Below are 201,699 nucleotides of genomic sequence, written 5' to 3'. Positions count from 1 at the left end.
TATGCATCGTACTACTATGACGCTGACTGGAACCGCATCAACCGTAACCAGGTAACCAGTGCTGACAAGTGTGCCGCATGGCCAAGCCGCAGCTGCGCTGACGACAAGAACATGTTCATTCTTGCGAAGGTAGGCAAAGCCTACGGTGCGCAAATGGCATGGGTGACGTCTTCACAGTTCAAGGCACGTGCAGCAGCAGGTCAAACCATATTCCCACTGGATGTGGTTGAAGCCTTTGGTCGTTACGTAGCAGAAGGTGACATCGAGATTCTGGATCTGCGTTCAGGTACAGCCGCGACTGTAACAGTACAAGGTCTGGGTGGCGCGATCACCGAAGCTAACTTCAAGCCGACTTTCCCACGTATCAACCTGGTAAATGAATTGCCAGATGGTCGTGCAGAGTTCGGTTTTGGTGTGATTCAGCCGATGCGTGGTGCAACACTGACACCCGCTCTTCAGGCCGATGCACCTGCAAACGCAGGTAGCTTCTAAGCAAGACTAACGACACAGTTTAATTGTCGTAAACGAAACAGCCCGCTCTTATGAGCGGGCTGTTTTTTATTGTTAATTCTCGTCCTGGTCATGTTAGTTTACTTGCAGGGTAATAGTATTTAGAATGCCGGTCTGGTTTCAAATACCTGCCTTAGATCCGGTCGAAAAGATCAGGATTAGTGACTCTCAAAGTTGGATTTTATTATATGAAGAAGATGAAAAGTCTCACATTCTTGTTTGCAATGGCCTGTGTGGTATTGTCTGCCTGTGCAAGTCAATCCAAGCATTCCGGAAATACAGGTTTGGCCTTTAGTAATCTTGAAAACGCCGTGATACAGACCTCGGATGAGGGCAAATATCGGGTAAAACTGTTTAGTAATACTTTTCCTATTCCTACGAACAAAATTCATTCCTGGACGTTACAGGTAGAGACTAGCGACGGAAAACCTGTAGAAGATGCCATGATTCGTATCCATGGCGGGATGCCTCAGCATAAACACGGCTTTCCCACCACGGCACGTGTCGAAAAATATTTAGGGGAAGGGCGTTACACAATCGACGGTGTAAAATTTAGTATGCCCGGATCATGGCAAATGCGTATCAATATAAAAGAAGAGCAAAAACTGCGACGTGATCGCGTGGTTTTTAAGATAGATCTGTAACATTCAACCGGTTCTTCGATGATGCAATATGCGCCTATAATCACAGCTATTTTAATACTGTTCTTGGGTTGTTCACCATTACCGGAACGTTCTTCGGTAAGCCTGCCATTGGAACATCAGTGGACAGCGGCGCAAATTGATTTGCTCTCCTCTTTGTCAATAAATGCCTTGCCAGGTTCTAAGGACGAAAGTAACCGTTTTGTGGGCAATCAGTCAGCAATAGACTTCGGTAGAAAGCTATTTTTTGATCCACGATTCAGTCAAAACGAGACAATTTCCTGTTCCAGTTGTCATCAGGTCGATAAGCATTTTACTGATGGTCGGGCCACTGCCAAAGGTCTGGTCGAAACCAGTCGAAATGCTCCGACTATAGTAGGTGCGAGTGAGCATACCTGGTTTTTCCATGATGGACGCAGTGACAGTTTGTGGTCACAGGCGACAGGTCCACTGGAAAATCCATTGGAGCACGGCGGCAATAGAATTCAATACGCCTTGATAGTCTTCAATGACAACTCCTTGCGTAAGCAGTACGAAGAGATATTTGGCTTGATGCCGGATATCTCTGACAATGTACGGTTCCCTTTGATGCGTGTCTCTGTAGACGATGCGGCCTATAAAAAGCATTGGAAGGCAATGAGCCTACAAGATAGGGTCAGCATAACCCAGATATTCGTCAATATGGCCAAATCTATCGCGGCATATGAAACCACATTGCAACCGACTACGTCTCGATTTGACCAATATGTCAATTCTCTGGTGAAGGGTGAGTTTGATAAAGCCGTGTCGGTGTATTCCAGTGATGAAGCGGCCGGACTAAAGTTGTTCATCGGCAAGGCGAATTGTTTTATTTGCCATAATAGTCCACTGTTTTCTGACCGGGAATTTCACAATGTAAACACGCCTCCCAGGAAGGGCTTCGATTTCGACTGGGGACGGTATTCCGGAGCTCAGCAGGTGCTGAAAAGCGAATTCAATTGCCGTAGCGAATACAACGACGCGGCAAATAAAAACTGCGAAGAATTGACCTATATCACGACTGAGAAAGACGAGACTATAGGCTCGATGAAAACCCCAGGTCTACGCGATGTGTCCAAAACGGGGCCTTATATGCACGCGGGACAATATAAAACGCTGGCGGAGGTTATCGAACACTATAATGATCCGCCACCGTTGACGTATCGAGTGACAGACCTGTTTGATATTGATCTGAGCAAAAAAGAAGCTGAACAACTTGAAAAATTCTTATTGAGTCTGGATAGCATCAAGTAGTCGTAGTATTACTTGTTGTATTGCTTGCGAGCTACCTTGCCTATCAATTCGATTCGATTTGTCCAAATGCCACCACGATAGGATGCGGGTAAAGTTGCCAGTGTTTCAATTGAGTCGATTCCGCCGGTCGCGCCTTCGCCTTTCTGCCCTACAACGAACACGGCACTGCCCACATTCTGCATTCTATCGATAAAACGATCTGGCCAACCCCACATCCATCCCGCTTTGTTTATAGGTAAGGCAATCAGCGAACGTTCACAGCTTTGCGGAATTACTCCCAGCCACCCCATCAACATATAGCGAATCGCGCAAGATTTAACCGATTGCTTGCTCATGGTTATCACGTCGAGGACTCGTTCACGCACGACCGCGACAGGAGTTTCTGCCCCGTACACAGCGAGTAAATGTCGTTGCCTGGCCGGAAGTTTATTCAAGTAGTTTGCGAGCAGTACACCCTCTTGGGTGTCATTGCTTTTTATATTGATCAGAAAGTGTCGATTCGGAAAGGTATTGAGCACTTCTGTTAGCGTTGGCATTAGGCCAACGCCTTTTCCTCGAAAAGGAAATGTCTTGCCACCGTCCACGGTATAACCGTATCCGACATCCAGGGTCTTGAGATACGAATAGGATTGTTCCCGTGTAACACCATGACCTTCGGTACGACAATCCAGTGTCCAGTCATGAAATACGGCGAACTCACCGTCTATGGTCGGATGTATGTCAAACTCCACCAAGTCGGCTCCGTAGTCAAAGGCCGCTTGCATAGAGGCTAGAGTGTTTTCCAGGAAACCATGCGTTGGTGAATAGATGTGTTGTGCAGTGCAAGTGTCTCTTTCAATTTTGCTTGTATCATACGTCTGGTGAACCCCGCGATGAGCGAGCAATACGGGCCCCTGCATGGATTGAATAAAGGGTGTGGCACTTTGTTGTGAGGCACAGCCAAGAATTAACTGCACTATAACCAGAAATGATAAGAACCCTAAACTCCTCCGTGAGTGGCGTGATTTGCAGATGTTCACTGATGCCTTTTCCTTGATTCTGGCTATTTAGTATTTTGTATCAGGAGTCTAATAAATATATCGAATAAAAACAAAAAGGAAATATGTCGTACTTATTGTATTAGAAGATTTGGACCATGGAATTGTGCAACACCTTATGCAAGAAACACCTGGGGATCTACTAATCCAGGCCGCTGGTGAGCAAGAACTAGTTATGATCAGACAAGATATGCTCAGTTCGACTGACGTTCGGTGCAGTGCCTCTCGCGTTGAATTATTTTCATCCAATAGTGTTAGTCTGCGGACATCTAGCTCAGCTTAAAAAAGCCAATTGCATATTTTAGCTGGTCAGCCTCAGTCTTTAGTGAATGAGAAGTAGAGGACAATTCCTCTGATGAAGCCGCATTGGTTTGTGCGACACGCTCCAGCCGCGACACGGCTTGATTCACCTGTGTGATACCCGCACGTTGCTCGTTGGAGCCTAGACTGATTTCATCGACCAAGGTGGATGTTTTTGTGATTGCAGGGACTATTTCGTTAAGCAAATCACCAGCGCGTTTGGCGACACTCGCGCTCTTGGTTGTGAGCTCGGTAATTTCCTGTGCGGAAATCTGGCTGCGTTCCGCTAACTTGCGCACCTCATCGGCTACAACGGCGAAACCCTTGCCATGTTCTCCGGCGCGTGCAGCTTCAATTGCCGCATTGAGCGCCAATAGATTTGTTTTGTAGGCGATGTCTTCGATCAGGCTAACTTTTTCAGCGACTTCATTCATCGCCAAAACTGTCTCCGCCACGCTCTTTCCACCTTCTTGTGCTTTCGTTGCGGCGCTGCGTGCCATTTCGTTGGTTACTTTAGCATTCTCCGCATTCTGGTCTATGGATGAGCCCATTTCTTCCAGCGAGGCGGAGGTCTCTTCAACACTCGCAGCCTGTTCTGAAGCACTCTGACTTAGTGAACCGGCAGTCTCATTCACTTGTGAGGAAGCATTAGCAATAGCCTCGATACCTCGACTAACGTCTTCCAGTACGACTTGAATTTTTTCGATAAACCCGTTTAGCGACTTTGCGGTTTGCCCAAATTCATCATGGCCAAAGTCTGGTAAGCGATAGGTAAGATCACCATCGCCTTGATGCAAATCGTCGCTTGCGTGCATCATGGCATTCAGTGGTTTAAGTATTCCACGCGCTATACTTACAATAAAGCCAAGGGAAAGGAGCGCGAGCGTCAACCCCAGCACGATGGATATGGTATTGGATCGATTGATCTTGGCCGCGCTGAATTCTTCGATTTGAATAAATAATTGTTCTAAAGACGTTTCAGTTTTGTGCACCGTATTGCGCATTTCGCCACGTAGTCCTTGCTCTGAAGACAAACCTTTTTCTTTTGCGCCATCGGTGTAGGCAAGGAACTGGCGTGAATAGGCTTCCATTTTTTCCTGTATTAGACTACGAGCTTTGGAAGGGAGTTTTTCAGCCATTAATGTGGCCGTCATTTTGGCGAAGTCTTTGTTGAATTTATCGATATACTTGGGATCATCGCGCAACATAAAATCCTTCTCCCTGCGGCGCAACATCAACATTTGGCTCAATAGTTTGTCATTTTTGAGTTCATTGATAACTTCTTCCGCATTGTGTACGGCGTCGCGAAGTTGGCCGTTCAGTCCAGATTTGTGATCAAATCCAATCTTTTCCTGTACGGCTACCAGCTTGCGAAAGGTGTCACGGTATTCACGGAGTATCTGCTGAATTTGAACGATTAGTGCAGCGTCCATATGCTGCCTGGATGAAATTTGAAGTATTTGCTCAACATGTTCTTCCATCGCCGCGAAATTCTTTTCAAATTTATCCAGATACTTCTTGTCGGTGCGCATCAGAAAGTCTTTCTCATTACGTCTCAGCATCAACATATCCGCTTCAATTTGAGTCGCCAGGCCACGCTCGTCTTTCAGTTCGCTAATCTGGCTGTTGGAATACCACATTAGTCCACCACTCACAAAAATAGACGCGAGAAACAGGGCTGCGATCGTCAGCATCTTGGATTTGATTGTTAATTTCATTTTTCGATAACCTGGAGTTGAATAGTGAGAATGTAAAAAATTGTCTTTGGTGTAAGACTTAAGTCGGCTGTAAACGTAGATTCTTTAAGGTAGTTCCGTGATTTAGACCTTGTTTTTGTTTAGTACCAACGGGCTAAATGAATGGGTTCGCAGGGGTGGAAATACAACATTATCAACGTCCTGGCGCATGAACAGTAAATGTCTCGTTAATATCCGATCTGGTTCCCCGCATGTTTGAGAGCCATGCTCGGATTTTATGATTAGCCTATAAATAATCACGTAAAGCAACACCCATGGGCGGTCACATTTGTGCATGGTGAGGAAGGAATGTTTAGACTTCTGAAGAGAAGTTGCAGGACACAGTTAATCATCGACTGACGAGGGAATATATGTCTTACATTGAGTTTGACGCCAGCTTAATGGTAGGGAACAGGCTTATTGATCAGGAACACGAGGTATTGATTTCTTATATCAATTTACTGCAGAGGGCCTTGGATAATGAGGCTAGCGCCAGTTTGATCGAGAAGGTTTTATCGGGCCTGGTCGAATATACGAAGACGCATTTTTTCCTCGAAGAGGAGCTCATGCAGGCCTACGGCTATCCAAACTATGATGCGCACAAGAATGCACACGAGGGTTTTAAGAAAACCGCCAATGATTTACTGACGCAATTCGAGAATGGCGTCGATATCGATCTCAATGAAGTGAATGAGTTTTTAAAAGAGTGGCTAATTGGCCACATTTTAAAATTGGACGTTGTTCTGGCGGAATTCCTCAAGGGAAAAACGTTGTAAGCACACACAATAGTATTGCTTGGCGGGTTTAGTCGGCCGAATTTGGTGAACCATTTTCAAATACGGGATGAAACCGAAACTTGCCTTGTGGTTCACTGCCGCGGAAGAGTTTTATCATGAAGTGTTCTGCATAGGCAGCGGATGGTGACAAATGGGGTGCAAGCGTAAATCCAAACCGGCAATAATAGTTGGTGTCACCGACAACGATACAGCCGCTAGCGCCATTCTGTCGTAAGCGTTCGAGGCCGGTCAGTATAAGTTTAGAACCGATTCCCTGACGCTGATAACCGGGTAATACTGCGACCGGGCCAAGCGTGAACCAGTCTTCTGCCTTGTCGGCGATTTTCGCAGGTGAAAATGCTGCCTGCCCAATAATCGTATCCCCGCTAAGCGCAACCAACGAAAGTGTCAGCGCACCTTGTTCGCGAAGTTTCGGCATCAGTTGCGATTCGTCACCATCGGCGTAATCTTTACCCGCGAAGGCGCGATCGATAATGTCAGTTATCGCATCGAAATCTGAAGTTTGTTCTTCGCGTATGGTGAGATTGTCCATGTTCAACATACCTTTCGTGCCTATTTAAATATGAATGTTTACACTATATGAAAGACTGTGTTCACTGAATGGTGGCAGCACATGTACGCCGGGTTTTTCCGTAAATTCTCCGGCAAAACTCTCCGGGCTGGCATGTCCTGACCAGGGCTCGATACAAATAAACGGCGCACCGGGTTTAGTCCAAATGCCCAGATCCGGAAATCCAGTGAAGTCGAACGTAATGCCTTTTCCATCCTTGGTTTGGTAGCTTACTGATTGACTGTTGAGGTCTGGAAAAATGAGCGCATCGTTTTCGAATAGTTCGGCGCTGAGCATCAGGCTTTTTCCTTCTAGCGGAGAGTTGCGCAATTCCTGAGAGATCAATCCATTCTTGAGTTGCCAGATATGCGCGGCCTCCTCGTGCTCAAAGCGAATATGGTAGTCAGACGAAATTGTATCGGGAAGGAGTGGCCAATTGAATCCCGGGTGTCCACCGATGCTGAATGGCAGTTCCTGCTCATGATAATTGCGTACAGTATAGACGATCATCAAGCGACTACCGAGTAGTGCATAACTCACCAGAAGCTCGAACAGGAAAGGATACTGGCAACGGGTTTGTTCATTGTCTGTCAGTCGAAACATCAGCAGGCTGTTTTCCTGTTCAATGCATTCGAATTCCATATCCCGCGCAAAGCCGTGTTGCGTCATAGGGTAGGGTTTGCCCTGGTGTATCAGTTGATCGTTTTTCAAACGGCCGACTATCGGAAATAGATTTGGCGCGTGGCGGGGCCAGAATTGCGGATCGGCTTGCCATAACAATTCGATATTGTGACTTTTGACGGAATACAACTCCGCGCCTTGCGATTTGACCGAGATCTGCATTTCGTCGTTTGCTATTTCATAAATCGTCATATTCAAATCCTGCTCAAAAAGATCGTTAACGCGCGTAATCAGTCTTCGCGGGCGCCGTCTTCTATACTCGACATAATGGCCTGGAAATTGGCAAAGCGCTCTTCGCTGATGTTGCCGTCGTCTCTGGCCTGTAGAATTGCGCATCCGGGTTCGTGGGCATGTGAACAATTCCGAAATTGGCACATGCCACTGAGTTCGCGTAATTCTCGAAAGCCATTGATGATGTCATCCTTGGGTAGATGCCATAGGCCAAAGTCTCTGACGCCTGGTGAGTCGATGATGTCGCCCCCGTGGGGCAGGTGATACAGACGTGCCACGCTGGTAGTGTGACGTCCGAGCGTTCCATATTCGTTTAATTCGCCAATCTGAATGTCCATATCCGGTAACAAACGTTTTATCGTCGAAGACTTGCCCACGCCAGACTGTCCAACCAGAACGGAAGTCTTGTCATGCAAGGCATTGTGCAACTCAGCCACACCCAGGTCGGTCTTGTTGGAATAGAGCAAGGTCCGATATCCCAACGCAGTGTAAAGCTCGACAAGCTGATCGATGCGTGCACGCGTTTCCGCATCCAGCAAATCAATTTTATTAAACACCACAATGGCCTCGATGTGGGTCATCTCGGTGGCGATAAGATAGCGGTCAATAAGCGCTGTCTGTAATTGCGGTATAGGGGAATTAAGGATAAAAATCTGATCGACATTTGCGGCAATTGCTTTTACCTCGCCGTGGTATAACGTTCGGGCGAGTATGGACTGGCGATCACAGATGGCAGTAACCACACCGTCTTCCGAGTTCAACAACTGCTGGTAAATAACATAATCGCCAACCACCACTTGCCCCAGATTAGCGCGGGACTGACAACTGATAATCTTGTGTTGTTCGACTTCCACTAGCAAGCGAGCGCCAAAATTGGCAATCACGCGCCCCTGTTTTTCATCACTGGCCGCGCTTTCCTCCAACTGGTTCTCTACGGCCTCGGCCTTTTTCTGCGCCCGCCGAATACGCTCCTGCTGGATTTTAGACAGTCGCCATTTTTGCTGGTGGGAGAGTTTGCGTTTGCTCATGCGATGTCAGGTTAAATCTGTAACTGAATGGGTTATCATAGGCGCCAGTTTAATCGATTAACGCAATAATGGGTATGTTATGAGCAAAAACGATGACAACCTGGTGTGGCTCGATCTTGAGATGACCGGTCTGGATCCGGATACCGATCAAATCATCGAAATCGCTACCATAGTGACGGACAAGGATTTAAACATATTGGCAGAAGGTCCGATGCTGGCCGTCCACCAGGATAAATCCGTGATGGACGCCATGGATGAATGGAATACCCGTCAACACGGTAGTTCCGGGCTCACCCAACGGGTACTGGAGAGCAGTACCGGTATGTCAGATGCGGAGGAACAAACCCTCGCATTTATGCAGCAATATGTTGGTGAACGTAAGTCGCCAATGTGTGGCAATAGTATCTGCCAGGATCGTCGTTTTCTTTATCGCTTAATGCCCAGGCTGGAAGCCTATTTTCACTACCGTAATCTCGATGTCAGTACCTTGAAGGAACTTGCCCGTCGCTGGGCACCCGATGTTTACAGCGGTTTCGAGAAGAAAGGGGCGCATCTTGCGCTCGACGATATCAAAGAGTCGATAGACGAGTTACGCTTTTACCGACAGCACTTATTAAAATAATCGTCATATTTTTGTGGCATGGTTAGGCTGCGGAATCAGCGCAAGGCCAAGGCAGGCAAAATGGCTCCAACAAGCATGGAGTTGTTTTGACACCGGTAAGCCTGTGCCACATGGAGCGGAGTAATTTTTCTTAACTGCCGTGTTGCGACAAAGCCCATTGCACATGCTCGCGCAGGAGTTCAGAAGGGTAGTGTAGGCGAGTCCTCAGGGCGTTAATCACCCCGGGACTGGAACTCGCATTGCCCAGGGCGACGGCGATATTACGCAACCAGCGTTCATAGCCTATGCGGCGTATGGGTGACCCCTCGGTGTGTTCCAGAAAGGTTTTCTCATCCCACAGAAACAGCGTCACCAGCGAAACATCGTTGAGCGAATAGCGAATACGAAAATCATTTTCCTCACTCACGCTGGCGAATCGGTTCCAGGGACATACCAGCTGACAATCGTCGCAGCCATAGATGCGGTTGCCCATTGCTTTACGGAACTCCAGGGGAATGGCGCCGTGTAGCTCTATGGTCAAATAGGAAATACAACGACGGGCATCGACTGTATAAGGGGCAATAATTGCGTCTGTCGGACATTCAGTCATACAACTGGTGCAGGTGCCGCAATGTTTGTCTATCGCTTGATCCGGGGGCAGAGGCAGGTCGGTATAGATCTCTCCCAGAAAAAACCATGAACCTGATTCGCGCGATAGAAGATTGGAGTGTTTGCCTATCCAGCCAAGTCCGGCCTTTTCGGCAATCGCCTTTTCCAGTACCGGCGCGCTGTCGACAAACACACGATAACCAAATTCGCCCACGGCATTTTCGATGCGACTGGCCAATTGTTGCAGACGCTTGCGTAAAACTTTGTGATAGTCGCGCCCTAGCGCATAACGTGAGATATAGGCCTGGTCTTGCTGGCCGAGCAATGTCAACGGGTCGATATCTTCTTGCGGCAGATAATCCATGCGCACCGCAATAATTGCACAGGTGTTTTCCACGAGTTGTTCTGGTCGCCAGCGTTTTTCACCATGGCGATGCATGTAATCCATTTCGCCGTGAAAATGTTGTGCTATCCAGTTGTGTAAATGCTGTTGCGCCTGTTCAAGTTCAATATCACTAATGCCGCATTGTTGAAAACCCAACTCCCGCGCCCAAAGTTTGATCTGCGCCACGAGTTGCTGCGGGTTTTTTAAAGTTTGTTTGTGGTGTTCAGGACTTGTCATTACAATAAACAGGCGTTTGCTGGCTAGACGATTATAAATGAAATCTCACTCTATCGCCCTTTATACCGCTGAACAAACTCGCGAGCTCGATCGCATTGCCATAAATGAATTCGACATACCCGGCTATCAACTAATGACGCGGGCGGGAGAGTTTGCCTTTCAAACGCTACTGAATGAATGCGGCGACATCAAACATCTCGGAGTGGTGTGTGGTCTGGGCAATAACGGTGGTGATGGTTATGTCGTCGCGCGTTTGGCTCGGCAAGCGGCTATTCCGGTCACAGTCTTTCAAATCGGTGATATCGAAAAGCAGAAAGGCGATGCCTTGCTGGCCTATCGTGCGATGTGCGATAGCGGTATCAAAATCAGACCGATTAATGAGACAGAACTCGCCAGCTGCTCACACCTCGTCGACGCCATTTTTGGTACCGGGTTACAACGAAAACCGGAAGGCGAGTGGCGTGATGCAATTGTGCAACTAAACACCTGCGGCAAAACCGTGTTGGCACTCGATATACCCTCGGGTCTGCATGCCGATACTGGACAGGCGCTTGCGCAGGATGACACGGGTGAACCGCTCGCGGTACGCGCAACGATAACCACGACGTTTATTGCTCATAAGCGCGGCCTGTACACTGGGGCAGGTCCGCATTTGAGTGGAAAAATCAATTATTCTGATTTACAGATTCCACGAGAAGTCAGTCGTAAAGTTCAAGCCACTAGCGGCGTGTGGAGTGAGGGACAGCTCAGTCTTTTCGTGCCGCGTGCACGTCACGCACATAAAGGCGTGCACGGTCATGTATTGCTCATCGGTGGAGAAGCCGGATATTCTGGTGCGATACGCATGGCGGGAGAGGCGAGTCTACGCTGTGGTGCTGGTCTGGTGAGTGTTGCTACGCGTAGCGATCACGCCGCGCTGATAACGCAATCCAGACCGGAACTCATGTGTCATGGCATCGAACAACCCGATGCACTTGGGGAACTCGCCCGACGTGCCAATGTCTGTGTGCTCGGTCCCGGTCTGAGCCAGAACGAGTGGAGTCGGTCTTTGTTTGATTCAGCGATCAACCTTGGCCTTCCAAAAATTGTCGACGCCGATGGGCTAAACTTGCTGGCACAATCACCACAAGCCAGACAGGATTGGATACTCACGCCGCACCCCGGTGAGGCAGCGCGATTACTGGCCTCAACAGTGCATGAGATTGAGGCGGATCGTTTCGCCGCCTGTGAGGCTATTCACAGACAATATGGTGGGATCTGTGTACTTAAAGGGGCAGGGACACTGATTTATGATGGCAATACTTTTACTGTGTGCACGCGAGGAAATCCGGGTATGGCTTCCGGCGGAAGCGGCGATGTCTTGAGTGGAATATTGGGCGGCGTGGTAGCCCAATACCCGAATATTTCTTTGGTTGAGGCGGCAACGCTTGGGGTTGGCGTGCACGCTATGGCCGGCGATCTCGCAGCGCAATCGGGTGAAAGAGGGATGCTTGCCAGTGACATCATCGGGCGTATACGTGAAGTGGTGAATCCATGAGGACCGTACAAGGGGATATGGTTTTGCGAGGCGAAGACGATACCTTGCGTCTCGGGCAAAAGCTCGCGCGTTCAGTCTACGCCGGAGAAAAAATCTATTTGCATGGTGATCTCGGGGCAGGCAAGACGACACTGGTTCGAGGTTTCCTGCAGGCGATGGGGCATAAGGGCGCGGTACGCAGCCCGACCTATAGTCTGGTAGAGCACTATTTTTATAAAAACCTGCGCGTGTTTCATTTCGATCTGTATCGCCTTGGTGATGCCTCGGAACTGGAATACATGGGCATAAGAGATTATTTTTTTGGTAACAGTGTTTGTCTGGTTGAGTGGGCCGACCGCGGACGCGGCGTGTTGCCCGCAGCCGATATCGAAGTGAAACTGGAATACTCCGGCACGGCATCTCGGCGTGCGCATCTGGAATCTCACACCGCAAAAGGACAAAGCCTGTTACAGAAAGTTTTGAATTCGCCTGGTCCGTAATGTGCACGAAATCGGCGCGGAAATAGTGGAGCAATCCAATGTTTTGCCTTGAATTTACGAGGAATATAACGCATAAATAACGCTATGTTGAGAATCCAACAAATTGTGCTGTTATTTGTTACCTGTCTTGTGGCATCGCAGGCGTTTGCCGCGACAGGTATTACCGGTGTGCGCATGTGGGACGCACCGGATCACACGCGCCTGGTATTTGACCTGTCTAATCCAACAGGCTATTCGGTTTTCACGCTCAAAAAGCCTAATCGCGTCGTTATTGATCTGAAGGAGACCGGACTCGAATCAGAGATTCCTCAGGTGGCAACTGAACATCCTGTGATTGATGCGATACGCGCTTCGGTACGTCGTAAAAACGATTTTCGTGTGGTGCTGGATCTGGGGACGAACATTACACCTGAGGCGTTTTTCCTTGCCCCTAATGATCAATATGGCCATCGCCTGGTTGTAGATTTGCCTTATCCAGAGAATTTTTCTCCGACGAAAGCCGAAAAAATTGAGCCTGTCGCTCCTGTCATACCAAAAGAATCATTATTGCGTGATGTCGTCGTAGCCATAGATGCCGGACATGGTGGCGAGGACCCGGGCGCCTATGGTCGTCGTTACGGCACGCGAGAGAAAGACGTGGTATTGAACATTGCGCGTAAGCTTGCCAGTAAAATCGATGCAACCCCGGGCATGCGCGCGGTGTTGATTCGTGATGGCGATTACTACATCAGTTTACGCAAACGGATTGAGCTGGCGCGACGACATAAGGCAGATTTGTTTTTGTCTATTCATGCCGATGCGTATAAGAATTCGCGCGTGGCCGGGTCTTCGGTGTATGTCTTGTCTGCACGCGGCGCATCCGACGAGGCTTCACGCTGGTTGGAAGCGAGGGAAAATGCGTCTGACCTGATGGGAGGCGTCAGTCTTGATGATAAAGATGATGTGCTTGCCTCGGTTTTGCTGGATTTGTCTATGAGTGGGACGATAGATGTCAGCACTCGTGTCGCCGATGATCTGCTCAACGAGTTAGGCAAAGTCGGCAAGGTAAGAAAGAAACAGGTTCAATACGCACGTTTCGTGGTCTTGAAGTCGCCGGATATTCCCTCGGTATTGATCGAAACAGCGTTTATTTCTAACCCGAAGGAAGAACACCGTTTACGTTCTGAAGACTTTCAAAGCGAGATGGCGAGCGGGATATTGAAGGGCGTGGAGAACTTTTTTCGTCAAAATCCTTTGCCAAACACCTCGTTTGCTCAGGCAGACCGGGAGCACTTGATTCGTCGGGGAGAAACACTGTCCGGCATAGCCGGTCGTTATTCCGTCGCCGTGTCACAGCTCATGAATCACAATCAATTGTCTAATAGTCAAATTCAACCGGGTCAGACGCTACGCATTCCATAGCGCCTGGTCAATATCTTGCAAATTACCTCAGGGTTAGTTGTTCTCTATCGTCGAAGTGAATCATATCTATGCGCTTTCTTGGTATTTTGCTGTTGTTGGCCGTCAGCTTGGGAGTTTTATTCCTGCTGGAGCGCCAGGCTATTTACGAGCAGGTTCGCAGCGACGTAGCAAAAAGTATCGTTCTTGAAAAAGAAAGTCTTTCCCGCCGAACTAATGACTGGAAGAACGGACTGATGGGCTTGTCGCGGGTGGACGCGATCAGGCGTCTGGTCACCGCAATCGATGACAACCAGAGTACGCTGGCTTCCCGACGTGCCCTGGAGCAAACCTTCACCGAATTTCTCAATAACCAGGAAAATCAGATTTACTCGCTGCGTCTGATTGACCGTTTCGGCAAAGAGCTCGTTGTGGTGCGTGAGATGCAGGTCCAGGACGATTTCATCGATTTGTCCAGCGATCCCGAGTTTCGACGCATCATGGCCTATCGGCCATTTCAGATATTGCCCGGCGTCAGCCAGTTTGACGAGGCAAAACGTTTAACCCTCAACATCAATATCGCATCGAGTGGCATCGTCATTGGCGTGCTGATTATGGAAATCAATACCCAGGATTTGCTGACTTATCTGGGTAGACAGTTGAACGACAATTTTCACAGTATTTATTTCGTCAACGACAAACGCGAAGTTGTGATTGAAAAGCAACTCGGTGGCGCGGGCGCAAATGTCGAGCAACCGGAGTTAATCCGGGTTCTGGAAATCTTCGACGATCAGGATATGGAAAACACCGTCGTCAATAATAGCGGCAGTCTGTGGGGAACGTTCAAAGACAATTCGCTCAATGTACAGGTATTGGTCGCTTTTGAGGTGGGTCGGGTCAATGCTCTCATTCAACAACAATTCCTTTTTAAAGGTGTGCTGGTTGGGCTGACGGCATTCTTGCTTGCCATGTTGCTAAAGGGGCGTCGACGCGAAAGCCATGATGTTGCCGCCACACCCGAGCCGGAAAAGGGCTTGTCTTTACCGAAGATCACGCCCAAAAAAACCAGCTCAAACACGATTAATGCCCGTGAGCTGGCGACGATTAGCAACGAGATACGCATTCCGGTTAACAGCATATTAGGCATGTTGTCACTGCTGCGCGAATCCAAGGTGAGCAGTCGCCAAATCGAATACATTGAACTGGCCTATCGCTCTGGTGAATGGGGCCTGGAATTACTCAACGAGCTGGTGGATTATTCGCGTTTCAAAGCCAATGAATTAAAGTTGGACAATATCGATTTTGATTTGCGCGGTACGATAAAAGACGTTGTAGAGATGTTGTCCATCGAGGCCTATAAGAAAGGTCTGGAGCTTACCAGTCTTATCAGTTCTCAAGTTCCCGAGCGCGTCACTGGCGATCCGACACGTCTGCGACAGGTGTTAATCAATCTGACCAGTCAGGCGATCAAATTTACCGATCATGGCGATATTGTGTTGAGCGCCTCGCTTGCCAGGGCAGAGAAAGAACAGATACAGCTTCGGTTTGAGATCAATGATTCCGGCCGCGGTTTGGACACTGAACTGCAAAAGGCTTTTGTTGAGGAGCCGGATAGCAGTTTTGTTGTCGCGGATGAAAAGTACAACACCACCAGTCTGGGCATGAATCTGTCGAAGAAAATTGTCTCGCTTATGCAAGGAAAGATCGGCGCAGATGAAAATGGCAATGGGGGTATGACGTTCTGGTTTGAAATTCCTTATGTGCTTGCGCATACACACGCGGCACAAATTCCCAGCTCCTCACTTGATGGACATCAGGTTTTTCTTGTTGGCGAAGTGGAAGGAAATCGCAAGACGATCAGTAGCGTGCTGGAAAAGTGGGGAATGGTTTGCGACTCAACAGGTGATTTTGCCAAAGCGTCCACATTGTTGAGTCAGATGATTAGCGCAAAAGGCCCGGTAGGTTTTTGCATTATCGATATCTCTCTCAGCTCTTCTGCAAACAAGGCATTTGATCTGGTCCGCGCCCTCACTGCCAACGAAGACACAGCGTCGGTTAACATCATAGTGCTGACAGCGAAAGGCTCACCTGGCGACGGGCAAACTGCCCGTGAACTTGGCGTCAAAGCCTATTTGAGTAAACCTATTAGCCGTTCCCAGCTACAAGATAGCTTGATGCAGATCGCCGGCGGCATGGAGGCATTAGATCAGGCGACTATGGTCACCAAACACAGCCTGCGTGAAGCCAAGCCGGCAGGTCATACCGTGTTAATCGTCGAGAGCAATTTTACCAATCAAAAGATTCTGGCCGGTTTTCTCTCGCGCATGGGGGTGTATGGTGATATTGCCACCAATAGCGAAGCGGCGCTGGATGCGTTGAAGAAACGCCCCTATGAGCTGGTGATTATGGATATGCAGACGACGGATAAGAAGGCGCTACAGACCACCAAGTTGATCCGTGAATATGAATATAGCCTGGCCCTGGGAGACGATCAGAGTCTGGAACGCGCCATACGAACGCCCGTGATTGCCATGTCTACCAGCTTTCAGGACGATGAACGGGAAGAGTGTCTACGGGTCGGTATGGACGGTTTCTTAAAGAAACCAGTCAATATGAAGTCCATGGAAGAGCTGCTGGCTAAATGGGGAATAATAGAGGCGGGGATTAACCATAGTTAGCATGACCAATAAAAACAATAAGCTACACATTTGGGCAAGAGGTGAAATGGCAAAACTGCGGAGAAATTGGCGTAATTTGTATTGAAACAATTGTGTTACATTTCCGTTAACATGGGCAGTGTCTGTCTTCCCCGGTATGTAACTACATGACCATAGTATTATTGATTATTGGAACTGTTCTTGGATCGGGCTGGTTATTGTCCGAATACAATATCCGTACGCTCAGGACCCGTAATCGCCTGCTCAATGAACGTCAGGCCCGCCTGGAGCGACAGGTCGAAGAACTCCATAACCTGTATCAAATCGAACAGGGCAAGGTTGAAGAGCTTACTCAGCTCAGCGCTGAGGCGAATAGCTACCGTCAAAAACTCAACGAAGCCACGGCAGAGTTAGATAAACTCCACGACATTATGAATCGCTTCGAGACCAATATGCGCAATCTTCGTTCACGCGCCATGAGTCGTGAATACTTTGGTAATTCCCTGGGCAAGATCATCGTGACCATGGTGGATAAGCTGATCGGCCCAGAGGTCGAGAAAGAAAATCAAATCAGCGATAGCGTAAAAAACGTCTTTCAGAAAGCGCGTCGGGCGATGGGCGGCGGTATTTAACCCAAGTGCTATCGCGATATTTCAAAAGGGTGGCCAAGGCCACCCTTTTTTGTGGCCGCTCGGAAACTGATATAATGCCCGACCCAAATCTCAACAGACTCAGGTAGCCATGACTGACGCCGTCGTAGAACGACACCGGATACACTTGCTTTCACCGCAATTGGCCAATCAAATCGCTGCGGGCGAGGTGGTGGAGCGCCCGTCATCGGTGGTGAAGGAACTGGTCGAGAACAGTATTGATGCCGGTGCGACGCGAATTGAAATCGAGGTCGAGGAGGGCGGCGTAAGGCTTATCCGCGTGCGTGACGACGGATGTGGGATTGAAAAAGACGATTTGCCACTGGCGCTGAGCCGACATGCGACCAGTAAGATACACACGCTTGACGATCTGGAAGCCGTTGCAAGCATGGGTTTCCGAGGCGAGGCCTTGCCCAGTATCAGTTCGGTTTCACGCCTGGAATTACGTTCAAGAGTGGACGGCGATGATAATGGCTGGCATGTCACGGGTGACGGTCGGGAACTGGCCCTCGACGCCAAACCTGTTCCCCATCCGGTGGGCACAACAATCGAAGTCCGAGATCTTTTCTATAACACCCCGGCGCGGCGCAAGTTTCTGCGCACCGAAAAAACCGAATTTGGTCACCTGGAAGATGTGATCAAACGTATTGCCCTGGGGCACTTCCAGATTGCCTTTCAGCTCAAACACAATCAACGGGTGATACACAATCTGCCACGCGCCCAGGGGCAGTTGCAGATGGAAAAGCGGGTTGGCGCGTTATACGGCGAAGCCTTTATCGATAATGCCGTGTTCATGGAGATGGAAGGCGCCGGGCTAAAGCTATGGGGCTGGATTGGTTTGCCCACGTTTTCCCGTAGTCAGGGGGATATGCAGAGTTTTTACGTCAACCGACGCGTGGTGCGCGATAAGCTGGTTACCCATGCCATTCGGCAGGCCTATCAGGATGTACTCTTTCATGGACGGCAGCCGGCCTATGTCTTGTACCTTGAAATTGATCCCGCTAAGGTCGATGTCAATGCCCATCCAGCCAAGCACGAGGTGCGGTTTCGTGAATCACGACTGGTGCATGACTTTTTGTTCCGCAGCATACATAGCGCTCTTGCCGAGCTTCGGCCGGGTGAGGGGGACGCGGGGCGCGTGCCGGAGTCCGGTTTTGCGGGCCCTACGTTTGGTGGAACACGCGAGTCGGGTTCGCAACACCATACATCGCATGGCACGGCGGCTTTTCAAAGCCAGTATAAAGGTCCGGCGGTGCAGGATCAGATCGCGTTTTATCGCGCGCTGCATCCGCAAAGTCCAGTCATCGATTTTAATCAGCCCGTCGCGGTAAATAGTGTATCGGAGGAAGAGCAAGGACATGCGCATCCACTCGGCTATGCGATTGCGCAGTTGCACGGTGTGTATATTCTCGCGCAAAATCAACAAGGCCTGGTCGTCGTCGACATGCATGCCGCGCATGAGCGCATCACCTATGAGCGCATGAAGCTCGACCTGGACAGCGATGGCATACGCGCCATGCGTCTGCTGGTGCCGATTACTTTGGCAGTGAGCAGCCGTGAGGCGGCAATGGCCGAGGAGCACCAGACAGAGTTTGTGCGTTTCGGTTTTGAGATCGATCGCATTGGTCCGGAGTCATTGGTAGTACGCCAGGTGCCGAGTCTGTTAAAAGACGCCAATGTGGATACACTGGTACGCGATGTGTTATCCGATTTAATGGAACACGGCGTCAGTCAGCGTCTGCGGGAAACCGCGAATGAATTGCTGGCGACCATGGCCTGTCACGGAAGCGTGCGCGCCAATCGACAACTGAGTGGCGCCGAGATGAACAGCCTGTTGCGCCAGATGGAAGAGACCGAGCGCAGTGGTCAGTGCAATCATGGGCGACCGACCTGGGTGCAGATGTCTATGGATCAGTTAGACAAGTTGTTTTTACGAGGCCAGTGATCCAGATATCCATTATTTAAGTCGTTTACTTAGCGAAAACGGTGTTAAATGCAAATTCGAAATGCGCATTTGTGTTGTCTTGTTCTTGCTGGCAAGCTAACGTGATGAGAGGGTGACGGGTTCTACATAACCTGGAACAACATGACGACGAAATTGTATATTGGCTAATTGAAAAAATCACACTAAGAGACACTATTCATGCTTCAGATTTATAACAGCCTTACCCGCGAAAAAGAGGAATTCAAACCGATAGATCCTGCCAATGTGCGCATGTATGTGTGTGGCATGACGGTTTATGATTTCTGTCACATCGGGCATGCGCGGGTATTGGTGGTATTCGATGTCGTCTACCGCTATTTGAAGCATGTATTCGGCGATCAGCACGTGACTTATATCCGCAACATCACCGATATCGACGACAAGATAATTCAGCGTGCGAATCAGAATGGTGAGCCGTTTTCAGCACTGACTGAGCGTTTTATCGAGGAGATGAATCGCGATGCCGATGGTCTGGGTGTGTTGCGTCCCGACCAGGAGCCGCAGGCCACCGGGCATATGCCGCAGATTCTCGAGATGATCGAGGCCTTGATCAGTAACGGTCATGCCTACGCAGCGAAAAATGGTGATGTATATTACGACGTCAGTAAGTTTGAAAACTATGGCAAGCTGTCCGGGCGCAATCTGGAAGAAGATCGCGCCGGCGCGCGCGTCGAAGTCGACGAGGCCAAAGACGACGCTATGGACTTTGTGTTGTGGAAGGCGGCCAAGCCCGGTGAGCCCAACTGGGAGTCTCCCTGGGGGCAGGGGCGTCCCGGTTGGCATATCGAGTGTTCAGCGATGTCTACCCATTGCCTGGGTAATAATTTTGATATTCACGGCGGCGGCATGGATCTCAAGTTTCCTCATCACGAAAACGAAATCGCCCAATCCGAAGCGGCCACCGGCGAACACTTCGCCAATCTGTGGATGCACAATGGTCACGTGATGGTGGACAACGAAAAAATGTCCAAGTCGCTGGACAATTTCTTCACCGTGCGCGAGGTGTTGAAACACTATCCTGCAGAGGTGATTCGTTATTTTATTCTGACCAGTCACTATCGTAGTCCGCTGAACTATTCACAGACCAATCTCGATAATGCGCGCGCGGCACTTGAGCGTTTTTATGGCGCTCTACGCGGTACCGAAGAAAGCGCGAGCGTTGATGCGGGTGAATATGGCAATCGTTTTCATCGTGCTCTACAAGACGATTTCAATACGCCGGAAGCCTTGTCTGTATTGTTCGACGTGGTACGTGAACTTAATCGCGCCAAAGGCGATGGAGATCAATCCCAGATTGCTTTCTTCGCCGGCGTATTGCGTCAGTTGGCAGGCTTTCTCGGTCTGTTGCAAACCAATCCGGAAGTCTTCTTCAAACAAACCACACCAGTCCAGGAAGGTGGTCTGAGTGATGAAGATGTGGAAGCGCTGATACAACAACGCCTGACGGCTCGCAGTGAAAAGAACTGGGCCGAAGCCGATCGCATTCGTGATGAGTTGAAAGAAGCGGGAATCGTTTTAGAAGATGCGGCGGGGCAGACGACCTGGCGTCGAATATAAACGAAAAACTTGTTTGACTATCAGAATGCGTTTAAAAATTTCACCAATTTTTAAAGCGAAGTTCTATGCGACCAGCTGTAAGTTCTTGCATGCATATCCTTTTTTTCATTGATAGATTCTTAGTCATATTCAAGAATTTCTTTTGATTTTTCCCTGGGATTCGTTTTTTGTGTGCATCTGTCACAAAAGATCGAAATACACTCAGGTTTTTTGCGCTTCTTATTAAATTTTCTAGCCTATTTACCGAATAAACATCCTAGTTGAATTGAAATATGGGCGTCAGTAACTGCCGCCTGTCGTCTTTAGATCCAAACTAGGAATATACACATGAAAAAACAACTAATTGCTTTGTCTATAGTGGCGGCTTTGTCTGCTTGTGGTGAGGAAGAGATGCCGAATTACTATACAGGTGCTACTACAGCGGCGCCTGTTACAGTTGATAACGTGGATACGATTGTAGCTGCGGTCGAAGATGGTGGTAGCATGTCTGATGCCTTCGATGGGATGTTTGGTGGCTCCAATTTAAAGGCTATGCGCAAAAGTGTGATTCATGCGCGTGAGATGACAGGCGACATAGGTAGTTATACTGAAAATGGTGATTGTGGCGGAACGATGACATTTAGTGCAACGGAAACCAGTGGATCAGTTACATTCTCAAACTATTGTGAACCTGAAGGAACGGTTGAATATGTCACCAACGGTAGCATAGTTATGTCAGGTTCCGTCGCTTCAGACGGAAGTAGTAGCTCATTTAGTTATACGATGGACTTGCAGGTATCTGACGGCACCAATACAAGTAAATCAGCGGGTACCATGAGTATGTTGATGGACAACACTGGTAAGATGACGCTGATACTGAACTTGACGGCGAACGATGGGGCATCAGGCGACTCGGTTAAGCTGGAAAACTACGAGATTGTTCTAGATTCATTCGTATTTGTATCTACTGCAGGCAACCTTTGTTCAAGCGAGATTGAAGGTTGTGTAACAGTTTCAACACCAGTTGAATTTGTTGGTACACTGTTCGGTGGTTATACCGCAGGTACACTGAGAATCGCAGCCGGAACAGCGACTATCGACATCGTTGTGAACAATTCTGGTCAGTGTGATCTTACTGCTGACGTGAACGGTGATGGTTCCGAGCTTGTTCAAGAAACTCAGAACTGCTCAAACTATCTGTAATTCAGATACAAATGAAAAAGGCCGGCAATCATGCCGGCCTTTTTTTATCAATTATTTTATTAAGCAGGTTCTTCATCGGTGCGCATAAACGGATAACGGGGATCTACATAACCGTAAATGTCTAATTCCTTCTTCAGGTCACCCACAGGCGAGAGCGGAGGGATCGTATCGTCCAATACCTTGACGTCGGTAACCCAACCTTCTTCATTGTGTGAAACACTCACGCGACGCGCCTTATGCCATTCGCGTATGGCATAGGCATCGACTTTAAAGTGGTCTGCGATTTGTACTTTGGTGATCGGCAAGGGACGACGTCGCTTATTGCGCGTGGTCGGGATGAAATTGTGATATGCCCAGGCGAACATCACCAGTGCAATCACGATCGACGCGATGCCGCATATGACAAATAGATCGAGTAATAAACGGTATTGTTCACGCGTATACATATGGGTATCGATTAGCGTGGTCAGCCCGAGCGCTTCTTCCCAAGGTGAGAGCAGTGGTAGCCAAAGATAAAACCAAAAAGCCCACAATAGCGACGTTAACACCGCGTATAACAACTGTTGAGTGATGGTCTGAAGTTCAGGTCTTTCAATAACCCAGGCGTTCATGGACGTAACCCCCTGTCAGGACTTTCCCAGCGCGCACGCAATCCGCGTGTACGCATCAGTGCTTTTGGTACCGCAACAACCGTGGTTAATACATACAAAATCCAGTAGGCCATGGGGTACCAGATCATCCAGTAATAGTATCTACCATTGCCGCGTTCGTGACGTGAGTCGATCATTAAGCTCACCGCGAATTGCAGCATATTGGTGATACACAACATAATCCCGGCCCAACCAATAAAGGGCATGGTGTAATCAAACGGTGGTGGCAGCTCGATGAATTGATTGAGAATCGACAACAACACCATCGCGAACATCACATAGGCCCACAACACACTGGCGAAGAACTCGCCATAGATAGGCCACATGCGGCGTTTCTTCCAGTGTTTTAACACTGGGTAGTATTTTAGCAAGGCTTCCATTCCGCCTTGTGCCCAACGCAGTCGCTGTTTCCACAAACCACTTAGTGTTTCCGGCATCAATACCCAGCACAAGGCATTGGGTTCAAAACGTACGTCCCAGTGATTGAGTTGTAGCTTCCAGCTCACATCGATGTCTTCGGTGACAGTGTCCAAACTCCAGTAGCCGACATCTTGCAGCGCCGCACGACGGAATGCAGCGATGACACCCGACACAGTAAACATGCGCCCGTAGATGCGCTGCGCGCGTTTAATCATTCCGATGATGGCAGAGAATTCACCGACCTGAATCTTGCCAAGCAGGCTCGAACGTGTGCGTATGCGTGGATTACCCGTGACCGCACCAACTCGGCCGTCATAAATAAAGTGACGCATAATCCAGCGTGTTGCGTCTGGATCGAGTAAGGAATCACCGTCGAGACACACGATATATTCGTATTGCGCCATTAGCGAACCGGAGCGTAAGGCCACCGCTTTACCTTGGTTGGCGTCAAAATGCACTACGCGTAGCTGCGGATAGACCGCAGTCAAATCATCGAGTATCTCTCCGGTTTTGTCGCTGCTACCATCGTTGACGGCAACGATTTCGAAATTGGGATAATCTTGTTTTGCAATTGAGGTAATTGTCTGTTCGACGTCTTCTTCTTCGTTATAACAAGGTACGACAAACGATACCGAAGGAAAGTTCGCCAGTAGCGGTTTGGGTATGCGCAGATTGTCCTTATGCCATTCCCAGCGGAAAAAATAGTAGAGGGCACCGATCATCCACACATAAGACATCAGCAGCGGATAATAAAATGCATAGAAGAGTAGGCCGACAATAATAAAATAGAGTATGCCGTTTTCCATGCTTAGAACTCCGGAATACGTTTAATCGACATCAGTGGGCGTATACGCTCGATGCCGGGTTGCTGTTCGATGAAATTATCCGGGTAGTAACCGTAATTGATAATTCCTTCACTCTGTAGCAGCCTGATTTGTGCGGCGATTTCTTCATCGGATATGGCTTCCTGTTTCCACCAATCGCGGCTTTGTAACTCAAAGACAATGTTGTCTAGCCCACCATTGATCAGTTTTGTTGTTCTAGCCAGTTGTTGTAACCACTGTTGTGGGTCTTCCGCTTGTTCCAAACGCGGCATGGCCATTACTGCGGTGTAATCGTATGCCTTTGAGAATTCGGTGAGTGACTGTGCATACCATGCCTCTGCTTCCGGCTCCAGTATCACGCGGCTATAGATATTGCGCGCCGTGCGTAGGTGCGGGCGAAAATGTCGGACGGTATCTTCCAATTGTTTGGTCCATTCGATGAGCGTGGCGGTCTTATGTTTCATCCATTCTCTGGAAAGTTCACTGTTGGTGCGTATCGCTTCGATGGAAGGCGGGAATCCCCATTGTCTATAACGTTGTAAAGCGGCCTCACTGGCATCCTCGAAGTCGGTTAGAAAACCATCGTCATGAAATAGCAGACCTGAGAAATAGGCGTGTTTACCCAAGTCTTCATATATTTCTTCAATCGTCTTACGGACTTCGGTATCGAAAGGTGAAAGACGATAATAGCCACCTTCAGCACTTTGCCCGAGGGCTTTTACACGAGGCAGGTGATCAATCTTAAACGCCAGCATCGGCATCCAGGCATAGACATTTACACCGCTGCGAGTACGCAGTTGCCAGGCAACACGACTGAAGAGGTCGGCGCGTACCGGTAAATGTCGATTGGGAAAATAGAGTGCATCCGCAACGCCGTCACCGTCGGCATCGGCATAGGCCTGAAGAAATACGGTATTGATTTGCAGTGCCTTGATGCGATCGAGTAATTGGCTGAGATTGCGTTCCTGTTGTGCCGGATTGGCATCGATAACATAATCCAGATCCACGTGGGCGACACGCACAGGCTGTTTTCTGACATGGTGTCTTACTAACCAGGCGAAATCGTTTAATTCCATATTGTGACCGACCAGTATGCGATTCATTGCCGTAGTTTTTCTTGCTGTGGCAAGCGAGTCACCGAGCGTGAATCCCAGTTTTAAGCCGAGGCGATTGGCGGTTTTGTGTGCCACGGCATTAAATTCGCCGTATGGCCAGATAACCGTGCGTGGAATCTTGCCAGTGTGTTTTTCAATAAGAAGGCTATTACGATGTAAATCATCCATTACGCGCTTAGCGTAACTGTCGTCGTCTTCGTAAGACTGCGACTTTGGATCATAAATGCGTGACACCATAGCGGGCATGGAATTCAATTGGGGATTAGCAACAACGCCATTGTGCAGGTTATAGCTATGCGAAGCGATTTCCACCAGACCGGAATCCGACATTTCCTTTACCTGCTTCCACTGGACGAAATTGTCGCGTGGAAAACGCTTGTTATCGTATTCCACATAGTCGACAGGTTCGAGCCATTTGCCAACCAGTCCAACCACCGCCGGGTAGTTAAAAAGTTTTAACAGTGGAAAAACACGTTCATAAATACCGCGATAGCCATCATCAAAGGTGAGCATGACCGATTTTTCCGGCAGTTGACGAACACCGTGTTTTGCCGCGAGGACATCATCAAGGCTGATTACTGTATAACCGTTTCCCTTCAGCCAGGAAAACTGTGCGATCAAATCCTCAGTTCTTGTGGCGACTGTGGCCTGGTCATCAACGCTGCTGACATCATCGCGTACATCGTGATAACAAAGCACCAGGAAAGAATTCTTATCTGCGGCAGAGACGTTAGTCATAGTCAGCATCAAAACGATAAGCACTGTTTGGAGCAGCTTCATATACGCCCCCAGATGCTGGCAAATACTTCCAGGGCATGTTCGGCTACACCATCGAATACTGGAAAGGAATACGTCGCGCCGTAATTAATATTGAGGTATCGACCAAGTTCAAGCGTCTGTTGATAGCGTATGCCGCCTGTGGGTCGATATGAAAAATTGTCCTGTTTATATATGCCGATAAACGGACTTAGCATATGGCTGAAAGATTTTTCGTAATCACGCCAGATCAGATGTTCATTATCCAAAGTAAGATACATGCTGGCGTCCCAGCTTGGATTAAAATATTCGGTTTCAATCCGGGTATTGCGTGAGGTGCTTATATCAATACGTGCCCAGTTTTTCAGGCGGCTGCTGCGCCACAGTGTTCTTTTATAAAAGCCGGAAAAGATACCGCGATGATTTGCGTCGCTTGATGAAAGCAGCGAAACGCTAAGCCCTGATTCATTTCGTCCAAGATGGTGTTGCAGATACGCATCTGTAGACCATGCGCGAGTACCATTCACTCGTGCACGCAGTGGCAGACCTGGAGCATTGCTCGCAAAATTGGCGCCAAACTGCCAAGCGTCGTTGGCCTGCCATTGACTGCTCAGTGTCATACCCGGTGTTAAATTAGTGTTGATGCTATTATTGATCTCTGCACTCAGACGTAAACCTGTATGTCGATACTCCAGGCCAAGACCTGCGCGGTGGTATCGGGACAAACCCTGTGGAAACATGGCGCTGGTATATAAGCCGTGTCCAAAAACGCGAAAGCGTTCAAAAAGAGGTGGCGTATACAGCCAACTCTCCAGCGACAAATCCGCAATATTGCTCTGGGTGCCATCACTACTCATACGATTAAAACCGAGCAGATATTCATAGCCATCGTAGGCTTGCCACATACGATTCAAACGTCGCACCTGTCGCTCACTCAGGCTGTCCATGGACATCTCATGACGAAAGGTAATCGCAGTGCCGGGATCATAGAGTGCAAGATAGGCTTCCTGCATGGTTAAACTGGCATCGTTATGTGTTGGTTCAACAAACAAAACATATTTGAGTTTTTCGATTGCCTCACGCGTTTGACCTTGCCACAGAGAAAGCGCGGCCTGTTCGGCGATGATGTTCATATTAAAAGGCGTCTGAGAATACGCCTGGGCAAGGATTCGTTCCGCCAATTCAAACTTACCCGCACTCGCTTGTATCACCGCGCGAGTCGTTTCAAGCGTTGGACGATCATCAGGTTTTAATTTAATACTCGAAATGGGTCCGGTAGCGATTGCGTTGGCCGCGGCATCAGCGATCTGTTGCGCCTTGTCATGTTCTTCGTTTTCCAGATAGGCAAAGATCAAACCCAACAATGCGTCAAACGAAGTGCCATCCTTTTGTAAGGCCAGACGAAAAAGTGGGATGGCTTTGTCAGGTTGCTGTGTGACTAACAGGGAATCGCCAATAGCGGCTAATTCGGTAGCATTGAATTCGATATGTTGTCCGCTTAATTCTCGATAGTAGCGCAAACTCGCTAGGTGTCGACCGGCGTGATGCGTTGCGAGTAGTAAATCACGCTTCAGTCTTTCAATGCGGCGCGCGTCTCGTAGTTGTTGTTCCAGTAGTTGTAACTTTTGTTCGATGCGCGAGATGATGTTTTCCAAAACTTGCTGGCGTTCGTGCGCCGTTTTATCTGCAAGCATGGCCCAACGTATCATGAAGGCGTCGGCGTCATCCTGCATATTTGCCGTTTCTTCTGAAGGTAATGCAACCTTGTCTCGCTGTGCGAGTTGCAGCGCCCGCAATGGTGCGCCGAGCCAGTTGGCGATACGTACGCGTTCCTTTAACGCCTCCTGATTGTCTGGTTGTTTTGTGAGAATTTTATCGAGTAACAATAGTTGTTCGAAAAAGCTATCAGGCCTCAATCTCAATACGTACAGTTCAACCTGCCACCATTCGAGTTGTTCTTTACTATCGGTGTTGGTGTTGTGCAATAACGCCTGTGCCTCTTCGTATTTTCCAACATCTGCCAGCGCCATAATCATTCCCTGGCGCGTTTCCTTACGTTGTGGTTGTTGCGCATATGCGGTGCGATAGGCATCGTAGGCAAGACGGTAATCCTGTTGGTTACGGGCGGATTTACCGATGGTCTCAAGCAAGAACACCGGCAGGCTTGCGAAGTCCAGGCCTCGCGCCAGACGGATTACATCAATATCATATTCGCCCCAGCCGAGGACGGTAATATAGTCATAGAGGTATTGAGCTTGTTCGGGATAATCAAGGCTTAGGCGTTCGAGAACCGGTAAAGCCTGATCCAGGTGTCCGTCACGGGCCTGTTGAAGGGCGTTTTGATAAACTGCAATCGAACGAGAATTCTGCTCTGCCAGGGCAAGGTTTTGCACTGAAAACAGAAAACACAGGACTACCCACAGTAAAAAGAATTTCGGCCAGTTTCCCAGCCCCACGCTACTCATTTGAAAACTACGGCTAATACTTTGTTAATTATGATGTTTTTTAAGATCCGCATTATTATGTTTTGGTGACGGATTCCGGGCACTATTGTAAAGGGAATAAGGTTAGGATGCTATGAAGATTATTGACCGGACACTCTGCAATAAAGCGGAGCGTCCGGTATAAACACGGTCTAAAACATGGCGCTGAGAGAGGCGGACATATTGAATGTGCGCTCCATTTGCAGTCCCCTCAAGTTTTGATAGACAGGGAGGCCGACATCAAAACCGATGGTGGTTGGTCCAACAGGTATCGCCGCGCCAACCGTCATCTCGACGGCGGTTCCGCCGTAATTAGCGGTTTTGAGTGCAGGGGTTGTTTCCATGCTGGAGTAGATACCGCTATGTCTACCGTCTATGCCGCCCCAACTCATGAGCTTCACTTCGGCGTCCAGACTCACGCCTGACACCGGCTTGCGTACCCAGATCATGGCGTCAGCTTTGTCCGCAAGCGAGTATCCCTCGTCATTGTCGCCAACACGATAGGTATAGCTTGCCATCGCGCCATAGCGTAAATCGTAGTAGGCACCGAGATAATAAATACTCGGTGTGACGTCATAGGTGCCAGAACCAAGCTGCATGGCGTATGGTGCGCTCATGGGCATTGGGCCGGTACCATGGTCCATCGTCATCATCTCGCTCGTGCTGCCTGTTGGTAAGCTGAGATCAACACTAAACGCCAGCATATTATCCAGGAATTTATAGCTTAAGCTTAGATGGGTGTCGCCGAGGCCAGTCGACTGCATTGGATGTTCGCCACCGGTGGCATTTATCATGGCCATGTTGTTGTCGAGAAAATTAAGCATCAACATGGCACTAAGTGCCGGCGTGAAATTATACATCGGCATTATCATATGCATGTCCATGGTCATGCTGGTGGGAACCATGTCATAGCCCTGTGCGAGACCCTCGGCAGTAGTAACTTCTTTCGTACCACTACGTAATCCGTCCATAGCCATGCGCATGTATTTATATTCGAACATAATCGTACCCGCGCTATGCGGATGTTCAAGATGGCTGGGTTCTGCCGCCTGAACCTGCGTCGTAAGCGCGCATAAAAACGCGCTGGCAACCGCCAGTTTTTTTGTTAATACCGTCATTGTTTTCATTCCCCACTTTTGAAATGCGTTGTGATTTGAATCAATTTGTTGTGCTTTACACCTGACTCTATTATTGCTTGACTATCTTGTCAAAGCCTGAAAAATCACGTTTTTATAACATTTTTCAGATTGTGTCTTATGCCGCAGGAGTGCATGGAAAAGTGTGTGAAATGGCGCAGTTTTGAAGGAGTGAGGAAAAAAAAGAAGCTATTTCGTTTGAAGTACTATACCCACAGCTCGAGTGGGGCGTGATTAACAACGGTTCGTAATATATCACTTCGCGTGATGATGCCGATCAGATTTTCATAACGATCCATGATGGGCATGGCGCCCACATGTTTTTCCATCATCAGGCGCGCGATCTCACGTATACGAGTGTCTGGCGTCGCGGTGATCACCTGCATTTTGACAAGTTGCTCAATCGAAGTGGTGGCCTGCGGTGAATTGGAAGGATAGGGCGGTACATTGCCCGTAGTGGCGGCGTATCGCAATAAGGCCCGGTCAGACAAAATACCGATCAGTTTGCCGGTGACGGATAAAACCGGTACGTAACGAAAGCGTCTTTCACGAAACAGCTTCCACGCTTCGACGATACTGGCATTGACCGGTAAGGACACTACTGGCGTGGTCATGATCTGGTGCGCGGCGATGGCAGGTTCGCGTTCGGGAGGTAGCGTCGTTACTTTCTTGTAGGCCTTTTTTGCCTGCGATCGCTGGATATTGTCACGGGCCTCCTGTTGTTCGGCGGGCTCGTCTTCTTCTTTTCTTGGGGCGCCTTTTACCGCGTCCGCCTGTTCCAGCGGACTGCTGTCAAACATCTTGTCGAGCAGAACTTCGTCGCGAATTCCCGGGCCGTATACGGTAAACGCCATAGTGCACGCATCCTCAAATACAGTATTTTGCGCCTGATAGTTTGATATCGGGAATAGGTTGGGATGTCTTTAGTAGGTTCAATCGCCTGGCAGGGATTTTTAACGTGGTCTTAGAATGAGGAGATTTTCTTCGTTTGAAATCTCGACATCAAAGTGCTGTAGAAAACTTAGACCCAGCAGGCCATCAATGCCTTCTCCCATATTGGCGAGTACGACTGTTTCCACATCATCGACCTGCGCATCTGCCACTGCGACATTCTCCAAGGTGATCTTGGGCGCACTGACTGTGCCATTGGCAGTACTGACACTCACCACCGAGGTGTCATCCCCGTGAAAAACTCCCAGGGCGTTGGCAACCTGTGGCGAAATGGTTGTCAGCGATGCGCCGGTATCAACTAGAAAATGCATAGGTGGCGAGCTGTGGTTCAAGATAGCGTCGACAAAAAGGTTGTTGCCCTGAGTTTTCATGGGAATCTCAATCACGTTTGGCGACGTCAGGCGACGCTTGGATTTCTTGTACATTTTACTTTGGCGGGCATTGAGTTGTTCGCCTAGATTGGTGGCGCTTTCAAAGCTAACAATACTCTTATTGATGTCACCGTTTTGATACTGCAATTCTGCCAGGCGGAGGTAATAGGGGCTGTGCCCGGCGTCACTTAACAGTTCTTGCTCCAGGAGCTGGATGGATTCGCTGATTTGTTTGCGCGCGATGTGTTGGTTGAGCAATTGTGAAACGATTTTGCGCTGGATTTTTCTTACGGCCTCGCTATTGGCTGATAGCTTTTCCGCCTCTTTAATAGCCTTATACGCTGCATCATATTGCTTCAACTCTAACAGGCTATGCGCCAGCATCAGGTTTTCTTCGCCATCTAATGCAACAAACTGTTGTGACGCGTTCAGCAACTTAATCGTGGATTCGTATTGCGCTTTTTCATAGGCTTTCCTACTGTGGTGAGCGTATGCCTTATCCATAATTGGCGCCACGGCTTCGCGAATCTCGGGTCGTTCGGCGATGCCGGCACTACCCAGAGAGATAACGCGGTCCCATTCATGGGACAGCGCAAATTTTTTGAGTTCATCTTCCAGGGAGATTGTTGCAGGAGGTAGCTCAGGCAAAGGCGCCAGTTCTTCAATTTTGGGGCGCTGAACGAGGAGTCGATCCTCATTGCCTTTTACAAAGTCCTCTGGGGCGACGTTGACATGGAAATACGCGAGGCTATAGCCAATTAAGATACCTACTGCAAGTGTGCCGAGTCTCGCAATCACGATTTACGTCCCTGAATTAGAAACCTAGTATAACTATAGGCTATTTCGAAAAGTTTTCCATGGCTTGAACGGTGTTCGCCATGAGCATGGCGACGGTCATTGGGCCTACACCTCCGGGTACCGGGGTGATCCAGCTGGCGCGTTCCTGTGCAGCGTCAAACTCGATATCGCCCACCAGACGTCCGTCCTCGCGCCGGTTGATGCCGATATCGACCACTATGGCCCCGGACTTTACCCATTCACCTTTGACTAGGCCAGGTTTACCCACCCCAACCACGAGTATGTCGGCACGCGAGACCTGTTCTGCCAGATCCTGGGTGAAACGGTGGCAGACAGTGACCGTGCATCCGGCCAGAAGGAGCTCGAGCGCCATAGGACGACCCACATGATTGGACGCGCCCACCACAACAGCGTGTTGGCCTTTGATTTCAGCGCCGGTAGATTCCAGGAGTTTCATGACTCCGTATGGGGTACAGGAACGTAGAGTGGGTTTACGTACCGCAAGACAACCGATGTTGTATGGGTGGAAGCCATCGACATCTTTTTCAGGCCGGATACATTCGACCACGGCGTCTTCACTAATATGTTCCGGCAGTGGCGATTGCACCAGAATTCCGTCCACAGTGGGGTCTTGATTTAGCTGTTGAATAAGTTCTAGCAGGTCGGCTTCAGAGGTGTCCGAAGGCAGATCATGCGCAATCGACAGTATGCCTATTTCGTTGCAGGCTATGCGTTTGTTATTCACATAAACGTGGGAAGCAGGGTCGTCTCCGACCAACACGACGGCTAGACCGGGTTCGCGGCCGCCAGCCTGTCTTATTTTTTCAATACGTTGTTTAAGCTCATCTTTTACATTTTGAGCGATGCGTTTGCCATCGATGATGTTTGCCATATAACAGGAAATCCGGGTCTTTAAAAAGCGGCTGGTAAAACAGGGCGTTATAATCGCACAGAACGTATTGGTAAGCCAATTTCTTCCTTCTAAGAAAGGATTGACGATTTAAAAGTCTGCCAGTATCATTGCCCCCCTCATTGAGTAGGGCTTATTCAATGAGCTCGGGGTATAGCGCAGTCTGGTAGCGCACCTGCTTTGGGAGCAGGGTGTCGGGGGTTCGAATCCCTCTACCCCGACCATTTTTTTTCACGGGCAGTGCCCAAGCAGATTCCAAAGAATTGCGCCCGTAGCTCATTCGGATAGAGCATCGGCCTTCTAAGCCGAGGGTAGCAGGTTCGAATCCTGCCGGGCGCGCCATATCGCTTTTCAGTGGTGGCCGTAGCTCAGTTGGTAGAGTCCAGGATTGTGATTCCTGTTGTCGCGGGTTCGAGCCCCGTCGGCCACCCCATTATTCTCAAGGGCCAGCAATCTGCTGGCCCTTTTTCGTTTCCCATGTGTCATTCCCAATAGTTTTCCGTTACAGCTAACCAGGCGGGGTTGGAAGTGCTACAACTTTCCATGTGTGCAAATTATTTGCTGCACCCGCTGTTCAAGCAACGATGTATAGGGGCTGTATTTTTTGCAAAAGACCACTTTTCCAAAAAAACCTATTTGAAGAATTCACATTTTGAGTTTGAAGCCAGAATTCGTCAGTCTGAGCCTCTTCTTTGATTAAGCCGTTTTCCTTTACGGCTATGTGAAAGTGCAAAGGGGTATGGTCGACGCCGAAAAAGGTTGTTGAAAGCTGTAGCGGTTATCAGTATAGCGAGGACGTTCACCAGAACAGGCGTGATGATGAACTGGTAGCCAAGATCATGAACAGCTGGTCCTCCAATTACCGCACTTAACGCTGTTGCACCGCCCGGCGGGTGTATGCAGTGTAGATAGAGCATGACAACAATGGACAGGCCAACAGAGAGCGCAGCTGCTAGTTGTATATCAGGCGTATACTGATAACAAAGCACACCAACTGTAGCTGAAAACAAGTGTCCGAAGCCTACAGACCATGGTTGTGAGAATGGGCTATGAGGTGCTGCAAAGACGAGCACTGCTGATGCGCCCATAGAAGCAACGATTAATACCGCATTTTCCAGATGTATGAAATTTCCTGTGATGTATAGGATTAGAAATATTCCCAGGAATCCTCCGATACCGGAAACAATTTTCTCATTGTGGGAAGAATGGGTTTTGTTATACCCGAGGGCGTTTACGAAGTTGTAGAATTTATATTTCATATCGGTTACGGAGTCATTTCACGCTTCAGAGTTTTGTTTCTAATTCTCGCCGCGAATGGTTAGATTCTGTCTATTATTTTTCGTAAAATTTCTCTGGGGTGACTATTTTAGTGTGTGTTACCGCGAAAGTGAAAACGATATTTTTTCTTACTTGATATTGAAAAAAACGATATATCTCTGCCCGTACTAAAAAAAGGGATGGGGTAGCTTGTTCTACCCCATACCCTGAGAGGGAACTAAATGCGGCTTCGTTTAACGAATTAAGATGTTGTCACCTTTTCCTGCGCTTGCTTCTGCATCAGGTTTATTCATTAAGACGGTAATAGCGCCGCGCAAAGCTGCTTTCATCGCGTGGTCCACGATGGCATTGTTTGTAGGTTTGTCCTTCGGAGAGACAATGTCAAATATACTTGCTTCAGATACTGCGACATTATACGTTGCCATATCTTCCAGAACATTATTCGGATTGCCATTAATGTAAACTTTATCCCAGATACCGGCTATAGGATGAAATGCAACCGGTTCGTTTATATTCGCGTTTACGAAGTAAATTCGAACTCGTTCCCCCGGCTTGGATTGAAGTACTTTTGACGCATTCGGATCATGCACAGGGTCATAGTGAAACATTTTTCCGTTGATAAGAGATCCTGCCCAGCCTTCGTTGGCAATCATCGCGTTGTAGTCATCTGCATCTGGAAAATATTGCCCTTGTACCAGGACGTATTCTCGATCAGGCTTTGGGAAATTCTTGTTATATCCCTTTTTAGGGTCAACAATAATGACACCATACATGCCGCGTGCAATGTGTTGAGCCATTACGCTGGCTCCACAGTGGTACATCCAAATACCTGCACGATTTGCTTTAAACGTAAATGTTTTGGTTTGACCTGGTTTAACAGCCCCAAACTCATCCAATACATCGACTTCAGCAGCATGGAAATCCATTGAGTGAGAGTTTTTATTTGCTTTTGGGTTTTCCAATTCAAATTCAACGGTATCACCCTCTGTGACACGGACTAACTTCCCTGGTATAGCGCCGTCGAAAGTCCAGGCCGGATATTTCGTACCTTTGTTGTCTATTTCGACGGTTGTTTCCTGCGCCACCATTTTTACCTTGACGGTTTTTGCCAGTACAGACTGGGAACCTACCAAAAAAGCGGCAACCACTACTAGCGTACTACCGGCCTTGAATTTATATGCCAGAGATTTACTCATAGACTTTCCTCCATTAATGACACTAGATTATCCCAAATTGGGAACGTTTTTCTTTCCTTGCATGCACAACCAAAAACTCAATATCTCTTCTGCTAACAGTTACACAGTTCCCTGAGATATCTGACTAAACCATGTATCTCGTCATCAGTCAGTACGTTCTTCCACGCAGGCATTAATGCGGATTTTCCGATTGCGCTTCCACCTTCTTTGATTGCTTTGAACATTTCTTCATTGGAGCGCGCAGACATTTCTTTGCTGTCCGTGTGGTCACGAGGTTGAACAGACATGTCACGGATGTTTAAACCCATACCATCTGCTTGCATTCCATGACATTGCCAGCAATAGGTTTTGTAAACGTCTTTAGGAGATTCCTCAGCAAGGACAATTCCGGACGTAATGTAGAGTGCGAAAAGAAGTGTGCGATAACCCGACTTCAAAAGTAGACGTGTGTTCATCATCTCTATTTCTCCCCTGCGAGGGCGCGAAAGTAGTGAACAAATTTTTGGATATCTTTTTCATTCAATTCGTAATTTGGCATAAATGTCTTCGGAGACCATGCCTGTGGGTTCTTAAGAAAGCTGACTATGTAATCTTCTTGAAGACGGGAAGCAGCAGTGTAGACCTCCGGGCCGCTCAGTCCACCATAGTCCGCCTCTATTTGGTGACAGCTGGAACAGCCACGTATCTTGACGAATAACAGATCACCCATGCTTAGAGAGATATTTCCCGGGATATAGGCGCCTTGTTTGATAAGTTCGCTTTTATTTTTAAACTTCATTAAGGTGCTTGCCACGGCCTTTGCTTGATCAGGCACTAGCTTTGTATGATCAGACAACGACGACGCATCAACGACGTCTCGTTCTTCACCTGGCTTGATATGATTTCCGTAAAACATTCCAGCAGGTCGAATGCGAGAGGGTTTTATCAGCCAGTGTTCAAGCCATGCTTGTTTGTATTTGTTACCGGCATAGGAAAGGTTTGGTCCTTTTTGCTGCCACAACTCCTGCAAACTATCAGGCCCCGGTTTTTTGATTTCATGACATTGGACACATTTCTCATTTAGAATGGTTTCGCCGTCTGCGGCTTGCAAATTGAATGTCGCTGAAACAGAAATCAATGTTGTTACGAAAATCGAAGTAGGTAGTTTCCGGCTTGTATGTTTAGACATTAAAATTACCTCCTACGACGAAGCGTTTCGGCTTTTCCCTTAAATCCAGCATGATCGAACATGCCAAAGCCTTTATTCAGAGATTCGCTGTAGAAAAAATTTGCGTCATATTGTATGTCTTTCCATACATACCAGTCGTCCATTTCAATTCCGTCATATTCCATTACGGTGATGGGGCCTCCAGGAAATTTACCGCCTGCGGTGACGTGAGTGTCTACATGATCGTGAAAGATAAAGCGGCCAGGATTATCCGCCTCTATGATGACGTCGTAGCGTTCGCCAGGACCGAGCAAAACGGTATCTGCAGAGTAGGGTTGGTCAAGTGGCAGACCATCTTTATGCGTGACCAGCATATCGTGCCCATGGCTGTGCATGGCGTGGATAGCGCCTCCCGCGCCAAAAAAGCGCACGCGAACGACATCGCCTTTCTTGACTCGTATTGGTTGCGTTAAGGGGAATGATTTTCCGTTTACGGAAAAGTAATCAGCCACATTTTCAGGTGTGCCACCTTCTCCGAATTTGTCTGCTGCCGCTGATTCCCAGGTGCTCAGCATCATGATCACGTCTTTTGTTACGCGCTTTTCAATCGGTAACGGTTTTTTGGGATCGACAATTAGCGGCCCCCACATACCACGGATACCAACATGTTCGTTCACGTTTACATGACAGTGATACCACAGAGTACCGATGCGGTCGGCTTTGAAGCGATAGGTATAGGTCTCGCCGCTTTCGATATGTTTTTGGGTAACGCCGGGTACACCGTCGCTGCGCCAGCTGCCTTTCTGTCGTATACCATGCCAGTGTATGGTGTGCGGTAGCGTCGTGTTGTTGGTAACGTTAACTGTTACGTCGTCACCTTCTTGAACGTGAATAAGCGGGCCTGGTACCTGACTGTTAAATCCAAATACTTTGTAGTCAAGATTGGGTGCAACTTTGATGGTGACTTCGTCGATCGTCATGTCAAATTCACGGTCTTTGGCAAAGAGAGACGAACTTGATAGCCAGGATAATAGAAAAGACAGTACGACGATTTCACAGGATTTCCAGCGTGAAGAATTACCTACAGCGACTTCCATACCTCTCATTCGTGATCTCCTGTTTGATTGAACTCAGAGCAGCATATTTTTAAAACCCCTTAAAAGATGCAGTAAAAATACAACTTTTAGGGCCAAAAAAAAGATGCGTGTTAATACATCTATATCCTCTGTGGAATTTGTGTTGAAAAACTATAAATTCACGAATAAGTGTGGTCAAACGAATATAAATTGTAGATAATATCGAAAATATCGATACGGTCTCACCAAAATGGACATAGATCAGGCACGAACCTTTCTGGCGATAACTGCTCACGGAAGTTTTCTGGAGGCAGCAGAGAAATTGTTCATAACGCAATCTACGGTGAGTGCAAGGATCAAAAAGCTAGAGGACGAGCTTGGCGTGAGTCTGTTTGTGCGTAATCGAACAGGAGCCACGTTAACGTCCGCAGGTCGTCGGTTTCTCAATTTTGCCAAGCGACTTGTCTTGACCGAGCAACAGGCCCTGGACGAAGTTGGAATTTCCGAAGGCTTTCGTGCGAGCATACGCATAGGCGGCCGCATCGCGCTTTGGGACGATTTATTGCCAAAATGGGTAGGCTGGATGAGGCGTACTGCGGGGGATGTCGTCATCCGAAGCGAAATCGGTTTTGAAGAAGATCTGATGCATCGATTGATAGAGGGAACATTGGACATCGGTCTTATGTATACCCCAACGCATAGCCCCGGACTTGTTGTAGAGCATATTCTAGAGGAGACGTTGGTTTTCGTCAGTACGCGTGCTAATGAAACCGGACCCGGTGACGACTATGTTTACATTGAGTGGGGGCCACATTTCTATGCGCAACATGCACAGAGTTATCCCGATAAGGAACGACCTGCTCAAGTCGCCAATATTGGTTGGTTAGGAATTCAACTTATATTGGCCAATGGTGGTAGTTGTTATCTGCCCGCTAGGTTGGCAATGCCTTACGTCGCTGCGGGACGCCTACATCTTGTCGCCGACGCGCCAGAATACACGCAGCCGGCATATGTGGTATATCCACGGGAAAGTGACAATCCCGTTCTTGAGCAGGCGTTGAATGGTTTACGAGAGTTGGCGCTTCGGTTTTAAAAATGTTTGTGACGAGAAAACATTCACACGAGTTTTTCGTCAGGACAATTTGTTTGTGCTGGAAGTAGGGCGTCGTTATTGAGTCACGAAGGTGTGTGGGTACAAGTCGGGGGGCTGTGATTTTGATAAACGTCAACCTCCTGGATTTGAACATACTCCGGACTAGGGATCGGTACACACCATTTGACTGATTTACTGTCGCATGAGTAAAGTCAGCTCGGTACACTACCAATTCTGTTTATCAATATACTCCGTCGGAAGATTGCTTACGCCAGAGGCAAAATAAGTAAACCATGTCGGAACCTGGTTGAAATAACGGGCGCCATTGCAACTACCGTAGTTGCTTTGCCATTCGCGATACATCGGTTGCGCCAGTGATCCGTTTATAGTGGGTAGGGTTAGAAACGGGTCTTGACGATAATCTACATAGCCGTTTCCGTAGTCACCGGTAACGATAAACGTATACGCACCGACTGTGTTGTTGCTGTTCCATAGATAGGCGCTGCCATCGGGTGCACTTCCTTTGTAGCTGCATATCCAGTCAATCACACCATTGTGATCGCAATCACCATAACCAAGTTTGTAGCTATCGGCAGAATTGGCGTACAAGCCTGGCGTGAGATACTCGATTACTTGATCGAATACGGTAGTGTGTTCGCTCTTGTTGTTACTATTGAAACAAACATTCCAGATGGCCGTAGACTCTGTTGCGTTATAGCCGGATACCGCAGGCACGTCGACGACGGGGAGACTGTTGGCAAAACTTACGGTATCAACGCCGGACGATTCATGACACTGCGTAAAACTATCGCCCTGTTTCCAGATGCAATCGAAAAAACTCACCAGGGCAGGGTGGTGTTGTTTCATATAGGCCCAATGGGCGGAGTTATTGTAGAGATAATCTTTGAATACGTCGGCTAGCCACTCAGATTCATTTTGTAAGGCGTAGTCCATCATATCGATATGCCATCTTCCCTGGGTGTCGATGAACTGGGATGCATTGTTGACCGATTGATGGTAAAGCGTGTTGGCATAGGCGGCAAAAATACGATAGAGCAACACGTGTTCTTCACCGCTATTCAAGTGGTCCCATTGGAAGCCGTGGGTATTTTCATGGGAAAGAAAATAAATTTTGAAATCTTCACTCACCCCGATACCGCAATGTATGGTACCCGGTGCGCCCGCATAGCCGCAGGCACCCATACTGGCTTCAGCATACACACCTGCTTTTGCGCGCGCAGGATCCTCGCCATAGGCGCTGATCGAAGAAAGATACTTGGCGATCACGCTCGTATGAATTCCCGCGTCGATCATGTCCTGATAATAGTCTTTCCACATTGTCTGTATCTCATTCACGACCTGACAAGGGGTTCTGCCATCGTCAAAGGCTTGAACTGGTGTTGCTGTCCATTCATTGGCGTCATTCTTTTGCACGCGTTGCACATAAATATTGATATGGCCTTCGCTACCATTGCCCAGGGGCAGTGCCGTCTTCGCCTTGAGATAGCGCAGGTCGTCACTCAGTTCAACCAAGTTCCCCGTGCACTCCGTGGGCGTGTTGCTGCCACACGCTGAAAGCATCAACACGGTGACAGATAGCAGTGAGAGGCGGAATAGCATGGTACGAATCGGCATGGGTGTATCCCTTTATCAATAGGCGTCGCAGACCAGCAGACTATTATATTTCGACTCGGATAGGCGTTTTTTGAATAATCCATGAAGGCTATTTGCATGGATGAGAATTCAGAGAGGTATTTGCTTTGATATGGGCGTTCTTTCTCTCCCTGATCTATTGTCAAATCATGAGCTTGCCGGAGGAGTAGGATAGTTTACCTGTCGGATAGCGTTGCGCTGCTGCGTTTGGCTAGTTAATTGATACGATAGAAAACACACCCATTCAGTTGGGTTAATAGCTTGATCATTCGTTCAAACCTTTTCCTTGCATAATCTTGGGTATGAGTTTTTCAATTCTATTGGTGCGTGTTTGGGATTGTTTCGCGGCGGAAAAATACAGGATATAACCGCGCTGTCGACCTGGCGTCAGGGACTCGAAGGCGTGCTTGAAGTCGGGGTGTTGCTTGAAAGTCTGTTTCAACTCGGTTGGTATCGGTTCCGCTTCTTTTTTGAACTCAACCCGTTTGCCGGCTTTTTCTATCGAGATGGCTTGCTGGATATAATCTTTTATAATTGCTTTGGACTTGGTAATGTCTTTCTTATTTGTGAATCTCAATTGACGTGCGGCCTGCGAATTTTCACCGGGTTTGACGAGTAGTTTGTGTGTGTCTTTCAGTAATGAACCCTTGAAAAAGTTGAGTGCACAATAATCCTTAAAGGCACTTAACAAAATAATATTTTTCTTGTCCAGGGTGTAACAGGGTTGGCTCCATTTCACTTCTTCGTTCAAGCCTGAATCCAGCAAAATATTTCTCAGGACAACAAGCTCTGCTTGCCAGGTGTTTACCTTGCATTCAGGTGTTTTCCACAAAGAGCAACGGCCACATCCTTCGGCGAGAAATTTGTCAACGTTTGGGTTCATATTCCTGAGTTTGACTATCGAGATGGTGACATTTTCCCGAAGTATTACGTCGATTGTCAAAAGATTGTGAACTCATCAGGCTGAAGCGATATTTTCCCAGAGAGATGGAAGGACGGGAAAGAGAACCTCGTGGAAAGTGGCTTTGACTGTTTATCCCAGGTTTGTTCATTTCAGCTTCCTTCTGGTTGAGGCAAAAGTAAGTCCCTATGAGATGTCGATGACTAACCACGGCTGCACGATACAAACTCTGATGTGCTATGGAACAAACGCAGTAAGCAAGCATACAGGTAAACCCTATCACAAGCTACTTAATGTGGCCTGCAAACCGGAACTAAAAAGAAACAAAAAGGATGAAATACGAAATAGAAAATCCGGGAAATGAATATTCATTTCCCGGATTTATGTGCGTTATTGGAAAGCAGTACGATTACTGCGCTCTTCGACGTCGACGCATTCCCAAGTGTAACAGCGACATCATAAGTATTGCAGGGAAGAACGGATCAACCTTGTCGCTCTTGCCGATGGAACATCCACCGCCGCCCAGTGACCATTTATAACTCTTAATGGTTTCACCTTTACCCTCCCAACCGGGAACACCAACACCAACAATGCTGTTGATCAGTTCAGGTTTGAGGTCACGGTCCATAGAACCCGCATCAGTCAACGGTATGTGCACTTCGCCTGTGCTGCGATCGATGACCGCATCGGTCGCCGTTTGCCACTGATTGTTTTGATCCAGGTAACGGATGACTGCGTTCTCAGGAATATCCACGCCTTCTGGGAATTTGAGTGTCAATGTTGTCGTGCCTTCCGATGTGGAAATGCTCGCGTCATATATACCAAGCGGATAGCCATACGCGGTGTCTTCTACACCTGTCGAGGCCTCGGTAATCAGCGGAATATTCTCGAAAGGCTTGTTCATAGCCCCCAAGGTTTCGTGATTATTGGCCACGAATTGGCTATTCGCACTCAGCCCAAGTTCAACGATTTGTTCTGACAAATCACCGAGTGAACCCAGATTGGATACGTGATCGCTTATAGCGATATTGGCGCGCGTTGCATCATTGGCCGCATCACCATATTCCAGCGCGTCGATAATGCCATCGCCATCACTGTCTGTCGGATTGTTTGGATCACCGATTTCATATTTGTCCGGAATGCCATCACCGTCGGTGTCTGCCTGCGAAGCCTTGGGATCTATACCGATGGCCATAGCCTGTGCGTCTGTCACGCCATCGTCGTTGCTGTCGAGGAGATTCGCAGCATTTACCACTACAGACAGTGTCTTGCTACTACTGAGACCGCCTTCGTCAGTGGCAATGATATCCACAGTTTCGGAACCGGCAACAGTACCGGTGAACTTGACCTTGTCGCCTTTGAATTCAAAGATACCCAAGGCACTGGCCGAGGCACTCAAGGTATACGAACCTTGTTGATCCGGATCAGTAACCATGACATTGAAGGATGTCGACTGGCCTTGCATGACGACAATACCGTTGATGTCTTTCATCGTGAGCACTGGTGCGTCACCGATAGAATTCACGGTAACTGAAACAGTACCTGTTGCTGTCAATCCAGTCGAGTCTTCTATGGTGTAGCCGAAGCTATCCGGACCGAAGAAGTTTTCGCGTGGAAGATAACGGTAGGCGTTTTCACCGAGGTCGACAATTTGCCCGCCATTGACCGACACCGTGTCTACGCTAGTAAGCGTAATGGCGTCACCATCCGGATCGTAGTCATTGGCGATGATATCGATAATCGTTATCGGTGTATCTTCGTCTGTTATGACTTTGTCCTCAACCGTAATCGGCGCGTCGGCGACCGGTGTAACGGTAATTGTTACTGTGGCCACATCGGTTCCGAGACTGGTGTCGGCGGCCAGATACATAAAACTGTCCACACCGGTAAAGTTTGGTGGAGGCGTGTAGGTAAACTGTCCGTTGTTCAGATTAACGACCTTACCACCTTCGACTGATAGACTATCAGCGAAGTAAACGCTGAGAACGTCACCATCGGCGTCGGTGTCGTTAAGCAGAACATTGTTGATAGTGACAGTCGTGTCTTCCGATGTTGCGGCGCTGTCATTGCCGGCTACCGGTATATCGTTAGTACCATTCACCGTGACAACAACCGTACCCACATCAGTTCCACCATTACCATCGGATATCGTGTAATTAAACGAGTCGCTACCACTGAAGTTCGAGGCCGGTGTATATGTGAAGGAGCCATTGCCGTGGTTGACCACAAAACCACCGTTCACCGAGGCAGTGTCTGCGCCTATGACGGTCAATGTATCACCATCGATATCGCTGTCATTGCTCAACACGTTGCCGCTGACCATCATCACGTCTTCATTGGTGATTAGCGTGTCGTTATTGGCAACAGGCATATCGTTGACTGCTGTGACCGTGATATACACACGACCGCTGTCACTGCCACCATTGCCATCGCTTACGGTGTAATCGAAGTTATCGGTGCCGTTGAAGTTGGCCGTCGGCGTATAGTTAAACGTGCCATCGCCATTATGACTGACGACGCCACCGAAGGCCGAGGTCGTGGTAAAACCTGTAATAGATAAAGTGTCGCCATCGGAATCGGTGTCATTAGTCATGACATTGGCCGTCGTAAACGGTGTGTCTTCCGCTGTGGTTTCACTGTCGTTTACCGCAACCGGCGCATCGTTCGACGCGGTGATTGTCAGGTTCACTGTTGCAGAACCACTGCCACCATTACCATCGCTGATAGTGTAGTTGAAACTATCGCTACCGACGAAGTTCAACACAGGCGTGTAGATAAAGGTGCCGTCGCTATTGTTGACCACGGTTCCGCCTTGCGCAGATGTACCATCCGCGCTCGTAACACTAATCGTGTCACCGTCCACATCGACGTCATTCGTCAACACATTCGGTACGTTAAAGATCGTATCTTCCGGTGAGGAGTAGGTGTCGTCGGTACCGACTGGCGCATCGTTAATCGGATTGACCGTAATCGTCACTGTCGCCGTGTCGCTACCGCCATTGCCATCGCTCACGGTGTAGTTGAACGTGTCTGTACCGTTGAAGTTTGCCGCTGGCGTATAGGTAAACGTGCCATTGGCATTGTTGACGACGCTTCCACTATTGGCCGAGCTTGTATCTGCGCTGGCCACGCTTAGTGTGTCGCCATCGACGTCGCTATCATTAGCGAGTACGTTGCCGGTTAACAAGGCAATATCTTCGTTCACGCTAAAACTATCTGCTGTCGCAACCGGTGCATCGTTAACGCCGGTCAGGGAAATATTCACTGTCGCGGTGTCAGTACCACCATTACCATCGCTAATGGTATAGGTGAAGCTGTCGCCGCCGCTGAAGTTGGCTGGTGGTGTATAGGTAAACGTACCGTTGCCGTGATTGACCACCGTACCACCTTGTACTGAAGTGGCGTCTGCCGCAGAAATACTCAGCGTGTCGCCATCGATATCACTATCGTTAATCAGTACGGTGCTGGTCAGTACCGGCGTATCTTCCGCGGTGCTGGCCGTATCGTCATTGGCCACTGGCGCATCGTTTACCGGATTCACGGTCAGATTGACCGTGGCGGTATCGGTTCCACCATTGCCATCGCTAACGGTGTAGTTAAAACTATCGCTGCCGTTAAAGTTTGCCGGTGGTGTGTAAGTGAAAGTACCGTTGCCGTGATTGACTACAGAACCACCTTGCGCCGAACTGGCGTCTGCCGCTGCAACACTCAGGGTATCGCCTTCGGTGTCGGTGTCGTTGGTCAATACATTACCGGTGGTAACGCCACTGTCTTCATTTGTTGAAGCTGTATCGTTCACGCCGACCGGCGCATCGTTCACCGCATTTACTGTAATGGTTACGGTCGCGGTGTCAGTGCCGCCGTTGCCATCGCTAACAGTATAGTTAAACGTATCTGTTCCGTTGAAGTTGGCAGGTGGTGTGTAGGTAAACGTGCCGTTACCGTGATTGGTCACACTACCGCTATTGGCGGAAGTTGCATCGGCCGCGCTAACCGACAAGGTATCACCTTCGATGTCTGTGTCATTGCTCAACACATTGCCGGTGAGTACTGCCGTGTCTTCATTGGTGCTCGCGCTGTCGTTAACCCCAACTGGCGCGTCATTGACAGGATTGACGGTCAGATTGACAGTCGCGGTGTCGGTTCCACCGTTGCCGTCGCTCAAGGTGTAAGTAAAGCTGTCGCTGCCATTGAAATTGGCCGCAGGCGTATAGGTAAACGTACCGTTGCCATGATTGGTTACGCTACCACCGCTGACTGAAGTGGTATCCGCAGTTGCAATAGATAGTGTGTCGCCTTCCGGGTCGGTGTCATTAGTCAAGACGTTGCCGGTAAGAACCGCAGTGTCCTCATTAGTCGAGGCCGTATCGTTAACCCCAACTGGCGCGTCATTGATTGGATTAACGGTTACCGTTACCGTTCCGGTATCGGTGCCGCCGTTACCATCGCTGACAGTATAGTTAAATGTATCGCTGCCGTTGTAGTTGGCGGCTGGTGTAAAGGTAAACGTACCGTTTCCGTGATTGGTAACGCTACCGCCATTAGCCGAGCTGGCATCGGCCGCGCTCACAGACAGGCCGTCGCCATCGATATCGGTGTCATTGGCCAACACGTTGCCAGTGAGAACGCCCGTGTCTTCATTCGTCGTCGCCGTATCATCTGTTGCGACCGGTGCGTCATTCACTGGATTGACCGTAATCGTAACGGTTGCGGTGTCAGTACCACCGTTGCCATCACTGACGGTGTAGTTAAACGTGTCAGAACCGTTGTAATTGGCCGGTGGCGTATAGGTAAAGGTACCGTTGCCGTGGTTGGTAACGCTACCGCTGTTAGCCGACGTTGCATCAGCAGCGCTGACACTTAGCGTATCCGAGTCGGCGTCGGTGTCATTGGTCAGAACGTTTCCAGTAAGCACCGCAGTGTCTTCGTTAGTCGAAGCACTGTCATTCACACCTACCGGAGGCGTATTCATGATGGTGGTTTCGCTATCGCTATTGTTCGTACCATTGGTGTCTGGCTGACGCGCGCTAACGGTTACGCTAACGCTATCACTTCCGCTCGTCGTTGCGGTCATGGTCAGATTAACTGTGCTATTCGCGCCAGAGGCTATCGATGCCAGGCGACAGGTCACCGTGCCGCTGGCGTTAGCACAACTCCAACCTGCACCCGAATACGTGCTGTAACTAGCTTTCGTCGGCAATACCGCGGTCACGATGATACCGGTGGCGGTATCGGGACCGGCATTGCTGGCTTGAATAACGTAATCGAAATTATTGCCCAATGGCACCGGGTCAACCGTGTCGCTTACCGTCACCGACATATCGATTTGAGTACCGGCGCGCACGTCGATTTCCGAATGTGCGTTGCGTACCGGACTAAACCAACGGCTGTATTGTTGTTCAGGTGCGGTTGCCAGGTCATAGACCAGACGTGCGCGCCAGTGATAGGCGGCACCCGCGGTCAAACCGGTCACTGCTTCGCTAATGCTGCCACCGCTAACACCACTATTGGTCCAGGTGGAACTGAGTGAGGTGCCGGTTCCATCAAACGGGGTTCCGGCCGGTTTTACTTCCCATTCCAGTTTGTGATCACCGCGCCCATAAGGATGACGTGCGTTAACGGCGATACGGAATTGTGTTCGACTATCGGATGCGCCTTTAAAGGCAACCGGTCCGGTGTCGCCGGAATTCTTCATGCGTGGCGTGAGTGTTTTGCCTTCGCCATTGCTGATAAACATAAACGCGCCACCTTCGTCGGTGGTGCCGTTGTCGTAAAGATTCGCGCCGACGATAACATCGGCAAGACCATCACCATTGGTATCACCGGCACTGGCTACCGCGATACCGAATTGGGCGCTGGCTTGATTGATTTCTAAACTCGCGTCAGCAGAGGCGGACAAGCCGGTGGAAGAACCATAGTAAACAAACGCGCCACCTTCATCGTTCTGGCCGTTGTCATACAGGTTGGCACCAACGATTAAATCCGAATATTTATCGCCATTGATATCACCCGCCGAGGCGACGCTGATACCGTAATTGGCATTGGCCTGATTGATTTGACCTGTCCAGTTGGCCGAGGTGTTTAGACCTGTTCCCGAACCGTGGAAGACTAACACCACACCTTCGTCGGTCTGGCCGCTGTCATATAAATTGGCACCGACGGCGAGATCGGCATAGCCGTCGCCATTGACGTCGCCGGCACTGGCAACGCTCACACCGAGTTCGGCATTGGCCTGATTACTTTCGAAACTCCAGTTGGCACTGGTAGCAACTCCGCTAACCGAACCGTGATAGACGAACGCGCCACCTTCGGCAGTTTGTCCATTGGTAAATTTATTGGCACCGATGACGACATCGTCAAAACCATCGCCATTGACGTCACCGGCCGAGGCTACGCTGATACCAAATTCAGCGCTAATGGAATTGGATTCTACTTGCCAGTCTGTAAACGTTGATAGACCCGTAGTTGCGCCATAGTAGATAAACGCGGCACCTTCCGAGGCCTGACCATTGTCATACAGGTTTGCACCGACGATGACATCGGCGTAGCCGTCACCGTTTACATCACCTGCGGAATTAACACTGATACCGTAATTGGCGCTGGCCTGATTGCTTTCCATGGTCCAGTCGGCCGTTGCCGAGAGCCCCGTGCCACTACCGTAATAGACAAAGGCGCGTCCCTCATCGCTTTCGCCGTTGTCGTAGAGATTTGCGCCGACGACCAGGTCGGCATAGCCATCGCCATTGACGTCGCCAGCCGATGCTAGTGAAACACCGAAATTGGCGCTAGCCTGATCGCTTTCAGCGGTCCAGTCGGCAGTAGTCGATGGACCACCGGCGGCACCGTGATAGACGAACACACGACCTTCGTCGGTTTGACCATTATCGAAAGTACTCGCACCGATGGCGATATCTTCGTAGCCGTCACCGTTGACGTCGCCGGCAGAGGCGACCGAAATACCTAAGTTAGCCGTTCCCTGATTGCTGTCGACTGTCCAGCTTGAGGCGCTTGCGGGACCATCGGCAGAACCATAATAAACATAGGCGCGACCGTCATTGGTCACGACCTGATTATAGAAAGGCGCACCGACGATGATGTCGGAGAATCCGTCGCCGTTGACGTCGCCAGCCGAGGCGACAGTGCGCCCCATTTGGGCACCGGCGTAGTCACTTTCAGCAGACCAGTCTGCGACTGTAGATAGACCGCTACTCGAACCTAAATAGACAAACGCGCCACCTTCGTCGGTCTGGCCGTTGTCGTATAGGCGTGCGCCAACGATGATGTCGGCATAGCCGTCGCCATTGACATCACCGGCGCTGGCAACCCAGTAGCCAAGTTCGGTATCGATGGCATTGCCTTCAGCTGACCAACTTGCGTCGGACAGGTGTGCAAGTCCGTCGGCGCCCGCGTCGGGCAGGCCGCTGGCAGAGCCGTGAAAGACAAACACCGCACCTTCGTCAGTCTGTCCATTCATGTATCGACCTGCGCCGATAACGATGTCGCTATAACCGTCGCCATTGACGTCGCCAGCGGTGGCAACACTACGGCCAAACCAGGAGCCGTCCATATCGCTTTCCACTTTCCAGTCTTCACTTGCGGACAGGCCGGATGCGGAACCGTAGAATAGGTAGGCGCGACCTTCGGTGGTAGTTCCGCCATCATTACTCCAGCGTCTCGCGCCTACAAGTAAGTCACTGTATCCGTCGCCGTTGACGTCGCCTGCTGTGCCGATAGATGAATCGCCAAAGCGTGCATTTGCCACGTTTGGTTCGTACGACCAGCTCGCTTCACTGGTCAGGCCTTGTCCGTCAGAATTGCCATCGGGCAAACCACTAGCAGAACCGTGAAAGACGTAGGCAATACCTTCACTGGCTTGACCGTTGGAGTATAGTCGGGCGCTGATTGCCAAGTCAGAATAGCCGTCACCGTTGACGTCACCTGCGCTACCGATGGAGTAGCCGAGTTCGATACTGGCGACATTGCCTTCGATAAACCAGTCATCAGTGACAGGTAGGCCGCTAGCTGATCCGTGATAAACAAACACCGCGCCTTCAGTTGCCTGTCCATTGGAGTAATTTCTGCCGCCGACCGCGACATCGGTATAGCCGTCACCATTGACGTCGCCGATTCCGGCGACCACGGTACCGAATTCGGCACCTGCGATATTGATATCTACAGTCCAGTTTGCAGTCGCTGGCAGTCCGGTTGCTGAACCGTGATAGACAAAGGCCATCCCTTCATCGATGCTTCCGTTGTCGTAGAGGCGTGAACCAATAATGACATCGCTATAACCATCGCCGTTGACGTCACCAGCCGATGCAACCGCGTAGGCAAATTCCGCATCGGCCTGCGGGCTGTCTTCTATCCAATCGGCAGAAGTAGCGAGTGGGTCGATGGTAATCGGGTATACCGCGTTGCGCGTATCGACCACGATGCTAAGCGTGTGGTTGCGCAATTCGAAATGGGAAGGCAGCACCTTATTATCGGCGTCGTAGGTAACGAGGTGACCGAAATTGATGATTTGTACGCCACGTTCATTGATGAAAGTCAGCGCATCACGCTTTGCGGACAGGCGAGGGTAGAGAGACCCCTCTACTTCCATGCTCAGACGCAAGGTATTAATGTCTTTTTCCAGTGGTGATTCGTTTAAGGTGAAGCCTTGCTCAAGGCCTTTGTTGTTGTTGATATACCATTCGACGAGATTGCCGCGCTGGTACTCAACGCGATTCTTGTTATTGGCAATGACGGCGCTTTGCAGTGGTATTTGTGTTCCGTCCGCATTGACGTCGGAAAGACGTAGACTCCACTGCCAGTTAGACTTCGTATCGCTAATGTCATAGGTACGTGGAACTAGCGCGATGCGGTCTGGCAGAAAATAGCTGCGAAAGTGTTGCGCACGGTTTGGTGCCTGTAGCAGCTTGTCATGTTCGGGAAAAACGGTTTGTGTCGCGTAACTGGCAAAATATTCGCGTTGACGAATGTCTTGTGTTGCATCCGCAAACCAATCCGAATTGGTAATCGATGAGTTTAGAGTGAATTGACTGTTCACCGTCAACAGTGTGGCGACGCCACCTGTTATTCCCAGCAGCAACATGCCCATATAGATGGCAGGCATGTGAAATAATTTTTCAATCGTGTTGACGCTACGCATAAACCAAATCTCTCTTTTTGTATTCATTCCAAGACTGAATATCAATCCCGGTCCCTGGTTATTTGTATGGCTTATGTTTCGGACAAACGAATTGTTTCGCACAGGTTTACAATCTGTCGTGGGCTTGCGTCACATGAAAAATGTGAAGAGGGTCACGCAAAAAATCGGGAATTCAGTAATGAAACTGCGAAGTACGCACTAAAGACTGACTATAAACCCGTCGCTAATAGCGTGATATTCTGTTCTCATTCAAAAACAGAGTATTCAAAACTAGCTCTTACGGCAGCGGCAATTTGATAGCTTCTTAATTCTAAAGGAGCTATTGAATTTGAACGATAAATAAAGCACAGGTGTTGAGAAACCCCGTTTATGCACGTAAGAGAATCTAATGAATATAACTGCCATTCGGCCGAAAACGCTGCTACTGGTCTACGTACTGCTGACGTGGACAACGCAACTCTATGCCGAGGAAACCCCCGGCCCCGTCGCTCCTGAAACAAACACTGAGCTTATCGTCAGCGATGAAAACGGTAGCTCGCCGCCTGTTGAAACCAACAAGATTGCCGCAGACGCACCAAAGGGTATGTGGGGTCGAACTCAATACTGGGCCAAGAATATCACCTGGAAGGATAATCTAAGCAATATCGCTTTTTCAGCTAATATCGGCCAGTCACGCTTTCTACGCATGGAGGCGGATACACAAGCCTATAGTTTCAGTCTTGCGTATCCCTTTGATGAACGCATAGGTATTCAATTCAGTTGGTTGAATATGGGGCAGCCTACTACACAATATGTTGATACCTATGGCGACGACATCCAGGAATCCGCAAGCGTAACGGCGCTGGCATTTGAGATCAGTACCCGTTTCAAACTATCTTTTGTCCAATCCTATTTTCCAACAAATGGAAGATTGTTGTTCGCAGCCTCGTTGGGAATGTCGTCCTGGAACGTGACCTATCGAATTAATGATTCCAGTCTGGGTACCTCCGAGGACACCGATAAAAATATCGGAATGACATTTTCCGCTGGTCTTTATTATCAATCGCTCCCAAATTGGGAATACCAACTAAAGCTGCAAACGCTGCCAATTACACCCAGCCTGTTTGATGTTGCCGGCGCATCTGAAAACATCATGGCGGCGACGTTTGGCATTAGCTATGCCGGGCTGGGCAAGCTCTTTCGCTAAATTTTCCTAATAGATCTATTTTTTATTAGTGTATTCAGGTGGACCAAAAAACTCGCCTTGCGCCTGACAAACCGGGTTATAATCCAGCGTTATCCTGTTCGTTGATGTGAGAGAAAATGCTTAAACAAGAAGCCACACTCATTGTTGCTGTCATCACCGCAATAATCGGATTTTATGTCGAGCACAGCGTTATTGAGCAGGGTGGCGTGATGTTGGCGGTCGCTTTTACGCTGGTCTTCTCGGTCATTATCGGTGCAGCATTCAGGGTTGCGTACCACGCAGAGGTATTGGCGCAACGTTTTGGTGAACCGTATGGCACCATGTTGTTGACAATCGCTGCGGTAACCGTGGAAGTCGTGATGCTGGTTATCATCATGACCGGTACTGAAAATCCGACTCTCGCCCGAGACACCATTTATTCCGCCATTATGATAGATATGAACGGTATCCTGGGGGTTGCGGCTATCATTGGCGGTATCCACCACGGCGAACAAAAATATAATATGGATGGCTCAAATTCCTATATCTCTATGTTGCTGGTCGCGGTAGGAATCAGCATGTTTATTCCTGAGTTCATATCGGCAGACAATATGAAATCGTATTTCATATTTTCCATACTTGTCACCTTGATACTCTATGTTATTTTTCTGCGTGTACAAACCGTCGAGCATCGCTACTTCTTTCAATACGGAGGCGCAGGCGGACACGAAGAAACGCAAAGTACGCATCAAAAATCCAATAGCTGGCATGTATTGCTGTTGGTTTTCACCATAGTCGTGATTGGAGTATTGGCCGAAATTCTGGCGGTATTTCTTGATCATGGCATGGAAGCAAGCGGTTTGCCTATGGCGATACCAGCAGTTCTGGTGGCATTGATATCGGCGAGTCCCGAGATCTTGACCGCGGTACGCGCGGCAATGAAGGATCAGATGCAGACAGTAATCAATATCGGCTTGGGTGCATCTCTGGCGACGGTATTGTTGACGGTCCCGGTGATCGAGTTTATCGCCCTGATGCAAGGCATACCACTGGAAATGGGATTGACTCCTTTGCAGTCGGCAATGATACTGCTTACTGTATTGGTGGCGATGATTAATCTACACGATGGTGAAAGCAATATGCTCGAAGGCGCGGTGCATTTTGCCTTATTCGCGACGTTTATCGCATTGACATTCATCGCAGGCTAAAAAGCTATTTCGCCGAATGGTTTGACTATTCGATATTTGGTTGAAGGGAAAGCGTGATATGACGACGGAAGTCGCGGCCGAGCGAGAAGCCACGCTGTGGCATACGCAAACCGCGCAACAGGTTTGTCAGAAACTCGATGTGGAAGTCGCGCAAGGCCTTTCTACATCGGAATCCCAGACGCGTTTGCAGCAATATGGCGCAAATCGTCTACCCGAAGCGAGCTCTCGTTCGGCACTCCTCATTTTTATCTCCCAGTTTTCAGACCTGATGGTGTTGATACTGATTGCGGCGGCGGTTGTCTCCGGTCTGGTTGGCGAACTGGCCGACACCATCACGATTATTGTTATTCTGGTTCTTAACGCCGTCATTGGATTTATCCAGGAAATTCGCGCGGAACAGGCGATGAATGCCTTGCGTAAACTCGCCGCGCCATCGGCAAAGGTTCGACGAGATGCTCAGGTAAAGACGATTGATGCGGATGAATTGGTTCCGGGTGACATCATATTGCTCGATGCCGGTGACACGGTACCCGCAGACGCACGCCTGATAGAGTCGGCAAATGCGCGTACCGATGAATCCACCTTAACTGGTGAGTCCGAGCCCGTAGACAAGCATATTGAGCCCATAGCCAAGCCACATGCGTTGGTTGGCGACCGTGTCAACATGGTATTCAAGGGAAGCTTGCTTACCCACGGCCGGGTAGTGGCCGTCGTCGCCGCGACCGGATTAAACACGGAGCTGGGTAGTATTGCTCGGTTACTCGAAAAAGAGGCACAGCCAAAAACCCCATTGCAGGAACGACTGGCTATTTTGGGTAAGCAGCTTGCTTTTGTGGTGTTGTTTGTCTGTGTTGTGCTGTTTGCGGTTGGTCTGTTACGCGGCGAGCCTGCACTTTTGATGTTTCTGACCGCAGTCAGTCTGGCCGTGGCGGCTATTCCTGAAGCCTTGCCGGCGGTGGTGAATATTGCGCTGGCCGTAGGTGCACGCCAGATGTCGGAAAAGAACGCCTTGATCCGACGTCTCCCCGCTGTAGAGTCGCTAGGGTCTGTTACCTATATCTGTACCGATAAGACCGGCACATTGACACTCAACAAGATGCATGCCTCACATGTTTTCGACGCCAATACATGGCAAGCATCAGACAAAGTTGAATCGCTAAACGCATCATTGTTGAAAGCCATGGCCCTGTGTAATGACGCGCAGGTATCGGCAGATACGTTGATCGGCGATCCGACCGAGACAGCAATCCTGGCTTTCGCGCAAGACCAACATCAGAACAAGGATTTTTCGCGGTTACTGGAAAACTATCCTCGCGTTGCCGAAGTACCTTTTGACTCTGTTCGAAAGTCTATGACCACTATGCACCGGGAAGACGCTGTCATCGTTGCGTATAGCAAGGGCTCTCCGGAACGCATCTTGAGTTTGTGTACACATGACGCCAGTACTCGTTTACTGTCAGATCAAGGACGCGCCGAACTCTTGCAGCAGGCAAGGGCAATGGCTGCAAGAGGGCAGCGGGTGCTGGGGTTTGCGCAACGCATCTGGGATAGACAGCCTTCTGTTAAAGACGTCGATAGCATTGAATCGGGTCTGCAATTCCTCGGATTTATCGCTCTCATTGATCCGCCCAGACCTGAAGCCAAAGAGGCGGTGCGTTTGTGTCAGTCTGCTGGCATCGTACCCGTCATGATAACGGGTGATCATGTACTGACGGCGTCGGCAATCGCGCAGGAATTGGGTATTAGCCGCCACGAAGACGAGGTACTCAGTGGCGAAGAGCTTTTCCATTTGAACGATGAACAACTCAACCAAGTCATTCTTGAAAAACGCGTTTATGCGCGTGTTTCCCCGGAACAGAAAATCCGTATCGTTGAAGCGTTACAAAAACAACAACAGTTCGTAGCCATGACGGGTGATGGGGTAAACGATGCCCCCGCGCTACGTTTTGCCCACGTCGGTATCGCCATGGGACGCAAAGGGACTGACGTGGCGCGTGAAGCTTCGGACGTCATTCTGCTTGATGATAACTTCGCCACTATTGTTCATGCCGTGCGCGCCGGTCGGCGCATTTATGACAATATTCGTAAATTCATACGCTATACCATGACCTCAAACGCAGGCGAGGTGTGGACGTTATTGTTGGCACCTTTGGTTGGCATGCCGGTGCCGCTGCTACCGATACATATTCTGTGGATAAATTTAGTGACCGATGGGTTGCCTGGGTTGGCGCTGTCACTGGAAAAGGAAGAACCCAACCTGATGCAACGTCCGCCTCGTCCTCCGCGTGAATCGGTGTTCGCCAATGGTATGTGGCAACACATACTCGTCATTGGTTTGTTAATCGGGCTGCTTTCACTGGGGGTACAGGTGTGGGCGATTGCGCAAGGAATCGAACACTGGCAAACCATGGTTTTTACCGTGTTGACATTTTCTCAACTTGCACACGTGATGGCGATACGTTCTGAAACACAATCTTTATTGCAGTTTGGAATCGGTTCGAATAAAAAGTTATTGTTTGCTGTATCGCTTACCATAGGGTTACAACTACTGATTATCTATTTGCCTTTTTTCAATGATATTTTTAAAACCCAGGCCTTGAGTATTTCAGAGTTACTGATCTGTTGCGGACTATCGTTCATCGTTTTTCTAGCCGTGGAACTTGAAAAATATTTAGTACGAAAAAAATGGATTTATCAAATTCAGGTAGAGACAGGTAAAAGCGCTTGAAAAAATTTGTCGACTGTCTAAGAATAAATCAAATTTAACAAACCATAACAATAACCCACCGTATTTGTCGTTGGGGAAAGACACAATGTAAAGGGAGTATGTCATGACCAGGAAGGTAGCGCCGATTATTGGTCAGTGGTATAGGGAGTCTGGCCGCTTACACTCGTTTAGAGTGACGGATCTGTTGGATGATTCTGTCGAAATTGAATATCAGGACGGGGAGGTCGAACAGATTAGTCTGGAAGATTGGACAGGAGCGCATATTGCCCAAGTTGCGGAGCCTGAGGATATGGACTCATTTCGCGAGACCTTTGATCTTGACGAACCTGGGCTGGATAGCGATGCCTGGGATAACGACAATGAATATCGAGAATTTATGGATTACCAACACGTAGATGATGATTAATACGACGATGTGTTATTTTCGAAACGGGCATCGTACTCGTGTAAATAGTTAGATCATTTCCAAATAATTACCACTCAATGATATGGTGCGCCCTTCGAAGCATGTAATTTTCCTTTTTTTGAAATACAGATCGGATCTTTCGTATATAATGTTTGAAAAAAATTATAAGACGAAATATCAGTGTCTCCCAGGCGTACCACCATTGTTACAATCTTTTTGTTATTCAGTTGGATAGCTGCTGTCCCTTGCTGGTCGACAACACTCCCCAACAATGAAATGCATCACCAATCCTTGGAACAAGGCCGTAGTTCACTTGAAAGCGGTCAGTATTTGGCGGCCATCCGTCATTTTAAGACATACATAGAACACGCTCGTAAGGTTCAGAATCCAGAACGGGAATTACGCGCACTTACCTTGCTTGCACTGGCCTATAGACGTTTATACGACGGTAAAAACGAAAATGAGGTGCTTCATCGTATTCAGGAGTTAGCACCGTCACTGCAAAACAGAGTTGCGGCGAATACTGCCTATGATTTCCTCGCCAAGAGTTATCTGTCTCGACGCCAGTTTAGTCAGGCGCGTGATTTTTTCCACATTCTTGTCCAAGACTATCGCACACAAGGTGAAAACCTAGCGCTTGCCAAGATACTACTGGATATTGGCTATACCGATGTCCAGGTAAAGGACTGGCAATTGGCTGAGCAGGCATTTTCCGAATCACTGGACTTAGCGCAGCGCCTGAATGATTCTAAGATAGAAATTATTGCTGCCCTGAATCTGGCAAGGGTAAAACTGCAAATGGGAAGCCTTGATGGTGTGTCGACGTTATTGGGCGACCTTGTTTCAACACTCGATACCGTAAATGATTATGCATTCACCATTGAACATTGTCTTAATCTTGGAAGTCTGTACCGAGATTTTTCGAAACGTTCAAAGAATAAAGGAGTGTGGCGGAAACGAGCCCTGCAACAATATCAGAATGCGCTCAGCCTTGCTGAAAACACAAAAGATTTACGCAGCCTATCCTATGCCTGGGGAATGTCCGCGATACTCTATCGCGACGAGGGGCGTTTTGCCGAGGCGCTGCACATGTTTAGACAGGCTAGTATTTTTGCGCATAAGAGTGACTCGCCAGATAGTATGTATCGCTGGGATATTGAACTGGCAATACTCGCCGACATTGCTAAGGATGACAATGCCGGTCAGTTAATGCATGCAGCACACAATCAACTGCGGAATCTTCTCGAACAGGTCGCGCACAATGAACCTGACGCTTATGCCATGATTGTGCGTCCGTTCATCGAACAATACTTGTCATTTTTAGCTCAGGACAAATCACCGGAGAGTGCTAGACGGGCGTGGCAAGCGATGGAAACCTTGAGGATGAGTGAAGCGATGTCGCGGTTTCCTCTTGTTAGCGAAACTACGTCTCACACACTCCTTCCTGAACTGGCATCAAATGACGCGCGTTTCTATAACTTCATTGGAAAGAATAAGTCGTTTGTTGTTTTACAGAAAGGTAAGGAATATTTATTTCATCAGCTTAGGGCTAAACGCGATCAGATATACCAGAATGTAGTCGATATGCGTGCGGCAATTGAACGTGAATATGACATTACTCCCTCCTCAATAAAACTATACAAATTATTTTTGGCGCCTTTTGAAAAAGCGCTACAAACAGTCAATACATTAGCATTCAGTCTTGATGGGCTCACCCGCGCAATTCCTGTAGCCTCACTTTATACGGGCAAGAAATATCTGGTGGAAAAATATAGCCTGAGCTACTTTCATGCCACAGGACTACGCAATATGTCTTGGGGAACGAAAGACGTTTCAATGTCAGACTCGGAGCGCGCGGAGTTTTTTAGTAAGGGCATAAGCAAGACTTTTTCCGGACTTGGAAATTTGCCACTGGCGGGACTTTTGGCACCGGGGTTCCGTTTGTGGTACACGTCACAGCATTTTGAAATTGATAGTCCGTCGAATGTATCTGATATAGACAAATCCTATTCTATCGAGGAATTGGAAGTTTCCTTACGAGAATTTCTTTCTACTGGTGGATATGACGTCTTGGTCATGGGGGAATATGCGAATGCACCGGATGAGAGTGTGTTAACCCTCCTGCCTATACGATTCTCGGTATCGTTTTGTTTGACGCCGATGTGGCAACAGGAAAAGGGAAAGGAATTTCTTCAAAAACTAATATCTACGGTACCTCAGAAGTTTTCTCCTATAGATGCTGTGCGTGATATACAAGTGGCGATGATTAAGGAGAAACAACCCGCAAAATATTGGGCGGGTCTGATGGTGACTACGCATTAATTTTTTCCGTATTAGAAAATACCGATGTTTAGAAGAATGAGAAGAAGTGTTGACAGTCGAATGAAAAGAAAAATAGAAAAGTATTCATACAGTAGCGTATTGCTATCGGTACTACTTGCCACGTCAGGGTACGTCTATGCAGAAGTTGAGTTTGACGGAACACTGGGTGAGAGAGCTCTTCTGCTCGGGCCGGACTATGCTATTACAGAATCGTATGGACAGCGCCAAGGCAATAATCTGTTCCATAGTTTTCGGAGCTTCAATGTCGGTGAAGGTGAGCACGCAAGGTTTTCCGGTACTGCCGGTATTGACCACATATTTGCGCGTGTTACCGGTGGGAATAGCAGTTATCTGGACGGTTTGGTATCCAGCGATATCGATGGTGTTAATCTTTGGATAATTAATCCTTCAGGGGTGATTTTTGGCAAGAATTTCAGACTGGACATTCATGGCGCCTTTATATCGAGCACGGCGACGGATATAGAATTTGGTGACGGGAGTTTGTTTTCATCGTCAACGGAATCGACCACGACGAGCAGACTGAACCCTAATAGAATCCGACTTGATGCAGCGAATAGCGCACCGATATTGGTTTCGGGTACGGTGATTGAGGATGCGCCAGGATTGAGTCTCTATTTGGTCAGCAACGACGTTATAGTAAATAACGCAAGAGTTGATATTGGAAAATATTTTGCGGGAAATCGCGGTCGTATTGATAGCGTTGAATTGACGTCAAGCAATAATGAGCCGCTAAATGGCAGGGTCGATATCATCAACACCGATATAACAGCGGACAAGTCAGTTGATATTGGTGCCGGCCTTGTTTCCTTTCAACACAATACTGTCACCTTGAATGAGGGCGCTAAAATGCGTATTGAAGGTGAGCGGATATATGTTTCTCTTTCCGACATCAATTCGGAAAATCCTCAAGATGTCCAACTAATGGCCTCTCAGGAAGTAAATATTGTAGAGAGTGATGATTTTTTTATAGGTCAGGGGGCGGTGGGTACCGTAACCGATTCAGTTGGATTTGAAACAACAGTATCCGGAAACGCCGGGTCTGAAGCAAACTGGTCTATCGTATCGTCGACGGGATCCGTCGAAAACCTATTAAATGGCAAAATAGAAAAAACTGTCAATGCGCGAGATGCGGCAGACGTATGCTCAAGCGAAGCTTTACAGGTACAGGGGAGAGTGAGATGGAGGTCTGCGCCTGGAAACTATAAACCCTATTCGGATAGCTATATTCAGATGGGACGAGAATGTTACTAATGCGAGTTCGACTATTGTTTCTCATGGTTTTGACAGTTTCTTATCCTGTATTTGGTTTTGCAGGTATTGACGGGTTAACGCAACGCTGGAATCAAGAAGTGGAAATGGACAGTGAACTCATCAGGGATAGCAACACTCAGGCGGATAGGGTGTTGCCCGTATTTGCGATTAGTCGCGCACAAAAACAGCTGATCGATGAGCTAAGGACGCCGACGGTGACTGGCTTTGAACTACAGGGAAGTGTAGTTATCGACCAAACTGTTGTCGATACGCTACTCGCAGATTACCTGGGCAAAACCTTGAGTAACACCGAACTTAATGACGTCGCGGCCCACATCAATACCTATTATAAACAGCAGGGGTATATTTCCGCGCAGGTAAGTCTCGCTGACCCAGCTATCACAAATGGCATTGTGAGAATGGTGGCACAGGAAAGTCATATTAGCCGTTTACAGATTGCCGGAAACAGACGCTTGAGTAAAGAAGTCGTTGCAGAACATTTTCGTTCAGTGTCAACAGAACCCATGAATGCCAAAACACTTTCGCATTCCTTGCAGCAACTGCGATCGCATCCGATGATTGATAGCGTTCAGGCCTATCTCTATCCTCTCCATCAGGACGCGCAATACGCACTACTTCTCAGAGTTAATGAAAACAAGCCTTATGAGTATGCTATTAGCGTGAACAACTATCAGTCACCACTGATAGGCGCGGAGGGCGTTCACGTGAGTACGCGCTACAATAATTATTTTGGCTGGTCCGAACGCGCCCAGCTATCACTCTATAAATCCTGGTACCACACCCAACTCGGTTTCTCGTACGACATGCCGCTCAGACAATCGCATATTATGCTGTTGGCTGGCGGAAGCTATTCAAGTGGTCAGATCAATAACAAAGAACTACCCGAATCCGGCAATTCAAACGAGTCTTTCGATACAGAATTACGCAACGAAAATCGTGTGATACACCTTGAGCTTGGGTATCGATCTTCAAGATGGCAAGGGAGCCAGCTGTTTCGCGCTGGCTTGCAATGGCAAAAAATGCAAACGAAAATTGCCGACACAAGTGATTTGTTCGACGAACCAGATGTATATGCGCTACGTTTTGGGTGGCGGGGAGACACCGTCGTTCGCAGTTTTATGCTTGAGTTTGATACTGCCTATCGATGGAATCTGTTTGGCGCGGCACAGCCATCCGGCTATAGAGGACAACTACAATATCATGTGCAACTGTCCTCACCCGTGGGAATCATTGACACCGATAGCCTGTTGTTCAAAATCGCGGGGCAATTTGCGCCCGGTGCATTGGCAAGTATTGATCGCTACCCTTTGGGAGGCCGTTACTCCCTGCGTGGCATTCGAGAAAATGCCTTGCTGGCCGACAATGTACTGAGTATGAGTCTCGACTATCATTTACCACTGTTGATTGATGCCTGGTTAATAGGGGAACAACGTGTGATGCTCATACCATTCGTCGACTATGGGCAAGCAAATGTGATGGCGCAACGTACGTTGAATACTTTGATTAGTACGGGACTAGGACTGCGATGGCAAAGTCGGGAGTCTTACGCGGCAGAGTTGTTTTGGGCATGGGCACCGGGTAAGAAAGATGATTATAGCGGTAGAAACTTGCAGGATTTTGGAGTGAGCTTCAATTTCAGCTACCGCTATTTTTAGGTATCCCAAGATACCGTTTTCTGAGTTGTTGCATTACCAGGGAATCACACTACCATCGATATCGAAAAAACGACCGCTATTTTTTATTGTTACGCGATCCATGATAGCAAACATTTTGGCAACGCTTTCCGCGGTACTAATTTCCGCATTAGGACCACCCATTTCAGTTTTAACCCAACCAGGGTGATGCAGGGTGCAGGTAATACCACGCGATTTTAAGTCGATACTCAGGCTTTTCACTACCGCATTGAGTGCAGTTTTACTGCTGCGATAGATATAACAACTACCCGAACCATTGTCATCGATACTGCCCATCTTGCTCGTGAGCGTGGCAATCAGTTTCCGTTCGCCGCGTTCCAAATGTTCAATAAATGCTTCTACCATTTGGTATGGTGCGATGGTGTTGACGCGAAAGGTTTTAATCCAGTCGTCTACGTCAACATCGTTAAAACGCTGCTGCATCGAACCATAACGACCTGCATTGTTAACGAGTATGTCTATTGGTTCCTCAATTGTTTTGGCCAAGGCCTGAATCTGTTCAAAATTATTCATATCAAGAGGGTGTACAGAAACCTTACCAGCGGAAGAGGCGGCAAGATCATGCAATTCGTTTGCGTCTGTCGGGTTTCTGCAACATGCGAAGACGCGCCATCCCCGTTGCGCCGATTGACGTACCATTTCCAAACCGATGCCACGAGATGTGCCGCTTATCAAAATGTTTGTCATCTTTTATCACCGCCGGGTCGAAATTTTGACAAAAATATACCATATTTATTTGTGCGTCTGAATTAATCGTTGTGAGTTTCAGTGCTTAGCAAATCAGGCAGGATTTATGCACTAATTCGCCTCTGGCAATTATTATTTAACGAGGAATAAAACCATGTGGAAAAAGCCATTTGCGGAACGCAGTGAGCCGGAGGTGGAACAACGCCCAGAGCCAAATTTTTCGGCGGATGGACGCGAGCGCGCCTTGGTTGGTCCATCTATTGTCATTACTGGCGGGCTGGCCGGTGAAGAAGACGTCTGTATTCAGGGCCGCGTTGAAGGAACCATAGATTTCAAAGGTTATAGTGTCACCATTGGGCAACATGGTCGTGTCAAAGCCGATATCAACGCCAGAGAAATCTGCGTGGAAGGTAAGTTGGAAGGAAATCTTCACGGTGAGGAACGCGTTGAGATTCGCGCTTCCGGGCGAGTCATCGGCAATATCGAATCCCCTCGTGTCGTGATGCAGGACGGCGCTATGTTCAAAGGTTCGATAGATATGAGTAAGCGTGAAGCGGCTAAAGCCGGTGGAAATGCCACACACAAAGAGGCACTATCCAAAATGCCGCCCAATACCCGTACCCCTGACACTAAAGCGGGAATCAGCAGTTCCGTCGTCAAGACAGGCACGAATAACGGTAACTAGACCCGGCCCAGGAGGGATGACGTGAGACTTGCGGTAAAAGATGGACCGATTTCCTATGTAGATCAGCACAACGGTGGCACAAACTTTTTAGCCTTGCGCGAAATGTTTTCTCGCCTTCCTGGCGGTCGACCGATTAAAGTGCTGGATCTGGGCATGGCCTGGAATTCCAACATTCAGTTTTTTTCTAATTTTCGCGCCCATTTGTTCGTCGAAGATCTGTTTCGTTGGAAGACACGCATGGAGTCTAAGAAAACGGGGCAGAGCATTACGGACTTATTACAGCCATATCCGCAAGGGCTGCAATTTGATGTGATTTTATTCTGGGACTTGTTTGATTATCTCAGCAACAAAGAGCTGGAGGCGTTGATCCAGCACCTCACACCGTTTTGTAAACGCGGCACGCTAATGTTTTTTGTGACTTCCACGCTGGAAAAGATTCCCTCACAGCCAGCGATATTCAAAATTATCGATGCCGAACACCTGCTATACGAAACCACAACATCGGCGGTGTCACAAGGTCGTCAACACCGACAGGCGGGTATACAACGTTTGTTACCGGGTTTTCGTCTGGTGCGCGCTTTTCGTATGAGCAATGGTATGGAGGAATATCTCTATATTTACGAATAGTTTCACCTGGATCAATAGAAACTTATCGCAAAATAATGGCGTTCTTTGATAGAGACGCCATTGCTTTTATGGACGATATGGCGCCCAATTCAGGAGCAACGGCGAGTATTCCATACCGTAACACGGCTCCCCAGTAATGTCTCAATAATGCGGTGGCTTTTCATCCCCCGGCTTGTTTTGCAGAAGTGGCATGAGTTGCGTCACTTGTCCTTGCACTCTTTGTAGCAAAGATTTCAGCGCGGCCATTTCCAGGTTTTGACGCGTGATGACCTCATTCAACTCTTCTATCGTGTGTTCCTGCATCATCAGTCGGCTTTCAAGCTCGTCGAGGCGAGCCGAATGTTGCGTATCCATAGTGGGTAAATCCATCGATGTCATAGTGGCGCCCATAATAGTATAATCAGCGCTCTTCGTCATGAACTCAGGTTAGCGGTATGTGTAGTGGGAATTTATCTAAAATGGCGGTCACTCTCTCGGACCCTGTGCAATACAGTCTTCGACTCGGTGACGAGCTGGTTTCTTTGAATCCCCATATTGGTAAACACATCTCGCTGATTCATACGGGCAATATATTTTGTACGGCCTGTGGACGAAAAACCAAAAAGAGTTTTGGGCAAGGCTACTGTTTTCCCTGCACTCAAAAACTGGCGGAATGCGATATCTGTATCGTACGCCCGGAAAAGTGTCACTATGACCAGGGGACATGTCGTGAACCCGAATGGGCAGAGAAACATTGCATGCAAGCACACGTCGTCTATCTCGCCAATGCCTCTGGTCTAAAGGTAGGCATCACCCGTCAGTCACAGATTCCTACCCGCTGGATAGACCAGGGGGCGCAACAGGCCATGCCTATTATCAGGGCTGCGACCCGCTTTCAGGTAGGATTGATCGAGGACGGTTTAAAGGCGTTTATCGCGGATAAAACCGATTGGCGCAAAATGTTGAAGAACGATACTGAGGAGAGGGATCTTTGTCAGGCGCGAGATGAGTTGCTGGAGCAAGGTGGCGCGGTCATAGACGCCGTGATGACAAGGTTTCCTGGTGCGATTGAGATTTTGGAAAACCAGGAAGTGGTGACAATTCAATATCCAGTAACCGAGTATCCGACAAAAATCAGTTCGCTTAACTTTGACAAAACCCCGGAAGTTGGAGGCACTCTTCAGGGGATAAAAGGGCAGTATTTAATTTTTGATACCGGTGTTATCAATATGCGCAAGTTCACAGGCTACGAGATAGGTTTTAAAGCCGGGTAGCGTGCGTATCATTTCGCTGCGGTCTCTGATTTACGCATGATCAGGTAAACTATTGGTTCGCGATCGTGATCGATAGCATTCACCATGTCCATTTTGATGATTCTCAGACCGTTGTCGTCCGCCATTTTCTGTATTTTGGGTATGTTGTATATCCAGCCTGATTGATAGTAGATACGTCCCATTGGGTTGAGGTAGGTTTGTACTTCGCGAAAAAAACGCTCATGTACTTTCCATAGACCTTGGGAACCCTCGTCCCAGGGATAATCGATGTTGTTGATGATGACGTCGAAGGTTTCTCCCTTCTTGATCGGCGCAAACAAATCACCTGCACGTGTTTCTACGATGTGGCTAACGCCGTGTCCATTGGCATTGAAGGCGGCATTATCGGCGGCGTATTGGTATAAATCCGTGGCCACCACGCGGCTGGCTTTTTCCGCCGCGAATATGGCCTGTATGCCAGAGCCTGTGCCAAGGTCCAGTACGGTTTCGCCTGGGTTGACGTTGATGTGCTCCAGAAAATAGATGCTCTGCACACTGGGAACGGTCACCGAAGGAAACACATAAAAGTATTTATAGTGCGCCTTGACCTTGCGCATAGGCAGCAATGGTATGGGTTGATCGACAAATTCCATATAGATCAGATCAAACTTGCCCGGATGCACAATCGGCAGATACACGGTTTTCTGCTGTATGAGAAAATTTTTACTGTCTTCGGCTACGGCTGCAGACATTGAAACTAGCAGCCACAACATTACAAATCTGCGCATGGTTGATTACGTCGGTTGTTTTGTGTCATTTTGGCACAATGACAAACCTAAATGCCAATGTGTCGAAAAATTCTATATCGGTACTTTTCCTGCAAAACCCGAGGGTATATTTCACTACCAATCTGCGAGGAGGTCTATGACAGGCGCCCTGGCTGCGCTAGCGTCGGCCTTTTGCTGGGCCTTGTCAGCAATTCTATTCCGCCAGTTGGGCGAACATTTACCTGCAATGGCGATGAATCTGTTCAAAGGATTGATCGCGGTGTTGATTATGGGCGTGTTCGTCTTTGGCAGCGGATCGGGTATGCCGTTAACGGATGCGCTGTGGTTGCTTCTACTAAGTGGCCTATTGGGAATTTTTCTCGGCGACACCCTGTATTTTTTGACACTGGTGAGGCTGGGTCCACGCGCAACTCTATTGCTTGGCACCCTGATTCCGATCAGCGCTGGATTGATTGCCATCGTATTGTTTGATGAAATCGTTGGCGTTCTGGCCTGGGTAGGTATGGCTTTAACGCTGGCGGGGGTGAGCAGTGTGCTGTGGAACAGGAGCGAACCAGGACATGGTACCGATCAGTGGAAAAGTGGTATCGGCTTTGGTTTGATGTTTGTGCTGGCCAATGCGGGTAGTGTGTTATTGATCAAAGGCGGGGTACAGGACTTATCGGCCATGCAGGCGAGCCTGGTGCGTCATAGCGCGGCAATAGTCGCATTATTGGCCTGGGGTCTGGCTAGTAGCGCGCTGCCAAACTGGACGCGCCCAATCGTGCATGATTCCCGGGTGCGCTGGTTGCTGATACTGGCCTCGGTACTCGGGGCGTTTCTTGGGAGTTGGTTGTCGGTTGTGGCATTGAAGTTCGCGCCAGCGGTGGTAGCAGTAACGTTGAATTCCACCAGTCCCTTGTTTATTCTGCCGTTAGCAGCGTGGTTTTTAAGAGAGCGTGTCAGCTTGCGCTCAGTTTTCGGTGCAATTATTGCGATCGTGGGGATCGGGTTGTATTTTTTAAGTGAACATCAGGGAGTCGTTTTGTGAAAAAGAAAATCGAGCAAACAAGGGAAATGTTAGTTTTTTGCGTGCTTGCGTTAGTCGCAATGTGCAGCACTTTGGCAGTACAGGCCAAAGAACTGTTGGAAGTACCGATCGGCATTTCGCCGGTGATGAGTTCCGCCGCGATGTTTATTGCGACGGAAAAAGGCTATTTCGAAGAACAGGGGATCAAGCCGGTAATCAATCCCTTTAAGGCCTCAGGCGCCAAAATGGTGCCGTTTCTGGCAACCGGACAACTACTAGTGGGTGGTGGCAATATCAATGCAGGTATGTATAACGCCATCTCTCACGATATTCCTATTCGCATTGTTTCAGATAAGGGAACGGTGAGCCCAGGACATGGCTATCTGGCCTTGATTGTGCGCAAAGATCTGGTGGACAGCGGGCGTTACAAAACCTTTGCCGATCTGAAAGGAATGCGTATGGCGGTGACAGCACGTGGTGTGTCGCAGGAGATTGTCACCGAAATGTATTTGAAAAAGGCCGGTCTCAGTCTGGATGACATTACCATGAACACTCTGGCCTATGCGGATATCAATATTGCACTGGCAAACAAATCTATTGATGCCAGTGTTCAGATCGAGCCGTTTGTTGCCTCGGCAACAGAAAATGCGATTGCGGTACGCGTCGCGGGTGACGATGAGATCTATCCCGATCAGCAAAGCGCAGCGATATTTTATTCACCGGTGTTTATGCAAAAACATCCGCAACAGGCCAAGGGCTTTATGGTGGCCTATGTCAAAGCATTGCGAGACTATAACGATGCCTTTGAAAAAGGTATCAACAAGGACGAAATCATCCGTATTCTGACGAAGTACACACGTATCCAGGACGAGAAGGTGTATACCAAAGTGGTGCCAGTCGGTTTGTCGCCCGATGGTCTGGTAAACGTCGCCAGTTTAAAAGCGGATGCGCAATGGTATCACCAGCGAGGCTATCTGAAAGAGGCGGCGGATGTTGATAGCATTGTTGACCTGAGTTACGCGCAACACGCGGTCAAGGTATTGGGCCCCTATAAATAGCGAGTCGACTGCTATTCAAACAGCACATTTTACGCTTAGCGGTCTGAGTAAGCGCTTTGTCAATAAAGCGCAAACTATTCAGGCATACGAACGTCTCGATCTTACTGTGCCACAAGGTCAGTTTTGCGCCATCGTTGGTCCCAGCGGTTGTGGCAAGACGACCTTGTTGCGCACATTGGCGGGGCTGGAATCCGTTAGTGAGGGAACGATGGCATTCCAGCACGGCGTGAATCACCGCGTCGATATGGTGTTTCAGGAACCCGATCTTTTTCCGTGGATGAGTTTGCAGCGCAATATCGAATTTCTGCTAGAAAACAATCCGCGGATTCCCAAAACCGAAGTGACAGCGAGGGCGAGGTTGGCCCTGCAACAGGTCGATCTGGGTGAGTTCTGCGATTATCTGCCACACCAGGTATCGGGTGGGATGAAGCAGCGAGTGTCTATTGCGCGCAGTTTTGCCTGCGAGGCGGATCTATTGCTGATGGATGAGCCGTTTGTGTATCTGGATTATCAAAGTCGCCTGCACTTGCATCAGTTATTGCTGGATATGTGGAGTGAAAAACAGGCAACGATAGTCTTTGTCACCCATGACATCGAAGAGGCGGTTTTTCTGGCTGATCGTGTGCTGGTCATGAGCAAACGCCCGGGCAGAATTATTCGTGATACCGAACTTCCGTTTTCCCGTCCGCGTCAGTTGAGCGAGTTGCGTCGTAATCCTGAATATATCGAAACCGTGGAAGAGTTGACGCAATTAATTTTGTCATCCTAGTTTTGGTTTTCTGTTTGACATAGAACTAGCGATGGCTAGTCAGACGTCAGATTTTCAATGTCTAGCCGTATTTGAAAATGTTCAATAGTATCGATTTGACTAAAGTTCTCAGCGGATTTCTACGTTCTGTTTAGACGAAAGATTAGTGTCTCGTTGCCTGACATCAGGATTTTTTTCTCTTCATTCATACCGAGGCGTTGGGCGAGTTGTATTGAGCGCTGGTTGTGAGGATGTATCAGGCTAATCACCGAGTCTTCTTCCAGCTGATTAAAAGCGAATGCAATGCTCGCGCGTGCACCTTCCTCTGCATAGCCATGCCCCCAGTGTGCTGGATCCAGTAGCCAACCGACTTCCAGTCCCGGCCAACCCGCAGGATTGAATAAACCGATGCGGCCGATCAATTCTTTCGACTCTTTGAGTTCGACCGCCCACAGGCCGTATCCACGAAGTTGCCAATGGCCGAGTAACCAGGCGAAATTGTTCCATGCCTTTTCCTTACTCCGAATCTGTCCGTCGCCGATATATGCCATGATTTGTTTATCAGACATCCATCGCGCATAGACAGAAAAGTCTTCGCGGGTAAACTGACGTAGCGCCAGACGCTGCGTTTCCAGTGTTTGATCCGATGGCATAATAAATTGATATTAGTTAAGTAACACGTGCAAGTTTATCGCGTGTATGAGGCGAGTTCCAGTATACGAATTTGAATGCGGAAAATTGGCAGAGCGGCCAGTGAAACCGTGGTATCACTGGCCGCTCTGTTTAGTCTTCAGAGAATTGGAAGACAGAGTTACTTCAATGGAAAGTGACAGGCAACAATATGTTCGTCGCTGTCTGTCTGCAAGCGTGGTTCATTATTGGGATCGGTACACAATGCCGGTTGACCTTTCTCCGCATAAATAGGGCAGCGCGGCGCGAATCGACAGCCGCCGGTCGGTCTGGCAAAGTCGTAAACTCCCCAGTTGGTGCCTTCTTCCTGCGGACGACTGTCGGCCTCTTTCGCCGAACCATCACCCAGAGATGACCAGAGTATTTGGGTGTAAGGATGCTTCGGTGTCTTGGCAATTGCCTTGGCCGGACCCATTTCGACGATACGTCCGAGATACATAACCGCGATGCGATGACTGAGTATTTCCACCAGATGTAAATCGTGAGAGATAAACAGATATGACAGGCCGAGGTTTTTCTGCAAGTCCAGCATCAGATTGACTACCTGTGCCTGTATGGACACGTCAAGCGCACTGGTAGGTTCGTCAGCGACGATAAACTTCGGTTGTACCGCAAGCGCGCGCGCAATACCCACGCGACGCTTCTCACCACCTGAGAGTTCGGTCGGGAAGTTGGTCAATTTGCCTAACTGCAGATTCACCATTTCCATCAATTCCTTGATGCGACTCTTGACCTGATCTTCGCTCAATTCCTTGTTGTGTATCATGACGGCCTCTTTGAGTACGTCATAGATTTTCATCGTCGGATTCAAGGCGGCGTCAAGATCCTGGAATATCATCTGTATGTCTTTGCGATACGGACGAAATTCTTTTTCCTTCAACGAGGTGATATCGGTTCCGTTATAGAGTATCTGTCCGTCAGTAACGGAATTGAGTTTGAGTATGGCCTTGCCCGATGTGGTCTTTCCGCAACCGGATTCGCCCACCAGGCCCAGCGTTTCATTGGGATAGACATGAAAACTGATATCGTCGACAGCGGGTATCGTGCTATCGCTATCGGAACCAGAAAACAGACCGCCTTTTTGCGCGAAATGCTTTTTCAGGTTTTTAACTTCAATAATCGGCTTTTTCATCTTGTGTTCCTCCTGCAGTGGCTTCTATTTTTTGTCATAGAGCCAGCAACGGCTTTGATGATGCGCGTCCAACTGGAACAAACCTGGATTGAGTTCGGCGCACTTCACGCGTATCGCGTCGGTCTTGCTTTGACAACGTTCGAAGAAGCGACAGCCCTGTGGGACATCGATGGTGTCGGGAACTTCACCTTCGATACTCATCAGATAACCACCTTCCAGAACATTGTGTTCATTCGGAATGGAATTTAGCAATGCGCGCGTATACGGATGTTTGTCTTTCGAATGCGGGTCAAGGATCTGATCGGCTAAACCGTGTTCAAGGACGTTTCCACCGTACATTACAGCGATCTTGTCAGACAGGCGCGAGATGACGCTGATGTCATGGCTAATCAGAATAAGTGTTATGCCTAGTGATGCTTTCAATTCTTCCAGTAGATCGACGATCTTCGATTGTATTGTGGCATCAAGACCGGTAGTCGGTTCATCTGCTATTAGCAAAGTTGGCTCCGATGCCAATGCCATGGCCACCATCGCACGTTGCGCCATACCACCCGATAAACCGTATGGATAGTTTTCGTAGCGTAGGCGAGGGGAGTCGATCTTTACCTTGTCGAGCCAATACAAGGCCTTTTCCTTGGCTTCCAGTTTGTTAGTGATGCCCGTATGAAGCATAATCGCTTCCGTTATCTGGCTACCAATAGTTTCAAACGGATTGAAAGCGGCCTTGGGGTTTTGAAAAATCATGGAGACTTCCTTGCTCCAGATATTTTTCATGATGCGATTGACCTGCTTATTCCAGCCATGCACGTCTTTACGTGCAATGACGATTTTGCCATTCTCTTTTTCAACTTCGACGTATTTGTCGAGGTCGGGTAGTAGATCAAGCGCGCCATTTTTACCGTGTAAGGTGACCTTGCCGCTGAGTACGCCTGGATTGGCCGAGATCAATCCCATCACCGACATCATGGTGATACTCTTGCCACTACCGCTTTCACCAACAATGCCGAGGGTCTCGCCCTTCATCACGTCCATGTTGCCGCAATTTACTGAGTGTATAAAGGCGTTGCGTTGTTTCGAGAAGAAGTAAGTGTGTAAATCCTGTATTTGCAGATGTGGTGTGCTCATCGTTTCTTACCTTCCAGAACGTTGTTCAGACCATCACCCAGCAGGTGAAATCCGAGTATGGTCAGGAGTATGGCGAGTGCTGGCGCAGTCGATGGCCAGAAGTGTCCCTGTAGAAGATAGTTAGAGCCTGCCTGTACCATGTTTCCCCAGGAGGGCACCGGTTCCTGTACACCGAAACCGAGATAGCTCAGACTCGTTTCCATGAGTATGGCTTCCGCCATGCCTAGCGTTGCCTGAATAATCAGTAACGCACGGCAGTTATACCAAAGTATGTGTTTGAAAATGATAATGTGCTTGGGTAAACCCATTGCAGTCGCGGACTCGACGAAATTCTTTTGCTTGAGGAAAAGAATTTTGTTCTTGATCAACGCCGCGACAATTGGCGCGTTCGTCAAACCAACCACGATCATGATGTAGTAGATATTCGGCTTGAATGCCGCAACTACCAGAAGTATCAAAACCAGACGCGGAAATGAATCGATCAGATTGTTGAGGTAAGTTACAGCTTTGTCAGTTCTACCGCCTTCGTATCCTGCGAGTACACCGAGGAGTGAACCCAGCGTCAACGAGATAAAGATTGCGAGCAGGCCAGGAAGAAAATAGGCCTGGGTACCCAGAACCAGACGGGTAAACATATCTCTACCCATAAAGTCTGTACCGAGAAAATGTCCCTCAGACATCGGTCCAGCCATCATCAGTTCCAGATCCATTTCCTCGTGATCATAAGGAAGCAGGTCGAAGGCACCGAGAAAGTAGGAAACCAGTACGGTTGCCAATACCACCAAACCATAGCCGATATAGATTAAATCAACGCGATCAGCTCTGCGCCAGACAGAACGCTGCTGTGCATCTTCCAGGCTGATAGGTGAATGTACATAAGTCGTACGCATAGTTGTTAACCCCTTTTATTCGTGTGATGCACGTGGATTGACAATGATATAAATCACTTTCTGTAAAAGACTGCCACCACGCACCAGTAGGGCGGCGACAAGTGTAATACAGAGAATCACGGGAAAGTCGCGGTCTTGCGCAGCTTGCCAGGCCATGCGTCCCATGCCGTGCCAGTTAAAAATCTGTTCGACAATAATCGCGCCGCCAAGAAAGAAAGGAATCTTGCTGGATACGATCTCGGTGATGGGTAGAATGAATGCTTCTTTCATTGCATGCTTCCACACTTTCGCGCCTTTGGCGCGCGCGGTGCGGATGTATTCTTCTTCCATTACCCGCGAAATTTCAAAGCGCACGTGACGCACGACTTCACTGATCAGACCACTACCCAGGCCAAGCACCAGAACGGGAAACAGGAATTTAATCCACTGAAACTCATCGCCATCGCCAAAAGAGGAGGCGAGTGGGAAGTAATCGAAGTAATTTACCGAAATAAATACGGCCATATAGCCGATCCAGAAGATGGGCAGTGATGAAATAACATAGGCAAATATACTGATCGGCGTTGTCACCATCGGGTCTTTGCGCAAAGCAGAAATTAGCCCGATAGGATAAGAAATCAAAAGTGTAACGAATATGGCTGCCAGGGTGAGGTTAAGTGTATTGATGGTCACTTCTATCACAGTTGGAAGAACAGGTTCACCCGAACGGATTGATGTACCAAAATCTCCCTGGAGCATGTTTCCTAGCCAGGTCGTATACTGACCTATCCAGGAACTTGAAATTCCGAGAGACTCTTTCAGTTCGCCACTAGCGGCAACACTACCCTGATTGCCAAGCAATACGGCGAACGGATCGCCCGGTGCCATGAACAGGATACTGAACGCGACGATACTGACGCCAAACAAAAGCGCTATCGTCATCAATGATTCCCTGGTAATTGTTTCCATAATCGGTCCAAGCCGGTGAGCCGGAATTTTATTCAGAGCGTTATTTATCCAAACCGGCAATCCGAGTTTTTGCATGTCGCCGGTTATTTGCTTGTAATTCATACGGGAGACCTCTTAAGGCACAAAAAAATGGGCTAATGATGTTGCCATCATTAGCCCTGTTTGCATCTTACTGTTTGCGGTACCACTCGTCTGCGAACGAGAAGAACTTGTAAGGATGGATTTCAACTTTACGCAAGTCTTTGTGATAAGCCGCGTAGTTAGTCAACGTCCACAGATAGGTGTAAGGTGCTTCGTCGGCCAGTATAGAGTGTAGCTTGCGATAGATCGTACGACGCTTCTCGTGATCGAGTGTCATCTTACTTTCTACAATTAAGCTATCCACATTACTGTTTTTGTATCCGCCAAAGTTATTCTTCCATGCGCCAACTTCTGCTGAATGGAACAGCGAGGAAATATCCGCTGAGTCATCGAATACCCAGGAAGCAAACATGATGTCAAAATCATGGTTCTGGAATATTGATTCTTTCCAGGCTTGCCACTCGAGGAACTCAACTCGGATGTCCGCGCCGACCTTCTTCAGGTAATTTTTGAATGCCAGTACGACACGCTTGACTGATTCACTCTCTTTGGCGATAGGTACGCGCAGGCTGAGAGACAACGGTTGACCGTCTTTCTGCATGATGCCATCAGCGCCCATCGTGAAACCTGCTTCTTCCAACAAGGCTTTGGCTTTTTCTGTGCTATATGGCAGAGGTTTTACATCCAGATTGTATGCCCAGCTACCGGGTGCAAATGGACCGGAAATAAGCGTACCCTGACCATTAAAGAACGAGCGCAGCATCTCGTCGCGATTGATCGCGAGTGAAAACGCCTGACGTACGCGCTTGTCCTCGAGAAGTGGATTGCGCGAGTTGTAACCAAAGAACGAGTAAGAAAGCGCGTTATACGGTTGTAGGATAAAGCGCTTGTCACCCTGAAGTTCAGGTATATGACGAGGGTTAACCAAAACAACCATATCGATGGCGTTAAAGGTCAAAGCCTGGTTCATAATGTTCTGGTCTGCAAAAGGCTTGGCCACAAATTTTTCTAACTTGGGCTTGCCCTTAAAATAGTCTGGATTGGCAGTCAATACGACCTCACGGTCATTACCAATTTTTTCCAGCATATAAGGACCAGTACCGATTGGGTTCTGAGCAAAAGCATCATCACGCGTCAGGTAAACCGGATTTGCAGGACCATGCTTGGGGATGATCTTGAAGGTAAATTTACCAAGCGCATTCAGGATAGGGCGCTTTAAAATAAATTTGACCGTGTAGTCATCGATCTTTTGAACTTCCTCGATGAATTCATAGCGTACCTTTAACGGAGTAACCGTCTTGGGGTGCATCATGATTTTATGCGTAAATACGACGTCGTCAGCAGAAAATCCTTGTGCTGGATTTCCTTCTTTTGGATGCCATTTGACGTCTTTACGCAAGTTGAAGGTATATTCTTTACCTTCTGCATCACTTTCCCATTTTTCAGCGAGTTCAGGGACAATTTGTTGTTTCTTGTCGATACCGACAAGGCCGTTGAACAACAGCTCGGTGATACGCAAAGAAATCATGTCATTAGTAGTGATCGGATCAAGAGCCGCCGGACGTCCGTACTCACCATAACTCAGATTCTCGCTCCCGGCCGATGCTACATTAGGGGTCAGTGTTTGAAGACCCATCATTACTGACAGGGCAACCGCACTGTAGATTACTCTCCTTTTCATATGTGCCTCTCTTTTTCTCCGATAGCTAATTTGATTTGCCAACTCAATTAGAAAATTTTCACATCGCCAGCGCTTTTTTGTTGCGTGGCGTATGTCCCTTGAACCGCTTCCTGTATTTGGCGAACCACAGGGAAGTGGTGATTCATTTCAAAATAAATTTCAAGATGTTCAGAATACGTTTTCTCTGAACGATAGGCTTCGGCGAGGTCCACCAATAGCATGGGATCATTCGCAGAAATCTTGTTCTTGTTACTCTTGTCTCGTGCAAGTTCCAGATATTCCAACGCTTGTTTTGCGTTGTTGTGTTTCAACAGGTAGCGTCCTATCGCCGCGTTAATACCGGTGTATTTTCGTCCCTGACCTGTGGCAGATACCGAACGGGCAGAGTCCAACGCAGATTTACAGTCGGCTTCTGTGTAAACACACATACTCAATACCTCGGCCAACATGGCGGGGTCGGAGCTGTTTTGACTGATAATTTGTTTCCAGGCGTCTGTTGCTTTGGTTTTTTGCCCGCCCATATAGTCGCCAGCTTTTACCTTTACTGGGGTGTATTTAGCCAATGACTTAGGTAGTTGCATGCTGGCCAAAGTATTCGATGCCTGTGTTATACGCTGAGCGTCTCCGAAAATCACACCGGAATCCATCAAATAGAAGTTTGCTGTTGACCCCAGTTTTGGAGAAGAACTGGCAAGCTCTAAATGCTTAACGCTGGCGGACTTCATCAACTTGGAAATGTTGTCGAGTATTGCGATGTCATAAAAAGATATCTGTTTGTCGTCTTTCGATATCTCACGGTCGGAGGGACTATCGACCTGACTCGATTCAAGGACGTTCAGTGCCTTGTCGTAGTCGCCAGCCTCGGTAAACAAGTACACCAGATTGGAAATATGTCTGGAGGATACTGGTGTGCTGGCACTATCCTCTTTAACAAACCGTTGATGCAGACTGTTAACATCATATGTCACTTTTAGTCCGGCCCGGTGTTTTGCCGCCAGAAGCGTGGTATCTACGACAGATGATTTGCCTTTTACGCTTTCCCAGGTGCTATTCGCCTTGGCCTTGTTGCCGCTCTTATAAAACGCAAGTCCTAGCAGGCTCTCTGCCACATCACGCTGTTCACTTGTGAGACTTTTCGTCTTGAGTCCACTTGAAAAGTATTTAATTGAATTGCGATAGTCGCCTTTATGAAGATAGGCTTCACCCAGATAGAGAGGCGCAAGCGTACTCTTGCGTTTGGATTTTGCCGCATGTAGTCCAGAAAGATACTCGATGTTACCGTCTATTGATGAACGGAAAAATTCGCGATGTAATTCGCCGTTTTTCAACATCACAATACCTAGACTGAGATTAGCTAGATCCTTATCCTCACCCGACAGGTTAGGTAGTGCAGGCGACAATATTGAGATCGCACGATTGTATTCCTTACCTTCAAAGGCCTTCATCGCCTTAGCGACATTCTTATCAGCTGCATTCGCAGAGCTGAGCAAGAAGATCGCTGTGACTACTATGGCTAAAATATTGCGCATGTTGTTACACCTGTTAGTTTTCGATCGAATTTTGTGCAAGATTGTTCAAATCAGGAATTTTCGCCACAAAGATATGATCCCACTGATCTACCTGTGATCTAAAAGCGATAATTCCCTGTTTAGAGCAACTCACATCGTGATTAATTCGTGTTTCCGTCTTCACTTCATAGGAAGACTTGGTGTCCACATTTACAATCATGATTGGATTATATTTTTTTCGATTGTTTTCAACGAATACCAAATGACGGCTATCCGGTGTCCAAGATGGTCCTTTGTCAACGTCGGGTATGATGTTGGTCGCAACAACAAGAGGTGCGATTTCAGCTACCGTTTTAAGTTCGTGCTCGTTTGCGTTGACGACCGCTATTGACCATAGTTTTGGATCGTTTTGATCATTGTAATTTGTATAGAAGGCAACGTATTTCCCATCTGGCGACCACATCGGGCGTAAGTCATCGTAGTCCCAACTAATCAACTTGCGCTGGGTGTTGATGGTGGGCACGTTGTCATAAATGAAAATGTTGTGATTTTCATTGCTTCCGTGAATCACCGCCAGTTGCGTACCGTTCGGTGACCAGGTGGGGTAGAGAAACGGCTGCGTGCTTTTGCCCAATTGCGTGACTTGTTTTGTCATCGTATCGAGCAGGTAAATGTCCGCATTTCCACCGCGTCCTGAAATGAAGGCAACGCTAGCACCAGATGGAGCCCAATTCGCGTGACCATCTTTTTCAGAGTTGTCCGTCAGACGCGTCAGATTTTCTTGTCCCATACTGCCCATGTACAAATCATAATTGGCTTCCGAGCCATTACTCATGAAGATGAACTGTTGGTTATCAGGTGACCACGACAGGCCAGCGTTATAGCTGACGTTTTCAGCGAAGTCGGGTAGTAACGCTCCGAGGCCCAAATCGTCACCCTCGTCTGACTGATACTTTACGGTTTGAACGATTTCTCCATCTGCCTTTGTGATGAGGATTTCTTTGTTACGTTCATCGTGACGCTCAAACCCCAACATCGAACCATCATTTGTCCAGGTAGGATTCGAATGGTTGTAGCCACTCTCGCCAGTTTCGATTTTGTGAACGAATTCAGGAATGATCACCTTTTGACTCGGGGAATCATCCTCATCGGTCTGCGCAACTACCGGCGGCGATTTACTTTCCGGCTTTACTTCCTGTACCACTGCAGGCGATAGCGTGTCGTCCGTTTGTTCCATAACGCCGTTTTCTGCGTCATCATTTACCGTCGTATGTTGTTGAGTAACGGTTTTCGGCGTCTGTGCCGACTGTTTCGCCAAAGACTCTTCAACGAAATTACTTCGTGGTGAAGCCACCGGTAATTTGGTATGAGGCGTGGTCACTTTAACAGTCGGTACTTCGTCACGAACAATTACGCCAGTCTTGCTGGCAGCAGCTGCCTCAACGTCTGGGTTTTCAGCCCAGGCCTGTCCCAGTATCAGGGACAGGCTGGCTGATAAAGCAGTAAGCTTTAAAGAACGCATGGGTTAACCTTTCGAAAACAGTATTGTTTTAGTTACCTTTTAATTGTTCCATGAAGGTATCTACTGATTCGCGGCTGGCAACGTAGTCCGGGTTGTTCGCCAGCTTCTCAGGGAAAAAGTCGAGATAGTCACGCCATGCAAGTTCGGCCTTGGTCATGATCGAAGATTTCTTCGACAGTTGGTAAAGTTTTTGATAAGACAAAGCTATGTAGTAATAGGTATCGTGTACCGCCACGTCATAGAAATCGTTAGGGAAGAAGCGTGAGTTTTCCTTCGCCTTGTTCAGCGTCTGGATAGACTTGGCTAGAAGTTGTGCCGCCTCTTTACTATCTGTGTGCAATACTTTGTCAGCCTGTGCGTGATAGGCATGTCCTAGATTGGTATACGCAATCGAGAAGTGTTTGTATATCAGTTCACGCACTTCAGGAATCGCAACAACCTTTTCGAACTCCGCTACCGCAGCCGTTGGATCCTTCTTCTCGTCCAGATAGAGTTGGGCAAGATTGTGATGGATATCGGCATAATCCGGATGATCCTTCTCTGCCTTTTGGTAAAGCGCTATAGCTTCGTCTACACGTCCTGCTGCAGCGGCCTTGTCACCCAGACGTAGATAGTCTTTGTGGAACATAATCGATTGGTCACCGGTCCAGTTCACTTCGTTTGCACTAAACTCAATGACTTCCTCGAAATCTCTCCAGTCACCACCCGCTGCGATGCGTACGGTATGGAAACCAGTCGATACAGGCTTGCCTTCGGTAAGTGGTGTGGTACCTATAGAAGAACCGTCGATATAGACAGTCGCATTACTTGGATCTGAAGTGACCTTCAACAGTGAATAGTAAGAATCCAGCATGAACTCTTTCAATTCAGCATTCTTCTCAACTTCCAGTTCAACGGTTTTTTGAGAGAAACCGTGGCGATACATGGAAACCTTGTATTCCTTGTTCAGACGAACAGAAATCTTCGCTTTGCCATCTCGGCCAGTTGCTCCGACCCACTTTTCATCAACATAGACGTTTACGCCTTGAAGTGGCTGAATGTTACCGCGGATATCACTCTTGGCAAGAATGGTAACAAATTGCTTATTGTTATCATCCAGCATGTTGGTACGTATAACGCGTGCTCCAACCAGTGGTTTAACGCCGGCTTTCATGCCGTTTATTTCAGCGACAGAATAGTCATCCTTATCATTAGTGACTTTTATGCCACCGACTTCCTTGTAGCCAGTGATTTTTCCGATTTCGTCAAAACTGGGGTTGTAGACAACGAACTCGTTTTTGTCTTCAATTGGAAACTGATCGTTTCCTAGATTGATGCGATATTCATTGCCAGAATCCTTAACGACTCGTCCAACGATGGGATATGATTCCTTCATATTAATCATGATTTCTTTTGCTGCGCGGTCAATATTGTCACCGTTCTTTGCGGTGGCAATCTGGCTAAACGCGACTTGTCCATCTGCTGTATAGAACTTTGTTTCGACAATGAACTTGCCTTTTAAGTCCTTAGTAACACTACCGAAGCCAATAACATCGACTTCGTTAAAGATATTCGTTTTTTCCCAGCCCTTGGTAGTTAAGTCTTCTGGGCTAAGCTTTGACTTGGTGAATAAGTCCATTAGCGTATCGTTGTCCACCAGATTGAAACCATTCATCTGTTTGACGCGACTTTCGATCTCTTTCTGGAAACGCGTCGGAATGGTTCCAATATCTTCGCCTGCAGTGTTGCTCACAAAGCGAAATAGCGCTACGCGTATAGGGTCTTGCTTTACAGGGTAGAAGTAGTGTGAGTGTTTGACTTCGCCTTCAAGATTGACCGTTGTTGACCAGGATTCTGGAAGATATCCAGGTGCCTTAACAGTCAATTGTTCCTTCTTACCCTTTTTACCAGACTGTACAACACGGAAAAGTCCGTTTTGGTCTGTTTTTCCAAGTAATTTGTTACCCAGGTAAACTTCGGCATTTTTAACATTAACTTCCTCGTTGAGTTTTTCACTCTTGACCTCAACGCGAAGAAGTAATTGACGAGGCATAGCGGCCGAAATGGTTTCACCAGGTGTAAAAGAGAGTTTCTTACTGAAAGTGTCGAATCCGTATTTGCTTAAACTTACAGAAACTTTCTTGTCGTTGACTTCCGGTAAGTCATAAACTAATTCGCCATTATCGTCTGTCTTACCGATGACATCTTTTCCAAGCTTGATCTTGGCGCCTTTAACCGGTGACTTTCCGTCCACTGCCTTAAATGTAATAAAAGGGGTACCGGTAAGATCGGCAAGCATTGAGAATTTGTCGCCAGACTGATCATTGAAGTTAACCTGGTTAGACCAGTTGTTCACGCGATAGCCTTCTACCACTTTTTCCACTTTTAAGTTAATAGTGGTGTCTTCCTTGCGCATAATAATGGTGTTAAAACGGCCATGGGCATCTGTCACCCCGGCGTTTTGCTCGTCGATTATGACGTTTGCATCAGCCACTGGTTTACCATTGAATGTCGCATTGATATCAATACCGACTTCAACAGGATCGTTAGAACATGCGCTTACCAGGGCAAACAGCGCAATAACTATGATAGAGATTAAATTGCGGGACAACATGACTAGACTCCATTTTCGATGTAATTTTTAAGCACAAAAATGTGACGTATACTCAGTGAATTGAGCAGTGTCTCGTTTTACATGCTTGGTGGCTGAATATTCACTTCACCAGGATTGATGATTTTGTTCGCATCACTGTTATCGGTTTTTACAGACCTGGAGCGGTTAGTTTTAATCTGTCTTAGGAACAGTTCTAACTTGCGGTGGCTGAATTTGCCCACTTCCACGGTTTGCGTCGTACTTTTGTAACCTATACGCTGCGTTTCGACTTTATATACACCAGGGAGAATTTTCTTTTTCTCTGAAATAAATTCACCCTTCTCATTCGTAGTTACAGAGTGAGAAGCAGACTCCAGCGATCCCGATGTATTGATCATATTCACAACGATCCCACTCGGAACCTCGTCTGCGATAGGTGTGGAGTTCGCGTCGATAAGACGAACAACGCCACTGATTTTTGCCGAACAACCACTAAAAATGGCGATTATAATCATTAGGGAAAACAGGCTTACCATCCGTTTCATTCTAGAAATCCTCGTCGATATGTGAAATCAGTTCTGGTGTATTAAGTTTTATTACTGACATTGCATAACGGCAGAGGTGAACCAAAACTTTATGGATTGGGTCAATTTGATAGTGACGAACCTGTCACGTTTTGTTGCAACAGAAAATTACTTAACTTGTTGTTTGTTCACGACAGAAACAAATTTGCGACGGGGGAAATACAGAGAAAGCACTTGCAACACGTATCGTTACTTTTGAATAGGAACCAGTCGGAATAAATGAGGTAAAAAACAGCAAATAACTTGACCAAATATGAGTGAGATGTATACTTATTCTACAAAAACTATAACGTGTGGGGGGAAAGGGAAGTCACGATCACGAAATGTTTCTGATACCTCAATAACACCTTTCCCTTTTTCATGCTGTTGATATTCTGTGTAATAACACAGGCTCTCGAAAAGTTGTTTCGGATTTTTCAGATTCAACGTCTTGAAAAAGCGAGATCGCTAGAGATATGGTATTTCTAATCAACAGTATACGCAGCATCAAATACGATTAATGTAAGAAAGTAGACGGCATGGAATGTTTGTAAAAGAGCAGCCCTAACAGTCGCCAGATGTTGTATGCGGTAATGGACTCCGTAAATCTGGCGGCTGCTTTCTTCGAAAGATTGTAGAAATTAGACAAATCAGCACCAATTCTAAAGCATCTAGTCCAAGAAACCATTTTTCCTGTGGAAGTCTTTGAATCTCTGGTATGGCTTCAATCATTTTGTCCGCAATAATACGATGTGCTTTTGATGTCGGGTGTAATGTGTCCCAGAAAAGATACTCGTCTGGGAATTCGCATATTTCAGAAGTCGAACTGTCGGTAGACAAAAGACTGCCGGAAAAACAGGGTAGATCTGTTGTTGTAAATCCGTAAACACCGGGATCGGCATTGATTTCGCGCATAATGTCGAAAGTGTCGACGCGTATCGTATCTATCCCCTCCAGGGCAAGCTCCTTAAGCATTGTTTCCACTTGTAAGTTAAGCTCAACGGAAATCTCTGTCGCGACGTCTGGTAATGTGGACTGAGTCTGATCGATTTCACGATAGTAAGGCGCTAGGCCCAGGTCGGGGATTGTTGGCACGAGAATAAAGCGTGCGCCTGTCGTATGGAGTTGGACAATCGCATTTTTGAGATCGGAGACGGTATCTACAATACTTTCCGGCTCTTTTTGTTGATCTACAATAAGCCGAACATCGTTTCCGCCAATCCAGACGATATATAGTCCGTCCTGCGGCGCACTATTGTTGGAAACCCTCAAAAACCAGTCAATTTGCTCATCCAAGTCACGAGCGGTGGCTCCGCCACGCGCGTAATTGCTACCATTATTCAGCGAAGGATTTATGGAAAGGCCAAAGGTTTCCGCAAGAAAATCGGCGTAAATCGGGCCGTTGGAAAAACGACCATTGTAGTAGACATCAAAATTGGCGTTGTATAAATCACCCAAAAAGAGCTTAAAGTTGCCGGTATCTGAAAGACTATCTCCAAAAACATAAAGGCCTGAAGGGCCGGCAGTCGCGACTTTGGCAAGTAGCAATAACAGCGTTAACAAAAGTGGTTTCATTTAGGCTTTATGGATAAGACCTTCATATTGAAAAACAACGTCTGTCCTGCCAGGGGGTGGTTAAAATTCAGTACGGCTTTGTCTCCATTGATAGACTGGACCAGGACTTCCTGTTCTTTACCGTCAGGCGCAGTGGCAAACAGTGTCGCCCCTACTTTGCGGGATTTTTTCGGTAACTTATTCAAATCAACCGTTCGAATACGCTTTGGATCAATCAGCCCATAGGCATGCTTCGGCTGTAAAATAACCTTTTTTTCGTCACCAACCTTCATGTTCAGTAAAGTGATTTCTACCAATGGAAACGTCGTGTTCTTGCCAACTTCAACCCGCATTGGCTGCCCGGTGCGACTGGCGGCGATCTGTTTTCCATTGACTAGCGTCAAGGTGTATTGAATATCGACTATATCGCCCGTTTTAACGACCGCCGCTTGCAGTGAAACTGACGCAAGCAAGAGTCCAGTCACGACTACTGTCTTAATAAAGCTAAATATATTCAAAGTGTTATCTTTTGTGTTCACGCGTGAAATCCTTCCATGAAAGTTTTGCTGTGTCAGGACTAAGTCTATGAATTCAAGGCATTTGGGAAAAATGTCACAAAATCGAAAGATCAGGTCTACACTTTTTCACTGACGCGCCGCCATATAAAACGTAGATTGGGAAATAATTCCCAAGTGAAGGAAAGGAGCACGATTATGTCAAGTATTTGTAATTCTCATCGCCGACACAGCGTTTTGAATGCTAAGTCTATGATGTCTAAGTCTGAAAAGAAAGCGGCGTACTATGATCGTCGTAGCCTGGGTAAGCGTATATCAGCACTTATCCATAATAAGGCCTCACTAAAAGAGCTGGGGGATGTCGTTAGCCTGGATGCAGGTTTGGTTCGCTATCTGGTCAAGCTGGCGGGTTGTCAAAAACAGCGACTGAGTGATGCAGAAGTCCTGGTTCATGCATTACTGCTGATCGGTACAGACAAGTTGCTCGAAATCGCGCTGGATCTCGATGCCTATAGCTGGGCTTTGAAACACTAACAGGCATAAGCCGAGCTTCATGCGTCGCTTCTAGCATGGGTTTCACTCCACCCAAATCATGAGCGGTAATTATGCCAAAAACAAAAAAAACAATGTTTTCAATCCTCTTGGGGTGTCTACTCCTTCCATCTCTTGTTCAGGCAGGTATTGTCACTGCGGAACACCAGGTCCTTTCGGCAACAGACGGCTTTGCCGGAAAATCTGATCTCGAACTTGCTATAACGCTCACAAACCACGGCGGTGTTGATCTGAATTATGTTCATTTCCACATGAAAGACGTTGAAGAACTGGATTTGATGTCGCGTCTTATGCCTCTTACTGTTGAAGTTCTTCCTGGTGGTAAGCGTGTCACCCTGAAATGGCAGGTAGAGGGTAGTGGTAGTGCCAGACAGTGGCTCAACGGAAAGTCGTTTACACTAATTGGGCAAGGCGTCGGTGGTGACGGTTTCATGGTGCCATTACAGGTCCAAAGCCAATCGGCCTCGCTCGACTAATCCATCACTGAGTGAGTGTACCACTCTGATAATCCTGGATGGCCTGTTCGATTTCTTCTACCGTATTCATCACGAAAGGACCGTATTGAACAACCGGTTCTCTGAGTGGTTTGCCTGCCAGCACAATCAGTCGTGTTCCTTTATCTCCGTCTAATGCCAGTTTTCCTTCGCGATTGAACAGTGCGAGCTGGCCATTGCTAATCTCGATTTTGCGACTGCCGCCACTGGCACGTCCCTGATACACATAGACCAACAAGGTGTGGTCATAGGGAATGTCGAGTTCAATATGCTGGTCTTCTTTGAAATGAATATCGACGAATACAGGACGCGTGGAAAGGCCACTCACCGCGCCGTGAATAGCTTCCCCAGCCAATTGAATATCTCCCGCGATGATTTTATAAAATACATTTTCAACTGTACGGGTAGGGATATCGGCAGAGGCGATGTCGCGGTAATTGGGATCTTTTAATTTTTCAGCCGCTGGTAGATTCACCCACAACTGGAAACCGCTCATGCGACCTTCTTCCTGCTGCGGCATTTCGGAATGTATGATGCCTCGCGCTGCAGTCATCCACTGAACATCTCCGTTTTGCAGCAAGCCGCGATTGCCGAGATGGTCTTCGTGCAGCACTCGTCCTTCCAGCATATAGGTCACTGTTTCGAAGCCTCGGTGTGGGTGTGAGGGAAAGCCCGCAATATAATCTGCCGCTTCATCTGAACCAAAGGCGTCAAGCATAAGAAACGGATCGGTCTGTTCTGCATTTCGACTACCGCCGAAAACTCGGGTAAGTTTCACGCCTGCGCCATCTGAGGCGGCACGCCCTTGACTGATATTGATAATTTCTCTGTACATGGTTTACCCAACATTTTACGATAAATGAATCTACAGGCATGATAGCTCTGTAAATTGCGCAAATAAATGCTATTCTTCGGCCTCTCCTGAAAATTATTTACTGACTTTGAGAGATATACGACTATGACATCAGTTGTCATTTATAGCACCGGCACCTGTCCGTTGTGTGAGCGTAGCAAGGCATTGTTGACCAAATGGGGCATCTCGTTTGAAGAAAAAAGGGTCGATCAGAATCGCGCCTGGCTGGTGGAAATGTTGCAAATCAGCAATGGTTCTCGCAGCGTGCCCCAGATTGTCGTGCAAGGGGAATGGATAGGCAGTTTTAGCGAACTGACCATGATGAAAATGGACGGCGAATTAGACAGCTTGATGAATAGTAGCAAGGAATAGAGAAATCCCGGCCCGCCAATAAAAGCCATCGACGGGCCCGGCCTATCTTAATTGTTGTCTCGTAGTCGTTTACCAACGTCGCTGGCGAAGTCTTCATAACGACGCAGAGGCGTGACATTTACCCGAACAAACTGTCCCATTTCTTTCATGATGGGAAGATCCATCAAAATCTGATCGAGTTGATCCGGTGTTTCAACATTTACGACGGCGATCACTCGTCGTTCCCCGACGCACTTCCACAGGTTTTCGACTACCCCGGCGGCTTTTGCGCCAAGCGCCACATCGGCCTCCCGCGACCAGGTCGAAAAAAGATCGTTTTGGCTCATATGAGCCCCATACTCTACATTGAAATCCAGAAAAAATTGCATACCATACTCCTTGGCTTGAATGGTGAGAAAATTGCTTCCGGCAATCGATTTATATTTAAAGACCTGAGTGAAAAAGTATCAACTGGTAAAATTGATGGTTAACCATAAAGCCTGGCGAGAGAATCGAAGGAAATCTATGAAATATTGGTTCAAATCAGCCCTTCAATGCATGGTTTTGTTGATGTTCTTCGACAGTGTGTCCGCGCGTGATTTTCACCAGGAAGGCGAGCAGGCATACAAAAACGGGGACTATGCCAGGGCGATCGAACTATGGCGATCGGGCGAGAAGAATAAAGATGTCGCGTCAATGCATTCGCTTGGAGAGATGTTTCGTAAAGGGCGCGGACTGGCTCGTGACGATGCAAAGGCCTATCTGTTATATACCTATGCCGCAAAACAGGGGTATGCGCCGGCGCAATTTGCCTTATCGAGTATGTTGAGAAACGGACAGGGGACCCAAAAAGACATGGTGGGCGCTCGAAAATGGGCGCTGTGTGCCTGGGGCAATGGCTATCAGGACACGCACAAGACGATGGAGCGTTTAGTGCTGGAGTTCAATCCAGACGATGAGGCCATGAAAAAAGCGCTGGCAAGCTGTTCCACGTCTGCAACAAAAGGCGTCGATAGCGATGCTCTGATTGCCCGTTTGCGTGGAGTGAAAAATAAACAAACGCAATCAGCACATCCTCATGCGTTTTATACCAGTCTGCTGCGCTCAAAGCAGTATTTGCAATTCGTGTCATCGTGGCAACATGATCCTGATGCCCGAGATATACGGGAAGAAGTCCTGGCCGATGCCTTACGTTTTGGCGACGAGATATCGGTATCCGTTGTACTAAAAGATCAGAAGATAGACAAAACATTTCGAAGTAGCTACGAGCAATCCTTTATGCATCTGGCAGCAGCAAGAAAATCAGGTGTATACGTACGTGAGTTACAGCAAACGAATTTTCCCGCTGATCTTCTCGACGCCAATAATCGTACCGCACTGCACATCGCTGCTTTAACGGGTAACACCGATGCTGCTAAGCAACTGTTACAGGCAGGGCATTCAAATTATTTGGCTGACAAATTTGGCTACAATGCGCTCTATTATGGCTTGCGGGAAATGCACAAGGATACCGTGTCGCTGTTGCTCGATGCCGGACTACAACTGGAAACAGAACAACTTTCTTATATTTTAAATGCATTAATCAGAGAGAAGAAGAGTGAAATTGTTTTATTGCTACTGCAAAAACATCGTTTATCGGAGTCGATTTTAGAGGATGTATTGCGATATGTACGCAACTATTTCCCAGAGGATAAAGGAGAATCGCAGGCACGTTTTGTTGAGATTGCGACTCCAGGTATCGGGATGTTGGAGCAGATTATTGTCGGATTATTACAAGCGAATCGTTTAGATCAGGCGGAAAAATTGTGGCGAGGCGCTAAAGCCTTGCACGAGGATACCAGTTTCGGAGAGAGAATACTGCTGGCGGCTGCCAAGTCAGGCAGTCAACTTCTGGTCGAGCGCCTATTGGCCCAGGGCTATGCAATTGATACCAAGGATAGCAATGGTGACACGCCACTAATGGTCGCGATACGTCATCAACAATACTCTTTAGTTGAGTATTTGATCGGCCAGAGAGCGATGCTTGAAACCAGGAATAGAGTAGGAGAAACCGCGCTTCTTATAGCGATGAAAAACGGGTTTATCGAAGCGATTAATCTTTTGATTAAGCACGGCGCAAACCTCTACGCCGTGGACAATCACGGCATGGATATGTATCGATTGAGTGAAGCCAACCCACAGTTGGGTGCGTATCTGGCGCAAAAAGGTTTGCTACTGGGCAAAGACAAAGAGGAGATACGGGCAGAGCTTGATTATTCCTGGTTAGCTAAAAGTCGTCATCGCAAGAGTAGCGGCTGGGACGAGTGGATGAATGCCGCCTGGCAGGGTGACGTGTCGACTTTACGCCTGGCACTTGAAAAGAAAAAACTACTACCTGTTGATGAGGCCAGCGTACGTTGCGCTATTGTCGCCATACAGGCAGGGAAATTAGAAATTGTGCAGTTGCTTTTGGACAAGGGCATGCATGTGGATAGCCGTGATACTCGTAAGCAGACCTTACTCATGCATGCAGTACGCATCGGAAATAGGGATATAGCACTGTTATTGTTAAAACGCGGTGCCAATGCCGGGCTTATCGATCACAATAAACGAACGGCCTTAATGTTAGCGCTCGAATACGGCTATGCGGAACTGCTTTCTACACTCATTGAGGCGGGAGCGCTTGGTGAGACGCTGGATGCATACTATGAAGTTTTCTCCTATGCGGTAGTGAACAAGCAAACTGGGCTTGCCGCTCAGTTGGGAAAACAAATCAATCCCTGGAGTTGGCAGGACAAGCATGGTAGAGGCGTGGTATGGCAGGCAGCTCGGGATGGAAATCGTCTCATGTTGGAATATGCCGTCAGGCACGGTGCAGATATCGACATAGCAGATCGTGCAGGGGTCACCCCTTTAATGGAAAGTGTCAGGCAACAGCGTTATGACGTGGCCACGCTATTACTCAACAAGGGCGCAAAAACTGAGCTACGTACCAGGCAGGGCGACAGTGTACTACACTTTGCTGCAAAGTCTGGAAACGTGGTCTTGATCAGGCGACTTTTGTCAGAGGCAGAATTGCTCGATTTGGAAAACAGCGCCAGAGATACCGCTTTACATATCGCCCTGGATGCGGATCAGGGGCTCGCAGCGCAGCAACTGGTAAAGGCAGGTGCGGGTACGAAGATGAAAAACCTTTTTGGCAAAACTCAACGTGATGTCGCGCGTGAGAAGGGGATGACGCAATTTATCGATACGGATTGACAAGTGATGGGTGTGATTTGGCGGACATTTAAACTACTGTTACCGGCTGTTATTCCCTCGTGGCGGTTTTTTGATTTTATTGCCCCATCCCCACGCGTTCAGTTTGCTTTGTTAGAATCACGAACTTCCTCGGCGTCTCACTGGCAAGAGTATCGGCCCAAGCCTGCCCATATTAGTTTCGCTTCCATGCTCAGGCGTATGATATGGAATCCCTATTGGAATGCATCACTATTTGTGGTGAGTTGTTCCGAGCGACTTCTCATTAATCCAACTCCTCATAGTGAGAACGAGATCTTTATGCGTATCCTGGCAGATCTCAATGCTGACAGCAGCATATCCCGTAAGCAATATTCGGCAATACAGTTTCGTTTACTACTGGTGTCACGTGAAGGGCAGCAACTGACTGAAGAAGTGGTATTCTATTCCGACATCAGATCGCTCCCGGCTCAGGAAGAACCATGAATCTTGTCGATGCGATGCGCCTCTCAGAAATATTGTTGGGGTTTGCATTCGCACTGCAAAGTATTGAGCACCTGAGATCGTTTCGCAGCGAGAAAATACTCCATTTTCCCCGTCTTTTGTTGGCGCTGTTGCTCATCGCTGATATATATCCCAGTGGGGTGCTGAGTTTATTGTTTGTATTGGCCCTGGCGCTACTGCATCGGTTTCAGGGGCCGTATAACGGCGGTGCCGATCGCATGGGGCTATTGATGCTTTGGTGTCTGTTTTTGGTGCATATCGCACCAAATGATGATTGGCGTGAATTAGCGATCGGTTATCTCGCCCTGCAACTGACTTTATCCTATTTTATTTCGGGCTGGGTAAAAGTCGTTAATCCAGAATGGCGTAATGGGCTTGCCTTACAAGACGTTTTTCGCTTCTCTGTATATCCGGTGAGCGAGTCGCTTCGTGGCTGGGCCAATCACCCGCGGTTGCTTTTTGTAATGTCATGGAGCGTGATGGGATTTGAATTATTATTCCCATTGGCCCTGTTCGCCCAGACGGCGCTGACGATTGCCTTGTGTATAACTGCCATTTTTCATTTTACGAATGCCTGTTTGTTTGGCTTGAATCGCTTCTTCTGGATCTGGATTTCTGCGTATCCGTCCATCCTGTGGTTTCAGCAACAGGTGTTTGCAAACGCGTTTCAGGGATGAGCGAGTATTTATGCCGTACCAAATTTCGTTTCTATTTCGATTCCCAAATCGGTAAGCATTTTGGTAGGCAGTATACCGCCCACGCTAACGAGTATGGCGTCGTTTTCAAGCGTCAACAGTTCTTCTTTTAATTTGATTGTCACCTTGTCACTATGGATAGATTCCACAACTGAACTGAGAAGTAGTCGAATTCGTCCCTTGTCCACATGTTTTTTTAGACGATCGCGATTCTTTAACTTTGCGCGATTGAAGGCATCGCCCCGGTAGGACAAGGTCACCGTGGTGTTGGCTTCTTCGGCCAGGGCAATCGCCGCCTCAAGCGCACTGTCACCACCACCTACGACTAATACCTTTTGTCCGCGATACTGTGCTGGATCAACCAGTGAATAGACAACTTTCGAATCAGATTCGCCGGGGACTTCAAGTTTGCGCGGCGTACCACGCCTACCAATTGCAAACACTAGCGTTTTGCAAACAAATTCGCCTGCAGTGGTTGTTATACGGTAATTTGCGCCGTCTTTTTCAAGCGACACAAACGATTCCTGATAATGAATTTCAATATTTGCACGCGATTTCAAATCTTCCCAAATGGATAACAGATCTTCCTTTTTGATTTCTCCAATACGAATCTTGCCGATGCCGGGTAAGTCCACCGGTTGCGTCATAACGAGTTTTCCACGCGGATAGTGCGCAACGGTCCCACCAAAACTTTGTTGCTCGATGGTGCGATACCGCAATCCATAGTATTTGGCAGCAATGCTTGCGGAGATACCGGCAGGACCAGCGCCTACTATCAGAACGTCGAGTGATTTGCGGTCACTTTTGTTGATGATATTGCGTATGTAGTCTATGGCTCGCTTGCCTTGTTCCATGGCATTCCGGATCAATCCCATTCCACCCACTTCACCGACGAGAAAAATCCCAGGAACATTGGACTCAAAATTTTCGCTAAGTAGAGGTATGTCAACGCCGCGCTCCGCACTACCAAACACCAGGCGTATGCCGCCCATGGGACAGGCACGGGCGCACGCTCCGTGACCGATACATGAGGTCGGGTTTACCAGCTCAGCTTTGTCGTCGACGATGCCTAACACATTGCCTTCGGGGCAGGCTGCGACACAGGAGTTACATCCGATACAAAGATTCTTGTCGATAACCGGATGCAGCGAGGCGGGTTGGGTGAGGCCGCTCGCTTTGTTCTCATCAATTTGAGCCTTGTTGCTGCGGTTGATCTGGCGTCTCCGTGAGGTTTGCCATAACACCAGTCCGAGAAAAGGCAGCAGATACAAACTGACCAGCGCTGGCGTTTCCCAGCTTTCACTCATGTTATTTCCCCTTCTATACGGTAAATAATATTTGAGAAAAAAATCACAAAATTGGTATCATAATCGCAATGGAAACAGGGGGCAACGCAAATGACAGTTTCCTCTCGTTAGCGAGGGAAATGCCAATCAGCATACTCAGTATTGGCTAACGTCTGTGAAGTTATTCTATGTCTTTGTAAATTAAACAATAAAAACCAGTGAAAATTTCTGCCAAAGTAAGGGCAGACAAACAGTCTGCAGGGAAGAAAGGAAATATGGGAAACAATGGAAATATGCCTGTCGTGCAATTGAGTCACGCCGGCTCAAAAAACACAGGCAAACGCGGCGTCAAAACAACGCGATCAGTAATGATTTCCTTGTGCTTACTGGGCAGTATGATCGTGCTCTTTGGCGTTGGCCGGGTGTACTGGGACGAGCGATATTATGTCCCTGAGGAAGGTTTTGGCTACGGCCTGGGATTGACTGGCGGCATACTCATGCTCTTCGCCTATGCCTATGCCTTTGTGAAACATTCCTCCGGTCTACGCCAAAAAGGACTGTTGCTCAGATCACTTTCTCTTCACATTGTGTTTGGCGTTGTCGGGGTTTATCTGATTGTCATTCACAGTACTTTCCACATCGGTTCAATCAATGGCGGTGTTGCCCTGGTGTCAGCCTTACTGGTCTTCGTCAGCGGTGTAATCGGTCGTTTTCTATACACAAGAATTCATTATGGAATAGGCAATCGTCATTTAATAGCGATGGGCATAGAAGAGGAACTGAGTTCCTTCGAGAGTAGCAGCGCAATAAGTCAGCGTACGCAGGAAATGCGCGAAAAATTTTTGCAAAGACGGTTTACTTTGTCATCTGCCATGTTGACCTATTTGTCGTTTCCGTTGACTCGCCGAAAAATGCTGCGTGAGCTGTCCAGGGATTTGGATGATGTGGCAAGGTCGTTAATGAATCACTATCTGGATACCTTGCATCGCCTGATATATCTGCGCATTTATGAGTCCTTTTTCCGCATCTGGCGTTATGCGCACATGCCGCTTTTGGTTCTGCTTTTTGCTAGCGGTTCAATACATGTATTTGCGGTTCATGTGTACTAAATGCGGCGTCCTGGTTTCTATGTTGTTTGGGTGTTTGTGACCTTGTGTTGGGCAACGATTGCGGATGCTGATATCGCCAATATGTTGGAGCGTTCACTTATGCCGGGAAAGCTGGCGAAAGTGCATACCAAATTTGCTGAGGATTGTAATAACTGCCACGTGATGTTTGATAAAGGAGCGCAAAATCGTCTGTGCGTTGATTGTCACGATCATCGCAATATACGCAACGATTTGTTGGAAAAGCGCGGTTACCACGGAAAAAATGAAACGATACGCAAACGAGATTGCAGGGAATGTCATCGTGAACATTTGGGTGAGGATAATCAGGCTTTGATTTTACTGGACGAACGTCTATTCAATCACGACGATACCGACTTCCCTCTGAATCGCACTCACGCATTTGTCGAGTGTGATGCCTGCCATAAGAAGGGTAAGAAATATCATGAGGCAAAGTATAGTTGTGCCGAGTGCCATAAGGAACAGGACGCGCATGACGGATATTTCGGAAATCGGTGTCAGGATTGCCATGTCGATAATCAATGGCGGATTGCTGATTTTCAACATGACAAAACGAAGTTTACGTTAAAAGACTCGCATCGTTTAGTCGCCTGCGCGTCTTGTCACCCTGCCAATCGATATACCTTCGAGAAAGTCAGTTGCCATAGTTGCCATGAAAAAACAGACGTGCATCGTGGGCGCATGGGGACAAAGTGCGATAAGTGTCACAAAGAGGATGCGTGGGGAAAGATTCGATTCGATCATGATAAGGACACCAAGTTCGATCTAAATGGCAAACACAAAAGCGTTGCCTGTGAGAACTGTCATGTTGAGGATGCTTACGAAGTCAGTCTCAAAAAGACCTGTGTCAGTTGTCACGATGTTAGGGATAAACATCTGCGCAGATTCGGAAAAAAGTGTGAGACCTGCCATAGTCCTCGTGCCTGGGATAAACAGAAGTTTGAGCATGAAACTACTGGTTTCGAACTGACTGGTAAGCATAAGGATATTGACTGTAGCTACTGCCATGTAAAGACGGGGAAGCTGTATTCACTCCCGGCGGATTGTTACTCATGCCACCGCGCGATCGATGTGCATGATAAAGAGCTAGGTAAGCGTTGCCAACAATGTCATTCGTCCACGCAATGGATAGATACAGTGAAATTTGATCATGGTCTGACCGACTTCCCACTCGTCGGTGTGCATCAAACTGTTATGTGTGAACAGTGCCACAAAGATCAGAAGTATGTCGATACCGAACACAAGTGCAAAGGCTGTCACAAGGATCCAGAGGTTCACGAAAAACTGTTTGGGGACAAATGTGCCGATTGTCATCTGGTAGCCGACTGGAAGGCGTGGAAGTTTGATCACAATCGCCAGACCGATTTTGAATTAAAGGGAAAACACAAGAAGCAGACCTGTTATGCCTGTCATCTAAAAGGTAGTCGCGAGATTGATGACGAGTGTGTTAGCTGTCATCTTCAGAATGATATGCATGACGGACAGTTTGGAAGCAACTGTGGAAATTGCCATAACGAAAAAACCTTCAAAGAAGTGCAATTTGACTAGAGGAATCGCCGACGACATTCGAGGCGAACGATGAAATTAGGGATGTAAAAGATGCAAATAGCAAGGATACACCGCAGCACGCATTCTATTGTTGTGCAACTGATGATGCTGACACTGATATCGTTTTCCTCGTTCTTTTTTTCCAGTGAAAGCCTGGCGTTTAACGCCAATTTTGATCACTTTGAAACCGGATTTCCGTTAAACGGCCGCCACGCGGCAACGGCTTGTGAAGAATGTCACCAGCGAGGCGTGTTTCGTGGTACGCCGGTAAGATGTCAGTCATGTCATAACGGCAATCGTGCCAGTGGGAAGCATACACAACACATTCCCAGTGACCATACCTGCGATAACTGTCATACCGTATTTTCATGGAAAACGCGGACGGTTGACCACGATTCCATGCGTGGTAGCTGTCAGTCTTGTCACAAAATGGGCATTGCCGGAGAAATGCCGCACGACCACATTCAAGTGCGTAGCGATTGTAATACCTGTCACGGTACCTTGTCCTGGAAGCCGGCGCGCTTTTCCCACCAGGAAGATTTCGAGTGTTTTATCTGCCACAATAACGTGAACGCTAACGGCAAACCGAATCTACATATTCCGAGCAATAACCAGTGCGGTGACTGCCACAATCAGACACGCTGGTCGCCGGTTCAATATGAGCACCAGCAGTCCGGCGATGACTGCCTATCTTGCCACAACAATCAAATTGTCAGTGGTAAACCAAAAGAGCATATTCCTTCCACGAACGCTTGCGTTGACTGTCATTCTACGCGTGGATGGACGGACGCGCAGATGAATCATGACAACCAGGGACAGGCGTGTATTACCTGTCACAATAGCAGCTTTGCCAAGGGTAAAGACAAGAATCATTTGCCTGCCTCCAATCAATGTGAACAATGTCACCAGACAGGTAAGTGGAAACCCGCGCGTGTAGATCATAGTTTCGTCGGAGATCAATGTTATTCCTGCCACAACGGAGGCTATGCCACAGGAAAGCAGGCCGGTCACATTCAATCAGGCAATCAATGTAGCGACTGCCACAGCGTTATCTCATGGAAAGGTGGAAAGGTTGATCACAGTAATATCAGTAGTGGCTGTTTTACCTGTCACAATGGCAAAGATGCTACCGGTAAGCATAATACGCATATTGTAAGCAATAACGATTGTGCCAGTTGCCATAGCTATCCAAGCTGGCGTGGTGCAAAATTCTCGCATAATGAAACAACAAGCAATTGCGTCCAATGTCACAACAATGCAATCGTTGGAGGTAAACCGAATAATCATATTCCCAGCGGAAACGATTGTGAATCATGCCATAACACCACGGTATGGACTGGTGCTCGCGTTAACCACGATGTCGTTGGCGATGCCTGTTACAGTTGCCACAACGGATCAATTTCCTCAGGTAAGAATGAATCGCACATAATCAGTAGTAATGATTGTGCTCTTTGTCATCAATATCCGCGATGGAAAGGTGCGAGATTCGATCATAGTGGCGTAAGTACAGGTTGTTTTCAATGTCATAACAACACCATTGTCGAAGGCAAACCTTCTGATCACATCGCCAGCGGTAACACCTGCGAAAGCTGTCATACGAGCCAGTCCTGGAGTCAGGCACAGGTTGACCATGCTAGCGTCGGCAATAATTGTTATACCTGCCATAACGGACGTGACGCTACGGGCAAGACCAATAATCATATCGTAAGCAATAACGACTGCGCCCAGTGCCATAGTTACCCACAATGGACAAACGCGCGTTTTAGTCATAGTAATGTCACGACGCCGTGCGCCCAGTGTCACGACAACACAATTCGGGAAGGTAAGCCGACAAATCATGTCGCCAGCAGTAGTAGTTGTGAGAACTGTCATAACACGACGAGTTGGACGCCGGTTCAGGTCGATCATAGCCTTATTGTCGACAACTGTTTTACCTGCCATAACGGCGCTATAGCCGGTGGAAAGACAGCGAACCATATAATTAGCAATAATGATTGTGCGCACTGTCATCGTTATCCTGCCTGGTCAAATGCGGTATTCGATCATGCTGAAACCAGTGCCGAGTGCTCGGTATGTCATAACAATACGATTGTGCAAGGCAAACCCGCCAATCATATTGTGAGTAGTGACAGTTGCGCGACTTGTCATACAACGGCGAACTGGAATGCAACAGCCGTCGATCACAGTACGGTTGGCACGAATTGTTTCCGTTGTCACAACGGTGGGCAGGCCACTGGCAAACCGAACAATCATATCGTCAGTAATAATGATTGTGCACATTGTCATAGCTATCCGAATTGGACGAATGCAAGATTTGACCATGTGGATGCGACGGTCGCCTGTGTGCAGTGCCATAACAATACGATTATGTCTGGTAAGACGGCTACACATATCCCGAGTGGTGACGACTGTGGCAGTTGTCACAGTTCAACGTCTAGCTGGATCGGTGCTCAGGTGAATCATGCTACCATCTCGATGGCCTGTTTTAGCTGTCATAACAATACCTATGCGACAGGAAAATCCAATACACACATCATTACTAACAATGATTGTGCCCATTGCCATAGCTATCCCAACTGGACTGGCGCACGTTTTGATCACAGTGAAGCAACCGTCGCCTGTTCTCAATGTCACAATAATGTAATACGACAGGGCAAGGGGACCGATCATATACTGAGTAGTGACGATTGCAGCAGTTGCCATACAACAACCAGCTGGATCGGTGCTACAGTCAACCATGATGCCATCAGTAGTGGATGTTTCAATTGCCACAACGGTACAGGCGCAACAGGCAAGTCCGCCAATCACATCATCAGCAATAACGATTGCGCGCATTGCCATGGCTATCCGTTATGGACAAATGCACGTTTCGATCATGCAGACGCTACTGTGAGTTGTATTCAGTGCCACAACAATGTGATTCGATCGGGTAAGAGCGCTTCGCATATTCCAAGTAGCGATGATTGTGCCTCATGCCATACTTCGACAGCTAGCTGGCTTGGCGCGAGGGTAAATCATGATAGTTTGACCAGTAATTGCTACACCTGTCATAACGGCAGCTTTGCCAGTGGCAAGCCCGCGATACACATAGTCAGTAATAACGATTGCGCCCACTGCCATAGCTATCCGGTGTGGACAGGCGCGCGATTTGATCATGCAGAGGCAACTGTTGCCTGTGTGCAGTGTCACAACAATGTGATTCGTTCGGGTAAGACGCCCACTCACATTCCAAGTGGTGATGATTGCGTATCGTGTCATACCGTGACGACGAGTTGGCTCGGGGCACGCGTGAATCACGATACGCTAAGTGTTACCTGTTTTACCTGCCACAACAGCACATACGCCACTGGAAAGTCAGCGACACACATTATCAGCAATAATGACTGTGCTCACTGTCACACCTATCCGCTATGGACTGGCGCGCGATTTGACCATGCTGAGGCGACTGTTGCTTGCGTACAGTGTCACAACAATGTCATAAAGCCGGGAAAGAGTCCGTCACATATTCCAAGCGGAGACGATTGCTCAGCCTGTCATCGTTCAACGAGCACCTGGATCGGGGCAACAGTTAATCATGATGTGTTGACAGCTACTTGCTTCACCTGTCACAACGGGACCTACGCGACGGGTAAAAATAGCAATCACATTGTGAGCAACAACGATTGTGCGCACTGTCATACGTATCCAGTTTGGACGAACGCGGTTTTTAGTCATGCTGATGCAACAGTTGGTTGCTCAAATTGTCACAATAATGTCATTCGTTCTGGAAAACCTGTTACTCATATACCTAGCGATGACAACTGTGCTAGCTGTCATACTTCGACCTCAAGTTGGTTGGGGGCAACTGTCAATCACAGCACAATTACGACAAGTTGTTTTACCTGTCACAACAATACTTATGCGACTGGTAAGACACCGACGCATATTGCGAGTAACAACGACTGTGCTCACTGCCACTCCTATCCTCTATGGACAAACGCGACCTTTAATCATGCCGATGCGACTGTGAGTTGTGTAACTTGTCATAATAACGTCAGCGTTCAGGGTAAGGGACCGACGCATATCGCAAGCAGTGATAGCTGTGGGGATTGTCACGATACTGTGAACTGGTCCAATGTGAACTTCAGTCATGTGGGTATAACCAGCGATTGTCAGACGTGTCATAACGGAACTACTGCCACCGGCAAAACGAACACGCATATTCCTACCACATTGGATTGTAGCGCTTGTCACCGAAGCAGTGCCTGGAGGCCTAGTACGTTTAATCACTCACAGACCAGCCTCGCGTGCGCAACTTGCCATAATGGCACCTATGCGGTGAAGTACTCGACTTCTCACTTTGTCACCACGGCGGCCTGCGATCGTTGTCATAGCACTACCGGCTGGACACCGACAAAACTCTTTACCCATGAATCGACAAACTATCCTGGCGGGCATGCAGGGCGTCTATGCGTGGCGTGTCATACCAGTAATAGCGAAGTCATTCCATGGCGATCTCCAGCCTATGCGCCGGACTGCGCTGGCTGTCATGCAGGTGATTATGAAGTCACGCAACACAAAAAGACGCAAGTACCTACAACAATATTTTACACAGTAAGCGAGCTCCGTGATTGTTCCGGTGCATGTCATCTTTATAGTGATAATACGTTCACACGTATTCTAACCAGACGCAGCGGCAAACACTCGTCTTCATCGAGGGACTGGTAATGAAAAAATTTGTCCTCCTATTTTCACTAGTCTTGGTTTTTGGTGTTACGCCCAGAACCTACGCCACTTCCCATATGTGTTTTCAACAAGTCGACACATACGGAAATGACGCGCTTCGTATGTTGGAGTTGGAACTTGCGAGTAAGATCAGTATTGCTCATGATCAAATAGAAGATCGTGTTCAGGAAAGACTCGCACTTTCTTTCAAACTAAGGCGAAAGTGCGACAATGCCAATCTGAAATTGGTACTAGAGGAATTGAAAAAACAAAATCTTGTTAAATCGTTTGACGTAAAAACAAAAAAGGGAAAGATTTCGCTTGATATGCAATTCGTCAATCCGCTGCGTACGCGCGTTCACCACGGGCTAACGCGAAATGTGGTGACGTTGGTGTTCTCTTCACCGTCAATGAGCGCGAAGGATAAGTATTACAAACATCAAATGAAGTTGTTAATTGCTGACAGGGCATTGCAAAAACAACGCTACGACGACGCTATTCAATTATTAGAAGGCGTTTTAGCGGAGATATCTCCCAACAGCGCCATTGCGTTGGAAAAACTGGGCGTTGCACGAGAGCGTAACGGCCAGCAGGCTCAGGCAGCGTCCTTGTATCGTCGATTTTTAGATGAATATCCAAAAGACGAAAATATAGTTCGCGTTCGACAGAGGCTTTCAGGACTGTTGAATAATCAATTAGAAGTAAAAGCGCCTATCGTAGCTTTGAACCCGATCCAGCAGAACAAGCCCGGACAGAAAAAAGTGTATGGGGCGTTAAATCAAATGATGCTGGTAACCGATCGACGTGGACTCGATGCCAACGGACTGGAGCAGGCAATGGTTTTATCCGGCATCAATCTCGGTTCTCGCATGACAGACAAGCGAAAAATGTGGCGTTTCGATATGGCAGTGGATCAACGCTATGACCTGGTTAATCGCGCCGGTGAAGGCGTAGAGTTTAATGATGTTTTTTTCGAATATCGTAATAGTGGTACCGGTCTGAAAGCGGGAGGGGGAAGACACAGAGGACTTTATGGCGGCATGTTTGGTAAGTACGACGGCGCGTACCTGGAATATGCGCTGGGTTCCCGTCTTGCGATGGCTGTTGCTGGCGGATTTCCTGTGCGCTTTGATAGTAAGGACAGAATACAATACGAGAAGTATGTAAACACTGCCAGCCTGATATATCGACGTAATGGATGGCAGGTACAGCCTTATGGCGCTTACCAACGGTATAACAATGTGACCGGGAGAGCGGCATTGGGAGAGGAAATAGCGTTTAGTGACCAAAACGGATTTGTACGTCAAGCCTTAGACTACGATGTGTATTTCGAAAAACTCAATCTTATATCTATACAGGGGAACTATCGTTTCTTCGATAAGCTAACTACATATTTTACGGCTGAAATGCGTCGTAGCCCGATGCTTGAGATAGAGAATGCGATGATAGGAGAATTTCGCGTTGATGAGTTTTCGACATTGCAGGAAATCATAGAGATTGATGAGATAAAAAGAAGAGCGGAACTCTATAGTAGTATTAGCGAATATTACAATGCCGGCGCGGAGTACGCTTTTCCCCGTCAACTTAGTATTAAACTCGATGTCTTTCGATCCATCTATTCCTATCGTTATCGGGATGGCGAAAAAGAAGTTAAGGATAGCGATGCTAATACCGACGTGTATGCGTCTGTATCGAAGCGACAAATATACAAACCTTGGAATGATGGAGTTGATCTGGGCGTTAGGTATACTATTTCACGGAATTCCACAAACTATCGTTTTAATTTTCGCTACAGTATGAAGCCAGTTACGAGTTTCGTGATCGACCAAAATGTTATCGCCAGCGTGCGTGTGAGCCATAGCGGCGAAGAATCGTACATCCTGAGACCAGTGATAAAGTTCAATTATCAATGGCAGAAGACTGTATGGAATCAATTGGAACTTGGCTACGAGTGGCAGAGGAATCGTCAACGTCCGGAAAATAATTTTGAACAAGCAGTATTTAATCTTGTTTATCGCTATGCGTTTTGAAGCATACAAACTATCGCTATAAGTATTTATCGGCGGGCTTGGATCGCAAGCATTATTCACGCGCTTTTGCCCGCGTAAAAGCATGTTTCTATATTCGTAGAAGATTCATTGCGACGTAATTTAGCGCTATTTTATTCCTTCAAATTAGCAAAAAAAAATCAACGCTATTTCATTGACATAGATAAATTTTAGAATAAACGGGCGCTATTTTTGGACAGAGTTTAAATTACCGACTGTTTTCTAAAGGTAGGCATAATGATTCTTGTCTATAACCTAAAAGAGATAGGTGGATATCCCAATGTGGGGGCATTCAAAATAGGGACGGACAATGAAAAATTGTTCAGAATATATTCACAAAAACGGGTGATTTGCCTATCAGGTTTTCTTATACTTGTGCACTTATTCTTTTTCGTAGTGTGAAAAATAATAGGCTTGAGCAGTAGCGGAGGTTGTAGTATGCCGAGACAAGCCAGAGTCATCGTGAAAGATCATCCGCATCATATCGTCCAACGTGGACATAACAGAGAATCGGTATTTTTTGACGATGAAGATTATCTTTACTATATCGAGAATCTTCGGTCTCTGAAGTACGAACACAATGTGAAGGTATTTGCCTTCTGTCTGTTTGACAATCACGTCCATCTTATTCTCGATCCAGGTTCTCAACCTGACGCGATCGCGTTGATGATGAAACGGTTAGCAGGTCGTCAGACGCGATTTATCAATCGAAAATACGGGAAGACGGGGACAATATGGGAAGGGCGATATAAGTCCAGCCCTATCGAAACCAAGCGTTATCTCGTTGCTTGTTGCCGTTATATTGAGCTTCATCCCGACAGAATGGAGGGATGTGATGGTTTCGAGCTCTACAAGTGGTCCAGTTACCAGGAGCGCTTTTTGAATCGTTATCGTTGGCTGGATATCTGTGAGTGCTTTGATGAGTTTGGAGATACCGCAGACGAAAAGCAGAGAAATTACCACCACTATTTATTGTCGCCCATAGACAAAGAAGAGTGGAATTTGATCCGCGCAGCGATTGCGAGAGAATCTGCGACCGGTAATTCCGAATTTATACTGAGTATCGCCAAGGTATATGGCCTGCCGGTTGCCAACCGAAAAAGAGGGCGGCCGAAAAAGATTCTCGCCTACAGTTAATACATACAAAACACCAATACAGCCGTGACCCCAGTAACTATACGGGGTCACGATCTGTCTTGTGTATATTAATTACTGCTTGCCAATATGGACTAATTCTCGTCCGTCACCATTTTTCTCCATTTGAAACTCGCTAGATCAGGCTTTATCGTAACTCCGCCTGATACAAGGATAGGGTAACTGGCCATAAGGTCAGGAAGCTCGTCCGATCCGTTCAGGCTTTGCATACCATACGGCCAGGTGGCCTCGGAGTTCCCCTTGCCCGGATCTCCGGCACTTTCGCGAGCACCTCCGAAGTTCCTCCTGCTCGCAGCCGTGTCCCAATCATCGCGATGGAGTGCGATGAGTCAGCCCGCTCTTCGGAGCGGGCTATTTTTTGCTATGTCGTCTCAGGGGCACAAGCTGATATAATTCTGCCCCATTATCAATCACCTCCGAGATCAGGATTAAAGCCGGTATGAGCGACGCAGACCTCAAGAAACCCTCAAATTTCATCCGCCACATCATCGATGAGGACAATGCCAACGGTAAACACGGGGGGCGGGTAGCGACGCGTTTCCCTCCCGAGCCCAACGGATATCTGCATGTCGGGCACGCCAAGTCCATCGTGCTCAACTTTGGTGTTGCCGAGGATTACCAGGGAACGTGCAACCTGCGCTTCGACGACACCAATCCACACAAAGAGAATCTCGAATTTGTCGAGGCTATCCAGAAGGACGTCAAGTGGCTGGGCTATAGCTGGGATGATCGACTGTACTTCGCCTCGGATTACTTCGAGAAATTGTACTCCTATGCAGAACAGTTGATAAAAAAGGGCAAGGCCTATGTCTGTGACCTCAACGCCGAGCAAATCCGCGAATACCGCGGTACGCTGACCGAGGCAGGCAAGAACAGCCCGTATCGTGATCGCTCGGTGGATGAAAATCTGGATTTGTTCCGTCGTATGCGCGGTGGCGATTTCCAGGACGGCGAAAAGGTGTTGCGCGCCAAGATCGACATGGCCTCGCCCAATATCAATATGCGTGATCCAACCCTATATCGCATACGTCATGGGGTCATCCATCATCAAACCGGTTCCGAGTGGTGTATCTATCCGATGTATGACTACACCCACTGTATTTCCGACGCCTTGGAAAACATCACCCATTCGTTATGCACCCTGGAGTTTGAGGATCATCGTCCACTGTATAACTGGTTTCTCGAAGAGCTCGAGACACCCGCACGACCGCAGCAGATTGAGTTCTCTCGCCTGACACTGGAATACACGGTTACCAGTAAGCGGAAATTGACGCAATTGGTATCGGATGGCCATGTGGAAGGCTGGGATGATCCGCGCATGCCGACCATCGCAGGTCTGAGACGTCGCGGTTATACCCCCTGGGCGGTGCGTGAATTTTGCTATCGCATCGGTGTGACCCGCGCCGACAATGTTGTCGAGATGGGGATGCTGGAGGCCTGTATCCGTGATGATTTGAATGAAAATGCCCCGCGTCGTATGGCAGTCTTGCATCCACTCAAAGTCGTTATTACGAATTACCCTGAAGAGCAGGTGGAAATGTTGTCAGTTGCCAATCACCCTCAGAAGGAGGAGATGGGGCGTCGCGAGATTCCTTTCTGCAAGGAAATCTATATCGATCAGACCGATTTCGAGGAGGTGCCACCAAAGGGCTTCAAACGTCTCATCCCTGGCGGCGAGGTGCGACTACGAGGCGGTTATGTTATTCGCTGTGACGAGATCATCAAGGATGGTCACGGCAATGTGATAGAGCTACGTTGTTCCTATGACCCGGATACATTGGGCAAGAATCCCGAGGGACGCAAAGTGAAGGGCGTCGTTCACTGGGTATCGGTACGACACAGTGTTGAGGCGGAGGTGCGCCTTTACGATAGATTGTTTTCGCATCCGACACCGGATGCGGATAAGACAGTCGAGGACTGGAAAGTGCATATCAATCCGGATTCATTGCGCACGTTGACACAGTGCTTTGTGGAGCAGTGTCTCGGCGAGTGTCAGCCGGGAGATGCGTTTCAGTTTGAGCGTGAAGGATATTTCGTGCTGGATCCTATGCATCAGGCGGGAAACAAGCCGGTGTTTAATCGTACGGTCACGTTGCGGGATAGTTGGGCGAAGACCGAGGGGAAATAGTTTGCTTGTTTTAGCTCCGAGCAGGAATCAGCTTGTATTTACGAAACTCGCTGTGAACACGTCCGTGTGCGCTCGACGGCCGCGTCCATGCGGCCGACGGTTTCGTAAACACAAGCTGATTCCTGCCCTCAGTGCCAGACACTACAGATTGATTTGCTTTCAACTACTCCAAAGCTCGAGACCAATACGTCTCCAGCACTAGGCTAGTCAGATCCAATGAAGCGATGAAATAAGGTGGCGATACATTTATGAATGGACATCTGATTAAAGAGATTTTGTCGGGCAAGCTCTCCGTCGACAGTGACGTGGAGTTAAACGGTTGGGTGCGCTCACGTCGTGATTCGAAAGGTGGATTTTCTTTTATTGATCTTCACGATGGTTCGAGTTTTAGTGGTATCCAGGTGATTGCGGATAGCTCGCTCGCGAATTATGAAAACGAGATTCAACAGCTGCAAACCGGGTGCAGTGTTAACGTAAAAGGTAAACTCGTAGCGAGCCAGGGCAAGGGACAATCGGTCGAAGTTCAGGCAAGTGAAATATCAATATATGGCTGGGTCGACGATCCAGAGCATTATCCGGTTGCCAAGAAACGCCATACCTTTGAATATCTGCGCACCATTGCCCATTTACGACCACGCACCAATGCCTTTGGTGCCATCGCGCGAATTCGTCATCACAGTGCCCAGGCTATGCATCGCTATTTGAGTGAACAACATTTTCACTGGGTGCATACGCCGATTATTACAGCGAGTGATTGTGAAGGCGCAGGGGAGTTGTTTCAGGTATCGACGCTGGATATGATGAATTTGCCGCGTAATGAAAACGGCATTGATTACACGCATGATTTTTTTGGTAATCGTTCCTATCTTACGGTGTCCGGTCAGCTCAACGTAGAAGCCTATTGTCTGGCCCTCTCCCGTGTTTATACTTTCGGGCCGACGTTTCGTGCAGAAAACTCCAATACCAGTCGTCATCTCGCTGAGTTCTGGATGATTGAGCCCGAAGTTGCGTTTACGGATTTGCAAGGCGATGCAGACCTTGCCGAAGATTTTCTAAAAAGCGTTGTGCGTAGCGTGCTCATAGAGTGCGAACAGGAAATCGACTTTTTTAACCAGCACCTTTCGAAAGGCTTGATTGATCGTTTGACGCAGATGGCAGACAGCACCTTCGTGCGCATGGATTACACTGATGCGATTGATCTACTCAAGAAATCGGGTAAGAAGTTTGAGTTTCCGGTCGAGTGGGGCAAAGATCTACAATCCGAGCATGAACGCTTTATCGCTGAGGAACATGTGAAAGGTCCTGTCATCATTCAGAATTATCCAGAAGCTATCAAAGCCTTTTACATGCGTCGAAATGAGGATGGCAAAACTTGCGCAGCGATGGACGTGCTGGTTCCGGGTATCGGTGAAATCATCGGCGGCAGCCAACGCGAAGAGCGCCTGGATGTGCTTGATGAAAAAATGGCGGCACAGGGGCTTGGCGACGACTTGTGGTGGTATCGAGACTTGCGTCGTTACGGTACAGTTCCACACGCCGGGTTTGGGCTTGGCTTCGAACGTTTTATTGCCTACATCACTGGTATGGAAAATGTACGTGATGTAATTCCTTTTCCGCGCGTGCCGAAGAGCGCGCCGTTTTAGACTAGGTATTTCAGATGAGAGTTGTATTTGTTCTTTTCATGTTGTTCTTCAGTTTAGCTGCTTGCGATTTCAAGCGTGAAGGCGCTGATATCAATCAAGACACCAATGCTTCCTTATATAAGCTGGCGTATATGAATGGCTGTCTGGAATGCCATCGCGTCAGTGCCACCGTTATCGGTCCGTCTTGGGAAGCGATTGCTGAACGCTATAAAGATGCGTCTTTTGATGATGCCAAAGCGATGCTGGTGAAGAGTGTTAAAGAAGGCAGCAAAGGGCAGTATGTAACGTTTAAAGGAGGAGACGGTATGCCGCCTCTCGAGAAACGGGTGTCCAGTGAACACATAGAACAATTAGTAGAATATATTCTGAGCCTGAAACGCTGAGACGGTATGACAAAATGAATGAAGATTTAACAGACGACGAATTACGTCAGCAGCTGAACAAAGAAACCGGCAAACTCGAATGGCGTGAATTGGCTCCTCATTTTGCGCGTGGTGCAGTAATTCTTGTGGATGCCCATCTAGATCTTATCGAAGTGGCAGCCATAATGGTTCGTGATGACAAGTCAAAAGTAGAGGCATGGATAGAGGAACGAAAAGTCAGGCGCGCCGACGACGAGGACGCGCGACGCTGGAGCACATCACACCATTTGTTCTGGGCTGTAGTGGCTGCGCCATGGGTGGTTGTGCAGGAAGTTGTTGAGAATTGAGACCTAAGTCGACCGGTCGCTATTTAGTCAAAAAATCCAGGTTTATCAACGTCACAGATATAAATTATTGCTATTTGTATAAGTGTGATCTAGCCCGCAGCTCCGCCACTAAACCCGTTCTAAACTCCTTTTTGGGCCTAATCAATGGTCGCCAGACTCCGATAAGGAAAGGAGAAGTCAACCTTGTTGGGGAGGTAGAATGCTGAAACTCAGTACAGACTGGATGCTGTCTCGAATCGCAGATATGCTGTTTATGGCCTTGGCGACCGTGGTTTCAATGTTAGGAGGGTATATTGCCCTGGCAGCATTATTCGCCGCCAAGGGTGTCTTGAGTCTTATCAATCTAGTGGTGATTTATCGCCGCAATCAGCGTTTACGTTTCCAACTTGTAGAGCATCTGTACCGCGATGACCAGGAATAAGAGTATTGCGTTACCTTATTTACGTTCTCCGGGAGCTTCGTCGGCAAAGCGCCAGATGTCCACGTTTTTACCACTCTCACGCAAATGTTCAGCCCGCTCACTCAGATATCGCTGAAAGCTAGGTTCTTTCTTATACGCGCCGCTTAGCACATAATCAAAAATACTCTGAGTGTGAAAATTCTTGAAGAAAGCCTCGGATCGAATAATCTCTTCGCCAAGCTCGTTAAATATAACGATAGACGGTGCAAATTGTATGTTAATTTCTTTTGCCCAAGTTTTTGCGGTTGTTTTCTTTCCTTTTGGTGTTGTGACTGGCGTGGTACTCCACATATCCAATTGAACAACATCGAACTTGGCTATTATGTCCTGCGTGGTTTTGTCGGGCAGCACCTTCGTATGCAAGATATCGCAATTTGGACAATCTTTTTGTTCGAAAAACACGGCTACCGGCTTCTTTCCTTTACGCGTCAAGTCGAAGTTGGCGCTGAAAAAGTTCTCACTGTGAAGCTTCTTCGATGAACTATTTTCTTTGAAGTTGGCTTTTATGTAGTCCCGATAGCTGAATTCTTTTTCTTTCTTCAGGGCCACATAGTCCAGATCATGGGTAAACCGGTCAGGCGATCGATATCCGTTGAGACGAAGAACCACTTCTTGTGACTCATTGAAAAAGACCAGAGTGGGGGTGAACTGAACACGCATTTTGGCGGCGAAGGTTTTTTCTGAATAGGTAGTGCCATCAAAGTCTATTACTTCACGATCTCCCCACATATTGATTGAAACAACGTCAAAATGTTTGCGGACTTTTTCCTGAATGTCTTTTTGCGCCAGGTTGCGATCGACTAATGCATTGCAATAGGGACAACCATCTTGATGAAAGAAGATTAGAAGGCGTTTTCCTTCTTGCGCAGCTTCGGCAACGTCTTCCTTTAAATCAAGAAAACTGTTTTTAAACCAGCTAGGATATTCGGTTTCTTTGGCGCCAAAAAATTTTCCTTTTTCGGTCTCGGCGTAGGAAAACGACGTACTACCGAAAATAATCGTAAGAAAACAAAGAAGAGTTATTAATTGCTTCATCAGTAATCCGATCTGTAACCCATGTGATTTGAGTATACAAGAGACCACGGACTTTTCCAGTAGAGGTGAGGTCAGTGAAGGAAACACATGTGCCAAAACCGGGAATTCCCCCGGTTTTCGACTAACATCTTACAAACTACGTTTAGTGGTGGTGTCCACCTGGGCCATGAGCGTGCCCGTGAGATTTCTCGTCTTCACTGGCATCACGTATATTGACAATCTCGACATCAAAGGTGAGATGCATACCGGCCAGTGGGTGATTGCCATCGACGGTAATTTCGTCTTTGTCAATGTGTGTGACAGTGACCACAATGCTATTTCCTTCCGGATCCGCTGCGTGAAACTGCTGTCCTACCTCAACGGCATGGTCTCCAAACATTTCACGGGAAACGACTTGTTTTTTTCCGTCGTCCGTCATGCCATAGGCGTCTTCTGGCGCGATACGCACACTGACTTTTTCGCCAACAGCTTTACCTAGCAACGCATCTTCGAGTCCAGAAATGATATTGCTGGCCCCGTGTAGATAGTCGAGCGGAGATTTGCCTTCCGACGAGTCTAAGATATTCCCCTCATCATCTTTGAGGGTGTAGTGTATTGAAACGACTTTTCCGTCATTGATCATAAACGGTACCTTCCCAAATAAATTTCAACTGCCTACTTGGCAATACGGCAACACATCATGGATCGAGTATTCACAAAATTGATATGAACCTACGACCACTGAAAAACTAGCCCGAACGTACTAGGTACTCTACGGGCACAATAACGCCAAAACCTTACATAATCAAGAACAAAAGAGGAGTATTTAGAATAAAACCAGAAATTGCCGTTTAATGGCGTCGAAGGGCGATGAGTTCATCGTCATCCATAACGATGTAGTCAGGATGATAAAGATAAATCTGTCTCTGCATTTCTAAACCGTTGAGACAGTCCAGTACAACAACTTCATATCCCATCCCGGATAGACTGTCGCTTAACAACGCAATACGTTCGCTATTGTCATTGAAAACCAGAACGCGTTCTTTAACCATCTCAGTATTCCAGGGGACTGCCAATTAACTTGCGGCGCATTGTAGGGGTGGTGTTTTAAATCCCGATGAAGCGAAGTTCGACTCGTTATAAGAAGAAATAGACTGAGTGGAGTGGATCGGCTAACGATAGGACGAAGGTTTCCAGGTTACCAAGCGGTTTTCCAGGGAATCCAGTAGATAGGCGAACATGATGCCAAAAAATCCAATGACAAAAATACCGGCGTACATGGACTTAATGCTGAAGGTCTCCCAGGACTGCCAGATCAAATAACCAATTCCCTCGTTAGCCCCCGAAAATTCTGCGGCAACGACGATGACAAGACTGTAGCCTATGGCTAGTTTCAGGCCAGTAAAAATTGAAGGCAGACTACCTGGTAGGACGATATGCCAGACTCTGGAGCGCAGGCCCACGGAATGTATTTGGGCAATATCGAAGTAGACGGGCGATAGATTTCTAACGCCGTTGAGAGTACTCATTAATACCAAAAAAAAGCTGCCAATCGCGACTACAACGATTTTAGACAAATCGCCGATTCCGAATACCAGCATGATCAACGGTAGAATCGCAATTTTTGGCAAGGGATAAAGCATTGCCACGACGGGGTAAATCAGACGAAAGGAAAATGGGGACAGACCCATGATTATTCCGACCCCGGCGCCGAGCAAGCAACCGAGAAGATAGCCCCAGAAGATTCGGGTTAGACTGGCGACGATATCTCGAAAAATTCCTTCGTCTGGGCTTTCAGTGAACAAGTGATACAGGATAGAAGACGGGGGCGGAAAAAAACGAATATCCAGCATGCCTGTACGGGACAATATTTCCCATGTCAGGAACAGAAGAAGCGGAGATATCGTATAATAGAGCGAATTTTTCATATCATCATCATGTGCTAGCAAAAGTATAGCGGTTGGTACATGGCAAAAGAACAGTCATTCGTTTTTATTTTTAATATTCCTACAGATGGAGAGGTGAACTATGGAACGTGAGTTCTGGATACAGCGTTGGCAGGAGGGGCAAATCGGTTTCCACCAGCAGCAAGTCAACGAATATCTGACCAGACATTGGCCGAAATTGGGCAGCGATGTCAAACGAGTCCTGGTCACTTTGTGTGGCAAGAGTAAGGATATGCTATGGCTTGCAGAGCAGGGCTGTAAAGTGACTGGCGTAGAAATAAGTCAATTGGCAGTAGAGGCATTCTTTTCAGAGAACAAGCTTGCCGTAGAGAAAACGGAAAAGGGTAACTTTATTCGCTACGATAGTGGCGCGTTTTCATTGTGGTGTGGAGACTTTTTTAGTCTTCAAGCTAGCGACATCGAAGGTATCGTTACAGTGTTTGATCGAGCTTCGCTTATAGCGTTGCCACCTTCTATGCGTCAGCAATACGCAAAGCATTTGGCATCTTTATTACCATCTAAGAGCAAAGTATTGCTGGTCACAATGGAATATCCACAAGAAGAAATGAACGGGCCACCTTTCGCTGTCCATAAAGACGAAGTCATGGAATTGTATCAGTCAACGTTTGATCTCGAGTGTCTGGAAGAGAGTGATATTCTTGCACTTAATCCGCAGTTTCGTGAACGGGGACTGAGTCAATTGAAGGAAAGAATCTGGTTGATGACGCGTAAATAGAAAATGGCTTTATGTAAGCAAAAAGGCAAGCTTAGGATTATTTAATACAAACCGCGTGTACCTGATGGATGTTTGTAAAGCCCTGAAGCACTTTAAGGATGCCGTCCTGTTTCAAGGTGAGCATACCTTCGTTTAGGGCAACGGCAAGAATCTCTGCAACTTTGCCTCGGTCCTGGATAAGTAATTTTATTCTATCCGAGGCAACGAGTAATTCGTGTAAGGCAATACGTCCGCTTAGGCCGGTATTGCCACATTCTTCACAGCCGTGTGCCTCATATAGATGGATGTCGCCATTGACGTCGCCGTATTCATTGCGCCAGGACTCTAGAAGCTCATCCATTTTAACTGAACTGCCGAGAAGTTCAGGGAATTCGGATAGGTATTCCTTGATGAGTTCGCGCAACTCGTGTTCGTCGGCGATATATGAGGTTTTACAGGCACTACAATAGGTCTTGGCAAGTCGCTGAGCAAGTATGCCGAGTAATGCGTCAGCGAAATTGAACGGATCCATGCCCATGTCTAACAAACGCACGATACTTTCAGGCGCACTGTTAGTATGCAAGGTAGAGAATACCAGGTGACCGGTTAGGGAGGCCTCGACACCGATACTGGTTGTTTCTTTGTCACGCATCTCACCCACCATGATTACATCGGGGTCGGCACGCAGGAAAGCCCTCATTGCAGTTGCAAAAGTGAGATTGATTTTTGTATTTACTTGCACCTGACGCAAGCCTGATTGTGTGATTTCCACAGGGTCTTCAGCGGTCCAAATTTTTCGGTCACCAGTATTGATACGCTTGAGTACCGAGTGCAAGGTAGTGGTTTTACCTGAACCGGTTGGGCCGCAAACCAGAAACAGTCCATATGGCTTGTCAGTTAACTTGCGTATTAATTCCAGGTTGCGTTGGTTGAAGCGCATGTTTTCCAAAGGCAGCGGTTCACCATGTGCGAGTACACGGAGGACAACGTCCTCGACATTGCCTGATGTTGGCAGTGTGGCAACGCGTAGTTCAATATTGAGTGGTCCGAACTTACGAAATTCGATCTTCCCGTCTTGGGGTTTACGACGTTCGGAAATGTCGAGATCACACATGATTTTTATACGTGACACCAGTGCATTTCGATATGTCGCTGGCAATTCGACATAAGGCTGTAAGGTACCGTCCTTGCGGAAACGAATCAGCGTGTTCTTGCGTCCGCTTCCTGGTTCCACATGAATATCAGATGCCTTCATGTCATACGCATCCATAATCATTTTGTTGACCAGTTTTACCAGAGTGTTGTCCGATTCGGTTACTTCGGACTCAAGTGAATCATCAGATTCGAGAGCGTGATTGTCGACGAGAGTCAACTCTTCCGCGAGTGACTCGATGTGGGAACCGTAGTAGTGATTTAAGGCCCATTCCACGTCCTCTTCCATTGCCATTACGGGTTCGACGAACATTTTGGTATGAAAACGTATATCATCCACCGGTGCGCGATTCATGGGGTTGTCGATAGCAATGATGAGTTTATTATCGAACATGCAAGTCGGCATGATTTTATGCTTGCGCGCCATTTTGAGCGGTACCAGTTCCACCGCTTTCGGATCGATATCAAACTTGCGTAGATTGATAAACGGTATCCCAAGTTTACTCGCCAGTGTTTTGCGGATTTCAATATCAGAAACAGCGCCCATTTCTTTCAGAATTTCACCAATGGGCTTGCTTCGGTCTTCTTTCTGAAGTTCCAACGCTTCAAGCAATTGATGTTCTGTAATGATGCCGTCCTGGATTAGCGCTTCGCCTAAACGCATGCTTGGGCGTTCAGCTTGATTGTTTAGCACTTCTTCGAGTTTGCGAACGGATTCTATCGCTCTATCTTGTAGGATCTCGCTGAGCTTCTTTTCCTGTTTTTGTTGCTGCGGTTTTTTTGTCGGCCGTGCTTGATTGCCTGGTATAGCATCTTCAAAAGGAACTGAATCTTCGGCCGGGATAAAAACTGCGCGATTGCGAGTGGTTGGTGCAACTGGCTTTTTGATTTCCCCGGAATTTCGATCAGTTATCGCATTTTCAATAGATTGTGCATCTGGCGCAAACTCTTCTACCGCCGGTGTGTGGTCAACTGGCTCATGCTCGGCTGCCTGGTATGGTATCGCAATCTGTTCAATATCATTGTCTAAAGTTCTCTGCTCGTCGTTAAGCAACGGAGCAGGCGTTATCGTTTGTACAGGAGGGGCTGGAGTACTAGGTTTTGATGGTGCCTGAACATCGACTCCAGGTTTCTCATCGAATAGTGTTTGCTCCGGTTGTGCTGGAGTGGCGTGCAGGTCTGGCGAGTCGAACTCGTCAATTGTTTCAAACTGTGGTGGCACAGACTGGAAGTCCGACACTGCCGAAGTCGGTAACGGTTCGAAGGAATCTCTCGGTTCTGGTTCTCCAGAGCTGTCTGTTGACGAAGGTAGTATAGCTTCAAAATCAGACATTGCCTGAATCTCTGTTACAGCTTCTTCATCAATCAATTCGCTAGGAATCGATGTTTCACGAGACACAGGGGGGAGTTCGTCAATTTGATGTGTTTTTGCTACAGGGGAAACAACCCGGGTAGAAGGCGGCGGAATTTCCACCGCTCCAAGTATCTTCTTGCGACTTAGCGCATTTGAAGAAATAAAGAGATGTTTGTAACTATTAAATGCCTGGGCAACAAACAGGTGTATTCCTTGGTGATCACTTATATAACCTAAGGTTTCACCCATATCGCTGGTACCGTCGATGTATTCCAGCACATATTCGGTTTTAAGACTATTGCTACCAACATTTTCGTTTTCGTCCTCACTCTCAAAATATCGAGAGTTGAGTAACTGCATATTTTTTATGGCGCTAAAAGGGATTTTATGGGATGGCCCATCGTTAACTGGTTTGACTTCAATAAAGTCAGACATGTCATTGTAGGAAACCAGCTCGCCTGTCAGCGACTTACCATCTAAAAGATTAATAAGTACCGGTTCCGGCCGCGAGAGTGCCTGTATTGGCGGTTTTTTACACCTAGGCGGCAGTGGAATGGCGATAGACGTTATATTATTCATCACTCATGTATACGCGTATGTTACGGGATTCACGAAAGAATCCTCCTCAGATTATGTCGGCATACATCGTCCGCGGCTTTAGACCCGGAAAAACTGACTTATTTATTTTGGAATATCAGGCGAAAATGCGGTTAATAGCGGTGCTGAGGTCGTTCAGGGAGACGGGTTTCAACAGGTAAGAGTCAATTCCTGCATTCAGCCACTTTTCTCGGTTATAGATAGAGCTGCCTGTTATAGCAACAATAGGTAGCTTGGCGTTTTTATGATCCATTGCTCGAATGGCACGGGTGGTTTCCATACCATCGATATCAGGAAGGTTGATATCCATTAAGACGAGGTCTAGATTCAGTTTTCCAATTTGCTCGATGGCAATTTTACCGCTTTCAGCCAGAATAGGGTTGTGTCCTAGATTCTGAAGCATACTGCTCAACACCGCTTGGCTGGCTTTGTTATCTTCGACGAGCAATATATTGAGATGTGAAAATTCGGGGTTCGATTCTGTCTCCACATCGGTGCTTTGTAATGGGATGACGATGTGTATCATCGAGCCCTGTTTCCCCATTTGTTCTGTCCACGCTTTTCCGCCCAGAGACTCGATTAACTGGCGACATATAGACAGGTTTATATTGTAGTTACCTTGAGGTTCATTTTGGTCATTGGATGGGCCATTAAAATAGAAAGCAGACACTTTATACTTGCTGTGATAAAGCTGGATATAGAGATTATGTTTTTCATCGAAATTGATATTGACTTTTATCTCCCCGGATTCGCCATTAGCAATAAAATCATTCAGGATATGGGTGAAGATATTGTGAAACCATCGATAGTCGATATTGATGTAGCGAGGTGTATTGTCACCAGTATGTATCTCCAACTGGGTGCCAACTTCGGTCGCTTTTCTTTGCAACGGTGTAATCGTTGTTTTGATAAAAGTTTCGAGATTTGTCGCGTTGCTTTCTTCCTGTTTTATACTTTCCTGAAGCGTCGCCACACTGCTGACAGTATTTATATAATCGAGGATGCTTTGGCCGGCGCTATGGATTCGTTCGAATTCGTGGATAAGCTCCGAGTGTCTTTGATCCTGAATAAGGGTTTCGGAAATTCCAAGGATATCAGCCAGCGGTGAACGCAATTCAGCGCTTAATTTTTCAATGAATAAGCTTTTGCTTTGGTTATTTAGTTCAGCTTGCGTTTTCGCCTGTGAGAGGTCTTCCTTTTCCTGCGCTTGCTTCGTAACGTCAGTGATAAATACCAGACTTCCCTGATAGCGAGATTTCTCAATAATAGGTACGCCTTTCACCTCCATAACGATGGTTTTGTCAAACATGGAGGTGAACTCAGTAACGAATTCAACCTGAGAACCTTGTGTCAGACGTGATAACACATTGCCTAATTTGGCGCGCTGTATTGATGGCAGACTGGCGATTTCTCTTCCGGTAGCTGGCGACGCAGTATCTTTTGGATTTCCTGTCATTTCCAGTAATACGGGGTTGAGATAGCTAACGCGATTATTTTCATCCAGAGTGATGATGCCAACCGGCGCGTGTTCAAGAATTTTTAGATTGTATTCATAGAGACTCTTGTACTGATTACGCGCTTTGAATAATGCGTCTGCTGCCATGCGGTTCTCTGAAACATCACGCATAGTGCCTTCAATGCCGCCAATGTTGTTTTGTTTATCATAGAAGTATTGTGCATTGATGGAAACCCAAATCGGGTGCTCTTCCTGAGTTACTAATTGGGTTTCAAAATTTCTTACTTGCCCACGATTTGCGCGAATGAGCTCCATGAAGTCATCGAAACTGGCTTGTCCAGAGAACAGGTGAACAAATTGCGTATTGGATAAGTCTTTCTGACGGTAACTAAGCAAAGGTTCGACAGATGGTGAAATGGTGATAATTCTGCCTCTACTATCTAGTCGAAAATATGTATCTTGCATATGCTCAATGATTCGCGAAAGCTCGTTACGCGAATGCAATAGCTTTTTTTCAATTTGTTCCTTTTCGGTGATGCGGAGTTGAAGCTCAGAATTTGTATTTTGGATGTCATCCAGCAGTTGATGATTTTTCTCAGACAAATTCATGATTTCAATAATTCGACGATTCATCAGCAGGGTGATGTAGATAAGGACGATGCAATAGACCATGGCCATTGATGCCATTGCGTAACTATTGTGACTTTCCAACAGAAGCGTTGTGATGACGTAGACGACTGTGAAGGGTATGGCAAAAGCAATATATGTGCTGACGACGGGAGCCAATATAACCGTCGCTCCCATTAACATGCCACCGGCCGCAAAATAGATGAAAAACTGTTGTCCTTCACTAAGAAACGGGAGAAATATCGCAGAAGACGCCCAGGCAAGACCGGATGCGATCTCGATTATTAAATAGTAAATCAACCAAGTTGTATATTTGGTTTCCTGATTGTCACTGGCGTTATAACGGTATACGGCGATCGCTCGGCCCAAAGTAATAAGCAATATAAATGAAAGCCAGATCAACGGTGGGGTGAATGACATAGAGTCGTGAACCCCCAGTACAACCAAAATCGCACAAATAGGCATAGCGAAGATGGCCGACGGAGCTTGGTCGTATAACAAGGAAACGAGGCGAGCCCCATGGCGCATGCCAGATGTGGGAAGGATGATTTTCCTTAAAAATTCGGACTGCTGTACTGTTTGCATAGAAATACACATTTTGAATCAAGGCGGCCAAGGGATGGCTTGAACCGATAAATTGTTATATTCTGGCCAAACATAAATAGAAAACATCAGTAATATACAGACCCTCTATATGCGTGTTTCTTTGAAAAAAATCAAGAATTTCTCGATCGGTGAATATTACCGTTATACGGGTTCTTTAGAAGATATGAAACCATACACTCAAAAAAAAACGTCTGAGTGCTCAAACGGCGCTTTATGTACTTTGAGAACGATTGATGTTTCCTGGAAAGCGCTCGTCGTAGTCATGTTCTGCGTTCTGTCCTTGGCTCACCCTGCACTTGCGTCACTCCAGCACCTCAGTTCGACACATTATGAGAAAAATATTGGCCAGCTAGCCCACAATGAATTTTATCGCATGCGCGGCGAGGGTTATGGCTTGTCCTTTCTCAAGGACAAGGTGCTCGTACGCGTCGAGGGGAAAAATCAGGCTATTAAATCCAATTTGGTGACTTTCACGCTCGTACTCGATAAGGCATTCATGGCGCCTGAGGGCCGTAACGTCTCTGCGGTTACTACTAATGTCATAAAAGGTAGCAATAGTCACACATGGTATCGCAATATCCCGGCCTACAAAGAAGTCTTCTATCGCTCCACGAGCGGAGATACTGAGGTGGTTTTTTATTTCAATAATGACACCGTGGAATATGATTTTCGGCTCAAGCCAGGGGCTGAGCTAAAAAGTGCAGGCTTCAAGGTTGAGGGAGTCGATCGATTGGCAATAAACGATAATGGAAGTCTGATTCTGTCTATCGGTGGAGAGACGATAGCCATTAAGCCACCAGTGGCCTATCAAATAGGTGATGATTCTTTGAGACAGGCGGTAGAAGTTGCGTATGCAATCGATCATGACCGAGTCAATTTTGTTTTGGGCGGTTTTGATCAGAGTAGAGAGTTAGTCATTGATCCGGTGATTGACTACGCGACCTATTGGGGGGGCTCAGGCAATGAGGCGGCAAAAGTTCTGCGCTTAGCGCCCGATGGCAGTGGTGACTACTATATTGCAGGCAACACGGTAACGTTCGCAAATTTGGCCGATATGGAACAAAGCGAAGTTACACCGATTGAAAGTGGGTTTTTAGCATCACCGGTAAGTTTGCACGGGATAAACAAATGCGCAGCACAGCTGGACACTACTCAAACCCAACAGGAAAGCTTTTCTGACTACGACGCCTTTATTGCCCGTTTTGATTCCAGTCACCAATTGGTAGCGGCGACCTATTTTGGTGGTTGTGGTAACGATACAGTGAAAGACCTGGTGTTGAGACAGGATGCAGCTGACTTATTCGTGTACGTAACAGGGTTGACGACATCTCCTGATTTTCCGAGAGTAAACGCACCTCAACAGCGTCTTAGTCCCGGGGGACATCCGGAAAAGAATACGGCGGATGCATTTGTTGCACAATTCCAGTTTTTGCAAAAAACTGACCCAGATACCTTGGAGACCTATGAATCCGTGGATGTAAAGCTGTCCACATATCTTGGTGGAGAAGGCATTGAAGGTGGGCGAGCGATTGATGTTGATCAAAATGGCTTTATTTACGTCGCAGGCTATACTCATTCGCGGATATGGTCGGATATAGGTCCGTGCGAAGAGGGAAACAGCGTACTACAGTGTACGCACTCACTTGATCAAGAGCCGCGCGACCCAGATGACTGGTTTAATACCTCGGCGGCAGACGCATTTCTAGCGCGCATTTCCGGCTCGGGCATAATCAGCTATGTCACCTATCTTGGTGGACGACAGGACGATTGGCCGAGTGCCATTACCTTGAACGACGTAGGTACAAATAGCGTAATTTTGGTAGGGAACACGGGCTCGGCAGATTTTCCAATGGGAAGTGGTACCACTTTTCGAGATTATAGAGCCGGTAGTGAGCTTTGCAGTCGAGCCGAACCACCTTTCGATGTAGATGCGCATCCTTGCGAAGATGTATTTGTCATTTCTCTGTCCAGAGACGCGAAATCCGTTATTGCAGCTACCTTTATTGGTGGTGACCGGGATGAATCGGCCGTTGACGTCGATGTAGATAATTTTGGCAACGTGTTTATTGGTGGCGTTAGTAAAAGTCAGGGTATGCGAGTCAGAGGTGACGGGATGATAAATCCCAACACTGACGGACAGGATTTGTTAAAAGAGGGTGAGACGGTTCTTCAGGGAGATGAACTGCGCGAATTTGTCCTGGCACGTTTTCCTTTGGTTAACCCCGTTGAATTCGTCACAAAAGAAGACGCGGTTGATACAAGTGTTTTTGTCGCTAAATTTAATGCAGCGCTGGATACGCTTTTGTATTCAACCTTCGTCGGTGGAAGTGGTAATGATGGACTGGGGAACATGGTATTGCGGGATAACAGCGTCTATCTGGCAGGCAACACGGACTCTCAAGACTTGGTTTTGTCGGCCGCTTTCCAGGCTCACTCAATGTCAGGTGATGGTTTTATCATTAGGATCGATGAAGATCCGGATACCCGGCTCCCTGTTCAAGGATTCGGAACACTTTATGGTGGTGAATCGTTCGATTTTATCGATGCACTTGACGTCGATAGTAACGGCAAAATTCTATTTGTAGGTGGAACGCGATCCGAATACCTGCCGTTGATGAATCCCCAACTGGGATCAGCAATACAGACAAGAGATGTTGTCATCAGGAAGCGAGCGCCGCTGCTTGATAAAGACGTGAACAAGGTGGTGGTAACGACAGATTTATTTGTGGGTACGGTTAACCCGGCTACCACAACAGATAGCAATTTGACATTGGAAGTCAGTAAGAGTGTAAGTGGTAATATTTTTTCTGGAAACTCCGTAAGTTTGACATATACCGTGGAAAACAAGGGGACTGAAACTGCACAGGAAGCGCGCCTTTTCATCGATCTACCCACTTCGGGAATTTCCAAAACCTCGGACGATGTACCTCTAACCGTTTCTGCAAGTAGTAACTGCGTGCTACTTGGAAGTCCGACGTATTGTTTATTAGGCGATATAGAACCTGGTCATAGCTTCAGAAAAACGGTAAAGCTAAGTTTCAATGTTTTGCGCGAGGGCGAAATGATTATCACGGCAAGCGTGATGTCGTTAAGTTTTGATACTGATGTAGGTACGATAAGTACCGTAGACGGCAAAGAAAAGAAATCAAACTCAGTGGATGTTGAATTTACGATCATCGAATCCATACAAAAGAGCAGCTTGAGTGCGTTGGGATTATTCATATTACTATCGTTTGTGATTTACTCTGTTGCAGTAACACGACGAAACTGAGTCACTTTTAGCCCTGGAATCCAGCCCGGTAGTGAAAACCACTCACGGTATGATAATTGCCACCTCTGCGAATTATAAATCTCTGACAAGGTACACCGCACATTTATGGGACATGTAAACGCAGGGCTAGAATTTCTGGTCACCGCATTCAACGATATGTGGCCACTGGTACTGGCAACATTTCTAGGGGTATGGATTGCTTTCAAACAACACCATCATCAGGAGATTAGCAAGTCGAAGGACGTACGGTTTCAGGCGCTTGAACATAGCGCGTTTGTACTTTCCAGTCAGTTGGAGCGTATGCAAACCTTGTATCGCGAACATTTCGGGCCAAAAGAGAAAAGTTCACGAAGGGCCTTTACGGTGGAACCCGTTATTATTCACGAGGGATTTCCTTGTCTCGATATGAAAGCGCTGCCGATGGCGTTCGCGCATAAAGATTTTACGCTCATGAATAAGACTTCAGTTGCAGAGCAGAACTTCGTCGAAATTGTCAAAATGCTGAAGATGCGCGCCACTCGTATGACTTCAATAGAAACCCTGGACGCCAGCAGCTCAACAGGACGTAGACGCGGTGCCACCTTGGAAAGCGCGGTTAAGACATTGACTGACAATATTTATAATGCCTTTAAGGAGGCAATTAAGCAGAACAAGGAAGTGTTGACCGAGTTAAAGGCCTATATAGATTCCCAGAAAGCACAAAGCGTCACACATCTGACGGATTTTACCAGTTGGTATTTTCTAGCTGCTTCCTGTGCGGTAGCCGGAGTCTTCTTTTTTAGCCATTGGGCGATAAATGCCAGGTCTCTGGTTAGTTCGGGCCTGGATATTACGTTAATTTCAGCGGTGGTATTTGCTATCTCACTGTATGCCTCACTAGCCATTGGCATACTGGTCGCCGTATTGGGTACATATTCTCTTACCAAACGTATGCACAGTTTCAGCATCTACTTCTGGACATTTCTCATCAGCTTGCAACCGACTGTTTATCTGCTCTGGCTTGATGTTAGCTAATTCGACCCCATCAAGGGTTTAGGGTAAGATTAGCGACTACTAATATACTGTAACTGTTTGAATGCGCCAAACTCCATTTGGGAAAGGTTTATTGACGTATTTAGGCACTTTTCCATAAGGAGCAAGCAATGGCGACTATCGAACTGACTAATGATAATTTTGAAGAAACTATCAAAAATAATGATATAGTGCTCATCGATTTTTGGGCGACCTGGTGCGGTCCCTGCAAAATGTTCGGGCCCATATTTGAGGAAGCCTCAAACGCACATGAGAATGTAGTGTTTGCCAAGGTGGATACCGAGGCCCAGCAAGAGCTGGCTGCGCAGTTTCAGATTCGCTCCATTCCTACCCTTATGGCGATTAAGGAGCAGGTGATCGTCTTTTCTCAGCCAGGCGCTTTGCCGGCGAGTGCACTCAATGAAATTGTGGGCAAGGTCATTGAACTGGACATGCAAGAGGTGAGAAAAGAGATTGAAGATCAAGATAGTAGCTCATAATCTTTACGAAAGATTAGATCTCTAGAATGCGACAATCGAAAGAGTTTTGACAACAAGAAACGCATTTGAATGAGTCTGAAGTCAATATACGATAAAGCGCTGTTGTCGCTGGTACGGATTCGTACGATAACGGAGGCAGGTTCCGCCACCAACGGGACCGCTTTCGTCTATGAATATGTTACCGACGATAACGCGTTCCCCTTTCTGGTGACAGCACGTTCTCTGGTGGAGGATTCTGCGGAAGGCCGGATTGCGCTTATGCAGGCGAAAGGTAAAGAACCTCTGCTGGGTAAAGGCTATACCCTGGATATCGATCAATTCTCCAAGCTATGGTATGCCCATCCTGATCCGCAGCAAGCCGTTGCTGTTACACCCTTCGTCCCATTCGTCAGGCATGTAGAAAACACCGGCACGCGTATCTTTTTTAACGCATTTACTGCCGACGACGGGATAGCGGCGTCGTTTTACGATAATGCTGATTTAGGTCAACGAGTCAGCCTCGTCGGCTATCCAAGCGGGTACTGGGATAGAAAACAACTGTTGGCAGTATCAAAAGAAGCAGGAATAGCATCCATACCAACCCTGGATTACAACGAGCGGCACCAGCTATTACTGGACATGCCGATGCAAAGTGGTTGGCTCGGTGCCCCCGTATTAGTACGTGAAGGTAAGAAGATTAAACTAATGGGCCTGTTGACCAGTGGTGGTGTTAGTGACGACCAGGACCTTGACCACACGATAGTGGACCCTGGTTCAATGTCAGTGATGTTGAAGCTGGACTCCGTTCTTGAGACCATACGCGCCTATCTCCGCGAAAAGGGATTTATCTAAATCCGCTGAAAGGAAGTCGATGCCTCGTCCGCAAACGCCATCATTAACTGTGGATGCCATAATTGAGCTAAGTGAGTTACCAGGTCGCCCGATTGTGCTGATTGAGCGTAAATATCCTCCATTGGGTTGGGCAATACCAGGTGGCTTCGTCGACATTGGTGAAACTGTCGAGGACGCTACCGTAAGGGAAGCAATGGAAGAAGTGACGTTACAAATTTCACTAAAGGCCTTGCTGGGCTGTTACTCACAACCATCCCGAGATCCACGAGGGCACACGGTAAGCCTGGTCTATGTGGCTGAGGCAAGTGGAAAACCAGTCGCTGCTGACGACGCCAGAAATGTTCAGGTTTTCTCCATTGAGAATTTGCCCGAACAGCTGGCTTTTGATCATAAAGCCATTCTCAATGACTATCTTTCATATCGGTCATGCGGCCAAATACCGTCTCTAAGAAATCAATAAGTTACTTCTTTTTACTAAAGAATTTCCCGGTGTGGCGGATGTATTGTAGAGGGTTTTTCAGGGCAAGGTGGGCTAGTCGCTTGTATGGGAATTTTCAAAAGAGCATCTGTAGAAGAAAGTGACGGGATAAATCTGGAAGCGTGTCGCCGCGCCGGTGAAGACAGGCGGCGAGATCATTCGCGGGCGATGATTTATTCGCTGTTCAAAAAACGTCGTCGTGGGCCACGCCGGGAGCTTGATAACGGGTTAGGGCAATATGTTGATTTTCACGAGCCCGTCGTTATTATCCTGACAATTGCTATAACCCTTCTTTGCGTCGCAGACGCTTTCTTCACATTGAACATCATTGACCGGGGCGGCGAAGAGGTTAACCCTTTTATGCGCATGCTGTTGGAAAAAGACGTCGTGTTATTTTTTTCGGTCAAGTTTTCTATCACGTCGATTTGTTTATTGTTTACCATCGTACATAAACATTTTCGTATCTTGTCTATGATTAGCGGCTATCACATTCTGTATGCGGTGTTTATGTTGTACGCTTTGCTGATTTATTACGAACTTTATCTATTGGATTTCAACACCACTGTTTTTAGTTTTTTGTGAGTAAACTCAAACCCTCTGTATCCGGTAGCTGGGGCAGGGTGATTTCAGGTATCTCACCAGTCAAGGTTTTGAGGAAGGCGACAATGTCCATAACTTCCTTTTCATCCAATTCTTTTTGCAATTGTGTCTTAGCCATCACCCGAACCGCTTCCTCCAGACTGGCAACCGAACCGTTATGAAAGTAAGGTGCGGTGAGCACGATGTTGCGCATAGACGGAACTCGCCACAGACGCTTATCCGCTGGATTCAAGGTAATGTGATACAGTCCCAGATCGGCTACAAGATCATATTTCTTGTCATAATGGCTTCCCATGTGATTTGGGAATAGCTCGTAAAAACCATCTCCCATTTTCAGTGCCGGCCCAGGTGCGGGTCCGGCAAAGTTTCCTCCAAAATGGCAGGCAAGACACCCGACATCATTGAATAGCTGTATGCCTCGTTTTTCCTGTTTTGTGAGTATGGACTCTTTACCCTGAATGTATTGATCGAAGCGACTGTCCGGGGTATTCAAAGTACGCTCAAAGCTGGCAATCGCACGGGCGATATTCTTTAGGTTGAGCGCTTTGCTGCCACTAAAGGCATTTGAAAATTCCTTTGCATAACCCGGGATGGCACTGAACCGGGCGATTAACGCCTCTTCTGAACTCATCCCCATTACTGCAGGGTCCAGGATGTGGTCCGCTGCTTGAGTCTCTAGCGACGTCGCTCTGGAATCCCAGTAATACACGGACATATGGCCTACATTCCATAAACCAGGCGCGGAACGCTTCAACTTGCCCTGGCTGATTTTGCCTACACTCCCATCATCATCTCCGCCCGCCGCAAGATTGTGGCAGCTGTTGCAGGACAGGGTGCCATCTTTTGAAAGACGGGTATCAAAAAACAGCTGCTTCCCCAATGCGATTTTCGCCTTGGACTGCGGATTATCAGCCGGAATTTGTGGCTGAGAGGGTAGAGGCTGGAGATAGTCGTAGGCCTGTACCCCGCCAGATAGCAAGGTCAGTATGACGAAAAACGCCAAATCCATACGATAGAAAAGGGTAATTATTGCAGACATCCCGGTACTCCAGCAAACACGAAGCGTGAATCATACAAAATTTTGGCTTTTCAATTAACTATTTGTAACGAGCTGTCGACATAAACTGAGTCAAGACTCTTAGCTGAGCTGTCGATAGTACAGGTATTCAGATAATTATTTATGCAGGGAATTAGGGAATAACGGAATAGACTCATGAAAATCATCATTGGTGTCCTTACCGTATTGATTTGTGTGTTCGGCGGCTTTATGTGGTCGGGTGGAAACCTGCTTGCGCTTTTTCACCCGCCTGAGCTGCTGATTATCGCAGGTGGTGCAACAGGCGGTTTTATTATCGCTAATCCACCTTCAGTGATTAAAGCGGTGACCTCTGGCATTCCTACCCTGTTCTCACCTTCGGCATATAACAAGCAATTCTATCTCAATCTTCTTTCGCTGCTGTTTGAGCTGTTTAACAAGGCGCGGAAAGAGGGCTTGATGTCTTTGGAAGCGCATATCGAAGAACCTGATAAGAGCCCGATTTTTACCAAGTATCCAGCTATCCTGAAGGACCACCACGTAATTGAATTTATCACCGATTACCTGCGATTGATGGTCACTGGTGCGGCCAATGCTTTCGAGATGGAAAACCTGATGGACATGGAATTGGAGACCCATCACGCGGAAGGACATCAACCGTCAGCGTCTGTACAGACGCTTGCTGACGGTTTGCCGGGGTTTGGTATCGTTGCTGCGGTAATGGGTGTTGTTATCACCATGGCATCGATCACGGAAGGCCCTGAGGTAATCGGTGCAAAGGTTGGCGCGGCCCTGGTTGGTACATTCGTAGGGATATTGTTGGCCTATGGTTTCGCCGGTCCTTTGGCCGCAGCGTTGGGCTTTCGTTCAGCGGAACAGAGTAAGTGCATCGAGGTAATAAAGGTTGCGTTACTTGCTTCGCTCAATGGATACAGTCCACAGATAGCGATCGAATTCGGGCGCAAAGTTATCTTCAACGCCGAACGTCCCGGTTTTCTTGAACTTGAAGACTACGTCAAGCGTAAGTCTTAGGTGCGCTAGCTATGGCAGAAAACGGCCAACCGATAATCGTCAAAAAGGTCAAAAAGGTGGGTCATGGAGGACACCATGGCGGTTCGTGGAAAGTGGCCTATGCCGACTTCGTAACTGCCATGATGGCGTTCTTCCTTCTGCTGTGGCTTCTTAACGCTTCCAATAAGGCTTTATTAGAAGGGATTGCACGCTATTTTCAAAACCCGAGCATGGTGACCGCCAGCGGTGGCCACAGTACCAGTGTTATTGAACTAGGCTCTAATGTTGACGTGTCCAAAGGTGAGGGAGACATGGCGCGAGAGAGCATAGAGTCGGATCTCTACAGTGAAGAATACGAAGCAATGGAAATGCGTCAATTAAAGTCACTCAAGGAAGATATCGAGTATGTGATCGATACCACCGATGCTTTGATTCCATTTAAAGATCAGTTGTTGTTAGATGTGACGGAAGACGGTCTGCGTATACAAATTGTAGATAAGGATAACCGTCCCATGTTCGATCTGGCTAGCGCGCAACTCAAGTCGTATGCAAAGACAATTTTGCGGGAGTTTGCCAAGGTTCTGGTGCAGGTTCCCAATAAAATAAGCATGTCTGGCCATACCGATGGGCGAAAATATTTTCGCGAGGACGGCTATAGCAACTGGGAATTGTCGGCGGACCGGGCGAACGCAGCAAGACGGGAATTACTCAATGGCGGATATCCGGCTGAGCGGATTAGTAGAGTAGTGGGTTTGGCCAACAAGGTTTTATTCAATAAGGAAAATCCACTGGATCCGATTAATCGGCGTATCAGTATCGTGATATTGAACCGCAAGGCGGAACAACAGATTTATCATGACGAATCGGGACAGCGCGCGTTAAACCAACCCGGTGCGGTTATCACACCTAGCGAATTTAAAGATGCCGTGAAGAGTGGCTCAATTCGTCGATCAGGGACGATAGTGCGCCCTTAAGATCAATTCGGCTGTTTTACTTTTTCAATAAGTGCGTAGGCGGAATGATTGTGGATAGACTCAAAATTTTCGCTTTCCACCGTGTATGCCACTATCCGTTTGTCAGCGTTCAGGCGTGAGGCAATGTCTCTGACCATATCTTCAACAAACTTAGGATTATCATAGGCGCGTTCGGTGACATATTTTTCGTCGGGACGCTTGAGCAATCCATAGAGTTCACAAGAAGCTTCTTTTTCCACCAGATCGATTAATTCTTCTATCCATACGAACCCTTCAGTGCGCACGGTGATAGTGACATGGGAGCGCTGGTTGTGTGCACCGTAATCAGAAATTTTCTTCGAGCATGGACACAAGCTGGTGACCGGTACGATTACTTTAATGATCAGATCTGACTTGTCACCGGTGATTTCTCCGATAAAGGTCACCTCATAATCCATTAATGCAGAAACCTTGGAGATTGGGGCCTCTTTATTGACGAAATAAGGAAAACTCATTTCGATGTGCCCAGATTCCGCTTCCAGTTTTTCGGTCATTTCCGCAAGCATGTCTCCAAAAGAGTCGACGGAAATTTCCCGTTCATGCTGATTGAGTATCTCCACGAAGCGTGACATGTGAGTGCCTTTAAAGTTATGAGGCAAATTCACATACATATTGAATAACGCAATGGTGTGCTGCTCGCCGCCAGAGCGGTCTTTGACTCGAACCGGATGACGGATGTCTTTGATGCCGACCTTGTCGATAGGAATGCGACGCGTATCCGAACTGTTTTGCACATCGGCGATGGTGCTGGAGTCATTCATGTTTATTCCTCTGTATAACGGACACAGGCCCGGTCGGTTTCCCAAACGGTAATGGCAGATAGTGTGACTCGGCCATCATTGATCCGCTCAGACAGACGCTGATAAATATAAGCGGCCAGGTTTTCAGCCGTCGGATTTATTTTGTCAAACGGGGGCATGTCATTCAGATTGTAATGGTCGAGTTCTTCCAGCAAAGTTTTCGTTTCACCCTTCATGATCTGAAAATCCAGTCCCATACCTACCTCATCGAGTTTAGTAGTAATGACTTCGACTTCGATCTTCCAGTTATGACCATGCAGCCGTGCACATTTGCCTTCGTAATTCCGAAGAAAATGGGCAGCGGAAAAGTCGGTAAATATTCTAAGGGTATAACGTGCTGGCATTTGTCGAGTATTTTACTTGGAAATTGCCTTGGCGGGTAGTATTTGTGGCAGATGCACATCAATTTCATCATGGATGCGCGAAACTATGGTCGCAGCGGTCAATCCGGCAGTTTCCAGTAGTTCCTCGCGCGTCCCGTGATCGATAAAGTAATCTGGGATGCCGATATTTAATATGCGAGGGTGTTTAGGTAAGGAAACCAATAATTCGTTAACCGCGCTTCCCGCACCACCCATGACAGCGTTTTCTTCCACAGTTACCAATAATTCGTGTGTATCGAGCAAGTCGATGATAGCTTTTTCATCCAGCGGTTTGATAAATCGCATATTTAGGACAGTCGCATCCAATTGCTCCGCGGCTTCCAGGCATGCGGTCAATACACTACCAAACGCGAGAATAGCGACACCTTTGCCCTGACGTCGGGTTTCCGCTACGCCATGGGGAATGACTTCCATACGCGACTGAACTTCAACGCATGGACCTTTTCCGCGAGGGTATCTGACGGCAGCGGGACCGTTATGCTGAAAACCCGTATACAACATCTGACGGCATTCGTTCTCATCCGACGGCGCCATAATCAACATATTCGGTATGCAACGCATGAAACTGATATCGAATGAGCCCGCATGTGTAGGGCCATCAGGTCCAACGAGACCGGCGCGATCTATGGCAAATAGTACGGGCAGATCTTGTAGTGCCACATCGTGTACCAACTGGTCATAGGCGCGCTGCAAGAAAGTCGAGTAGATCGCAACAACCGGCTTGAGCTTTTCACAGGCGAGACCTGCGGCAAGTGTTACCGCGTGTTGCTCAGCGATACCAACGTCGAAATAACGGTCTTTGAAACGTTCTGAAAACTCCACCATGCCTGAGCCTTCACGCATGGCCGGTGTGATACCAACCAGACGCTCGTCGGCGCTGGCCATGTCGCATAGCCATTGGCCAAACACTTCTGTGTATGTGGGCGTCGATGGCTTTGATGCGGTTTTTTCGGATTTTCCCGTGTTTGGGTCAAAGGCGGTGACACCATGGTATTTACATGGATTGTCTTCTGCAGGTGCGTAGCCCTTGCCTTTAGTGGTGATAACGTGAAGGAACTGCGGGCCTTCCAGACCACGCATATTGCGCAAGGTCGTGGTCAGGGTTTCGATGTCGTGGCCATCAATCGGGCCGACATAATTAAATCCCAGCTCCTCAAATAGCGTTCCCGGTACCACCATACCTTTTACATGTTCTTCGGCACGGCGCGCCAGTTCTGACACCGTCGGCATACTCTTCAGGACTTTTTTACTGCCCTCACGAACCTGTGAGTAGAGTTTGCCTGAGAGTATCTTGGCCAGATAATTAGAAAGTCCACCGACATTAGGTGAGATGGACATATCATTATCATTCAGAATTACCAACAGATTGGCATCCAGGTCGCCAGCATGATTAAGGGCTTCAAACGCCATACCAGCAGTCATCGCGCCATCACCTATAACGGCAACCACGCGTCGCTCACTATTGGTCTGACGTGAGGCGAGTGCCATTCCGAGTGCCGCACTAATGGAAGTACTGGAGTGTCCTACACCAAAGGTGTCGTATTCGCTTTCACCGCGCTTGGGAAATCCGGCAAGGCCATCTTTTTGTCGCAAGGAGTCCATTTGATCGCGGCGACCAGTGAGGATTTTATGTGGGTAGCTCTGGTGACCGACATCCCATACGAGGCGATCGTTTGGCGTGTCATAGATGTAATGTAGTGCAATAGTGAGCTCAATCGTGCCCAAACCTGCAGAAAGATGGCCACCGGTGCGTCCAACAGATTCGATCAGGAATTCACGCAATTCACTGGCAAGTGTACTCAGTTCCTCGACTTTCAAATGGCGAAGTTGTTCTGGCGTATCGACCGCGCCAAGTAATGGAAAACGATTCTTATCAAACATTAGTTACGTGGTTCCGAAAGTCGACTGGAAGTTGCGCTAATGATGAGGCCATTGCTAAGCATATGCAAGTATTTATTAAGTGAATCCATCCACATATCAATTAATTAAAACTCTTTATAAAACAGGTTCTAAAGCGATTATTTATGACGTTCCACAATAAATGCGGACAACTCTCTCAGGGTATCGGCGCGGCTGTCAAAAAGAACAAGACTATCGATGGCCTGCTGGTGTAATTCCAATGCAATTTGCTTTGCGCGATCCATGCCGAGCAACGCGGGATAAGTTGGTTTGTTTCTGTCGATATCAGAACCCTGGGTTTTGCCAATGACGGCAGTGTCTCCCTCTACGTCCAGGATATCGTCTCTGACCTGGAAGGCGAGTCCAATTGCCCGGGCATAGGTTCCCAGAGCCTGGGTGAGATCCTCCCTGTCGACACCCGAACCAAGGCAACCCAGTTCCACTGCGCAACGTATGAGCGCACCAGTCTTGCGACTATGCATGTCTTCCAGTTCATGTAATTGCAGCGTTTTACCCACGGACTGCAGGTCGATCGCCTGACCACCAACCATGCCGTGTGAACCACTGGCCTGCGCTAACGCCTTTATCATCCGCATGCGAAAGGCGTGATCGGCGATAAGTTTAGGGTCTTCTGCCAGGACCTGGAATGCCAGTGTTTGTAGAGCATCGCCCACAAGAATGGCGGTTGCTTCATCGTAGGCGATATGGCAAGTGGGTCGTCCGCGGCGTAAATCATCGTCGTCCATAGCTGGAAGGTCGTCGTGAACCAGGGAGTAGGCATGTATACATTCGATTGCCACTGCTGCACCATCGAGTTGATCCAGCGATGTGCCGAGTGCCTCACCGGTGGCATAAACCAGAAAGGGGCGAACGCGTTTACCGCCGCCGAGACTGGCATAGCGCATGGCCTCATGCAGACGCTGAGGGGCGGTATCAGTCGATGGCAACCAGCGCTCCAAAGCACTCTCTGTTCGATCGGCCAGGAGATTGAATTTCTTAGATAAATCTGTGCTATTCATAGTGGTATTCAAGCGTCTTTCCCGGCATCAAACGGGGTAAGGGTTTCGCCTTCCGGCTGTTGAGTGAGTATGTTGATGCGCTGTTCAGCCTCTTTCAGAGCAGACTGGCAAATGCGTGTTAGTTCCACGCCTTTCTCGAAGGCCGCCAGAGAGTCTTCGAGCGGCATATCGCCTTTTTCCATCTGCTTGACGATGCTTTCCAGTTCGGAAAGCGCCTGCTCAAAATTAATCGGTTTGGTCTTTTTTGCCATATCCCCGGCCCGGAAAAAACGCGTACGTTAACCCAGCACTCCTGGGCGGTCAACCTGCACGACATATCCAGTAATCAACACGATAAGGAGGAAACTGGTTTGGGTATTGAGTAGAATGCGCGGATGAAAAACAGCACATTGCATTTATTGTTGCCGCACGGACTCTATATTACCACCGACGATTCCCGCGATACGCCGGTTCTGGACAACTGGTATAAGCGCGGCGATAGTCTACAGGTTCCGCCATTAGAATTAGGGAAATTGCTGTTTCAACTGCTAGGTATAGATATTGAGACGCAAGATGTACCGGTTGCGGCGTTCGAGAATCTTGCCTTGACCGAGCGCAGTGATGGGGCGTGGTTTATAAAGGCGCGCCCCATCAATCTCGTTCCAGATCGTGCCCATCTGGTGATAAATGACGGCAGCGATAACTCGATTGCTGGCGATCAGGAGAAAATATTGATTAGCGGGTTGAATGAATTTTTCAAAGATAATGGCCTACAGTTTATTCATATCGCCAGATCCAACTGGCATATACGCAGCAATACACACTATTGCCTACGGACCTCTCCGTTTATTGAGGCCATAACGAAAAAAATTGTCGTTTCACTATTCGAGGGTGATGACGCCAGACTATGGATAAACTGGAATAACGAAATGCAAATGTGGTTGCATAGTAGCGTAGCGAAATCTCACCAAAACGCTAGCGCCGACTATAATAGTTTATGGCTGTGGGGAAGTGGCGTGTTGCCAAGTTTCGTTCCAGATTCGCCATGGGACTTGATTGTTAGCGATAACTTGTTTGTCCGAGGCGTTGCGCGATGGTTGGACGTTCCAGTGTGTAGTGGCGAAGAATTTTTTGACTCGCCAGAAAGTTATGCAGACAAACAAACACGCATACTCTGCGTGCCTGGGCCAGACATCGGAACGGTCATGGCGCGCTTTGTCGACAGTGAATGGATCACACCGATAAATGATTTGTTGATGCAGGGTCGCATAAAGGAAGTCGTGTGCGACTTGCCCAATGGCATACGGATAGCAGCAGACCGATCCAGTCGCTGGCGTTTCTGGCGAAGTGGAAAAGGTGTCAGCCCTCTTAACGCGTGAACCAAAGATGACATATGAACTGAAACTACTCGATTTTCCTCAAGTCCAAAAATTACTCGCTACCTATGCTTGCAGCGTCTACGGAAAAGAAGCTGCACATGCACTCGAACCCGCCCCGTCACTTGCAGTAGCACAGGCCATGCAAAATGCCATTAGCGTAGCGCGTAGACTCATCGAGCAAGACAAAGAAGTAGATTTTCCCGAGCTACACAATATTCGACCTGCACTGCGGCAGGCAGACGCCAGTGGTAGCGTCTTAAAGGTTTCGGCATTTATTCATATCAGAGACACAATCGTCTTCGCGACAAAGTTATTGGAATACGCGCGCATAAATTCATCAATTCTCACCGAAACCTACAACTCTCAGAAGATTCCCGAATCCTTGCTCAAGCGAATTGACGACATCCTTGATGGAACGCGCGGAATACGTATTGATGCCTCATCCACATTGCGAGAACTGGATATGGAATATCAGAAAATGCGACAGTCGGTGGATGAGGTGTTGCAACAGCAAATAAACTCCCTGGATCGAAAAGCATGTTTTGATTCTGGTAACGTCATCCACTGGCAAGGTGAGCGCGCAAACCTTGCCGTGAAGCCAGCCTGCGTTGATAAAATCAAAGGCGTCAGACGCGGTTCGTCGGGTCTTGCTTCCTTGCAGTTAGTTGAGCCAGTTGCAGCCATTGCACTCAATAATCAGTTAGAAAAAATCGCCGGAAAAATCGCAATCGAACACCAACGTCTATTGCGTGAACTGACAAACGAAGTGCGCCAACAAATCAATGTGCTAAATCAGTTGATCGATGCCATTACCTGGGCAGACCTGGCCATTGCGGGAGGGAAATTAAGTCTGGCCTGGAATGCAATTGCTCCGCAACTGAGTGAAAAGCCCGGTTTGGTTTTGGATAGTGCCTATCATCCGTTACTGTGGACGCGTTATCTGCAAGGACAAGTCGACAAGCCAGTTGCGTTGAGTCTGAAATTGACAGACGAAAAACGTTTATTGCTCGTTACCGGCCCGAATACAGGCGGCAAAACCGTTGCGTTAAAAACTGCAGGCTTGTTGACAACCATGTCATTAAGTGGATTGCACATTCCCGCCGAAGGGCAGTGCACAATAGGCTGGTATCAATCGGTGATGGTCGATATGGGAGACAGGCAAAGCCTCTATCATGAATTGTCAACATTCGCCGGTCATGTTGAAGCCATGATTCATATACTAAAACACGCTAATGAAAACAGTTTGTTGTTACTTGATGAGCTAGGTACAGGAACCGATCCCGACGAGGGCGCAGCGCTCGCTATGGGATTACTCGACTATTTACTTAGATGCAAAGTACAGGGCATTGTCAACACACATCTTACGCCTTTGAAGTCCTACGCAAATACACAACAGGCGATAAGCAACGCCAGCATGTCTTTCGATATGCAGCATCTTTCCCCGACCTTTCAACTCATCATGGGTAAATCTGGGCAGTCCATGGGTTTAACGATTGCCGAACGCATAGGATTGGACGCGAGTGTTATTCAAGCAGCGAGAACCTATCTGAAACAATTGCGCAAGGACTAAGTCCATTTCACAGGTTGCTGTAGATCAAGTTTAATCTTGTTAGTTTTTACTTGACGTATGCGACATAATTATCCGATAGTAAACATCTTTTGCGAGCTTCTCAGTTTATCTGGGGCCAGGGCGGGGCTCTCGCAAGCGCTTGTTGGTACGGATAAGCGTTTAACCCGTTATAAATAAAGAAAAATAATGAATGTATAACGTTGACAATAAAATATTAGTCGTCGAGCGGATCAACTCGACACCAGGGCTGGAGTTCGAATTCTCTGACGACAATCGTCAGCTGGCGTCGTCAAATCAATCTACTGACAAATCATTTTCGCCTGAAAGTTATCCAGGCGTGATCAGATCACAGGACGGATTTTTTGAGCAGAAAGCCTTGTTGCGCATTCTTTCCTCAAACGAAGCTCAATATATTGGTTTGTTTGATCGACAAGACCTTTTCCTGCGACAAATAAATGCGTCGGTTAGCACAAAAGAACTAAAGAAATACCCAAGCCTTCATCTGGTACAAAGCGCTAGTGAAATTACCACGCTGCAATTCGTCGAAAACCCAAACAATCGATTCGATGAGTTTTCCCAAATACTCCCTAATCTAACTTTCTCTGAAAGAGTTTCGCTTGTCCAACGTCTGGCGGTATTTACTGCGACATTGCTAGACCATGTCAAGATAGAACCTTCAGGGATAGAAATATCAAATTACTTTTCACGGCGAAATGGGGAAAGACAAACTGTCGATAATATTCGCATTACGCCATTCGTCAACAGACAGGATATGTATACCGACAAGGACCTCGTTGACCTATTCCATAATATTGCTGTTTTGATGACAACGGGTTTGTTTACTCGTCAGTGTGATATGTCAGAGACCGCGCGAAAGTTTAAAGCAATGTTGCATCAGATTCCGACTCAGTACGATTTAAGTGCCATCTCTGGTGAAGGTTTGAAAAATATCGTTCATCAAGAGACACTGCGCAGTCAAATGTTTGAGCCAACGAGTTCAAAGCTATATGCAATGTGCCTGGTGATGCGTCTGGCGATAACGATGGAAGATTGGTCATATTTCAACGGAAAACGAGGGATATCGGACGCGCTGAGGACTTTTGCGGGAGAGCTGAAAGATTTGTCTTTGCAACCAGAGGACGACATTCGAGCCGAAAGAATACACCAATCTAAGGATAAAAATATGGAACTAATAAAAGGCAAGGGTATGACCAATCAGGAACTCATTTCTTTGTTGTCAGAATTTGTAGAGGATCGTGAGTGGTTGGAATCGGCAATAGGGGTTAAAGATAGCTCAGGTAGAGAAAAGGAAAATATTCCCGGCTTGGAAAAAGAATACGAGTTGATACCGCAACTGGATGACACGGTCGTGATTGCTGGGAAACCACTGAAAAAGAACAAGAGTGTGGAAAAACCACAACTTTCAATCGTGGAAGAGACGCTAATAATAAAATAGAGATAGGGACATGTTGGAGACTATTCACCAGCTCCGGCGCATTGCTGGTAAATTATCGATTTTCTCCCCAAACGATAGAAGGCGTGTCTTTGATGTTTTTCTACGCTATAAGCTAAGAAATACCCAAAGTGCAATTGAAGTCGGGGAGTATCTCAGAATCGTGATATCGCGCCTGGATAATGACGACAATGCCACTGCGTTAGATCACGACAGTCTATTGATGTGTCTTAGCATACTGGGAAATCGAAGTGGATACTTAATTCCCGAAAATCCTAATGACTGGATACCTGTGTTGAAATCAGAGCTAGAACTAATGCGTGCAGCCATTGCGAAATTGTGTCGATCAAACTCTAAGAGGAGTATGAGCGAATATATCGCAATGCTAGAGTCTGAACAAACGCAAAGAAAAAGAAATACTGAATTGGCATTGGAGGAACTGATATCTACAGTTCTAGATGCGTTTGAACCTAATGGAATATTACGCAGATTGTCATCAAGTGAAGAAGATCGAAAATGGCTGGAAAAAAACGACCTGTTTATAGCGATTCTTGAGAAATATGAAGCTATTGAGAAATACAAATCATCTGGGACATTTGTTCGAGATTTCTGGATTATGTACAAGATGAAACAATCGATGGGAATATGACTCGGAATTTTGCGTTAATAGTTTCTATGTTGTTCTCGATCAATGTATTTGCAATGGTAGATAGCGTTGTCGAAGACGGAATACGCATTGAACTGAATAGTAGCAAAGATGCAAATTTGTTTGACAATTTGTCTCATACAACGGTGCTAGTGCTCTATCAGTTCAAGACCTTGGATAGCCTAAAAAGATTGACGAATGAGATGAATGGGATGGAAATTCTTTTGAAGGGGGAGAGCTTTAACGATGACGTGTTGATGGTTAGAAAAGAGATTATACCGCCTGGAGTCAATCGTAGCTTCTATTGGGATAGGCACAAATCGGCTAAATATGTGGCGGCGGTTGCTGGATACTTTATAAGTGAGATGCAGAGAAAAGTAAAAGTATTTACGTTAAAAACACGAAAAAAGCACTCGTTTTTCTGGAAACCGAAAAATCCGGAAAGAGCGGATACCGTTGTTCATATTCAACTCGGAAGAAGGGCCATCGAGTGAAAAAAGATATGATAAGAGAGCTGGAATGGTATGAAGGAGTCTTTCTGAGACCCCAGCATTTTCAATACCAGGACAATTTGTACAAGGCTAGAATTACTTCGTTGACGGCTTTTGTGGATCCCTACCACTATGGTGTTGAACAAGTGTCTCTCAACGAAAATGCGTTAGCAAACAATATTGTTTTATTTAACCAGCTACGTTGGCGAACCCATGATGGCGAAATTCTGGACATCGGCCAAAACGCGATTGTCGAAAGTCGCAGCATCGAGGAGGATATACGTGAGCTCGGTGATAAGACCACGATATATGTTGGGATGCGCAAGATAAAAGACGACTATCGAAACAGCCTTCAGACCGAAAAGAATCTGGAGCTATCTCGTCTGGAAAAGCCAAGATTTGTCTACAAAAACAATATCGCCGCTGTATACGATATCTATCGCGAAAATAGCCGAGAAGAGTTGCGGTTTCTAACCTATAACCTGCAAATATTTTTTAGTGAAGAGATTGCGTTGGCCAGCGAATTCGATCTGATACCTGTTGCTAGAATGCGCCGTGTTGGTGCGCGCATGGTGTTTGATACTCAATTTGTACCGCCGTGTATAAATCTTTTGGACCACACCCCTCTGAAAAAGCACTTCGACAACTTTCTGACAGAAGTCGTTCAGCGCATTGAAGAGAAGGATTTGACAGAGTTAGTGGAAGCGAAAGGCATTCTAGAAGCAATAAAGCAGAATTCGATTTCTACGATTCTGGCCAGCGCGTTGGCAAAGTTAGACGCGGCCAGGGAAACTGGAAGAATTTCTCCCTATGCCTTCTACAGTCTTGTAACCGATATGTTGTTTTCCCTAAGTATTTATCGGAAGAATGACAATCCAGGAAAGCTTATTTCTCGCGAAAAAGAGCTGCGCTACCAACATTATCATCCTGAAGAACTCATGCGTAGGCTTATATCCTACTGGAAGGTTTGTATGGACGAACTCACGGGAGGGGTTGACCTGGAAGTGGAGATGGAATTCGACGGTAGTTACTTTAACGCCGGTTTCAAACACAATGAATTCGATAGATGCCAGCATTTCTATTTAGAAATTCGAACGACCTTGCCGAAGGACTATGTCGAAGAGGTTATTGGCGAAAATATAAAAATCGGTTCGCGTCAAGGATTGCCGCGCCTGGTTTCACGTTCCTTACCCGGTATTGAGTTAAAGAGATTAGATGTAAGCGGAAACTCACGTATTCCGATCAAATCGGGTTCAGTATATTTTGAATTGGATACTATGGGTGAGTTATGGAAACAAGCGCGTGAAGAAGAGAATATCTCAGTCTATATAGACAGCGTTCCGTCAGATATCCGATTTTTCGTCGTGGGGTTGAAGTAGATGTTGAACTATTTTTCCACGGTGTTCAGCTACGTGAAAGAATTAGAGGATGTTGGAAATTCTAATGGTGTAGAACCCTCATCGCTACGGGAGAACTTGGAATCCCAATTGAATGACGCCATGAAGAACGCGGTGGGAGACGGCGTTGACCCCAGGAATTTTGATAGTGCCCGTTTTGCAGTCACTGCCTGGATCGATGAAGCGGTATCGCGTGTGTATCAGGAAAACCCAATAAGTTGGTCCTCTCAGCTATTGCAGAAGCGTTTCTATGATACGACCCAAGCGGGGGAACAGTTTTTTTTACGTTTAGAGGCGTTACCGGATTCGGCAATCGATGTTTTACGTGTTTTCTATACCTGTCTGGAGTTTGGATATAGAGGTAAGTATAGCGAAAAGGAAGACCAAGGTATTCTCATGGGCCTCAAGAGTACTTATTTCAGCAAGCTGCAAAAGGCAGACGGGTCTGTTGAAGACACGGTGGCTTCAATAGGTAAGGAACTAAATCAACTCGTATCCTCTACTCCTGGAAAAAACGCGAGTCGCATTTTATTTGCGGTAGTGACGATAGCATTGTTCTGCAATATCGCCGCTTACCTGTTATTTCGTTATATATTGCAGGAACAGGCATATTTGGGTTTGTAACTAGTTAAAGACCATGTTTAAAAGAATAATAAAGTGGATAGGTCTCCTAATCCTGCTAATTTTTATAGCTGGGCTTGCACTCTATTATTCTCAAAACAATTTAGATCAAATTTCGACATTGCTTTCATATGGACTCTATGGGTTTTTGTCCATATTGTTACTTGTCACCACATACTTAACGATACGCTTTCTGGCCATTTATCGTCGTAGGCATAACATAGACAGTAGCAAGGCAAAGAGCTACGAATCAGAAAGTCTTAGGGTGCTCAAAAAGTCGGGACTATCCCAGATTGGTCAACCCCTCAAGCTGTTTCCGTATTATATTTATGTCTCACGACAACAAAATGACTTCGCTGATAAAAGACAGTTGCTAGGTCTACCGGTTATGGGTGAAAGGTATTGTCCTGAGTTTACTAATATTTGGCTTGGTGAAGGCATCTATTTCATTGAAATTCCTTCAATGGAATGGACTAAGGACTCGAAGAACTATAGTCACTTACAAAATCTGATAGGCAAGGTCGGAACAGGCAGGGTAGGTGGGATAGTCTATGATGATAGAGAAGACGATACGGCAACGAGACTGCTTGATGTAAATGCATCTGCTCTTGTCGATCTGCTTACACTATCTGAAAGAGAAACTGGCAGAAAGCTTCCGCTATATTTGCTTATTGATGACGACGGCGCCCTACCCAGCATCATGGAATTAGACGACGAAGCCGGGTCTATACTCAACAAATTGCCATTTGGTACGTTGTCAGGAACAGACCTTGGGTCTGTCGAGAACGCTTTCACGCGTATGAGCAAACGCGTTGAAAGTCTAAAAATCAATTCAATAAAGAATTTTGGTAGCAAGGCTATCCCGGTTTTGGCGCTATGGAGAAAGTTTCAAACACGTATCACCTACACGCAATCACGCTGGAATTCAAAATTACAAAGTCACGAGATATCTATACGCGGTGTATTTGTTCGATCTACAGAAACGGAAAACAGGCTTGGGAAGCGTGTAAACCGAAACATCCACCGCGTTCTGAGTAGGGATGCGGGCTTTGCGTTAGGTCCGGGGATAAGTCGTAGTACGCGTAATGGAATAGTGGTGGGTGTACTTGTCGGGCTATTGTCATTAGTATTTATGACCAGTGTCTTTGTTGAACAAAAAGCGAGCCTCGAGTCACTCGCGCAAGATTTCAATTCTCTTGGGGAATTGCAAGGAAATATTGTTGAGGATTTAGCGATACTTGACGGAATTGCAGCCCCGGTAGAAAGGCTTGGACTCGAAAACGGTTTGGATATCTTTGGCGTCGGTGCACATCTTGTTTCCGCTGCAAAACAACGCTTCGTTCAGATGTATCGCAAAGCGGTAATCAGTCCGTTTCTCGATATGGTGGCAATGAAATTATCCAGGGAAAGCGATAACAGCCAGATAGGGGAGTTGTTTGAAACACTACTGTTCTTGAGAGATGTGCTCAGTGGCAGCACCGTCAATACCACACATTCGACAACAATGTATTCCCGATTAGTAGCCCATGAGTTTGTACTTGTCCCGGATGGGATAACGAGTCAACTGGAAAAGAATAGCCGGCGCTATGTAGAGTGGGCGGAAGGTAAAGAGACTTTGGCCGCAGACCTTCAGATGACTAGTGAACGAATTGCACTCATGTTGAGAAATGAAAACAGTGACAAGTCCTGGTTTGTGGATTGGGCTAGAGCGCGATTTCAGACAAATAATATCGATATTGGTAATTATCTGGAACTTGGGAAACATGAGCAGGCGACACTTGTCAGTGGCGCGTTCACAGATGAAGCCTATGCATCGATAGTCAATATGTTTAATGGCATATCTTCATTGAAGGATATTGACACGCAGGTAGAGGCTGTACGTGCATACTACCTGAGAGAGTACCAACAGGCGTGGCATTCGGCTCTAAGGTCATTCCCTCGCTACCTGGAAAATGTGGAAAAAGCCAGAGCCTCTGACTACATCCGAGTTGTTTCCACTCAAACATCGGCCCTAAATCGATTCGTACAAACGGCTAATACCCATCTTCTTGTACTTGAACCCCACCGGGATCTGTTTAACGAGCAAGGACTGTGGATGGACACCGTTAAACGCTATGCTCGCTTGTTAGAGCCGCAATATCGCGATCAACTCCAGGCGAAAGGTTTGGTTGGGGGAATTGCGGACAAGGGGACGGTAGCGGTCTCTAGTGTGACGGGATTGTTTAGAGACAACCAGTTTTCTAAGTCCAGCGACTATGAGAAAGACAAAGATCTATATCCTTTGCTAAAGGAAAGGGAAGATATCCTCAAGGAACTTGCAGCATTGACTCAAGAAGAGGAGCGTGTCGCCTATAATCTGCTATCCGAGAGCTATCTTGAAAGTGAGAACAAAAGCAGTATCAAACAACCAAAAGCCTTACTAAACCGACTTGATTGGATAGAGTCGAAAATCAATCATGCCTTGTATACCCATGTCTCCGGCGAACCGGTTCTAGACGACTTGCTTGCAAGTGAATCCGATTATGTAGTCGCTTTCCTCATAGGAAATACGCAAAAGTATATTCAGTCCTTATGGGTGAGCAATGTTCTTCTTGAGTTGGGAAATGTCGGCGGATGGGAAAAGAATCGGGTGGCGCGTGGAAAGAACGGTCTGATCTGGGAGTTCACTAACAACACTCTGGCTCCCTTTCTAGAGATCACACGCCAGAAAAAGTATGTCGAACGGATTGTGCGCGGTAAAGCACTAGGTTTGAGTAAAGAATTTATCGGCTTGTTGAATCGTGGAAAGTTGGACGACAGCATATTGGAAGGTGAGGTTGATGTATACATTTCAACACTGCCTACCAGTGTAAATCCAGAGGCTGGGGAACTCCCTTTCTTAACGTCTCTGGACCTGGCGTGTAACAAAGGCAGCCAATCGATTAAGAATGAAAATTTTCCGGTAAGTAAAAGACTTCGCTGGTCTGCCAGTGAGTGTGCTGATGTGACACTGAGAGTTTTCATCGGGAGCATGATCCTGGAAAAGCGCTATCCCGGTCAATGGGGGATGATACGTTTTCTTCAGGACTTTCGGGGAGGAAGAAAGTCCTTTAAACGAAATGATTTCAAAGAGTATGAGCATTATCTAACCGCCCAGCATATTGATCAAATTGATGTGCGCTATCGATTCGAAAAGAATCGTAATATCGAAAACCTGTTCTCGATGTCGAGCGTATCAGTACCAGAAATCATAGTGGCTCAACAAAAGGATACGATGTATGTATCTAACTGACGAAAATATTGCGCGTCTACTTGAGCCGTTTCCCGGTGACGATCCTGCTGGTCAGGATGTACGTGACGACGAACAATACACGATAGTTCAAACTGAAATAGACAAAATCATCGGCATGGGAGACGAATCCCCTGATTGGCGAACCATACATAAAGTTTCTAAGGATTTACTGGAAGAAAGGTCCAAAGACGTAAATCTTGTCAACTATCTCGTCCTGGCCATGGTTAGCGAGCTAAAGCTCTCAGGACTTTCTACTGGTTTAGTTCTTCTTTCGAACTTTCATAAGTCTTTTGGCCAAACCTGTTTTCCTAAACGCAGTCGTGCGCGAGAGGCGAGTGTACAGTGGATAGAAGAAAGATTGGGAAATCTGCCCGCATTGACGGACCTCAAATCCATAAGCCAAAAGCAGATGGATGAGATTACAGCTGGATTTGAACTATACGCCAACACCATGGCGGAGGTTTACGGGAATAACTATCAAACTCATGCTGGAATCAAGCGCTATATTCGGGACTATCTGGCGAGAATTCTTAGCCGCCCTGCGAGTTCCGGCGCCAAGATATCTGAGGCCAAAGAGATTCAAGTCAAGAAGGACATTGAGACGGCGTCAGACCTGAGCAAAGCGCTTGCTCAAATAAGGGAATGGAATCTCAACATCGTTAAATATCAACACAAGCAAGCAGGCTTATCTGCTGAGGCTGCAAAACGCCTAAGATCGGCGGTTTGGGATGGTATTGAGAGTCTGCCGCAACACACAAATAGTAGAACAACGGTCCAACCCGTCAATGTGGTACAGGCACAAGAGGTAAGAAAACTTTCTCCGGACCCAAAAAATCTGGTGAGACTGGAAGTCATGTTAATGGCCAATCCCTTCTGGTTGGATCTGAATCGTCTCGTATATGAAATGTGCGGCCAACTCGGAGATAAGTTTACCGCTATCGCACAAGAGGTAGCACAAACGAGTAGCGCCTTCCTCAAGCGTCTTCCTGGTATCGAGGATCTTCAATTCTCCGATTTAACACCATTTGCAGATACCAAAACTCGGGAGTGGCTAGGCTCAATATCTCAAGCTAATGAGTTGCGGTCCGGCATAGAGGTTTCTGTAAAGGACAGTGATAGTCGCTGGAGACGTTTGAATTCAGCTTTAAGCCTCTTACAACAGGATGGGCGCATCGAAAAGGTTATAGAGATTGTTGATCAGCAAATGGCGAGACGCGTGGATGCTGAGGACAAATACCGTTTGTGGAATATAGCAGCGAAGCTGCTATATCGGCAGGGACGCTATCTTTTGGCGATGAATTGTATTCAGGAATTAGAGAAGTTAGTTGAGCGATATCGCCTGCGGGAATGGAATTCGTCCATGGCGAAGGAGGTATATGAATTGAAGTATAAAATTAATCATAAGCTTTACGCACGAAATAGCAGCGATGTACATCGTGCGGAACTCAGTGGAATTAATCAATCTATGGTAGGTGTTAGCCTGCTTAGCGCATATAAGAATGATCTGGAATTCGAAAATAATTAGGAGAAAGTAGCATGTCAAATGATGTATCAGTAGCACCGAAAGAACGCGTCAATATTACCTATAAGGCCGCGACAGGTGACGCTCAGGCCGAAGTTGAGTTGCCATTTAAAATGCTTATGCTGGGCGATTACTCGGGTAAGAAAGATGAAACGCCTCTTGAAGAACGTAAGGCCATCTCGATAGATAAGGACAACTTCAACAGCGTTTTGAAAAGTCATGGGATAGAGATGAGTTTTAACGTAGCTAACAAGCTGAGCGCCGAGGAGGGAGAAGAGATGTCGGTGGCGCTGAAGATAGAAAACATGCGCGATTTTGAACCGGAAAGTGTCGCCTCTCAGATACCTGAAGTCAATCAGCTCATCGAGTTGCGTAATGCGCTCACGGCGCTAAAAGGCCCGTTGGGTAACGTACCAGCCTTCAGAAGAAAGCTGGAACAAATGATGTTGGACGATGAGCTTCGCCAAAAACTATTAGATGAAATCACGAAGTCGTAATGACTGTGTAGATGTGAGGAAAATAAAATGACTGATACTGTAGCAGAAAAAACAGAACAGAAGGCAGAATTGGGTTTGCTAGAACAAATCATGCAGGAAACTCGAATCAATCCGGCTGAAGAGGCTTATACCCATGCTCGTCGCGGCATTGAAATATTTGTCGACCAAATCGCTAACGCAAATAGAAAGGTAGAAAAGGTCGACAAGGAACTTATAGATAATCTTATCTCTTTGCTGGACGAAAAAATCAGTAAACAACTAGATGAAGTTATGCACAATAACTCGTTTCAGGCTGTCGAGTCCGCTTGGCGCGGCCTGAAAATGGTAGTCGATCGCGCCGACTTCCGTGAGAACGTGAAGGTAAACGTGTTGAGCGTTTCCAAGGATGACTTGTTGGCTGACTTCGAAGATTTTCCCGACATCACCAAATCAGGCTTATATAAACACGTCTATACTGCTGGCTATGGTCAATTCGGTGGCGAACCCGTTGGCACTATGGTTGGCAACTATGCCTTCTCACCATCGTCCAACGACGTAAAACTATTGCGCTATGTTTCAAACGTGGCGGCAATGTCTCATGCGCCGTTTGTCGGTAGCGTAGATCCAAAATTCTTTGGCATAAGCGATATGCAGGAATTACCAGATCTGAAAGACATCAAGTCGATATTTGAGTCCCCAGTTTACGCAAAATGGCAGGGTTTTCGTGAGACAGAGGATGCCAGATATGTCGGTTTAACTCTTCCACGTTTCCTCATGCGTGTGCCCTATGGCAAGTCCACAAATCCGGTTAAGGGCTTTGACTACGAGGAAGACGTCAGTGGTTCGCACGAAGACTATTTGTGGGCGAATACCTCGTATGCCTTCGCTACACGCCTGGCCGATAGTTTTGCCAAGTATCGCTGGTGCCCGAATATCATCGGTCCTCAGAGCGGTGGCATGGTAGACGATCTCTCGCTACATCACTTTGAGGCCATGGGCGAGATACAGACCAAGATTCCTACAGAAGTTTTGGTGTCTGATCGCCGTGAATTTGAATTAGCAGAGGAAGGATTTATTCCGCTTACCATGCGTAAGGGTTCGGACAATGCAGCGTTTTTCTCTGCCAACTCTGCCCAGAAATCCAAGCGTTTTCCTGATACACCGGAAGGAAAGGCGGCAGAAACCAATTACAAACTCGGTACACAACTGCCTTATATGTTTATCATCACTCGTCTCGCGCACTATATCAAAGTGCTACAGCGTGAGCAGATCGGTTCGTGGAAGAACAAGATCGATCTGGAACGTGAACTCAACGGCTGGTTGAGACAATATGTTTCGGATCAGGAGAATCCCACCGCAGCAGTACGCAGTCGTCGTCCTCTGCGCAAGGCGTCTATATCGGTTTCTGACGTAGCGGGTGATCCAGGTTGGTATCGGGTAAATCTGGATGTCGTACCTCACTTTAAGTACATGGGTGCGTCGTTTACCTTGTCGCTTAAGGGTAAGTTGGATACAGAGTAACAGGACTGTTCACGCATGTCAGGAGTACGTTTTTTCAAACGGCTGGCATTGGGTATACGGCACGTGGATGCAATGGCCTTTGATGAGAGGGCCACTGTTGAGTCTGTGCATGAGCATTTGAATAAAATGCTCAATACACGGCAGGGTAGTGTTCCTGCATTGCCAGACTATGGCTTGCCGGATTTCAATGACATTGCTCGGCGATTTCCCGATTCTGTTCATGAGTTGCGTCGGGAGATTCACCGTTGTATCGGCCAGTACGAACCTCGCCTGACCAATGTCATTGTCGAGTATATTCGTGATTCGGAGAATCTTCTTGATTTGCGATTTGAAATTCGGGCGGACGTTCTCGCTGGAGACAAAAAAAGCAAGATCTACTTTGAGACCACTATGCACTCATCGGGACAGATTGAATTGAGGGGCTGGTAGATGACGTTTCACCGCTATTACCAGGACGAGCTGACCTATCTTAGAGAAATGGGGCAAAAGTTTTCTGCTCACTATCCTAAGCTAGCGCCGTTTCTCGCGATAGATAGTGCTGACCCAGATGTCGAACGTTTACTTGAGGGTTTTGCCTTTTTAACGGCAAAGCTACGACAAAAAGTCGATGACGAGGTGCCCGAGTTTACCTCAGGGCTTCTGTCCAGCATTTGGCCAAACTTCATGCGCCCGGTACCTGGCATGTCTATACTCGCGTTCACACCCATCGCGAATAGTATACGCGGGAAAAAGACGATTGCTCGGGGCAGCGAGGTGGATTCCAAACTGGTCGAGGGTATCCGGTGTCGTTTTCGGACCTGCTATGACGTCGATGTCTATCCGATACTTGTCGATGCCGTAGAGGTGCGTAGTCTTTCGGGCAAGTCCCAAATAGAGATCACGTTCAAGACCGACAGCGGCCAGCCCTTTAGCGAAATCCAGCTCGACACTCTAAGACTGTTTTTGCATGGTGACAGCAGAAAGACCGACTCCTTATACATGAATCTGTTGTCTCACCTGGATGGCATTGGTTTACAATGCGGGAGTGAGGAACTCCCCCAAAGTCTTACTGGTTTAGACCTGCATCCTATCGGTTTTGAGGACCACGAAAGTGTCATACCTTCACCAGACAATGTTGCTAACTTCTACCGCACGCTTCAGGAGTACCACTGTTTTCCGGACAAGTTTCGTTTTTTTGAGATACGTGGATTCGATCCGCTGCGCGCAAAACTTCTAGGGAACAAACTCTGTATAACGCTGTATTTGGATAGAGAGCTGCAGCCAGACTGCTATCCAGTGAAAGATAGTTTTCGTCTGTTTTGTACGCCTATCGTCAATATATTTGAACGAGACGCGCAACCTCTACGTCTACATCCTGCCAAAACAGAATATCTGATTAAACCGTCTGCAAACGATAAGCAACACTATGAAGTGTTTACCGTCGAAGAGATGAGCGGCAGCATCCAAGGAGAGGTCGATCGTCGAAAATATCGCAACTACCATGACGTAAATAATGTATTGCAACATATCGCAGGCGAGGATGAGGGAGACTATTACCAGTTACGCCATGTCCCCAGTTTTGTCGGAAGAAACGTCGATATATATGCCTCGTTTGTACATGCAGGCAAAGGATATGTGCGCAAGGCCGACAGACCAGAGGTCATCAGCGTCAAGCTAAGTTGTACCAATGGAAATTTAAATCGCCACCTCTATATTGGCGATATAGACCAACATAGCGCGAGCACTCCGGAATATGTGAATTTCGAGAACATCACCACAGTCACCCAGTCATACCCCGCGCCGATTCACCTTGGGGTGGATTGGGCATTGATTGGGGCAATGAGCGTGAAATTCCGTTCAATAACAAAACTCGAAAGTTTCAAACAATTGGTCAGCCTTTTCGACTACCCTAGCTACTATAGTAAACAGGCTCATCGCATCCACCAGCGACGCCTGGAGGGAATTCACGCCATCAAAGTCTCTAAAGTCACGCGGATTAAATCCCAGTTGCCTGTGCGTGGCATGCAAGTTTGTTTTGATGTTGATTCGGAAAAATTCACTAGTGAAGGTGAGATGTATTTTTTCTTCACAGTCGTTAATCACCTGTTGAACGCTACTGCTCAGTTGAATACCTTTGTCGAGACGATGGTTGCTGACCGGGCAACCGGGGAAAGCCATATATGGCCATGGAAACACTAGCGTTAGAACTGGAACAACCCTGGCGCAACTTGCTCGAGGGAGATGTAAGATCATATCGGTTTTTTGCAGCTGTAGATGAAATCCTACAGGGAAAGTCGGCCGACACACCATTATGGTTTAAGACCAACCCGTCATTGGGCTTCAGGCATAGCGATATCGAAAGCCTTTTTACGACTGAGGCATCAGACGAAGACGCTGTTTCCAGCTTAAACATGATGATCAATTTCATTGGCCTACACGGTGTGAATTCCCCGTTGCCAACATTTTACACAGAGGACTTACTTGGCTTACACGAAGACGAGGCTGTGGTAAGGCAGTTTTTCGATTTCTTTAACCATCGCATTATTGAACTACTCTATTTGATCTGGAAGAAGTATCAAGTTTTCTATGAACACCAGGGAACACATTATGCGGGCGAATCATATCTTGCCCGAGTTTCGGGACTAGAGTACGAGCGGGATGACGATCGGCATGTACTCTCAAAGCTGGTCACTTTGTTGGGGAAGGATGGAATATCCAAACAGAATCTCCAGCGGGCATTGAGCGTATTGATTGGCACAGCGAGAGTCGAGGTAACGCCAAATACCCCCAGGAGGATTCCGTTAGAGAAGGATAGCTTGACATTACTTGGTGGCAAGAATTCATCATTGTCTGGCGAATGTGCCTTGGGGAGGGCAATCGAGAGTTGTGAGTTTTCGTTTTCGATACGCGTTTGGCTGGAGTCTATGTTCGACTTTCGCGCATTAAAGGAACGAATTGACGGGTGGTTAGATAGTTTTGGTTTACATTGTTTTGACTACGATTTGACTTTTCTCGTACGTTCTAGCGCGGTCAAATCCGCGGAACTCAATGGACAAACCGCAATGATAGGCAGTGCCAGATTGGGGCAGGATGTAGACGAAGAATATATCGAAATAAAATTATAATGAAAACAATAAAAATGACACCCATCGAGGCCTTTGTTGAACTCGGTGTAATCGTGAATCAGAACATCGACACGGGCAGTACCTTTGTAAAGGTTTTGCAGTTGCTTGGTGATCTAACTGGCGCAAGACGAGTTGCGATATTTTTGTTAGATGCTACAAAGCGCCGTTTGTATACAGAGAAAATGTGGGTGGATGGCGATATTGAATCGGTAAGAGGTTTGGATCCGATCGAGTTAAATTATCACGGCAATAGAAATTCACCCAATCTTCTTGTCTATTCAGCAGTGACTGGAAAGTCAATTGCGCTGAGCAATATATATAAGGTTCACGAATACACACTCGATTGGTATTACCACCTGGACAAGCAAGTCGGTGAGCGAACAGAACAACTATATGTTGCGCCCATAGTCGACAAGCTCGGCAATGTAGCAGGGGTGATGGTGCTTTCTGACATATCTAATGAGCTGTTTTATAGAGACGAGGGAAAACAAATTCTGAGCAGTTTCGCCTCTTATGCCTCCATGATGATAGAAAACCAGCGCTATCGTGCAGAAAATTCGCGGCTCATTCGAATACTGGAAGCGGCAAATCGAGATCTTCACGCAGAAAACAAGGCGTTGAAAAAGAATATTGACAGGAAAGTTGATCGAGAAATTCTCCTTGCTAGCAGCAAGTCGATGAGAAGCGCATATGACCTGGTAGACAAGGTCTCTCGTTCTGCCGCGACAGTTATGATTAGCGGCGAAACAGGAACTGGAAAGGAACACATTGCGCGATTGATACATGACAACAGTGAACGTAAAGGTGCCTATATCACACAGAATTGCGCAGCCCTACCTGAAAATTTGCTTGAAAGCGAATTGTTCGGCTATAAAAAGGGCGCGTTTTCGGGTGCCGATAAGGACAAGCCAGGACTTATTGCGATGGCGGATGGCGGCACATTGTTTTTGGATGAAGTCGCAGAACTGAGCCTGCCCTTACAGGCAAAGTTACTCAGAGTCATCCAGGAAGGAGAGTTGCGTGCACTCGGTGCGACGACAATTCAGAAGGTAAATGTAAGATATGTTGCCGCATCACACAAAAATCTGACCTCGTTAGTTTCTGAGGGCGAGTTTCGTGAGGATTTGTACTATAGGCTCAATATCTTTCCTATCCATCTACCGCCTTTACGTGATCGAAAAGAGGATATTCTTCCGCTAGCGAAACATTTTGTGGAAGTGTACGCAGAGTCCTACTCAAAAGTCATCAAGGCGGTATCACCTAAGTATTATGAACACCTGGAACAGTATTCCTACCCAGGGAATATTAGAGAACTTAAGAATATTGTAGAGCGTGGCGTAATTCTTGTGGACGACAACGGTTCTCTCACAGTTGAACATTTGCCAGATATTGTGCGTGACTCCTCTCGTCAGAATGTGAGTGAAGTTAAGGGCAACAACGGCATGGATGGTTTGAAGCAGTCATTGGAGCACTATGAGGCAGCGCTTATTATCGAAAAGCTGCAGCAGCATCACTGGAATCAATCGCAAGCCGCGATAGCATTAGGCATCGGCAGGCGTACACTGATAGACAAGATTAATCGCTATCAGATAAGTCGGCCGCAATAGTGTGCGAAGATCTGCACACTATTTCGCCGGTGCGCAGATTTTCGCACAATGCAACAATAAGAAATAGTTAGTATTGAGAAGAAAATCAACAACATATAAATTGGCACCATTGTTGATATATAAAAATAGAAATTAGAAATATTTAACAAGGAGAAAAACAATGCCTACCCCAGCGTTTATGAAGATAGAAGGTTCCACACAAGGCTTGATCACCGCCGGTGCGTTTACACTGGAGAGCGTCGGTAACGTATTTGTCGAGGGGCACGAAGATGAGTTTATCGTGCAAGCCTTTAATCACGAAGTAACAATTCCGCGTGATCCGCAAAGTGGACAGCCTACCGGTCAACGCGTACACCAGCCTATGACAATTACCAAGGTATTCGACAAGTCGTCACCCTTGTTATATCAAGCATTGACTACGGGCGAGAATCTTTCGGTGTGTGAGTTGAGCTGGTATCGCACTTCGCCAACGGGTTCAATGGAAAAGTATTTCAGCATGAAACTTGAAGATGCGATTATCGTAAACATCCGCGCTACGATGCCGAATTGTCAGGATCCTTCACAGGCACACTTCACTCATCTTGAAGAAGTGTCTTTTGCCTATCGCAAGATTTCCTGGGATCACGTTGCGGGCGGTACTGCAGCGTCTGACGACTGGCGCGCGCCGGTTGTTGCCTGATAGTTGATAGCTAACTGCCCCGTAGCGATATGGGGCAGTCAATGCAAACACTATGTCAGTCAGCGACAGACACTACCGCTACGGTTTAAGGATAAACGGTTTGGACGCCGTGCTCGGTGTCGTCCGTTTTACCATGACCGAAGGATTGAGCAAAAGCTTTGCACTCGAAGTTCAATTCGTATCATCTGAAGCAATCGAGCTGAGTAGTGCGATTGGCGTTAATGCCTCATTGACTATCATTAATGCTAGCGACGAAGTCGTTAGACAATTTAGTGGCCATGTCGCGAAGCTGATTGCAAGCGGCATATCGCAGCAAGGTAGTTACAATTATTCGATTACTGTGGTACCACTTAGCTGGTTTCTCTCCAAACGCAGTACATCTCGCCTCTATCAACGTATGACCGTACAAGACATCATCGTCGAAAAATTGGAGCTTGCCGGAATACCCGGTGACCAATACGAATTTTTACTGAGCGGTGATCACTCCACTCAGGAATACTGCACACAATATCAGGAGACCGATCTCGATTTTGTGCAGCGCATCATGGACGAAGAGGGCCTATTCTATTTCTTTCGACATGATGCAGAAAAGCACGTCCTGGTGATTGCAGATGATCCATCCGCCTATCAACCATTGGAAAGCCCCAACAAAGTCTTTCGCTATGCTTCCTCTCTCGCAACGGATACACCGTTTATTTCGCAACTCAATATACAACATCAGGCGGTTGAGACGGCGATTAGCATGCGTGATTATGATTTCATGCATCCAAGCCTGCGTCAGCAGGGCTATGCTCAGTCTGATGACCTGGGTTTAGAGAGCTATGTCTATCCAGGAAAATTCAGCGATCCCGATCAGGGTGAGGTCAAGGCACAACGCCTGCTGGAAAAACGACAGGTATTTCGGCAGTTCGTGGACTTGCGTTCTAACTATCCGGACTTGAGTAGCGGTAGTCTACTAAGCATCTCCGAACATGGAATGATTGCGCCTGAAGATGAGTGGTTAATTGTAGAGGTCGTGCACAGCGGTACGCAAGGCCAGGCCAATGGAGTTCTGAGTGCCGGGGGAAATACTTACAATAACAAAGCGACCTTAATACCCTCGGCGGTACCGTTTCGTCCCGGCAAGGTTATACCCAAACCGCAAATTGTAAGCACACAAACGGCAATCGTGGTTGGACCAGAGGGAGAGGACATATACACGGATGAGTTCGGCAGGGTAAAGCTTCAGTTCCACTGGGACAGACAAGGTCAATATGACGAAAACAGTTCGTGCTGGGTTCGTGTGAGCCAGAGCTGGGCAGGAGCAGGTTGGGGCAGTTTCGCAATACCGCGTATAGGCCAGGAAGTCGTTGTTCAATTCATCGAGGGTGACCCAGACCGTCCGCTTGTGACAGGGTGTCTGTATGATGCGATACGAAAGATGCCTTACGATTTGCCTGATGCCAAAACCAAAACCGTGTTGAAAACCAATTCTTCACCTGAGGGTGGTGGGTTCAACGAATTGAGTTTTGACGATCAAAAAGGTGAAGAAAGCATCTACTTTCATGCCGAACGAAATCTCGAGAAGCGAATAAAGAACGACGATTTGCAGTGGGTCGGAAACGATCAACACTCCATCGTAAAGAATGACCAGATAAGTCTTGTTGAAGGCGATGTACATCAGAGCGTCATGGGAGACAATTTTGAGCGCATCGACGGCAGCATGTCTATGCAAGTCGGTGCGGATGTTCAACTCAAGTGCGGCGGTGAATACGGTTATGAAGCCGGTGGTGACGTACATATCAAGGCCGGTGCAAATCTCGTCCTTGAGGCCGGTAGCGAAGTCACAATTAAGGTCGGCGGCAACTTCGTCAAGATCGATAGCAGTGGTGTGACTATTGTTGGTGGCAGTATCAAACTCAATAGCGGTGGCTCCGCAGGGAATGGAAAAGGCGTTGCCATCGACGAGCCGTTAGAGGCATTAGAGGCCGGTGAAAGAGAAGCGGCCCAGGCTGTGGAGGCCCCGGAAAAACCTGAATCCTATAGTCCCGCAGCAATGACATTGAAACAGGCTGCGACAGAAGGGGCTGCTACGATTGCTCCGTGTGAAGGTGCGTAGGAGTTATGGCAATATGAGTCAGTTAAAATCTGTCCTATTTGATACAACACCGGTGAATGTCTTTGCTGTTCTTGATGGCGCCTCGATACCCGGTCTACTCGATCGACTATTTCAATTTCGCCCGCGACACGTTTGTCTTTTGCGCGGAAAGCTCACTCCTGATATGGCTGAGGTAGCGCCATATCTCATTGCCCTGGATGCTCAAAATGGCTTTACCGAATGGGTGCTCAAACATGCTAAACAAAAGAACTGGGGTATATTTTTTCGTTCTGTATTAAATGAAAAACAGTTGCGTCGCAATCTGCGCGAGCTATTGCGAGCGGAGTTACCCGATGGTCGACAGGTGATGTTTCGATTCTATGATCCGCGGACTTTAAATGTTTATCTTCCCAGTTGTACCACGCCGGAACTGGAGACATTCTTTAAGGACGTTTATGACATTGTTCTTGAGGATGATGAAAACAAGGTTACGCGCCGATTTCACTTGGCCAATGGCTCCCTGCTGCAAGAGGTTTTGCATTAACAATGGCCGGTGCTGCACGTCTCGGAGACAAATCCCATGCCCCAGCCGATGTGCATGGTTGTCCAGCTTGTGCACACCCGGTCACTGGGCCGGCAGTTGTCGGTTCAGCGGATGTATTGATTAATAACATGCCCGCATTGCGAGTTGGCGACAAAGGTATACACGCGGCGTGCTGTGGGAGTAATACCTGGCAGACAACCGCCGGTAGCGGTAGCGTCTTGATCAATAATCTCGGCGCGGTACGGTTGGGAGATTCCACGCAGCATTGTGGTGGAGCAGGGAATGTTATCGATGGCAGTACTGATGTCTTGATTGGTGATTGACATGCCAGCTCCGCAGGAATCTCTGTTCAGTCAGCAAGCAAAAACCTTTTTCACTGCCAATGGCATACAATTACCTATGGATTGGCAGTCGCCAGGCGAGCAGTTTTGCGATGCGTTTGCTGCATCAGAACGTAGTGTGTCGCCCAATTCTCCCACCAATCTTTTTGCCCAGGCGACGCTAAATAAATATCACGTCGATGCGGCGGCAGATATCGGAAAAAAATTCGAGACGTTTATCGATGCCAGTATTTCAGCAATTTGTAGTGCTATAGATCAGTGGATGAAAATGACCACGATTGCAGGCGCAGTCATAAACGGTCCGAGCGGGATGTTAATGCCAGGCAATGTTTTAGGTCCGCCCTTGGCACCACTGATACTTGCAAAAGCACCGCAAGCCACTGCGTTTGAACTCAAATATTCGGTAGCGATAGCCAACGCTATCGGCAGCGCCTGGCAGGCCTGGCACGCGGGATTGATGGGCAACTTGATGTATCCGTCTTTCGCCGCTTTTCCCGGACCGATGGCGCCACCGACTCCGAACGTACCCGTGCCTTTGTTGATGTTTTCATCGGCAGGTGACGCCGGTTTAAGTGCGAGTACCTTGAAATCCAGCATGCTTGCAAATCTTGGGGATCCACAGGCTTTACACGCCAAGGAATTATTCGATGCTATCTGCAAGGCGTTTGAATTGCAGTTACTGACCTTCAAGTCCACTACGATGGTCCAAAACGTACTCGGGACTGGTCCAATACCAACATTTGCGCCACCGTTCGTTCCAGTTGGACCGGTGCTTGGTGGAGTAGGAAACGGTGCGCCAGGATGTCTGTGCTAACAATCGACGTTGATAAGGCTATCGTGTCACAGGTATTTCCGTTTCGATGGCCTGATAATTCATGGCGCGCAGTGGTCGTTGCAAAGAAGAGCTGGCGTATACAGCCACATGGCCTGGAAGCGATTCAAGAATACCCTACACCGATATTTTTCACTGATCAGTATTACGAAGACGACCCAGCAAACAGTATTCGTTATGCATCTGACATGGTGCCATACAAACCAAATATTGATGTCGTTGTGATCGCCGATGCCCATGCGCCTGCGAACAGGGCAATAACGTCGATGAATGTTTCTCTGCGCGGTGGAGCGATTAACAAGTCTTTGCAGGTATTGGGTGAGCGACACTGGATAGAAGGATTGTTAACAACATCCGCCAGTCGCCCACAAAAATTCGCGCAAGTGCCGCTACGATATGAATATGCTTTTGGCGGACTCGATCGTCATAGCAGCATTCCGCATCCGGACAATCCCCATGGGTGTGCCTACATATCGAAACTCTTCGCTGGAAAAAAAGTTGCCGGCAATTCGCTACCAAGAATTTTCTACGCCGACGATGAAGCGTACAGTATCAATAAGAATACGCGTGTGGCAGGCTTGGGCTTCCTGGGTGCTAGCCATCGATCACGAACAGCTTATCTCGGAACCTATGACAAACACTGGCAAGAAACCCGATCTCCCGAGTTAGCCACGGATTTCAACTTTGCTTATTACAATAGTGCACCAGTTGATCAACAGGCACCTCTAGGGAGTTTTTCTGGGCAGAGCATTGAATTGCGTGGCATGTCGGCGGCAGTAGCTATAACAACTATCCAATTACCGGGTAACAATTTGAGTTTAGAGATAGGCAGGGAAATCGCTACTCCAATGTTGATGGACACAGTTGTGATTGATATCCCACGTTGCCTTGTGTATCAGGTTTGGCGGCAGCATCTTCCGTTGCAGACGCCGGATATTACGGCGGTACCAGACTTAAAATTCTACAGCTCATCTGTAAAGAAAAATAAAATGGGCATTGCAGAGAATTGATGTATGTGTTTACAATTCGCATTTTCTGAGACTTCGTGAATACCAGTTGCTAATTTGAGCGGTCTTGTATTTGATTTTTCATAACATAGCCATTATGTATCCAGATGCCCTTGTTAACTTCATTTACCCCGTCTACCGCATAGAGGATTCCCCAGAAATATATTCCGAGACCGACGAGCGAAGAAATACCGCCAGTCGCCTGGGCTGCTAGAAATCCCGCTATAATCGATCCCACTCCAATAGAGATACCCACTTTTTGTTTAATGTTACCTCGGTCCACTAACTCTACGGATTCGGGAGATGACTTAACAAACTCTTTGATGTTTCCATAAAACATCCCGGCGTCATACTCGTTTTCATCTCGAACTATATAGGGACCCCCGAAGCCCATTTGAATATACACGGCTTCCTTTTTATATTGTTCTGGTAGTTCTGTTTTGTATGATGCATATGTCGCGGGCGTGAAAATAAGCGCTACGATTGATAAAACAAGAAATTTTGCTGTCATTCATTTTCCACTTTAGTTAATAAACATGTACTTGACTACAATCTTGTAGATTTGCCGGTTGAATCGAGGATATGTCTAGAAATACCAGGTAGCACCAAAACTAAAGTCGAGACTATTGCCGACAATTTCCTTGGCTGTATATCCAGACGTGTCTATGCCTTCAATCAAAACATCTTTTCCTTTGTAAGTAACCAGATGAGCTCGTACACCGAGATACAAGGCGACACCTTCACGTGTTATTTTTTCCAATGCGATGTCGAACATTGGTGCGATGGTATCCAAATAGTTAACTGCAAAATCAGCACTACTATTTTCTTCGTGTTTCATGCTGAATTTTGTGCCCGTATGATAAGTAGCGCCAATTCCAGCGATCACGTCAATTCCGCCCATTCTATGCTGATAGATATACATGATATGTAGCATGTTTGTCGAAAATGTAGCGTCAAGATAGCTCAGTTCAGGATTTTCAAAATTACCCTTAGCCCGAAACCCCATGCCAAGGCGAGAGTGCTGGTCCAGTGTGTAGGTAAGGTCAACCCCAAACAGAAGTCCCCCACCGTTATCCAAATAGCTACTTCCACTGGTTTCTTGGCTTGTCTCTCCGTTGATGAGGATATAATCCGAGATGAGGACCTTATCCTGTCCAACGGAGTAGCCAAGTACAGGGCGTAGACCAAAACTGCCGGTATCACTTGAATATGCATTATTTGGGAGGCAGAAAATAGTCATTAAAACCAAACTTATAAGTATAGCGAGAAGGTGTGATCGTTTTTGTTGTTTCATGTGACGTCCGGGTATTGGTAATAATTATTTGAATTTGGCAAATAATAGCGGTTTTTCTGTTTTGTGGCTAGTCAACGGACTTCTATATGGACAAGATGTGCGCGCACTTGTTAGCTCTTGGTTTTCAATGGAGAAACTACAAAGATGGCGGATGAAAGTGGCTAATACATTCGGAGTTAGAACTGTTCGCAATAAAGTACTTTTCTAGAAAGATGTCAAAACGTCAGGGGAATGGCTAGAGTTTTGGTAGCTTAATAAGTAGAAGGAAATTCGTCAATAATAATTTCTGACGAAGTGAATTATAACTGAAGCGAGATTATGTGGTCTAAAAATAATTGATTGCAAATTGAGTATGTGATTATTTAAAAAGTGAATGCCTTATTTGAAACTACGAGAGAAAAGGTTTTAATATCATGAAAAGTATTTAGAGAAAAAAAGTCAAAAAATTCAATTATAATTGGAGTCTATTGATGATTTTAGTTCGAAATAAATATTTTACAACTCAAAGTGGTGCAAAGTGGTCAATGTGCAAAAAATAAGTAGAGATAGAGAAAATATTGAGATGGGTAATGTAAACGTTTACGCCATGTAATTATATTTGAATGGGTGAAATAATTTTGATAAAAATCACGCAGTCTGCTATTTTTGCTAGCTAGAATTCGGCCGATTAAAAAACTGCTCATGCCAAATTATATAATTGTTGAAACATCCTCACATGCGGAATGCATATACTCCCAAGTGCTCTTTCTGAAAGAAGCCGGAAACCAGGTGCATTTCATTGGGGATATTAGGCTTAAGTCCAGGGTAGAGGCGTTTGGATTTGATAGTTATACCTATTACGATTTTGATGATCATCGTTGGACAGACTTGTTGAAGGTGAGAAGTAAAATTGTATCACTTAAGCCCCGCAGCGTAATATTCAATACTGCTCATGGAAATATCGTTCGATCATTGTGTTTGCTGCCATATCCAAAGGAAATAAAATTTGTCGGCATAGCCCACAACGTAAATAAACTTCGCTCCGGGTTTTCTCAAAAGATGATTTCGAGGAAAATTAAAAATTACTTTGTGCTAAGCGACGATTTAGAAGAGTCACAGAAAGGTTCACTTCCCAATCTTAGTCTCGAGTCATTTTATCCGATATTCTATCCATCATATAGAGATATAGATTTGCATAAACCTAAAAATGAAATATGGGTAACTATCCCAGGCGAAGTGCTATCACACAGAAAGGACTATCCGGGTATATTCGATGCTATTCTAAATGCAGAAAGTTATCCTTCAAAACTCAAGATTATTGTCCTGGGAAGATGCAAGAGAGAGTCGGGGCGAGGATTAGAGATACTCGACTGGATAAACGAGAACAATATGAGTCATGTGATCAGGGCGTTTGACTACTATATTGATGATGATTTGTTTCATTCTTATATCAAGAATAGTGACTATATTATGCCAGCAATCCATCCTGTACAAAGTGACTTTGATGAATTCTTGAGAATCAAGATTTCAGGTGCGTTCAATCTGGCGTATGCCTACAATATTCCTATGCTGAGCCATGAGAAGTTTAGAGAATTTAAAGATTTTTGTGAAAATTCGGTATTTTATCGAAGCGATAGTATTATCGATGTTCTGACTCAGATAAGCCAGGGAAAGGTGACGCCACCTGTAAATGCATACACTAACGAAAAGTGGAGCTTTAAATATCAGCAAGAAAAATATCTCAAATTCTGTAGTTGATACTGTCTCTCCATTAATGGTTCAACCGTTGAAGAAAATATTCAACCTGCATTTTAGCCTGGTTCTCAAGCGAATAGTGTTTTCTGACCTTCGTTGTATCGAGGCTGCGTAATCTGAGAGCTTCGATGCATTTTTCTATACTATTATCATAGTCATCTAAAAATACAATGCCGTCATAGTACTGTGTCAGGTCGATATATGAAGGAATTTTATCGGCGATAATTGGGATGCCTAAGACGGCAAAGACTAAAGCCTTAAATGCACTATGTCCTAAATTGTAGGAAGAATTTAGATCTCTTGGTAAGAGCGCAATATCGCATTTGATGAGTTCTTTCGGAAATGTTTCGTATCGCCACTGGGTGTAAATATATTCAAACTCAAGTTGTTCATCTGTTATGGTATTGTCGGTAATCAGGTGTATACGTTTGTCTATTTCGCTTGCGTAACGATTCAGAAATACCGATTTTTGCGCGACACCTGACCAGCCAAAAAGTGGCTTATCAAAATTGATATCTCCCTTCAGTGTGGAAAAGTGGTCTAAATTTATAGGATCTTCCATTGTGTAAACGCTATTCGCGTATGGAGCCGAAAAACGCGCAATCTGGCTCGAGGCACAGATGATGCCATCTGCTGTTTTCGCGATCTTGTGGGCATATTCCAACCTTTCATCGGAAATCTCCCAACTTTTTTCGAACAAATTAATACAGGTGTCAAAATAGACTGTTTTACTGATGAGTTTTAGATACTTAAGAATGTAATAGTATTTTGGCTTGGACTTTCTGTATACGATGGCGACGTCGTATTTCTTGAAAAAGTTGTTGAAACTGACTTCGACACCAAGAGCCTTGTATGGATCGATCATCTGCCATATTCGTATCCAGGTCGATGCAGCACTCTTGTTATAGTCCCTGTTGGTATTAGTGAAAAATAGTCCTAATTTAATATTTCTATTGTTCATGCTTTCTGCTTTCATTGGGATCACGTATTTTCAACAATGAGGAAAAAATGTTGTCAGTGTTGATCCTGAAATTATTTCTTTCCGATATCAAACTGTTTCTGAATGATGACTGTTTTTCAAAATGAGTGTTATAGTTATTCACGATAACCGATAGTGTTTCCAATATTTGGTCAACTTTATTTTCATCTATTCTGTAATTAGACTCGAGTAAGTAGTCTTTGTCGTTGCCAGCAGTACCCCGGTTGTTGACTAACACAACACAGCCACGCATGGCCGCTTCTCGCGGCATTCTATCTCTTCCAGAAAAAATCCCAATCTCTACGAATACCATTGCTTTGGACATAAGGTCGAAAACAGTGGATGAAGGGAGTTTCCTCAACTTTATAATCTGAAAGCCAGGTAGAAGGCGTTTAGCTCTACTTATCCAGGCCGGTTGGGTGTGTGGCCCGAATAGTATCAGTTTCTCTCTTAGTGGAAGAACTTGCTCGGTGTAAAACTCGTCCCGAATTGGGTTGTGAAGAACCCAGGTCTTTGCGCCTTTTTCGCGGCAGTAATCGCCGACAAAATAAGAATTACTAAGGTGAAATACTTCCCCATTCCATATGTCGAGATGTGACTTGGCATACTCGTTCAATTTTCGCTGCATGTTTTCTATGGCCCCTGAAGAATAGCCAAAATACGATTTACACTTTATGAAAGTTCTGAAAAACTTAATATTGAAAGGGGGGCTCCAGCTTGGCGTTTTAAAGTAGAACAACAAGCCGAGCCAATAAATCATCTTTCCAGCATGGTGAAACTGCAACAAAAACGGTACCAGGGTCTCGGGTACAACAAAAAGTGTTTCAGGGTCGTCAGCTAAATCTGTGCATCTTTTGACTTTATAGGCCAAATAGTAATCACTTTGTATGATTTCTTCTTTAGGATTGAGGTAATACATGGATGCATCGTAACCAATAAGCGATAGTGTTCTGCACAGATTGTGAAGGCTGTTGACACCGCCGCTAATCAGCACGTCTCCGGGGCAACATATGACGATATTTTTAAACTTACTCATTAATTAATTCTTTATAGAGTTCGACGTAGCGATCAACGTTCTTTTTCCATGTAAATGAGTTGGCATATTTGATTTCCTTTTCGGCCTTTATGTTGTCGAAGTCAGCCATACCTTTTGCGAATATTTCTCGCATTTCACTGGGTTCGAAGTTTTTCCAGAAATAGGCATACTCATTCCCGATTTCTTTTAGGCTGGTGCGGTCAGAGCAAAAAACCGGCTTTCCACATTTCATAGCCTCTATAACAGGTAAACCAAAACCCTCGGCTATTGATGGGAATAAAAACGCTTCGCAATGTGTATACAGATAGTTCTTTTCTTCCTCAGAGATCATTCCAGGAAGAATTACGCGCTTATCGAGTCCGGAGTCGGCTATATCTTTTTTGATTTGATTGCCATAAGCAGTATTGCAATCACCAGCAATAACTAAAGTATATGTATCAGGTAGGCTCTTTAAGAGTGGTATTAAGGTGTGAAAATTCTTTTTGACTGTGAAAATGCCGATTGAAAATAGAAAATTGACTGGACACCAGGCAGGTTTAGAAGTGGTGATACAGGAATCGGTAACTCCGTTGTAAATGACGCGCTGTCTTTTTGATCTATCAAAGTTAAGATTACTATTTGTATCGTTTTTGGCGAATTCAGATATAAAACAGAGCGAATCAACGGCATCAATAATCTGCTGCATTTTTCGCTTATATTTTAACCGTTTTCCAGTATTTTTGACATGCATGAAGTTTATGTCGTGTACCGTCATTAGCGACTTTTGCGCATGACGAAAACTATAACTCGGTGATTGGTACAGCAAATGAACGAGATCGAATTCTTTCATGTAACCAGAAAACTGGCGTTTCCATGCCGTAAGTCTCACTATGCCGTGCCCAAAGAAGTCGTTCTCTGGATAGTTCTTCGGTACAAGAAAGGTATAATCATACTCGTTGTTGTTAATCAGTTCCATTGCATATTCAATAGACACCCGACCTAGTCCGCTATTAAGATTGTGTATCTTGTCAATACAGACAAGTATTTTCTTTTTTTGGTCTTTCATTGTAAGAGTGTTGAGCTAGAAAATTGCGTTATGTAGTTCATATTTAGAGTTAATAAAGTCGGCTTAAAGAGTGTGATTACAAAAACTGAGCCATAATATTGCATTAGGATTAAAAATATACGGAATAGTTATTATTCAAGTGAAATATTTTACTATTTTGCGACTCTGAGCGTATAGGAAATCTCGGATGCAGGGAAGAGTCGGCACAGACGGCGTTCATAGAAATCTTGCATCGCAAAATTCAGATTCACAATTTTTCGAAGAAGTGGGACGGTAACTCGGTCAAAAATGTTCATTCGATAAAATGAAATCTTTATTGTATCAATTTCGTAACGAGTATCCGTATAGAACGCGGGAACGAGTCGTTTTGGGAAAGGCTGTTTTTCAGGAGATACAAAATAGTTCATTGTATATAACCCAAAGAAACGCACGTGAGTTGGATCTGAGTAGTAGTATGGATTGGAAAAATGAGGAACAACAATATTTAAAATACATCCAGACCGTGCTATCCGATGCAATTCTTTCATTAATGGTAGAAACTCAATTACATGTTCCAATGCATGGCGACTATAGATATGACTAACAGAATTCTCTGGAATTTTCTCCAATGGTTTATTTAAGTCTGCGACGATGTCTACACCGTCCATTTTGAGATGGTCGAGGCCATAGTAGCCCTCGCGATATTTGCCAGCGCTTCCAAGCTCAATTTTCAACGGTTTTTCTATAGCCAGATCTTTTTCAATGTCAGGGTTTATGAGTTCCATGGAATGTAGGCTCCGAATTTACCAAATCTGCAATCTATAACTAACATTGTTCACACGATTACCAAGTATCGAGTATTCAACTGTTTGTGTCAAAATGACTTTTAAAGGAGTCGCCTAGTAGTACCTATAAAATGGCAAAACCGTCTAACGACACTTCATTTCGACCGATATATTTACTACTGATGATTGTTCCAATTTCGGGCTTCCGAACTGACTAAACACACCGGTCTATAGTTCGAGAAATTCAATATCCTTATTTAATGTTTCTTGAAAACCTGGTGGGAGTGCAGAAGAAAAGCGCAAAGGGACTGACTATCGCGAATTACCGGGGAGAAGAAGAAAAAGAAACAGAAAATCTTTGATGTCTTCCGGTCCGGTCAAATTATACGCGTGAAATGAAGCCCATCATGTTAGTTTATATAGTAGGTTTGCTATCTGTTAATTGCAGTTATCAGCAAACACGAAGTCAATACCGGACACCTACCTAATTAACATTCACCACATCAATCTTCGCCACCTTGTCATCTTCAAAAATGAGTGTGACCCGTTTGTATTCTGCAATCTTGCGCTTATTGCCGGGTTGCATGGTGAAAACATAGTCCCAACGGGCGCTGTGAAAGGGATCTTGTATCATAGGCGAACCCATCACGAAGGTAACCTGGCGTTTGGTCATGCCGGTTTTAATCTGTTCAACCATTTCCTTGGTGATGACGTTGCCTTGTTGAACATCAATGCGATGCATGGTGCAAGCGCTTGAAAAGATAAATAAAAAAATGAATATCAATAGAGTGGATTTAGTCATTGTATTCCATAAGGGTATTTTGAAGACGGCTAATTTTATCTGAATTAGATGCTTTGTGGTATAGTCGCACCACAATTTCCAATCAGCAATATCAACGTCAAATAAGTGGCTATTGGCATGCAAATTCCTAATCTAAAAGATGTCGGTTTGAAAGTGACGACCCCCAGGCTCAAAATTCTTGAGTTGCTGGAGGAAAACACCGAACAACACTTCAGTGCAGAAGACATTTACACCCGATTGAAAGAAAACGGTGAAGATATTGGGCTTGCGACAATATACCGCGTGTTGACCCAGTTCGAGGAAGCCGGAATTGTGTGTCGACACCGTTTTGAGGACGGTAGGGCTATTTTTGAGCTCAATACTGGCGAGCATCACGATCATATCGTATGTTTGCAATGCGGTAAGGTTGAGGAGTTTGTGGACGAAATTATCGAAAAACGCCAGCGTGAAATTGCGCAGCAGGCAGGATTTGAAATGACGGATCATTGCCTTTATATATATGGCCTTTGTGGGCAGTGTCAGAGTAAGAAATAGGATTCATGAACCGGACTTGATGGACAAGCTCTTCCTAAGCGCACTTGAAATTTGATCAAACGCTGAAAGTAACCGATCACCTTTAGCCATCGCGCTTTCAGATTGGGCTATCAGTGCCTTCACTATATCGCGAAAATGTTGTTCCTGTTGTTCGGTTAGTCCGATGCTAATAAAGGCATCTTCTACAGCGCTATTCATGGTCTCCATGGCGCTGTTAATTTCCGTATAAATCTGCTCGAAAGTACTTTCCGCTTCCAGCGTGGATAGCTGGACAAAATTGATTAATTCATTGCGTTTATTTTCGAGATTGTTTTGCTGTAGCGAATGTACGCGAGCCTCTAACGCGTCACCCAAGGCACCTAAGGTATCCTTTAATACACCGTAGCGAGACGGGCGATCAACAGGCATGTTTTTTATCAACAAAGTAAAATTTTTGTGGGTAATTATGGTGCGTTGCCCAAAATCTACAAATCGTTTACCCCCGCGCGTCATTTCCATAATGTTGATTTCCAATGGCGTTACTTTACCGTTAGATGAATAGGAAAGCGCATCGCCTTCGACAAAAAAAGTCATGCAGGTTCTGAGTTCGAGATTATTGGTGACTTCGAAGACTTTTTGGGCAAGTTCCTGGTAGTTTTGTACATCAAGACTGGCCTTATAAAAGGAGATAATCTGGCCGAGGTCAGACGAGTAATTCATCGCTTCCAGTGCGGCGCTAGTTGAAGCAGAAGCCCTTTGTTTCAGTTCAACAGTGGTGTTTTTAATTTGAAGAATGCGCTTAATTTTTTGCTGTAACTCTTCGTATAACACAGGCTTAGTTACGTAGTCGTCTCCGCCACAGGCATAGCCTTTTAGTTTTTCTTCCAAATCTGTGAGCGATGAGGCAAAGACAACAGGTAGGTCTTTCATTTGATCATGGGATTTAATTCGACTACAGAGTTCATAACCATCGAATCCAGGTAGCAGAATATCGAGTAATGCCACGTCGACGTGCTGGTGGTTATTCTGTAAATATTCCCACGCACTTTCAGCGTCTTCTTTTTCAACTACGTCGTATCCAGACTTGTTCAAAAAGATGCGAGCGATATCACGCACGTCGGGCGCATCTTCTACAAACAGTACGGTTGGTCGGTGTTCTGACATGGCATGCTAAAACTAGGAGATTAGTATTGTTATCGACAGCCTTAGCAGGGCGGTTGAGGAAAAAACGTCAATTAGCCCGCAGAGTAATCATAATTCCTCGATAGAGAGGGCACCCGCGGTGTCCAACATTTCTCGGGCATGGGAGAGACTGGTTTCAGTAATTTGTACACCACCGAGCATGCGGGCGACTTCGTGCTGTCGTTGTTCATCAGTCAGCGCCTGAAATTGCGTGAAAGTCTCTGATTTTCCAGAGCTTTTCTTAACCAGGTAATGGTGATGGCCTTGTGCGGCGACCTGCGGCTGGTGGGTAATGCAGATTACCTGGCGTTTGTTGCCCAGCTGTCTAAGCAATTGCCCCACGACTTCCGCTGTGCCACCGCCTATGCCTACATCGACCTCGTCGAAAACCATGCTTGGTATACGTGCAACCTTGGCTGTGACCACTTGTATGGCCAGACTGATTCTTGACAGTTCTCCGCCGGAGGCGATCTTTTGAATGGCTTGTGGCTTTTGTCCCTTATTAGTCGCAACGCAAAAAGAAACTTCCTCGTTACCATGACGACTACCACCTTTGCCGTTTATGGTATTTAGTTCGATAGATAATTTCGCGCCACTCATGCCGAGTCTGCCAAGATATGAAGACACTTCTTTCGAGAGTCGAGCTGCCGACTTCTGGCGTACTTCGCTCAAGGAAGCAGCGAGTGACTGATATTCTGCCGAGAGAAACTCAATCTCTTTATTAAGCTTTAGTAGCGTGCTATCCGCATCTTGCAGTGAATCGAGTTCATTCTGCAATTCTGCGACGAAACTATATAGGGTCTCGGGCGAACAGTGATGCTTACGCGCCAGACGCATGTAGTCGCCTATGCGATCTTCGAGCCACTGGAAACGTTGTGCATCCCATCCGGAATCATCACTGATTGAACGTAAATCGCTAGTGGCCTCTTTAATTTGCACAACCGCACTATTGAGTAGTTCTACGCTGGATTGAATGCCGGAATTAAATTGCGCGACTTCTTCGAGCAGATTGACGGCTTGATTTAACTGGCTGGCAATAGACTGATTATCTTCGTACAGAAGATTGAGGCTTTCGGTAATGGCTGATTCAATGCGCTCATGATTGGACATCGCGCTGTGCTCTTGTTCCAGGTTTTCCCACTCGCCGGCTTGTGGTGCAAGTTCCTCTAATTCATTTAGTTGAAACTTCAGATAATCCACGCGAGATTGACGCTCATTTTCGGCACTGCGGATTTCTTCATACCGGGTTCGGGTTTTTTGCCATTGTTGCCAGGCAAGTGAGACCTGAGATAACAAGTCCTGGTGCTGGCCAAAATTGTCTAGCAATTGTCGTTGATCATTAGGGCGTAACAATGATTGATGTTGGTGCTGGCTGTGGATATCAATTAACAGCTCGGCGAGTTCCTTGATAAGCTGTAGCGGGGCAGGGCGACCATTGATATACGCTTTGGAGCCGCCTTCGCTATTGATGGTGCGACGAAGAATACATTCGCCGTCATCGTCTAATTCATGTTCTATGAGCCACTGTTTGGCGCTCGCATTCGACTGGATATTAAAACGAGCCGTAATTTCAGCGCGCTTGGACCCTTGTCGAACAACTGTGGTATCCGCCCGGTCTCCCAGGGCAATGCCAAGTGCATCAATGGCAATGGATTTACCAGCGCCTGTTTCGCCGGTAAATACGGTCATGCCGTTATTGAGTTGGAGTTGAAGTCTGTCGACGATTGCGAAATCGCGGATTTGTAGTTCTTGTAGCATAAATGTTAAAGCCGGATACCCCAGTGTAGTTTGGTTCTCAGAATCTGGTAGTAATTATAATCCTGTGGATGGAGCAAGGTCACCTTCCCATTAAACTGACTAACGCGGATCTTATCACCTGCGGTGACGCCAAGGTTAATCTGACCGTCACAGGTTACCTGCGCTCGAGCATGACCCTCTTCACTGATGGTAATTTCTATCACGCTTTCACTATCCACCACTAGCGGCCGTTGTGTCAGCGTATGCGGGCAGATAGGGACTAACAATATTGCCTTAAGGGCTGGGTTCAGAACAGGCCCTCCGCCGGAGAGCGCGTAGGCTGTTGAACCAGTAGGGGTCGAAACAATTATCCCATCTGAGCGCTGGACATTGACAAACTTGCCGTTGATCGTAGTGCTGAATTCCAGCATCCGCGCCTCTTCCCACTTGTGCACAATGACATCATTGAAGGCAATGCTTTCGCTGATACTGGTTCCGTCCCGAATGATATTGGCCTGAAGAAGCATGCGATCTTCCACGGTGTATTGACCATCGAAGATTTCGTCGAGCTTATCCTGATAATGATCCCATGGGATGTCGGTTAGAAAGCCCAGGTGTCCGAGATTGATGCCGACCAGGGGTACATTAAATCGCGTCAGGGAACGGGCGGCATTTAAAAGGGTACCATCTCCCCCTACGACGATAATGAGGTCACACAGCTGCCCCATGTCTTCGCGGCTGATGTTGTTTGCATTGGGGAAGTCTGAACGCAAGGCGTCCACCGTCCCTTGGTCTATGTGGACCTCGCAGCCACGCGCCAGGAGGTAATCACTAAGGGCGCATAATTGGCTACCAATTTCCGTATTCGCGTATTTTCCGATAATACCGATTTTCTTGAAATCCTGTGACATGGTCTCTCCCCGATTTAACAACAAGTTAGCACGTTTACTATAGCTCGCCAATATTGCTTCAAACTTGACAGTCTCACATCGAATTGATAGCGTCCCGACCGGCAGCACTCTTGCTTGTTGAGTGCTAATAAAGTTGGCTAAGTCTTGTCTAAATGGTTGTTATGGCGGCACAGAAATCAGCGACAGAGCACACTCAATTAAGTGAACGTGCCCAGATACTGCTTAAATCCCTTATCGAGAAATATATTGAGGGAGGGCAGCCTGTAGGTTCGCGTACGCTCGCCAGTGCATCCGGACTGGAGTTGAGCCCAGCCACTATTCGTAATGTGCTTGCCGATCTTGAGGATATGGGTTTGATCGCCTCGCCACATACCTCTGCAGGGCGTATACCGACAAACAAGGGTTATCGTGTGTTTGTCGATTCCCTGGTAAAGGTGGCTCCCATGCGCAAAAAGGAGGTCCAGACCATCCAGCGCATGATTAAATCAGAGGGCAGCCACAAGCAAATTGTTTCCACGGCCTCAGATATTCTCTCTGAAGTCACTCGAATGACCAGTCTGGTCATGTTGCCGCGTCGCACCCACAAGGCCTTGCGCCAGATCGAGTTTCTACCCCTGAGCGAAAACCGGGTATTGGCTATCGTTGTTATTAATGATTGCGAGGTGGAGAATCGGATTCTGCATCTGCGCCGTTCGTATACTCAGAGTGAGCTGCAAAAAATCGCCAATTATCTCAACTCCGTTTTTGGGGGACGCGAGATTAGTGAAGTGCGCCGAAATCTGTTAACCGATCTGAACCAGGCCCGCCAGGACGTGAACGACTTGATGACAGATATGGTCGAGATGGCGGATAAGCTGTTTCCAGACGGAGACACGGAAGACCTGGTAATGGCGGGGAAAACGAATCTGCTAGGATTTCAAGAGCTTACTGATACTGAGCAGTTACGCAAAGTCTTCGATACCTTTAAGCAAAAGCAGACCATACTTGAGGTGCTTGATCAGTGTCTGGTATCTCAGGGAGTACAGATCTTTATCGGTTCCGAATGCGGTGTAAATCAATTAGAGGGATGCAGCATTATTTCGTCTCCTTATAAAGTAGAAGGCGAGACTGTCGGTGTGCTCGGCGTTATCGGTCCTACGCGCATGAATTATGACCGCGTGATCTCCGTTGTAGATATCACCGCGAAATTGCTTGGTTCCGCATTGGAATTTAAGTAATCAACCCTTATATAGAGGACAATCACCTTTAATTCATCGGATTTTACCTTGAGTGGAGAGCTAAATGACTGATATGAAAGAAGAAATGGCCAATCCAGAGGCTGAGGTGGACGAACAGGAGGCCGTTTCCCCACAAGGCGAGGACACCCTTGCATCTCTTAAGGAGGCTTTGGCTGCGGCAGAGGCCAAGGCGCAGGAAAATTGGGACCTTGCCTTACGCACCAAAGCAGAGGCGGAAAACATCAAGCGTCGTGCAGAAAAAGATGTTAGTAATGCACATCGCTATGCCCTGGAAAAATTTGTAAATGAACTGGTCCCCGTAATCGACAGTATGGAGCTGGGTTTGGCAGTCTTCCAGGGGAACGAGGTAGATGCCACAAAGATTCGCGAGGGTTCAGAGCTCACCTTAAAAATGCTTGCGTCTGCAGTAGAGAAATTTGGCGTCGAACAGATGAATCCCCAGGGCGAAAAATTTAATCCCGAATTTCATCAGGCGATGACCATGCAGGAAAGTACGGAGCAAGAACCTAATACCGTATTAACCGTAATTCAGAAGGGATATACCTTGCACGGTCGCTTGGTCAGGCCGGCTATGGTCGTGGTATCAAAAGCGGCTAATCCACCCCAAACAGGTGGCAATATCGACGAACAGGCCTGAGTCTACAGGCGTAATGCAGTGCAGGGCTTGAATTAGTATTGGATAGCCCCACATACGCTAACAATAACGAATTGATTTACTTTTAGGAGAACTTTAATGGGCAGAATCATAGGTATAGACCTTGGCACCACCAACTCCTGTGTGGCTGTTATGGAAGCGGGCGGAAAGCCTCGCGTAATAGAAAATTCCGAGGGTGATCGCACAACACCGTCTATTGTAGCCTTCACCGAAGATGGCGAAGTCATTGTCGGCCAACCGGCCAAGCGTCAGGCGGTAACTAACCCGACTGAGACATTTTTTGCGGTCAAGCGACTCATTGGCCGTCGTTTCGACGAGGACATCGTACAAAAAGACATTCATCTGGTGCCTTACAAAATCGTCAAGGCCGATAACGGTGATGCATGGGTTGAGGCGCGTGGCAAAAAAATGGCTGCGCCTGAAATCTCTGCGCGCGTATTGATGAAGATGAAGAAGACTGCTGAAGAATTCCTCGGTGAGCCGGTTACCGAAGCAGTTATCACTGTTCCTGCTTATTTTAACGACTCTCAGCGTCAGGCTACCAAAGACGCGGGCAAGATTGCCGGTCTGGAAGTCAAGCGTATCATCAATGAGCCTACTGCTGCGGCGCTGGCCTATGGTATGGACAAGGGTAAGGGCGATCGCAAGATTGCGGTATACGATCTTGGTGGCGGAACCTTCGACGTATCCATTATCGAAATTGCCGAAGTCGATGGCGATCACCAGTTCGAAGTACTGGCGACTAACGGCGATACTTTCCTCGGTGGTGAAGATTTCGACACGCGTCTGATCGATTACCTGGCAGACGAATTCAAGAAGGAATCTGGTATCGATTTGCATCGTGATCCGCTTGCGCTGCAACGTCTGAAAGAAGCGGCAGAAAAGGCCAAGATCGAGCTGTCTTCCACACAGCAAACTGAAGTGAATCTGCCCTATATTACCGCCGATGCATCAGGTCCAAAACACCTTAACATCAAGGTGACACGTGCCAAGCTGGAATCCCTGGTTGATGAATTGATCAGACGCACTATCGATCCTTGTAAGGTTGCCTTGAAAGACGCTGGTCTTTCGACCTCTGAAATCGACGACGTTATTCTTGTCGGTGGCCAGACTCGTATGCCTAAGGTACAAGAGGCGGTTAAGAACTATTTCGGTAAAGAGCCGCGCAAAGATGTAAACCCTGACGAAGCGGTAGCGGTTGGTGCAGCGATCCAGGGTGGTGTACTTGGTGGTGATGTTAAAGACGTATTGTTGCTTGACGTAACGCCACTGTCTCTTGGTATCGAGACTATGGGTGGAGTTATGACCAAGTTGATCGACAAGAACACGACCATACCTACCAAGGCATCGCAGGTGTTCTCAACTGCTGATGACAATCAAACAGCCGTAACCGTACATGTACTGCAGGGTGAACGTGAGCAGGCGGCAGGTAATAAGTCACTGGGTCGTTTCGACCTCCAGGACATACCACCAGCACCACGCGGTGTGCCGCAAATCGAAGTCAGCTTCGACATCGATGCCAACGGTATTTTGAATGTGTCTGCGAAGGACAAGGCGACTGGAAAAGAACAGTCTATCGTGATCAAGGCTTCTAGCGGTTTGTCTGATGAAGAAGTCGAAAAGATGATCAAGGATGCGGAATTGCATGCGGACGAGGACAAGAAGTTCCAGGAATTGGTCACCGCACGCAATACGGCCGACAATATGATACACGCGGTCGAGAAGTCGATGAAGGATCTTGGTGACGAGGTTACTCAAGACGAAAAGACCAAAATCAACACGGCTATCGAAGATCTGAAGAAGGCAATGAAGAGCGATGATAAGGCGGACATCGAAGCCAAGACGGCCAAATTGACCGAGGCTTCTGGCGAGATGGCGCAGCGCGCTTATGCCAAACAATCGGGTGATGGCGCGGCGGATGCAGCGGCAGAAGCCACGAACAGTTCAGCTGATGACGTCGTTGATGCCGAGTTCGAAGAAGTAAAGGACGATAAGTAATCGTCCCCGCGCCCGGCAACGGGAATGCATAGAAGTCAGGCGCGTATATACGCGCCTGCTTTTTAGGTAAAACACAAAATGGTAACAAGCTCAATGTCAAAGCGCGATTACTACGAAGTCTTAGGTGTTAGCAAAAACGCCAGTAAGGACGAACTGAAAAAGGCCTATCGAGCCAAGGCAATGAAGTTTCATCCGGATCGTAATCCGGGCGACGCTGAGGCCGAGGAAAAATTCAAAGAGGCCAAAGAAGCCTACGATGTGCTCAACGACGAGCAAAAACGCGCGGCCTATGACCAATTTGGTCACGCAGGTGTTGACCCTTCTGCGCGCGGTTTTGGCGGCGGCGGAGGAGCTCAGGGCGGTTTCAGCGATATTTTTGGTGATATCTTTGGCGATATCTTCGGTGGCGGTCGTGGCGGTGGTGGTCAGCGAGTCAATCGTGGCGCGGATCTCAGGTATAACCTGGATATTTCTCTGGAAGACGCTGTACGTGGTACCACGGTAAAGATCCGTGTCCCAACCTATGTCAAATGTAATACCTGTAATGGCAGTGGCGCCAAGAAAGGTAGCACGCCTGTTACTTGTTCAACATGTGGTGGTCATGGCCAGGTGCGCATGCAGCAGGGCTTTTTCTCGATACAACAGACCTGTCCGCAATGCCATGGTAGTGGTCAGATGATAAAAGACCCCTGCGGCAGTTGTCACGGTCATGGTCGAGTTCAGGAGCACAAAACGCTCTCGGCAAAGATTCCCTCCGGCGTGGATACCGGTGATCGCATTCGCCTCGGCGGTGAAGGTGAAGCAGGTGAAAACGGTGGCCCTGCCGGTGATCTGTATATTCACATCAACGTCAAAGAACATCCAATTTTTGTACGTGAGAATGAAAACCTGTATTGTGATATGCCAGTGAGTTTTGTCACAGCTGCTTTGGGCGGTGAGCTAGAAGTGCCTACACTTGATGGAAAAGTAAAATTGCGGGTGCCACCAGAGACACAAACAGGTAAATTGTTTCGACTTCGTGGCAAAGGGGTAAAACCCGTGCGTGGGAATGTGACTGGCGATTTGTTCTGTCGAGTAAACGTTGAGACCCCGGTTAATTTGTCTAACGAACAAAAAGATTTATTACGTTCGTTTGAGGACACTCTTAATGGCGGCAAGCACAACCCGCAACACAAATCCTGGCTGGATAAAGTAAAAGAATTCTTTGATGATCTGACCTGACGGAGCAGGGCATGAAAAATTGGTTTCGAAAATTGCGTAATAGCGATCCAGATGTTAGCCGACGCAAAACATTAGGAGCACTTGCCGCAGGTGGTGGTTTGCTGGCGATGGGCATGGGCAAAGCCCACGCAGAAAAAGTCGAGCTTGAAGAATTGAAATTCCCTGGTGATGAGGCGGATTACAAAGTCGTCTATCAATTTAACAAGTCCGATCCTGATTATCATAACCATGTGTTGTTTTCCGTGGGTGCGGTATTGCGCAAGTATGGCGATAATGTGCGCATTGTGGTGACCTGTTTTGGCCCAGGCCTACATATACTGGCGAAAAAGCCGGGGCGACCTGTAACAGATGAAATTAAGCAGCGGGTTAAAAGCCTCAGCGCCTATGGTGTAGAGTTTCACGCTTGTGGAAACACCATGAAATCACTCAAATGGACAGAAAAAGATCTCTATGAATTCGCAACCATCGTTGAAGTGGGGGCGAGCGATCTTATCGAATTACAGGCTGACGGCTATTCCTACATAAGCTGGTAGCGTCGCAAATCTGGGGAAAAATCATGATCAACGTAGCTGTTACTGGCGCCGGTGGGCGCATGGGACGGAATTTAATAGAAGCCATCAATGAAGCGGTAGGTGTGCGTGTTAGTGCCGCCATTGAGCGTCCCGGCAGCCCCTTGCTGGGGATGGATGTCGGTGACTTGATCGGTAGCGGCAAGGCAGGTGTACAGTTAGTCGACAGCGTAAAGAGCGTGGTCGATCAATTTGACGTATTGATTGATTTCACGACTATTGAAAATACCTTGGGCAATGTGGAGTTGTGCGCGGCCAATGGCAAAAAAGTCGTTATTGGCACCACCGGATTTAATGAAGAGCAGAAGGCCAGAATCAAACAGGCCTCGGAATCAACAGGTATTGTGTTTGCGCCGAATATGAGTGTTGGCGTAAATCTCTGTCTGAAGCTGCTCGACATCGCTGCCAGAGTAATGGGTGATGATGTCGATATCGAGATTATCGAAGCCCATCATCGCCATAAGGTCGACGCGCCATCGGGTACAGCGCTACGCATGGGCGAAGTGGTAGCCGATGCCTTAGGGCGTGATCTGAAAACCTGTGCAGTATATGGCAGAGAGGGTCACACCGGTGCACGCGACCGCAAGACGATTGGTTTTGAGACTATCCGCGCCGGCGACATCGTTGGTGAACACACGGTCATGTTTGCAGGAATCGGCGAACGAGTAGAAATCACCCATAAGGCATCTAGTCGCATGACATTCGCCAAGGGCGCGGCCCGCGCGGCGCAATGGATCATGAGTCACGACACAGGTCTCTTCGATATGCAGGATGTGCTCGGCCTGGCCTAAGGCCGGGTCTTCGAGAAACCTGTTTTCACCATAGACACTTAGGGTCATCTCGAGTAAAATTCCACCCCATTATTCCGAACGCATAGTATTCTCGGCGGGAGCGCTCGACAGGGTTGCTCCCGCTTTTTGCACGTCTGTCTCTTGGAGGTTTTACTTGAGAAAACCGGCGCTTTTAGCCCTTGAAGACGGCACCGTATTCCGTGGCGAATCCATTGGTGCCGATGGCGAGACCGTTGGTGAGGTGGTTTTCAACACTTCGCTAACTGGGTATCAGGAAATCCTTTCCGACCCCTCTTATGCCCGTCAAATCGTTACGCTGACTTATCCACATATAGGCAATGTCGGCTGTAACAAAGAAGATCAGGAATCAAAGTCACTTCATGCCGCTGGCCTGATTATTCGCGAATTGTCACCTATCGTCAGCAACTGGCGCTCACAAGAATCTCTCGAAGATTATCTGCGTCGACACAATACCGTGGCGATTGCAGGTATCGACACGCGTAAGTTGACGCGCATATTGAGAGAGAAGGGCGCACAAAACGGCTGTATTATCGTCGGTGACAATGTGGACGATATGGCAGCTATTGAAAAGGCCAAAGGCTTCCCTGGTTTGAAGGGGATGGATTTGGCTCAAGTCGTTACCACACGTGAGCAATATGATTGGAACGAAGGTATCTGGTCACTTGAGAACGGCTATAGCAAGGACAATGTTGGTCGCTTTCATGTGGTGGCTTATGATTACGGCGTAAAACACAACATTCTGCGCCTGCTCGTTGATCGTGGCTGCCGTTTGACTGTTGTATCTGCAAAGACACCCGCTGCTGAAGTCTTGAAACTCAAGCCCGATGGCGTGTTTCTATCCAATGGTCCGGGTGATCCCGAGCCGTGCGATTATGCAATCAAGGCCATTGCCGAGATTTTGGATGCCAATATTCCCGTGTTTGGTATTTGTCTCGGCCATCAGTTACTGGCTCTAGCCAGCGGCGCTAAAACGATCAAGATGAAATTTGGTCACCACGGTGCCAACCATCCAGTGCAGGATCTCAGCAGTGGACAGGTACTGATAACCAGCCAGAACCATGGTTTTGCCGTGGATGAATCCAGTCTGCCATCGTGTCTCGAAGCCACGCATGTATCACTATTTGATAAAACATTGCAGGGTATTCGACGCACAGATAAGGATGCCTTTAGCTTCCAGGGGCATCCGGAGGCAAGCCCAGGTCCGCGTGACGTGGAATATTTATTCGACCAGTTTGTCGACACTTTAGAAAAACGCGCAGCTCAGTAAAAGGTTTTAGAAACGTCTTATGCCAAAACGTAGCGACATAAAAAGCATTCTGATTATCGGCGCAGGACCCATTGTCATTGGCCAGGCCTGTGAATTTGACTACTCCGGCGCACAGGCATGTAAGGCACTGCGTGAAGAAGGTTATCGCGTCATACTGATCAACTCCAATCCGGCTACCATAATGACTGACCCGGAAATGGCAGACGCGACCTATATCGAACCGGTACATTGGCGCACGGTTGAAAAGATCATTGAAAAAGAGCGCCCCGATGCTCTGTTACCCACTATGGGCGGCCAGACAGCACTTAATTGCGCGCTGGATCTTGATCGTGAAGGTGTGCTTCAGAAATACGGTGTTGAATTAATCGGTGCCTCCAAGGATGCTATCGACAAGGCCGAGGATCGCGAGCGTTTTCGCCAGGCCATGACTAAGATTGGTCTTGGAACGCCGCGTTCCGGTATTGCGCATAGCCTGGTCGAAGCCGAGCAGGTTCAGGCCATGGTCGGTTACCCTGCTATTATTCGTCCTTCATTTACGCTAGGTGGTAGTGGTGGTGGTATTGCCTATAATCGCGACGAGTTCATCGAAATTTGTACTCGAGGTCTGGACTTATCTCCCACCAATGAGTTGCTGATCGAAGAGTCTGTACTGGGTTGGAAAGAATATGAGATGGAGGTGGTACGTGACCACAAGGACAACTGCATCATCGTCTGTTCCATCGAAAATCTTGATCCTATGGGCGTACACACCGGTGATTCCATCACAGTCGCGCCGGCACAGACCCTGACAGATAAAGAATATCAAATCATGCGCGACGCTTCTCTCGCAGTATTGCGTGAGATCGGTGTCGATACCGGCGGTTCCAATGTGCAGTTCGCCATTTGTCCGGAAGATGGGCGTATGATCGTTATAGAGATGAACCCACGAGTTTCGCGTTCATCTGCATTGGCCTCTAAGGCAACAGGATTTCCAATTGCCAAGATCGCGGCAAAACTCGCTGTTGGTTATACCCTGGATGAATTGATGAACGACATCACCGGGGGTAAAACGCCGGCCTCGTTTGAACCGAGTATAGACTACGTCGTTACCAAGATTCCTCGTTTCACGTTTGAGAAATTTCCCAAGGCCGATTCTCGTTTGACTACCCAGATGAAATCGGTGGGCGAAGTCATGGCTATGGGACGCAGTTTTCAGGAGTCGCTGCAAAAAGCTTTGCGTGGCTTGGAAACAGGCGCAGATGGTCTGAATGAAATGATTAAGGAAATCGACGAAGATGCGCTAGATGTGATTCGTCGAGAAGTGTCTGAACCACGTGCCCATCGTTTGTTCTATGTTGGCGATGCATTCCGCGCAGGTATGAGTGTGGAAGATGTTTTCAATCTATCCAAGATTGATCCGTGGTTTTTGATTCAGATAAAAGAACTGATCGACATCGAACAGGAAATCAAAGGCAAATCGTTGGACAAGATTTCCGCCGATCGACTGCGTCTGCTTAAGCGTAAGGGGTTCTCTGATCGTCGACTGGCCAGTTTGCTCGGAACCCATGAAAACACCATCAGAGAATTTCGACACAAGAACGGTGTACGTCCGGTGTTCAAACGCGTAGATTCCTGCGCGGCAGAGTTTGCTACCTCAACAGCCTATATGTATTCCACTTATGAAGATGAGTGCGAATCACTACCGACAGACAAACAAAAAATTATGGTGCTCGGTGGCGGACCTAACCGTATAGGTCAGGGCATCGAATTCGATTATTGTTGCGTACATGCGGCACTGGCGATGCGTGAAGATGGATACGAAACCATCATGGTCAACTGTAATCCGGAGACGGTTTCGACCGATTATGATACATCTGATCGATTGTACTTTGAGCCGCTGACACTCGAAGATGTGCTTGAGGTTGTCGCGAAGGAAAAGCCTAAAGGCGTAATTGTCCAATACGGTGGACAAACGCCGCTGAAACTGGCGCGTGCTTTGGAAAAAGCCGGAGTACCTATAATTGGAACCTCACCTGACGCCATCGATATGGCCGAGGACCGGGAGCGTTTCCAGAAAATGGTCGACAAGTTGAAACTGTTGCAACCACCTAATGCAACCGCTCGCACAGAAGAAAATGCAATTGTTTTAGCCGCTGAGATTGGATATCCACTGGTTGTGCGACCATCGTATGTACTTGGTGGACGAGCGATGGAGATTGTCTATGGCGAGGACGATTTGAAGCGTTATATGCATGAAGCCGTTTCGGTTTCCAATGATTCACCGGTATTGCTCGATCGTTTTCTCGATGATGCTGTGGAAGTCGATGTTGACGCCATTTGTGACGGCGACGATGTGTTTATCGGCGGTATCATGGAGCATATCGAACAGGCAGGTGTGCATTCAGGTGACTCTGCTTGTTCATTGCCACCGTACTCTTTGCCTCAGGAAATTCAGGCTCGCATCAAAGATCAGGTACGTGCTATGGCTAAGGAGCTTGGCGTAATCGGGTTGATGAATACGCAGTTTGCGGTCAAAGGTGAAGATATTTACATTATCGAAGTAAACCCTCGCGCGTCGCGTACTGTGCCTTTTGTGTCGAAGGCTATTGGTCTTCCTCTGGCAAAGATTGCGGCGCGTACGATGGCTGGGCAGTCGCTAAAACGCCAAGGTGTTGAGCGGGAGATCATCCCGGAATATTTTTCGGTTAAGGAAGCGGTATTCCCTTTCGTGAAGTTCCCTGGCGTTGATCCAATTTTGGGTCCGGAAATGAAGTCCACAGGTGAAGTTATGGGTGTTGGTCGTGATTTTGGTGAAGCGTTTGCGAAATCGCAATTAGGGGCAGGGGTATTGCTGCCGCAGAAGGGGCGTGCATTCATCAGCGTTCGCGACGGTGATAAAGTACGTGCTGTTAAGATTGCGAAAGAACTCGTCAAACTGGGATTCGCAATCTCTGCAACAGATGGTACTTCCGCGGCACTTAACGAGGCGGGTATTGAAAACCAGCGTGTAAATAAAGTTTCGCAGGGACGTCCTCATTCTGTAGATATGATAATCAATAACGAAATTCAATTTGTTATAAACACGGCACAAACCAAGCAATCGATTGCTGATTCCTTTGATATGCGTCGTGCCTCGCTTCAAAATAAGGTTTCGTACACGACAACAATTGCGGGAGCGGAAGCCACAACCAAGGCGCTCGCTAATTTGGAAAAAACCTCTGTTATAAGCGTACAGGAGTTACACAAGGAGTTGGCACAATGAATAAGTTTCCTCTTACCGTTGAAGGTGCAGACAAACTACGCGAAGAACTAAAGCATCTTAAAACTGTGGAACGTCCACGTGTTGTTCAGGCAATCGCGGATGCGCGTGAACACGGGGATTTAAAGGAAAATGCCGAGTATCACGCAGCGCGTGAACAACAGGGATTTATCGAAGGGCGTATACAGGAAATCGAAGGTAAATTGTCCAATGCGCAAATTATTGATGTGAAGCAACTCAATGCCGGAGGCAAAATCGTTTTCGGCACAACTGTCGACTTGCTTGATGTGTCTACGGACCAGGAAGTGACATATCGAATTGTTGGCGATGATGAGGCTGATATTAAGTCTGGCATGATCTCAGTCAATGCACCTATTGCTCGTGCCTTAATCGGCAAGGAAGAGGGCGACGAAGTGGAAGTGAAAACGCCCGGTGGTTTAAAGGAATACGAAATCGTTGCAGTAAAATATATCTAAGCATCCCTACAGAAAATCAAAAAACCGCGTTAGTTGCCTATCGCGGTTTTTTTTCATCTTATATTTTTTCGATCTGTTTAGGTGATGGTTTAGTGCCCAGAATACATTGCAGCGATTTCCTGAGCAAAACGTTCGCTAATAACTTTTCGGTTCATTTTCAGGCTGGCTGTCAATAGGAAATTCTGGTCGCTCCAGACTTCGTCAGATAAAGTGATTTGATGTATTTGCGCGTACCCTGGAAATTCAGACATGCGCTCATCCACGCGTTTCTTGATTTCCTTTAGCAAAGTCTTGTCTTTTAAAACACCTGACGTAGTGGCGGATAAGCCCAATGATTCTGCATATGCTGGCCAGGCTTCGGGGTTTAAAACGATGATGGCGGACAAATAGGGTTTACCTTCACCAATTACCATGGCCTGCTCAAATAAGGGGTCTAGCGTGATCGCCATCTCGATATCGACAGGTGGAATCTTTTCACCGTTAGACATGACCATGATTTCTTTCAGACGCCCGGTAATATAAATGTGGTTGCTTTCGTCGATGCGTGCCAAATCGCCAGTGCGCAACCAGCCGTCCTCAGTAAATGTCTCTTTAGTAGCGTCTTCACGCTTCCAGTATCCCATCATTACGCATTCGCTTGAGGTTTGTAGCTCGCCATCTTTGGACAAGCGTACCTTTACCCCATGCAGGGCTTGTCCAATACTGTGGGGGATGTTGCTGTCCATTTTATTTACACTGATTACCGGGCTAGACTCAGTTAGTCCATATCCTTGCAGGATTTGTATACCCAAACCAATAAAGGTCTCAGCAATTTCCTTGGGTAGTGGGGCCCCACCACTAATGGCGAAACGTAATCGGCCACCGAGTTTTTCAGCTATTTTTGAAGCCACCAGCTTATTCAACAGAGGCCACAATACTTGCCTTAGTGAACGCGAACCACGACCTTGTTCGGCGAGAAACTTTTCCCAGCCGACAGAGATTGCCATGGCAAAGAGTTTTTGCGCGACAGGAGATTTTTCCTGCAAACCGGTTTTAATCTTTCCGTATACTCTCTCGAAAATGCGCGGAACTGATATCAACACCGTTGGTTTGATACTCAGTAAATCCTCGGCCAATTCTGGAATAGAACGACAATAGGCGACCGAAGCGCCACAAAGCATAGGCAAATAATATCCAACAGTCCGTTCGAGCGTGTGCGACAGAGGAAGAAAAGATAAGAACAGGTCTTCCTTGTAAACGTCCACAGAATGGACGCCGAAAAAGGCGTTTTTGATAATGTTATCGTGGCTCAACATTACCCCTTTCGGGCGACCGGTGGTGCCTGAGGTATACACTATCGTCGCCAACTCTTTGCTGCTGACCTTAACAGGTGCTAGCGAGGGAAGGCCGTTAGCCTTCTTCAGCCACTCAGATTTGTGCGTTACTTCGGGGTCGTTCACCGGCTGAGAGCTAATGAATACAGGTGTATTTTCAAAGTCGTTTTTTGCCGCACGAATGGTATCCCATTGAAGCGGTCCCCAGAAAAACAGGACGCGAATTTCAGACTCATTGACGATATGGCTGACATTGTCCGGTCGGTCGTTGGGGTATAAGGGGACACTGACGAGCCCGGCCCGTGCCGCCGCCTGCTCGAAGAACACCCATTCCGGGCCATTGGGAAGCATGACGCCTACACGTTCGCCTATGTTGAGTTGAAGTTGGGAAAGCGCCGTGGCCCAGTGAGTTACAATGTCCACGACTTGCGCCCAGGTATATTCCTTCCAGCACTGGTCGGTGCTATCAAAATATTTATAAGCGACTGAATTTGTAGAGCGTTTTGCGCGCTCTAGTAGAAGTCCGTGGAGGTTTGTCGCGCTTTCTGGCGAGATTTTGTCCAAAGTCCATGTCATGGTGTCATCTACCCCTGATTAACGCCCCTGTCCTAGGCAGGCAGCATATTATTGATCGTCAAATAGACTGCAAAATTTACTTTTTTTATTGAGCATCCCTCTTAAATCGAAGTCTAAAGTATTGATTTAAATAGTCGATAAAGCAAGGGGTTTATCCGACTCTATAATAACTGGGGATTCCGGAGGGAGTGTGCAAGAATTGCACACGTATCCACATCGCTCAGAAAGTATATAGCGAAGAAAGCAATTTATTAGATGACAGAGCAGACGGCGAAACACACACAGGCAAAACACATATGCTATGTCGACGATAGTCGCACATCCGCATTCGTAACGCGACGCATGTTAGAAAAACGTGGATATCTGGTCGAACATTTCTCTGGAGCGGATGTGGCGCTTGAGTCGGTGTTGAACAAGAACTTCGACTTGTTGATTACCGATCTGATGATCACTACGGACGGAGACGGCGTCAATGGTGATGATTTGATTCGCTTGATTCGTCTATGTGGCCATCCAGTGAAATCCCGCATTCCTATCATTGTTGTGACCGGGGCAGCAGATCAGAAAACGGCTGACAAGCTGATCGAAATAGGCGCTAATCGCGTTCTGACTAAGCCGCTCGATGAGGACATTTTGGGTGATGCGATTGAGAGAGTCTTTGTTGATTCTTCACATACCGTAAGTAAAACAGAAAAAAGTACGCCGGTTGTATTTCGTTCACTTAAGGATCAATTGTCTACTCAGATCGACAAACAACAAGATGCCATGATACCCACGTTAAGCGTGGAAGCTGATATTCCCGTCAAAGGGGCAAAAAGCGATAATGGTATGGATATCGTTGAGCCATTGGTTAATCCCGAAATTAGTACAAAATTTACCTCGCGAGAAATACAACCAATAAACAGTCAGGTTGATATTCCATTGGTGGATGATTTGCATCTCACGGAAATTCCACTCGTCGATGCGCCGGCTGAAAATTCCAATAGCGTACCGATACCGACTATGGACTTAGCCGGGGAACCTGAACAATTGCCCCAGCAACCGGAAACGAGAATTCAGAGAGACAGAATCTCCGCCGCTTCGCTAGAGGCAGGCCGACGGGAAAACGAGACGAAAGCTGATGTACAAAAAACACCGCCGCTTAGTACTCCTACGGAAAGTGAACCGAAACGACAGGGAAGGGCAGTTTTTTCTACTCCAGATGAAGTTGCATCTGCTGCTCCTAATCGACGCCAACAAAATAATGTTTCCCAGGCAATCATAGATCAATATCGCGTAGACGATTTGAGTCTCAAGCCGTTAGGCAATGAAAAGACGCCTCAATCTGGCGGAAAGCCAGTAAATCCCGAGCCTGTCGTGCCCAAGTTTCGAAATCCCGAGCACACTAATCCCTTTATGGACGAAATTGAAGCCCTGTTTCGGGAAGAAGAGGCGGAAGAACAAGCTGAACGTTCAAATAATTTGAATACAATAGAGATTTCGAGTCCACAACTGGTCGAAAAAAAGAAAGAAAAGAAAACTCCAAAAAAGAAAACAGTCGACAGCAGCGAAGACATACCTGGCAGTGAACCGGAATGGCTAAAGGATAAACTCGGCGAGCAAACGGAACAGAAGCGAGAAAAAAATCCGTTAATGGATTTGCTCAGCGCATTAGACAAAGACGATGGTGGAAGTAAAAAGTCATTTTCATTCAAGACACCGTCGTTGCCATTTAGTCTGCATATCAGTCCCAGATTTCGTAATTATCTCCTGGCCATACTAGCAGCCGTTCTGATTTTACCGGCATTGATGTATACCGCCTCACAACAAAAACAGGTGCAGGTCGGTTTTGTCGCAGTTGAAACACAGGCGTTACACGAGTCAGTTATGGTTTCCGGTCGTGTGATAAGCCGTAAGAAGATTAATGTGACATCGTTTTTTCCGGGACAAATCGACAAGGTCAGAGTAAGGGAGGGTCAGTCGGTAAATAAAGGACTTGTGCTGGCGGAACTGGATTCAAGGGAAGCCCGTAGCCGAGTCAATCAAGCCGAAGCAAAATTGATTAGTAATCGAGAAAAAGTTTCTTTGGCGCAAAAAACCCTGGAAAGATTACAAAGAGCACTTGAAAAAGGTGCCGTATCGCGACAAATGGTCGAAGATGCTGAAACCGACTGGAAAACGGAGAGCGCCCGTCAGTCATTGGTAGAGGAAGAATTAAACGAAGCCAAGCTACAAGTAGAAAGACATGCTATCGTAGCACCCTTCGACGGAATGGTTGCTTCACTTGAAGCTCAGGAAGGACAATGGTTGGCACCGCCTGAGCCATTGTTAACGCTGGTAGATGTCAGTAATACTGAAGCAGAGTTGCGTGTCGACGCCGCCGATAGCGCGGGACTCGTGCAGGGTCAACAAGTGGAGATGAGTAGTGATGCCTATCCTGGTAGAACCTGGATGGAAAAAATCATTCGCATTTCTGGAACGACAGAAACTCGCAATAGTGGTAATTTTGTTAGTGTGCATGTTTCATTGGGTAGCGAGGCACCGGATCTAAAGGTCGGCCAACAGGTAGATGCAGCTATTTATACGGCATCTAATAATCGAGCCCTGGTGGTTCCGATTGAGGCTATTCTACAAGTTGATGGACAACCACACGTAACCGTGTCGCTAAATGATCGTGTGCATTTTGTACCAGTCAAGACCGGGATTCAAAGTTTGTCACATATCGAAATTGTACAGGGCGTATCCATTGGGCAACGCGTGTTATTACCAGGCAATAAACAATTGGAAGAAGGACAGAAAATTAGCCTGCCTCAACCCTAGGTTGTTTGATGATTGAGCTACGAGATCTGAGTAAGGAATACCAGATTGCACGTAAACGAATCACTGTACTCGACAGGATAAGTCTGTCGATTTCAAGCGGTGATTATATTGCAGTTACCGGCCCTTCTGGAGCGGGAAAATCAACGCTGATGTCGATTATCGGTTGTCTCGATAAACCTACCAGCGGTGAATATCGACTCGATCACCAGTCTATATACAATGACAACGAAGATGAGCTCGCCCGTATTCGGCGCGAGAATTTTGGTTTTGTCTTTCAGTCTTATAATCTCATTCCACGTATGACAATATTGCAAAACGTGCAACTTCCCATGATATACGCGGGAATCTCTGACGAGGTTCGTCGTAAACGTGGATACGCGGCACTTAATGCTGTTGGCTTGGGAGGATACGAACAACGGCATCCTGGACAACTATCCGGTGGACAACAACAACGGGCGGCCATAGCGCGTGCTCTGGTAAACAATCCTCCCGTCATCATTGCCGATGAACCAACGGGGAGTCTGGACAAAGGAACTGCGAACGACATCATCGAGTTATTTGACATGATGAATAAGGGCGGGAAAACCATTCTATATGTTACGCATGATCCCGATCTAGTCAGGCACGCTAGCCGTGTGTTGTTTATAGACAAGGGAAAATTACACGAGGTCAGTAATTAGTGGCGGCGTCGCACGTATCACTACATGCGTTTCAGCAGGCCTGGATCGCCTTGATGGAGCGAAAGACGCAGACCTGGCTAAGTATTTTGGGTGTCTGTGTTGGTGTCGCCGCGGTGATTTGTTTGAGCATGATTGCCGAAAACGGTAGGCGGCAGATTTTTGCTGAATTCGAAACCTATGGTTTGAACACCATCTGGATTTATCGCCATTGGGAAGATCAGGTTCCAGGATCAACGACTCGACAGGGCAGTGGCATTAACAATGAACACTTCGAGCTTTTGGCCAAAGGCTGCTGCCCGTCAATTGAGCGCGCCTCTCCGACCGTCTATCTCAGCGATTGGAAACGGCAGTTGCAATACGCAAACAGTTTTACCAAAAGTGCCGTGCAGGGAGTAGGGGAGGATTTTCTTTCTCTCAATCGAGATAAAATTATTGCCGGTAGAGGCTTCCATCGCCGTGATATTACTTCCCGTCACATGGCTGCTGTAATCGGTCCCAAGACTGCAGAGCAATTGTTTGGTAGTGCAACTGGCGCAATAGGAAGACACCTGCGTGTAGACGGGCATCGTTATAACGTGATTGGCGTGTTGGCGAATAAGGATCGTTCTATTCTCGAAGCACTGGGTGCCACTCAGGGCTACGATATTAATAACCGAATGCTGGTACCGTATACCAGCTATCAAAGCATACTTGGATCGAAAGACATCCATACCTTATTGGTTGAGGCGAAAAGCGAAAAGCTCATACATCAAGCCGTAAACGAAGTTACAAATATGTTGATGCGTTCCACGGGCAATCGTTTTCAATACCAGTCGGAGACTATGGAGGGGTGGATTGGGACCGCGGAAGAAATACTCGGTGTTGTCACTTTAATTGGTATTTCGGCGGCAATGATTTCACTACTGGTTGGTGGAATCGGCATTTTCAATACGATGTCGACATCGGTTACTGAACGGACGCGAGAAATTGGAATTCGCAAGGCCATAGGTGCTCGCAATTCAGATATATTGCGACAGTTTTTGTTTGAGTCGCTGGTGGTAGGTAGTTTGGGTTCCTTGCTTGGGCTGTTTACATCGGCATTATTTGCCCTTGCCGTGTATGTATTGGTGGGTTTGCTCTTTATACCTTCTTGGATTTATGTGGTCATGTCTATGGTGTTGGCAATTGGCATAGCAACAATTGCCGGTTTAAGACCCGCAAGACGAGCGTCACATATGTTGCCTGCCGACGCGCTGCGATTTGACTGAGACAAAACTATTCGGTAACTGGCGTTTCTTCAAGCTTAATATTCGTCGTTCTCAGCATCACTAATACATCTATGCGCATACTTGTCGATTCATTGCTGAACGTCCCCAGCATATAACGTTGCACGATGCCCAGGGGAGGATAGACCCACAAGTTTTCTGAGACACTGAAGAAAGAACTTTCGTTCTCATTGTTGATGTTGATTTCCAGGCGCTGAGTGAAACGGTGGGATTCGATATTGGCGTACGGAGTCTCTGCCGTTTCCACGGAGTCATAGGTTGTTGACCAGAAAATATTTCCAGACACGCTGCATTGTGTTGTTTGACAACTCATGAGACTGAGATTGTCGCCGAGAATATCGCTATCGGGATGGATGGCAGCGAGCGATAACCAAGTCGCACCATATTCACCTGTGTTATCGTTGCGTACCCAGTAAGTCTTACTGTGACTACGTATCGCTAACAATACCAATTCGCCAGCCTCGTTCTGGTATAACAGCCGGTTGCTTGGAATGCCGGGAATCGAAACATCCCATGCTTCATTGATATAACCGATGTCCGTGACTTCGACGGGAATGTTTTCTATGGTGTCATCCGCCAGCCATCGTATTCGGCCGTCTTTTACCTGAATATTTTTTGCGCCTTCAAAGACACTGGATGAACTATCTAAAAGAGAAAAATCCATGCTCTCGCCTATAGAGGGAGTATGTAGCAAGGAATTATCTGTAAGATAAAGATTCGGTTTAGGTTTAGTGTCGCATGCCGTAACCAGCAGGCAGAACGATACCCACAGAAGAACAGCAAAGTTATTCTTTATTGCCATTTTGTGCGGCGAGACGACGCTGTTTCCGATTTGCCCAGCTTTTTACCACGATGTAACGCCAGAACAATCGTGCACCGAAATAGGAGCTTATTGAACTGATTACTCCCATAATGAAACAACCGAGTAGAAAGGGTTCCCAGATGCGCAACAATTCTGTTTTGAGCCATTCATATGTCAGTTCGAAATCGATAGCCTGAACAGGGGTATCCAGCGCGTAAGCACCGACAAGATAACAGAAATAGAATATCGGCGGCATTGTTATCGGATTGGTAATCCAGACCAACGCCACTGAAAGCGGTAGATTGACTTTGAATATTAAGGCCCCGGCCGCAGAGATGAGCATTTGAAAGGGAACGGGAATAAAAGCCGAAAACATTCCCAGCGCGAAGGCGCCGCTGAAACTTTTGCGATTAAGGTGCCACATGTTAGGTTCGAAAAGAATATCGCCAAAGATACCTAATCCTTTGGCTTGTCGTAGTTTGTCTGGCGTGGGTAAGTAGCGTCTAATCAGTCTTCTTGGCATACATCGCCTATGATTCAATAATCTTTTTTAAAAGTATGTTTACTGCCCCGGTACCGCCCTGAGTGGAGGGTGTACTTGCAAAGGCGAGTACAGCCTTGTGTTCCTGTAACCAGAATTTAACAGCACCTTTCAATACACCGGTTCCCTGTTCAGAGCGATAGCCTTTGCCGTGAATAACTCGAACACAGCGTAGACCTTGTTGTTGGCAATGAAGAATGAACGCTTGGAGCATTCTTCCCGCGTCGCTTTTTCTCATGCCATGTAAGTCGATGACTTCTTCCGCCGCGATCTGGCCGCGCTTCAGTTTACGCAGCAGAGTCTGCTGTAAACCGCCTCGATGAAAAAACAAGGAATCTTCGAGACCGACGGACTCCTCCATTTCTGGCATAGGAAGCGCTACGTCAAATTCGCCACTATCTTCAGGAATTGGTTGGCGTCGTTTGCGGCGGACTGAGTGTACCACTTTATTGGTGGTTTCAAGACGCCTGACATCTTTCATCGCCTCCAGAAATATCGACCTGTCCTCTTCCGGGTTAACCCCTTTTTGCTTTTTTTTACGCATTGTCTCTTGGGTCGGTAATCTGGCATAGAAGTATAAGGTTTATTTCCGCGAGAAGGCAAAAAAAACCGTCGTGACAACACGATACCGGTGAAACAGCTTTCGCGATATACTTGCCCGATACGACTTCAGGCCAATTATCATGCACATACTTCTTAGTAACGATGACGGTTATCTGGCTCCAGGGATCAGGCATTTGAAAACCGCGCTATCGGTATTTGGGCAGGTCACAGTCGTTGCGCCTGACCGTAACCGCAGCGCGGCGAGTAGCTCTCTAACCCTATTAAACCCAATACGCGCGATCCCGGTAGAGGAAAATGTGCTCAAGGTGGATGGTACCCCTACTGATTGTGTTCATTTAGCCGTGACAGGATTACTATCCGAGGAACCAGATATGGTGGTTTCAGGTATCAATCATGGCGCGAACCTGGGAGATGATGTTATTTATTCCGGGACCGTGGCCGCAGCGATTGAAGGGCGATTTTTTGGTTATCCAGCACTGGCTGTTTCTCTCGTTGACGCGGTGCATGGACATTTCGAGACTGCTTCGGCGGTGGTCAATCAAGTGATTCGTCGATTGATTGATCATCCTTTGCCACCAGAAACGATACTGAATATCAACGTCCCTGACCTGCCACTTTCACAACTCAAAGGGATTAAAGCCACACGTCTGGGTAATCGCCACAAGTCTGAGCCGGTCATCAAAGCGGAAGATCCTCGCGGTATGCCAATCTATTGGATTGGACCGGCGGGTCCAAAACAAGATGCGGGGCCGGGTACTGATTTTCATGCTGTGGAAAACGGTTATGCTTCTATAACGCCGATTAAAATCGATCTTACCCGCCACGAATTAATAAAAGAACTGGATAGTTGGATCCAGGAAATTGAGGTGAAATGAATACGCGAGTAAACGGTATTGGTATGACGTCGCAAAGGACGCGTGAACGTCTCGTTGCCCGGCTCCGAGAGCAGGGCATCATGGATGAGCGGGTACTAGATGTTATGCGTACTACGCCGCGCCATCTCTTCGTGGATGAAGCCTTGGCTAGCCGCGCGTATGAGGATACCGCCTTGCCGATTGGATTCGGTCAGACCATTTCTCAACCGTTTACCGTGGCGCGTATGACCGAAGCCTTGATATCGGGACTTAAGCCAACAAAGGTGCTGGAGATAGGCACCGGTTCTGGTTATCAAACTGCGGTTTTGGCGCAGTTAGTTGAAACAGTTTACACTGTAGAGCGTATTCATGGTCTGCAAATCCGCGCGCGCAAAGTGTTGCGGGAATTGCATCTACACAACATTCATTACAAGTATGATGATGGCAATATGGGGTGGACGGAACAGGCGCCATTCGATGCTATTATCGTGACTGCCGCACCGCGGGATATTCCGGATACACTTTTGCATCAACTCGCCGTAGGTGGACGCATGTTGATTCCATCAGGTGAATCTGGAAAGCAGGTGTTACGCATGGTTGTAAAAACACAGGATGGATACGAACAATCCATACTTGAGAATGTCCAGTTTGTTCCTATGTTAGGCGGCCGGGTCTAGTGGCATTGTTTTCCCGTCTCTATGATATGGCGCTACGCTGGGCCCATCATAAGCACGCAAGTTGGTATCTTGGTGGACTGAGCTTCGCCGAGTCATCCTTTTTTCCAGTGCCACCTGACGTTATGTTGGCACCTATGTGTCTTGCAGATAATAGCAAGGCCTGGCGCTATGCGATGCTGACAACAGTAACGTCCACCGCAGGTGGTCTGTTTGGATACGCCATCGGAATGATGGGCTTTGGACTTGTTGAGCCTTATATACACCAGTTCGGTTATTGGGAAAGCTTTCAAGCCGCACAAAGACTTTTTGCGGAATGGGGGATATGGGTGGTGTTTATCGCGGGTTTTTCTCCCATACCCTACAAACTTTTCACAATCGCGGCAGGTGTGACCGGAATGGCGATCGTACCATTTTTGCTTGCATCATTCGTTGGACGCGGCGCGCGATTTTTTATCGTCGCTGGTGTTATTAAATGGGGTGGGCCAAAGATGGAACAGGCGTTGAGAAAATATATCGAATATTTGGGATGGTTGCTGGTGATGTTGCTGGCAATCGCTTTGATATTTCGATAAGGACATGTAAACGTTTGCAAAACGGATGAATCGGTTCTGGCGAAAACGCTTTTCAGTCGTATTTAAGACACTGTGTCTATCGTTCTTGGTCTCTTGTGGTTCATTTGTCCATCACCAGGTTAGACCGGGTGAAACTTTATACTCCATTGGATGGAAATATAATGTCGATTTTCGCATGTTGGCGGAATGGAATGACATTGAATCACCTTATGTAATACATGAAGGGCAATGGATACGAGTGGTACCGCCGTTACAGGAAGAGCGTCCTGCGGAGCCACCACCAGGACCAAATGACATCGCACGCTTAAAAAAACGTCTAACAAAAAAAGAAGACAACACGCAACAACGTCCTTCAACAAGCGGTACGATTGAAAATACACCGGAAAATACCGCACAAAGCCCAAGTGATGTCCGGGAAGAATCTGGAATAAACTGGATATGGCCAACTAACGGGCAACTGATTAAGCGCTTTTCAGTTAATGAACTGGGTAAAAAAGGTATCGATATCGCTGGTGAGTTAGGCCAGGATATTTTCGCTTCGGCGAATGGAAAAGTAGTTTATAGTGGAAGTGGGATAATTGGGCTTGGCAACCTGGTCATCATCAAACATAATAAGACCTATCTTAGTGCTTACGCCCATAATCAAAAACTCCTTGTCAAAGAAGGCGAGACAGTACAACAAGGGCAGATAATAGCCAAAATGGGAGATACGGGAACGGAACGTATTTTGCTGCATTTTGAAATAAGAAAAAACGGCAAACCGGTCAATCCATTGCACTACTTGACGGAAAATAACAATCCGTAAACTTTGGAGGGAGTCACAATGAGCCGAGATGAAGATCTTGATATCTCCATCGACGACGACATAGTGATCGAAGATGAGTCGGATGAGATAGAGGTTGAGGAAGAAGTTGATACTTCCGAAACGAAAACCTACGCCAGTCGCCTTTCCGATGGTCAACTTGATGCCACGCGCCTGTATCTGAACGAAATCGGATACTCACCATTACTTACCGCAGAAGAAGAAGTTTACTATGCACGCCGTGCGCAAAAAGGCGAGGAAGCGGCGCGTAAGAAAATGATCGAATGTAATTTGCGATTAGTGGTAAAAATCGCAAGACGTTATATGAATCGCGGTCTCGCTTTCCTGGATTTAATCGAAGAAGGCAATCTTGGTCTGATACACGCGGTTGAGAAATTTGATCCTGAACGCGGATTTCGTTTTTCAACCTATGCCACATGGTGGATACGTCAGACTATTGAGCGTGCGTTAATGAATCAAACGCGCACCATTCGTTTACCCATACATGTCGTGAAAGAACTGAATGCTTATCTGAGAGCTTCACGACATTTTACTCAGGCCCTGGATCGCGAGCCTACCCATGAGGAAATCGCCAAACAAATGGAAAGGCCAGTCGAGGATGTCAAACGCATACTTGGCTTGCAGGAAAGTGTTAGCTCAGTCGATTCACCGATTGGCAAAGACTCTGATCGTGTCATTCTTGACGCTATTCCAGACGAAAACAACAGCGACCCTGCCAATGTTTTACAAGATGAAGATCTCAATCGACACCTTGGATTGTGGCTAAGTCAGCTCAATGATAAGCAACGACGAGTCGTTGAAGGGCGATTTGGTTTAAATGGTAGTCAAATGTCTACGCTGGAAGAGGTTGGAATACAAATCGGCGTGACACGCGAACGAGTTCGACAAATCCAGGTTGAGGCTTTGTGCAAACTCAAGGAGATCATGGAGAAGGAAGGGTTCTCCGCCGAGGCGGTTTTCCGCTAAACTTTCCCTGTTGGTAATTTGTCTGAATTGAATTCAGCCAATGAATAGCGCAGCGATCACATTGCGCTGATCGGATATGAGAAAATTATAGGTGCGGCATGCTGCCGCAGTATCCATAAATTCCACACCTATTCCTGATTCCCATAGCTGTTTCGTTAGAGACTGTTCAGGAAAAAATATCTGTGCCCCTGTCCCGACGACGACCAGCTCTGGGCGATGCTGGCATAAGGCATCTATATGTTCGGCAGCCAATGTCAGTATGGAATCTGGAAGTAAATCGCTCACGATGGTTTGAGGCGTGACCACAATACTCGTCTTAAAGGTTCGGGTATCGCGGATATGGACTTGTTGCCCATTGGCTCGCGTAACCGGCTTTCCCCCTGGCAGGGCGACCACGAGCTCACGATTCTGGTAGGAGCGAATTATATTGGCATTTGGGATAAAGCTTTCATCAATTTGCATGTCAAAACCGGGTTAGTCATCAATAGCTTGCAAAGGTGGCTATTATGCCCGGAATGTCGTGGAAAATCCTCATTGACAGGTCTGTGCTGCATTAGTATTGTTGCGGGTTTTCCTGGCCCAGTGACCATAACTTATTGCGGGTGAACGAAATTGTTCTCAGATTTTCAACGTATTAAGCGCTTGCCGCCCTATGTGTTCAACATCGTCAACGAACTGAAGGCTGCTGCCCGCGCCCGTGGAGAAGATATTATCGATTTCGGGATGGGAAATCCCGATCAGGCAACGCCGAAACATATCGTCGACAAATTGGTCGAAGCGGCACAACGCAAGGATACCCACCGATATTCACTATCGCGGGGTATTCCACGACTGCGCCGAGCGATATGTAATTGGTATAAAGAACGCTACGACGTGGACCTGGACCCTGATTCCGAGGCCATCGTCACCATCGGTTCCAAAGAGGGCCTGGCGCACCTGGCGTTGGCAACCTTGGGACAGGGCGACGCCGTTCTGGTGCCTAATCCAACGTATCCAATCCATCCATATGGCTTTGTTATAGCCGGTGCTGATATTCGACACGTGCCGCTTATGCCGGATATTGATTTCTTTGCTGAGCTGGAAAAAGCGATCAAAGACACCTGGCCCCGGCCTAAGATGCTGATACTGAATTTCCCGGGTAATCCGACTGCGCAATGCGTAGAACTGGAGTTCTTCGAGAAAGTCGTGGCTATCGCCCGTGAGCACAATATCTGGGTCATTCATGATCTGGCCTATGCCGACATCGTGTTCGATGGCTATAAAGCGCCGTCCATACTTCAGGTTCCAGGGGCAAGAGATATCGCGGTAGAGTTTTTTACCCTATCTAAAAGTTACAACATGCCGGGCTGGCGTGTTGGTTTCATGTGCGGTAACCCGATTTTGGTCGGCGCGCTTGCGCGGATGAAGTCGTATCTCGATTACGGCATGTTTACACCAATTCAAATTGCCGCGATTACGGCTTTGGAAGGGCCGCAGGAGTGCGTACAGGAAATTTGCGATATGTATTTACAGCGTCGCAATACTTTGTGTGAAGGTTTGAACAATATTGGTTGGGAAGTTGAAAAACCCAAAGCGACGATGTTTGTCTGGGCACGTATCCCAGAGCATTACCGCAGCATGGGGTCTTTGGAGTTTGCTAAGAAACTCATCAAAGACGCCAAAGTCGCTGTTGCACCAGGAATAGGATTTGGAGATTACGGTGACGAGTACGTGCGTTTCGCATTGATTGAAAACTCCCACCGTACCCGTCAGGCCATACGTGGAATACGAGAGATGTTCCGTGAAGATGGCGTTGCTGGCGCAAACTGAATATAAAAGGGGAAGAAGATAGTGAATCCGGTAAAAGTTGGCGTACTAGGACTAGGTACAGTAGGTAGTGGAACGATTAGCGTGTTGCAACGCAATCGTGAAGAGATCGCCAGACGCGCAGGACGCGAGATTCAGGTCATTCAAGCGGCGGCGAGAGATATCAGCCGCACCCGTAGCTGCGACACTTCTGACATCGAGTTAACAACTGAAGCCAAGCAGGTCGTCAACAATCCCGATATTGATATCGTGGTTGAACTCATTGGTGGCGACACACTTGCGCGCGATTTAGTCATGACAGCGATCAATAACGGCAAGCATGTCGTTACTGCGAACAAGGCCTTGATTGCCAAATACGGAAACGAAATATTTTCCGCTGCCCAGAATAAAGGGGTGATGGTAGCGTTTGAAGCGGCCGTTGCTGGTGGTATACCCATCATCAAAGCCATTCGTGAAGGTCTGGCGGGCAATCGTATCGAGTGGCTGGCCGGTATCATTAACGGCACGGGTAATTTTATTCTTACTGAGATGCGCGACAAAGGACGAGATTTCGCTGACGTTTTATCTGAAGCGCAACGACTTGGTTATGCGGAAGCCGATCCGACCTTCGATGTGGAAGGTATCGACGCTGCGCACAAATTGACCATACTCGGTTCTATTGCTTTCGGTATTCCGCTACAGTTTGAAAAAACCTATACCGAAGGCATTACCAAAATTACACGCGATGACGTGGAATACGCCGAGCAGCTCGGTTATCGCATTAAGCATTTGGGATTTGCGCGTCGTACCGACGAAGGTATCGAGATGCGTGTCCATCCGACACTGATTCCAGAGCGACGTTTGATTGCCAATGTCGATGGTGTGATGAATGCCGTACTTGTTAAAGGCGATGCGGTTGGCGCAACCATGTATTACGGCGCCGGCGCAGGGGCAGAACCTACAGCCTCCGCAGTGGTCGGCGATTTGGTGGATGTCGTACGTGCCTTGACGGCTGACCCTGAGAATCGGGTACCGCATCTTGCCTTCCAACCGAATGCCATTACCGACATCGGTATACTTCCCATTGAGGCGATAGAGACAGCGTACTATCTGCGTATGCAGACGGAAGATAAGCCGGGAGTATTGGCTAAGATCACCGCGATATTGGCCGAGCAACAAATCAGTATCGAAGCACTCATACAGAAAGAACCTGCAAATAAAGGTGCGGAAGCAACGATAATCATGCTGACCCACCGTATTCGTGAAAAGGCTATGAGTGCCGCGATAGCCGCGATTGAACAACTTCCATCAATCAAGGGCGAGGTCACTCGCATCCGTGTGGAATATTTGAATAAAGAGTAACAGGAGAAACACCGTGCCATTTAGACAACGCTATACAGGTCTGATCGAAAAATACCGCGATCGTCTGCCTATCCATGACGACACACGTATCATCAGCCTGGGCGAGGGAAACACCCCCCTTATTCGACTCAACAATATTCCGCGTGAGCTGGGTAAGGACGTCGACATCTATATCAAATACGAAGGTCTGAACCCAACCGGGTCGTTCAAAGATCGTGGTATGACGATGGCGGTGACCAAGGCGGTGGAAGAGGGTAGCAAAGCCATTATCTGCGCCTCGACCGGTAACACCTCTGCCGCTGCTGCAGCGTATGCGGCGCGCGCGGGTATTACCGCATTCGTACTGATTCCCGATGGCAAGATCGCCATGGGTAAGCTCGCGCAGGCCATGTTGCATGGCGCGGTGGTTATCCAGATCAAAGGAAACTTTGACGACGGCATGAAGCTGGTAAAGCAAGTGGGTAACGAAGTCCCTGTGACCATCGTCAATTCCATTAACCCATATCGTCTACAAGGACAAAAAACCGCGGCCTTCGAAATCGTCGAGGAGCTTGAGTGTGCGCCTGACTATCACTGTCTCCCTGTGGGCAATGCCGGCAATATCACCGCGCATTGGATGGGCTATACCGAATATTTTGAACACGGCATCGTCAATAACCGACCTGTAATGGTGGGTTATCAGGCTTCAGGTGCAGCACCATTCCTCCGTGGCGAGATGGTAGATAATCCCGAAACCGTGGCTACGGCGATACGCATTGGTCACCCTCAATCATGGGACAAGGCCTGGGCAGCTCAGAAGGAGTCAAAGGGCTGGTTTGATGAGTGTTCTGATGAGGAGATTCTCGCTGCGCAGGCTTTATTGGCGCGCAGAGAAGGCATATTCTGCGAACCCGCATCGGCAACCTCACTCGCAGGTGCCATACGCGATATCAAATCGGGCAAAATCCCTGAAGGTAGCAAGGTTGTGTGTACACTGACAGGCCACGGTCTCAAAGATCCCGATACAGCGATTAAACAAGCTGGCTCTCGTATCGAATCAGTAGACGCAACTCTTGAAGCGGTGAAGAAGGCGATACAGTCAAACATCACAGAATAAGTCAGCAGAGTGCGCCGTATCTTGCATTGAGTAGGAACGGCGCTGCGCTGGCGTAACATTCTGTAAACTTTTGCACGACATGCAACCTCTAGAATGCGCTAAGGTCATACAAACTAACAAAATTATTAGAAGATAATTGCTGATAACACCTTAAGTTAGACAGGTAACAGCCGAAATAAAGGCCGGTGTCTAGATTTGGTGACACAATTACACGTGTGGGAAGGAACAAGAATGACCGATCATTCGAAAAAATTGATTATTGAGAGCGTTAGAGAGGATGGCAGTAAATTAAGGCCGAGTGACTGGATAGAAAGACTATCCGCGAATATGGCCGAGTTTGGTAAGGATCACCGCCTACACTATTCAAACAAGGTTCGACCGAAAGTCATTGATGGTGAAAAGTGTCTTTGCATTGATTCACGTCTGCAAAGTGAGAATCCAGAAGCTTTTGAGTTCATCCTGGGGTTTGCACGAAGCAATCAACTGAGAACCCGTGAAGCCTAGTCAACTATTGCTAGGGCAGTAGATACAAAAAAACCGCCTTGTAGGCGGTTTTTTTTTCGAGCAATCCTATGATCTAGCTACCCAGATGTCTTTCCTTGATTTCATCCAGGGTTTTGCAGTCGATGCAAAGTGTAGCCGTTGGACGCGCTTCCAGGCGACGAATGCCAATTTCCACACCACACTGGTCACAATAACCGTAGTCACCGGACTCCAGGTGTTTGAGTGACTCCTCAATCTTTTTGATGAGCTTGCGCTCGCGATCTCTGGCACGCAATTCCATAGTAAATTCAGACTCTTGCGTAGCGCGATCGTTAGGATCCGGAAAGTTGGCAGCTTCGTCCTGCATGTGATGCACAGTGCGGTCGACCTCTTCCATCAGCTCACGTTTCCAGGCCTTCAAAATATCTTTGAAATGCTCGACCTGGCCGTCGCTCATATATTCTTCGCCCTTCTTGGGCTCATAAGGCTCGAAACCCAAAAAACCCTTGCCCTTGGCACTGGCTTCATTTTTGGTGGCCGCCATATGTATTCTCCTATTCACCACTGAATCAAAAGACAGGCCTTTTTACCAGAAAAGACCCGGTCCCGCAATAACGCAAATCACGTAGTCGGCACGGCGTGCAAAGATGAAAAATAAATTGAAGCCGGTACAATAGCGCCTCTTTCAATTTAAGAGGTTGATTGCACCATGGCACAACTTGAAGCCATATTGTTTGATGTAGACGGGACGCTGGCTGAGACGGAACGCGACGGGCATAGGGTAGCATTTAATATGGCTTTTGCCGCCGAAGGACTCGACTGGGAGTGGAGTGAGTCACTCTATGGTAAATTGTTGGCGGTAACCGGTGGCAAAGAACGGATACGCCGCTATATTGATCAGTACCTGAACGACTTTCATTACGACGGCGACCTTGATGAAATGATCAAGGCGCTGCACTTGAGCAAGAACGGCTATTACGCGCAATTGGTCGAGCAGGGGAAAATTTCCCTACGCCCTGGTGTGGAACGACTCATCAATGAAGCACGCGCACAAAATATTCGTCTTGCGATTGCTACAACGACTAGCATGGAAAACGTGACCAATTTGCTGACTGGAACGCTGGGTAAAGAGTCGATTGAATGGTTTGAGCTAATCGCGGCGGGCGACATTGTCCCAGCCAAAAAACCTGCACCAGACATTTATTTTTATACACTGGAAAAAATGCAACTGGCGGCGGAGAATTGTATCGCGATTGAGGATTCATCCAATGGCATACGCTCGTCACGGGCTGCCGATCTGACGACCTTGATCACACCGAGTATCTATACCATGGATGACGATTTCAGCGAGGCGGCTTTAATCGTAGAAACATTGGATAGTGGTGATGTGACCGTCGATACTTTACGCCAATTGTTGGATAACTAGATGCAAGATCCTGTCGCCCGGCGCATGCGCGAGATCGAGCCGTTTCATGTCATGAAACTGTTGGCGCGCGCGCGTGAGCTAGAGGCACAGGGGCGTGATATCGTGCATATGGAAATCGGTGAGCCGGATTTTCCTTCACCGCCGCAAGTGTTACAGGCCGGCATCCGTGCACTGGAATCCGGTTACACACATTACACGCCCGCCCTGGGTCTGATGGCTTTACGCGAGGCGATAGCCGACTATTATCGCCAGCACTACAAAATTGAATTTGATGCGCGACGAGTCGTGGTAACCCCGGGTTCATCCGGTGCGCTGCAGCTGTTGTTTGGCACCTTGGTGAATCCAGGGGATAGTGTTTTGCTCACCGACCCCGGCTATCCCTGCAATCGTCATTTTGTGCGTTTGTTCGAGGGCAGGGCGATAAATATTCCAGTCGACGCCAACCAGAATTTTCAACCAAGGCCTGAGGACATTCATCGCTATGCCGATCAACATACCCGAGGATTACTGGTGGCATCACCGGCCAATCCGACGGGTACTGTATTGTCGGCTGAATCGATACGCGAATTGGCCGCAACGCTCAAACAGCATGATGGTTATTTAATCGTCGATGAGATATATCACGGCCTTGAATATACGGACGAGCGCTTACCCACTGCATTGCATTATGGCGAGAATGTTTTTGTTATAAACAGTTTTTCCAAATTTTTCGGTATGACCGGCTGGCGACTTGGCTGGATGGTTGTGCCAGAAGAGTTTATTGAGCCCATCGACAAGCTCGCACAAAATATTTTTCTTGCCGCGTCGACACCAGCGCAACATGCGGCGCTGGCGTGTTTTACCCCCGAAACAATGGAAGAGCTGGAAAGACGTCGTATGGAATTTCAGCACCGGCGCGATTTCCTGCTGCCTGCTCTCGAAAGACTGGGATTCAAAATAAAATCTGTACCTACTGGTGCCTTTTATATCTATTGTGATTGCTCTGCATTTACGCAGGACAGTTTTCTATGGTGTAACGAGTTGCTTGAACAAGCAGGTGTCGCCATTACGCCCGGGATAGATTTTGGTACCCATCTCGCCAATACCCATGTACGCTTCGCCTATACCACCTCGATTGAGCGCCTGGAGGAGGGAATGAAACGTCTGGAAGCATATCTTCAGCACTGAATACCACTCAAAATAGAGGTAAAAATCTGGCGCACTTGAAGTTTCTAAAAACAATCCTCAAATAGACGTAATGCTGATTACACCCAATGCCAAATCGTAAGAGATCATAGGCGCAAACACGGCGTGAATCGTGCACGACAGAGATAATAGACCGATAGGTCCAGGTTATATCCGCGCTCAGACTCGGAACAGGAGGCTCTCATGCAGGCAAAATGGTTAGCGTTGGCACTTGTTGGTGCAATCGTCATGGTAGCAGTCATCGGAGGTTCGTCCGGTCGTAGCGCCGATCCCCGTTTTAACATTCCGTATTCTGACTTCGTTCAAAAAGTGAATAACGACGAAGTGTCCAAGGTCTATATCGACCAGGGGGCTATCTACGGAATCTTTGCCGATGGCAAATCCTTTTGGACCGACGCGCCCTATGACCCGGGCATTATGGGTGATCTGCTCAATCACAATGTTGTAGTAACTGCCGCGCCGATGGACAAGCCGAGTTTTGCGCGCACCTTCTTAATGTCCTGGTTACCGTTCATCATCCTCATTGGCGTGTTCATCTATTTTTCCCGCCGCGCCCAGGGTGGTGCCGGTGGTGGCGCAATGAAATTCGGCAAGTCCCGCGCAAAATCGTTTGAAGCGGGAACCGTCAACATAAAATTATCCGATGTCGCTGGCGTTGAAGAGGCCAAGGAAGAAGTAGGCGAGATCGTAGACTTTTTAAAAGACGCCTCCCACTTCACACGTGTTGGTGGAAAGATTCCTAGGGGTGTGTTGATGGTTGGTTCTCCCGGTACCGGTAAAACACTCCTCGCGAAAGCGATTGCAGGCGAGGCCGGTGTGCCGTTCTTTTCCATTTCCGGTTCTGATTTCGTTGAGATGTTTGTCGGTGTTGGTGCATCACGCGTGCGCGACTTGTTTGTCGAAGCCAAGAAAGTTGCACCGTGTATTGTGTTCATCGACGAGATCGACGCCGTGGGTCGCAAGCGCGGCGCAGGTTATGGCGGTGGAAACGATGAACGTGAACAGACCTTGAATCAATTATTGGTAGAGATGGACGGCTTCGAAGGTAATGAAGGCATCGTGGTTGTTGCCGCGACTAACCGTCCTGACGTGCTAGACAATGCCTTGCTGCGCCCCGGTCGTTTCGACAGACAGGTGACTGTGCCTCTTCCTGATGTCAAAGGTCGCGAACAGATACTCAAAGTCCATATGCGCAAAGTCGCCATCGGTGACGATATCGACGCCAAGGTTATTGCGCGCGGTACACCGGGATTCTCTGGTGCCGATCTCGCCAATATCGTTAATGAAGCCGCCTTGTTTGCCGCACGCGCACGTCGTGACTACATCGAAATGCTCGACTTCGAAAAGGCAAAAGACAAAATTCTGATGGGCGCAGAACGACGCTCAATGGTCATGAGTCCCGATGAAAAGAAGATTACCGCTTATCACGAAGCCGGTCACGCCATCGTCGGCCTGTGTGTACCAGAGCATGATCCCGTACACAAAGTCAGTATCATACCGCGTGGACGCGCCCTGGGCGTAACCATGTATTTACCCGAAGAAGACCGACTCAGTTACAGCAAACGTCGTCTGGAAAGCCAGTTGTCCAGTCTCTATGGCGGACGCCTTGCCGAGGAAATCATTTTTGGCGAAGACTCGGTAACAACAGGCGCAAGCAACGATATTCAACGCGCGACCGAACTCGCAACCAATATGGTGCGCAAGTGGGGCTTGTCGAGCGTGGTTGGACCCTTGGCCTTTACCGAAGAACAAGGCGCTGGTTATCTTGGTCAAAACGCCAATGAAAAATCCGTGTCGGGTTCTACTGCGGAAAAGATCGACTCGGAAATCAAAGTCATCATCGAACGCAATTACAACCGCGCACGGGATATTCTGAAAGACAAGATTCAAATTCTTCACAACATGGCAGATGCGCTGATCGATTACGAAACCATTGATAAGGAACAAGTCGCCATTTTGATGAAAGGCGAAAAACTCAAGCCGAGTAAAGATCAGACTAGCAAGGACGACAAAGACGAGCAGAGCAGCATGCCATATTCAGGTGATGACTCTGGTTTGAGCCCGGCGATGCGTAATCGCACAGACATTTAGTTTTACTGCAATAGTTACCCCCAGATAGCGGTCAGGTCGGATGAATAGATTCCCGGCTTGACTGCTACTCCCTATCAAATACAAAATCCCCGTTACATGAATAATCGTATCTTCGAAACCAGCTACGAAAACTTCGACACCGAAGTGATCCAGGCCTCTCATCAACAACCCATACTCGTCGACCTGTGGGCAGACTGGTGTCCGCCGTGTGTCGTCATCGCGCCGATACTGGAAAAAGTCGTAAATGAATGGCAAACCCCCATTCATCTTGCAAAGCTTGAAGTCGATGAAGGCTTGAATATGAAAATAGCGGGGCAATACAAGGTTCGTGGCTTTCCTACGATTTTGCTTTTCCATAACGGCGAAGAAATAGGACGGTTTAACGGGGCGAAATCGCGGAGTTTTGTGGAGCAGTTTTTGGTGGAGAATTTGTCGTGATTTGGACAGACCACAATAAATTCTAGAGTCAGAGAAAGCGATCGATCTCAAAGAGAAAGTACAGTGCCGTCGACCTCTATGTTTCTTTTTGCGGACCAAATATTTTCTTGAAAGCCGTGTGCTTTACATTGCGCCAAGACTTAGGTAAGTCGCCATTGTTTTCCAGTGCATCATAGATATCAGAAACCAGTTGCTTATCGATATACTTCCCGCTGAGCATTTTGTGCAATAGTTCATGACCGTGCCATACCTGTTTATCCAGTCCGAACTCCTTGGCCAGTTGATGCATACTGAGGTCGTCCGTGACGACAATAGCTGGGCGCACTTGTCCGAAAGCGAGTATATAACAATCTACAGGGGAGGGAGGCGTCTTATAATTGGCCGCGTTTTCTACGACGTGCTGTCGAAAGACTCCTTTTGCAATTTCGATAATTGCCTTTTCATCTTTCTTGAGTTTGACCTGTTTTGAGAGTCGTTCTTCTACGTGTTCCGGGTTACTAAACCAAGGGTAATTATGTTTTAGGCGAGGGCTCCTATACACCTCATCTTCTGTGATCTTCAAGATGGTAAGCACGTATTCTTTTTGCCCGAACTTCACACCAAGCATGGGTCGAATCCGTTTTGCCAATCTCAGATATGCATTAGTGTCGAGCAAAACAAGCGTCAACTAAGTAGATCCTCACGCATCGCAATTGCATCGCCAATTGACAGATCTAACACTTGTTGTAGATAGCCGGCCTCTGTGCCGCGTTTAACTATCATTTGTTTTAGGGCGAAAAAAAAGTCTGAACGAAAGACGTTTTCAGCATTTGCAATATATTGCTTAGGTGTAGGTGGTAGTGGATCAAACAGCGCCTCGCTCACCAAGGGGCCAGAGAACTTATTTCGTACTTTGTGTATTGCGGTTTCGTCTATTTTCAAAAACGGTAAACCGGTATTTTTCGCAAACTCTCGCACTTGCTGAAACACCGTGTTTAGGGAGATGCTATGCGTATGTGCGTAGCGACGTAAAATGTCAATTTCTGCATTAGTCGTACGTTTACGGCTTAGTTCAGTGTAGGCTAATTCAGCACAGGATTGAGGAAACAGCAAAGCACCAGCGAAGGCATCTGCAAAGTCTTCACCTTTGGTCTTACCAGCCAATTCCGGTGTGAAAACATGCGCAAGCTCATGCGCCATCCAAAACTTAAAGTCCTCGGCGTGAGTGTCAAGATTAACAAAGATAAAAGTGACATCCTCTTCGGGCAAACGAATGTGCATGGCATTCTCATGATTGCCTTTGGCACCCCAGAGCACCGGAACTAAAATGGCCCCATTTTCCGAAAACTCGCCAATGAGTTGTTCATAATGTAGAACTGCGTTATCACCTATGCCTAATCGAGAACGAGTCTGTGAAACAGCAAGTTGTAATTTGTTGTAGTCAGTGGAAGGAGACGTAATTAATGTTCGCAACGCGTGCATCTCAGGCAGGAATGGAACAAGAGGCTTGAGCAGCATTCCGATTTCGCACGCTTTCTTGATGTGTGCGTCAGTTGTTTTGGCACTACCCTTTTTTCGAAAAGCAACGATTGGAAGTGATTGAGTTTCAGTGTTGACCAGTTCATCAAAACTAAGACGCAATGAGGTTGCGAGTTTTAACAGCGCAGCAGGACGTGGGAAGCCTTCGCCTTGAACCCAGTTTGTAACCGATTGCGATGATACCCCCACCTCATCGGCTAACTTGGCTTGAGTCCAACCCTTTTGTTCCAGGGCTCGTTGGAGTGCATCGGCATTGATGAATTTACGCATAAAGGAATTATAAGGTCTCGTATTCGAAAATCAAGTTTCATCAAGTTTTATCGGTTTGGCTCTGAACCGGGATAATGCAATTGAAGACATTGAAGAACAATTTATGCTTCCGTAACTAGCAGAATATCAATAAGAAACTCGTTTCATTAGCGGACCGAACACCGTAGACATAATCGAAGCCGGTGCAACCATCAACGTGTCCCGCTTCCTCATCGTCGTCGACGGCGAATTCAAACACGACATCGCCAACTCCGGCACCGACTACATCTATACCGACATGGGCCAAGGCGAACCGGGCTCGGTGTCACAACACACCATAAATCCGGGCGACACCCTGGAGAGTATCTCCACCACCTACTTCGGCAGCTCAGCCTACTGGTACCTCATCGCCGAGGCCAACGGGATAGAAAACAGCGAATCCCTCAAACCCGGCACTACCCTCACCATCCCCGGCG

Annotated in this window: 172 protein-coding genes and 3 tRNA genes; 104 read left to right on the top strand and 71 right to left on the bottom strand. The window is 47.3% G+C overall.

From position 1 onward, the window contains the following. The 3 genes from OEZ43_15430 to OEZ43_15420 all read left to right on the top strand — a co-directional run. On the top strand, window positions 1–492 hold a 492-nt coding region (locus tag OEZ43_15430; protein ID MDH5546982.1), incomplete at its 5' end, for a hypothetical protein. A gap of 206 nt (window positions 493–698) precedes the next feature. Beyond that, the gene (locus tag OEZ43_15425; GenBank protein ID MDH5546981.1) at window positions 699–1,154 is read left to right on the top strand and encodes a FixH family protein; all 456 of its coding nucleotides are present in this window, start codon (window positions 699–701) and stop codon (window positions 1,152–1,154) included. A 108-nt stretch (window positions 1,155–1,262) separates the two neighbouring features. Next, window positions 1,263–2,423 (top strand): hypothetical protein, encoded by a 1,161-nt coding sequence (locus tag OEZ43_15420; protein MDH5546980.1) that lies wholly within the window; start codon window positions 1,263–1,265, stop codon window positions 2,421–2,423. An 8-nt stretch (window positions 2,424–2,431) separates the two neighbouring features. Here the strand turns inward: OEZ43_15420 and OEZ43_15415 are convergent, their stop codons facing one another. Further along, entirely contained in the window at window positions 2,432–3,379 is a 948-nt protein-coding gene (locus tag OEZ43_15415; GenBank protein MDH5546979.1) for a glycerophosphodiester phosphodiesterase family protein, read from the bottom strand. Between the two features lie 350 nt (window positions 3,380–3,729). Next, window positions 3,730–5,478 (bottom strand): methyl-accepting chemotaxis protein, encoded by a 1,749-nt coding sequence (locus OEZ43_15410; GenBank protein MDH5546978.1) that lies wholly within the window; start codon window positions 5,476–5,478, stop codon window positions 3,730–3,732. Between the two features lie 389 nt (window positions 5,479–5,867). Between OEZ43_15410 and OEZ43_15405 the strand changes: the two genes are divergently transcribed. After that, window positions 5,868–6,272 carry a bacteriohemerythrin gene (locus tag OEZ43_15405; GenBank protein ID MDH5546977.1) on the top strand — a complete coding sequence of 135 codons (405 nt, stop codon included), beginning with the start codon at window positions 5,868–5,870 and terminating at the stop codon, window positions 6,270–6,272. A 28-nt stretch (window positions 6,273–6,300) separates the two neighbouring features. Here the strand turns inward: OEZ43_15405 and OEZ43_15400 are convergent, their stop codons facing one another. The 3 genes from OEZ43_15400 to rsgA are packed head-to-tail and all read right to left on the bottom strand — an operon-like array spanning window position 6,301 to window position 8,783. Continuing rightward, window positions 6,301–6,825 (bottom strand): N-acetyltransferase, encoded by a 525-nt coding sequence (locus OEZ43_15400; protein ID MDH5546976.1) that lies wholly within the window; start codon window positions 6,823–6,825, stop codon window positions 6,301–6,303. A 24-nt stretch (window positions 6,826–6,849) separates the two neighbouring features. Continuing rightward, complete coding sequence (locus tag OEZ43_15395; GenBank protein MDH5546975.1) at window positions 6,850–7,716, bottom strand: aldose 1-epimerase family protein; 867 nt, start codon at window positions 7,714–7,716, stop codon at window positions 6,850–6,852. Window positions 7,717–7,754: 38 nt separating this feature from the next. Continuing rightward, window positions 7,755–8,783, bottom strand: coding sequence for a small ribosomal subunit biogenesis GTPase RsgA (rsgA, locus tag OEZ43_15390; protein ID MDH5546974.1), 1,029 nt, complete (start codon window positions 8,781–8,783; stop codon window positions 7,755–7,757). A gap of 79 nt (window positions 8,784–8,862) precedes the next feature. Here rsgA and orn point away from each other — a divergent pair, with 79 nt between their 5' ends. After that, on the top strand, window positions 8,863–9,405 hold the full coding sequence (orn, locus tag OEZ43_15385) for an oligoribonuclease (protein ID MDH5546973.1): 543 nt from the start codon (window positions 8,863–8,865) through the stop codon (window positions 9,403–9,405). A gap of 130 nt (window positions 9,406–9,535) precedes the next feature. On the opposite strand, the gene queG is transcribed toward orn, so the two are convergent. Continuing rightward, entirely contained in the window at window positions 9,536–10,615 is a 1,080-nt protein-coding gene (queG, locus tag OEZ43_15380; GenBank protein ID MDH5546972.1) for a tRNA epoxyqueuosine(34) reductase QueG, read from the bottom strand. Between the two features lie 37 nt (window positions 10,616–10,652). On the opposite strand from queG, the gene OEZ43_15375 reads away from it, so the two are divergent. The 8 genes from OEZ43_15375 to OEZ43_15340 all read left to right on the top strand — a co-directional run bounded on the left by OEZ43_15375 (window position 10,653) and on the right by OEZ43_15340 (window position 22,038). Beyond that, window positions 10,653–12,152: an NAD(P)H-hydrate dehydratase gene (locus OEZ43_15375; protein ID MDH5546971.1), complete on the top strand. Its 1,500-nt coding sequence runs from the start codon at window positions 10,653–10,655 to the stop codon at window positions 12,150–12,152. Next, entirely contained in the window at window positions 12,149–12,631 is a 483-nt protein-coding gene (tsaE, locus tag OEZ43_15370; protein MDH5546970.1) for a tRNA (adenosine(37)-N6)-threonylcarbamoyltransferase complex ATPase subunit type 1 TsaE, read from the top strand. Before OEZ43_15375 ends, tsaE begins: the two co-directional genes overlap by 4 nt. 84 nt (window positions 12,632–12,715) lie before the next feature. After that, window positions 12,716–14,032 carry an N-acetylmuramoyl-L-alanine amidase gene (locus tag OEZ43_15365; protein ID MDH5546969.1) on the top strand — a complete coding sequence of 439 codons (1,317 nt, stop codon included), beginning with the start codon at window positions 12,716–12,718 and terminating at the stop codon, window positions 14,030–14,032. 68 nt (window positions 14,033–14,100) lie between these two features. Further along, window positions 14,101–16,686: a response regulator gene (locus OEZ43_15360; GenBank protein MDH5546968.1), complete on the top strand. Its 2,586-nt coding sequence runs from the start codon at window positions 14,101–14,103 to the stop codon at window positions 16,684–16,686. Window positions 16,687–16,832: 146 nt separating this feature from the next. Continuing rightward, a complete protein-coding gene (locus tag OEZ43_15355; protein MDH5546967.1) occupies window positions 16,833–17,297 on the top strand; it encodes a hypothetical protein in 465 nt (154 codons plus the stop codon). Between the two features lie 109 nt (window positions 17,298–17,406). Further along, on the top strand, window positions 17,407–19,260 hold the full coding sequence (mutL, locus tag OEZ43_15350; GenBank protein ID MDH5546966.1) for a DNA mismatch repair endonuclease MutL: 1,854 nt from the start codon (window positions 17,407–17,409) through the stop codon (window positions 19,258–19,260). Window positions 19,261–19,458: 198 nt separating this feature from the next. After that, window positions 19,459–20,856 (top strand): cysteine--tRNA ligase, encoded by a 1,398-nt coding sequence (gene cysS, locus OEZ43_15345; GenBank protein MDH5546965.1) that lies wholly within the window; start codon window positions 19,459–19,461, stop codon window positions 20,854–20,856. 327 nt (window positions 20,857–21,183) lie between these two features. Next, window positions 21,184–22,038 carry a hypothetical protein gene (locus OEZ43_15340; protein ID MDH5546964.1) on the top strand — a complete coding sequence of 285 codons (855 nt, stop codon included), beginning with the start codon at window positions 21,184–21,186 and terminating at the stop codon, window positions 22,036–22,038. 59 nt (window positions 22,039–22,097) lie between these two features. Here OEZ43_15340 and pgaD read toward each other — a convergent pair whose 3' ends face one another. From pgaD to folD, 8 genes are all read right to left on the bottom strand, one after another. Continuing rightward, window positions 22,098–22,649: a poly-beta-1,6-N-acetyl-D-glucosamine biosynthesis protein PgaD gene (gene pgaD / locus OEZ43_15335; GenBank protein MDH5546963.1), complete on the bottom strand. Its 552-nt coding sequence runs from the start codon at window positions 22,647–22,649 to the stop codon at window positions 22,098–22,100. Next, on the bottom strand, window positions 22,646–23,914 hold the full coding sequence (pgaC, locus tag OEZ43_15330; GenBank protein MDH5546962.1) for a poly-beta-1,6-N-acetyl-D-glucosamine synthase: 1,269 nt from the start codon (window positions 23,912–23,914) through the stop codon (window positions 22,646–22,648). Before pgaC ends, pgaD begins: the two co-directional genes overlap by 4 nt. A 2-nt stretch (window positions 23,915–23,916) precedes the next feature. Further along, window positions 23,917–25,827, bottom strand: a complete 1,911-nt coding sequence (pgaB, locus tag OEZ43_15325; GenBank protein MDH5546961.1) for a poly-beta-1,6-N-acetyl-D-glucosamine N-deacetylase PgaB — start codon at window positions 25,825–25,827, stop codon at window positions 23,917–23,919. Continuing rightward, window positions 25,824–28,268: a poly-beta-1,6 N-acetyl-D-glucosamine export porin PgaA gene (gene pgaA, locus OEZ43_15320; protein ID MDH5546960.1), complete on the bottom strand. Its 2,445-nt coding sequence runs from the start codon at window positions 28,266–28,268 to the stop codon at window positions 25,824–25,826. The genes pgaB and pgaA overlap by 4 nt, the downstream gene beginning before the upstream one ends. A 170-nt stretch (window positions 28,269–28,438) precedes the next feature. Continuing rightward, the gene (locus tag OEZ43_15315) at window positions 28,439–29,404 is read right to left on the bottom strand and encodes a hypothetical protein (protein ID MDH5546959.1); all 966 of its coding nucleotides are present in this window, start codon (window positions 29,402–29,404) and stop codon (window positions 28,439–28,441) included. 224 nt (window positions 29,405–29,628) lie between these two features. After that, complete coding sequence (locus tag OEZ43_15310; GenBank protein MDH5546958.1) at window positions 29,629–30,276, bottom strand: CBS domain-containing protein; 648 nt, start codon at window positions 30,274–30,276, stop codon at window positions 29,629–29,631. Between the two features lie 99 nt (window positions 30,277–30,375). After that, the gene (locus OEZ43_15305; protein MDH5546957.1) at window positions 30,376–31,542 is read right to left on the bottom strand and encodes a retroviral-like aspartic protease family protein; all 1,167 of its coding nucleotides are present in this window, start codon (window positions 31,540–31,542) and stop codon (window positions 30,376–30,378) included. 40 nt (window positions 31,543–31,582) lie between these two features. Continuing rightward, entirely contained in the window at window positions 31,583–32,434 is an 852-nt protein-coding gene (folD, locus tag OEZ43_15300) for a bifunctional methylenetetrahydrofolate dehydrogenase/methenyltetrahydrofolate cyclohydrolase FolD (GenBank protein MDH5546956.1), read from the bottom strand. Between the two features lie 165 nt (window positions 32,435–32,599). On the opposite strand from folD, the gene OEZ43_15295 reads away from it, so the two are divergent. The 3 genes from OEZ43_15295 to OEZ43_15285 all read left to right on the top strand — a co-directional run bounded on the left by OEZ43_15295 (window position 32,600) and on the right by OEZ43_15285 (window position 32,885). Beyond that, window positions 32,600–32,676: transfer RNA gene (locus OEZ43_15295), tRNA-Pro, on the top strand. A 41-nt stretch (window positions 32,677–32,717) separates the two neighbouring features. After that, a tRNA-Arg gene (locus tag OEZ43_15290) sits at window positions 32,718–32,794 on the top strand. A 15-nt stretch (window positions 32,795–32,809) separates the two neighbouring features. Further along, window positions 32,810–32,885: transfer RNA gene (locus OEZ43_15285), tRNA-His, on the top strand. A gap of 241 nt (window positions 32,886–33,126) precedes the next feature. On the opposite strand, the gene OEZ43_15280 is transcribed toward OEZ43_15285, so the two are convergent. The 5 genes from OEZ43_15280 to OEZ43_15260 all read right to left on the bottom strand — a co-directional run bounded on the left by OEZ43_15280 (window position 33,127) and on the right by OEZ43_15260 (window position 37,179). Next, the gene (locus OEZ43_15280) at window positions 33,127–33,711 is read right to left on the bottom strand and encodes an HPP family protein (GenBank protein ID MDH5546955.1); all 585 of its coding nucleotides are present in this window, start codon (window positions 33,709–33,711) and stop codon (window positions 33,127–33,129) included. A 252-nt stretch (window positions 33,712–33,963) separates the two neighbouring features. Continuing rightward, a complete protein-coding gene (locus OEZ43_15275; GenBank protein MDH5546954.1) occupies window positions 33,964–34,926 on the bottom strand; it encodes a multicopper oxidase domain-containing protein in 963 nt (320 codons plus the stop codon). A 92-nt stretch (window positions 34,927–35,018) separates the two neighbouring features. Then, the gene (locus OEZ43_15270) at window positions 35,019–35,384 is read right to left on the bottom strand and encodes a cytochrome c (GenBank protein ID MDH5546953.1); all 366 of its coding nucleotides are present in this window, start codon (window positions 35,382–35,384) and stop codon (window positions 35,019–35,021) included. A gap of 2 nt (window positions 35,385–35,386) precedes the next feature. Further along, entirely contained in the window at window positions 35,387–36,094 is a 708-nt protein-coding gene (locus tag OEZ43_15265) for a cytochrome c (GenBank protein MDH5546952.1), read from the bottom strand. Between the two features lie 5 nt (window positions 36,095–36,099). Beyond that, window positions 36,100–37,179 (bottom strand): multicopper oxidase domain-containing protein, encoded by a 1,080-nt coding sequence (locus tag OEZ43_15260; GenBank protein ID MDH5546951.1) that lies wholly within the window; start codon window positions 37,177–37,179, stop codon window positions 36,100–36,102. A 220-nt stretch (window positions 37,180–37,399) separates the two neighbouring features. Between OEZ43_15260 and OEZ43_15255 the strand changes: the two genes are divergently transcribed. Beyond that, the gene (locus tag OEZ43_15255) at window positions 37,400–38,242 is read left to right on the top strand and encodes a LysR family transcriptional regulator (protein MDH5546950.1); all 843 of its coding nucleotides are present in this window, start codon (window positions 37,400–37,402) and stop codon (window positions 38,240–38,242) included. 225 nt (window positions 38,243–38,467) lie between these two features. On the opposite strand, the gene OEZ43_15250 is transcribed toward OEZ43_15255, so the two are convergent. From OEZ43_15250 to OEZ43_15235, 4 genes are all read right to left on the bottom strand, one after another. Then, a complete protein-coding gene (locus OEZ43_15250) occupies window positions 38,468–39,877 on the bottom strand; it encodes a hypothetical protein (protein ID MDH5546949.1) in 1,410 nt (469 codons plus the stop codon). Between the two features lie 283 nt (window positions 39,878–40,160). Then, complete coding sequence (locus tag OEZ43_15245; GenBank protein MDH5546948.1) at window positions 40,161–40,778, bottom strand: YdeI/OmpD-associated family protein; 618 nt, start codon at window positions 40,776–40,778, stop codon at window positions 40,161–40,163. Further along, window positions 40,762–40,947, bottom strand: coding sequence for a hypothetical protein (locus OEZ43_15240; protein MDH5546947.1), 186 nt, complete (start codon window positions 40,945–40,947; stop codon window positions 40,762–40,764). The genes OEZ43_15245 and OEZ43_15240 overlap by 17 nt, the downstream gene beginning before the upstream one ends. A gap of 258 nt (window positions 40,948–41,205) precedes the next feature. Further along, window positions 41,206–49,947, bottom strand: coding sequence for a tandem-95 repeat protein (locus tag OEZ43_15235; protein MDH5546946.1), 8,742 nt, complete (start codon window positions 49,945–49,947; stop codon window positions 41,206–41,208). Window positions 49,948–50,335: 388 nt separating this feature from the next. Here OEZ43_15235 and OEZ43_15230 point away from each other — a divergent pair, with 388 nt between their 5' ends. From OEZ43_15230 to OEZ43_15200, 7 genes are all read left to right on the top strand, one after another. Beyond that, on the top strand, window positions 50,336–51,133 hold the full coding sequence (locus OEZ43_15230; GenBank protein ID MDH5546945.1) for a hypothetical protein: 798 nt from the start codon (window positions 50,336–50,338) through the stop codon (window positions 51,131–51,133). A gap of 116 nt (window positions 51,134–51,249) precedes the next feature. Further along, window positions 51,250–52,320: a calcium:proton antiporter gene (locus OEZ43_15225; protein ID MDH5546944.1), complete on the top strand. Its 1,071-nt coding sequence runs from the start codon at window positions 51,250–51,252 to the stop codon at window positions 52,318–52,320. Between the two features lie 58 nt (window positions 52,321–52,378). Next, window positions 52,379–55,048, top strand: coding sequence for a calcium-translocating P-type ATPase, PMCA-type (locus tag OEZ43_15220; protein MDH5546943.1), 2,670 nt, complete (start codon window positions 52,379–52,381; stop codon window positions 55,046–55,048). 103 nt (window positions 55,049–55,151) lie between these two features. Then, window positions 55,152–55,454 (top strand): hypothetical protein, encoded by a 303-nt coding sequence (locus tag OEZ43_15215; protein MDH5546942.1) that lies wholly within the window; start codon window positions 55,152–55,154, stop codon window positions 55,452–55,454. A gap of 276 nt (window positions 55,455–55,730) precedes the next feature. Beyond that, on the top strand, window positions 55,731–57,776 hold the full coding sequence (locus OEZ43_15210) for a CHAT domain-containing protein (GenBank protein MDH5546941.1): 2,046 nt from the start codon (window positions 55,731–55,733) through the stop codon (window positions 57,774–57,776). Between the two features lie 60 nt (window positions 57,777–57,836). Next, window positions 57,837–59,048 (top strand): filamentous hemagglutinin N-terminal domain-containing protein, encoded by a 1,212-nt coding sequence (locus tag OEZ43_15205; protein MDH5546940.1) that lies wholly within the window; start codon window positions 57,837–57,839, stop codon window positions 59,046–59,048. Continuing rightward, window positions 59,048–60,724, top strand: a complete 1,677-nt coding sequence (locus OEZ43_15200) for a hypothetical protein (GenBank protein ID MDH5546939.1) — start codon at window positions 59,048–59,050, stop codon at window positions 60,722–60,724. The genes OEZ43_15205 and OEZ43_15200 overlap by 1 nt, the downstream gene beginning before the upstream one ends. 33 nt (window positions 60,725–60,757) lie before the next feature. On the opposite strand, the gene OEZ43_15195 is transcribed toward OEZ43_15200, so the two are convergent. Beyond that, window positions 60,758–61,450, bottom strand: coding sequence for an SDR family oxidoreductase (locus tag OEZ43_15195; protein MDH5546938.1), 693 nt, complete (start codon window positions 61,448–61,450; stop codon window positions 60,758–60,760). Window positions 61,451–61,604: 154 nt separating this feature from the next. Between OEZ43_15195 and OEZ43_15190 the strand changes: the two genes are divergently transcribed. Both OEZ43_15190 and OEZ43_15185 read left to right on the top strand, forming a co-directional pair. Then, window positions 61,605–62,135 carry a polymer-forming cytoskeletal protein gene (locus tag OEZ43_15190; protein ID MDH5546937.1) on the top strand — a complete coding sequence of 177 codons (531 nt, stop codon included), beginning with the start codon at window positions 61,605–61,607 and terminating at the stop codon, window positions 62,133–62,135. A 21-nt stretch (window positions 62,136–62,156) separates the two neighbouring features. After that, window positions 62,157–62,762: a hypothetical protein gene (locus OEZ43_15185; protein MDH5546936.1), complete on the top strand. Its 606-nt coding sequence runs from the start codon at window positions 62,157–62,159 to the stop codon at window positions 62,760–62,762. Window positions 62,763–62,903: 141 nt separating this feature from the next. Here OEZ43_15185 and OEZ43_15180 read toward each other — a convergent pair whose 3' ends face one another. After that, window positions 62,904–63,116 carry a SlyX family protein gene (locus OEZ43_15180; GenBank protein MDH5546935.1) on the bottom strand — a complete coding sequence of 71 codons (213 nt, stop codon included), beginning with the start codon at window positions 63,114–63,116 and terminating at the stop codon, window positions 62,904–62,906. 104 nt (window positions 63,117–63,220) lie between these two features. Between OEZ43_15180 and OEZ43_15175 the strand changes: the two genes are divergently transcribed. Continuing rightward, window positions 63,221–64,015 carry a DUF2797 domain-containing protein gene (locus tag OEZ43_15175; GenBank protein MDH5546934.1) on the top strand — a complete coding sequence of 265 codons (795 nt, stop codon included), beginning with the start codon at window positions 63,221–63,223 and terminating at the stop codon, window positions 64,013–64,015. Window positions 64,016–64,023: 8 nt separating this feature from the next. Here the strand turns inward: OEZ43_15175 and OEZ43_15170 are convergent, their stop codons facing one another. Next, window positions 64,024–64,782 carry a methyltransferase gene (locus tag OEZ43_15170; GenBank protein ID MDH5546933.1) on the bottom strand — a complete coding sequence of 253 codons (759 nt, stop codon included), beginning with the start codon at window positions 64,780–64,782 and terminating at the stop codon, window positions 64,024–64,026. A gap of 136 nt (window positions 64,783–64,918) precedes the next feature. Here OEZ43_15170 and OEZ43_15165 point away from each other — a divergent pair, with 136 nt between their 5' ends. The 3 genes from OEZ43_15165 to OEZ43_15155 all read left to right on the top strand — a co-directional run bounded on the left by OEZ43_15165 (window position 64,919) and on the right by OEZ43_15155 (window position 67,618). Continuing rightward, complete coding sequence (locus OEZ43_15165; protein MDH5546932.1) at window positions 64,919–65,812, top strand: DMT family transporter; 894 nt, start codon at window positions 64,919–64,921, stop codon at window positions 65,810–65,812. After that, the gene (locus OEZ43_15160; GenBank protein MDH5546931.1) at window positions 65,809–66,849 is read left to right on the top strand and encodes an ABC transporter substrate-binding protein; all 1,041 of its coding nucleotides are present in this window, start codon (window positions 65,809–65,811) and stop codon (window positions 66,847–66,849) included. Before OEZ43_15165 ends, OEZ43_15160 begins: the two co-directional genes overlap by 4 nt. A 76-nt stretch (window positions 66,850–66,925) precedes the next feature. After that, a complete protein-coding gene (locus OEZ43_15155) occupies window positions 66,926–67,618 on the top strand; it encodes an ABC transporter ATP-binding protein (GenBank protein MDH5546930.1) in 693 nt (230 codons plus the stop codon). 119 nt (window positions 67,619–67,737) lie between these two features. Here OEZ43_15155 and OEZ43_15150 read toward each other — a convergent pair whose 3' ends face one another. From OEZ43_15150 to OEZ43_15095, 12 genes are all read right to left on the bottom strand, one after another. Next, complete coding sequence (locus OEZ43_15150; GenBank protein MDH5546929.1) at window positions 67,738–68,250, bottom strand: GNAT family N-acetyltransferase; 513 nt, start codon at window positions 68,248–68,250, stop codon at window positions 67,738–67,740. A gap of 158 nt (window positions 68,251–68,408) precedes the next feature. Then, window positions 68,409–69,419 (bottom strand): ABC transporter ATP-binding protein, encoded by a 1,011-nt coding sequence (locus OEZ43_15145; protein MDH5546928.1) that lies wholly within the window; start codon window positions 69,417–69,419, stop codon window positions 68,409–68,411. A 24-nt stretch (window positions 69,420–69,443) separates the two neighbouring features. Next, entirely contained in the window at window positions 69,444–70,544 is a 1,101-nt protein-coding gene (locus OEZ43_15140) for an ABC transporter ATP-binding protein (protein MDH5546927.1), read from the bottom strand. Beyond that, window positions 70,541–71,434: an ABC transporter permease gene (locus OEZ43_15135; GenBank protein ID MDH5546926.1), complete on the bottom strand. Its 894-nt coding sequence runs from the start codon at window positions 71,432–71,434 to the stop codon at window positions 70,541–70,543. Before OEZ43_15135 ends, OEZ43_15140 begins: the two co-directional genes overlap by 4 nt. A gap of 15 nt (window positions 71,435–71,449) precedes the next feature. After that, the gene (locus tag OEZ43_15130) at window positions 71,450–72,484 is read right to left on the bottom strand and encodes an ABC transporter permease (protein ID MDH5546925.1); all 1,035 of its coding nucleotides are present in this window, start codon (window positions 72,482–72,484) and stop codon (window positions 71,450–71,452) included. A 67-nt stretch (window positions 72,485–72,551) separates the two neighbouring features. Further along, complete coding sequence (locus OEZ43_15125; GenBank protein MDH5546924.1) at window positions 72,552–74,144, bottom strand: ABC transporter substrate-binding protein; 1,593 nt, start codon at window positions 74,142–74,144, stop codon at window positions 72,552–72,554. 47 nt (window positions 74,145–74,191) lie between these two features. Further along, window positions 74,192–75,673: a hypothetical protein gene (locus tag OEZ43_15120; protein MDH5546923.1), complete on the bottom strand. Its 1,482-nt coding sequence runs from the start codon at window positions 75,671–75,673 to the stop codon at window positions 74,192–74,194. A 13-nt stretch (window positions 75,674–75,686) separates the two neighbouring features. Next, window positions 75,687–77,174, bottom strand: coding sequence for a hypothetical protein (locus OEZ43_15115; GenBank protein ID MDH5546922.1), 1,488 nt, complete (start codon window positions 77,172–77,174; stop codon window positions 75,687–75,689). Between the two features lie 28 nt (window positions 77,175–77,202). Then, window positions 77,203–79,767: a PEGA domain-containing protein gene (locus tag OEZ43_15110; GenBank protein MDH5546921.1), complete on the bottom strand. Its 2,565-nt coding sequence runs from the start codon at window positions 79,765–79,767 to the stop codon at window positions 77,203–77,205. A gap of 77 nt (window positions 79,768–79,844) precedes the next feature. Next, window positions 79,845–80,291, bottom strand: a complete 447-nt coding sequence (locus OEZ43_15105; protein ID MDH5546920.1) for a hypothetical protein — start codon at window positions 80,289–80,291, stop codon at window positions 79,845–79,847. A 582-nt stretch (window positions 80,292–80,873) separates the two neighbouring features. Continuing rightward, window positions 80,874–81,884: an SGNH/GDSL hydrolase family protein gene (locus OEZ43_15100; GenBank protein MDH5546919.1), complete on the bottom strand. Its 1,011-nt coding sequence runs from the start codon at window positions 81,882–81,884 to the stop codon at window positions 80,874–80,876. Continuing rightward, window positions 81,881–82,402, bottom strand: a complete 522-nt coding sequence (locus OEZ43_15095) for an FKBP-type peptidyl-prolyl cis-trans isomerase (GenBank protein MDH5546918.1) — start codon at window positions 82,400–82,402, stop codon at window positions 81,881–81,883. Before OEZ43_15095 ends, OEZ43_15100 begins: the two co-directional genes overlap by 4 nt. Before the next feature lie 174 nt (window positions 82,403–82,576). On the opposite strand from OEZ43_15095, the gene OEZ43_15090 reads away from it, so the two are divergent. Continuing rightward, window positions 82,577–82,912 (top strand): hypothetical protein, encoded by a 336-nt coding sequence (locus tag OEZ43_15090; GenBank protein ID MDH5546917.1) that lies wholly within the window; start codon window positions 82,577–82,579, stop codon window positions 82,910–82,912. Window positions 82,913–83,004: 92 nt separating this feature from the next. Then, window positions 83,005–83,406, top strand: a complete 402-nt coding sequence (locus tag OEZ43_15085) for a hypothetical protein (GenBank protein ID MDH5546916.1) — start codon at window positions 83,005–83,007, stop codon at window positions 83,404–83,406. A 4-nt stretch (window positions 83,407–83,410) separates the two neighbouring features. Here OEZ43_15085 and OEZ43_15080 read toward each other — a convergent pair whose 3' ends face one another. Continuing rightward, window positions 83,411–84,259, bottom strand: coding sequence for a pirin family protein (locus OEZ43_15080; protein ID MDH5546915.1), 849 nt, complete (start codon window positions 84,257–84,259; stop codon window positions 83,411–83,413). Window positions 84,260–84,382: 123 nt separating this feature from the next. On the opposite strand from OEZ43_15080, the gene OEZ43_15075 reads away from it, so the two are divergent. Next, complete coding sequence (locus OEZ43_15075; GenBank protein MDH5546914.1) at window positions 84,383–84,649, top strand: glutaredoxin; 267 nt, start codon at window positions 84,383–84,385, stop codon at window positions 84,647–84,649. Window positions 84,650–84,696: 47 nt separating this feature from the next. Here OEZ43_15075 and OEZ43_15070 read toward each other — a convergent pair whose 3' ends face one another. Next, window positions 84,697–85,017 (bottom strand): muconolactone Delta-isomerase family protein, encoded by a 321-nt coding sequence (locus tag OEZ43_15070; protein MDH5546913.1) that lies wholly within the window; start codon window positions 85,015–85,017, stop codon window positions 84,697–84,699. 136 nt (window positions 85,018–85,153) lie between these two features. Here OEZ43_15070 and OEZ43_15065 point away from each other — a divergent pair, with 136 nt between their 5' ends. The 3 genes from OEZ43_15065 to OEZ43_15055 all read left to right on the top strand — a co-directional run bounded on the left by OEZ43_15065 (window position 85,154) and on the right by OEZ43_15055 (window position 89,025). Then, window positions 85,154–87,868, top strand: a complete 2,715-nt coding sequence (locus OEZ43_15065; GenBank protein MDH5546912.1) for an ankyrin repeat domain-containing protein — start codon at window positions 85,154–85,156, stop codon at window positions 87,866–87,868. Window positions 87,869–88,165: 297 nt separating this feature from the next. Further along, complete coding sequence (locus OEZ43_15060) at window positions 88,166–88,330, top strand: hypothetical protein (protein MDH5546911.1); 165 nt, start codon at window positions 88,166–88,168, stop codon at window positions 88,328–88,330. Continuing rightward, a complete protein-coding gene (locus tag OEZ43_15055) occupies window positions 88,327–89,025 on the top strand; it encodes an HTTM domain-containing protein (GenBank protein MDH5546910.1) in 699 nt (232 codons plus the stop codon). Before OEZ43_15060 ends, OEZ43_15055 begins: the two co-directional genes overlap by 4 nt. An 8-nt stretch (window positions 89,026–89,033) precedes the next feature. On the opposite strand, the gene OEZ43_15050 is transcribed toward OEZ43_15055, so the two are convergent. Next, window positions 89,034–90,350, bottom strand: coding sequence for an NAD(P)-binding domain-containing protein (locus OEZ43_15050; protein ID MDH5546909.1), 1,317 nt, complete (start codon window positions 90,348–90,350; stop codon window positions 89,034–89,036). A 254-nt stretch (window positions 90,351–90,604) separates the two neighbouring features. On the opposite strand from OEZ43_15050, the gene OEZ43_15045 reads away from it, so the two are divergent. The 10 genes from OEZ43_15045 (at window position 90,605) to OEZ43_15000 (ending at window position 105,812) form a co-directional block, all read left to right on the top strand. Next, window positions 90,605–91,438 (top strand): hypothetical protein, encoded by an 834-nt coding sequence (locus tag OEZ43_15045; GenBank protein ID MDH5546908.1) that lies wholly within the window; start codon window positions 90,605–90,607, stop codon window positions 91,436–91,438. Continuing rightward, the gene (locus OEZ43_15040) at window positions 91,439–93,004 is read left to right on the top strand and encodes a cytochrome C (GenBank protein ID MDH5546907.1); all 1,566 of its coding nucleotides are present in this window, start codon (window positions 91,439–91,441) and stop codon (window positions 93,002–93,004) included. A 51-nt stretch (window positions 93,005–93,055) separates the two neighbouring features. Continuing rightward, window positions 93,056–97,711 carry a hypothetical protein gene (locus OEZ43_15035; protein ID MDH5546906.1) on the top strand — a complete coding sequence of 1,552 codons (4,656 nt, stop codon included), beginning with the start codon at window positions 93,056–93,058 and terminating at the stop codon, window positions 97,709–97,711. Continuing rightward, entirely contained in the window at window positions 97,711–99,738 is a 2,028-nt protein-coding gene (locus OEZ43_15030) for a tetratricopeptide repeat protein (protein ID MDH5546905.1), read from the top strand. The genes OEZ43_15035 and OEZ43_15030 overlap by 1 nt, the downstream gene beginning before the upstream one ends. Before the next feature lie 456 nt (window positions 99,739–100,194). After that, entirely contained in the window at window positions 100,195–100,893 is a 699-nt protein-coding gene (locus OEZ43_15025; GenBank protein ID MDH5546904.1) for a transposase, read from the top strand. Window positions 100,894–101,350: 457 nt separating this feature from the next. Beyond that, complete coding sequence (locus tag OEZ43_15020; GenBank protein ID MDH5546903.1) at window positions 101,351–103,039, top strand: glutamine--tRNA ligase/YqeY domain fusion protein; 1,689 nt, start codon at window positions 101,351–101,353, stop codon at window positions 103,037–103,039. 248 nt (window positions 103,040–103,287) lie between these two features. Further along, on the top strand, window positions 103,288–104,682 hold the full coding sequence (asnS, locus tag OEZ43_15015) for an asparagine--tRNA ligase (protein MDH5546902.1): 1,395 nt from the start codon (window positions 103,288–103,290) through the stop codon (window positions 104,680–104,682). Window positions 104,683–104,696: 14 nt separating this feature from the next. Beyond that, window positions 104,697–105,065: a c-type cytochrome gene (locus OEZ43_15010; GenBank protein ID MDH5546901.1), complete on the top strand. Its 369-nt coding sequence runs from the start codon at window positions 104,697–104,699 to the stop codon at window positions 105,063–105,065. Window positions 105,066–105,079: 14 nt separating this feature from the next. Further along, window positions 105,080–105,391, top strand: a complete 312-nt coding sequence (locus OEZ43_15005) for a DUF2288 domain-containing protein (protein MDH5546900.1) — start codon at window positions 105,080–105,082, stop codon at window positions 105,389–105,391. A gap of 199 nt (window positions 105,392–105,590) precedes the next feature. After that, window positions 105,591–105,812, top strand: coding sequence for a hypothetical protein (locus OEZ43_15000; GenBank protein MDH5546899.1), 222 nt, complete (start codon window positions 105,591–105,593; stop codon window positions 105,810–105,812). Window positions 105,813–105,827: 15 nt separating this feature from the next. Here OEZ43_15000 and OEZ43_14995 read toward each other — a convergent pair whose 3' ends face one another. The 4 genes from OEZ43_14995 to OEZ43_14980 form a co-directional block, all read right to left on the bottom strand. Further along, complete coding sequence (locus OEZ43_14995; GenBank protein MDH5546898.1) at window positions 105,828–106,886, bottom strand: thioredoxin fold domain-containing protein; 1,059 nt, start codon at window positions 106,884–106,886, stop codon at window positions 105,828–105,830. Window positions 106,887–107,028: 142 nt separating this feature from the next. Further along, window positions 107,029–107,508, bottom strand: a complete 480-nt coding sequence (locus OEZ43_14990; protein ID MDH5546897.1) for a peptidylprolyl isomerase — start codon at window positions 107,506–107,508, stop codon at window positions 107,029–107,031. Between the two features lie 208 nt (window positions 107,509–107,716). Then, on the bottom strand, window positions 107,717–107,917 hold the full coding sequence (locus OEZ43_14985; GenBank protein ID MDH5546896.1) for a hypothetical protein: 201 nt from the start codon (window positions 107,915–107,917) through the stop codon (window positions 107,717–107,719). Between the two features lie 120 nt (window positions 107,918–108,037). Beyond that, the gene (locus OEZ43_14980) at window positions 108,038–108,793 is read right to left on the bottom strand and encodes an ABC transporter permease (GenBank protein ID MDH5546895.1); all 756 of its coding nucleotides are present in this window, start codon (window positions 108,791–108,793) and stop codon (window positions 108,038–108,040) included. A gap of 100 nt (window positions 108,794–108,893) precedes the next feature. Here OEZ43_14980 and OEZ43_14975 point away from each other — a divergent pair, with 100 nt between their 5' ends. Further along, window positions 108,894–109,547 carry a thiopurine S-methyltransferase gene (locus OEZ43_14975; GenBank protein ID MDH5546894.1) on the top strand — a complete coding sequence of 218 codons (654 nt, stop codon included), beginning with the start codon at window positions 108,894–108,896 and terminating at the stop codon, window positions 109,545–109,547. Window positions 109,548–109,584: 37 nt separating this feature from the next. Here the strand turns inward: OEZ43_14975 and OEZ43_14970 are convergent, their stop codons facing one another. Both OEZ43_14970 and OEZ43_14965 read right to left on the bottom strand, forming a co-directional pair. Then, a complete protein-coding gene (locus OEZ43_14970) occupies window positions 109,585–112,611 on the bottom strand; it encodes an ATPase, T2SS/T4P/T4SS family (GenBank protein MDH5546893.1) in 3,027 nt (1,008 codons plus the stop codon). 115 nt (window positions 112,612–112,726) lie between these two features. After that, window positions 112,727–115,132, bottom strand: coding sequence for a response regulator (locus OEZ43_14965; protein ID MDH5546892.1), 2,406 nt, complete (start codon window positions 115,130–115,132; stop codon window positions 112,727–112,729). A 286-nt stretch (window positions 115,133–115,418) separates the two neighbouring features. Here OEZ43_14965 and OEZ43_14960 point away from each other — a divergent pair, with 286 nt between their 5' ends. From OEZ43_14960 to OEZ43_14935, 6 genes are all read left to right on the top strand, one after another. Beyond that, window positions 115,419–118,589, top strand: coding sequence for an SBBP repeat-containing protein (locus OEZ43_14960; GenBank protein ID MDH5546891.1), 3,171 nt, complete (start codon window positions 115,419–115,421; stop codon window positions 118,587–118,589). 105 nt (window positions 118,590–118,694) lie between these two features. Further along, a complete protein-coding gene (locus OEZ43_14955) occupies window positions 118,695–119,603 on the top strand; it encodes a hypothetical protein (protein ID MDH5546890.1) in 909 nt (302 codons plus the stop codon). Between the two features lie 128 nt (window positions 119,604–119,731). Then, window positions 119,732–120,100, top strand: a complete 369-nt coding sequence (gene trxA / locus OEZ43_14950) for a thioredoxin (protein MDH5546889.1) — start codon at window positions 119,732–119,734, stop codon at window positions 120,098–120,100. A 69-nt stretch (window positions 120,101–120,169) separates the two neighbouring features. Beyond that, on the top strand, window positions 120,170–120,931 hold the full coding sequence (locus OEZ43_14945) for a hypothetical protein (GenBank protein ID MDH5546888.1): 762 nt from the start codon (window positions 120,170–120,172) through the stop codon (window positions 120,929–120,931). Between the two features lie 19 nt (window positions 120,932–120,950). Then, a complete protein-coding gene (locus OEZ43_14940) occupies window positions 120,951–121,391 on the top strand; it encodes an NUDIX hydrolase (GenBank protein ID MDH5546887.1) in 441 nt (146 codons plus the stop codon). 84 nt (window positions 121,392–121,475) lie between these two features. Further along, entirely contained in the window at window positions 121,476–121,991 is a 516-nt protein-coding gene (locus OEZ43_14935; GenBank protein MDH5546886.1) for a DUF5658 family protein, read from the top strand. On the opposite strand, the gene OEZ43_14930 is transcribed toward OEZ43_14935, so the two are convergent. After that, a complete protein-coding gene (locus OEZ43_14930) occupies window positions 121,978–123,048 on the bottom strand; it encodes a c-type cytochrome (GenBank protein ID MDH5546885.1) in 1,071 nt (356 codons plus the stop codon). The genes OEZ43_14935 and OEZ43_14930 overlap by 14 nt on opposite strands. A gap of 174 nt (window positions 123,049–123,222) precedes the next feature. Between OEZ43_14930 and motA the strand changes: the two genes are divergently transcribed. Continuing rightward, a complete protein-coding gene (motA, locus tag OEZ43_14925; GenBank protein MDH5546884.1) occupies window positions 123,223–124,077 on the top strand; it encodes a flagellar motor stator protein MotA in 855 nt (284 codons plus the stop codon). Between the two features lie 11 nt (window positions 124,078–124,088). Next, window positions 124,089–125,030 (top strand): flagellar motor protein MotB, encoded by a 942-nt coding sequence (gene motB, locus OEZ43_14920; protein MDH5546883.1) that lies wholly within the window; start codon window positions 124,089–124,091, stop codon window positions 125,028–125,030. A 2-nt stretch (window positions 125,031–125,032) separates the two neighbouring features. Here motB and folE2 read toward each other — a convergent pair whose 3' ends face one another. The 5 genes from folE2 to OEZ43_14895 all read right to left on the bottom strand — a co-directional run bounded on the left by folE2 (window position 125,033) and on the right by OEZ43_14895 (window position 129,421). Beyond that, window positions 125,033–125,830, bottom strand: a complete 798-nt coding sequence (gene folE2, locus OEZ43_14915; protein MDH5546882.1) for a GTP cyclohydrolase FolE2 — start codon at window positions 125,828–125,830, stop codon at window positions 125,033–125,035. 2 nt (window positions 125,831–125,832) lie between these two features. Beyond that, window positions 125,833–126,213, bottom strand: coding sequence for a 6-carboxytetrahydropterin synthase QueD (queD, locus tag OEZ43_14910; protein ID MDH5546881.1), 381 nt, complete (start codon window positions 126,211–126,213; stop codon window positions 125,833–125,835). Between the two features lie 12 nt (window positions 126,214–126,225). Beyond that, the gene (gene dxs / locus OEZ43_14905) at window positions 126,226–128,133 is read right to left on the bottom strand and encodes a 1-deoxy-D-xylulose-5-phosphate synthase (protein ID MDH5546880.1); all 1,908 of its coding nucleotides are present in this window, start codon (window positions 128,131–128,133) and stop codon (window positions 126,226–126,228) included. A gap of 137 nt (window positions 128,134–128,270) precedes the next feature. Beyond that, a complete protein-coding gene (gene ispA / locus OEZ43_14900) occupies window positions 128,271–129,170 on the bottom strand; it encodes a (2E,6E)-farnesyl diphosphate synthase (protein MDH5546879.1) in 900 nt (299 codons plus the stop codon). Between the two features lie 8 nt (window positions 129,171–129,178). After that, window positions 129,179–129,421, bottom strand: a complete 243-nt coding sequence (locus OEZ43_14895; GenBank protein MDH5546878.1) for an exodeoxyribonuclease VII small subunit — start codon at window positions 129,419–129,421, stop codon at window positions 129,179–129,181. A gap of 123 nt (window positions 129,422–129,544) precedes the next feature. On the opposite strand from OEZ43_14895, the gene OEZ43_14890 reads away from it, so the two are divergent. The 21 genes from OEZ43_14890 (at window position 129,545) to OEZ43_14790 (ending at window position 153,690) form a co-directional block, all read left to right on the top strand. Next, complete coding sequence (locus OEZ43_14890; protein MDH5546877.1) at window positions 129,545–130,528, top strand: hypothetical protein; 984 nt, start codon at window positions 129,545–129,547, stop codon at window positions 130,526–130,528. 7 nt (window positions 130,529–130,535) lie between these two features. Then, complete coding sequence (locus OEZ43_14885; GenBank protein MDH5546876.1) at window positions 130,536–132,098, top strand: DNA mismatch repair protein MutS; 1,563 nt, start codon at window positions 130,536–130,538, stop codon at window positions 132,096–132,098. A 190-nt stretch (window positions 132,099–132,288) separates the two neighbouring features. Further along, on the top strand, window positions 132,289–133,554 hold the full coding sequence (locus tag OEZ43_14880) for a hypothetical protein (protein ID MDH5546875.1): 1,266 nt from the start codon (window positions 132,289–132,291) through the stop codon (window positions 133,552–133,554). A gap of 10 nt (window positions 133,555–133,564) precedes the next feature. Further along, the gene (locus OEZ43_14875; GenBank protein ID MDH5546874.1) at window positions 133,565–134,200 is read left to right on the top strand and encodes a hypothetical protein; all 636 of its coding nucleotides are present in this window, start codon (window positions 133,565–133,567) and stop codon (window positions 134,198–134,200) included. Next, window positions 134,197–134,691: a type VI secretion lipoprotein TssJ gene (locus OEZ43_14870; GenBank protein MDH5546873.1), complete on the top strand. Its 495-nt coding sequence runs from the start codon at window positions 134,197–134,199 to the stop codon at window positions 134,689–134,691. Before OEZ43_14875 ends, OEZ43_14870 begins: the two co-directional genes overlap by 4 nt. Further along, window positions 134,688–136,067, top strand: coding sequence for a type VI secretion system baseplate subunit TssK (tssK, locus tag OEZ43_14865; protein MDH5546872.1), 1,380 nt, complete (start codon window positions 134,688–134,690; stop codon window positions 136,065–136,067). Before OEZ43_14870 ends, tssK begins: the two co-directional genes overlap by 4 nt. Continuing rightward, window positions 136,068–136,709: a type IVB secretion system protein IcmH/DotU gene (gene icmH / locus OEZ43_14860; protein ID MDH5546871.1), complete on the top strand. Its 642-nt coding sequence runs from the start codon at window positions 136,068–136,070 to the stop codon at window positions 136,707–136,709. It begins immediately after the preceding gene. A gap of 145 nt (window positions 136,710–136,854) precedes the next feature. After that, window positions 136,855–139,977: a hypothetical protein gene (locus tag OEZ43_14855; GenBank protein ID MDH5546870.1), complete on the top strand. Its 3,123-nt coding sequence runs from the start codon at window positions 136,855–136,857 to the stop codon at window positions 139,975–139,977. Further along, window positions 139,964–141,502 carry a type VI secretion system protein TssA gene (gene tssA, locus OEZ43_14850; GenBank protein MDH5546869.1) on the top strand — a complete coding sequence of 513 codons (1,539 nt, stop codon included), beginning with the start codon at window positions 139,964–139,966 and terminating at the stop codon, window positions 141,500–141,502. The genes OEZ43_14855 and tssA overlap by 14 nt, the downstream gene beginning before the upstream one ends. Before the next feature lie 11 nt (window positions 141,503–141,513). After that, a complete protein-coding gene (tssB, locus tag OEZ43_14845; GenBank protein ID MDH5546868.1) occupies window positions 141,514–141,996 on the top strand; it encodes a type VI secretion system contractile sheath small subunit in 483 nt (160 codons plus the stop codon). A gap of 27 nt (window positions 141,997–142,023) precedes the next feature. Continuing rightward, complete coding sequence (gene tssC / locus OEZ43_14840; protein ID MDH5546867.1) at window positions 142,024–143,496, top strand: type VI secretion system contractile sheath large subunit; 1,473 nt, start codon at window positions 142,024–142,026, stop codon at window positions 143,494–143,496. Between the two features lie 15 nt (window positions 143,497–143,511). Then, the gene (tssE, locus tag OEZ43_14835) at window positions 143,512–143,925 is read left to right on the top strand and encodes a type VI secretion system baseplate subunit TssE (protein MDH5546866.1); all 414 of its coding nucleotides are present in this window, start codon (window positions 143,512–143,514) and stop codon (window positions 143,923–143,925) included. Continuing rightward, window positions 143,926–145,674: a type VI secretion system baseplate subunit TssF gene (gene tssF / locus OEZ43_14830; GenBank protein ID MDH5546865.1), complete on the top strand. Its 1,749-nt coding sequence runs from the start codon at window positions 143,926–143,928 to the stop codon at window positions 145,672–145,674. It begins immediately after the preceding gene. Next, a complete protein-coding gene (locus OEZ43_14825; GenBank protein ID MDH5546864.1) occupies window positions 145,656–146,600 on the top strand; it encodes a type VI secretion system baseplate subunit TssG in 945 nt (314 codons plus the stop codon). The genes tssF and OEZ43_14825 overlap by 19 nt, the downstream gene beginning before the upstream one ends. Then, window positions 146,600–148,207 (top strand): sigma-54-dependent Fis family transcriptional regulator, encoded by a 1,608-nt coding sequence (locus OEZ43_14820; protein MDH5546863.1) that lies wholly within the window; start codon window positions 146,600–146,602, stop codon window positions 148,205–148,207. The genes OEZ43_14825 and OEZ43_14820 overlap by 1 nt, the downstream gene beginning before the upstream one ends. A 160-nt stretch (window positions 148,208–148,367) precedes the next feature. Continuing rightward, entirely contained in the window at window positions 148,368–148,886 is a 519-nt protein-coding gene (locus OEZ43_14815; protein MDH5546862.1) for an Hcp family type VI secretion system effector, read from the top strand. Window positions 148,887–148,938: 52 nt separating this feature from the next. Beyond that, window positions 148,939–150,984: a type VI secretion system tip protein VgrG gene (vgrG, locus tag OEZ43_14810; protein ID MDH5546861.1), complete on the top strand. Its 2,046-nt coding sequence runs from the start codon at window positions 148,939–148,941 to the stop codon at window positions 150,982–150,984. 13 nt (window positions 150,985–150,997) lie between these two features. Next, window positions 150,998–151,507: a DUF4123 domain-containing protein gene (locus OEZ43_14805; protein ID MDH5546860.1), complete on the top strand. Its 510-nt coding sequence runs from the start codon at window positions 150,998–151,000 to the stop codon at window positions 151,505–151,507. Between the two features lie 2 nt (window positions 151,508–151,509). Then, window positions 151,510–151,830 (top strand): hypothetical protein, encoded by a 321-nt coding sequence (locus OEZ43_14800; protein ID MDH5546859.1) that lies wholly within the window; start codon window positions 151,510–151,512, stop codon window positions 151,828–151,830. Window position 151,831: 1 nt separating this feature from the next. After that, window positions 151,832–152,662, top strand: coding sequence for a hypothetical protein (locus OEZ43_14795; GenBank protein MDH5546858.1), 831 nt, complete (start codon window positions 151,832–151,834; stop codon window positions 152,660–152,662). Then, complete coding sequence (locus OEZ43_14790) at window positions 152,650–153,690, top strand: DUF2169 domain-containing protein (protein MDH5546857.1); 1,041 nt, start codon at window positions 152,650–152,652, stop codon at window positions 153,688–153,690. The genes OEZ43_14795 and OEZ43_14790 overlap by 13 nt, the downstream gene beginning before the upstream one ends. 49 nt (window positions 153,691–153,739) lie before the next feature. Here the strand turns inward: OEZ43_14790 and OEZ43_14785 are convergent, their stop codons facing one another. Together OEZ43_14785 and OEZ43_14780 are read right to left on the bottom strand one after the other, a co-directional pair. Then, on the bottom strand, window positions 153,740–154,198 hold the full coding sequence (locus tag OEZ43_14785; protein ID MDH5546856.1) for a hypothetical protein: 459 nt from the start codon (window positions 154,196–154,198) through the stop codon (window positions 153,740–153,742). Between the two features lie 75 nt (window positions 154,199–154,273). Further along, a complete protein-coding gene (locus OEZ43_14780) occupies window positions 154,274–154,981 on the bottom strand; it encodes a hypothetical protein (protein ID MDH5546855.1) in 708 nt (235 codons plus the stop codon). Window positions 154,982–155,662: 681 nt separating this feature from the next. Between OEZ43_14780 and OEZ43_14775 the strand changes: the two genes are divergently transcribed. Continuing rightward, the gene (locus tag OEZ43_14775; protein MDH5546854.1) at window positions 155,663–156,718 is read left to right on the top strand and encodes a hypothetical protein; all 1,056 of its coding nucleotides are present in this window, start codon (window positions 155,663–155,665) and stop codon (window positions 156,716–156,718) included. 13 nt (window positions 156,719–156,731) lie between these two features. Here OEZ43_14775 and OEZ43_14770 read toward each other — a convergent pair whose 3' ends face one another. The 5 genes from OEZ43_14770 to OEZ43_14750 form a co-directional block, all read right to left on the bottom strand. Beyond that, complete coding sequence (locus OEZ43_14770) at window positions 156,732–157,676, bottom strand: hypothetical protein (GenBank protein ID MDH5546853.1); 945 nt, start codon at window positions 157,674–157,676, stop codon at window positions 156,732–156,734. Next, window positions 157,666–158,730: a hypothetical protein gene (locus tag OEZ43_14765; GenBank protein MDH5546852.1), complete on the bottom strand. Its 1,065-nt coding sequence runs from the start codon at window positions 158,728–158,730 to the stop codon at window positions 157,666–157,668. Before OEZ43_14765 ends, OEZ43_14770 begins: the two co-directional genes overlap by 11 nt. Further along, entirely contained in the window at window positions 158,723–159,685 is a 963-nt protein-coding gene (locus OEZ43_14760) for a glycosyltransferase family 4 protein (protein MDH5546851.1), read from the bottom strand. The genes OEZ43_14765 and OEZ43_14760 overlap by 8 nt, the downstream gene beginning before the upstream one ends. A gap of 242 nt (window positions 159,686–159,927) precedes the next feature. After that, window positions 159,928–160,539 (bottom strand): methyltransferase type 11, encoded by a 612-nt coding sequence (locus OEZ43_14755; GenBank protein ID MDH5546850.1) that lies wholly within the window; start codon window positions 160,537–160,539, stop codon window positions 159,928–159,930. 484 nt (window positions 160,540–161,023) lie between these two features. After that, window positions 161,024–161,341, bottom strand: a complete 318-nt coding sequence (locus tag OEZ43_14750; GenBank protein ID MDH5546849.1) for an outer membrane protein assembly factor BamE — start codon at window positions 161,339–161,341, stop codon at window positions 161,024–161,026. 117 nt (window positions 161,342–161,458) lie between these two features. Here OEZ43_14750 and fur point away from each other — a divergent pair, with 117 nt between their 5' ends. Further along, window positions 161,459–161,875: a ferric iron uptake transcriptional regulator gene (gene fur, locus OEZ43_14745; protein ID MDH5546848.1), complete on the top strand. Its 417-nt coding sequence runs from the start codon at window positions 161,459–161,461 to the stop codon at window positions 161,873–161,875. Between the two features lie 3 nt (window positions 161,876–161,878). Here fur and OEZ43_14740 read toward each other — a convergent pair whose 3' ends face one another. The 3 genes from OEZ43_14740 to OEZ43_14730 form a co-directional block, all read right to left on the bottom strand. Beyond that, entirely contained in the window at window positions 161,879–163,018 is a 1,140-nt protein-coding gene (locus tag OEZ43_14740) for a response regulator (protein MDH5546847.1), read from the bottom strand. A gap of 87 nt (window positions 163,019–163,105) precedes the next feature. Continuing rightward, window positions 163,106–164,794, bottom strand: a complete 1,689-nt coding sequence (gene recN / locus OEZ43_14735) for a DNA repair protein RecN (protein ID MDH5546846.1) — start codon at window positions 164,792–164,794, stop codon at window positions 163,106–163,108. A gap of 5 nt (window positions 164,795–164,799) precedes the next feature. Continuing rightward, complete coding sequence (locus tag OEZ43_14730) at window positions 164,800–165,684, bottom strand: NAD(+) kinase (protein MDH5546845.1); 885 nt, start codon at window positions 165,682–165,684, stop codon at window positions 164,800–164,802. Between the two features lie 161 nt (window positions 165,685–165,845). Between OEZ43_14730 and hrcA the strand changes: the two genes are divergently transcribed. The 9 genes from hrcA to greA all read left to right on the top strand — a co-directional run bounded on the left by hrcA (window position 165,846) and on the right by greA (window position 177,158). Next, complete coding sequence (hrcA, locus tag OEZ43_14725) at window positions 165,846–166,901, top strand: heat-inducible transcriptional repressor HrcA (GenBank protein MDH5546844.1); 1,056 nt, start codon at window positions 165,846–165,848, stop codon at window positions 166,899–166,901. 64 nt (window positions 166,902–166,965) lie between these two features. Further along, the gene (gene grpE, locus OEZ43_14720; protein MDH5546843.1) at window positions 166,966–167,559 is read left to right on the top strand and encodes a nucleotide exchange factor GrpE; all 594 of its coding nucleotides are present in this window, start codon (window positions 166,966–166,968) and stop codon (window positions 167,557–167,559) included. Between the two features lie 96 nt (window positions 167,560–167,655). After that, complete coding sequence (gene dnaK / locus OEZ43_14715) at window positions 167,656–169,575, top strand: molecular chaperone DnaK (GenBank protein ID MDH5546842.1); 1,920 nt, start codon at window positions 167,656–167,658, stop codon at window positions 169,573–169,575. A gap of 93 nt (window positions 169,576–169,668) precedes the next feature. Continuing rightward, complete coding sequence (dnaJ, locus tag OEZ43_14710) at window positions 169,669–170,796, top strand: molecular chaperone DnaJ (protein MDH5546841.1); 1,128 nt, start codon at window positions 169,669–169,671, stop codon at window positions 170,794–170,796. A gap of 11 nt (window positions 170,797–170,807) precedes the next feature. After that, window positions 170,808–171,329, top strand: a complete 522-nt coding sequence (locus OEZ43_14705; protein ID MDH5546840.1) for a DsrE family protein — start codon at window positions 170,808–170,810, stop codon at window positions 171,327–171,329. A 23-nt stretch (window positions 171,330–171,352) separates the two neighbouring features. Beyond that, the gene (gene dapB, locus OEZ43_14700; protein MDH5546839.1) at window positions 171,353–172,156 is read left to right on the top strand and encodes a 4-hydroxy-tetrahydrodipicolinate reductase; all 804 of its coding nucleotides are present in this window, start codon (window positions 171,353–171,355) and stop codon (window positions 172,154–172,156) included. A gap of 154 nt (window positions 172,157–172,310) precedes the next feature. Further along, the gene (carA, locus tag OEZ43_14695) at window positions 172,311–173,444 is read left to right on the top strand and encodes a glutamine-hydrolyzing carbamoyl-phosphate synthase small subunit (GenBank protein MDH5546838.1); all 1,134 of its coding nucleotides are present in this window, start codon (window positions 172,311–172,313) and stop codon (window positions 173,442–173,444) included. A gap of 19 nt (window positions 173,445–173,463) precedes the next feature. After that, window positions 173,464–176,685, top strand: coding sequence for a carbamoyl-phosphate synthase large subunit (gene carB / locus OEZ43_14690; GenBank protein ID MDH5546837.1), 3,222 nt, complete (start codon window positions 173,464–173,466; stop codon window positions 176,683–176,685). Further along, on the top strand, window positions 176,682–177,158 hold the full coding sequence (gene greA / locus OEZ43_14685) for a transcription elongation factor GreA (GenBank protein MDH5546836.1): 477 nt from the start codon (window positions 176,682–176,684) through the stop codon (window positions 177,156–177,158). Before carB ends, greA begins: the two co-directional genes overlap by 4 nt. A gap of 89 nt (window positions 177,159–177,247) precedes the next feature. Here greA and OEZ43_14680 read toward each other — a convergent pair whose 3' ends face one another. After that, window positions 177,248–179,047 carry a long-chain fatty acid--CoA ligase gene (locus tag OEZ43_14680; GenBank protein ID MDH5546835.1) on the bottom strand — a complete coding sequence of 600 codons (1,800 nt, stop codon included), beginning with the start codon at window positions 179,045–179,047 and terminating at the stop codon, window positions 177,248–177,250. 255 nt (window positions 179,048–179,302) lie between these two features. Here OEZ43_14680 and OEZ43_14675 point away from each other — a divergent pair, with 255 nt between their 5' ends. From OEZ43_14675 to OEZ43_14665, 3 genes are read left to right on the top strand one after another with little or no spacing between them, the layout of a single operon-like run. Then, complete coding sequence (locus OEZ43_14675) at window positions 179,303–181,846, top strand: efflux RND transporter periplasmic adaptor subunit (protein MDH5546834.1); 2,544 nt, start codon at window positions 179,303–179,305, stop codon at window positions 181,844–181,846. Between the two features lie 8 nt (window positions 181,847–181,854). Further along, complete coding sequence (locus OEZ43_14670; GenBank protein ID MDH5546833.1) at window positions 181,855–182,526, top strand: ABC transporter ATP-binding protein; 672 nt, start codon at window positions 181,855–181,857, stop codon at window positions 182,524–182,526. Then, window positions 182,526–183,773 carry an ABC transporter permease gene (locus OEZ43_14665; GenBank protein ID MDH5546832.1) on the top strand — a complete coding sequence of 416 codons (1,248 nt, stop codon included), beginning with the start codon at window positions 182,526–182,528 and terminating at the stop codon, window positions 183,771–183,773. The genes OEZ43_14670 and OEZ43_14665 overlap by 1 nt, the downstream gene beginning before the upstream one ends. A 7-nt stretch (window positions 183,774–183,780) precedes the next feature. Here OEZ43_14665 and OEZ43_14660 read toward each other — a convergent pair whose 3' ends face one another. The 3 genes from OEZ43_14660 to OEZ43_14650 form a co-directional block, all read right to left on the bottom strand. Next, on the bottom strand, window positions 183,781–184,455 hold the full coding sequence (locus OEZ43_14660) for a hypothetical protein (GenBank protein MDH5546831.1): 675 nt from the start codon (window positions 184,453–184,455) through the stop codon (window positions 183,781–183,783). A 121-nt stretch (window positions 184,456–184,576) separates the two neighbouring features. Next, the gene (locus OEZ43_14655; GenBank protein ID MDH5546830.1) at window positions 184,577–185,116 is read right to left on the bottom strand and encodes a DUF2062 domain-containing protein; all 540 of its coding nucleotides are present in this window, start codon (window positions 185,114–185,116) and stop codon (window positions 184,577–184,579) included. 7 nt (window positions 185,117–185,123) lie between these two features. Then, a complete protein-coding gene (locus OEZ43_14650) occupies window positions 185,124–185,678 on the bottom strand; it encodes a Smr/MutS family protein (protein ID MDH5546829.1) in 555 nt (184 codons plus the stop codon). Window positions 185,679–185,817: 139 nt separating this feature from the next. Here OEZ43_14650 and surE point away from each other — a divergent pair, with 139 nt between their 5' ends. From surE to rpoS, 5 genes are read left to right on the top strand one after another with little or no spacing between them, the layout of a single operon-like run. Continuing rightward, on the top strand, window positions 185,818–186,573 hold the full coding sequence (surE, locus tag OEZ43_14645; GenBank protein ID MDH5546828.1) for a 5'/3'-nucleotidase SurE: 756 nt from the start codon (window positions 185,818–185,820) through the stop codon (window positions 186,571–186,573). After that, complete coding sequence (locus OEZ43_14640) at window positions 186,570–187,229, top strand: protein-L-isoaspartate(D-aspartate) O-methyltransferase (protein MDH5546827.1); 660 nt, start codon at window positions 186,570–186,572, stop codon at window positions 187,227–187,229. Before surE ends, OEZ43_14640 begins: the two co-directional genes overlap by 4 nt. Further along, the gene (locus OEZ43_14635) at window positions 187,229–187,801 is read left to right on the top strand and encodes a DedA family protein (GenBank protein ID MDH5546826.1); all 573 of its coding nucleotides are present in this window, start codon (window positions 187,229–187,231) and stop codon (window positions 187,799–187,801) included. The genes OEZ43_14640 and OEZ43_14635 overlap by 1 nt, the downstream gene beginning before the upstream one ends. A gap of 25 nt (window positions 187,802–187,826) precedes the next feature. Further along, window positions 187,827–188,606: a peptidoglycan DD-metalloendopeptidase family protein gene (locus OEZ43_14630; protein MDH5546825.1), complete on the top strand. Its 780-nt coding sequence runs from the start codon at window positions 187,827–187,829 to the stop codon at window positions 188,604–188,606. Between the two features lie 18 nt (window positions 188,607–188,624). Beyond that, on the top strand, window positions 188,625–189,590 hold the full coding sequence (gene rpoS, locus OEZ43_14625) for an RNA polymerase sigma factor RpoS (protein MDH5546824.1): 966 nt from the start codon (window positions 188,625–188,627) through the stop codon (window positions 189,588–189,590). Between the two features lie 33 nt (window positions 189,591–189,623). On the opposite strand, the gene OEZ43_14620 is transcribed toward rpoS, so the two are convergent. Continuing rightward, window positions 189,624–190,052 (bottom strand): MTH938/NDUFAF3 family protein, encoded by a 429-nt coding sequence (locus tag OEZ43_14620; protein ID MDH5546823.1) that lies wholly within the window; start codon window positions 190,050–190,052, stop codon window positions 189,624–189,626. Between the two features lie 150 nt (window positions 190,053–190,202). Between OEZ43_14620 and alaC the strand changes: the two genes are divergently transcribed. From alaC to OEZ43_14600, 4 genes are all read left to right on the top strand, one after another. Further along, window positions 190,203–191,399, top strand: coding sequence for an alanine transaminase (gene alaC, locus OEZ43_14615; GenBank protein ID MDH5546822.1), 1,197 nt, complete (start codon window positions 190,203–190,205; stop codon window positions 191,397–191,399). Between the two features lie 21 nt (window positions 191,400–191,420). Then, window positions 191,421–192,737 (top strand): homoserine dehydrogenase, encoded by a 1,317-nt coding sequence (locus tag OEZ43_14610; GenBank protein ID MDH5546821.1) that lies wholly within the window; start codon window positions 191,421–191,423, stop codon window positions 192,735–192,737. Window positions 192,738–192,750: 13 nt separating this feature from the next. Beyond that, complete coding sequence (gene thrC / locus OEZ43_14605) at window positions 192,751–193,833, top strand: threonine synthase (protein ID MDH5546820.1); 1,083 nt, start codon at window positions 192,751–192,753, stop codon at window positions 193,831–193,833. Between the two features lie 231 nt (window positions 193,834–194,064). Then, on the top strand, window positions 194,065–194,337 hold the full coding sequence (locus OEZ43_14600) for a DUF3579 domain-containing protein (protein MDH5546819.1): 273 nt from the start codon (window positions 194,065–194,067) through the stop codon (window positions 194,335–194,337). A 73-nt stretch (window positions 194,338–194,410) separates the two neighbouring features. On the opposite strand, the gene dksA is transcribed toward OEZ43_14600, so the two are convergent. Beyond that, window positions 194,411–194,860, bottom strand: a complete 450-nt coding sequence (dksA, locus tag OEZ43_14595) for an RNA polymerase-binding protein DksA (GenBank protein MDH5546818.1) — start codon at window positions 194,858–194,860, stop codon at window positions 194,411–194,413. A 165-nt stretch (window positions 194,861–195,025) separates the two neighbouring features. Between dksA and OEZ43_14590 the strand changes: the two genes are divergently transcribed. The 4 genes from OEZ43_14590 (at window position 195,026) to OEZ43_14575 (ending at window position 199,456) form a co-directional block, all read left to right on the top strand. Next, window positions 195,026–195,742 (top strand): HAD family hydrolase, encoded by a 717-nt coding sequence (locus tag OEZ43_14590; GenBank protein ID MDH5546817.1) that lies wholly within the window; start codon window positions 195,026–195,028, stop codon window positions 195,740–195,742. Continuing rightward, entirely contained in the window at window positions 195,743–196,909 is a 1,167-nt protein-coding gene (locus OEZ43_14585; GenBank protein MDH5546816.1) for a pyridoxal phosphate-dependent aminotransferase, read from the top strand. Window positions 196,910–197,110: 201 nt separating this feature from the next. After that, window positions 197,111–199,018, top strand: coding sequence for an ATP-dependent zinc metalloprotease FtsH (gene ftsH, locus OEZ43_14580; protein ID MDH5546815.1), 1,908 nt, complete (start codon window positions 197,111–197,113; stop codon window positions 199,016–199,018). Window positions 199,019–199,114: 96 nt separating this feature from the next. Beyond that, on the top strand, window positions 199,115–199,456 hold the full coding sequence (locus tag OEZ43_14575) for a thioredoxin domain-containing protein (protein ID MDH5546814.1): 342 nt from the start codon (window positions 199,115–199,117) through the stop codon (window positions 199,454–199,456). Between the two features lie 76 nt (window positions 199,457–199,532). Here the strand turns inward: OEZ43_14575 and OEZ43_14570 are convergent, their stop codons facing one another. After that, entirely contained in the window at window positions 199,533–200,063 is a 531-nt protein-coding gene (locus OEZ43_14570; protein ID MDH5546813.1) for a hypothetical protein, read from the bottom strand. A gap of 56 nt (window positions 200,064–200,119) precedes the next feature. Then, the gene (locus OEZ43_14565) at window positions 200,120–201,244 is read right to left on the bottom strand and encodes an XRE family transcriptional regulator (GenBank protein MDH5546812.1); all 1,125 of its coding nucleotides are present in this window, start codon (window positions 201,242–201,244) and stop codon (window positions 200,120–200,122) included. A 196-nt stretch (window positions 201,245–201,440) separates the two neighbouring features. Here OEZ43_14565 and OEZ43_14560 point away from each other — a divergent pair. Then, window positions 201,441–201,699, top strand: a 259-nt coding sequence (locus OEZ43_14560; GenBank protein ID MDH5546811.1) for a LysM peptidoglycan-binding domain-containing protein, incomplete at its 3' end; no start/stop codon positions are given.

Source organism: Gammaproteobacteria bacterium (genome assembly GCA_029881255.1).
Taxonomy (GTDB): domain Bacteria; phylum Pseudomonadota; class Gammaproteobacteria; order S012-40; family S012-40; genus JAOUMY01.
The sequence above is the reverse complement of the archived record's forward strand: the minus strand, read 5'-3'. Positions and strand labels throughout refer to the sequence as shown.

Excerpts from the sequence above, each read along its gene's own strand:
- OEZ43_14585 (MDH5546816.1), top strand. The coding sequence starts at position 195,743 with ATGCAAGATCCTGTCGCCCGGCGCATGCGCGAGATCGAGCCGTTTCAT.
- OEZ43_15060 (MDH5546911.1), top strand. The coding sequence starts at position 88,166 with ATGCGTATCCTGGCAGATCTCAATGCTGACAGCAGCATATCCCGTAAG.
- OEZ43_14630 (MDH5546825.1), top strand. The coding sequence starts at position 187,827 with ATGAATCGGTTCTGGCGAAAACGCTTTTCAGTCGTATTTAAGACACTG.
- OEZ43_15240 (MDH5546947.1), bottom strand. The coding sequence starts at position 40,947 with ATGAACAAACCTGGGATAAACAGTCAAAGCCACTTTCCACGAGGTTCT.
- OEZ43_15310 (MDH5546958.1), bottom strand. The coding sequence starts at position 30,276 with ATGGCGTTTACCGTATACGGCCCGGGAATTCGCGACGAAGTTCTGCTC.
- OEZ43_14640 (MDH5546827.1), top strand. The coding sequence starts at position 186,570 with ATGAATACGCGAGTAAACGGTATTGGTATGACGTCGCAAAGGACGCGT.
- OEZ43_15375 (MDH5546971.1), top strand. The coding sequence starts at position 10,653 with ATGAAATCTCACTCTATCGCCCTTTATACCGCTGAACAAACTCGCGAG.
- OEZ43_15425 (MDH5546981.1), top strand. The coding sequence starts at position 699 with ATGAAGAAGATGAAAAGTCTCACATTCTTGTTTGCAATGGCCTGTGTG.
- OEZ43_15200 (MDH5546939.1), top strand. The coding sequence starts at position 59,048 with ATGCGAGTTCGACTATTGTTTCTCATGGTTTTGACAGTTTCTTATCCT.
- ispA (MDH5546879.1), bottom strand. The coding sequence starts at position 129,170 with ATGAATAGCACAGATTTATCTAAGAAATTCAATCTCCTGGCCGATCGA.
- OEZ43_14570 (MDH5546813.1), bottom strand. The coding sequence starts at position 200,063 with ATGCTTGGTGTGAAGTTCGGGCAAAAAGAATACGTGCTTACCATCTTG.
- folE2 (MDH5546882.1), bottom strand. The coding sequence starts at position 125,830 with ATGAATGACTCCAGCACCATCGCCGATGTGCAAAACAGTTCGGATACG.
- OEZ43_14675 (MDH5546834.1), top strand. The coding sequence starts at position 179,303 with ATGACAGAGCAGACGGCGAAACACACACAGGCAAAACACATATGCTAT.
- OEZ43_15170 (MDH5546933.1), bottom strand. The coding sequence starts at position 64,782 with ATGCGCAGATTTGTAATGTTGTGGCTGCTAGTTTCAATGTCTGCAGCC.
- OEZ43_15150 (MDH5546929.1), bottom strand. The coding sequence starts at position 68,250 with ATGCCATCGGATCAAACACTGGAAACGCAGCGTCTGGCGCTACGTCAG.
- greA (MDH5546836.1), top strand. The coding sequence starts at position 176,682 with ATGAATAAGTTTCCTCTTACCGTTGAAGGTGCAGACAAACTACGCGAA.
- OEZ43_14980 (MDH5546895.1), bottom strand. The coding sequence starts at position 108,793 with ATGAAAAATTCGCTCTATTATACGATATCTCCGCTTCTTCTGTTCCTG.
- OEZ43_15085 (MDH5546916.1), top strand. The coding sequence starts at position 83,005 with ATGTTTTCAATCCTCTTGGGGTGTCTACTCCTTCCATCTCTTGTTCAG.
- OEZ43_14575 (MDH5546814.1), top strand. The coding sequence starts at position 199,115 with ATGAATAATCGTATCTTCGAAACCAGCTACGAAAACTTCGACACCGAA.
- orn (MDH5546973.1), top strand. The coding sequence starts at position 8,863 with ATGAGCAAAAACGATGACAACCTGGTGTGGCTCGATCTTGAGATGACC.
- mutL (MDH5546966.1), top strand. The coding sequence starts at position 17,407 with ATGACTGACGCCGTCGTAGAACGACACCGGATACACTTGCTTTCACCG.
- OEZ43_15005 (MDH5546900.1), top strand. The coding sequence starts at position 105,080 with ATGAATGAAGATTTAACAGACGACGAATTACGTCAGCAGCTGAACAAA.
- tssA (MDH5546869.1), top strand. The coding sequence starts at position 139,964 with ATGTATCTAACTGACGAAAATATTGCGCGTCTACTTGAGCCGTTTCCC.
- OEZ43_14890 (MDH5546877.1), top strand. The coding sequence starts at position 129,545 with ATGAAAAACAGCACATTGCATTTATTGTTGCCGCACGGACTCTATATT.
- OEZ43_15110 (MDH5546921.1), bottom strand. The coding sequence starts at position 79,767 with ATGTTGTCCCGCAATTTAATCTCTATCATAGTTATTGCGCTGTTTGCC.
- OEZ43_14985 (MDH5546896.1), bottom strand. The coding sequence starts at position 107,917 with ATGGTTAAAGAACGCGTTCTGGTTTTCAATGACAATAGCGAACGTATT.
- OEZ43_14650 (MDH5546829.1), bottom strand. The coding sequence starts at position 185,678 with ATGCGTAAAAAAAAGCAAAAAGGGGTTAACCCGGAAGAGGACAGGTCG.
- motA (MDH5546884.1), top strand. The coding sequence starts at position 123,223 with ATGAAAATCATCATTGGTGTCCTTACCGTATTGATTTGTGTGTTCGGC.
- OEZ43_15215 (MDH5546942.1), top strand. The coding sequence starts at position 55,152 with ATGACCAGGAAGGTAGCGCCGATTATTGGTCAGTGGTATAGGGAGTCT.
- dxs (MDH5546880.1), bottom strand. The coding sequence starts at position 128,133 with ATGTTTGATAAGAATCGTTTTCCATTACTTGGCGCGGTCGATACGCCA.
- OEZ43_15190 (MDH5546937.1), top strand. The coding sequence starts at position 61,605 with ATGTGGAAAAAGCCATTTGCGGAACGCAGTGAGCCGGAGGTGGAACAA.
- dapB (MDH5546839.1), top strand. The coding sequence starts at position 171,353 with ATGATCAACGTAGCTGTTACTGGCGCCGGTGGGCGCATGGGACGGAAT.
- recN (MDH5546846.1), bottom strand. The coding sequence starts at position 164,794 with ATGCTACAAGAACTACAAATCCGCGATTTCGCAATCGTCGACAGACTT.
- dnaJ (MDH5546841.1), top strand. The coding sequence starts at position 169,669 with ATGTCAAAGCGCGATTACTACGAAGTCTTAGGTGTTAGCAAAAACGCC.
- OEZ43_14620 (MDH5546823.1), bottom strand. The coding sequence starts at position 190,052 with ATGCAAATTGATGAAAGCTTTATCCCAAATGCCAATATAATTCGCTCC.
- OEZ43_14660 (MDH5546831.1), bottom strand. The coding sequence starts at position 184,455 with ATGGATTTTTCTCTTTTAGATAGTTCATCCAGTGTCTTTGAAGGCGCA.
- queG (MDH5546972.1), bottom strand. The coding sequence starts at position 10,615 with ATGACAAGTCCTGAACACCACAAACAAACTTTAAAAAACCCGCAGCAA.
- OEZ43_15055 (MDH5546910.1), top strand. The coding sequence starts at position 88,327 with ATGAATCTTGTCGATGCGATGCGCCTCTCAGAAATATTGTTGGGGTTT.
- rsgA (MDH5546974.1), bottom strand. The coding sequence starts at position 8,783 with ATGAGCAAACGCAAACTCTCCCACCAGCAAAAATGGCGACTGTCTAAA.
- OEZ43_14780 (MDH5546855.1), bottom strand. The coding sequence starts at position 154,981 with ATGAAACAACAAAAACGATCACACCTTCTCGCTATACTTATAAGTTTG.
- OEZ43_15400 (MDH5546976.1), bottom strand. The coding sequence starts at position 6,825 with ATGGACAATCTCACCATACGCGAAGAACAAACTTCAGATTTCGATGCG.
- dksA (MDH5546818.1), bottom strand. The coding sequence starts at position 194,860 with ATGGCGGCCACCAAAAATGAAGCCAGTGCCAAGGGCAAGGGTTTTTTG.
- OEZ43_15180 (MDH5546935.1), bottom strand. The coding sequence starts at position 63,116 with ATGGATACGCAACATTCGGCTCGCCTCGACGAGCTTGAAAGCCGACTG.
- OEZ43_14955 (MDH5546890.1), top strand. The coding sequence starts at position 118,695 with ATGGGACATGTAAACGCAGGGCTAGAATTTCTGGTCACCGCATTCAAC.
- OEZ43_14795 (MDH5546858.1), top strand. The coding sequence starts at position 151,832 with ATGCCAGCTCCGCAGGAATCTCTGTTCAGTCAGCAAGCAAAAACCTTT.
- OEZ43_15115 (MDH5546922.1), bottom strand. The coding sequence starts at position 77,174 with ATGCGTTCTTTAAAGCTTACTGCTTTATCAGCCAGCCTGTCCCTGATA.
- vgrG (MDH5546861.1), top strand. The coding sequence starts at position 148,939 with ATGTCAGTCAGCGACAGACACTACCGCTACGGTTTAAGGATAAACGGT.
- OEZ43_15080 (MDH5546915.1), bottom strand. The coding sequence starts at position 84,259 with ATGTACAGAGAAATTATCAATATCAGTCAAGGGCGTGCCGCCTCAGAT.
- surE (MDH5546828.1), top strand. The coding sequence starts at position 185,818 with ATGCACATACTTCTTAGTAACGATGACGGTTATCTGGCTCCAGGGATC.
- OEZ43_15395 (MDH5546975.1), bottom strand. The coding sequence starts at position 7,716 with ATGACGATTTATGAAATAGCAAACGACGAAATGCAGATCTCGGTCAAA.
- OEZ43_15230 (MDH5546945.1), top strand. The coding sequence starts at position 50,336 with ATGAATATAACTGCCATTCGGCCGAAAACGCTGCTACTGGTCTACGTA.
- OEZ43_15040 (MDH5546907.1), top strand. The coding sequence starts at position 91,439 with ATGCGGCGTCCTGGTTTCTATGTTGTTTGGGTGTTTGTGACCTTGTGT.
- OEZ43_14790 (MDH5546857.1), top strand. The coding sequence starts at position 152,650 with ATGTCTGTGCTAACAATCGACGTTGATAAGGCTATCGTGTCACAGGTA.
- OEZ43_14705 (MDH5546840.1), top strand. The coding sequence starts at position 170,808 with ATGAAAAATTGGTTTCGAAAATTGCGTAATAGCGATCCAGATGTTAGC.
- OEZ43_14930 (MDH5546885.1), bottom strand. The coding sequence starts at position 123,048 with ATGTCTGCAATAATTACCCTTTTCTATCGTATGGATTTGGCGTTTTTC.
- OEZ43_14600 (MDH5546819.1), top strand. The coding sequence starts at position 194,065 with ATGACCGATCATTCGAAAAAATTGATTATTGAGAGCGTTAGAGAGGAT.
- OEZ43_14965 (MDH5546892.1), bottom strand. The coding sequence starts at position 115,132 with ATGTCATTCACCCCACCGTTGATCTGGCTTTCATTTATATTGCTTATT.
- pgaA (MDH5546960.1), bottom strand. The coding sequence starts at position 28,268 with ATGAGTAGCGTGGGGCTGGGAAACTGGCCGAAATTCTTTTTACTGTGG.
- OEZ43_14775 (MDH5546854.1), top strand. The coding sequence starts at position 155,663 with ATGCCAAATTATATAATTGTTGAAACATCCTCACATGCGGAATGCATA.
- OEZ43_14765 (MDH5546852.1), bottom strand. The coding sequence starts at position 158,730 with ATGAGTAAGTTTAAAAATATCGTCATATGTTGCCCCGGAGACGTGCTG.
- OEZ43_15130 (MDH5546925.1), bottom strand. The coding sequence starts at position 72,484 with ATGAATTACAAGCAAATAACCGGCGACATGCAAAAACTCGGATTGCCG.
- grpE (MDH5546843.1), top strand. The coding sequence starts at position 166,966 with ATGACTGATATGAAAGAAGAAATGGCCAATCCAGAGGCTGAGGTGGAC.
- hrcA (MDH5546844.1), top strand. The coding sequence starts at position 165,846 with ATGGCGGCACAGAAATCAGCGACAGAGCACACTCAATTAAGTGAACGT.
- pgaB (MDH5546961.1), bottom strand. The coding sequence starts at position 25,827 with ATGAAGCTGCTCCAAACAGTGCTTATCGTTTTGATGCTGACTATGACT.
- OEZ43_15315 (MDH5546959.1), bottom strand. The coding sequence starts at position 29,404 with ATGACGGTATTAACAAAAAAACTGGCGGTTGCCAGCGCGTTTTTATGC.
- OEZ43_15265 (MDH5546952.1), bottom strand. The coding sequence starts at position 36,094 with ATGTCTAAACATACAAGCCGGAAACTACCTACTTCGATTTTCGTAACA.
- OEZ43_15245 (MDH5546948.1), bottom strand. The coding sequence starts at position 40,778 with ATGAACCCAAACGTTGACAAATTTCTCGCCGAAGGATGTGGCCGTTGC.
- asnS (MDH5546902.1), top strand. The coding sequence starts at position 103,288 with ATGAATGGACATCTGATTAAAGAGATTTTGTCGGGCAAGCTCTCCGTC.
- OEZ43_14770 (MDH5546853.1), bottom strand. The coding sequence starts at position 157,676 with ATGAACAATAGAAATATTAAATTAGGACTATTTTTCACTAATACCAAC.
- tssE (MDH5546866.1), top strand. The coding sequence starts at position 143,512 with ATGTCAGGAGTACGTTTTTTCAAACGGCTGGCATTGGGTATACGGCAC.
- OEZ43_14885 (MDH5546876.1), top strand. The coding sequence starts at position 130,536 with ATGACATATGAACTGAAACTACTCGATTTTCCTCAAGTCCAAAAATTA.
- dnaK (MDH5546842.1), top strand. The coding sequence starts at position 167,656 with ATGGGCAGAATCATAGGTATAGACCTTGGCACCACCAACTCCTGTGTG.
- OEZ43_14655 (MDH5546830.1), bottom strand. The coding sequence starts at position 185,116 with ATGCCAAGAAGACTGATTAGACGCTACTTACCCACGCCAGACAAACTA.
- folD (MDH5546956.1), bottom strand. The coding sequence starts at position 32,434 with ATGGCAAACATCATCGATGGCAAACGCATCGCTCAAAATGTAAAAGAT.
- OEZ43_15045 (MDH5546908.1), top strand. The coding sequence starts at position 90,605 with ATGGGAAACAATGGAAATATGCCTGTCGTGCAATTGAGTCACGCCGGC.
- OEZ43_14590 (MDH5546817.1), top strand. The coding sequence starts at position 195,026 with ATGGCACAACTTGAAGCCATATTGTTTGATGTAGACGGGACGCTGGCT.
- OEZ43_15090 (MDH5546917.1), top strand. The coding sequence starts at position 82,577 with ATGTCAAGTATTTGTAATTCTCATCGCCGACACAGCGTTTTGAATGCT.
- OEZ43_14750 (MDH5546849.1), bottom strand. The coding sequence starts at position 161,341 with ATGACTAAATCCACTCTATTGATATTCATTTTTTTATTTATCTTTTCA.
- OEZ43_15225 (MDH5546944.1), top strand. The coding sequence starts at position 51,250 with ATGCTTAAACAAGAAGCCACACTCATTGTTGCTGTCATCACCGCAATA.
- OEZ43_14990 (MDH5546897.1), bottom strand. The coding sequence starts at position 107,508 with ATGATCAATGACGGAAAAGTCGTTTCAATACACTACACCCTCAAAGAT.
- OEZ43_15340 (MDH5546964.1), top strand. The coding sequence starts at position 21,184 with ATGAAAAAACAACTAATTGCTTTGTCTATAGTGGCGGCTTTGTCTGCT.
- fur (MDH5546848.1), top strand. The coding sequence starts at position 161,459 with ATGCAAATTCCTAATCTAAAAGATGTCGGTTTGAAAGTGACGACCCCC.
- OEZ43_15030 (MDH5546905.1), top strand. The coding sequence starts at position 97,711 with ATGAAAAAATTTGTCCTCCTATTTTCACTAGTCTTGGTTTTTGGTGTT.
- OEZ43_15235 (MDH5546946.1), bottom strand. The coding sequence starts at position 49,947 with ATGCGTAGCGTCAACACGATTGAAAAATTATTTCACATGCCTGCCATC.
- icmH (MDH5546871.1), top strand. The coding sequence starts at position 136,068 with ATGTTGAACTATTTTTCCACGGTGTTCAGCTACGTGAAAGAATTAGAG.
- OEZ43_14740 (MDH5546847.1), bottom strand. The coding sequence starts at position 163,018 with ATGTCAGAACACCGACCAACCGTACTGTTTGTAGAAGATGCGCCCGAC.
- OEZ43_14760 (MDH5546851.1), bottom strand. The coding sequence starts at position 159,685 with ATGGAACTGATTAACAACAACGAGTATGATTATACCTTTCTTGTACCG.
- OEZ43_14975 (MDH5546894.1), top strand. The coding sequence starts at position 108,894 with ATGGAACGTGAGTTCTGGATACAGCGTTGGCAGGAGGGGCAAATCGGT.
- OEZ43_14940 (MDH5546887.1), top strand. The coding sequence starts at position 120,951 with ATGCCTCGTCCGCAAACGCCATCATTAACTGTGGATGCCATAATTGAG.
- OEZ43_14785 (MDH5546856.1), bottom strand. The coding sequence starts at position 154,198 with ATGACAGCAAAATTTCTTGTTTTATCAATCGTAGCGCTTATTTTCACG.
- OEZ43_15405 (MDH5546977.1), top strand. The coding sequence starts at position 5,868 with ATGTCTTACATTGAGTTTGACGCCAGCTTAATGGTAGGGAACAGGCTT.
- OEZ43_14935 (MDH5546886.1), top strand. The coding sequence starts at position 121,476 with ATGGGAATTTTCAAAAGAGCATCTGTAGAAGAAAGTGACGGGATAAAT.
- OEZ43_15000 (MDH5546899.1), top strand. The coding sequence starts at position 105,591 with ATGCTGAAACTCAGTACAGACTGGATGCTGTCTCGAATCGCAGATATG.
- OEZ43_14815 (MDH5546862.1), top strand. The coding sequence starts at position 148,368 with ATGCCTACCCCAGCGTTTATGAAGATAGAAGGTTCCACACAAGGCTTG.
- OEZ43_15175 (MDH5546934.1), top strand. The coding sequence starts at position 63,221 with ATGGCGGTCACTCTCTCGGACCCTGTGCAATACAGTCTTCGACTCGGT.
- OEZ43_14825 (MDH5546864.1), top strand. The coding sequence starts at position 145,656 with ATGGCCATGGAAACACTAGCGTTAGAACTGGAACAACCCTGGCGCAAC.
- OEZ43_15275 (MDH5546954.1), bottom strand. The coding sequence starts at position 34,926 with ATGAGTAAATCTCTGGCATATAAATTCAAGGCCGGTAGTACGCTAGTA.
- OEZ43_14820 (MDH5546863.1), top strand. The coding sequence starts at position 146,600 with ATGAAAACAATAAAAATGACACCCATCGAGGCCTTTGTTGAACTCGGT.
- OEZ43_14995 (MDH5546898.1), bottom strand. The coding sequence starts at position 106,886 with ATGAAGCAATTAATAACTCTTCTTTGTTTTCTTACGATTATTTTCGGT.
- OEZ43_15020 (MDH5546903.1), top strand. The coding sequence starts at position 101,351 with ATGAGCGACGCAGACCTCAAGAAACCCTCAAATTTCATCCGCCACATC.
- OEZ43_15105 (MDH5546920.1), bottom strand. The coding sequence starts at position 80,291 with ATGAAACGGATGGTAAGCCTGTTTTCCCTAATGATTATAATCGCCATT.
- OEZ43_14680 (MDH5546835.1), bottom strand. The coding sequence starts at position 179,047 with ATGACATGGACTTTGGACAAAATCTCGCCAGAAAGCGCGACAAACCTC.
- OEZ43_15270 (MDH5546953.1), bottom strand. The coding sequence starts at position 35,384 with ATGATGAACACACGTCTACTTTTGAAGTCGGGTTATCGCACACTTCTT.
- OEZ43_15100 (MDH5546919.1), bottom strand. The coding sequence starts at position 81,884 with ATGAAACCACTTTTGTTAACGCTGTTATTGCTACTTGCCAAAGTCGCG.
- OEZ43_15365 (MDH5546969.1), top strand. The coding sequence starts at position 12,716 with ATGTTGAGAATCCAACAAATTGTGCTGTTATTTGTTACCTGTCTTGTG.
- OEZ43_15355 (MDH5546967.1), top strand. The coding sequence starts at position 16,833 with ATGACCATAGTATTATTGATTATTGGAACTGTTCTTGGATCGGGCTGG.
- OEZ43_15360 (MDH5546968.1), top strand. The coding sequence starts at position 14,101 with ATGCGCTTTCTTGGTATTTTGCTGTTGTTGGCCGTCAGCTTGGGAGTT.
- OEZ43_14870 (MDH5546873.1), top strand. The coding sequence starts at position 134,197 with ATGACTCGGAATTTTGCGTTAATAGTTTCTATGTTGTTCTCGATCAAT.
- OEZ43_14970 (MDH5546893.1), bottom strand. The coding sequence starts at position 112,611 with ATGAATAATATAACGTCTATCGCCATTCCACTGCCGCCTAGGTGTAAA.
- OEZ43_15195 (MDH5546938.1), bottom strand. The coding sequence starts at position 61,450 with ATGACAAACATTTTGATAAGCGGCACATCTCGTGGCATCGGTTTGGAA.
- OEZ43_14670 (MDH5546833.1), top strand. The coding sequence starts at position 181,855 with ATGATTGAGCTACGAGATCTGAGTAAGGAATACCAGATTGCACGTAAA.
- OEZ43_15120 (MDH5546923.1), bottom strand. The coding sequence starts at position 75,673 with ATGCGCAATATTTTAGCCATAGTAGTCACAGCGATCTTCTTGCTCAGC.
- OEZ43_15025 (MDH5546904.1), top strand. The coding sequence starts at position 100,195 with ATGCCGAGACAAGCCAGAGTCATCGTGAAAGATCATCCGCATCATATC.
- queD (MDH5546881.1), bottom strand. The coding sequence starts at position 126,213 with ATGCCAGCACGTTATACCCTTAGAATATTTACCGACTTTTCCGCTGCC.
- OEZ43_15010 (MDH5546901.1), top strand. The coding sequence starts at position 104,697 with ATGAGAGTTGTATTTGTTCTTTTCATGTTGTTCTTCAGTTTAGCTGCT.
- OEZ43_14945 (MDH5546888.1), top strand. The coding sequence starts at position 120,170 with ATGAGTCTGAAGTCAATATACGATAAAGCGCTGTTGTCGCTGGTACGG.
- tsaE (MDH5546970.1), top strand. The coding sequence starts at position 12,149 with ATGAGGACCGTACAAGGGGATATGGTTTTGCGAGGCGAAGACGATACC.
- OEZ43_14895 (MDH5546878.1), bottom strand. The coding sequence starts at position 129,421 with ATGGCAAAAAAGACCAAACCGATTAATTTTGAGCAGGCGCTTTCCGAA.
- OEZ43_14755 (MDH5546850.1), bottom strand. The coding sequence starts at position 160,539 with ATGGAACTCATAAACCCTGACATTGAAAAAGATCTGGCTATAGAAAAA.
- motB (MDH5546883.1), top strand. The coding sequence starts at position 124,089 with ATGGCAGAAAACGGCCAACCGATAATCGTCAAAAAGGTCAAAAAGGTG.
- OEZ43_15135 (MDH5546926.1), bottom strand. The coding sequence starts at position 71,434 with ATGCGTACGACTTATGTACATTCACCTATCAGCCTGGAAGATGCACAG.
- OEZ43_15035 (MDH5546906.1), top strand. The coding sequence starts at position 93,056 with ATGCAAATAGCAAGGATACACCGCAGCACGCATTCTATTGTTGTGCAA.
- OEZ43_15250 (MDH5546949.1), bottom strand. The coding sequence starts at position 39,877 with ATGCCGATTCGTACCATGCTATTCCGCCTCTCACTGCTATCTGTCACC.
- ftsH (MDH5546815.1), top strand. The coding sequence starts at position 197,111 with ATGCAGGCAAAATGGTTAGCGTTGGCACTTGTTGGTGCAATCGTCATG.
- rpoS (MDH5546824.1), top strand. The coding sequence starts at position 188,625 with ATGAGCCGAGATGAAGATCTTGATATCTCCATCGACGACGACATAGTG.
- tssC (MDH5546867.1), top strand. The coding sequence starts at position 142,024 with ATGACTGATACTGTAGCAGAAAAAACAGAACAGAAGGCAGAATTGGGT.
- OEZ43_14565 (MDH5546812.1), bottom strand. The coding sequence starts at position 201,244 with ATGCGTAAATTCATCAATGCCGATGCACTCCAACGAGCCCTGGAACAA.
- OEZ43_15410 (MDH5546978.1), bottom strand. The coding sequence starts at position 5,478 with ATGAAATTAACAATCAAATCCAAGATGCTGACGATCGCAGCCCTGTTT.
- tssF (MDH5546865.1), top strand. The coding sequence starts at position 143,926 with ATGACGTTTCACCGCTATTACCAGGACGAGCTGACCTATCTTAGAGAA.
- OEZ43_15050 (MDH5546909.1), bottom strand. The coding sequence starts at position 90,350 with ATGAGTGAAAGCTGGGAAACGCCAGCGCTGGTCAGTTTGTATCTGCTG.
- carB (MDH5546837.1), top strand. The coding sequence starts at position 173,464 with ATGCCAAAACGTAGCGACATAAAAAGCATTCTGATTATCGGCGCAGGA.
- pgaC (MDH5546962.1), bottom strand. The coding sequence starts at position 23,914 with ATGGAAAACGGCATACTCTATTTTATTATTGTCGGCCTACTCTTCTAT.
- OEZ43_15280 (MDH5546955.1), bottom strand. The coding sequence starts at position 33,711 with ATGAAATATAAATTCTACAACTTCGTAAACGCCCTCGGGTATAACAAA.
- OEZ43_14800 (MDH5546859.1), top strand. The coding sequence starts at position 151,510 with ATGGCCGGTGCTGCACGTCTCGGAGACAAATCCCATGCCCCAGCCGAT.
- cysS (MDH5546965.1), top strand. The coding sequence starts at position 19,459 with ATGCTTCAGATTTATAACAGCCTTACCCGCGAAAAAGAGGAATTCAAA.
- tssB (MDH5546868.1), top strand. The coding sequence starts at position 141,514 with ATGTCAAATGATGTATCAGTAGCACCGAAAGAACGCGTCAATATTACC.
- trxA (MDH5546889.1), top strand. The coding sequence starts at position 119,732 with ATGGCGACTATCGAACTGACTAATGATAATTTTGAAGAAACTATCAAA.
- OEZ43_15125 (MDH5546924.1), bottom strand. The coding sequence starts at position 74,144 with ATGAAAAGGAGAGTAATCTACAGTGCGGTTGCCCTGTCAGTAATGATG.
- OEZ43_15210 (MDH5546941.1), top strand. The coding sequence starts at position 55,731 with ATGCATCACCAATCCTTGGAACAAGGCCGTAGTTCACTTGAAAGCGGT.
- pgaD (MDH5546963.1), bottom strand. The coding sequence starts at position 22,649 with ATGAACGCCTGGGTTATTGAAAGACCTGAACTTCAGACCATCACTCAA.
- OEZ43_15260 (MDH5546951.1), bottom strand. The coding sequence starts at position 37,179 with ATGAGAGGTATGGAAGTCGCTGTAGGTAATTCTTCACGCTGGAAATCC.
- OEZ43_15140 (MDH5546927.1), bottom strand. The coding sequence starts at position 70,544 with ATGAGCACACCACATCTGCAAATACAGGATTTACACACTTACTTCTTC.
- OEZ43_15145 (MDH5546928.1), bottom strand. The coding sequence starts at position 69,419 with ATGAAAAAGCCGATTATTGAAGTTAAAAACCTGAAAAAGCATTTCGCG.
- OEZ43_15065 (MDH5546912.1), top strand. The coding sequence starts at position 85,154 with ATGAAATATTGGTTCAAATCAGCCCTTCAATGCATGGTTTTGTTGATG.
- OEZ43_14730 (MDH5546845.1), bottom strand. The coding sequence starts at position 165,684 with ATGTCACAGGATTTCAAGAAAATCGGTATTATCGGAAAATACGCGAAT.
- OEZ43_15220 (MDH5546943.1), top strand. The coding sequence starts at position 52,379 with ATGACGACGGAAGTCGCGGCCGAGCGAGAAGCCACGCTGTGGCATACG.
- OEZ43_14805 (MDH5546860.1), top strand. The coding sequence starts at position 150,998 with ATGAGTCAGTTAAAATCTGTCCTATTTGATACAACACCGGTGAATGTC.
- OEZ43_14880 (MDH5546875.1), top strand. The coding sequence starts at position 132,289 with ATGTATAACGTTGACAATAAAATATTAGTCGTCGAGCGGATCAACTCG.
- OEZ43_15255 (MDH5546950.1), top strand. The coding sequence starts at position 37,400 with ATGGACATAGATCAGGCACGAACCTTTCTGGCGATAACTGCTCACGGA.
- OEZ43_15075 (MDH5546914.1), top strand. The coding sequence starts at position 84,383 with ATGACATCAGTTGTCATTTATAGCACCGGCACCTGTCCGTTGTGTGAG.
- OEZ43_15205 (MDH5546940.1), top strand. The coding sequence starts at position 57,837 with ATGAAAAGAAAAATAGAAAAGTATTCATACAGTAGCGTATTGCTATCG.
- OEZ43_15070 (MDH5546913.1), bottom strand. The coding sequence starts at position 85,017 with ATGCAATTTTTTCTGGATTTCAATGTAGAGTATGGGGCTCATATGAGC.
- OEZ43_14875 (MDH5546874.1), top strand. The coding sequence starts at position 133,565 with ATGTTGGAGACTATTCACCAGCTCCGGCGCATTGCTGGTAAATTATCG.
- OEZ43_15165 (MDH5546932.1), top strand. The coding sequence starts at position 64,919 with ATGACAGGCGCCCTGGCTGCGCTAGCGTCGGCCTTTTGCTGGGCCTTG.